At 72.7% G+C, this 226,995-nt stretch carries 209 protein-coding genes, 3 tRNA genes, 2 pseudogenes and 1 riboswitch (2 of these 215 only partly in view); of the genes and pseudogenes, 80 read left to right on the forward strand and 134 right to left on the reverse strand.

Features of this window, described 5'->3' with window-relative positions; all coding sequences use genetic code 11:
- The 3 genes from ACF1BH_RS00700 to ACF1BH_RS00710 all read right to left on the reverse strand — a co-directional run.
- Positions 1-1,757: the 5' portion of an ATP-binding protein gene (locus ACF1BH_RS00700; RefSeq protein ID WP_391640222.1), read on the reverse strand. 688 nt of this gene lie to the left of the window's left edge; only the first 1,757 of its 2,445 coding nucleotides appear in the window; its start codon is at positions 1,755-1,757; the stop codon falls past the left edge of the window.
- A 304-nt stretch (positions 1,758-2,061) separates the two neighbouring features.
- The gene (locus tag ACF1BH_RS00705) at positions 2,062-2,385 is read right to left on the reverse strand and encodes an STAS domain-containing protein (RefSeq protein ID WP_391640223.1); all 324 of its coding nucleotides are present in this window, start codon (positions 2,383-2,385) and stop codon (positions 2,062-2,064) included.
- Between the two features lie 362 nt (positions 2,386-2,747).
- Positions 2,748-3,596: a 3-hydroxyacyl-CoA dehydrogenase family protein gene (locus ACF1BH_RS00710; RefSeq protein ID WP_391640224.1), complete on the reverse strand. Its 849-nt coding sequence runs from the start codon at positions 3,594-3,596 to the stop codon at positions 2,748-2,750.
- A gap of 242 nt (positions 3,597-3,838) precedes the next feature.
- Between ACF1BH_RS00710 and ACF1BH_RS00715 the strand changes: the two genes are divergently transcribed.
- Positions 3,839-4,411 carry a cob(I)yrinic acid a,c-diamide adenosyltransferase gene (locus tag ACF1BH_RS00715; protein ID WP_391640225.1) on the forward strand — a complete coding sequence of 191 codons (573 nt, stop codon included), beginning with the start codon at positions 3,839-3,841 and terminating at the stop codon, positions 4,409-4,411.
- A gap of 43 nt (positions 4,412-4,454) precedes the next feature.
- Here ACF1BH_RS00715 and ACF1BH_RS00720 read toward each other — a convergent pair whose 3' ends face one another.
- Positions 4,455-5,027 carry a hypothetical protein gene (locus ACF1BH_RS00720; RefSeq protein WP_391640226.1) on the reverse strand — a complete coding sequence of 191 codons (573 nt, stop codon included), beginning with the start codon at positions 5,025-5,027 and terminating at the stop codon, positions 4,455-4,457.
- An 88-nt stretch (positions 5,028-5,115) separates the two neighbouring features.
- Between ACF1BH_RS00720 and ACF1BH_RS00725 the strand changes: the two genes are divergently transcribed.
- Positions 5,116-6,420: a sensor histidine kinase gene (locus ACF1BH_RS00725; RefSeq protein ID WP_391640227.1), complete on the forward strand. Its 1,305-nt coding sequence runs from the start codon at positions 5,116-5,118 to the stop codon at positions 6,418-6,420.
- Positions 6,417-7,103 (forward strand): response regulator, encoded by a 687-nt coding sequence (locus ACF1BH_RS00730; RefSeq protein WP_391640228.1) that lies wholly within the window; start codon positions 6,417-6,419, stop codon positions 7,101-7,103. Before ACF1BH_RS00725 ends, ACF1BH_RS00730 begins: the two co-directional genes overlap by 4 nt.
- A gap of 97 nt (positions 7,104-7,200) precedes the next feature.
- Here the strand turns inward: ACF1BH_RS00730 and ACF1BH_RS00735 are convergent, their stop codons facing one another.
- From ACF1BH_RS00735 to ACF1BH_RS00855, 25 genes are all read right to left on the reverse strand, one after another.
- Positions 7,201-7,650, reverse strand: a complete 450-nt coding sequence (locus ACF1BH_RS00735) for a DUF2550 domain-containing protein (protein WP_345086176.1) — start codon at positions 7,648-7,650, stop codon at positions 7,201-7,203.
- A gap of 148 nt (positions 7,651-7,798) precedes the next feature.
- Positions 7,799-8,182, reverse strand: coding sequence for a F0F1 ATP synthase subunit epsilon (locus tag ACF1BH_RS00740; protein WP_018087383.1), 384 nt, complete (start codon positions 8,180-8,182; stop codon positions 7,799-7,801).
- Positions 8,183-8,290: 108 nt separating this feature from the next.
- Positions 8,291-9,745 (reverse strand): F0F1 ATP synthase subunit beta, encoded by a 1,455-nt coding sequence (atpD, locus tag ACF1BH_RS00745; RefSeq protein ID WP_391640229.1) that lies wholly within the window; start codon positions 9,743-9,745, stop codon positions 8,291-8,293.
- Positions 9,746-9,750: 5 nt separating this feature from the next.
- On the reverse strand, positions 9,751-10,674 hold the full coding sequence (locus ACF1BH_RS00750) for a F0F1 ATP synthase subunit gamma (RefSeq protein ID WP_391640230.1): 924 nt from the start codon (positions 10,672-10,674) through the stop codon (positions 9,751-9,753).
- A gap of 20 nt (positions 10,675-10,694) precedes the next feature.
- Complete coding sequence (atpA, locus tag ACF1BH_RS00755) at positions 10,695-12,287, reverse strand: F0F1 ATP synthase subunit alpha (protein ID WP_391640231.1); 1,593 nt, start codon at positions 12,285-12,287, stop codon at positions 10,695-10,697.
- A gap of 215 nt (positions 12,288-12,502) precedes the next feature.
- Positions 12,503-13,318: a F0F1 ATP synthase subunit delta gene (locus ACF1BH_RS00760; RefSeq protein WP_391640232.1), complete on the reverse strand. Its 816-nt coding sequence runs from the start codon at positions 13,316-13,318 to the stop codon at positions 12,503-12,505.
- Complete coding sequence (locus ACF1BH_RS00765) at positions 13,315-13,878, reverse strand: F0F1 ATP synthase subunit B (RefSeq protein WP_391640973.1); 564 nt, start codon at positions 13,876-13,878, stop codon at positions 13,315-13,317. Before ACF1BH_RS00765 ends, ACF1BH_RS00760 begins: the two co-directional genes overlap by 4 nt.
- A 47-nt stretch (positions 13,879-13,925) precedes the next feature.
- On the reverse strand, positions 13,926-14,168 hold the full coding sequence (gene atpE / locus ACF1BH_RS00770; RefSeq protein WP_030280712.1) for an ATP synthase F0 subunit C: 243 nt from the start codon (positions 14,166-14,168) through the stop codon (positions 13,926-13,928).
- A gap of 76 nt (positions 14,169-14,244) precedes the next feature.
- Positions 14,245-15,042: a F0F1 ATP synthase subunit A gene (gene atpB, locus ACF1BH_RS00775; RefSeq protein WP_391640974.1), complete on the reverse strand. Its 798-nt coding sequence runs from the start codon at positions 15,040-15,042 to the stop codon at positions 14,245-14,247.
- Positions 15,043-15,321: 279 nt separating this feature from the next.
- On the reverse strand, positions 15,322-15,759 hold the full coding sequence (locus ACF1BH_RS00780; RefSeq protein WP_391640233.1) for a hypothetical protein: 438 nt from the start codon (positions 15,757-15,759) through the stop codon (positions 15,322-15,324).
- Positions 15,760-16,060: 301 nt separating this feature from the next.
- Positions 16,061-17,389 (reverse strand): MraY family glycosyltransferase, encoded by a 1,329-nt coding sequence (locus tag ACF1BH_RS00785; protein ID WP_391640234.1) that lies wholly within the window; start codon positions 17,387-17,389, stop codon positions 16,061-16,063.
- A gap of 153 nt (positions 17,390-17,542) precedes the next feature.
- Complete coding sequence (gene glyA, locus ACF1BH_RS00790) at positions 17,543-18,874, reverse strand: serine hydroxymethyltransferase (protein ID WP_391640235.1); 1,332 nt, start codon at positions 18,872-18,874, stop codon at positions 17,543-17,545.
- Between the two features lie 259 nt (positions 18,875-19,133).
- Positions 19,134-19,865 carry a protein-tyrosine-phosphatase gene (locus ACF1BH_RS00795; RefSeq protein WP_391640236.1) on the reverse strand — a complete coding sequence of 244 codons (732 nt, stop codon included), beginning with the start codon at positions 19,863-19,865 and terminating at the stop codon, positions 19,134-19,136.
- Positions 19,862-20,509 carry an L-threonylcarbamoyladenylate synthase gene (locus ACF1BH_RS00800; protein ID WP_030280723.1) on the reverse strand — a complete coding sequence of 216 codons (648 nt, stop codon included), beginning with the start codon at positions 20,507-20,509 and terminating at the stop codon, positions 19,862-19,864. The genes ACF1BH_RS00795 and ACF1BH_RS00800 overlap by 4 nt, the downstream gene beginning before the upstream one ends.
- Positions 20,510-20,559: 50 nt before the next feature.
- Positions 20,560-21,405: a peptide chain release factor N(5)-glutamine methyltransferase gene (gene prmC, locus ACF1BH_RS00805; protein ID WP_391640237.1), complete on the reverse strand. Its 846-nt coding sequence runs from the start codon at positions 21,403-21,405 to the stop codon at positions 20,560-20,562.
- Between the two features lie 45 nt (positions 21,406-21,450).
- Positions 21,451-22,530, reverse strand: coding sequence for a peptide chain release factor 1 (gene prfA / locus ACF1BH_RS00810; protein WP_030280727.1), 1,080 nt, complete (start codon positions 22,528-22,530; stop codon positions 21,451-21,453).
- 164 nt (positions 22,531-22,694) lie between these two features.
- Positions 22,695-22,919, reverse strand: a complete 225-nt coding sequence (gene rpmE / locus ACF1BH_RS00815) for a 50S ribosomal protein L31 (RefSeq protein ID WP_391640238.1) — start codon at positions 22,917-22,919, stop codon at positions 22,695-22,697.
- A 222-nt stretch (positions 22,920-23,141) separates the two neighbouring features.
- A complete protein-coding gene (locus tag ACF1BH_RS00820; RefSeq protein ID WP_391640239.1) occupies positions 23,142-24,266 on the reverse strand; it encodes an LCP family protein in 1,125 nt (374 codons plus the stop codon).
- 367 nt (positions 24,267-24,633) lie between these two features.
- The gene (gene rho / locus ACF1BH_RS00825) at positions 24,634-26,637 is read right to left on the reverse strand and encodes a transcription termination factor Rho (RefSeq protein WP_391640240.1); all 2,004 of its coding nucleotides are present in this window, start codon (positions 26,635-26,637) and stop codon (positions 24,634-24,636) included.
- Between the two features lie 376 nt (positions 26,638-27,013).
- Positions 27,014-27,931, reverse strand: coding sequence for a homoserine kinase (gene thrB / locus ACF1BH_RS00830; protein ID WP_391640241.1), 918 nt, complete (start codon positions 27,929-27,931; stop codon positions 27,014-27,016).
- 321 nt (positions 27,932-28,252) lie between these two features.
- Complete coding sequence (gene thrC / locus ACF1BH_RS00835; protein ID WP_391640242.1) at positions 28,253-29,338, reverse strand: threonine synthase; 1,086 nt, start codon at positions 29,336-29,338, stop codon at positions 28,253-28,255.
- An 8-nt stretch (positions 29,339-29,346) separates the two neighbouring features.
- Entirely contained in the window at positions 29,347-30,648 is a 1,302-nt protein-coding gene (locus tag ACF1BH_RS00840) for a homoserine dehydrogenase (RefSeq protein ID WP_391640243.1), read from the reverse strand.
- A gap of 138 nt (positions 30,649-30,786) precedes the next feature.
- Complete coding sequence (gene lysA / locus ACF1BH_RS00845; protein ID WP_391640244.1) at positions 30,787-32,178, reverse strand: diaminopimelate decarboxylase; 1,392 nt, start codon at positions 32,176-32,178, stop codon at positions 30,787-30,789.
- A 26-nt stretch (positions 32,179-32,204) separates the two neighbouring features.
- Complete coding sequence (nrtL, locus tag ACF1BH_RS00850; RefSeq protein WP_391640245.1) at positions 32,205-33,269, reverse strand: ArgS-related anticodon-binding protein NrtL; 1,065 nt, start codon at positions 33,267-33,269, stop codon at positions 32,205-32,207.
- 112 nt (positions 33,270-33,381) lie between these two features.
- Positions 33,382-33,942, reverse strand: coding sequence for a PleD family two-component system response regulator (locus ACF1BH_RS00855; protein WP_391640246.1), 561 nt, complete (start codon positions 33,940-33,942; stop codon positions 33,382-33,384).
- 275 nt (positions 33,943-34,217) lie between these two features.
- Between ACF1BH_RS00855 and ACF1BH_RS00860 the strand changes: the two genes are divergently transcribed.
- A tRNA-Arg gene (locus tag ACF1BH_RS00860) sits at positions 34,218-34,289 on the forward strand.
- A gap of 230 nt (positions 34,290-34,519) precedes the next feature.
- Here the strand turns inward: ACF1BH_RS00860 and ACF1BH_RS00865 are convergent.
- The 12 genes from ACF1BH_RS00865 to ACF1BH_RS00920 form a co-directional block, all read right to left on the reverse strand.
- The gene (locus ACF1BH_RS00865) at positions 34,520-35,917 is read right to left on the reverse strand and encodes a tyrosine-type recombinase/integrase (RefSeq protein ID WP_391640247.1); all 1,398 of its coding nucleotides are present in this window, start codon (positions 35,915-35,917) and stop codon (positions 34,520-34,522) included.
- A complete protein-coding gene (locus ACF1BH_RS00870) occupies positions 35,914-36,087 on the reverse strand; it encodes a helix-turn-helix transcriptional regulator (protein ID WP_391640975.1) in 174 nt (57 codons plus the stop codon). Before ACF1BH_RS00870 ends, ACF1BH_RS00865 begins: the two co-directional genes overlap by 4 nt.
- Complete coding sequence (locus tag ACF1BH_RS00875) at positions 36,084-37,439, reverse strand: replication initiator (RefSeq protein WP_391640248.1); 1,356 nt, start codon at positions 37,437-37,439, stop codon at positions 36,084-36,086. The genes ACF1BH_RS00870 and ACF1BH_RS00875 overlap by 4 nt, the downstream gene beginning before the upstream one ends.
- A 17-nt stretch (positions 37,440-37,456) precedes the next feature.
- Positions 37,457-37,651 (reverse strand): SpdD protein, encoded by a 195-nt coding sequence (locus tag ACF1BH_RS00880; RefSeq protein WP_391640249.1) that lies wholly within the window; start codon positions 37,649-37,651, stop codon positions 37,457-37,459.
- A gap of 148 nt (positions 37,652-37,799) precedes the next feature.
- A complete protein-coding gene (locus tag ACF1BH_RS00885; RefSeq protein WP_391640250.1) occupies positions 37,800-37,994 on the reverse strand; it encodes a hypothetical protein in 195 nt (64 codons plus the stop codon).
- Between the two features lie 11 nt (positions 37,995-38,005).
- A complete protein-coding gene (locus ACF1BH_RS00890; protein WP_391640251.1) occupies positions 38,006-38,197 on the reverse strand; it encodes a mobile element transfer protein in 192 nt (63 codons plus the stop codon).
- Positions 38,197-38,382, reverse strand: coding sequence for a hypothetical protein (locus ACF1BH_RS00895; protein WP_391640252.1), 186 nt, complete (start codon positions 38,380-38,382; stop codon positions 38,197-38,199). The genes ACF1BH_RS00890 and ACF1BH_RS00895 overlap by 1 nt, the downstream gene beginning before the upstream one ends.
- A gap of 13 nt (positions 38,383-38,395) precedes the next feature.
- Positions 38,396-39,031, reverse strand: coding sequence for a DUF2637 domain-containing protein (locus ACF1BH_RS00900; protein ID WP_391640253.1), 636 nt, complete (start codon positions 39,029-39,031; stop codon positions 38,396-38,398).
- A 4-nt stretch (positions 39,032-39,035) separates the two neighbouring features.
- Positions 39,036-39,224, reverse strand: coding sequence for a hypothetical protein (locus ACF1BH_RS00905; protein ID WP_384589769.1), 189 nt, complete (start codon positions 39,222-39,224; stop codon positions 39,036-39,038).
- A gap of 83 nt (positions 39,225-39,307) precedes the next feature.
- A complete protein-coding gene (locus tag ACF1BH_RS00910; RefSeq protein ID WP_391640254.1) occupies positions 39,308-40,684 on the reverse strand; it encodes an FtsK/SpoIIIE domain-containing protein in 1,377 nt (458 codons plus the stop codon).
- 5 nt (positions 40,685-40,689) lie between these two features.
- The gene (locus ACF1BH_RS00915) at positions 40,690-41,046 is read right to left on the reverse strand and encodes a hypothetical protein (RefSeq protein ID WP_391640255.1); all 357 of its coding nucleotides are present in this window, start codon (positions 41,044-41,046) and stop codon (positions 40,690-40,692) included.
- A gap of 185 nt (positions 41,047-41,231) precedes the next feature.
- Positions 41,232-42,020, reverse strand: a complete 789-nt coding sequence (locus ACF1BH_RS00920) for a GntR family transcriptional regulator (RefSeq protein WP_391640256.1) — start codon at positions 42,018-42,020, stop codon at positions 41,232-41,234.
- Positions 42,021-42,129: 109 nt separating this feature from the next.
- Between ACF1BH_RS00920 and ACF1BH_RS00925 the strand changes: the two genes are divergently transcribed.
- Both ACF1BH_RS00925 and ACF1BH_RS00930 read left to right on the forward strand, forming a co-directional pair.
- Positions 42,130-42,537 (forward strand): NUDIX hydrolase, encoded by a 408-nt coding sequence (locus tag ACF1BH_RS00925; RefSeq protein ID WP_391640976.1) that lies wholly within the window; start codon positions 42,130-42,132, stop codon positions 42,535-42,537.
- A gap of 471 nt (positions 42,538-43,008) precedes the next feature.
- Positions 43,009-43,413 (forward strand): hypothetical protein, encoded by a 405-nt coding sequence (locus tag ACF1BH_RS00930; protein WP_391640257.1) that lies wholly within the window; start codon positions 43,009-43,011, stop codon positions 43,411-43,413.
- Positions 43,414-43,919: 506 nt separating this feature from the next.
- Here the strand turns inward: ACF1BH_RS00930 and ACF1BH_RS00935 are convergent.
- Together ACF1BH_RS00935 and ACF1BH_RS00940 are read right to left on the reverse strand one after the other, a co-directional pair.
- On the reverse strand, positions 43,920-44,729 hold the full coding sequence (locus tag ACF1BH_RS00935) for a DUF6551 family protein (protein ID WP_391640258.1): 810 nt from the start codon (positions 44,727-44,729) through the stop codon (positions 43,920-43,922).
- Between the two features lie 122 nt (positions 44,730-44,851).
- Complete coding sequence (locus ACF1BH_RS00940; RefSeq protein ID WP_391640259.1) at positions 44,852-45,439, reverse strand: hypothetical protein; 588 nt, start codon at positions 45,437-45,439, stop codon at positions 44,852-44,854.
- A 230-nt stretch (positions 45,440-45,669) separates the two neighbouring features.
- Here ACF1BH_RS00940 and ACF1BH_RS00945 point away from each other — a divergent pair, with 230 nt between their 5' ends.
- Positions 45,670-46,608 (forward strand): restriction endonuclease, encoded by a 939-nt coding sequence (locus tag ACF1BH_RS00945; RefSeq protein ID WP_391640260.1) that lies wholly within the window; start codon positions 45,670-45,672, stop codon positions 46,606-46,608.
- A 566-nt stretch (positions 46,609-47,174) separates the two neighbouring features.
- Here ACF1BH_RS00945 and ACF1BH_RS00950 read toward each other — a convergent pair.
- The 5 genes from ACF1BH_RS00950 to ACF1BH_RS00970 all read right to left on the reverse strand — a co-directional run bounded on the left by ACF1BH_RS00950 (position 47,175) and on the right by ACF1BH_RS00970 (position 51,326).
- The gene (locus ACF1BH_RS00950) at positions 47,175-48,215 is read right to left on the reverse strand and encodes a cytochrome c oxidase assembly protein (protein WP_391640261.1); all 1,041 of its coding nucleotides are present in this window, start codon (positions 48,213-48,215) and stop codon (positions 47,175-47,177) included.
- A gap of 157 nt (positions 48,216-48,372) precedes the next feature.
- On the reverse strand, positions 48,373-49,002 hold the full coding sequence (locus ACF1BH_RS00955; protein ID WP_391640262.1) for a hypothetical protein: 630 nt from the start codon (positions 49,000-49,002) through the stop codon (positions 48,373-48,375).
- Complete coding sequence (locus tag ACF1BH_RS00960) at positions 48,999-49,718, reverse strand: hypothetical protein (RefSeq protein WP_391640263.1); 720 nt, start codon at positions 49,716-49,718, stop codon at positions 48,999-49,001. Before ACF1BH_RS00960 ends, ACF1BH_RS00955 begins: the two co-directional genes overlap by 4 nt.
- A complete protein-coding gene (locus ACF1BH_RS00965) occupies positions 49,715-51,001 on the reverse strand; it encodes a hypothetical protein (RefSeq protein WP_391640264.1) in 1,287 nt (428 codons plus the stop codon). The genes ACF1BH_RS00960 and ACF1BH_RS00965 overlap by 4 nt, the downstream gene beginning before the upstream one ends.
- 1 nt (position 51,002) lies before the next feature.
- The gene (locus ACF1BH_RS00970; RefSeq protein WP_391640265.1) at positions 51,003-51,326 is read right to left on the reverse strand and encodes a hypothetical protein; all 324 of its coding nucleotides are present in this window, start codon (positions 51,324-51,326) and stop codon (positions 51,003-51,005) included.
- A 210-nt stretch (positions 51,327-51,536) separates the two neighbouring features.
- Between ACF1BH_RS00970 and ACF1BH_RS00975 the strand changes: the two genes are divergently transcribed.
- Complete coding sequence (locus ACF1BH_RS00975; protein WP_391640266.1) at positions 51,537-52,160, forward strand: hypothetical protein; 624 nt, start codon at positions 51,537-51,539, stop codon at positions 52,158-52,160.
- Between the two features lie 9 nt (positions 52,161-52,169).
- On the opposite strand, the gene ACF1BH_RS00980 is transcribed toward ACF1BH_RS00975, so the two are convergent.
- Both ACF1BH_RS00980 and ACF1BH_RS00985 read right to left on the reverse strand, forming a co-directional pair.
- Entirely contained in the window at positions 52,170-53,504 is a 1,335-nt protein-coding gene (locus tag ACF1BH_RS00980) for a M64 family metallopeptidase (protein ID WP_391640267.1), read from the reverse strand.
- Positions 53,505-53,876: 372 nt separating this feature from the next.
- A complete protein-coding gene (locus tag ACF1BH_RS00985) occupies positions 53,877-55,163 on the reverse strand; it encodes a cytochrome P450 (protein ID WP_391640268.1) in 1,287 nt (428 codons plus the stop codon).
- 645 nt (positions 55,164-55,808) lie between these two features.
- On the opposite strand from ACF1BH_RS00985, the gene ACF1BH_RS00990 reads away from it, so the two are divergent.
- The 5 genes and pseudogenes from ACF1BH_RS00990 (at position 55,809) to ACF1BH_RS01010 (ending at position 60,667) form a co-directional block, all read left to right on the forward strand.
- The gene (locus ACF1BH_RS00990; RefSeq protein ID WP_391640269.1) at positions 55,809-57,254 is read left to right on the forward strand and encodes an FtsW/RodA/SpoVE family cell cycle protein; all 1,446 of its coding nucleotides are present in this window, start codon (positions 55,809-55,811) and stop codon (positions 57,252-57,254) included.
- Positions 57,251-58,705 carry a penicillin-binding transpeptidase domain-containing protein gene (locus ACF1BH_RS00995; RefSeq protein WP_391640270.1) on the forward strand — a complete coding sequence of 485 codons (1,455 nt, stop codon included), beginning with the start codon at positions 57,251-57,253 and terminating at the stop codon, positions 58,703-58,705. The genes ACF1BH_RS00990 and ACF1BH_RS00995 overlap by 4 nt, the downstream gene beginning before the upstream one ends.
- Positions 58,706-58,824: 119 nt before the next feature.
- Positions 58,825-59,259: pseudogene (locus tag ACF1BH_RS01000) on the forward strand (HD domain-containing protein); the annotation flags it as partial.
- Positions 59,236-60,090 carry an ABC transporter ATP-binding protein gene (locus tag ACF1BH_RS01005; RefSeq protein WP_391640977.1) on the forward strand — a complete coding sequence of 285 codons (855 nt, stop codon included), beginning with the start codon at positions 59,236-59,238 and terminating at the stop codon, positions 60,088-60,090. The pseudogene ACF1BH_RS01000 and the gene ACF1BH_RS01005, both read left to right, overlap by 24 nt.
- Before the next feature lie 103 nt (positions 60,091-60,193).
- Entirely contained in the window at positions 60,194-60,667 is a 474-nt protein-coding gene (locus ACF1BH_RS01010; RefSeq protein WP_391640271.1) for a VOC family protein, read from the forward strand.
- A gap of 94 nt (positions 60,668-60,761) precedes the next feature.
- On the opposite strand, the gene ACF1BH_RS01015 is transcribed toward ACF1BH_RS01010, so the two are convergent.
- The gene (locus tag ACF1BH_RS01015; protein ID WP_391640272.1) at positions 60,762-61,895 is read right to left on the reverse strand and encodes a ferritin-like domain-containing protein; all 1,134 of its coding nucleotides are present in this window, start codon (positions 61,893-61,895) and stop codon (positions 60,762-60,764) included.
- Positions 61,896-62,116: 221 nt separating this feature from the next.
- On the opposite strand from ACF1BH_RS01015, the gene ACF1BH_RS01020 reads away from it, so the two are divergent.
- From ACF1BH_RS01020 to ACF1BH_RS01040, 5 genes and pseudogenes are all read left to right on the forward strand, one after another.
- Positions 62,117-63,064 (forward strand): diiron oxygenase, encoded by a 948-nt coding sequence (locus ACF1BH_RS01020; RefSeq protein ID WP_391640273.1) that lies wholly within the window; start codon positions 62,117-62,119, stop codon positions 63,062-63,064.
- Between the two features lie 72 nt (positions 63,065-63,136).
- Positions 63,137-63,877 carry a TetR/AcrR family transcriptional regulator gene (locus ACF1BH_RS01025; RefSeq protein WP_391640274.1) on the forward strand — a complete coding sequence of 247 codons (741 nt, stop codon included), beginning with the start codon at positions 63,137-63,139 and terminating at the stop codon, positions 63,875-63,877.
- A gap of 78 nt (positions 63,878-63,955) precedes the next feature.
- A complete protein-coding gene (locus tag ACF1BH_RS01030) occupies positions 63,956-64,222 on the forward strand; it encodes a hypothetical protein (protein WP_391640275.1) in 267 nt (88 codons plus the stop codon).
- 535 nt (positions 64,223-64,757) lie between these two features.
- Positions 64,758-65,765: pseudogene (locus ACF1BH_RS01035) on the forward strand (chitinase); the annotation flags it as partial.
- A gap of 216 nt (positions 65,766-65,981) precedes the next feature.
- Positions 65,982-67,202 (forward strand): NlpC/P60 family protein, encoded by a 1,221-nt coding sequence (locus ACF1BH_RS01040; RefSeq protein ID WP_391640276.1) that lies wholly within the window; start codon positions 65,982-65,984, stop codon positions 67,200-67,202.
- A 38-nt stretch (positions 67,203-67,240) separates the two neighbouring features.
- On the opposite strand, the gene ACF1BH_RS01045 is transcribed toward ACF1BH_RS01040, so the two are convergent.
- The 5 genes from ACF1BH_RS01045 to ACF1BH_RS01065 form a co-directional block, all read right to left on the reverse strand.
- Entirely contained in the window at positions 67,241-68,503 is a 1,263-nt protein-coding gene (locus ACF1BH_RS01045) for a styrene monooxygenase/indole monooxygenase family protein (protein WP_391640277.1), read from the reverse strand.
- 64 nt (positions 68,504-68,567) lie between these two features.
- Positions 68,568-69,149, reverse strand: coding sequence for an ATP/GTP-binding protein (locus ACF1BH_RS01050; RefSeq protein ID WP_051739329.1), 582 nt, complete (start codon positions 69,147-69,149; stop codon positions 68,568-68,570).
- A 73-nt stretch (positions 69,150-69,222) separates the two neighbouring features.
- Positions 69,223-69,624 (reverse strand): DUF742 domain-containing protein, encoded by a 402-nt coding sequence (locus ACF1BH_RS01055; RefSeq protein WP_345086266.1) that lies wholly within the window; start codon positions 69,622-69,624, stop codon positions 69,223-69,225.
- Positions 69,621-70,112 (reverse strand): roadblock/LC7 domain-containing protein, encoded by a 492-nt coding sequence (locus tag ACF1BH_RS01060; RefSeq protein WP_391640278.1) that lies wholly within the window; start codon positions 70,110-70,112, stop codon positions 69,621-69,623. The genes ACF1BH_RS01055 and ACF1BH_RS01060 overlap by 4 nt, the downstream gene beginning before the upstream one ends.
- Positions 70,112-73,120 (reverse strand): nitrate- and nitrite sensing domain-containing protein, encoded by a 3,009-nt coding sequence (locus tag ACF1BH_RS01065; RefSeq protein WP_391640279.1) that lies wholly within the window; start codon positions 73,118-73,120, stop codon positions 70,112-70,114. Before ACF1BH_RS01065 ends, ACF1BH_RS01060 begins: the two co-directional genes overlap by 1 nt.
- Before the next feature lie 614 nt (positions 73,121-73,734).
- Between ACF1BH_RS01065 and ACF1BH_RS01070 the strand changes: the two genes are divergently transcribed.
- On the forward strand, positions 73,735-74,580 hold the full coding sequence (locus tag ACF1BH_RS01070) for a hypothetical protein (RefSeq protein WP_391640978.1): 846 nt from the start codon (positions 73,735-73,737) through the stop codon (positions 74,578-74,580).
- 72 nt (positions 74,581-74,652) lie between these two features.
- On the opposite strand, the gene ACF1BH_RS01075 is transcribed toward ACF1BH_RS01070, so the two are convergent.
- Positions 74,653-75,147, reverse strand: a complete 495-nt coding sequence (locus ACF1BH_RS01075; RefSeq protein WP_391640280.1) for a MarR family winged helix-turn-helix transcriptional regulator — start codon at positions 75,145-75,147, stop codon at positions 74,653-74,655.
- A gap of 438 nt (positions 75,148-75,585) precedes the next feature.
- On the opposite strand from ACF1BH_RS01075, the gene ACF1BH_RS01080 reads away from it, so the two are divergent.
- Positions 75,586-76,443, forward strand: a complete 858-nt coding sequence (locus ACF1BH_RS01080) for a lysozyme (protein ID WP_391640281.1) — start codon at positions 75,586-75,588, stop codon at positions 76,441-76,443.
- A gap of 119 nt (positions 76,444-76,562) precedes the next feature.
- Here the strand turns inward: ACF1BH_RS01080 and lon are convergent, their stop codons facing one another.
- Complete coding sequence (gene lon / locus ACF1BH_RS01085; RefSeq protein ID WP_391640282.1) at positions 76,563-79,046, reverse strand: endopeptidase La; 2,484 nt, start codon at positions 79,044-79,046, stop codon at positions 76,563-76,565.
- Positions 79,047-79,246: 200 nt separating this feature from the next.
- Here lon and ACF1BH_RS01090 point away from each other — a divergent pair, with 200 nt between their 5' ends.
- The gene (locus tag ACF1BH_RS01090; protein WP_391640283.1) at positions 79,247-80,038 is read left to right on the forward strand and encodes a GNAT family N-acetyltransferase; all 792 of its coding nucleotides are present in this window, start codon (positions 79,247-79,249) and stop codon (positions 80,036-80,038) included.
- A gap of 51 nt (positions 80,039-80,089) precedes the next feature.
- On the opposite strand, the gene ACF1BH_RS01095 is transcribed toward ACF1BH_RS01090, so the two are convergent.
- The gene (locus tag ACF1BH_RS01095) at positions 80,090-80,884 is read right to left on the reverse strand and encodes a rhomboid-like protein (protein ID WP_391640284.1); all 795 of its coding nucleotides are present in this window, start codon (positions 80,882-80,884) and stop codon (positions 80,090-80,092) included.
- Between the two features lie 195 nt (positions 80,885-81,079).
- On the opposite strand from ACF1BH_RS01095, the gene ACF1BH_RS01100 reads away from it, so the two are divergent.
- The 9 genes from ACF1BH_RS01100 to ACF1BH_RS01140 all read left to right on the forward strand — a co-directional run bounded on the left by ACF1BH_RS01100 (position 81,080) and on the right by ACF1BH_RS01140 (position 93,261).
- Positions 81,080-81,826, forward strand: coding sequence for a spermidine synthase (locus ACF1BH_RS01100; protein WP_391640285.1), 747 nt, complete (start codon positions 81,080-81,082; stop codon positions 81,824-81,826).
- Between the two features lie 139 nt (positions 81,827-81,965).
- Positions 81,966-82,706, forward strand: coding sequence for a response regulator transcription factor (locus tag ACF1BH_RS01105; RefSeq protein ID WP_030280798.1), 741 nt, complete (start codon positions 81,966-81,968; stop codon positions 82,704-82,706).
- Complete coding sequence (locus ACF1BH_RS01110; RefSeq protein WP_391640286.1) at positions 82,703-83,827, forward strand: ATP-binding protein; 1,125 nt, start codon at positions 82,703-82,705, stop codon at positions 83,825-83,827. Before ACF1BH_RS01105 ends, ACF1BH_RS01110 begins: the two co-directional genes overlap by 4 nt.
- Positions 83,828-84,086: 259 nt before the next feature.
- The gene (locus ACF1BH_RS01115) at positions 84,087-87,869 is read left to right on the forward strand and encodes a multifunctional oxoglutarate decarboxylase/oxoglutarate dehydrogenase thiamine pyrophosphate-binding subunit/dihydrolipoyllysine-residue succinyltransferase subunit (RefSeq protein WP_391640287.1); all 3,783 of its coding nucleotides are present in this window, start codon (positions 84,087-84,089) and stop codon (positions 87,867-87,869) included.
- A 164-nt stretch (positions 87,870-88,033) separates the two neighbouring features.
- The gene (locus ACF1BH_RS01120; RefSeq protein WP_030280801.1) at positions 88,034-88,216 is read left to right on the forward strand and encodes a DUF6104 family protein; all 183 of its coding nucleotides are present in this window, start codon (positions 88,034-88,036) and stop codon (positions 88,214-88,216) included.
- A 286-nt stretch (positions 88,217-88,502) separates the two neighbouring features.
- Complete coding sequence (locus ACF1BH_RS01125) at positions 88,503-89,381, forward strand: DUF4097 domain-containing protein (protein WP_391640288.1); 879 nt, start codon at positions 88,503-88,505, stop codon at positions 89,379-89,381.
- 2 nt (positions 89,382-89,383) lie between these two features.
- Positions 89,384-90,598, forward strand: coding sequence for a helix-turn-helix transcriptional regulator (locus ACF1BH_RS01130; protein WP_391640289.1), 1,215 nt, complete (start codon positions 89,384-89,386; stop codon positions 90,596-90,598).
- Between the two features lie 540 nt (positions 90,599-91,138).
- Complete coding sequence (locus tag ACF1BH_RS01135) at positions 91,139-92,260, forward strand: hypothetical protein (RefSeq protein WP_391640290.1); 1,122 nt, start codon at positions 91,139-91,141, stop codon at positions 92,258-92,260.
- A 302-nt stretch (positions 92,261-92,562) separates the two neighbouring features.
- Positions 92,563-93,261, forward strand: a complete 699-nt coding sequence (locus ACF1BH_RS01140) for an antibiotic biosynthesis monooxygenase family protein (protein WP_391640291.1) — start codon at positions 92,563-92,565, stop codon at positions 93,259-93,261.
- A 58-nt stretch (positions 93,262-93,319) separates the two neighbouring features.
- Here ACF1BH_RS01140 and ACF1BH_RS01145 read toward each other — a convergent pair whose 3' ends face one another.
- The 3 genes from ACF1BH_RS01145 to ACF1BH_RS01155 form a co-directional block, all read right to left on the reverse strand.
- Positions 93,320-93,976, reverse strand: a complete 657-nt coding sequence (locus ACF1BH_RS01145; protein WP_391640292.1) for a HutD family protein — start codon at positions 93,974-93,976, stop codon at positions 93,320-93,322.
- Between the two features lie 102 nt (positions 93,977-94,078).
- Positions 94,079-95,041: a zinc-binding dehydrogenase gene (locus ACF1BH_RS01150; RefSeq protein WP_391640293.1), complete on the reverse strand. Its 963-nt coding sequence runs from the start codon at positions 95,039-95,041 to the stop codon at positions 94,079-94,081.
- 205 nt (positions 95,042-95,246) lie between these two features.
- Positions 95,247-96,461, reverse strand: a complete 1,215-nt coding sequence (locus ACF1BH_RS01155; protein WP_391640294.1) for an NADP-dependent malic enzyme — start codon at positions 96,459-96,461, stop codon at positions 95,247-95,249.
- A gap of 530 nt (positions 96,462-96,991) precedes the next feature.
- On the opposite strand from ACF1BH_RS01155, the gene ACF1BH_RS01160 reads away from it, so the two are divergent.
- From ACF1BH_RS01160 to ACF1BH_RS01170, 3 genes are all read left to right on the forward strand, one after another.
- Positions 96,992-97,963, forward strand: a complete 972-nt coding sequence (locus ACF1BH_RS01160) for an ABC transporter substrate-binding protein (protein WP_391640295.1) — start codon at positions 96,992-96,994, stop codon at positions 97,961-97,963.
- A 63-nt stretch (positions 97,964-98,026) separates the two neighbouring features.
- Complete coding sequence (locus ACF1BH_RS01165) at positions 98,027-98,962, forward strand: amino acid ABC transporter permease (protein ID WP_391640296.1); 936 nt, start codon at positions 98,027-98,029, stop codon at positions 98,960-98,962.
- 41 nt (positions 98,963-99,003) lie between these two features.
- On the forward strand, positions 99,004-99,756 hold the full coding sequence (locus ACF1BH_RS01170; protein WP_391640979.1) for an amino acid ABC transporter ATP-binding protein: 753 nt from the start codon (positions 99,004-99,006) through the stop codon (positions 99,754-99,756).
- A gap of 155 nt (positions 99,757-99,911) precedes the next feature.
- Here the strand turns inward: ACF1BH_RS01170 and ACF1BH_RS01175 are convergent, their stop codons facing one another.
- Both ACF1BH_RS01175 and ACF1BH_RS01180 read right to left on the reverse strand, forming a co-directional pair.
- Positions 99,912-100,709, reverse strand: coding sequence for an SDR family NAD(P)-dependent oxidoreductase (locus tag ACF1BH_RS01175; RefSeq protein ID WP_391640297.1), 798 nt, complete (start codon positions 100,707-100,709; stop codon positions 99,912-99,914).
- A 123-nt stretch (positions 100,710-100,832) separates the two neighbouring features.
- Positions 100,833-101,594, reverse strand: coding sequence for a class I SAM-dependent methyltransferase (locus ACF1BH_RS01180; protein ID WP_391640298.1), 762 nt, complete (start codon positions 101,592-101,594; stop codon positions 100,833-100,835).
- A gap of 93 nt (positions 101,595-101,687) precedes the next feature.
- On the opposite strand from ACF1BH_RS01180, the gene ACF1BH_RS01185 reads away from it, so the two are divergent.
- Positions 101,688-102,317 carry a CGNR zinc finger domain-containing protein gene (locus ACF1BH_RS01185; protein ID WP_391640299.1) on the forward strand — a complete coding sequence of 210 codons (630 nt, stop codon included), beginning with the start codon at positions 101,688-101,690 and terminating at the stop codon, positions 102,315-102,317.
- Here ACF1BH_RS01185 and sodX read toward each other — a convergent pair.
- The gene (gene sodX / locus ACF1BH_RS01190) at positions 102,221-102,682 is read right to left on the reverse strand and encodes a nickel-type superoxide dismutase maturation protease (protein ID WP_391640300.1); all 462 of its coding nucleotides are present in this window, start codon (positions 102,680-102,682) and stop codon (positions 102,221-102,223) included. The two genes, ACF1BH_RS01185 and sodX, sit on opposite strands and share 97 nt — an antisense overlap.
- A gap of 212 nt (positions 102,683-102,894) precedes the next feature.
- Here sodX and sodN point away from each other — a divergent pair, with 212 nt between their 5' ends.
- Positions 102,895-103,290 carry a superoxide dismutase, Ni gene (gene sodN / locus ACF1BH_RS01195; RefSeq protein WP_391640301.1) on the forward strand — a complete coding sequence of 132 codons (396 nt, stop codon included), beginning with the start codon at positions 102,895-102,897 and terminating at the stop codon, positions 103,288-103,290.
- Between the two features lie 160 nt (positions 103,291-103,450).
- On the opposite strand, the gene ACF1BH_RS01200 is transcribed toward sodN, so the two are convergent.
- The 5 genes from ACF1BH_RS01200 to ACF1BH_RS01220 all read right to left on the reverse strand — a co-directional run bounded on the left by ACF1BH_RS01200 (position 103,451) and on the right by ACF1BH_RS01220 (position 107,031).
- Complete coding sequence (locus ACF1BH_RS01200) at positions 103,451-103,789, reverse strand: hypothetical protein (protein ID WP_391640302.1); 339 nt, start codon at positions 103,787-103,789, stop codon at positions 103,451-103,453.
- 116 nt (positions 103,790-103,905) lie between these two features.
- Positions 103,906-104,628: a hypothetical protein gene (locus ACF1BH_RS01205; RefSeq protein WP_391640303.1), complete on the reverse strand. Its 723-nt coding sequence runs from the start codon at positions 104,626-104,628 to the stop codon at positions 103,906-103,908.
- A 28-nt stretch (positions 104,629-104,656) separates the two neighbouring features.
- Positions 104,657-104,959, reverse strand: a complete 303-nt coding sequence (locus ACF1BH_RS01210) for a type VII secretion target (RefSeq protein ID WP_391640304.1) — start codon at positions 104,957-104,959, stop codon at positions 104,657-104,659.
- Between the two features lie 25 nt (positions 104,960-104,984).
- Positions 104,985-105,806: a hypothetical protein gene (locus tag ACF1BH_RS01215; RefSeq protein ID WP_391640305.1), complete on the reverse strand. Its 822-nt coding sequence runs from the start codon at positions 105,804-105,806 to the stop codon at positions 104,985-104,987.
- A gap of 265 nt (positions 105,807-106,071) precedes the next feature.
- Positions 106,072-107,031 carry a LysR family transcriptional regulator gene (locus ACF1BH_RS01220; RefSeq protein WP_391640306.1) on the reverse strand — a complete coding sequence of 320 codons (960 nt, stop codon included), beginning with the start codon at positions 107,029-107,031 and terminating at the stop codon, positions 106,072-106,074.
- 226 nt (positions 107,032-107,257) lie between these two features.
- Between ACF1BH_RS01220 and snpA the strand changes: the two genes are divergently transcribed.
- The 3 genes from snpA (at position 107,258) to ACF1BH_RS01235 (ending at position 110,357) form a co-directional block, all read left to right on the forward strand.
- Positions 107,258-107,917, forward strand: a complete 660-nt coding sequence (gene snpA, locus ACF1BH_RS01225; RefSeq protein ID WP_391640307.1) for a snapalysin — start codon at positions 107,258-107,260, stop codon at positions 107,915-107,917.
- Positions 107,918-108,349: 432 nt separating this feature from the next.
- Positions 108,350-109,096 carry a FadR/GntR family transcriptional regulator gene (locus ACF1BH_RS01230; protein ID WP_391640308.1) on the forward strand — a complete coding sequence of 249 codons (747 nt, stop codon included), beginning with the start codon at positions 108,350-108,352 and terminating at the stop codon, positions 109,094-109,096.
- On the forward strand, positions 109,089-110,357 hold the full coding sequence (locus ACF1BH_RS01235) for a CynX/NimT family MFS transporter (RefSeq protein ID WP_391640309.1): 1,269 nt from the start codon (positions 109,089-109,091) through the stop codon (positions 110,355-110,357). The genes ACF1BH_RS01230 and ACF1BH_RS01235 overlap by 8 nt, the downstream gene beginning before the upstream one ends.
- Positions 110,358-110,435: 78 nt before the next feature.
- On the opposite strand, the gene ACF1BH_RS01240 is transcribed toward ACF1BH_RS01235, so the two are convergent.
- The gene (locus ACF1BH_RS01240; RefSeq protein ID WP_391640980.1) at positions 110,436-111,521 is read right to left on the reverse strand and encodes a magnesium and cobalt transport protein CorA; all 1,086 of its coding nucleotides are present in this window, start codon (positions 111,519-111,521) and stop codon (positions 110,436-110,438) included.
- 218 nt (positions 111,522-111,739) lie between these two features.
- Here ACF1BH_RS01240 and ACF1BH_RS01245 point away from each other — a divergent pair, with 218 nt between their 5' ends.
- From ACF1BH_RS01245 to ACF1BH_RS01255, 3 genes are all read left to right on the forward strand, one after another.
- A complete protein-coding gene (locus ACF1BH_RS01245) occupies positions 111,740-111,919 on the forward strand; it encodes a hypothetical protein (RefSeq protein ID WP_391640310.1) in 180 nt (59 codons plus the stop codon).
- Complete coding sequence (locus tag ACF1BH_RS01250) at positions 111,916-114,183, forward strand: heavy metal translocating P-type ATPase (protein WP_391640311.1); 2,268 nt, start codon at positions 111,916-111,918, stop codon at positions 114,181-114,183. The genes ACF1BH_RS01245 and ACF1BH_RS01250 overlap by 4 nt, the downstream gene beginning before the upstream one ends.
- A gap of 318 nt (positions 114,184-114,501) precedes the next feature.
- Positions 114,502-115,440, forward strand: a complete 939-nt coding sequence (locus tag ACF1BH_RS01255) for a beta-ketoacyl-ACP synthase 3 (RefSeq protein ID WP_391640312.1) — start codon at positions 114,502-114,504, stop codon at positions 115,438-115,440.
- 27 nt (positions 115,441-115,467) lie between these two features.
- Here the strand turns inward: ACF1BH_RS01255 and ACF1BH_RS01260 are convergent, their stop codons facing one another.
- Together ACF1BH_RS01260 and ACF1BH_RS01265 are read right to left on the reverse strand one after the other, a co-directional pair.
- Complete coding sequence (locus ACF1BH_RS01260) at positions 115,468-115,689, reverse strand: hypothetical protein (RefSeq protein ID WP_391640313.1); 222 nt, start codon at positions 115,687-115,689, stop codon at positions 115,468-115,470.
- A gap of 98 nt (positions 115,690-115,787) precedes the next feature.
- Positions 115,788-116,702 carry a glutaminase gene (locus ACF1BH_RS01265; RefSeq protein WP_391640314.1) on the reverse strand — a complete coding sequence of 305 codons (915 nt, stop codon included), beginning with the start codon at positions 116,700-116,702 and terminating at the stop codon, positions 115,788-115,790.
- Between the two features lie 181 nt (positions 116,703-116,883).
- On the opposite strand from ACF1BH_RS01265, the gene ACF1BH_RS01270 reads away from it, so the two are divergent.
- Positions 116,884-117,117, forward strand: a complete 234-nt coding sequence (locus ACF1BH_RS01270) for a hypothetical protein (RefSeq protein WP_391640315.1) — start codon at positions 116,884-116,886, stop codon at positions 117,115-117,117.
- A gap of 27 nt (positions 117,118-117,144) precedes the next feature.
- On the opposite strand, the gene ACF1BH_RS01275 is transcribed toward ACF1BH_RS01270, so the two are convergent.
- Positions 117,145-118,743, reverse strand: coding sequence for a Na+/H+ antiporter (locus ACF1BH_RS01275; RefSeq protein ID WP_391640316.1), 1,599 nt, complete (start codon positions 118,741-118,743; stop codon positions 117,145-117,147).
- Positions 118,744-118,838: 95 nt separating this feature from the next.
- On the opposite strand from ACF1BH_RS01275, the gene ACF1BH_RS01280 reads away from it, so the two are divergent.
- The 4 genes from ACF1BH_RS01280 (at position 118,839) to ACF1BH_RS01295 (ending at position 121,446) form a co-directional block, all read left to right on the forward strand.
- Entirely contained in the window at positions 118,839-119,099 is a 261-nt protein-coding gene (locus tag ACF1BH_RS01280) for a UBP-type zinc finger domain-containing protein (protein ID WP_391640317.1), read from the forward strand.
- A 107-nt stretch (positions 119,100-119,206) separates the two neighbouring features.
- Complete coding sequence (locus ACF1BH_RS01285; RefSeq protein ID WP_391640318.1) at positions 119,207-119,710, forward strand: GNAT family N-acetyltransferase; 504 nt, start codon at positions 119,207-119,209, stop codon at positions 119,708-119,710.
- Positions 119,711-119,996: 286 nt separating this feature from the next.
- Entirely contained in the window at positions 119,997-120,410 is a 414-nt protein-coding gene (locus ACF1BH_RS01290) for an anti-sigma regulatory factor (RefSeq protein WP_143940718.1), read from the forward strand.
- Positions 120,411-120,426: 16 nt separating this feature from the next.
- Entirely contained in the window at positions 120,427-121,446 is a 1,020-nt protein-coding gene (locus tag ACF1BH_RS01295; RefSeq protein WP_391640319.1) for an RNA polymerase sigma factor SigF, read from the forward strand.
- 69 nt (positions 121,447-121,515) lie between these two features.
- Here the strand turns inward: ACF1BH_RS01295 and ACF1BH_RS01300 are convergent, their stop codons facing one another.
- Positions 121,516-121,974, reverse strand: a complete 459-nt coding sequence (locus ACF1BH_RS01300) for a hypothetical protein (protein WP_391640320.1) — start codon at positions 121,972-121,974, stop codon at positions 121,516-121,518.
- 142 nt (positions 121,975-122,116) lie between these two features.
- Between ACF1BH_RS01300 and ACF1BH_RS01305 the strand changes: the two genes are divergently transcribed.
- Positions 122,117-123,100 (forward strand): diacylglycerol/lipid kinase family protein, encoded by a 984-nt coding sequence (locus ACF1BH_RS01305; protein WP_391640321.1) that lies wholly within the window; start codon positions 122,117-122,119, stop codon positions 123,098-123,100.
- A gap of 320 nt (positions 123,101-123,420) precedes the next feature.
- Positions 123,421-123,678 carry a WhiB family transcriptional regulator gene (locus tag ACF1BH_RS01310; protein WP_003983230.1) on the forward strand — a complete coding sequence of 86 codons (258 nt, stop codon included), beginning with the start codon at positions 123,421-123,423 and terminating at the stop codon, positions 123,676-123,678.
- Positions 123,679-123,834: 156 nt separating this feature from the next.
- Here the strand turns inward: ACF1BH_RS01310 and ACF1BH_RS01315 are convergent, their stop codons facing one another.
- The gene (locus ACF1BH_RS01315; RefSeq protein WP_391640981.1) at positions 123,835-125,304 is read right to left on the reverse strand and encodes a sensor histidine kinase; all 1,470 of its coding nucleotides are present in this window, start codon (positions 125,302-125,304) and stop codon (positions 123,835-123,837) included.
- Between the two features lie 883 nt (positions 125,305-126,187).
- On the opposite strand from ACF1BH_RS01315, the gene nagB reads away from it, so the two are divergent.
- Complete coding sequence (gene nagB / locus ACF1BH_RS01320; RefSeq protein ID WP_391640322.1) at positions 126,188-126,970, forward strand: glucosamine-6-phosphate deaminase; 783 nt, start codon at positions 126,188-126,190, stop codon at positions 126,968-126,970.
- A gap of 76 nt (positions 126,971-127,046) precedes the next feature.
- Here the strand turns inward: nagB and ACF1BH_RS01325 are convergent, their stop codons facing one another.
- The 4 genes from ACF1BH_RS01325 to ACF1BH_RS01340 form a co-directional block, all read right to left on the reverse strand.
- Positions 127,047-128,612 (reverse strand): glycoside hydrolase family 3 protein, encoded by a 1,566-nt coding sequence (locus ACF1BH_RS01325; RefSeq protein ID WP_391640323.1) that lies wholly within the window; start codon positions 128,610-128,612, stop codon positions 127,047-127,049.
- Between the two features lie 10 nt (positions 128,613-128,622).
- Complete coding sequence (locus ACF1BH_RS01330) at positions 128,623-129,453, reverse strand: carbohydrate ABC transporter permease (RefSeq protein ID WP_391640324.1); 831 nt, start codon at positions 129,451-129,453, stop codon at positions 128,623-128,625.
- Complete coding sequence (locus ACF1BH_RS01335; protein ID WP_391640325.1) at positions 129,450-130,439, reverse strand: carbohydrate ABC transporter permease; 990 nt, start codon at positions 130,437-130,439, stop codon at positions 129,450-129,452. The genes ACF1BH_RS01330 and ACF1BH_RS01335 overlap by 4 nt, the downstream gene beginning before the upstream one ends.
- A gap of 139 nt (positions 130,440-130,578) precedes the next feature.
- Complete coding sequence (locus ACF1BH_RS01340) at positions 130,579-131,847, reverse strand: extracellular solute-binding protein (protein ID WP_391640326.1); 1,269 nt, start codon at positions 131,845-131,847, stop codon at positions 130,579-130,581.
- Positions 131,848-132,089: 242 nt separating this feature from the next.
- Here ACF1BH_RS01340 and ACF1BH_RS01345 point away from each other — a divergent pair, with 242 nt between their 5' ends.
- From ACF1BH_RS01345 to mctP, 3 genes are all read left to right on the forward strand, one after another.
- Positions 132,090-132,851 (forward strand): GntR family transcriptional regulator, encoded by a 762-nt coding sequence (locus ACF1BH_RS01345; protein ID WP_391640327.1) that lies wholly within the window; start codon positions 132,090-132,092, stop codon positions 132,849-132,851.
- A gap of 165 nt (positions 132,852-133,016) precedes the next feature.
- A complete protein-coding gene (locus ACF1BH_RS01350; RefSeq protein ID WP_391640328.1) occupies positions 133,017-133,277 on the forward strand; it encodes a DUF3311 domain-containing protein in 261 nt (86 codons plus the stop codon).
- Positions 133,274-134,941 (forward strand): monocarboxylate uptake permease MctP, encoded by a 1,668-nt coding sequence (mctP, locus tag ACF1BH_RS01355; protein WP_391640329.1) that lies wholly within the window; start codon positions 133,274-133,276, stop codon positions 134,939-134,941. Before ACF1BH_RS01350 ends, mctP begins: the two co-directional genes overlap by 4 nt.
- An 80-nt stretch (positions 134,942-135,021) precedes the next feature.
- On the opposite strand, the gene ACF1BH_RS01360 is transcribed toward mctP, so the two are convergent.
- On the reverse strand, positions 135,022-135,609 hold the full coding sequence (locus tag ACF1BH_RS01360; protein ID WP_391640330.1) for a Uma2 family endonuclease: 588 nt from the start codon (positions 135,607-135,609) through the stop codon (positions 135,022-135,024).
- 158 nt (positions 135,610-135,767) lie between these two features.
- Positions 135,768-135,875, forward strand: a riboswitch (cobalamin riboswitch).
- A 182-nt stretch (positions 135,876-136,057) separates the two neighbouring features.
- Between ACF1BH_RS01360 and ACF1BH_RS01365 the strand changes: the two genes are divergently transcribed.
- A complete protein-coding gene (locus ACF1BH_RS01365; RefSeq protein ID WP_391640331.1) occupies positions 136,058-138,478 on the forward strand; it encodes a ribonucleoside-diphosphate reductase subunit alpha in 2,421 nt (806 codons plus the stop codon).
- Complete coding sequence (locus ACF1BH_RS01370; RefSeq protein ID WP_391640332.1) at positions 138,478-139,545, forward strand: ribonucleotide-diphosphate reductase subunit beta; 1,068 nt, start codon at positions 138,478-138,480, stop codon at positions 139,543-139,545. Before ACF1BH_RS01365 ends, ACF1BH_RS01370 begins: the two co-directional genes overlap by 1 nt.
- A gap of 81 nt (positions 139,546-139,626) precedes the next feature.
- Here ACF1BH_RS01370 and def read toward each other — a convergent pair whose 3' ends face one another.
- The 6 genes from def to ACF1BH_RS01400 form a co-directional block, all read right to left on the reverse strand.
- Positions 139,627-140,268, reverse strand: a complete 642-nt coding sequence (gene def, locus ACF1BH_RS01375; RefSeq protein WP_391640333.1) for a peptide deformylase — start codon at positions 140,266-140,268, stop codon at positions 139,627-139,629.
- Positions 140,269-140,334: 66 nt separating this feature from the next.
- Positions 140,335-141,321, reverse strand: a complete 987-nt coding sequence (locus ACF1BH_RS01380; protein ID WP_391640334.1) for a tetratricopeptide repeat protein — start codon at positions 141,319-141,321, stop codon at positions 140,335-140,337.
- A gap of 283 nt (positions 141,322-141,604) precedes the next feature.
- Positions 141,605-142,825: an HD domain-containing protein gene (locus ACF1BH_RS01385; RefSeq protein WP_391640982.1), complete on the reverse strand. Its 1,221-nt coding sequence runs from the start codon at positions 142,823-142,825 to the stop codon at positions 141,605-141,607.
- Positions 142,826-142,935: 110 nt separating this feature from the next.
- Entirely contained in the window at positions 142,936-144,387 is a 1,452-nt protein-coding gene (locus ACF1BH_RS01390) for an HD-GYP domain-containing protein (protein WP_391640335.1), read from the reverse strand.
- Between the two features lie 160 nt (positions 144,388-144,547).
- The gene (gene rsrA / locus ACF1BH_RS01395; protein WP_391640336.1) at positions 144,548-144,970 is read right to left on the reverse strand and encodes a mycothiol system anti-sigma-R factor; all 423 of its coding nucleotides are present in this window, start codon (positions 144,968-144,970) and stop codon (positions 144,548-144,550) included.
- Positions 144,967-145,659 (reverse strand): sigma-70 family RNA polymerase sigma factor, encoded by a 693-nt coding sequence (locus tag ACF1BH_RS01400; protein WP_391640337.1) that lies wholly within the window; start codon positions 145,657-145,659, stop codon positions 144,967-144,969. The genes rsrA and ACF1BH_RS01400 overlap by 4 nt, the downstream gene beginning before the upstream one ends.
- A gap of 324 nt (positions 145,660-145,983) precedes the next feature.
- Here ACF1BH_RS01400 and ACF1BH_RS01405 point away from each other — a divergent pair, with 324 nt between their 5' ends.
- A complete protein-coding gene (locus ACF1BH_RS01405) occupies positions 145,984-146,571 on the forward strand; it encodes a helix-turn-helix domain-containing protein (protein ID WP_391640338.1) in 588 nt (195 codons plus the stop codon).
- Positions 146,572-146,650: 79 nt separating this feature from the next.
- Here the strand turns inward: ACF1BH_RS01405 and ACF1BH_RS01410 are convergent, their stop codons facing one another.
- Complete coding sequence (locus ACF1BH_RS01410) at positions 146,651-147,298, reverse strand: alpha/beta family hydrolase (protein WP_391640339.1); 648 nt, start codon at positions 147,296-147,298, stop codon at positions 146,651-146,653.
- Positions 147,299-147,384: 86 nt separating this feature from the next.
- A complete protein-coding gene (locus ACF1BH_RS01415; RefSeq protein WP_391640340.1) occupies positions 147,385-148,218 on the reverse strand; it encodes an SOS response-associated peptidase in 834 nt (277 codons plus the stop codon).
- 202 nt (positions 148,219-148,420) lie between these two features.
- On the opposite strand from ACF1BH_RS01415, the gene ACF1BH_RS01420 reads away from it, so the two are divergent.
- From ACF1BH_RS01420 to ACF1BH_RS01435, 4 genes are all read left to right on the forward strand, one after another.
- On the forward strand, positions 148,421-149,161 hold the full coding sequence (locus tag ACF1BH_RS01420) for a M50 family metallopeptidase (RefSeq protein WP_391640341.1): 741 nt from the start codon (positions 148,421-148,423) through the stop codon (positions 149,159-149,161).
- Between the two features lie 243 nt (positions 149,162-149,404).
- On the forward strand, positions 149,405-150,757 hold the full coding sequence (gene aroA / locus ACF1BH_RS01425; RefSeq protein WP_391640342.1) for a 3-phosphoshikimate 1-carboxyvinyltransferase: 1,353 nt from the start codon (positions 149,405-149,407) through the stop codon (positions 150,755-150,757).
- A gap of 12 nt (positions 150,758-150,769) precedes the next feature.
- Positions 150,770-151,777, forward strand: a complete 1,008-nt coding sequence (gene rsgA, locus ACF1BH_RS01430) for a ribosome small subunit-dependent GTPase A (RefSeq protein WP_391640343.1) — start codon at positions 150,770-150,772, stop codon at positions 151,775-151,777.
- An 89-nt stretch (positions 151,778-151,866) separates the two neighbouring features.
- Entirely contained in the window at positions 151,867-152,190 is a 324-nt protein-coding gene (locus tag ACF1BH_RS01435; protein ID WP_391640344.1) for a DMT family transporter, read from the forward strand.
- 33 nt (positions 152,191-152,223) lie between these two features.
- Here ACF1BH_RS01435 and ACF1BH_RS01440 read toward each other — a convergent pair whose 3' ends face one another.
- Positions 152,224-153,036 (reverse strand): TetR/AcrR family transcriptional regulator, encoded by an 813-nt coding sequence (locus ACF1BH_RS01440; RefSeq protein WP_391640345.1) that lies wholly within the window; start codon positions 153,034-153,036, stop codon positions 152,224-152,226.
- A gap of 163 nt (positions 153,037-153,199) precedes the next feature.
- Between ACF1BH_RS01440 and hisN the strand changes: the two genes are divergently transcribed.
- Complete coding sequence (hisN, locus tag ACF1BH_RS01445; protein WP_391640346.1) at positions 153,200-154,006, forward strand: histidinol-phosphatase; 807 nt, start codon at positions 153,200-153,202, stop codon at positions 154,004-154,006.
- A gap of 135 nt (positions 154,007-154,141) precedes the next feature.
- Here the strand turns inward: hisN and ACF1BH_RS01450 are convergent, their stop codons facing one another.
- Positions 154,142-155,605 (reverse strand): catalase, encoded by a 1,464-nt coding sequence (locus ACF1BH_RS01450; protein ID WP_391640347.1) that lies wholly within the window; start codon positions 155,603-155,605, stop codon positions 154,142-154,144.
- A gap of 157 nt (positions 155,606-155,762) precedes the next feature.
- Between ACF1BH_RS01450 and ACF1BH_RS01455 the strand changes: the two genes are divergently transcribed.
- A complete protein-coding gene (locus ACF1BH_RS01455) occupies positions 155,763-156,182 on the forward strand; it encodes a Fur family transcriptional regulator (protein ID WP_030280923.1) in 420 nt (139 codons plus the stop codon).
- Between the two features lie 158 nt (positions 156,183-156,340).
- Here ACF1BH_RS01455 and ACF1BH_RS01460 read toward each other — a convergent pair.
- The 4 genes from ACF1BH_RS01460 to ACF1BH_RS01475 all read right to left on the reverse strand — a co-directional run bounded on the left by ACF1BH_RS01460 (position 156,341) and on the right by ACF1BH_RS01475 (position 161,619).
- Positions 156,341-156,414: transfer RNA gene (locus ACF1BH_RS01460), tRNA-Met, on the reverse strand.
- Positions 156,415-156,504: 90 nt separating this feature from the next.
- A complete protein-coding gene (locus ACF1BH_RS01465; RefSeq protein ID WP_391640348.1) occupies positions 156,505-158,367 on the reverse strand; it encodes a tetratricopeptide repeat protein in 1,863 nt (620 codons plus the stop codon).
- Positions 158,368-158,603: 236 nt separating this feature from the next.
- Positions 158,604-158,677, reverse strand: a tRNA-Met gene (locus tag ACF1BH_RS01470).
- A 116-nt stretch (positions 158,678-158,793) separates the two neighbouring features.
- The gene (locus ACF1BH_RS01475) at positions 158,794-161,619 is read right to left on the reverse strand and encodes a UPF0182 family protein (protein ID WP_391640349.1); all 2,826 of its coding nucleotides are present in this window, start codon (positions 161,617-161,619) and stop codon (positions 158,794-158,796) included.
- A 214-nt stretch (positions 161,620-161,833) separates the two neighbouring features.
- On the opposite strand from ACF1BH_RS01475, the gene ACF1BH_RS01480 reads away from it, so the two are divergent.
- Entirely contained in the window at positions 161,834-162,388 is a 555-nt protein-coding gene (locus ACF1BH_RS01480) for a PPA1309 family protein (protein ID WP_391640350.1), read from the forward strand.
- A gap of 48 nt (positions 162,389-162,436) precedes the next feature.
- Here the strand turns inward: ACF1BH_RS01480 and ACF1BH_RS01485 are convergent, their stop codons facing one another.
- The 4 genes from ACF1BH_RS01485 to ACF1BH_RS01500 all read right to left on the reverse strand — a co-directional run bounded on the left by ACF1BH_RS01485 (position 162,437) and on the right by ACF1BH_RS01500 (position 165,751).
- Positions 162,437-163,528 (reverse strand): PDZ domain-containing protein, encoded by a 1,092-nt coding sequence (locus ACF1BH_RS01485; protein ID WP_391640351.1) that lies wholly within the window; start codon positions 163,526-163,528, stop codon positions 162,437-162,439.
- 120 nt (positions 163,529-163,648) lie between these two features.
- A complete protein-coding gene (locus ACF1BH_RS01490) occupies positions 163,649-163,822 on the reverse strand; it encodes a hypothetical protein (RefSeq protein WP_185993890.1) in 174 nt (57 codons plus the stop codon).
- A 180-nt stretch (positions 163,823-164,002) separates the two neighbouring features.
- Entirely contained in the window at positions 164,003-164,482 is a 480-nt protein-coding gene (locus ACF1BH_RS01495) for a molybdenum cofactor biosynthesis protein MoaE (RefSeq protein ID WP_391640352.1), read from the reverse strand.
- 117 nt (positions 164,483-164,599) lie between these two features.
- A complete protein-coding gene (locus ACF1BH_RS01500) occupies positions 164,600-165,751 on the reverse strand; it encodes an SDR family oxidoreductase (protein WP_391640353.1) in 1,152 nt (383 codons plus the stop codon).
- A 190-nt stretch (positions 165,752-165,941) separates the two neighbouring features.
- Between ACF1BH_RS01500 and ACF1BH_RS01505 the strand changes: the two genes are divergently transcribed.
- Both ACF1BH_RS01505 and ACF1BH_RS01510 read left to right on the forward strand, forming a co-directional pair.
- Positions 165,942-167,420, forward strand: coding sequence for a zinc-dependent metalloprotease (locus ACF1BH_RS01505; RefSeq protein ID WP_391640354.1), 1,479 nt, complete (start codon positions 165,942-165,944; stop codon positions 167,418-167,420).
- Positions 167,417-167,947 (forward strand): NUDIX hydrolase, encoded by a 531-nt coding sequence (locus tag ACF1BH_RS01510; RefSeq protein ID WP_391640355.1) that lies wholly within the window; start codon positions 167,417-167,419, stop codon positions 167,945-167,947. The genes ACF1BH_RS01505 and ACF1BH_RS01510 overlap by 4 nt, the downstream gene beginning before the upstream one ends.
- Before the next feature lie 57 nt (positions 167,948-168,004).
- Here ACF1BH_RS01510 and ACF1BH_RS01515 read toward each other — a convergent pair whose 3' ends face one another.
- From ACF1BH_RS01515 to ACF1BH_RS01530, 4 genes are all read right to left on the reverse strand, one after another.
- Positions 168,005-168,763, reverse strand: coding sequence for an AIM24 family protein (locus ACF1BH_RS01515; protein WP_391640356.1), 759 nt, complete (start codon positions 168,761-168,763; stop codon positions 168,005-168,007).
- 16 nt (positions 168,764-168,779) lie between these two features.
- Entirely contained in the window at positions 168,780-169,463 is a 684-nt protein-coding gene (locus ACF1BH_RS01520; RefSeq protein ID WP_391640357.1) for an AIM24 family protein, read from the reverse strand.
- A 14-nt stretch (positions 169,464-169,477) separates the two neighbouring features.
- Positions 169,478-171,190 carry a TerD family protein gene (locus tag ACF1BH_RS01525; RefSeq protein ID WP_391640358.1) on the reverse strand — a complete coding sequence of 571 codons (1,713 nt, stop codon included), beginning with the start codon at positions 171,188-171,190 and terminating at the stop codon, positions 169,478-169,480.
- A 106-nt stretch (positions 171,191-171,296) separates the two neighbouring features.
- Positions 171,297-171,881, reverse strand: coding sequence for a M48 family metallopeptidase (locus ACF1BH_RS01530; RefSeq protein ID WP_391640359.1), 585 nt, complete (start codon positions 171,879-171,881; stop codon positions 171,297-171,299).
- Between the two features lie 204 nt (positions 171,882-172,085).
- Between ACF1BH_RS01530 and ACF1BH_RS01535 the strand changes: the two genes are divergently transcribed.
- Both ACF1BH_RS01535 and ACF1BH_RS01540 read left to right on the forward strand, forming a co-directional pair.
- Positions 172,086-173,222 carry a ThiF family adenylyltransferase gene (locus tag ACF1BH_RS01535; protein WP_391640360.1) on the forward strand — a complete coding sequence of 379 codons (1,137 nt, stop codon included), beginning with the start codon at positions 172,086-172,088 and terminating at the stop codon, positions 173,220-173,222.
- A gap of 34 nt (positions 173,223-173,256) precedes the next feature.
- A complete protein-coding gene (locus ACF1BH_RS01540) occupies positions 173,257-174,666 on the forward strand; it encodes an ABC1 kinase family protein (RefSeq protein WP_391640361.1) in 1,410 nt (469 codons plus the stop codon).
- Between the two features lie 38 nt (positions 174,667-174,704).
- Here the strand turns inward: ACF1BH_RS01540 and ACF1BH_RS01545 are convergent, their stop codons facing one another.
- From ACF1BH_RS01545 to ACF1BH_RS01565, 5 genes are all read right to left on the reverse strand, one after another.
- Complete coding sequence (locus tag ACF1BH_RS01545; protein ID WP_391640362.1) at positions 174,705-174,968, reverse strand: hypothetical protein; 264 nt, start codon at positions 174,966-174,968, stop codon at positions 174,705-174,707.
- Positions 174,969-175,137: 169 nt separating this feature from the next.
- Positions 175,138-175,455, reverse strand: coding sequence for a hypothetical protein (locus tag ACF1BH_RS01550; protein ID WP_391640363.1), 318 nt, complete (start codon positions 175,453-175,455; stop codon positions 175,138-175,140).
- Complete coding sequence (locus ACF1BH_RS01555) at positions 175,452-175,805, reverse strand: WhiB family transcriptional regulator (RefSeq protein WP_030280963.1); 354 nt, start codon at positions 175,803-175,805, stop codon at positions 175,452-175,454. Before ACF1BH_RS01555 ends, ACF1BH_RS01550 begins: the two co-directional genes overlap by 4 nt.
- Positions 175,806-175,921: 116 nt before the next feature.
- Positions 175,922-176,245 (reverse strand): hypothetical protein, encoded by a 324-nt coding sequence (locus ACF1BH_RS01560; protein ID WP_391640364.1) that lies wholly within the window; start codon positions 176,243-176,245, stop codon positions 175,922-175,924.
- 142 nt (positions 176,246-176,387) lie between these two features.
- Entirely contained in the window at positions 176,388-178,637 is a 2,250-nt protein-coding gene (locus ACF1BH_RS01565; RefSeq protein WP_391640365.1) for an ATP-dependent DNA helicase UvrD2, read from the reverse strand.
- Positions 178,638-179,112: 475 nt separating this feature from the next.
- Between ACF1BH_RS01565 and ACF1BH_RS01570 the strand changes: the two genes are divergently transcribed.
- Positions 179,113-179,370, forward strand: a complete 258-nt coding sequence (locus ACF1BH_RS01570; protein ID WP_391640366.1) for a glutaredoxin family protein — start codon at positions 179,113-179,115, stop codon at positions 179,368-179,370.
- A gap of 199 nt (positions 179,371-179,569) precedes the next feature.
- On the opposite strand, the gene nudC is transcribed toward ACF1BH_RS01570, so the two are convergent.
- The 5 genes from nudC to ACF1BH_RS01595 form a co-directional block, all read right to left on the reverse strand.
- Positions 179,570-180,505 (reverse strand): NAD(+) diphosphatase, encoded by a 936-nt coding sequence (gene nudC, locus ACF1BH_RS01575; RefSeq protein WP_391640367.1) that lies wholly within the window; start codon positions 180,503-180,505, stop codon positions 179,570-179,572.
- Between the two features lie 67 nt (positions 180,506-180,572).
- A complete protein-coding gene (locus ACF1BH_RS01580) occupies positions 180,573-181,973 on the reverse strand; it encodes a dipeptidase (protein WP_391640368.1) in 1,401 nt (466 codons plus the stop codon).
- Positions 181,974-181,983: 10 nt separating this feature from the next.
- Complete coding sequence (locus ACF1BH_RS01585; protein ID WP_391640369.1) at positions 181,984-185,832, reverse strand: UvrD-helicase domain-containing protein; 3,849 nt, start codon at positions 185,830-185,832, stop codon at positions 181,984-181,986.
- Between the two features lie 186 nt (positions 185,833-186,018).
- Positions 186,019-189,567 carry an ATP-dependent helicase gene (locus tag ACF1BH_RS01590; protein WP_391640370.1) on the reverse strand — a complete coding sequence of 1,183 codons (3,549 nt, stop codon included), beginning with the start codon at positions 189,565-189,567 and terminating at the stop codon, positions 186,019-186,021.
- A 191-nt stretch (positions 189,568-189,758) separates the two neighbouring features.
- Positions 189,759-190,412: an MGMT family protein gene (locus tag ACF1BH_RS01595; protein ID WP_391640371.1), complete on the reverse strand. Its 654-nt coding sequence runs from the start codon at positions 190,410-190,412 to the stop codon at positions 189,759-189,761.
- Between the two features lie 440 nt (positions 190,413-190,852).
- Here ACF1BH_RS01595 and ACF1BH_RS01600 point away from each other — a divergent pair, with 440 nt between their 5' ends.
- A complete protein-coding gene (locus ACF1BH_RS01600; RefSeq protein ID WP_391640983.1) occupies positions 190,853-193,705 on the forward strand; it encodes a lysylphosphatidylglycerol synthase domain-containing protein in 2,853 nt (950 codons plus the stop codon).
- A 103-nt stretch (positions 193,706-193,808) separates the two neighbouring features.
- Here the strand turns inward: ACF1BH_RS01600 and moeZ are convergent, their stop codons facing one another.
- The 12 genes from moeZ to ACF1BH_RS01660 form a co-directional block, all read right to left on the reverse strand.
- Positions 193,809-194,987: an adenylyltransferase/sulfurtransferase MoeZ gene (moeZ, locus tag ACF1BH_RS01605; RefSeq protein WP_391640372.1), complete on the reverse strand. Its 1,179-nt coding sequence runs from the start codon at positions 194,985-194,987 to the stop codon at positions 193,809-193,811.
- A gap of 75 nt (positions 194,988-195,062) precedes the next feature.
- Positions 195,063-195,878: a spherulation-specific family 4 protein gene (locus tag ACF1BH_RS01610; RefSeq protein WP_391640373.1), complete on the reverse strand. Its 816-nt coding sequence runs from the start codon at positions 195,876-195,878 to the stop codon at positions 195,063-195,065.
- Positions 195,866-196,816 carry an NAD(P)-dependent oxidoreductase gene (locus ACF1BH_RS01615; RefSeq protein ID WP_030287263.1) on the reverse strand — a complete coding sequence of 317 codons (951 nt, stop codon included), beginning with the start codon at positions 196,814-196,816 and terminating at the stop codon, positions 195,866-195,868. The genes ACF1BH_RS01610 and ACF1BH_RS01615 overlap by 13 nt, the downstream gene beginning before the upstream one ends.
- Positions 196,817-197,010: 194 nt before the next feature.
- Positions 197,011-198,462 carry a hypothetical protein gene (locus tag ACF1BH_RS01620; RefSeq protein WP_391640374.1) on the reverse strand — a complete coding sequence of 484 codons (1,452 nt, stop codon included), beginning with the start codon at positions 198,460-198,462 and terminating at the stop codon, positions 197,011-197,013.
- Positions 198,459-200,060, reverse strand: coding sequence for a glycosyltransferase (locus ACF1BH_RS01625; protein WP_391640375.1), 1,602 nt, complete (start codon positions 200,058-200,060; stop codon positions 198,459-198,461). Before ACF1BH_RS01625 ends, ACF1BH_RS01620 begins: the two co-directional genes overlap by 4 nt.
- A gap of 292 nt (positions 200,061-200,352) precedes the next feature.
- On the reverse strand, positions 200,353-202,224 hold the full coding sequence (locus tag ACF1BH_RS01630; protein ID WP_391640376.1) for a dipeptide ABC transporter ATP-binding protein: 1,872 nt from the start codon (positions 202,222-202,224) through the stop codon (positions 200,353-200,355).
- The gene (locus ACF1BH_RS01635) at positions 202,221-203,210 is read right to left on the reverse strand and encodes an ABC transporter permease (RefSeq protein ID WP_391640377.1); all 990 of its coding nucleotides are present in this window, start codon (positions 203,208-203,210) and stop codon (positions 202,221-202,223) included. The genes ACF1BH_RS01630 and ACF1BH_RS01635 overlap by 4 nt, the downstream gene beginning before the upstream one ends.
- The gene (locus tag ACF1BH_RS01640; RefSeq protein WP_391640378.1) at positions 203,207-204,163 is read right to left on the reverse strand and encodes an ABC transporter permease; all 957 of its coding nucleotides are present in this window, start codon (positions 204,161-204,163) and stop codon (positions 203,207-203,209) included. The genes ACF1BH_RS01635 and ACF1BH_RS01640 overlap by 4 nt, the downstream gene beginning before the upstream one ends.
- 11 nt (positions 204,164-204,174) lie before the next feature.
- Positions 204,175-205,923 (reverse strand): ABC transporter substrate-binding protein, encoded by a 1,749-nt coding sequence (locus ACF1BH_RS01645; protein ID WP_391640379.1) that lies wholly within the window; start codon positions 205,921-205,923, stop codon positions 204,175-204,177.
- A gap of 192 nt (positions 205,924-206,115) precedes the next feature.
- Positions 206,116-206,208, reverse strand: coding sequence for an Ms4533A family Cys-rich leader peptide (locus ACF1BH_RS01650; protein WP_342667934.1), 93 nt, complete (start codon positions 206,206-206,208; stop codon positions 206,116-206,118).
- A 120-nt stretch (positions 206,209-206,328) separates the two neighbouring features.
- The gene (locus tag ACF1BH_RS01655; protein ID WP_391640380.1) at positions 206,329-207,738 is read right to left on the reverse strand and encodes a DUF3152 domain-containing protein; all 1,410 of its coding nucleotides are present in this window, start codon (positions 207,736-207,738) and stop codon (positions 206,329-206,331) included.
- Between the two features lie 6 nt (positions 207,739-207,744).
- The gene (locus ACF1BH_RS01660) at positions 207,745-208,749 is read right to left on the reverse strand and encodes an alpha/beta fold hydrolase (RefSeq protein WP_391640381.1); all 1,005 of its coding nucleotides are present in this window, start codon (positions 208,747-208,749) and stop codon (positions 207,745-207,747) included.
- Between the two features lie 190 nt (positions 208,750-208,939).
- Between ACF1BH_RS01660 and ACF1BH_RS01665 the strand changes: the two genes are divergently transcribed.
- The 4 genes from ACF1BH_RS01665 (at position 208,940) to ACF1BH_RS01680 (ending at position 210,908) form a co-directional block, all read left to right on the forward strand.
- Positions 208,940-209,155 (forward strand): hypothetical protein, encoded by a 216-nt coding sequence (locus tag ACF1BH_RS01665; protein ID WP_391640382.1) that lies wholly within the window; start codon positions 208,940-208,942, stop codon positions 209,153-209,155.
- Between the two features lie 148 nt (positions 209,156-209,303).
- Positions 209,304-209,945, forward strand: a complete 642-nt coding sequence (locus ACF1BH_RS01670) for a TetR/AcrR family transcriptional regulator (protein ID WP_345086477.1) — start codon at positions 209,304-209,306, stop codon at positions 209,943-209,945.
- A 118-nt stretch (positions 209,946-210,063) separates the two neighbouring features.
- Entirely contained in the window at positions 210,064-210,291 is a 228-nt protein-coding gene (locus ACF1BH_RS01675) for a DUF3107 domain-containing protein (protein ID WP_227050846.1), read from the forward strand.
- Positions 210,292-210,638: 347 nt separating this feature from the next.
- Complete coding sequence (locus tag ACF1BH_RS01680; RefSeq protein ID WP_391640383.1) at positions 210,639-210,908, forward strand: hypothetical protein; 270 nt, start codon at positions 210,639-210,641, stop codon at positions 210,906-210,908.
- Positions 210,909-211,012: 104 nt separating this feature from the next.
- On the opposite strand, the gene ACF1BH_RS01685 is transcribed toward ACF1BH_RS01680, so the two are convergent.
- Positions 211,013-211,750, reverse strand: coding sequence for a ferritin-like fold-containing protein (locus tag ACF1BH_RS01685; RefSeq protein WP_391640384.1), 738 nt, complete (start codon positions 211,748-211,750; stop codon positions 211,013-211,015).
- 326 nt (positions 211,751-212,076) lie between these two features.
- Here ACF1BH_RS01685 and ACF1BH_RS01690 point away from each other — a divergent pair, with 326 nt between their 5' ends.
- From ACF1BH_RS01690 to ACF1BH_RS01700, 3 genes are all read left to right on the forward strand, one after another.
- On the forward strand, positions 212,077-214,239 hold the full coding sequence (locus ACF1BH_RS01690; protein ID WP_391640984.1) for a DEAD/DEAH box helicase: 2,163 nt from the start codon (positions 212,077-212,079) through the stop codon (positions 214,237-214,239).
- Between the two features lie 155 nt (positions 214,240-214,394).
- A complete protein-coding gene (locus ACF1BH_RS01695) occupies positions 214,395-215,246 on the forward strand; it encodes an alpha/beta fold hydrolase (RefSeq protein WP_391640385.1) in 852 nt (283 codons plus the stop codon).
- A gap of 280 nt (positions 215,247-215,526) precedes the next feature.
- Positions 215,527-215,682 carry a hypothetical protein gene (locus ACF1BH_RS01700; protein ID WP_169750032.1) on the forward strand — a complete coding sequence of 52 codons (156 nt, stop codon included), beginning with the start codon at positions 215,527-215,529 and terminating at the stop codon, positions 215,680-215,682.
- Positions 215,683-215,765: 83 nt separating this feature from the next.
- On the opposite strand, the gene ACF1BH_RS01705 is transcribed toward ACF1BH_RS01700, so the two are convergent.
- The 4 genes from ACF1BH_RS01705 to ACF1BH_RS01720 all read right to left on the reverse strand — a co-directional run bounded on the left by ACF1BH_RS01705 (position 215,766) and on the right by ACF1BH_RS01720 (position 218,876).
- A complete protein-coding gene (locus tag ACF1BH_RS01705; RefSeq protein ID WP_030287231.1) occupies positions 215,766-216,371 on the reverse strand; it encodes a MarC family protein in 606 nt (201 codons plus the stop codon).
- A gap of 127 nt (positions 216,372-216,498) precedes the next feature.
- Complete coding sequence (locus ACF1BH_RS01710) at positions 216,499-217,353, reverse strand: PHP domain-containing protein (RefSeq protein ID WP_391640386.1); 855 nt, start codon at positions 217,351-217,353, stop codon at positions 216,499-216,501.
- 143 nt (positions 217,354-217,496) lie between these two features.
- Positions 217,497-218,135: a DUF6758 family protein gene (locus tag ACF1BH_RS01715; RefSeq protein ID WP_391640387.1), complete on the reverse strand. Its 639-nt coding sequence runs from the start codon at positions 218,133-218,135 to the stop codon at positions 217,497-217,499.
- 123 nt (positions 218,136-218,258) lie between these two features.
- Positions 218,259-218,876, reverse strand: coding sequence for a suppressor of fused domain protein (locus ACF1BH_RS01720; protein WP_391640388.1), 618 nt, complete (start codon positions 218,874-218,876; stop codon positions 218,259-218,261).
- Positions 218,877-219,447: 571 nt separating this feature from the next.
- Here ACF1BH_RS01720 and ACF1BH_RS01725 point away from each other — a divergent pair.
- Both ACF1BH_RS01725 and ACF1BH_RS01730 read left to right on the forward strand, forming a co-directional pair.
- A complete protein-coding gene (locus ACF1BH_RS01725) occupies positions 219,448-220,560 on the forward strand; it encodes a magnesium and cobalt transport protein CorA (RefSeq protein ID WP_391640389.1) in 1,113 nt (370 codons plus the stop codon).
- A 46-nt stretch (positions 220,561-220,606) separates the two neighbouring features.
- Positions 220,607-221,146: a hypothetical protein gene (locus tag ACF1BH_RS01730; RefSeq protein ID WP_391640390.1), complete on the forward strand. Its 540-nt coding sequence runs from the start codon at positions 220,607-220,609 to the stop codon at positions 221,144-221,146.
- 58 nt (positions 221,147-221,204) lie between these two features.
- Here the strand turns inward: ACF1BH_RS01730 and ACF1BH_RS01735 are convergent, their stop codons facing one another.
- Positions 221,205-221,987, reverse strand: coding sequence for a hypothetical protein (locus tag ACF1BH_RS01735; RefSeq protein ID WP_391640391.1), 783 nt, complete (start codon positions 221,985-221,987; stop codon positions 221,205-221,207).
- Positions 221,988-222,302: 315 nt separating this feature from the next.
- Here ACF1BH_RS01735 and ACF1BH_RS01740 point away from each other — a divergent pair, with 315 nt between their 5' ends.
- Genes ACF1BH_RS01740 through ACF1BH_RS01750 form a run of 3 tightly spaced genes read left to right on the forward strand, consistent with a single transcriptional unit; the run spans position 222,303 to position 225,406 of the window.
- On the forward strand, positions 222,303-223,637 hold the full coding sequence (locus ACF1BH_RS01740) for a magnesium transporter MgtE N-terminal domain-containing protein (RefSeq protein ID WP_391640392.1): 1,335 nt from the start codon (positions 222,303-222,305) through the stop codon (positions 223,635-223,637).
- Entirely contained in the window at positions 223,627-224,202 is a 576-nt protein-coding gene (locus ACF1BH_RS01745; RefSeq protein WP_391640393.1) for a DUF1003 domain-containing protein, read from the forward strand. The genes ACF1BH_RS01740 and ACF1BH_RS01745 overlap by 11 nt, the downstream gene beginning before the upstream one ends.
- A 43-nt stretch (positions 224,203-224,245) precedes the next feature.
- A complete protein-coding gene (locus ACF1BH_RS01750) occupies positions 224,246-225,406 on the forward strand; it encodes an Mrp/NBP35 family ATP-binding protein (protein ID WP_391640394.1) in 1,161 nt (386 codons plus the stop codon).
- Between the two features lie 90 nt (positions 225,407-225,496).
- Here the strand turns inward: ACF1BH_RS01750 and ACF1BH_RS01755 are convergent, their stop codons facing one another.
- The 3 genes from ACF1BH_RS01755 to ACF1BH_RS01765 form a co-directional block, all read right to left on the reverse strand.
- Positions 225,497-226,138, reverse strand: a complete 642-nt coding sequence (locus tag ACF1BH_RS01755; protein ID WP_391640395.1) for a hypothetical protein — start codon at positions 226,136-226,138, stop codon at positions 225,497-225,499.
- A 179-nt stretch (positions 226,139-226,317) separates the two neighbouring features.
- The gene (locus ACF1BH_RS01760) at positions 226,318-226,794 is read right to left on the reverse strand and encodes a sec-independent translocase (RefSeq protein WP_391640985.1); all 477 of its coding nucleotides are present in this window, start codon (positions 226,792-226,794) and stop codon (positions 226,318-226,320) included.
- Positions 226,795-226,907: 113 nt separating this feature from the next.
- Positions 226,908-226,995, reverse strand: the end of a protein-coding gene (locus ACF1BH_RS01765) for a trypsin-like peptidase domain-containing protein (protein ID WP_391640396.1). Its footprint extends 2,285 nt past the window's final position; only the last 88 of its 2,373 coding nucleotides appear in the window; its start codon lies off the right edge, out of view; it ends in the stop codon at positions 226,908-226,910.

Genomic DNA, 226,995 nt, shown 5'->3' on the forward strand with positions numbered 1-226,995 from the left:
GCCGCCGCGGGCGGAACGGGCGGTACGGCGGCGCCGGGCGCGGGCGGCGGCGGGGTGCCGGTGCCTTCGGCGCTCAGCCGCTCCCGGTCGGCGACGAGGGCGAGGGCGCGGCGGCCGGCCACCGCGCCGCTGCGGTCGGAGAGGACCCCGCGCAGCCCGATGGAGGCCTCCAGCTCGGCGCGGGCCCGGTCGAGGCTGTCGCCGCAGAGCGCCAGCACCCCCAACTCGTGGTGGAAATACGCCTCCTCGGCGACCTCACCGGCCAGCCGGGCGGCCTCCTGGCCGTGGCGCAGCCCGCGCTCCCAGGCGCTCCAGTGCAGCCCGGCGGCGAACGCCGGGGCGGCGGTGCGGGCCAGCAGCACGGCGGCGCTGGCGTGGCCGCCATCCCGGCCCGCGGTGAGCGCGGCCATCGCGGCGAGCACGGCGTCCGCCTCGGCCGCGGCGCGCTCGGGGGTGACCGAGGGGTGCCCGGCCCACCAGGCGTAGTGCTGGGCCGCGGTGTGCGCCCGGGCGGTCGCGCCGTCGGCGTAGCCGGCGGCGGTCAGCTGCTCCCGGACGGTGGCGGCGAGCCGGTAGTGGCCGCCCGCCGGGGTGATCAGCCCGCAGCCGAGGAGGTCGCCGAGGGCGGCGTCGGCGTGGGTGTCCTGGGTGAGGGCCGGCAGATGGGCCTGGTGCGGGAGTTCGCCGCCGAGCGCCACGGCGAACCGCAGCGTCTCCTGGGCGGCCGGCCCCAGCCGTCCGGCGATGACCGGCGCGGGCGCCGCGGTGTCGGCGGCGGAAGGCAGCGGGGCGTGCGGTTGACCGGGGACGCCCGCGGAGACGGGGGCGAAGAGGCCGGGGCCGTCGACGGGGGCGCCGCCGGGCCGGTCGCGCAGCCGCAGCAGCGCCGCCGCCTGCACGAAGCGCAGCGGCAGCCCCTCGGACTCCGCCCACAGCTCGGCGGCCCAGGCCACCTCCTCGTCGGTCAACGGCCGCTGCACGGCGCGCTCCAGGAGCCGCAGGCTCGCGCCGCGGCCGATACCGCCGAGGCGGATCTCCTCGACGGGGCAGCCGGGGCTGGGCGCCGCGACGTCGGGGGTGGCGGAGAAGAGGAAGGCGCACTCGGGGGTGGCGTCGAGCAGTTCGTCCAGGGCCCGGCCGCCGAACTCCAGGTCGTCGAGGACGACGATCGCGCCGATCCCGGCGAGCAGCCGCGACAGCTCGTCGCGGTCGGGCCGGTACTGCGGCGTGCGGTGGACCGCGGCGAGCAGCTCGTACAGCAGGTCGGTGGGGGTGCGGTGGTAGCCGGAGAGGCGGACGACGCCGTCGGGGGCGACCCCGGCGCAGGCGGTGGCGACGGCGTCGAGGAGGCGGGTGCGGCCGGCGCCGGAGGGGCCGGTGAGCCGTACCGAGCGGCCGCGGGTCAGCAGCCGCACCAGCCGCTCGGTCTCCTCGCCGCGCTCCTCCAGCGTGGCGGTGCGGGAGGCGTGGACGGGCGCGCCGGGCGGCACCGGGGGCGCGGCGGCGCGGGCGGCCTCGGTGCGCTCCTCCTCGGTCAGCCGCGCGGGCTCACCGGGCCGTTCCCCGGGCGGGCAGGGTTCCATCTCGCTGCCGTCGAGGGGGTTGACGGTGACGAGGTAGCGTCCGGCGACGAGACGGACGGTGCGGACGGGCTCCTCGGGGCCGGTCCGCATCCCGCCGAAGGCCGGTGCGCCGGGTGCGTCGCCGTCCGCCGGGATGCCGCTCTCGTCGGGTCCCCGCCGGGTGTTCGGGTCCATGGTCACAGCCCCCAGATGCCCTTCTGTTCGCTCCGCCCGGCCGCGCGGCCCGGCCTCGTGGGCCGGGTGCGCGCCGTGGTCGTGTGGTCCGGCCTGTCCCCCGGTCGCGCGGTGCGGGCGGGGCCGGGCTCGGCCGCCGCGGGTTCCGCGGACGCGGAGGTGACCCTAGCCCCGGGATGGTACGGGCCCGCCGCCGGGGCCCTGACATGTCCGGAACGACCCGTTCCGACGGTATGACCGCGGGCCCCGGGGACGCGGACGGCCCGGAACGGCCCGCGGCGCGGCGTTCCGGGCCCGCCGGGACTCAGACCCGGGGCAGCGTCTCCGCCGCGATCCCGCCCTCGATGGCGAGGATGCGGTGCAGGCGGGTGGCGACCAGCAGGCGCTGCATCCGGTGCGGCACCCCGCGCAGCACGAGGCGGCGGTTGACCCGGCCCGCCCGCCGGTGCGCCCCCATGATCACGCCGAGCCCCGTGGCGTCCCAGGAGTCCAGCTCGGTCAGATCCAGCACGAGATCGCCGCATCCGGAGTCGACGGCGTGGTGCAGGGCCGTACGGGCGTCCGCCGCGCTGCGGACGTCGAGGCGGCCCTCGACGACCAGCTCGGCGTAGTCGCCCTTGATGTGCATATGCGCTCCCCGAATGGTGTTGTGCCGTGCTGGAGGCCGTCCCGTCGTCCCCGGCGGGCGGAGGGCGGCCAGGGCGCCGCGCCGCCGTGCCGGACTTCCGGACAACCGGTGCCCGGACGCCCGTCCGCCGCGCGGGGCACCGCGTCTGCCGCCGTATGCCGTCCCACCAGGGACAACGGGACATCCTCCGGAGGTCTACCGGACTGACTGCCACTCCGGCGGCGAAGTTGCCGCCCGTGAGCGAACCGATACCGAATTCACCCGACGGGGTGACGACTTCGCCGCCCGCGATCTGACATCACGTCAGCATCCCTGGACAGACCCCCTCCTGAGCCTTCCAGGATGCCAGGCCGCGCCGCCGATCAGTGCGCGTAGAACCCGTGGCCGCTCTTCCGGCCGATGTCGCCGGCGTCGACCATCCGCCGCATGATCTCCGGCGGCGCGAACTTCTCGTCCTGCGACTCCGCGTAGATGTTGTCGGTGGCGTGCAGCAGGATGTCGACGCCGGTGAGGTCGGCGGTGGCCAGCGGGCCCATCGCGTGACCGAACCCCAGCTTGCACGCCAGGTCGATGTCCTCGGCGCTCGCCACGCCCGACTCGTAGAGCTTGGCCGCCTCGACGACCAGCGCGGAGATCAGCCGGGTGGTGACGAAACCGGCGACGTCGCGGTTGACGACGATGCAGGTCTTGCCGACGGACTCGGCGAACTCGCGGGCGGCGGCGAGGGTTTCGTCACTGGTCTTGTAGCCGCGCACCAGCTCGCACAGCTGCATCATCGGCACCGGCGAGAAGAAGTGCGTACCGACGACCCGCTCCGGGCAGGAGGTGGCCGCGGCGATCTTCGTGATCGGGATCGCGGAGGTGTTGGAGGCGAGGACCGCGTCGTCCTTGGCGAGCTTGTCGAGCGCCTGGAAGATCTCCCGCTTGACCTCGATCTTCTCGAAGACCGCCTCGACGACGACATCCGCGTCGCCGACCGCGTCCAGATCGGTCGTGGTGGTGATCCGGGCCAGCGCCTGCTCCGCGGCGTCCGCGTCCAGCTTCCCCTTGGCGACGAACTTCGCGTACGACGCCTCGATACCGCCCTTGCCGCGGGCCAGCGCCCCGTCCGTCACATCGCGGAGCACCACGTCCCACCCCGCCTGGGCGGAGACCTGCGCAATACCGGATCCCATGAGTCCGGCACCGATGACGGCGAGCTTCTTTGCCACTGCTGTCCCCTCACACCCTGTGTGTTCCAGAATCGGTCAGGGTGACGTTATCCGTACTGAGCGATCGTTTGGTAGGTAAGAGACACGCGTCACGCCCGCCCCCGCCGCAACTGCGCCCGGCGGCCCGCCCGTCCGGGTCCGGCGTCACCCGGAAGGCCGTCAGCGCGCCCCGTGCGCGGCGCAGTTCGGGCACCGCTCCCGGCGCCCCGGTCCGCCGGCGGGCCGCCGCGTACGCTCGTGCCATGGTGAATCTGACGCGTATCTACACCCGCACCGGCGACAAGGGCACCACCGCCCTGGGCGACATGAGCCGCACCGCCAAGACCGACCGCCGGATCGCCGCCTACGCGGACACCAACGAGGCCAACGCGGCGCTCGGCGTGGCGCTGGCCCTCGGCTCGCTGCCCGAGGAGGTCCGGGCGGTGCTGCTGCGCGTGCAGAACGACCTCTTCGACGTCGGCGCCGACCTGTCCACGCCGGTCGTCGAGGACCCGAAGTACCCGCCGTTGCGCGTCGAGCAGAGCTACATCGACAAGCTGGAGGCGGACTGCGACCGCTTCCTGGAGCAGTTGGAGAAGCTGCGCAGCTTCATCCTCCCGGGCGGCACGCCCGGCGCCGCCCTGCTCCACCAGGCGTGCACGATCGTCCGCCGCGCCGAGCGTGCGACGTGGGCGGCGTTCGAGGAGCACGGCGAGACCATGAACCCGCTCACCGCCACCTACCTCAACCGCCTCTCCGACCTGCTGTTCATCCTGGCCCGTACGGCCAACAAGGAGGTCGGGGACGTGCTGTGGGTGCCGGGCGGCGAGCGGTAGCCGCCCGTGGCCCGGGCCGCCCCCGCAGCGGCCCGGACCACGCTCAGCGCAGCACCTTCGGGGGCCGCGCCGCCTCCGGCTCCCCCGCCGGTGCCTTCTTCGGCCAGAGCAGGTACGACAGGGCGATCACGCCGTGGATGGCGACCAGCCGGACCATGGTGAGCTGCCAGCCCCGCAGCGTCGCGGTGTCGCCGTCACCGACGTACCAGACGGCCAGCTGCAGCAGCCCGGCCGCGACCGCACCCATCGCGACCGTCCGCAGCCACAGCTTCCCCTCGTGGCGGGCGCGGGCCATCCCGTGGCGGGGCGGTTTCGGGGGCCGCGGGGCGCCGCCGAAGCGGTGCGCGACATGGCCGTCGGCCCAGCGGATCGTGTAGTGGCCGTAGGCGACGGTGTAGCCGATGTAGACGGCGGCCAGGCCGTGCTTCCAGTCCGCCGTGGCGCCGCCCCGCAGATCGATCGCGGTGACGATCAGCAACGCCAGCTCCAGCAGCGGCTCCAGCAGCAGTACGGCTGCGCCGGTACGCGGCATCCGGCACCCGTACCGCAGCGTCAGACCGGCCGCGAGCAGCACCCAGAAACCGACCTCGCAGGCGACGATCAACGTGACGACCATGGTGTTCCTCCTCCGGGACCCCTCCAGGCTGCCGCGGCCACCCGGCCCGGGGCGTCGTCGCAGCCGACGATTCCGGCTGCATCTTTCGATGTACCGGCCGCTCCGCGACGACCGCCGTCACGTGGAGGCGGACGGCGCCCGGGCCGTGTTGGATGGACGGGTGCCGCCACTTCCCCGCCCCGCCCGACCGCACCGCGACGACTTCCTCATCGCGGCCGCCGGGCTGCTCGGCGGGGCGCTCCTGTGGGTACTGGGTCTGCGCGGGACGGCGCTGGTCACCTGGGTGCCGCCGGGGCTGTCCCTGGTCGCGCTGGCCGTCGCCGCCGGGGCCGAACTGCTGCGCCGTACCGCACCGCTGACCGGCCTGGCGCTCGCCACCGCCGCCCTCGCCCTGGACACCTGCGCCGGCACGCTCATCGCCACCGTCGTGATGTTCACCGACCTCGTCTACGCGGCGGTCCTCCACGGCGGGCCCCGCGCGGCCCGCCGCATCCCGCCGGCCACCGCGCTGGCGACCGTCCTCGGCACACTGATCGCGCTCGCCGTGGCCCGCGACCCGGAGGCGCTCTTCGTCGGCGTCTTCGTCGGGCTGCTCACCCTCACCCCCGCCTCGACGGGCCTGATCGTCCGCCACCACCGGGACGCGGCCCAGGCGGCCCGGCTGCGGGCCGAGCAGACCGCGCTGCTCGCCGGGATGGACCGGGCGCAGGCGGTCACCGCGGAGCGCGCGCGGATGGCCCGGGAGCTGCACGACGTCGTCGCCGGACATCTGTCGGCCATCGCGCTGCACACCACCGCCGCGCAGACCCTCGACGACCCGGCCGCGACCCGGGAGGCGCTCGGCGTCATCCGCGAGAACAGCGTGCAGGGTCTGGCCGAGATGCGCCGCCTCATCGGGCTGCTGCGCGCCTCCGGCGGCGCCGAGGCGGACGGCGAACCCGCCGCCGTCCCCACCCTCGACGGCCTCCCGGCCCTCCTCGCCCGGGCCCGCGCGGCCGGGGCGGGCGACGGACTGGCCTTCCGTCTGGACGACGCCCGCCGGGAGAACAGCGGGGGCGCCCGCCTCCCCGCCCCCGTGGAGCTGGCCGCCTACCGCATCGTCCAGGAATCCGTGACCAACGCCCTCAAGCACGCCGCGCCCGGCGAGGTCACCGTCCGCCTCGACCGGCCGCCGGGCGGCCCGCTCACCACCGTTGTGACCAGCCCGTACGGTGCCCGCCGCGGGCCGGGCGCCGCGCGGGTACCGGGCTCCGGCGCCGGACTGACCGGAATGCGTGAGCGCGCCGCGCTGCTCGGCGGCGACTGCGACGCGGGCCCGGCGGACGGCCCCGACGGCCCCGTATGGCGCGTACGGGCCACCCTTCCCGCCACCGAGGAGGCATCCCCGCCATGACCGGCACTCCCCCGCGCCCGCTGCGCGTCGTCGTCGCCGAGGACCAGTCCGCCGTCCGCGCCGGGCTCGTCCTCATCCTCCGCTCCGACCCCGGCATCGAGGTCGCCGGAGAGGCGGCGGACGGCGAGGAGGCGGTCCGCCTCGCCCGCGAGCTCCGCCCCGACCTCGTCCTCATGGACGTCCAGATGCCGCGGCTCGACGGCGTCTCCGCCACCCGGTGCATCGTCGCGGAAGGGCTGGCGGACGTCCTGGTGCTGACCACCTTCGACCTGGACGCGTACGTCTTCGGCGCGCTGCGCGCCGGGGCCGCGGGTTTCCTGCTCAAGGACATGGACGCGACGGCGCTGCTGGCCGCGGTGCACACGGTGGCCGCCGGGGACGGCATCGTCGCACCGGCGGTCACCCGCCGGCTGATCGCGGAGTTCGCCGGGGCCTCCCCGTCCCGGGGGCGTACGGAGCCCGCGCCCGATCCGGCGGTGCTGGAGACGCTGACCCGGCGGGAGCGGGAGGTGCTGGGCGTCCTGGGCCGCGGCCTGTCGAACGCCGAGGCCGCGGTCCGGCTGAAGATGGCCGAGGCGACCGTGAAGACGCACGTCAGCCGCCTGCTGGCCAAGCTGGGACTGCGCAGCCGGGTACAGGCGGCCGTCCTGGCCCAGGAACTGGGCGTGGAGCCGCCGCAGTAGACCTACAGAGGCGCTCTCTCAGGCCACATTGGCCCTCCCGGACTCCGTCCGGGGGCACCCCCTGCCAGCGGGGCCCCTTCTTCAGTTCTTCAGTTCTTCAGGCCACATTGACCCGCTGGCCCGGAGGTGCCGCCTCCAGCCATGCCAGGAAGCCGGTGAGGGCGTCCTCGCTCATCGCCAGTTCCAGGCGGGTGCCGCTGTGGCGGCAGACGAGCACGACGGAGTCGGAGAGCAGCGCCAGCTCCTCCTCACCCTGCGGGGTGCGGCGCTCGACGACCTCGATGGCGGAGCGCTCCAGGATGCGGCGGGGCCGCGGTGCGTAGGAGAAGACCCGGAACCACTCGACGCGGTCACCGTTGTAGCGGGCGACGCCGTAGATCCAGCCCTTGCCGCTGGGCTCGCGTTCGTCCTCCGGTACGTCCCAGCGCAGGCTGCAGTCGAAGGTGCCGCCGGAGCGCTGGATGAGCCGCCGCCGCAACCCGAAGACGAACAGCCCCAGCAGCACCAGCACCACGACCGCGCCGCTCACGAGCAGAGCGAGGACCATCTCGACCGACCTCCTCGCCTCTGTGGGGGATCCCCGCGCCGGGTCGGGCGCGAGGGAGGGAAACGCACCTGCATTGCCTCAGCCGCGGGCCGCTCCGGAAGTCTCCGGGCAGCCCGCGGCTGAGGATCGATCTCGTCGGTGACGGGGCTCAGTGAACGCCCGTCACCGCGCGCAGCCGGACATCGGCGCGACGCTCGGCGGCCGCGTCAGCGTCCGACTTCGCTCGCTCCAGTGCCCGCTCCGCGCGCTGGACATCGATCTCGTCCGACAGCTCGGCGATCTCCGCGAGCAGAGACAGCTTGTTGTCGGCGAACGAGATGAAGCCGCCGTGCACCGCGGCGACGACAGTACCGTCCCCGCTCTCGCCGGTCGTACGGATCGTCACCGGGCCCGACTGCAGCACGCCGAGCAGCGGCTGGTGTCCGGGCATGACGCCGATGTCGCCCGACGAGGTGCGCGCGACGACCAGGCTGGCCTCACCGGACCAGACCTGCCGGTCCGCTGCGACCAACTCGACGTGCAGCTCAGCCACGATGGCTCCTCGGGTCTCCACCTGCCGGGTCCGGCAGATGTTGGGTCAAATACTAGTGGTCGTACGGTCCGGGGGCGGCCAGGGCCGCCCCCGGTGCCGAGGCCGGGGTCAGGAGACGCCCAGCTCCTTGGCGTTCCGCTCCAGGTCCTCGATGCCACCGCACATGAAGAAGGCCTGCTCGGGGAAGTGGTCGTACTCGCCGTCCGCGATGGCGTTGAAGGCGTGGATCGACTCGTCGAGCGAGACGTCCGAACCGTCGACGCCGGTGAACTGCTTCGCGACGTGGGTGTTCTGCGAGAGGAACCGCTCGATACGACGGGCGCGGTAGACGGTGAGCTTGTCTTCCTCACCGAGCTCGTCGATACCCAGAATCGCGATGATGTCCTGGAGGTCCTTGTACTTCTGCAGGATCGTCTTGACGCGCATCGCGCAGTCGTAGTGGTCCTGCGCGATGTAGCGCGGGTCCAGGATGCGGGACGTCGAGTCCAGCGGGTCGACCGCCGGGTAGATGCCCTTCTCCGAGATCGGACGGGACAGAACGGTCGTCGCGTCCAGGTGGGCGAAGGTGGTCGCCGGCGCCGGGTCGGTCAGGTCGTCCGCGGGGACGTAGATCGCCTGCATCGAGGTGATCGAGTGACCACGGGTCGAGGTGATGCGCTCCTGCAGGAGGCCCATCTCGTCCGCCAGGTTCGGCTGGTAACCCACCGCGGACGGCATACGGCCGAGCAGCGTGGAGACCTCGGAACCCGCCTGGGTGTACCGGAAGATGTTGTCGATGAAGAAGAGGACGTCCTGCTTCTGGACGTCACGGAAGTACTCCGCCATCGTCAGACCGGCCAGGGCGACGCGCAGACGGGTGCCCGGGGGCTCGTCCATCTGGCCGAAGACCAGCGCGGTCTTGTCGATGACGCCGGAGTCCGTCATCTCCTCGATGAGGTCGTTGCCCTCACGGGTGCGCTCACCGACACCGGCGAACACCGACACACCGTCGTGGTTGTTGGCCACGCGGTAGATCATTTCCTGGATCAGAACGGTCTTGCCGACACCGGCACCACCGAACAGACCGATCTTGCCGCCCTTGACGTACGGGGTCAGCAGGTCGATGACCTTGACGCCGGTCTCGAACATCTCGGTCTTGGACTCGAGCTGGTCGAACGAGGGCGCCTTGCGGTGGATCGGCCAGCGCTCGGTGACCTGGGCGGCCGCCTCGGGCTTGTTCAGGATCTCGCCGAGGGTGTTGAAGACCTTGCCCTTGGTGATGTCACCGACGGGCACGGTGATGCCCGTGCCGGTGTCGGTCACCGGAGCCTGGCGGACCAGACCGTCGGTGGGCTGCATCGAGATCGCCCGGACGAGGCCGTCACCCAGGTGCTGGGCGACCTCGAGGGTCAGGGTCTTGGTCGCGCCCTGCTCGGCAGGGTCCTCGACGTCGACGTGCAGCGCGTTGTAGATGTCCGGCATCGCGTCGACGGGGAACTCCACGTCGACGACCGGGCCGATGACCCGCGAGACGCGGCCTGCGGCCACGCCCGACGCGGCGGTCGGCTCAACAGTGGTGGTCATAGTTGTCAGTCACTCCCCGCGGTCGCGTCGGCCAGGGCGCTCGCGCCACCGACGATCTCGCTGATTTCCTGGGTGATTTCGGCCTGGCGGGCCGCGTTGGCAAGCCGCGAGAGCGACTTGATGAGCTCTTCGGCGTTGTCGGTGGCCGACTTCATCGCGCGTCGCGTGGCGGCGTGCTTCGAGGCGGCGGCCTGGAGCAGCGCGTTGTAGATCCGCGACTCGACGTACCGCGGCAGCAGGGCGTCGAGGACGTCCTCCGCCGAGGGCTCGAACTCGAAGAGGGGGAGGATCTCCCCGCCCTTCGCCGGCTCCTCCTGCTCGCCCGCGGCGGTGCCGAGGCTGAGCGGCAGCAGCCGGTCGTCGAGCGCCGTCTGCGTCATCATCGACACGAACTCCGTGAAGACGATGTGGAGTTCGTCCACACCACCGTCGGCGGTGTCCTTCTGCACGGCGGCGATCAGCGGCGCGGCGACCGCCTTCGCGTCGGCGTACGTCGGGCTGTCGGTGAAGCCGGTCCACGACTCCTGCACCGTCCGCTCGCGGAAGGCGTAGTACGACACGCCCTTGCGCCCGACGATGTAGGCGTCGACCTCCTTGCCCTCGGCCCGGAGCCGCTCGGTGAGCTGCTCCGCCGCCTTGATGACGTTGGAGGAGTAGCCGCCGGCCAGACCGCGGTCGCTCGTGATGAGCAGCAGCGCGGCGCGGGCCGGCCGCTCCGCCTCGGTCGTGAGCGGGTGCTGGGTGTTCGAGCCGGTGGCAACCGCCGTCACCGCGCGGGTCAGTTCACTCGCGTACGGCGTCGATGCCGCCACCTGACGCTGCGCCTTGACGACGCGCGAGGCGGCGATCATCTCCATCGCCTTGGTGATCTTCTTGGTCGCGGTGACGGAGCGGATGCGACGCTTGTAGACCCGGAGCGAGGCTCCCATGGATCAGGTCCCTTCCGTCGTCACTTGGCGGTGCTGACCGGAGCGTCCTCACCGAGAAGCTTGCCGTCCGAGGTCTCGAACTGCTGCTTGAAGGCGGCGACGGAATCGGTGAGCGCCTGGATGGTGTCGTCGGACATCTTGCCGCCCTCGACGATGCTGACCAGCAGGTCCTTCTTCTCCCGGCCCAGGTAGTCCAGGAGCTCCCGCTCGAAGCGGCGGATGTCCTCGACGGGGACGTCGTCCATCTTGCCGGTGGTGCCGGCCCAGATGGAGACGACCTGGTCCTCGACGGGGTACGGGGCGTACTGACCCTGCTTGAGCAGCTCGGTCATGCGCTTACCGCGCTCCAGCTGGGCCTTGGAGGCGGCGTCCAGGTCGGAACCGAAGGCGGCGAACGCCTCCAGCTCGCGGTACTGGGCGAGGTCCACACGGAGGCGGCCGGAGACCTGCTTCATGGCCTTGTGCTGGGCGGAGCCACCGACACGGGAGACGGAGATACCGACGTTCAGCGCCGGGCGCTGGCCCGCGTTGAACAGGTCGGACTCCAGGAAGCACTGGCCGTCGGTGATGGAGATGACGTTGGTCGGGATGAACGCCGACACGTCGTTCGCCTTGGTCTCGACGATCGGGAGGCCCGTCATCGAACCGGCACCCAGCTCGTCGGAGAGCTTCGCGCAGCGCTCCAGCAGACGCGAGTGCAGGTAGAAGACGTCGCCCGGGTACGCCTCACGGCCCGGCGGGCGGCGCAGCAGCAGGGAGACGGCGCGGTAGGCGTCGGCCTGCTTCGAGAGGTCGTCGAAGATGATCAGGACGTGCTTGCCCTGGTACATCCAGTGCTGGCCGATGGCCGAGCCGGTGTAGGGCGCCAGGTACTTGAAGCCCGCCGGGTCGGACGCCGGGGCGGCGACGATGGTGGTGTACTCCAGGGCGCCGGCCTCCTCCAGCGCACCGCGCACGGACGCGATGGTGGAGCCCTTCTGGCCGATGGCGACGTAGATGCAGCGGACCTGCTTCTTCGGGTCGCCCGAGCGCCAGTTGTCGCGCTGGTTGATGATCGTGTCGACGGCCAGCGCGGTCTTGCCGGTCTGGCGGTCGCCGATGATCAGCTGACGCTGGCCACGGCCGATCGGGACCATCGAGTCGACGGCCTTGTAGCCGGTCTGCATCGGCTCGTGGACCGACTTACGGACCATGACGCCCGGAGCCTGCAGCTCCAGGGCGCGGCGGCCCTCGGACTCGATCTCGCCGAGGCCGTCGATCGGGTTGCCCAGCGGGTCGACGACGCGGCCGAGGTAGCCCTCGCCCACGGCGACCGAGAGCACCTCACCGGTGCGCTGCACCGGCTGGCCCTCCTCGATCCCGTTGAACTCGCCGAGGACGACGGCACCGATTTCGCGCTCTTCGAGGTTGAGCGCGAGGCCGAGGGTGCCGTCCTCGAACTTCAGCAGTTCGTTCGCCATCGCCGAGGGAAGGCCCTCGACCTTCGCGATGCCGTCACCGGCCTCGCTGACCGTGCCGACCTCCTCGCGCGAGGCCGCGTCCGGCTTGTACGCCTGGACGAAGTTCTCCAGCGCGTCCCGGATCTCCTCCGGCCGGATCGTGAGCTCCGCCATCTGGGTTCCCTGCTCTCCTTGTTGGGCCCGAAGTTACTTGCGGGGGTCTGGGGGTTACGTCCCCAGGGGGTTTCCGCCTACGGCCCAACTCGGGCCGCCGTCGTGCTTGTGCTGTCTCCCGGCGCGGGCTCCCGGCCGCGGCCGGACCTCTCGGTCCGGCCCGTCGGTGCCGGCGCCCTGCCGCCGGTGGTGCAGCTCTTGAGTTGGTGGCTGGGTCAGCCGGCCATCCGCCGTGCCGCCTCGTCGAGGCGGTCCGCGATGCTCCCGTTGATGACCTCGTCGCCGATCCGGACCTGCACACCGCCGAGGACCTCGGGGTCCACGTCGAGGTTCAGGTGGATCTGCCGTCCGTAGACGTTCGCCAGCGCGGCGGCAAGACGCGTGCGCTGTGCTTCGTCCATCGGCACCGCCGTGGTGACCACCGCGACCATGCGGTCGCGCCGGTGCGCGGCCAGCTTGGAGAGGGCGTCGAGCCCTGCTTCCAGGCTACGGCCTCGCGGCTGTGCCACGAGCCGGCCCACGATGCGTGCGGTCACCGGGTTGGCCCGGCCGCCCAGCAGCGTGGTCACCAGCTCGGTCTTGGCGGCGACCGAGGCGTTGCGATCGGTCAGCGCGCGGCGCAGGTCGCCGTTGGACGTGAGGATCCGGCCGAACCGGAACAGTTCGTCCTCGACGTCGTCGAGCCGGCCGGACCGCTGTGCCGCGGCGAGGTCGGCGCTGTAGGACAGCTCCTCCATCGCGTCGGCGAGGTCGCGCGAACGCGACCAGCGGGACCGGACCATGCCGGACACCAGGGCGGCGGCCGGGCCGCCGATCTTGGTGCCGAGCAGCCGGTCGGCCAGCTCGGCCCGCGCCTCGCCGGACTGCGCCGGGTCGGTCAGGACCCGACGCAGCGAGACCTCGCGGTCGAGCAGAGCGGTGACGGCAGCCAGCTCCTCGGCGAGCTTCGCCGCGTCGACGGACGCGTTGTCCGTCTGTGCGTCGAGCTGCTCGCGTGCGGAGGCGAGTGCCTCGCGGCTCGCTCCGTTCATCGGCCGGCCTCAGCCTTCGTCGTGTCCGACGCCGCCTTGGCCTCGAGCTCGTCGAGGAAGCGGTCGATGGTCCGGCTCTGTCGGGCGTGGTCCTCCAGGGACTCGCCGACGAGCTTGCCGGCCAGGTCGGTGGCGAGCTTGCCCACGTCCTGGCGCAGGGACTGCGCAGCCTGCTTGCGGTCGGCCTCGATCTGGGCGTGACCGGCAGCGATGATTTCCTCACGCTGCCGCTGGCCCTCGGCGCGCATCTCGGCGATGAGCGTCGCGCCCTGCTCCTGCGCCTCCTGGCGCAGGCGCGCGGCCTCGTGGCGGGCGTCGGCGAGCTGGGCCCGGTAGTCCTCCAGGACCTGCTGGGCCTCGGCCTGAAGGGCCTCGGCCTTCTCCATGCCGCCTTCGATGCTCTCGCGGCGCTCGTCCAGAACCTTGTTGATGTTCGGGAGGAGCTTCTTGGCGAGGAAACCGAAGACGATGAAGAAGGCGATCAGGCCGATGACAAGCTCTGGGATCGGCGGGATGAGCGGGTTCTCGGGAACCTCGACCTCACTCGCCAGGCTGACCAGGGTCACGTCAATGCCTTCCGTCTAAGGGTCGTCGATGGGGCTTCGATTTACTTGAAGACGAAGCCCATGACGATGCCGATGAGGGCGAGCGCCTCACAGAAGGCGAAACCCATGATCTGGTTGGTGCGGATCAGGCCGGCGGCCTCGGGCTGACGGGCCAGGGCCTGGGTGCCGTTACCGAAGATGATGCCGACGCCGACGCCGGGGCCGATGGCGGCCAGGCCGTAACCGATCGCGCTGGCGCTGCCGGTGAACGCGTCTGCGGAGGCGAGGGTCTGGAGAGCGGACATGCCGGTTCTTCCTTCTCTTTCAAGTACCGGTGGGGGTTGGCCACCGGACGTCTGTGGGTTGAGGGAGGCGGGGTGCTCAGTGGTGCTCGGCGAGCGCGCCCTGCACGTAGTTGCAGGCCAGGAGGACGAAGACGTACGCCTGGACGGCCTGGATGAACAGCTCGAAGGCGGTCATCACGATCGTCATCACGAAGGAGGCGCCCGCGTAGACGAAGCCGACGCCGTTCGCCAGGTAGAAGCTGGCGACGGTGAACATCACGATCAGCATGTGGCCCGCGAACATGTTCGCGAAGAGTCGCACCGCGTGGGTGAAGGGCCGGATGATCAGGTTCGAGAGCAGCTCGATGATCATCAGCAGCGGGAGAACCCAGCCGAGCGACTTGTCGTAGCCGGAGAAGTTCTTGAAGGCGCCGACGAAGCCGTGCTTCTTGAAGGTCAGACCCACCCACAGGAGCCAGACCAGAAGGGCCAGACCCGCGGGGAAGGCGATGATCGACGTCACCGGGAACTGGGCGACCGGAATGATCGACCAGAGGTTCATGATCCACACGAAGAAGAACAGCGCGACCATGAAGGGGACGTACTTCTCGCCCTCCTTCTTGCCGAGCGCGTCGTACACGAGCCCGCGGCGCACGAAGTCGTAGCCCGCCTCAGCGACCATCTGGAGCTTGCCCGGCACGACCTTGGCGCGACCGAAGGCGGCCCAGAAGAACCACACCACGACGACCGTGCTCAGCAGAGCCAGCAGCATCGGCTTGTTGAAGTTGAAGCCGCCGATGGTGAAGAGCGGATCGAAGACGAACGAATGAAGGCCCGGGGCCTCGAAGCCACACCCCGGGATGAAGAGGTGGCACTCCGTGTCGAAGGCGAGCATCGTTTCAGCACTCACCGCGGGCTCCTTCAGCGTGGCGCATGGGTACGGCAACCTCGTTGTGTCGGCGCGGCATTGAGCCACGGAGCGGCACTGGACTGGTCTTGCGGATTAGGGGGCGGCGTCTCGGCGCTGAGCCGGGTCGGATCGCAGGCATCGGCCACAAGGCCCACCGGCTCCAGCTCGTGGAACTCGGGTGCTCAGCCGCCTGCGCCGACTGTGCCGTAGTTGGCACCGGACGATAGCAGGCCCGCGATCGGGCTTTTATTCCGGCCCTACGTGTCACGTCGGCGACCCCGCCGTCTCCGCCTTCTTCGCCTCTGCGGAGTCAGGGTCCACGTAGAGAATCTTCGCCTTCATGTGACCGCGGGTCTGTGCAGCGATCCACACGAGGGTGGCGCCGAGCAGCGTGAAGGCAAATGCCTTCGTATCAAAGAGAGTTGTGTCCTTGAAAGCCAGCAGGAAGACCGCGACCGCCAGGATCTGCACGGAATAGAGCAGAAGGCCCATCATCTGGAAGAGATCCGGGAGCTTCTTCGCGGTCTGCTGCAGGACGACGAGTCCCGCACCCATGACGAGCACCACCAGCAGGGTGCCGATCACGGCACCGACAGCCCCCGCGCCACCCGCGAGCGCAGCGCTGACCGCGACGGCGACAACGCCGGCGACGAGCGTGGGCACAAGGGCATGAACGAGAAGTCGGGCGTCATTCGACTGCATGGCGGCGCTCCGGCAAGGGGTGGGGGTGTGTCGTCAGGGACGAGCGTAGACCCGGTCGGCGGAAGAACCTGCTGAGCCCAAAGGCCCGGCACTGTGCGGACCTTCGACTCTGTCGCCGAGTCTCGTGAACGGTATCACAAACTATTTGATGAGGTCTTTACCTCTATGGTGTGCCGCCTGTCACACGTGAGCGTGACCCTGCGCGTTGGTGCAGCGACAGGCGGCACTTTGTCTGCTATAGCGGCAAGTCACCCGATTTAGCGATGCAGTTGACGGACGTCCGTGACGTCGCACACGGGTTTCAGTGGTGACTGTCCGCCCGACGCCGGTCCACGAAACGTGACCGCTCGCCGATCGCGGTGGCGCCGTGCAGCCCCGCGGCGACCGCCTCCCGCGCCTCGTCCCGCTCCTCCCGTACGCCCGCCGCGGACTCCTCCGCGGTCTCGGCGGGCTCGGTGCGGACGACCCTGCGGTAGCGCGGCGGCACGATGCGCTGCGCCCACATCGGCGCCCGCGGGGTGAAGCGCGGCAGCAGGAGCAGCACCAGCCCGACCGCGCTCAGCAGCACGATGCCCAGGACGATCCACATGCTCGCGTTGTTGACCGAGTAGGCGACCGCGCCGAACGCGATCAGCGCCGACCAGAAGTACATGATCAGGACAGCGCGGCTGTGGGAATGACCGATTTCCAGCAGCCGGTGGTGGAGGTGACCGCGGTCCGCGGCGAACGGCGACTGGCCGTTCCAGGTACGCCGGACGATCGCCAGGATCAGGTCGGCCACCGGCACCGCGATGACGGTCAGCGGCAGCAGCAGCGGGATGTAGACCGGCACCATCGAGTGCGTCGCCTCGCGGATACCGCCGGTCTTCAGGCTGAGCAGGTCCGGGTCGACCTGGCCGGTCACCGACACCGCGCCGGCCGCCATCACCAGGCCGATCAGCATCGACCCGGAGTCGCCCATGAAGATCCGCGCGGGGTGCATGTTGTGCGGCAGGAAGCCCAGGCACATGCCCATCAGCACCACCGAGAACAGCGTCGCGGGCGCCGCCGCCTCGATGCCGTAGCCGAACCACATCCGGTACGCGTACATGAAGAACGCCGCGGCGGCGATGCACACCATGCCGGAGGCGAGGCCGTCGAGACCGTCGACGAAGTTCACCGCGTTGATGGTGATGACGACGAGGGCGACGGTCAGCAGCGTGCCCTGTGTCGGCGACGGCAGGTACGTGCCGACGCCGGGGATCGGGATGTAGAGGATCGTCAGACCCTGGAGGACCATCACGCCCGCGGCGACCATCTGGCCGCCGAGCTTGACCAGCGCGTCCACGCCCCACTTGTCGTCCAGGACGCCCAGCAGCCAGATCAGCGCGGCGCCGGAGAGCAGGGCACGCGGTTCGTTGGAGTCCGCGAAGACGCTCTTGAGATTGGTCAGATGGGAGGCCACCAGAAGGCCCGCGCACAACCCGCCGAACATCGCGATACCGCCGAGCCGGGGCGTCGGCTCGCGGTGGACGTCACGGGCCCGGATCTCCGGCATCGCCCCGGCCGCGATGGCGAACTTGCGCACCGGGCCGGTCAGCAGATAGGTCACCGCGGCCGTGACGCACAGCGTCAGCAGGTATTCACGCACGGGCTGCCCCACAGATATAGCTGGCCATCACAGCCCCACACCCTATGCGGGTCCGCGACCACGCCGTACACACAGGTGGCGACCTGCCGGATTACGGACCTCCGTCACCGTCCCCGCGGTCTGTGACGGGCGGGAGCCGTGCGCGGTTCCCGTTCAGTTCCGGCCGGGATACGGCGGAAAACCGCCGACGAGCGCCGCGGTGCGCGAACGGACCGCACCGTCGCCGCGCAGCGCCGCCCCGATCAGCTCCGCGATCCGCACCATCTCCGCCTCGCCCATCCCCTGCGTCGTCACCGCCGCGCTGCCCAGGCGGATGCCGGTACGCCGGGCGGTGCCGTCCGGGCAGGCCAGCGCGCAGGTGTCGAGGACGATCCCGGCGGCGGCCAGCCGGGCCCGGGCCGTCTGCGCGTCGAGGCCCAGCGGCGCGGTGTCGGCGACGATCAGATGGGTGTCGGTACCGCCGGTGGCGAGCCTCAGCCCCTGGTCGGCGAGGGCGGCGGCGAGCGCGCGGGCGTTGGCGACGGTCCGCCGGGCGTAGCCGCGGAACGCGTCGGTGGCCGCCTCGCGGAAGGCGACGGCCTTGGCGGCGACGGAGTTCATCTGCGCGCCGCCCTGCGAGAAGGGGAAGACCGCGCGGTCGATCCGCTCGGCGAGCCGTGCCCCGCACAGGATCATGCCGCCGCGCGGACCGCGCAGCACCTTGTGCGTGGTGGCGCAGACGACATCGGCGTACGGCACCGGGCTGGGCGCCACTCCCCCGGCGATCAGTCCGGCGGGGTGCGCGACGTCGGCGATGAGGAAGGCACCGGTCTCGTCGGCGATGTCGCGGAAGGCGGCGTAGTCGATATGGCGCGGATAGGCGATCGAGCCGCAGACCAGGGCCTTGGGGCGGCGCTCACGGGCCAGGGCGCGGACCGCGTCGAGGTCGAGGAGGCCGGTGTCCGCGTCGACGCCGTACCCGGCGAAGTCGAACCAGCGGCCGGAGAAGTTGGCGGGCGACCCGTGCGTGAGATGGCCGCCGTGCGGCAGGGACAGCGCCAGAACAGTGTCTCCGGGGCGCAGCAGGGCGGCGTAGGCGGCCAGCACGGCGGAGGAGCCGGAGTGGGGCTGGACATTGGCGTGCTCGGCGCCGAAGAGGGCCCTGGCGCGCTCCACGGCGATCCGCTCGGCGAGATCGACGATCTCGCAGCCACCGTGGTGGCGGGCGCCCGGATAGCCCTCCGCGTACTTGTTGGTGAGCGGGGAGCCGAGGGCGGCGAGGACCGCGGGCGAGGTGAAGTTCTCCGCGGCGATCAGCTGGAGCGTCTCGCTCTGCCGGGCGCTCTCGCCGATCAGCACCCCGGCGATCTCCGGGTCGGCGGCGGCCAGCGCCGCGAAATCCGCCGGGCACGCCTCGGCAGCGGCGGCCGCTGCCGCGTCCGGCGCGGTGCCCGGGCGCGCATCGGCCGGTGCGGTGCTGCGGGGTGACGCGGTGGTGGCGGACATGGCACGCTCCGGGCCTCGTGCGGGGACTCACGTCCAATGTAGGCGCGGTAGGGCGATCGGGCGCGGCGGCCGGGCACCGGACGTACCGGCACGGCCACGGGGCCGGGAGAAGGGCGGCAGACGGCCGGGAAAGGCGGTTACGGGCGGGCCGGGAAGGGGCGGGGCCGGGGGTGCGGGCCGGCCCGGCGGCGCGGGGCCCGTCGTGGAGGTGGCCGGGGCGGCGGCACCGGGTGCCCGGCCGCCCGCCCGTGGCCGGCCGCTAGGCGCGGGCCGGGACCCCGGTGAGGGCGGTGACGACCGGGTCGAGGGCCTGGTTGATCTCGTCGCCGATGGAGCGGAAGAAGGTGATGGGGGCGCCGTAGGGGTCGTGGACCTCGTCGGACTCCGGGTCGGGCGCCAGCAGCCAGCCGCGGAGCGCGGCGGCGGCGCCGACCAGGGCGCGGGCCCGCTCGACCAGACCGTAGTCGGGCAGCTGCGGGTCGGGCTCCGGCAGGGTGGCCGGGTCTATCGCCCGGACCAGGCGGTTGAACTCCTTCAGCGTGAAGGTGCGCAGCCCCGCGGAGTGGCCCATCGAGATGACCTGGGCGCGGTGGTCGCGGGTGGCGGTCAGCACCAGGTCGGCGCGGATGACGTGCTCGTCGAGCAGTTCGCGGCCCAGGAAACCGGCCGGGTCGGCGCCGTAGTCGGCGAGGACCGTCGCGGCGTGCGTCTCCATGGGCGCGCCCTCATGGCCCCAGGTGCCGGCGCTCTCCACCACCAGGCCGCTGCAGCCCGCACCGCCCAGCCGCAGGTCGAGGGCGTGGCGGTGCAGCCGCTCGGTGATCGGCGAGCGGCAGACGTTGCCGGTGCTGACGTGCAGGATCCGGAAGCGGGCGGGCGCGACCGGCGCCGCGGCGCGGGCCTGGACGGCGGCGGCGTAGCCGGACGGCGGCACCGACGGGAAGGCGGTCTCGCCGGACCCCGTTATGCCGCGCCCCAGAGGCGCCATCAATTGGCCACCTCGAGCTCGGGCACGACCTTCCGCAGCTCCTCGGCGCTGAGGGCACCCTCACGCAGCAGCACCGGGATGCGGCCGGTGACGTCGACGATGGAGGACGGCACGGCGGCGGGCGTGGGGCCGCCGTCGAGGTAGACGGAGACGGAGTCGCCGAGCATCGCCTGGGCGGCGTCGCAGTCCTGCGGGGAGGGGTGTCCCGTGAGGTTGGCGCTGGAGACCGCCATCGGGCCGAACTCGGTGAGGAGTTCGATGGCGACGGGGTGCAGCGGCATACGCACCGCGACGGTGCCGCGGGTCTCGCCGAGGTCCCAGGTCAGCGACGGCTGGTGGGTGGCGACGAGGGTCAGCCCGCCGGGCCAGAACGCGTCGACCAGCTCCCACGCCTGCTCGGAGAAGTCGGTGACCAGGCCGTGCAGGGTGTTGGGCGAGCCGATGAGGACCGGTGAGGGCATACCGCGGCCGCGGCCCTTGGCCTCCAGCAGGTCGCCGACGGCGTCGGCGCTGAACGCGTCGGCGCCGATGCCGTAGACGGTGTCGGTCGGCAGGACGACCAGCTCGCCGCGGCGGACGGCCGACGCGGCCTCACGCAGACCGGTTGCGCGGTCGGTCGCGTCGCTGCAGTCGTATCGCCGTGCCATTTAACGGTCCTCCTCGTGCGGAACGGATACATCGTGCGTCGGGGTCGCCGTCATGGCGACACCCGGCGCGCGGTGGCGAAACGGGGCCGGTTGTTGAGGTCCGGGTGATCGGCCGCGTCGGCCCAGCCCCGTTCCTCGGCGAAGATCCACGGCACCTGGCCGCCCTGGGTGTCGGCGTGTTCGATGACGACGAGCCCGCCGGGCCGCAGCAGCCGGTGCGCGGTCCGCTCGATGCCCCGGATGGTGTCCAGCCCGTCCTCACCGGAGAACAGCGCCAGCTCGGGGTCGTGGTCGCGGGCCTCGGGGGCGACGTACTCCCACTCGGTGAGCGGGATGTACGGAGGGTTGGAGACGACCAGGTCGACCTGGCCGTCCAGCTCCGGCAGCGCGGTCAGCGCGTCGCCCTGGTGGAGGGTGACCCGCGAGCCCTCGACGTTGCGCCGGGCGTACGCCAGGGCCTGTTCGGACAGCTCCACGGCGTGCACCGTGGAGCGCGGCACCTCCTGCGCCAGCGCGAGGGCGATGGCGCCGGAGCCGGTGCACAGGTCGACGATGACCGGCTCGACGACGTCCATCGCGCGCACCGCGTCTATGGCCCAGCCGACCACCGACTCGGTCTCCGGGCGGGGCACGAACACGCCCGGCCCGACGTGGAGTTCGAGGTAGCGGAAAAAGGCGCGGCCGGTGATGTGCTGGAGCGGTTCGCGGGCCTCGCGGCGGGCGATCGCCTCCCAGTACCGGGCGTCGAAGTCGGCGTCGGCCACCGTGTGCAGCTGGCTGCGCTTGACGCCGTGGACGTGCGCGGCCAGCTCCTCGGCGTCGAAGCGCGGTGAGGGCACGCCGGCGTCGGCCAGCCGCTGGGTGGCCTGGGCCACCTCGGCGAGCAGCAGGTTCACGGGTTCCTCCAGCCGGGTCGTGCGGGCGTGCGGGTGGTGCGGGTCCTACTGGGCGGCGGCGAGCTTGGCCGCCGAGTCGGCGTCCACGCAGGCCTGGATGACCGGGTCCAGCTCACCGTCGAGCACCTGGTCCAGGTTGTAGGCCTTGAAGCCGACGCGGTGGTCGGAGATGCGGTTCTCCGGGAAGTTGTACGTCCGGATGCGCTCGGAGCGGTCGACGGTGCGGACCTGGCTGCGGCGGGCGTCGGACGCCTCGCGCTCGGCCTCCTCCTGGGCGGCGGCCAGCAGCCGCGAGCGCAGGATGCGCATCGCCTGCTCCTTGTTCTGGAGCTGGCTCTTCTCGTTCTGGCAGGAGACGACGATGCCGGTCGGCAGGTGCGTGATGCGCACCGCGGAGTCGGTGGTGTTGACCGACTGGCCGCCGGGGCCGGAGGAGCGGTAGACGTCGATCCGCAGGTCGTTGGGGCCGATCTCGACCTCGACCTCCTCGGCCTCGGGCGTGACGAGCACACCGGCGGCGGAGGTGTGGATGCGGCCCTGCGACTCGGTGGCGGGGACGCGCTGGACGCGGTGCACACCGCCCTCGTACTTCAGCCGGGCCCAGACGCCCTGGCCGGGCTCGGTGGCCCCGCCGCCGCCCTTGGTCTTCACGGCGACCTGGACGTCCTTGTAGCCGCCGAGGTCGGACTCGTTGGCCTCGAGGATCTCGGTCTTCCAGCCGGCCCGCTCCGCGTAGCGCAGGTACATCCGCAGCAGGTCACCGGCGAACAGCGCGGACTCCTCGCCGCCCTCACCGGCCTTGACCTCCAGGATGACGTCCTTGTCGTCGCTCGGGTCGCGGGGGACGAGCAGCAGCCGCAGCTTCTCGGTCAGCTCGTCGCGCCGGGCGTCGAGCTCCTTGACCTCGTCGGCGAAGTCCGGGTCGTCCGCGGCGAGTTCGCGCGCGGTCTCCATGTCCTCGCCGGTCTGCTTCCAGGAACGGTAGGTGGAGATGATCGGGGTGAGTTCGGCGTAGCGCTTGTTGAGCCGCATCGCCTCGCGCTGGTCGGCGTGGACCGCGGGGTCGGCCAGCTTCTTCTCCAGACCGGCGTGCTCGCCGATCAGTTCCTCGACCGCCTCGAACATCGTGGGGTTCCTTAGCTGACTGGTGTTTCCGGGTGCCGGTCACCTGGTGCGGCTGCGCAGCCGCGGCGTTGCCGGACCCCCGGCCGGGTCCGTGGCCTGGACGACAAAGCGCCGGTCCGGTCGCCCCTCGGAGGGGCGACCGGCAACCGGCGCCTTGCGGGTCGCTACTTCTTGGCCGAACCGGCGGTCTTGCCGAAGCGCTGCTCGAAGCGGGCCACGCGGCCACCGGTGTCCATGATCTTCTGCTTGCCCGTGTAGAACGGGTGGCACTCGGAGCAGACGTCGGCGCGGATGCTGCCGCCCTCGACGGTGCTACGGGTGGTGAAGGACGCACCGCAGGTGCAGCTGACCTGCGTGTCCACGTACTCCGGGTGGATGTCGCGCTTCAAGGGAATCTCCTAGGTTCGGGAGTGCTCCGGGTCGTGCCGCGGGTTTGCGTCACGTGAACCGGGGCCGACGGTCCAGTCTGCCAGGACTTGTCGCATCTCCCAAAACCGGGGTGGACCGACGGGTATTCCCCGCCCCCGCGGCGGGGAAACCCGAGCCGCCCGGCGGCTACCCGCCGTTCCCGGCGCTCCACGCCGTGTGGCGGCCGCGCGGAGCGACGGGCCCTACTTCACGTACGAGCCGGTGCCGCCCTTGTCGCCGGCGGAGTCCTTGAGCGCGGACTTCGGGATGGCGCGGTCCTGCCGCAGCGCCTCCCAGACCTGCGCGGTCTGCCGGGGCAGCGGGGCGACCCGCGCCGGGTCGAGCTTGTCGTACTCCACGGGCAGCGTGACCATGTGGATGCTGTCCGAGCCGATACCGCCGAGGGTCTTGGCGAGGCCGGTGAGCGCGCCGACCGAGTTGAGGTCGGTGTCGGTGGTGACGGTCTTCGTCGCGGTGTCGGCGATGTCGTAGAGCTTGGCCGGGCTGGTGAGCACGCCGACGTTCTTGACCTGCTGCATCAGCGCCTTGACGAAGGTCTGCTGGAGCTGGATGCGCCCCAGGTCGCTGCCGTCGCCGCCGGGGACGCCGTGCCGGGTGCGGACGAGTCCGAGGGACTGCTCACCGGTGAGGACGTGGTGTCCGGCGGGCAGGTGGAGGTGGCTGGAGTTGTCGTCGATCGGCTTGCTGGTGGTGAGTTCGACACCGCCGAGCGCGTCGATGAGCTTCTTGAAGCCGGTGAAGTCGACCTCGACGAAGTGGTCCATCCGGATGCCGCTGAGCGATTCGACGGTCTTGACGGCGCACGCGGGGCCGCCGACCTCGTAGGCGGTGTTGAACATCACCCGCTGCGCGCCGGCCACCTCCTTGCCGTCCTTCACGCAGGCGGGCCGGGTGATGAGGGTGTCGCGCGGGATGCTGACGACGCTCGCCTTCTTGTGGCCCTTGTAGACGTGCAGCACCATCGCGGTGTCGGAGCGCGCACCGCCCTCGTCGGCGCCGTACTCGGCGTTCTTGCCGGCCCGGGAGTCGGAGCCGAGGACGAGGATGTCGAGGGAGCCGTTGTCGACGTTGTCGGGCCGGTCCTTGCCGAGGGCGGCGTTGATGTCGATGCCCTTGAGGTTGCCGTTGAGCTGGTAGTAGACGTAGCCCAGCCCGGCGCCGGTGAGCAGCAGGCAGCTCACCCCGGCGCAGAGCGTGATGGTCAGGGCGCGGCGGCGTCGGCTGGGTGCCTTACGGCGGCGCCCGGTGGCGCGTATGCGGCTGCTGCGGCTCGCCGCCGTCCTCTGCGTCCCGTTGCTGTCGCCCATGTGCTCCTCGGTCCGTGTGCGCTGCCCCCGCCCGCCCCGTGCGGACACGGCGCGTCATGTCGTGGGAGACGGGGAGCCGGACGGAAGGGTTGCACAGCGCCCTGTGCGCACCGGTCGGCCGCGGACCGGCCCACGCGCCCCGGCGTCCGGTCTGCGCGCCCCTCCCGACCTGGAGTGATGGCCGGTTTCCGGAGATCGCCAAGCGGTCGGTTCCGGGCATCTCCTGTGCGAAAGGTCTCAGCCGGACACCTCCGGACGGAGGTATACACACAGGTCGTCGACCGTTCACACCATCCGGTCCCGGACGGCACGGAGCCCCCGCACTCGGCAGTGCGGGGGCTCCGTGGCGGCGTCGCGCGGACGGGCGTCAGTCGTTGCCGTTGCCCGTGGTCGGCGTCGTCTTCTGGATCTGGAGCAGGAACTCCGCGTTGGACTTCGTCTGCTTCATCTTGTCCAGCAGCAGCTCGATCGCCTGCTGCTGGTCCAGGGCGTGCAGCACCCGGCGCAGCTTCCAGACGATGGCCAGCTCGTCGGCGCCCATCAGGATCTCCTCCTTACGGGTGGACGACGCGTCGACGTCCACCGCGGGGAAGATCCGCTTGTCGGAGAGCTTGCGGTCGAGCTTGAGCTCCAGGTTGCCGGTGCCCTTGAACTCCTCGAAGATCACCTCGTCCATCCGCGAACCGGTCTCGACCAGCGCGGTGGCCAGGATGGTCAGCGAACCGCCGTCCTCGATGTTGCGCGCCGCGCCGAAGAACCGCTTCGGCGGGTAGAGCGCGGTCGAGTCGACACCACCGGACAGGATGCGGCCGGAGGCGGGCGCCGCGAGGTTGTACGCACGGCCCAGACGGGTGATGGAGTCCAGCAGGACGACCACGTCGTGACCCAGCTCGACGAGGCGCTTGGCGCGCTCGATGGCCAGCTCGGCGACGGTGGTGTGGTCCTCGGCGGGACGGTCGAAGGTCGAGGAGATGACCTCGCCCTTGACCGACCGCTGCATGTCGGTGACCTCTTCGGGCCGCTCGTCGACGAGGACGACCATCAGGTGGCACTCGGGGTTGTTGCGGGTGATCGAGTTGGCGATCGCCTGCATGATCATGGTCTTACCGGTCTTCGGCGGGGCCACGATCAGACCACGCTGGCCCTTGCCGATCGGCGTCACCAGGTCGATGATCCGGGTCGTCAGACCGCCCGACTCACCTTCGAGGCGCAGTCGCTCCTGCGGGTAAAGGGGCGTCAGCTTCCCGAACTCCGGGCGCTGGCGGCCCTGTTCGGGCGCCACGCTGTTGACGGTGTCGAGGCGGACCAGCGCGTTGAACTTCTCGCGCCGCTCACCGTCACGCGGCTGCCGGACCGCACCGGTGACGTGGTCGCCCTTGCGCAGACCGTTCTTACGGACCTGGGCCAGCGAGACGTACACGTCGTTCGGGCCGGGCAGGTAGCCGGAGGTCCGGATGAACGCGTAGTTGTCGAGGATGTCGAGGATGCCCGCGACGGGGATCAGGACGTCGTCCTCGGAGACCTGCGGCTCGTTGCCGAAGTCCTCGCGCCCGCCGCGACGGCCCCGGCGGTCGCGGTAGCGGCCGCGGCGGCCACGGCGGCCGCCCTCGAAGTCGTCGCCGTCGTCGTGGCGGTTGTCCCGCTGACGGTCACGGCGGTCGCCCTGGTTGCCGGAGTCGTTGCCGTCGTTCTTGTTGCGACGACCCTGCTGGCGGTCGCGGCGGTCGCCCTTCTGGCCGCGGTCCTGACGGTCCCCGCGGTCCTGGCGGTCGCCGCCCTTGTGCTGCTGGTCGGCCTGCTCGCCCTTGGCGGGCCGCTCGTCGACGGCGGTGTCGGCCTTGCCCTTCGGCTCGGCCTTGGTGTCGGCCGCGCCCTCGGGGCTGCCGGCGGCCGCGGTGGCGCGGCGACGACGGCGCTCGCCGGCCGGCTGCTCGTCGCTGGCCGGCTGACCGGGGATGTCGATCTGCTGCTGACCGGCCTGCTTGTCGGCGCTCTTGTCGGCCTTGGCCGGCTTCTCGGCGGCCTTGGCGTCGCCCTCGCCCGTACGGGCCTTGGAAGTGGTACGGCGCTTGGGCTTGGTGTCGGTCTCGGCGGGCGCGTCGGCCTTGGCGGAGCCGGAGGAGCCCGCGGCCTGCCTCTCCTTGATGACCTCGATCAGCTGGCTCTTGCGCATCCGCGCGGTGCCCTTGATGCCGAGGCCGGAGGCGACCTGCTGCAGCTCTGCCAGGACCATGCCGTCGAGGCCGGTACCGGAACGGCGGCGCCGCGTGGTGCCGGCAGCACCGGTGGCAGGCGCGGCGGGAGCGTCCGTGGCGGGCGCGGTGGCACTGCCATCGGTGCGCACGCCCATCAGATCGGTGGTGTCGCTCACGAAGGGTCCTTCCCTGGAGCGGGCGTCGGCCAGTCTGGCTCGGCGACCGTTGTGCTGTCCGGCTGGTGGTCCCGCGGTGTTGCGAACCGGGCCGGGGCGGTGGTCCCGCCGGATACGGCGGAAAGATCAGTTCATTGGTCCGGCGCGAAGGGATGCTGTGTGACCCATGTCCGTCACGCCGATTCCGGAGCGTGCTCATCCCTGCTCGGGCTATTGCTTCGAGCGGTGTGGGAGGCTCCCGGAAGAAAGGTGGTCCCGATAGGGACACGAAGCATCGCGCCACTCAGGCGTCGAGTACTGACTTGAGGTTAACACTACCGGATCCAACAAACATTCCCCCTTCCCAAGACCGGCAATCGTCGATCACCCGCAGTGGTCACCCGGCGAGCGGCAGCACGCATGCGCCTGCCGCGTCGAGGGTCAGCCGGTTGGCCGCCCAGCCCTCTCCCGCCAGCGCGGCGACCTTGTCGGCCGAGGACTCCTCGGCCAGGGCGAGCACCGTCGGGCCCGCACCGGAGATGACCGCGGGGACACCGTCCGCACGCAGTCGGTTCACCAGTGCCACGCTCTCCGGCATCGCGGGGGCGCGGTATTCCTGGTGAAGTCGGTCCTCGGTCGCCGCCAGCAGCAGCTCGGGGCGCCTGGTCAGCGCCTCGACGAGCAGTGCGGCACGACCGGCGTTGGCCGCGGCGTCCACATGCGGGACGGTGCGCGGCAGCAGTCCGCGGGCGGTCTCGGTGAGCACCGGTTTCCCGGGGACGAAGACGACGGGGACGATCGAGTCGGCCGGCTCCATCCGGATGGCGCGGGCCGCCCCGGCGTCCGTCCAGGCCAAGGTGAAGCCGCCGAGCAGACAGGCGGCGACGTTGTCGGGGTGGCCCTCGATCTCGGTGGCCAGCTCCAGCAGCGCGGTGTCGTCGAGCCGCTGCTCACCGCCGATGGTGACGGCGCGGGCGGCGACGATGCCGGCGCAGATGGCCGCCGACGACGAGCCGAGGCCGCGGCCGTGCGGAATGCGGTTGGCACAGACGATCTCCAGCCCGCGCGGCTGCCCACCGAGCAGGTCGAAGGCGGTACGCAGGGAGCGTACGAGCAGATGGCTCTCGTCGCGCGGGAGGGTTTCACTGCCCTCACCTGCGATGTCTACATGCAGACCGGAGTCGGCGACCCGCACCACGACATCGTCGTACAGCCCCAGCGACAGGCCGAGGGCGTCGAAGCCGGGGCCGAGATTGGCGCTGGTGGCGGGGGTGCGCACCCGGACGGCGGCGGCACGGAACGCGGGACCGGCCATCGCTCGATGACTCTCCTTGATTGATACTGCGGTACTGCCCCGCGCCACCGCGGCGCCGAGGCGCCCGGCCGGCCGGCGAGGACTGTGTCTGACCTGCCCTGCACACCACTGCGTCATGCCGTGCGGAGGGGAGTTGGCTGCCAGCCTATCGAAGGAAGGTTCTGTGGCGACATAGGGCGCACGGGAGGCGCACGATGCGTGTCGCACGCCGAGCCGTGCCTCACTTCTGACTTTGCAGCCTTTGCACTCTTTGCTGCACGGCGGGTCACCTGCTCCGGGAGCCGGTGACCCGCCGTACGCCCGACGTGTGCGGTTGCGGAGTTAGGCGAGACCGAGGCGCTGGGCCGCGGCGTCCGCGTCGATCGGGACGGTGACGGGCTGCGGCGCACCGGCCACCGCCCAGTCGGGGTCCTTGAGGCCGTTGCCGGTCACCGTGCAGACGATGCGCTGACCGGGGTCGACCTTGCCCTCGTCGGCGGCCTTGAGCAGACCGGCGACCGAGGCGGCCGACGCGGGCTCCACGAAGACTCCCTCCTGCGCGGCCAACAGCCGGTAGGCGGCCAGGATCTGACGGTCCGTCACCTCATCGATGAAACCGCCCGACTCGTCCCGCGCCTGCTCCGCCAACGACCACGAGGCCGGATTGCCGATGCGAATGGCGGTGGCGATGGTGTGCGGGTCCTTGACGACCTCGCCGCGCACGATCGGGGCACTGCCGGACGCCTGGAAGCCCCACATCCGCGGGGTGTGCGAGGCGATGCCGTCGGTGGCGTATTCGCGGTAGCCCCTCCAGTACGCCGTGATGTTGCCGGCGTTGCCGACGGGCAGCACATGGATGTCGGGCGCGTCGCCGAGCATGTCGACGATCTCGAACGCCGCGGTCTTCTGACCCTCGATACGCACAGGGTTGACGGAGTTCACAAGTGCGACCGGATACTTGTCCGAAAGTCCACGGGCGAGCGTCAGACAGTCGTCGAAATTTCCGTCGATCTGGAGGATCTTCGCGCCGTGCACCAGCGCCTGCCCCATCTTGCCGAGGGCGATCTTGCCCTGCGGGACGAGCACCGCGCAGACCATCCCGGCGCGCACCGCGTAGGCGGCGGCGGAGGCGGAGGTGTTGCCGGTGGAGGCGCAGATCACCGCCTTGGCGCCCTCCTCCTTGGCGCGGGTGATGGCCATCGTCATCCCGCGGTCCTTGAAGGACCCGGTGGGGTTGGCACCCTCGACCTTGAGGTGCACCTCGCAGCCGGTGCGCTCGGACAGCACCTGCGCGGGGACGAGCGGCGTGCCGCCCTCCCGCAGGGTGACCACCTCGGTCGTGTCGCTGACCGGCAGCCGGTCACGGTATTCCTCGATGATTCCGCGCCACTGGCCGTTCGCGGCGGACGCGGTGGAATTGGCAGACATGGGTTCCTTTACTCCCCTTCGACCCGCATGATGCTGGCGACACCACGGACGGTGTCCAGCCCCCGCAGGGCCTCGACGGTCGACGACAGGGCGGCGTCGGCCGCCCGGTGGGTGACGACGACGAGGGATGCCTCGCCGTCGGCGTCGGGCCGCCCTTGCTGACGGACGGTGTCGATCGACACCCCGTGCTCGGCGAAGACCGTGGCGACCTGCGCGAGGACGCCGGACTTGTCGGCCACGTCGAGACTGATGTGGTACCGCGTGACCACTTCACCCATGGGGCTCACGGGCAGGTGTGTGTACGCGGACTCCCCCGGTCCGGTGGTCCCCGCGACCTTGTTGCGGCAGACCGCGACGAGGTCGCCGAGCACCGCGGAGGCGGTCGGCGAACCGCCGGCGCCCGGACCGTAGAACATCAGCTGACCTGCGGCGTCGGATTCCACGAACACCGCGTTGTACGCCTCGCGGACGGAGGCCAGCGGATGGCTGAGCGGGATCATCGCGGGGTGCACGCGGGCGGTGACGGACGCGCCGTCCGCGGCGCGCTCGCAGATGGCGAGCAGCTTGACGGTGCACCCCATCCGCTTGGCGGAGGCGATGTCGGACGCGGTGACCTCGGTCAGGCCCTCGCGGTGCACGTCGTCGATGGTCACGCGGGTGTGGAAGGCGATCCCGGCGAGGATCGCGGCCTTCGCGGCGGCGTCGAAGCCCTCGACGTCGGCGGTCGGGTCGGCCTCGGCGTACCCGAGGGCGGTGGCCTCGTCCAGCGCCTCGCTGTACCCGGCGCCACTGGTGTCCATCTTGTCGAGGATGAAGTTGGTGGTGCCGTTGACGATGCCGAGGACGCGGTTGACCTTGTCACCGGCGAGCGATTCGCGCAGCGGACGGACCAGCGGGATCGCGCCGGCGACCGCGGCCTCGTAGTAGAGGTCCGCGCCGTGCCGCTCCGCCGCGGCGTGCAGGGCGGCGCCGTCGGCGGCGACCAGCGCCTTGTTGGCGGAGACGACGCTGGCGCCGTGCGCGAAGGCGGTGGTGATCAGCTCACGGGCCGGTTCGATGCCGCCGATGACCTCGATGACGACATCGACGTCGTCGCGTTTGACCAGCTCCATCGCGTCGGTGGTGACCAGCTCGGCCGGGATGCCCTCGCGCACGCGGTCGGGGCGGCGGACGGCGATCCCGGCCAGCTCCACGGGTGCACCGATGCGGGCCGCGAGGTCGTCGGCGTGCGTCGTCATGATGCGCGCCACCTCTGAGCCGACCACACCACAGCCCAGGAGCGCCACCTTCAGCGGACGCGTACGCATCATTCGACCTCTGCTTTTCATCGATACTGCCGTTTTTCTTCTTGGTGATTTCTCAGTCTCACGCACCGGATGGCACTTTCCGCACCTCGTCCGGATACCGAGACATTTATGTCGTCCGCGCCGGACACGCGAACGAGTTCGTCATCCGACATCCAACCGCAGGAGATCCTCCTCCGTCTCGCGGCGCACGATGACCCGGCCGGAGCCCCCCGCGACGGCCACCACCGGCGGCCGCAGCGCGTGGTTGTAGTTGCTGGCCATCGACCGGCAGTACGCACCGGTCGCGGGCACCGCCAGCAGGTCACCCGGCGCCACGTCGGACGGCAGGAAGGCGTCCCGGACGATGATGTCGCCGCTCTCGCAGTGCTTGCCGACGACGCGCGAGAGCATCGGCTCGGCGTCCGAGGTCCGCGAGACCAGCGCCACGGTGTACTCCGCGTCGTACAGCGCGGTGCGGATGTTGTCGCTCATCCCGCCGTCGACGGAGACGTACGTCCGCAGCCCCTCCAGCTCCTTGACGGTGCCGACCTCGTACAGCGTGAAGGCGGTGGGGCCGACGATCGCGCGGCCCGGCTCGACGGAGATCCGCGGCACGCTCAGTCCGGCCGCCTCGCACTCCTTGGTGACGATCTCGCCGAGCGCCTTCGCGATCTCGTGCGGCTCGCGCGGGTCGTCGTCCGAGGTGTACGCGATGCCGAGGCCGCCGCCGAGGTCGATCTCCGGCAGCTCCACGCCGTGCTCGTCGCGCACCTCGGTCAGCAGCTGGACGACGCGCCGGGCGGAGACCTCGAACCCGGCCATGTCGAAGATCTGCGAGCCGATGTGGCTGTGGATACCGGTCAGCTCCAGGCCGTCGAGGGTGAGCGCGCGCCGCACCGCCTCGGCCGCCTGCCCGCCGGCCAGCGCGATGCCGAACTTCTGGTCCTCGTGCGCGGTCGCGATGAACTCGTGGGTGTGCGCCTCGACGCCGACGGTGACCCGGATCTGCACCCGCTGCCGCGTGCCGAGCCGCTGCGCGATGTGCGCGACCCGCGCGATCTCCTGGAAGGAGTCGAGCACGATCCGCCCGACGCCCGCCTCGACGGCGCGGGTGATCTCCTCGGTGCTCTTGTTGTTGCCGTGCAGCGCGATCCGCTCGGCGGGCATCCCCGCGTCCAGCGCGGTCGCCAGCTCACCGCCGGAGCAGACGTCGAGGTTGAGGCCCTCCTCGGTCAGCCACCGCACCACCGCGCGGGAGAGGAACGCCTTGCCCGCGTAGTACACGTCGGCGCCCGTGCCGAACGCCTCCCGCCAGGCCCGGCAGCGCGCCCGGAAGTCCTCCTCGTCGAGGAAGTAGGCGGGGGTGCCGAACTCCTCGGCGAGCGTCTTCACATCGAGTCCGCCGACGGTCACCACACCGTCGGCGTCGCGCCGGACGGTACGCGACCAGACGCGCGGGTCGAGGGAGTTGAGGTCGGCGGGCGGCCCGGCGTAGTGCCCCTCGGGCAGCACATCGGCGTGCCGGGGCCCGGCGGGGTGGGCGGAACGGCTCATGGTGGTGGGATCCCCTCAAATGTCGTTCAAAGTCGTACGGGTGCACAGACGCCGAGCAGGCGGAGGCCGTTGGCGAGCACCGTTCCGGTGGCCTCGGCGAGGGCCACCCGGGCGCGGTGCACGGCCGAGGGTTTCTCCTCGCCGACGGGCAGCGGCCGGCACCCGCCCTGCCAGCGCAGATACGCCTCGGCCAGCGCCTCCAGATGCCGCACCACCCGATCCGGCGCCCGATACCGCGCCGCGGCCGCGACGACGTCCGGGAACCCGCCGATGAGGAGGTGGAGGGCGTGCGCGTCCGGGGTGTCATTGGCGGCCGTACGGCTCCCGGCGGTGTCCTCCGGGCCGGTGCCGGGCCCGGTGGGCGTCCCGGTGCCGGTGTCGCCCGGCGCGCCCGTGAATCCCAGCTCGCGGGCGTTGCGCACCAGCGCCTGGGTACGGGCGTACGCGTACTGCACCCGGAAGCGCGGGTTCTCCTCCCGCTGCGTGGGCCGCTCGGGGGGCCGCACCGGGTCGTGCGCGGCCGGTCGCAGCAGCGCCCACCGCGCCTCGTCGTCACCGAGCCGGGCGACGAGCCGGGCCAGCTCGGCCCGCCCGCCGTCGGGCGCGGCCGCGGCCCGCGGTGCGACGCCGTCCGGCAGCGTCCCGGCACCGTCCACCGCCGCGTCGATCCGGGCCAGCGCCTCGGCGACGACGAGCCCGCGCGCGCCTCCGGACGGCGGCGTGGCCGCGACGCCGGGGCGGCCCGGGCGGGCGCCGCCGGTGCCGTACCGCGGGCCCTGGGCGAGAACGGTGCGGACCAGCTCGGCCGGTGCGCCGTCCCCCAGGGTGAAGTTCAGGAATCCGGGCCCGGCGACCTCGACGCGCGCGATGCCCGGGCAGCCGGCCAGCCGCTTGCGCAGCACCTCGGCAACCTCACGGGCGGGCAGTCCGGCGCCCGCGGCGAGCTGCAGTGCGACGTTGGACGCGTAATCCCCGGAGTGCGGCGCGGGCCGCACCACCACCCGCTCCGGCACCGCCACGGACAGCTCCCGCTCCGCCACGGCACCACGCACGGAGCGCAGGACGGTACGGGACAACTCGGCGGGGGTCACAGGACAAGCGTATGGGAGGAAGGGGGTACCCATGCGACCAGGTTTCGCCTGGTGGACACCGGGGCGCGGGCGGGGCGCCCGTCAGGCGGCCGGGGTGCGCGGGGCGGTCCGCTCAGGACGAGGCGCGGCGGTCGCCCCGCCAGCCGTGGTACCGCTCGCCACCGCCGTGCGGAGCGAGGTGGTCCTGCCGGTCCAGATGGTCGCCGCATTCGAGGTGCGCGGCGTGCTCGGCGAGCCCCGGCTGCTGCCGCACCTGCGCCATCCCGGCGGCCCGCTCGGCCGCCGACCGGTCGGCCACGGCGGCGTCTCCGCCGGCCCGCAGCCGCCGCCCGTCCCGCGCCAGCCGCGCCACCGTCTGCACCATCTCCGCCGGCTCGAACGGCTTCCCCAGAAACGCGTCGACGCCCACCGACCGGCCGCTGTCCGCCTCGCCCTGGGTGCAGGCGCTGATGATCGCGATGGGGATGTCCCAGGTCCGCGGATCGGCCCGCAGCCGCGCCGCGGTGTGCAGACCGTTCAGCCGCGGCATCACGACATCGAGGGTCACCACATCGGGTCTGACGCGGTGCACGACATCCAGACACTCGGCACCATCAGCCGCGGTCACGACCTCGAAGCCCTCCAGTTCGAGGTTGACCCTGATCAACTGCCGGATCCCCTTGCTGTCATCCACAACAAGGATCCGACCGCACAAGCCAGGCACACGACGAGACTAGGTGCCCGCCCTCGGCGGCGTACCCCTTTTCCGCACTCCGGCCCCCGTGTGAGGGACGTTTCCCCGACCGCTCCCCAGACGCCTCCGGCATGCGCTAGGACCCCTCAGAAGCCCTGCTCCGGCCCGCTCCGGCCCCCTCGGAACGATCTTCACCACCCTCCCGGGAAACACGTGCCGGAACACCCCATCGGAGCTGGTAGTGTTCTACCCGTCGCCGAGCAACACGGCGAAACGCCCCCGTAGCTCAGGGGATAGAGCAACGGCCTCCGGAGCCGTGTGCGCAGGTTCGAATCCTGCCGGGGGCACTTCAGTTGAAGTGCCAAAAGACCCCGTGACCAGCTTTTAAGCGGTCAACGGGGTCTTTGCGTATGTGCAGCCAGATGCCGCCGTGAGCGGCCGTATGTCGGATGCTGCGGACTATTTGTGGACGGAGCCCTGAGGCCATCTCCGGCCCGTTCTTGCAGGTCAAGCACGCAGAAGGGGCACCTACTACTTGAGTAGATGCCCCCAAGGCAACGCAAGTCGCCGCCGTCGGTCAGTCTTCCTCGTCCACCTGGTCGCCGTCCTCCCCCAGGAGTACAGCGATCCGCCGGTTCGCGATGTCCTGACGACCGTCGAGGCACTTCGCATAGCGACTGAGCAGCACCTCGACGCTGTTGCCCGCGCGTTCGGCGACTTCGGTCGGGTCCACTCCGGCGTTCAACCACGAGGAGAGCGCCGCATGCCGCAGGTCGTACGGGCGCCCGGCCAGCGGCGAGGCGGCCTGCTCAGGCGTGAATGCCAGGCGGCGGGCTTCGTCCCAGACCCTCCAATAGGTCGTCGATGCCACCACTCCCCCACGCTCGTTGAAGAACAGCCGGCCATCCTCCGCCGTGCCGAAGGTGGCGATGTGCGAGCGCAGAATGCGGCCCAGGCGAGGCGGAATCGGAATGACGCGGGTCTCATTGACGGGCCGGTTCTTCAGACCCCGGTGATCGTGAACAGAACCGGTCCCCGTCCACCGCTTACCGACCGTGGGGCGGCTCTTTTCCAAGATCAGAGAGCCCCAACCCTTGTCCGGCAGATTGCAATCCTGACGGCGAAGGGCAACCGCTTCGGCCGGCCGCAGTCCGCCGAAATACATGCAGGCGAACATCGCGACGAGCCTGCGACCGCGGGCCCGCTTGTATCCACCGACGTACGAGACGGCCGCAAGCAGTTCCCTCGCCTGCTGGGGATTGACGACGACGCGACGATCAACCTCCTTGGTGATCTTCGGGAGCTTCCATTTCACCGCCTTGATCGGATTCTCCGAAAGCTCTCCGATCTCGACGGCGTACGCGAGCGCATTGAAGAGGACTGCGCGCTTACGCCGTACGGTCTCAGCAGCGGCTGAGGCCCCCGAAAGTGTCAGCTTCAGCGAATCGAGAATGCGCCGGATATCGACTGGTTCCTTGAGCGTCGCCAGGGGCAGCGACGCCTTGTCAACCCAGCGCAGAGCGTTCGCCAGCTCGACCGGCGGTTCGACCTCGTCCCCCTCCGCCTGGACGACGAAGGCCCAGCCCCGAAGGGCCCGACGCAGCACGTCATCCGCGGGACGACCGGGCCGCTGACCGAGGAGTTCCGTCGTGACCAACGTCATCGTCTCGTTGATGCTGTCGCGCGAGTTCGGCGCAGCGTGCGGCCACTTCATGGCGGTGTATCGACGCGCGAAGTCGTACCAGGACAGGGACGGCTTCGCGGGCGCCATGGAGTCTGGCACCCCCGTTTCCGTATCGAACTCCTCACCTGCCTGAGCTGCCCGCAGAAGCTTCGCCCGGAAGTTGTCGGCAAGGGCTTTGGTGCGGAAAGTGTCGGAAAATTTCCTGTCCCCGACCTTCCATCGCACGTCATACGAAGGCTTCTTCGTGGGACGCTTGCGAATTCCCCATATGCGTACGTCGTGCGACTTCATGCCGCTGCCCTCTCCAATCCATGTAGCCAGTTCGTGAAGTCGCTCCGCCACACGCGCAGTTCGCCATTGGGAAGCTTGAAGGAAGCAGGGCCTTGCCCCAGCTCTCGCCAGCGATAGAAGGTTCGGCGCGAAACTCCGCCGAGTTCGGCAAGGATCTGCGGCACGGTCATGAGTTCGTCGTTTCGCAGGGCCACGTCGGTTCTCCTTCCGTTCCGGGGGCTGGGGCGAGGGAGGCTGCCAAGAACTCTTCGCCGGGCGTGAGGCCGGTCCCTGCGAACGTCCAGTGGGAGAGGACGAGGGTGGTGGCGGGCTCCGGGGTGGGCGGTTGGGTTTGGAGGCGGCGCCATTCGGCTCGGGCGGTGCGGAGGGCGCCGAGGGTGGTCGAGTAGTGGCGGGTCTTGGTGGAGAAGTGGCCGCGGAAGCCGAGCATGTGGGCCCAGGCGCGGAGGCGGAGGTGTTCGAGGTCTCGGCGTGCGCCGAGGGTCCAGGCGGTGCGGATCAGGCGGCGGGCGTGGTCGCTGAGGTCGAGTTGGGCGAGTTCGGCGAGGAACTTGAGGGGGCGGTCGAGGGTGCCGGTGGCCGTTTCGGCGCCTTTGGTGGCGTACTTGGCGATGTAGGCGGCGACGGCGCGTTCGGTGAGGGCGGTGCCGCCGTCGAGGTCGGCGGAGCGGATCGGGCGGATGTCGAGCTGCTTGCCGAGGGTGAAGGTGTGGGGTCTGGCGTCGACGGTCGGGCCGGTGACGGTGGTCTTGGCGGTGGCGGCCTGGATGGCGTCGGTCAGGAGGTCGACGGTGGCCCAGGCCGGGGGCGGGGCGTCGCTGCCGGTCGGGCCGTCGAGACGGATGACGGCGTGGAAGTGGACGGCGCCGCGCTTTTGGTACTCGGCGACCTTGGCGAACGAGATGCGGGCGTGGTGGCGGAAGGCCCGTTGGGTCAGACCGGCCCGCTTGGCTATCTCCCGGCGGAGGTAGATCGAGAAGCGCCGCCACAGGGCGCCGGCATGGGCGTTCCAGAGCACCGCAGCTTCGTAGTCGTACGTCTCGGGGTTGATCGGGGTGCCCAGTTCGGCGGCGCCATCGGGGTGGCGCGTGCCGCAGCGGCAGGGGCGGACGGTTCTGCCGGGTCCGGTGGGGCGGTTGTGGACGGGGCCGAAGGACGGGGCGGTGAAGGTGGCGAACACGCGGGGGTGGGTGGCGACGTGTTCGGGGGTGCCCTTGCCGCCGCGGAGGCCGGTGGTGATCAGTTGGTAGGTGTCGCGGCGGTAGGTCTCGGCGCAGGCCGGGCAGCGGGTGGCGCGGCGGTTGTTGCAGCGGACGAGGAGGTGACCGGCGGGCAGGTCGGTGGCGTGGAGTTCGGAGAGGATCTGCCCGGTGGTGGGGTGGACCTCGGTGCGGTGGCCGTCGAGGCGGATGGGGTGGCCGCATCCGCCCAGGCCCCGGAGCTGTCGGAGCAGGGCGGGCATGGTGCCGAGCGAGGCCAGGGCGGCCAGGTGTGTGAGCGGCGGAGTGGTGCGGGCGGGCATGGGGCGAATGCCTCCGTTCAGCGGCGGTGGTGGGCGTTGGTGAGCAGCGAGCGCAGGACGACGGCGCAGACGGCGACGGAGATGGCCCCGACCGCGACGGCGGTGAGGAGGGCGGTGAGGACGACGCCCACGGCGACGACGGCGAGCACGGCTCCGGCGCCGGTGGCGATGAGCGGGGCGAGCGGACGGTGGGGAGCCGGGGCCTGAGTCACCGCATGTGCCGGGGCGGGGGCGTGGTGGCATGCGCACGCGGGCTGAGGGGCCGGCTGGGGCGGGAGAACCACGGCGGCGGTCGGGACGGGCGGAGCTTCCGGGGACTTCGGGTTCAGGAACACAGCGAATCTCCTGTCAGCTAGTCGTCTAGATGTGCTTGCCGTTGACGAGGTGGACGCCGGTGCGGGTGCCGGACTCCACGGCGGGCGCGAGGAAGGTGTGGGCGAGCCAGAAGCCGAAGAGGGCGATCACGAGGGCGGCCCACATGCGGATGCCGAGGAACTTGATCGCGGCCCAGGCGACGACGCCGAGGACGAGGACCAGGGGGAACGTGACGGTCACGGGCGGGCCTTTCAGCGGACGGGGCAGCGGTGGGTGCGGGCGGCCAGTTCGGCGGCGGCGCGGCTGTCGTAGTCGGCGGAGAAGCCGCAGCGCGGGGCGGTGCATGCGGCGGTGTGCTTCTCCCGGCCATGCATGTCGGAGGCGGAGCCGATCTGGACGGGACCGATGCGGGCGACGTTGCGGAAGCGGCGGTGGGCGGGCATCAGCAGTCCTCCGGTGCGCGGGTGAAGTCGTCGGCGTGGTCGGTCAGCCAGCGGGCGATCTCCTGGCTCTCGTCCGGATCGGCGGAGCGGATAACGGGGTCGGCGATGGCCATGGCTTCGGCGAAGCAGTTGTTGCGGGTGAACACGGCGGCGAGCTGTAAGGCGTGGAGGGTGGACGGACGCACGGGGCGATCTCCTTCAGAGGTGGGCGGCGATGGCTTCGGCGAGCTGCGTGGGGACGCCGAGGCGGGTGCGCAGGGTCGTGGTGTCTATGGGGGCGCCGGTACGGGTGTGGTGGTCGGAGGCGATCCGGCGGGCGTGGGCGACCAGGGCGGCGGGGACGGGCGGTGGCGCGGGGGGTGTGGGGTCGGGTGACTCGGGCTCCGGCCGCTGCGGCTCGGCTTCAGGAGCCGGGGCGGGCGCAGGCACTTCCGCTTCCAGCTCGGGCGCTGTCTCGGCCTCATCGCGTTGTGGACCGGAGTGCGCCAGCAGCGATCCGCCGAGGAAGGCGACCGCAGGCCATCCCGCGACGAGGATGCGCAGCCAGGGCGGGACGTCGTGCAGGTCCAGGAGGCCGGCCGTGGCGATGTTGGCGCCGAGCGAGGCGGCCAATGCGATGACGAACCAGCACCACCCGGCCTGCTTGTCCACGCCGGACCGCAGCCGCCGCCAGGCCGCCATGAGCAACAGGTCCACCGAGACGGGATAGGCCCACGCCTTCCAACCGTCCTGTCCGGCCGCCACCGCGATGTCATGCAGGTGGGCGAAGGACAACGCGGCGGCGATGACGGCCTGGACGAGTACCGCGTCTACGCGGGCGAGGTACGTACTCATCGGCCTATCCATTCGCGGATGCGGTGGGCGGGACGGCCCGAGGACCGAGTACAGCCAGCAGTTCGGCACGTTCGGCTTCGCTGGTGGCACCCAGGTAGAGGCGACGGGCGTCCGCCAGCGCGGCCGCGTAGTCACCGGCCCGTACGGCCGTCTCAATACGACGGAGGGATGCGCGTATCTGCTCGTCCTCCATGAACGGACCTCCTTTCGGTTTCAGGCATGGAGCGGGTAGGGACGTGGCACGAAGCGGTCGCGCCAACCGTTGAGGAGGTGAGATCAGCCGGTCACTGGCAGCGTCTTGACCAGCGGAATTGATGGGCCGGGCTCTCCGGTCGGTACGACAGGCCGGAAGCGATCGAGCGTCGGGACGTCCGGGACCAGGTGGGCCGAGGCGGCGCAGACAGCGGCGGCGTCAGCGAGAGACAAGTACGGCGTGCGGATGCGGGACCAGCCACCGGAGGTATCCCCGGCGACGGCGAGACCAGGCCGTTCGGGCGCGATGCCGCACGCGGCGAGTACGGCTTCCGGGGCGATGTCGCCAAGGGCCATCTTGGCCGAGGCTTCGTCATTGACCCGATGACAGACGCGCCCGGTGAGCTGGGCACGGAGCATGGTGGCCCCCTTGCCCAGTTCGGCGCCGAAGCGCTGGCCGCACACTTCGAGGTAGATGCCGGCGGCGCGGCCGAGTTGGGCGAGGCGGATGAGCTGGGTAACCATCTCGTCCCGCCGTTCCTCGTCCTTGCGGGTGGCGACCAGGAAGAGTTCGGCCACCTCGTCCACGAACACGACCACCGGCACGGGGCGTTCGGACTCCGGCAGGCCCCCGACATCGGACGTGATGTCGGCGTCCGGCGTGTCCGGCGCGATCCCCTGCCGTGCCTTGATCAGGTCGTACCGCTCCTCCATCAACCGCACCAGCACCGGCAGCAGTTCAGCCACCTGTCCCGGATCGGTGGCCAACGCTGACAACCGCGGAGCGAACGGCGCCAGCTCCACACCCCGCTTGCAGTCGATCCCGACCAGGGCAACCGGCTGCGGAGCGAGCCCGGCGACCAGATGGCGCAGGAACATCGACTTCCCCGACAGCGTGGCGCCCAGCGTGAGCTGATGCGGCACCGTCCGGTAGTCGCGGACGTACGAGGTCGCATCCTCTCGCAGCGCCACCGGGACCTTCAGGAACCCGCCCTCGACCTTGCGCGGCATCCGGACCTTCCGCAGCACATCGAAGCCGACGAGCCGCAGCTCGACCACGCCCGGCTTGACCTCGGACACGTACACGGCATGGACGCCCCAGGCGTGCCGGAGACGTTCGGCCGAGGCCGCCACGTCCGCCGGTTCCTGGCCCGCAGCCAGACGGAGTCGAATCCGCATCCCTGTCGAGGTCGGTCGGATCAGACCCCGACGGGGCGGTACGGGCCGCACCTCGCGCCGAGTCGCCGCATGGACGAGCAGTGCGCGAAGCCGGGACGGTGGGACGGTCAGCCCGCACGACTCCATCGTTGAGCCGTACGAACCGAGCAGCCGGGCCGTCGAGAGCGGCAGGCCGGCCGTGCACCAGAAGGCGGCCGGATGCTTTGCCCGGAGGTAGGCGCCACCGCCACCGAGTGCGGCGACCGGGGCGCCCACCTCCAGCAACGTCAGCAGATCGGACATGGCGATCAGGCCGCTGCCGCAGTCGGGACGGTGAACTCGGCAGGCATCACGGCCGTGGCCCGGAAGGCGATGCCGTGCCGCTCCTGACCGTTGAACGTGGACTCCCACGGCCGAGCCACCAGCCCGGCCAGCGAGACCGGCGACCCGACCGCCAGCCCCTCGGTCAGCCCGTTCTCCGGCACGGTGACCTTGAGGAGCGCCGACTCGCCGCCCTCGATGTAGACGACCCCGACCGTCCACAGCACCTCACCGGTGTTGGCGTCGGTGGCGACCTCGCCGGTTCGCCGGTCCTTCAGCTTCTTCTCCGGAGCTTCGGTCAGCAGGATCGTGGCCGCCGAGGTCTCCACGCGGATGGAACGCAACGTTCTCTCCCTCTCCATCGACAGCTAGTCGTCTAGACAAGCTGCAACCTTCGCGCCCGGGATTCCGGGGCGCGGAGATCACTATGACACAGAGACAGCTACTCGTCTATACGAGTTCAGTGTCTCGTGTGTACGAGTCGAGAGAGGAGGGGCGGAAGCGCATCAGCGTTCCCTCCGCCCCGTCATCAGGTGGCGGGTAGCTGGTAGTTGAGGACGTACGCGTCGGCGGCCATCACGGTGTCGCAGACCTCGACCACGCGCCCTTCGGTGTCGTGCGCGGTGCGGGTCAGGTGAATGACCGGGACGCCGGACGCCAGCCGGAGCGTCTTGACCTCCTGCGGCGAGGGCATCCGGGCGCGGATCTCCTCGTCGAAGTGGTCGAGACGGTGCCCCAGCTCTTCCAGTCGGGCGTAGATACCGCCGGGGCCCGGGTTCGGCTGGGCGATCGGGGTGCCGGTCGCCAGGTCCAGTGGGATGTACGAGGTGGCGAACTCGACCGGCCGGCCGTCGAGCAGATAGCGGCGACGGCGAGCCAGCACGCGGCGCGCTCCGCCCAGGCGCGTGGCGATGTCCTGCGAGGGGCGCTCCTCCTTCACCTCCAGGCTGTCCACCTCCGGCCGGCTGCCCGCGGCTTCGGCCTCCACGGTGAACGCGGACTTGCCCTGTTCGCGGTGGCGCCGGGCGAAGCGGTCCGAGGCCAGCCGCCGCACCGGCGGACGCGGCCGGACGAAGACACCCTTGCCGTGCTCGGAGACCACCAGGCCCTCGCCCTGGAGGACGGAAAGGGAGTTGCGGACGGTCATCCGCGATACGCCGTAATGCTCGACCAGCTCCGTCTCGGAGGGCAGCTTGTCGCCCTCCTTGAACCGGCCCTTGTCGATCGCCTCGCGGAGCTGGTCGGCGATCTGCCGGAACACCGCGCGATCGCTGGTGGGGTCCAGCGCGCCGAGCAGGGCAGTACCCTGAGCGGGCATGTTGACTCCTTTAGGTATCTAGACGAGCGGCTGACATCTGTTGCTACGGTGGGAAGCCTAGCCAGCCGAAGGGGATGAAAGTTCCGTGAGCGCCGAGCGTCCGCACTCCGTGAGCGTCGCCGGAGTCATCGTTGACGACCGGGGCCGGGCTCTGCTCATCCAGCGCCGCGACAATGGCCAGTGGGAACCGCCTGGTGGCGTGCTCGAACCGGGCGAGACGATCCCCGAAGCGCTTCAGCGCGAGGTCCTCGAAGAGACCGGCATCAAGATCGCCCTGCCAGCAACGCTGACCGGTATCTACAAGAACATGACCGGCTTGATCGTCTCCATGGTCTTCCGCTGCGAAGCCATCGACGGCACCCCCACGACCGGCGAGGAAACCCGCGCCCTGCGCTGGGCAACCCACGAGGAAGTCACCAAACTCGCCGACGAGGCGTACGCGATCCGCGTCCTGGACGCCCTCGACGCCACATCGCCACCCGCCGTACGAGCACACGACGGCGTCAAACTCGTCTAGCTCTAACCCACTGCCCATAGCGGCCCACCAGCGTAAAGGAACTTGTATGCACGAGTATATGAGCAGTCGCCTAGCTGCTGGGCGGGAACGCGAAAGTTCGCCGGGGAAAGTTGGCCGCGGGCTGCGGGCGCTGCGCGGGATCGGGCGCGATCGAGGTGATGACGCTGCCGACGACCCTCGCTACCGGTGTGAGGCCGTTGCCCACGTGCTCCACGAGGGCCGATTCATCTGCCTCGGCTTAGGCTCCGCGACCACCCCACGTCTTGCCCTGCGCTGGCTCCGCGGCCGAGCCCGGGACATCGCTGATCAGCTCGATGCCCCGGCGGCGAGACCGGTCCGCTACTGGCTCAGCGACAGTGCCGCCCACGAGGACGCGCTACGTGCCCTTGCCGGAGGCGAGTCCTACCTCTTCGCGATCCGCGACGAAGCCATCCACTACACGCTGTCCGTGAGTCCCGCATGGAGGACGCAATGAGTCCCACGGCTGTGCCTGTACCTCGCCCCGGCTACTGGTGCGAGTGCTGGACCCAGAGCCCGGCAACCGGCGAGACGCCTGTACTGCTCGCTTCCTGCGAGGGCGACAGCGCCGTCCAGGCCGTCCGCTGGATTCGGGTCGCGCTCAGCACGATCACCTCGGCTCTCGAAGCCGAAGCCGCGGCGCACGCCCGGAGGTGGATGGCCGGCGGTTACGTGAGCGCCATCGAGACCCTGGCGTACAACACGCCCTACACCTTCACCGTCAGCCACCGCGACACCCGCATCGAGTGGACCGCCCGGCCCGTGCTCTTCCTCGACCTGGCCCACCGCACCGCCACCGAACTCCCCGCCTGTACCGAGACGTTCACGCCCCGCCCGAAGGCCCCTGCGCCGTACTGAGTAACAACCTTCTCTACGAGTTCAAGGCGGCTCGCTCCGCTCCCCGCGCGCGGCCCGGCCCCCGCCCGGCCCTGCGCTCCTGTCTCCGCCCCGCTCCAGCCCGGCCGGCGCCCGGACCGCGCGTTGGCGATCAGCCGCCTCGTCTCAGAAATTGACGCCTCCGGCGGGGGCGCTCAGACTCCGGGATGGACGGGGCGCCGTTCGCGAGTGCCGGCCGGAGCGTGGCGAGCGTCGTGGGGCTCCCATCCCGGCCACCTTCGACCCAGGCAAAACCGAGCAGTCGCGGCCCAGGGCGTCAAGGTCGGTCGTACAGTAGCGCGCTCCACCTTGACGCCCTGAACCACGACCGCTCCACAGTGTGTGGGTCGACGGCGGACGGGATGGGAGCTGGGTGAGTGGTGGGTTAAGGGGGCGAAACGCAGCCCGGTTCATGCGAATGGCCCCAGACCGTTCGTGCAGTCCAGAGCCGTTCACATTCCGCGCCATCCGCGAGCGCGACTACAGGATCAGACGTCGATACGGTTCTCGCTGCGCCTACCCTTGTTCCATTCGGTGACGAGCAGCGTGTAGCACGTACTCACCCTCGAACCTGTTCCACTGTGGCGGGTACCACCGGCGGAGGCCAGGGCCGTGATGTTTGCGCGCCACCGGAAGGCAGGGTCCTTCTTACCGATCTTCCCGGCGAGCGCCTTGTCGTCCACTTCGTCTCCATGACGCCCGAGGAACATACCGATTCCTCCGAGCAGCATGCCATCCCACGTTTCCTTCGTCCGCCCCCAAGCGTCTTCCGCGATCTTGAGGGTGCGCTCAAGGGTTTCGGGGCCGTACAGATCAGTGATGCGAAGCACCCCGGCGACCGCTCCGACCATGTTGGTTCCGGTAGAACCCATCCCCAGATTCCGCTTCTGCAGGGCCGACTCGGTATCCACGAAGAGCGGCAGTCCGGCGGTGAGGCCAATCTTGTACTCGTCCAGCGGGGTCGGCTTGCTTGATTCCCTGTTCTTGATCAGGAACAGGACTGCCTCTTCCTGCTGGTCAAGCCCATGGTGCACTTCCGCCACCAGCTCAGGGATGCTGGCCAGCTTGCACACATGCCACCGGTGCATGCCGTCGACGATGTACTGATCGCCGTTTTCTCGCTGCGAGACGACGATGGTCCCAAGGGCTTCCGGCACGAGGTGGTTGGCCATGCTCCGGGCCCTTGCCTCGTTAAGAGTTCGCTGGGCCTTGTCGTCGATCTTGAGTACTTCGACGGGGATCTTCACGCCGTGCTCAACGCGGTGCTTGCGGAGCTCGTACGCATACTTCTTGGGCATGGTTGCGCCTCTCAACGCCGCGCTCAGGAGGATGGCTTATTGCCGGAAGGGGATGCGACGTGCCGAAAATCCTACACGAATGGCCCAGCTACACGATCATCGGTTTCTCGCAACTACGTTTGCTAGACGGCGTGTAGCGGCTCGTGGTGGTGCCAGATGAGATATCGGTCTTCTCGGCGTAACTCGGCTGCACCCCATTCGAGGCGCATCACTCCACGGTCCATGGAGCAGGCATAGGCGACGAGAACCAGCCCTACCTCTGGCGGCAGTTGCCCAAGGTCCCGATGGGCCTCTTGTTCGCCCGGCACTTCGAGCCCAAGGTCCAACTCTCCCTGCATGGGGTCTGGTCCGTGACGTCGGATCAGGTCGGCGCGCAGCCCTGTCGCTCGTCGGAGTCGTGCCGCAGTGACGGGCACGTCCGTCTTGGCGTAGCGGATCGGGTAGATCACGTTGTCGGCGACGATCACGACCGTTCGAGCTTGAAGACGGACGGCGGTTGCGCTGGGGAGATGTTCGAGGCCGGCGGCGAGCTCCTCGTACTGCACGGCGTGGAGACCGTGTCCGTACGCCTCCAGCGTTTGGGTGTGCACGCCTTGGTGACCGTTCCGTGCCCGCTCATGAGCGCGCGTCAGGCAAGCCGGTATGGCGTCAGCCAGCGCACCCGCTACCTCACCAAACGTCTCCTTCGCCCACGGGGTCACCGTGCCCATCGCCTACCGCCTTTCCCCCTGGCGCCTCGCCCCAAAAGCAGCAACACGCCCACCGTCGCCGCCAGACCCCCGACGCGCTAGTGCGCATAGGGGCGCATCCATGCACAGAGCCGGTGCACAACTCGACGACAAGACAATTGGATGTCGAAATTTGACATCCAATTCGCATGTATGCAAAGTGGTTACGGTTGCGCCTTGCTGTGAGGTGCGACAGCTTCAGAGGGAGGCCCATGAGCGAGACGGCATCGGACAACGTGGAGTGGCAGCTCAAGCCCGGCGATCAGATCGAGCGCAAGGCGCTGCACAACCAGTTCGGAGGACGGACACAGGGAGGTATCGGGCCGTCAGCCAAGACGCCCAACGTCTTCGTCTTCACGGACCCCGTCGCCGGCGAAAAGCACGGCTACTACGACGACTGGATGCCGGACGGCCGCTTCCACTACAGCGGAGAAGGCCAGTACGGCGATCAGCGGATGGTCTCCGGCAACGCCAGCATCTTGAACCACCAGGCTGAAGGGCGTGCGCTGCGCGTCTTCCAGGGCGCCCGCGGAACGGTCACCTATCGCGGCGAGTTCACCGTGGATCAGGAGAACCCCTGGTACTCCGCGGACGCCCCCGAGACCAACGACGGCCCTCTCCGCAAGGTCATCGTCTTTCGGCTCAACCCGGTAGACACCGCACCGCAGGAACCCGCCACCAAGCTCGGCCGGCTGCTCGTCTCTCACCCCAACCAGGTGGACGACCTTCCCTTGGAACGGAACGAGAGCGAGACTACGTTCGTCAACCCGAACCAGGAGCCCTACGAGGCCGACCGCAAGGAAGCCCGCTTGGTTAAGTCGTTCGCCGACTACCTGACCAGCAATGGCCACCAGTCCGGCCGGCAGCGCATCCTTCCCCCCGGCGAGAGCCGCCCGCTCTTCACCGACCTCCACGCCAAGGGGCTCGGCCTCCTGGTCGAGGCCAAGGGCAGTGTCACCCGCGAGAACATTCGCATGGCTATCGGGCAGCTCGCGGACTACAGCAGGTTCGTCGACCACACCATCCGCGCCATCCTGCTCCCCTCCGAGCCGCGGGAAGACCTCCTGGCCTTGGCCATGACGCAGGGCTGCGCCGTGATCTGGCCCGAGGGCAATGGGTTTATCAGTACCAACCCCAAGGCACTCCCGTAGCGGCGGACCCACCGCAGCGCAGTACCGCAACCACAGCAACCGCCCCCATCCGCTGCCGTCCCCGGCGTACACCAGCGTCTCCGTCCGGCTGTCGCGCCAGCCGATGGCAACAGCGGAAGCGGGTTCAGGTCGAACTTGTAAAACGGCGGTCGATCGCCATCCGGCCTGGCCGGCCGTCGTGGGGCGTGCCAACGACCAGGCAGAGTGGCTGAGCCCGGCGGCCGGTACCGCGAGGCATACGCGCGCCTGGTCGTTTAGCTCAACCGCCATCGTGGCTGACTGTCCCCAACTGAGGTCCAGACGGGGAGTGTCCGAAGCACCCGCCATCGTCCATCTATCGCGCCGTGGACTATCCGTGGACGGAGAGCTGCCGGAACATGGCGCCTGATGCCCTGACCTGCGGGAACCCTGAACAGTGAAGGGGCCTCCGGAGCCGTGTGCGCAGGTTCGAATCCTGCCGGGGGCACTTCGCAGGAAGTGCCGGAAGACCCCGACATCAGTGGAGACGCTGAGGTCGGGGTCTTTTGCGTGGGCGCGGACCGGTGCCCACGGGGAGGGCGAACGCCTCACCCCCTCCGCCCACCGCCTCCCCCGCGCCGGTACCGCTCCCCCACCTCGCCCTGGTCGGTCTCCCACCAGGGGCGGGTCAGTTCCGGTTGCGGCGTTTCGGGGGCGGTCGGGGGCGCCGGGGTGCTCGGGGTGGCGGGGGCGGGCACCGTCGCCAGTTCGCGGTCCAGGCGGGCGTCCAGCGCCGCCGTCCTGCCGCGTTCGGAGCGGACCCACTCGGCGAAGACCGCTATGAGGAAGGGCAGTCCGACCAGTTCGGCGAGGGTGAGCATGAGGCCGCCGCCGATCATCTGGTCGCGCTGCGGGCTGGGGTCCCAGGGGCGGTGGTGGGCGGTGTACCAGCCGCCGGCGACCAGGGTGCCGCTGGTCATCACGACGATGCCGGGTACCGAGTCGACCAGCCCGTCGACGAGGACGAGGAGGGCCCGTACCGGATGGCTGCACCAGGTGGGCAGCAACTCTTCCCGGGTGAGCATCGGCAGGACGAAGAGGGTGCCGACGGCGAGGAGTTGCAGATACATCAGCTCGTGCAGCGGGCCGTGCCGCAGGGCGGTCGTGAAGTACGGCGTGAAGTAGATCGCCAGCTCGGAGGCGAGCACCAGGAAGGTGCTGACCAGCGGGAACGTCAGCAGGCGCAGCGGGCGGCCGGAGAGCGCGCCGCGCAGTCGGCGGGCGGTCGGCGAGCGGTCGTCCAGTCCTCGCAGGGCCAGTGCCAGCGGGTCGCCGAGGGCCAGGCCGAGCGGGGCGATCAGGTCGAGGACGATGTTCTGCACCGCCGCCGGCCAGAACAGTTCGTGGTCGTAGACCGCCAGCCCGGACATGGTGGCGACGACGATCGCGCCGAGCCCGAGGCCCGCGAAGGCGGCGCTGCGGGCGAGCGGCCACCGCTCACCGCGGCGCGCCAGCCGTACGACGCCCCAGGCGTAGAGGCCGCCCAGCAGCAGCACCAGGGCGAGGGCGTACGGGTCCAGTTGCCAGCTGTCGGCCAACCGCGTCGCGGTCAGCTCCGGCAAACCGGCCGAAAGCGGTGTCGGTGTCACGGGGCACCACGCTAGACCTGCCGCGGGACGGCGTGCGCGCGGGGCACCGGGGACGGGTGCGTGTGCGGATGCGGGCCACCGCGGGGCCGCCCCGCGTGCCGGGCGGCGCGGGGCCGGGGACGCCAGGGGCGCCGGGGCAGTAGCGCCGGCCGGGGGCTCAGCGGAACCGGCTGGGGCGGGTGATACGGGCGCGCGAGGCCCGGTGCCTGCGGTCGGGGCCCGCGCTCTCGCGTTCCTTGGCGCCGTCCTCCCAGCGCGACGGCTGCATGAACAGCAGCTCACCGGTGCCCGGGACCAGGGCCACCCCGCCGAACGGCTCGTCCCCGGCGAACCAGACGCCCGCGTCCGTCTCCGGCCGGCCGGAGCGGTTCAGCACCTCTTTCGCGCGCAGCGTGAGCGGGTCTCGGCGGCCGCCGCCGAGACGAAGGTAAAGGGTGTGGGACGCGTACTGGCCCTCCTTCTCCACCGGGGTGCGGAATTCCAGGGGATAGGTGCGGAGCACCCGTGCGCACTTTCGGGTCAGCGCCATGCGCTCCCGGAACGCCAGCAGGACCACCAGGCCGCCGAAGAGGCCGATGGGGGCCACCGGGATCAGATAGGTGTTCTGGAACACGTACAGCTGAACCCAGAGGAGGAGAAACGCCGGGAAGAATGTCAAGAATTTCTTCGTGGCGGTGGCGTAGTGGTACTTCAGCGCCCCTTCGAAATCCGTGCCGTCGGTCGGGTAGGTGACCGGCACGGGCTTCCGAAGCTTGGCGAGCACCCGCTCACGCTCTTCCGGGGTCACCCGAAAGGGCTCCTTTCCGCTGCGTCGTAGGCGGCGGACGCTTCGGAATTCCCGTTCGCCGCGGCCTCCGCCGCCGGGTCCGTGAAGGAGACCGTGCGGGCGACGCCGAGCAGTACGCCGCGGTAGTCCTGAGCCGATTCCACCGCGGGGGTGACCAGTTGCAGCATGAGGATCGAGGCGCGGTCCGGGCGGGGAATGGCCACCGTGCCCTGCCAGACGGTGCCTTCGCGGGTTTCTTCTTCCCCGACTTCTTCTCCTTCGGGCGGAGCGGCCGGTGACGGCGTGCGGCGGACGGTTTCCCATACGTATCCGGTGCCGACGGGGATTTCCACCGGGACGATGCCGTCGGCGGCGGTGGTTCCCGTGCTGTCGCCGCCGAGCAGTTGCATGAGGACGGCGTGGGGATTCATGCCCGTGGTGGCGACGGTGGAGACGGTGAGGACGGACAGGGTCGGTTCGCCGTCGTCGTCGGGGTGCATACCGAGGGCACACCCCATCACTTCGCGTTTCCGGAGCATGGTGAGGACGCCCGCGTAGAGCCGGAATATCTGATCGGCGCGGTCGCGGTGCTCGGGAGGCAGCAGGGTGATCTGGCGGGCCGTCTCCTGAATTCCCTCGGGGGTGGGGTCGAGGTCCAACCGGAGGTAGCCGTAAGGCAGTCCGTACCAGAATTCTGGTTTCGGTGCGGCCGTCGTCGTGTCGATAAGGCCGTTCACAGGCGGATGCCCCTCACCATTTCTGCTACGTCGGTAATGATTTCGGTGGCGCCGCCCTTCAGGCCGGTGCCGGCGGCGACCCCCTTGGTGACCTCGGCGCCGTCGTGTCCCGGTCCGTCCTTCGGGAGTATTCCGAGGCTTTCCATGGACGACGCCATGTTGGCTGCCACGTTGACGCCGTTGATGCCGTACTGGAGCGCTCCGGTAGCCGGGGAGGTGGCGACGTCAAGTGCCTTGAAGCTGAAGGCCGGTACGATTTCGCTGCCGAATTTTCCCATTTTTGAGCCGAGCGACATGGCCTCGCCGCCTTCGCGTGCGACGGCCGCCGCGAGGCCCGCCTCACTGCCCGCGCGGGCGAGGGCGCCCACGCCCGGCACCATGCCGAGGGTGTCGCCGACCAGGGAAGCTCCGGCGAAAATGCCTTCCTTCCAGCCGTATTTTCCGGTCAGGGCGTCCCTGAAGTCCTCACTGGCGAGGTTCTTGGCCATGGACACCGCGCTGGCCGCGACCGCGATGCCCGCGAAAACCGGTGCCAGCGGCGTCGGGAGCAGCGCCAGGAGGCCGGCGATGGCGCCGATGGTTCCGGCGTGTTCCACGAGGAATTCGCCGACCGCTTTGAGCGCGTCCCCGATTGCGCTGAGCGTCTTGCTGAACCAGCCCGGCTCCTTGGGCGCCAGTTTGTCGTCGGCTTCGTCGAGGCGTTTGGCGACGGCGTCGGCGCGGTCGCTGTGGACACCTTCGAGTTCGCGTGCCTTCTTGAGGACGTCGTCGTAGGCGGCGTTGGCGTTGTCGACGTGGGTGGTGGCGTCGTCGAGTGCGCGTTCGGCGGCCCGCAGGCGGTCCGTGGCGGCGTCCGCCTCCGCCTGGCTGGGGTATTCCTTTCCACCGAGCTTGAGGTCCGGGTTGGCCTTGGCCTCGTCGTAGCGCTTCCGGGCGCTGTCGGCCTCGGATTTCTTCTCACGCGCGGCGTCGTCGTATTTCTTCGCCAGATCGCGGTGGGAGGAGAGGTCGCCTTCCCAGGTGCTGAGAGCGGCGGCGGCCTTGCCCAGGGAACGGCCGGCGTTTTTCACGGCCAGTTTGAGGTCGCCGTCCACCGTGTCGCGGAAGGCACTGGCGGCGTCGCCCTGCCAGCTGGAGCTGGCGCCGAGGAGGTAATCGATCTGCTGGTAGCAGTTGTTCAGGGTGTCGGCCGCGGCCTTCACCTTGCCGTAGAGGCCGGAGACCGATTCGGGGAGGCCGGGGACGGGATTCCAGCCCAGGTGGGGATAGGGATTTGCCGTCATGTCAGCGCTCCCCCGCGTTGGCGGCTGCGGTGTCGTTCATCTTCTTGAGCGCCTTGGAGAGGTTGTCCTCCAGCTCCTTGTAGCTCAGTGCGGTCTTCTCGACACCCTCGTCGACCGCCTCGATCATTTCCTTCAGCTCGCCGGTGCCGTACTTCCACCGCTCCTGGAAGGTTTCGCACGACTTGTCCAGGCGTGCCGTTCCGATCTGTTCGGTGCTGACCGCCGAAAGCGCTTTGCGTGCGGCTTCCAGATCTTCAACGGATTTCTTCAACACGCGGCCGAATGAGCCGAGTTGCGTGAGATCCACTTTGAACTCGTCGGACACCGGTAACCTCTTTCCCCCGGCAAGCGAAGCGAACATAGGGCGCACTAGGGGCAATTGGGGCATCCATCTGCCGCCCGGCGCGACGCCAGGTTAAGGTATAGCAAGTATCAAGTTTGCGTAATCTCCGGGCCCTGGAGAAGGGCCTTTCCCGAGGTCGGTGACCTGGTGTTCGAAAAGGGAGACTTTCCGGTGAGGTCTGTGGAGCATACGGTGCCGGAAACGGTCGCCTTCGAGGACGCGGGGACGCGGTCCGCCTGGGCCGCGGAGCGGCGGCGGGTGCGGATCCACCTGGCGTGCTGGGCGGTCGGGTGGGTGGTGTTCTTCCTCGTGCTCGCCGTGCTCGACGGCTCCGGGGTCATCGCACTGTCCGACGTGAAGTGGAGCGGGCGCCGGGGGCGGGGCGGCGGGAATCTGCTCGGTGCGGTCGGCGCCGTGACGTTCCTCGTCTGCTGCGGCTTCGCCTGCCGCTACGTGATCCCCTTGCAGGCCCTCAAGCGCATCCGCCGCGTCCTGGAGGCACATCCGTGGCGCCCGGTGCCCGCGGTGCAGCGGCTTCCGCGGAAGAAGGACGTCGGCGTTCCGGTGCGGCTGCTCCTGACGGAGGGGGGCGAGTGGACGAGGGAGATGTCCACCCGCGGGGCCCGGCCGCGGCGGCAGTGGCCGGAGGCGCTGGAGCAGGGCGCCTGGCACGCCGGTGACCCGCAGGGCACGGGCGTCCTCGCACTGCCCGGCGGCGGGCGCCCCATGGAGATCGGCGTGCGCGGCGGAGTGATCACCTACGCCGCGCGGGCGGACCGGGGAGCCACCCCGGACCGCCCCCGCGGATCGGCATAGCCCGGCCGGTCAGCCCTTGACCCGCCAGCTCAGTTCGGTGGTGAGGAGGGAGCGCAGGGACGGGTCGCGGACCGCGTCCGTGGGGTCGGTGGCGCGGACGGTGACGGTGTGCCGGCGGCCGTCGGCGGGGACGCCGAGGGCGGCGGGGCGCACCGTGGTCGCACCGCGCGCCGCACGGGCCTCGCGGCCGTCGACGTACCAGCGCGGGGTGGCGCCCGGCAGCGGGGTGACGCGGAGGGCTCCGCCGCGGGCGAGCGTCTGCCCGGTGGGCACCTCGGCGGTCAGCGAGGTGGCGTGGCGGTGGAACCCGGCGATCATCGCCTCCCGGCCGGGGAGATTGAACTCCCGCCCCAGGGTGCGCATGATCGAGTTGTCGGTGGGGCGGTTGAGCCCCTTCTCGTAGTAGCCGCCGCCCTCGTACGCGCCGACCTTGCCGCCGTCCGGGGATTCCTGGCCCAGCCAGCGGTACCACTTCTTCTGCTGGGACTTCATCGCGTCCGCGCCGAGGGTGGAGATGTTGGCCTCGGTGGGCTCGGGGCCGGTGTAGGTGCCCTCCTGCCCGTAGTCGTACTCGTCGGCGAGCTTGCCCAGGGAGTGGCCGGTCTCGTGGACGGCGATCTGGTCGGACTGGTCGTTGTCGGACGAGGCGGTGGCGATGCCGTCGTAGCCGACCTGCGAGGAGACGTCGTTGTACCCGGCGCCGCCGTACTTGGACGAGTGGCCGAGGACGACGACGAGGTCGGCGGCGGGCGCCTTGGCGGCGTACGCCTCGACCTTGGCGGTGTCGACGCAGAGCAGCCGCTCGGTGTTGCTGCAGAAGAAGCCGGAGCCGAGGGCGGTGTCGCGGACGACGTCCTGGGTCGGGTCGCCGGAGACTCCGGAGTCGTGGGAGACGGCGTCGACGGCCCAGACGTTGAAGAGCTTGGTGTACGAGGCGTACGGCTCGACGGCCGTCATCTTCTCCCATTTGGCGCGGGCGGCCTTGTGGAAGTCCTCCTGTTGGTCGGCGGTGTAGCCGTCGCCGATGAAGACGACGTCGAGCTTGTCGGCGACCGGGCCGTTCTTGACGAGCGAAGTGACGTCCCCGTCGGCGGCGATGGAGGTCCGCGCGGCCGGGGCGAGCGGGGCGGAGGCGGGCACCGTGGTGTGGTGCGGATGGCCGCCGGGGCCGGTGAAGTACTCGACGGGCTGCCCGGACCGGGCGGCCGGAGCCGGGGCGGCGCCGGCGGGTGCGGCGGCGGTCAGCGCGAGGGTGGCGGCGAAGGCCGCCCCGACGGCCGCGGCGGCGCGCAGGGGCGCCGGGCGCCGGTGGCCGGAGGTGCGGACGGAGGCGCGTATGCGCATGGATCCTCCCAAGTCCCGCCGACCGTACGGCGGGTGGAGCCGGATGGGCGCGATCAATGTATGGGGCGGGGCGGGGGCGGGCAACGGTGATCCGTCAAGTGGGCCTGGAACAGCGGGAGTTGTGCTGCCACGGTCGGTCTGCTGAGGCACACGGCGCCGGTCGCCGTGGAGGCGCCACGGCGACCGGCCGGGGATCCGTGGAGGCGCCACGGCGGGCCGGCCGGCAGGCGCCGTGCCTCGGCCGCGCGTCGGCCCGGGCCCCGACCGCTCGTCCGGCCCCGGCCCCGGCCCCGGCCCCGGCTACACCACACCCCGGCGCCCCGTCCGCGTCAGGCGGGACGGGCGCGCCGGGGCGACGCTCCGGGGCGGGGCTCAGCCGCCCAGGTGCACCGGCAGCGAGTCGATGCCGTAGACGATGGAGAGCTTGCGGAAGCTGAGGTTCTCCGGTTCGACGGCGAGGCGCATCGTGGGGAAGCGGCGGACGAGGGCCGGGTAGGCCGCGCGCAGCTCCATCCGGGCCAGCTCGGCGCCGACGCAGCGGTGGATGCCGTAGCCGAAGGCGAGGTGGGACGGGACGTTGCGGTCGGGGTCGAAGCGCTCCATGTCGGGGCCGAGGCCGCCGTCGCGGTCCGCGCCGCTCAGGGAGCAGAGCACGACGTCGCCGGCGGCGATCCGCACGCCGCCGATCTCCAGGTCCTCGCGGGCGAAGCGCGGGAAGGCGACCTGGACGACGGTGAGGTAGCGCAGCAGCTCCTCGACGTACCGCTCGACGGCCTCGTCGCCGTCCTTGAGCGCCGCGAAGTGGTCCGGGTCCTGGAGGAGGACGAGGGCGCCGAGCGCCAGCATGCTCGCGGTGGTCTCGAAGCCGCCGGTGAGGACGCCGTCGGCGAGACCGGCCAGTTCTTCGTCGCTGACGGAGTCGCCGTGCTCCTTGACGATCATGCCGAGGAGACCGTCACCCGGTTCCTTGCGCTGCTTCTTGACGACCTCGCGGAAATACTGCAGGGATTCCGATATGGCGCCGAAGGACGCGTTGGCGCCGCTGAAGAGGTCGAAGCGCGCGGCGCTCAGCCGCTCGAAATCCGCGCGGTCCTCATAGGGCACGCCGAGGAGTTCGCAAATCACCAGGGAGGGAATGGGTAGCGCGAATGCGTGGACGATATCGACCGGTTCGCCGTCCTTGCCCGCCCGCTCCATGGCGTCCAGCCGCTCCTCCACGATCTCGTGGATACGCGGGGTGAGGCGGCTCAGGCGGCGCATGGTGAATTCCGGGGTGAGCAGCCGCCGCAGCCGGGTGTGGACGGGCGGGTCGGCGAAGCCCAGTCCGCCCGGATTCTGCTCCGCCTCCGCGCCCGCCTTGCCGACGAGGTGGGTGAAGTCCGAGCTGAAGGCGTTGGCCTTGCCGAGCACCGCCTTGACCTCGTCATAGCCGGTGACCAGCCAGACGTTCGCGGCTATCGGCACCGGCAGCTTGGTGATGGGCTCCTTCTCCCGGACGGCGCCCAGTTCGGGCACCGGGTCGAGTCCGTCGCGCCGCAGCGGCATCAGCACCGATTCGGGCAGGAAGGACATCCGCGAGAGATCGAAGCCCTTCTTCCGAGTCCGCGCGAGATACAAGCGGCCGGCCCAGGCGATGATCCGGGAACGGAGTGTCGTCATGACGCTAATACTGCCTTTCGTCGAGGGGGACGGTCATCCGCACTCGGCGGCCCGGAGGGACCGAGGAAGCGCGGGGCGTCCGCCCGGCGTGCACAGTGCCGCCGTACGCCGTAGGGGGTGTTTTTCCGGCACCCCCGGCCCCTCGCTTGCGGCGGTCACGGCGCGGGTCCGTGACGTCGGCCGGCATCGCCGGTCGCCCGCGGCCGGCGTGACGCGCTCGGCCCTTGTCTTTCGCGTCGAGTTTACAAAGCGCCCTTGGCGGCGCCGAGGGCCCAACGGCCCTGATATCCGTCGGGGACAACCCTGGAATTCCCCCCACCCCCCGTGCGACCTTCATCCACTGCTCCCGTACTGCCCGGGCAACGCCCTGAACTTCCGTTACCAGGACGCCGATTTCCGGTGCGGAGTTGCCCGGAGTGCGGACTCCGTTCGGCTGCGCGGGGGCGTACGCGTTCCCGCCCCGGCGCGACGATCCGCCGCCGTCCCACGGAATCCCGCGTTCCCGGGCACCGGTCGCCGCGCCCCTCCCCCCGCCCCCTCCGAGGAACGAATCGGAATTACCACGGAAGTCATTACATTCCGACATGAGCGGCAGACGATCCGACATAACACATATAAGCCTCCTTACTTGCTACGTTGCCAGGCATGACGGCAACGGCCCCGCCCCCGGCACCGGCGTCGTCCGCCCCGGCGGCGGACCGCCCGCCGCCACGCCCGCCCGTCTCCCGGCGGCGCGGTGTCGAGCTGGTGCTGCTGGCCGGCGCGGTGCTGATCAGCGTCTGCGGGTACGCCGTCGTCGGGCTCACGGTGCGGGGCGCGGTGCCCGGCGGCGCCGCGGGGTACGGCGCGGGGCTCGGCGCCCTCGCGCTCCTGGCCCATCTGGCGGTGCGGTGCGGCGCCCCGCACGCCGATCCGCTGCTGCTGCCGGTCGCCGTCCTCCTCAACGGGATCGGGCTGGTCCTCATCTTCCGGCTGGACCTGGCGACGCCCGGCCACCACGCGGCACCGGCCCAGCTGGTCTGGTCGGCGGTCGGGATCGCGCTGTTCACCGCGGCGGTGCTGCTGGTGCGCGACCACCGGCGGCTGGCGCGGTACGGGCCGGTGTGCGCGGCGTCGGCGCTGGCGCTGATGCTCGCGCCGCTGGCGTTCCCGGCGGTCAACGGCGCCAAGATCTGGATCCGGCTCGCCGGGTTCTCGATCCAGCCGGGCGAGTTCGCGAAGGTGCTGATCACGGTGTTCTTCGCGGCACGGCTCGCGGCCCACCGCGCGGCGCCCCCGGCGGACGGCCCCGGCGCGGCGCGGGGCGCGGCGCTGCGGATCCTCCGCCCGGTCGCCGTGGTCTGGCTGCTGACCGTCGCCATCCTCGTCCTCGAACGCGACCTCGGCACCTCGCTCCTGTACTTCTGCATCTTCGTGGTGCTGCTCTACGTGGCGACCGGGCGGCTGGGCTGGCTGGCGGTCGGGGTGCTGCTGGCCGGTGCGGGCGCGACCGCCGTCGCGGTGCTGGAGCCGCATGTGCACAGCCGGGTGGCGGACTGGCTGCATCCGTTCGCCGGGGTCGCGACGGGCGCGGGCCCCGGGCAACTGGCACAGTCGCTGTACGCGTTCGGCGCGGGCGGGCTGCTGGGCACGGGGCTGGGCCGCGGCGACTCGTACCTCATCGGCTTCGCCATGAAGTCCGACTTCCTGCTGGCGACGTTCGGGGAGGAGCTGGGGCTCGCCGGGCTGACCGCGCTGTTCCTGCTCTACGCGGTCCTGGTGGCGCGGGGCTTCCGCGCCGGGCTCGGGCTGCCCGACCCGTTCGGGGGGCTGCTGGCGGTCGGGCTCGCCGCGCTCCCCGCGGTGCAGGTCTTCGTCATCTCCGGCGGGGTGATGGGGCTGATCCCGCTGACCGGGATGGCGCTGCCGTTCCTGGCCCAGGGCGGCTCCTCGCTGGTGACGAACTGGCTGATCGTGGCCCTGCTGATCCGCCTCAGCGACCGGGCCCGCAGACCTCCCGGGGACGCGCCGGACGCCCCCGACGGGCTGCGGGACACCGTCGGGGCCGAGGCGGTGGCGGTGGCCGGGCGCGCTCCGGAGGCGGGCCGGTGATCCGCTGCACCCGGCACGCCGCCGTCTTCTGCCTGCTGCTCTTCGTCGCGCTGCTGGGCAACGCGGCATGGGTGCAGGTCTTCCGCGCACCGGAGCTGGCCGCCGATCCGGCCAACCGCCGGGCGCAGATCGCGCGGTACGCGCAGCCGCGCGGCGCGGTGCTCGTCGCCGGGCGGCCGGTGACCGGTTCGCACGACAGCGGCGGGCGGCTGCGGCACGAGCGGACGTACACCGACGGACCGCTGTACGCCCCGGTCACCGGCTTCTCCTCGCAGACGTACGGCACCTCTCTGCTGGAGCGCGCCGAGGACGGGGTGCTGGCCGGGACCGATCCGCGGCTGACGGCGTTCCCCTGGTGGGACGGGCTGACGCGGGCCCGGCGGCGGGGCGGGACGGTCGCGACGACCATCGATCCGGCGGTGCAGCGCGCGGCGTTCGCGGGACTGGGCGACCGCACCGGCGCGGTCGCCGCGCTCGAACCGCGCACCGGCCGCATCCTGGCGCTGGTCTCCACCCCCTCGTACGACCCGGCCGAGCTGTCGGGCAACGGGCCGAAGGTGACGGCGGCGTGGCGGCGGCTGACCGGGGCGGCGCGGCAGCCGATGCTCAACCGGGCGATCCGGCAGACGTATCCGCCCGGTTCGGCGTTCAAGGTGGTCACCGCCGCGGCGGCGCTGGAGAGCGGGCTGGTCACCGACCCGGACGCGCCCACCGACTCGCCCGATCCGTACACCCTGCCCGGTACGGACACCGTGCTGGTCAACGAGTCGGACGACTGCGAGGACGCCTCGCTGCGGGAGGCGTTCCGGGTCTCGTGCAACACCGTCTTCGCGCGGCTGGGCGTCGACGTGGGGCCGGCGACGATGGTCCGCACGGCGCGGGCGTTCGGCTTCGACGGGCGGGGGCCGCGCATCCCGTCGCCCGTCGCGGCGAGCACCTTCGACACCACGATGGACCGCGCGCAGCTGGCGCTGTCGTCGATCGGGCAGTACGACACGACGGCGACGCCGCTCCAGATGGCGTCGGTCGCGGCGGCGGTGGCGAACGACGGGGAGCGGGCGGCGCCCTATCTGGTGGACGAGGTGACCGACGCGTCCGGGACGGCGCTCGCCGCGCCGGAGCGCCCGGCGCCGGTCCGGGCGATGGGTCCGGCGACCGCCCGGCGGCTCCAGGAGCTGATGGTGGACGTCGTCGAGCACGGCAGCGGGCACCGTGCCGCGATCGGCGGCGCGCTCGTCGGCGGCAAGACCGGCACCGCCCAGCACGGCGTCCACAACGAGGGCACCCCGTACGCCTGGTTCATCTCCTGGGCGCGCCGCGAGGACGCCGCCCAGCCCGCGGTGGCGGTCGCGGTGGTCGTCGAGGACGCGGCGGCCGACCGCGCCGAGATCAGCGGCGGCGGCAGCGCCGCCCCGATCGCCGGCGCGGTGATGCGGGCGGCCCTGCACTGAGCCGGTCCTCCCCTACGGCCGGGCCCGTGCGGAAGGACCGGGCCCGGCACAATGACCGCATGACGGAACCTGACGGCGGTACGGCGGTGCCGGACGCGGTGGTAGCCGGTGCGGCGCCCCTGCTGACCACGGCGGAGGTCGAGGCGCTGGCGCGGCGGGTGCACGCCGGGCAGACGGACAAGGCGGGCCGCCCGTACACGGAGCATCTGGCGGCGGTCGCCGACGGGGTGCGGGCGCGGGGCGGCACCCCGGAGCAGATCGCCGCGGCCTGGCTCCACGACGCCGTCGAGGACGGGGCGCTGCCCGCCGGGGAGCTGGCGCGGGCGGCGCTGCCGGACGCGACGAAGGCGATGATCCTCGCCGTCACCAAACGAACCGGCGAACCGCCCGAGGAGTACGCCGCCCGCATCCTGGCCACCCCGGGCGCCCTGCTGGTCAAGACCGCCGACCTGGCCCACAACGCCGACCCGGCCCGCCTCGCGGCGCTCGACGCCCCGACCCGGGAGCGGCTGACCGCGAAGTACGGCCGGATGCGGCGGCTGCTGGGGCTGACGCTCCCCTCCCCCGCCTCCGCCCCGGGCTCCGCGCCCCGGGTCGTCGCCGCCCTGACCGGCGTGGGCGTCCGCCGTCACACCACCGGTCGGCCGGTCCTGGACGGTGTCGACTGGACGGTCCGGGCCGGGGAGCACTGGGCGTTGCTCGGGGCGAACGGGGCGGGGAAGACCACCGTGCTGCGGCTGGCCGGTGCGCTGATGTTCCCGACGGTCGGCACGGTCGAGGTGCTCGGCCACCGGCTCGGCGCCGTCGACGTACGGGAGTTGCGCGCGGCGATCGGGCTGGTGTCGAGCGCGCAGCAGGTGCCGCGGGACGCGACCGGGCACACCGTCGTCCTCACCGGTGCGAGCGGCACCGTGCAGCCGCTGTGGCGGACGTACGACGGCGCCACCCGGGAGCGGGCGCACGCGCTGCTGGCGGAGCTGGACTGCGCGGAGCTGGCGGACCGGCCGTTCCGGGTGTGTTCGGGCGGGCAACGGGCGCGGGTCCTGATCGCCCGCGCGCTGATGGCCGACCCCTCGCTGCTCCTGCTGGACGAGCCGTTCAACGCGCTGGACCTGCCCTCGCGGGAGGATCTGATCGACGCGCTCCACCGGCTCGCCCTGGCCCGTCCGGAGCTGGCGACCGTCACCGTCACCCACCACCTGGAGGAGCTGTCGCCCGCCGTCGGGCACGCGCTGCTGCTCCGCGAGGGCCGGGTGCAGGCGCGCGGCCCCGTCGAGGAGGTGCTGACCGGCCCGCGGATGACGGCGTGCTTCGGGCGTCCCGTGGAGGTGTCCCGGCACGCGGGCCGTTGGGCGGCCCGTTCGGGACGGCGCCCGGTGGGCTGACCGGGCGGCGGCGCGTACCCCAATGGCGGCGCCGCCCCGGGGTGACGCGGTCGTTGTCAGGGCAGCGGGAGCGCGTCCCGTCCGCCGACAGCAGGAGTGCACCATGCCGAGGATCACCCCGAATCTCTGGTTCGACACCCAGGCGAAGGACGCCGCCGAGTTCTACGTCTCGGTGTTCCCCCGCTCCCGCATCACCCAGGTCTCGTACTACGGCGAGGCCGGTCCGCGGCCGGCCGGGACGGTGCTCACCGTCGATTTCGAGCTGGACGGGCAGCCGTACACGGCGATCAACGGCGGGCCGGAGTTCACCTTCGACGAGGCGATCTCCCTGCTGATCAACTGCGCGGACCAGACGGAGGTCGACTACTACTGGGACGCCTTGGGCAAGGGCGGCCGCACCGGTCCGTGCGGCTGGCTCAAGGACCGCTACGGCCTGTCCTGGCAGGTGGTCCCGGATGCGCTCGGGGAGCTGATGGCCGACCCGGATCCGGCCCGCGCCCAGCGGGCGCTACAGGCGATGCTGGAGATGCAGAAGCTCGACGTCGACGCGTTGCGGGCGGCGGCGGACGGGGGCTGAGCCCGGCGGCCCGGGAGCCCCGTGGCGGAGGGGCGGCCGGCCGCCCGGCCCGGACCGCCGCCGGACCGCCGCCGGACCGCCGCCCGCGGCGGCCTCAGCCCTGCCCGGCCTCTCCCCCGGCCTCCGTCGCGGCCCCCGCCGACACCGTCGCGGCGACCTCGGCGGTGCGGGCCGCCTCCTCGGCCGCGAAGCGCCGTGCGTCCACCTGCTCGGCGATCTCCTCGTCCTGGGCCATCAGCGTGTCCAGTTCCGCGTCGGCCAGGTCGAGGACGCCCAGGTCGGCGTAGGCACGGCGCAGCCGCGGGCCCCACAGGCCGATGTCCTTGACGCACGGCACGATGCGGCTGAAGAGCAGCTTGCGGAAGAGGTGCAGGAACTCCGACTGCTCGGTGAGTTCGAGGGCTTCGGCACGCGGTATGCCGAAGTTCTCCAGGACCTCCACGCCGCGCAGCCGGTCCCGCATCAGATAGCAGCCCTCGATGACGAACTCCTCGCGTTCGCGCAGTTCGGCGTCGGAGAGCTGCCGGTAGTAGTCGCGCAGCGCCATCCGGCCGAAGGCGACGTGCCGGGCCTCGTCCTGCATGACGTAGGCGAGGATCTGGTGCGGCAGCGGCTTGGTGGTGGTGTCGCGGAGCATGCCGAACGCGGCCAGCGCCAGGCCCTCGATGAGCACCTGCATACCGAGGTAGGGCATGTCCCAGCGGGCGTCGCGCAGGGTGTCGTCGAGGAGGGCGCGCAGGCTGTCGTTGACGGGGTAGAGCAGCTGGACCTTCTCGTGGAGGAAGCGGCTGTAGATCTCGGCGTGCCGCGCCTCGTCCATGGCCTGGGTGGCCGAGTAGAACTTCGCGTCGAGGTCGGGCACGGCCTCGGTGATCCGCGCGGCGCACACCATCGCGCCCTGCTCACCGTGGAGGAACTGGCTGAACTGCCAGGACGCGAAGTGCTGCCGCAGCTGGCCGCGCTCCCGCTCCGACATCCGGTCCCAGTACGGCGTGCCGTACAGGGCGGTCACCTCGTCGGGGGTGCCGAGCGGGTCGAACGGGTCGACCTCCTGGTCCCAGTCGATGCGGGTGGTGGCGTCCCACTGCTTGTCCTTGCCCTTCTGGTAGAGGGCGAGGAGTCGGGCGCGGCCCTCGTCGTACTCCCAGCTGAAGCGGGCGGCGCCGGCGGCGGGGACCTCCCACAGGAGGTCGTCCGGCTCTCGGGTGTAGGTATCGCGGCTCGACACGGGCGTCTCCTCGGCTCACCGGGCTGTGGGGCCTGTCGTCACGCTCCGCCCGTCCGCCGGGGGCCGTCCGAGCGGCGCGCCCGGCAACGGGGTCACCTGCAGGCTCACACGCCCCTTACCGGCGGGTCAAGAAGTCGCGTGCGAGGGATTGACGGGCTTACTGACAAGCAGTCTCATAAGAGGTGACCGTTGGTAACCCCATGAGCGAGGTGGCCCCAGCCATGACGAGCGCGACGACCGCGATGACCGTGCCGGACACCGAAGTACTGCGGGACGCCCTCGGGCTGCTCAAGGACCGCGAGCAGGTCGCCGAGCGGCTGCTCGGCTCCTCGGCCAAGCACTCCTTCGACCCCGACACCGAACTCGACTGGGACGCCCCGCTCGAAGCGGGCAAGTGGTACTGGCCGCCGGAGCTGGTCTCCCTCTACGACACCCCGCTGTGGCGCCGGATGTCGGTGGAGCAGCAGCAGGACCTCTCCCGCCACGAGGCCGCCTCTCTCGCCTCGTTGGGCATCTGGTTCGAGATCATCCTGATGCAGCTGCTGGTCCGGCACATCTACGACAAGCCGGTGACCAGCGCACACGTCCGCTATGCGCTCACCGAGATCGCGGACGAGTGCCGCCACTCGAAGATGTTCGCCCGGCTGATCACCCGCACCGGCGCCCCCACCTACCCGGTCTCCCGCCTCAACCACAACCTCGCCCGGATCCTCAAGACCGTCTCCACCACGCCCGGTTCGTTCGCCTGCACCCTGCTGGGCGAGGAGATCCTGGACTGGATGCAGCGGCTGACGTTCCCGGACGAGCGGGTGCAGACCCTGGTGCGCGGGGTGACCCGCATCCATGTCGTCGAGGAGGCGCGCCATGTGCGCTACGCCCGCGAGGAGTTGCGGCGACAGATGGTGACCGCGCCGCGCTGGGAGCGGGAGCTGACCCGTATCAGCTCGGGCGAGGCGGCGCGGGTCTTCTCCCTCGCGTTCGTCAACCCGCAGGTCTACAGCGACGTCGGTCTCGACCGGCGGGAGGCCGTCGCGCAGGTCAGGGCGAGCGGGCACCGCCGCGAGGTGATGCAGTCCGGCGCCAAGCGGCTGACCGACTTCCTCGACGAGATCGGAGTACTGCGCGGCGCGGGCCGGAAGTTGTGGCGGAGCTCGGGGCTGCTGGCCTGATCGGCACGGGCCGGCGGGCGGCAGGCCCGGGGATCTGTGCAGCCGCGAAGCCCGGGCCGTTACCCTGCTGGTATGAACGGCAGCGGCACCGCCCCAGCAGTACCCCGACCGGCCTACCGCAGGATGGGCGTGGAGCAGCGCCGCAGCCAACTCCTCGCCGCCGCGCTGGGACTCTTCGCCCACCGCGCCCCCGAGGACGTCACCCTCGACGACGTCGCGACCGCCGCCGGGGTCTCCCGGCCGCTGGTCTACCGCTACTTCCCCGGCGGCAAACAGCAGCTGTACGAGGCGGCGCTGCGCAGCGCCGCCGACGCCCTCCAAGGCTGCTTCGACGAACCGGAGACCGGCCCGCTCACCCAGCGCCTCGCGCACGCCCTCGACCGCTATCTCGCCTTCGTCGACGAGCACGACGCCGGGTTCAGCGCGCTGCTCCAGGGCGGCAGCGTGGTCGAGACGTCCCGGACGTCGGCGATCGTGGACGAGGTCCGGCGCACCGCGGCCGACCACGTCCTGCACCACCTCGGCGCGGCCGAGCCGGGGCGGCGGCTGCGGATGACCGTGCGGATGTGGATCACGGCGGTGGAGGCCGCCTCGCTGATCTGGCTGGACGAGGAGAAGAACCCCGACCTGGGCGAACTGCGGGACTGGCTGGTCGACCACTTCGTCGCGCTGCTGACCTCCACGGCCGCGGGCGATCCGCAGACGGCCCGGGTGCTGCGCCGGGCCCTGGCCATGGAGACCCGCGAGGGCCGCCTCGGCACCCTGGCCCGCGGCGCCCTGCCGGTGTTCGGCGAGGCGGGGCACCTGCTCTGAGGGCGGCGCGCCCGGGGCGGGCCCGGCGTACGCCGCCCGCGCGGCACCGCCCCCCTCCCCCGGTGTGACACTGGCCCCGTGAGAAGCGAGAACACCCCGTTCGCCGGGGGCCCGCTGGACGGCCGGGTGCTGCCGGTCCTCCTCGACGCCACCGGCCGGCCGCCGAAGGTCTACACCGTGCCGGTGCCGCACGACGACGGCACCCCGCCGACGGTGCACGTCTACCGCCGCGTCCCGGGCCCGCCCGGCCGCCTCAGTCTGCCCCGCGGCTGGCGCTACGCGTACGCCCCCGAGGGGGACACCGGGCGGCGACGACTCAAGTGGCCTTGGAGCAAGGCGAGTTGACCGACCAACCGGGCGGGCGGACGGGCGGACCCCAGGGCGCCCCGTCCCGGACACGCCCCGCCCCGGCCCTCCGCCGCCCGCGCGGCGGCGCCCGGCACGAGCCGCCGCCGGGGCCGCCCGCGGGCCCGCCCGGTGACGCCCCGCCGACCCCCTCCCCCGCGCCTCCACCCCACTCTGGTCCGGACCATTGACACCCAATGGTCTAGTCCTGTTTGCTTCCTGACCGGGGGAGCCGCCCCGCCTCCCTGACCGGATCGACCCCTTCAGGGGCGGCTTCCCCTGCCTCGACACCGCGCCACCGCCCGTGCACCGCCCCGTGCCACCGTTCCGCGCCGTCGACCGAAGGAGCAGCACCATGCGCACCGGCTCGCCCCGCACCGCCCGCCCCGGCCGCGCCCGCCGCCGTCGCGCGCTGCCCGCCGCGCTCGCCGCCGTCGCCACCACCGCGGCGCTCACCGCACTGGCCGGAACCGGACCGGCGCACGCCGCCCCGGCACCCGCCCCGGCCGCCGCCCGCCCCGCCGCGGCGGCCGGGCACACCCTCGTCGGCTATCTCCACACCAGCTTCGCCAACGGCTCCGGTTACACCCGCCTCGCCGACGTCCCCGACAGCTGGGACATCATCGACCTGGCCTTCGGCGAACCGACCTCCCCCACCTCCGGCGACATCCGCTTCTCGCTCTGCCCGCAGAGCGAGTGCCCGGGCGTGGAGAGCGAGGACGACTTCAAGGCCGCGATCAAGGCGAAGCAGGCGGCCGGCAAGAAGGTGCTGATCTCGATCGGCGGGCAGAACGGCCAGGTCCAGCTGACCACCGCCGCCGCCCGGGACACGTTCGTGAAGTCCGTCGGCGACATCATCGACCGCTACGGCCTCGACGGCCTCGACATCGACTTCGAGGGACACTCCCTCTCCCTGGACGACGGCGACACCGACTTCACCGCGCCCACCACGCCCTCCGTCGTCAACCTCATCGCGGCGGTGAAGTCGCTCAAGGCGAAGTACGGCGAGAAGTTCACGCTGACGATGGCGCCGGAGACCTTCTTCGTCCAACTGGGCCACCAGTTCTACGGCTCCGGCCCCTGGGGCGGCCAGGATCCGCGCGCCGGGGCGTACCTGCCGGTGATCCATGCGCTCCGCGACGATCTGACGCTGCTGCACGTCCAGGACTACAACTCCGGCCCGATCATGGGCCTGGACGAGCAGTACCACACCATGGGCAGCGCCGACTTCCACATCGCGATGACGGACATGCTGCTCAGCGGCTTCCCCGTGGCGGGCGACAAGGACAAGGTCTTCCCGCCGCTCAAGCCCTCCCAGGTGGCGATCGGCCTGCCCGCGTCGCCCAACGCCGGCAACGGCCACACCTCGACCGGCGACGTCACCAAGGCGCTCAACTGCCTCACCAAGAACACCGACTGCGGCGGTTACACCCCGCACGGCGCCTGGCCGGACCTCGGCGGCCTGATGACCTGGTCGATCAACTGGGACCGCTTCAACAACTGGGAGTTCCAGAAGAACTTCGACGCCTACTTCGGCCGCTGACCCCCGCGGGCCCCCGCCCGGACCACACCCGCACCACCCCAGCGCACCGGCCCGCCCGGCGCCGATCGAGTGAGTCAGTCGCCCACTCCCTCCCTCTTCGTACGGAAATCACCACCCACCGTGGCAGCATCCCCTGCGTTCGCACGTCACGGATACGGCCGACGGCCGGAGCACCGGGCACCCCGGCGTCCGGCCGTCGGCGTCGGAGGTGGTCTGATGTCCGGTCCCGCACCGCGGTCGTCGCGCACCCTGCGAGCGGCCGGTGCCGCGCTGCTCCTCGGCGCGACCGCGCTGGCCGGACCCGCGGCCTCCGCCTCGGCCGCCCCCGCCCCGGACCCGTCCGCGGCGGCCGGGGCGTCCGCCGCCCCGGACGGCCCGGCCCCGGACGCCCACAGCCCCGCCGCCCTCCTCCGCCGCCTCCAGGCCCTCTACCGCTCCGCCGAGGAGTCCACCGAGGCGTACAACGCCACCCAGGAGGATCTCCGGGCCGCCCAGGCACGCGCGAAGACCCTCGACGTCCGGCTGCAGCAGGCCCGCGCGAAGCTCGCCGGGGCCCGCGCCGACGCCGGGCGGCTCGCCCGCCAGCAGTACCAGGGCGGCGGCCCCGCCGCCCTCGCCCAGTACGTCCGGGTGCTGCTCGCCGACGACCCGGAACAGGCGATGGACCGCAGCCACCTGCTGCACACCGCCGCCTCCGAGGCCGCCGCCACCGTCGACCGGATGGCCCGCGGCGCGCGGCAGGCCGACGCCCTCGCCCGGCAGGCGGACGCCGCCCTCGACCGGCAGCGCGCCCTCACCGCACAGCGCGCCCGGCAGCAAACAGCCGTACAGAACCGCCTCAAGGACGTCGAGAAACTGCTCGCCGGACTCTCCCCGGACCAACTCGCCGCCCTCGACCGCCTGGAGAGCGACGGCGCCGCCACCGCCCAGCGGGCGCTGGTCGCGCGGGGCGCGCTCGGCGCGGCGGGCGCCCCCTCATCCGCGGGCGACCGGGCCATCACCTACGGGCTGCGCCAGGTCGGCAAACCGTACGTCTGGGGCGCCACCGGGCCCGACTCCTTCGACTGCTCCGGCCTCACCTCGCAGGCGTGGTCACACGCCGGACGGCCCATCCCGCGCACCAGCCAGGAGCAGTGGAGACGGCTGCCGCACGTCCCGCTGAACCGGCTGCGCCCCGGTGACCTCGTCGTCTACTTCCCCGGCGCCACCCATGTGGCGCTCTACATCGGCGCCGGAAAGGTCGTCCAGGCACCGCGCCCGGGCACCGCCGTCCGGGTCTCCCCGCTCGCCGCCAACCCGCCGATCGGCGCCGTCCGCCCGGACCCCGGCGCCCGCCCGGTCAACGGCTACACCGCGCCCCGCCAGGTGACCGCCGACGGCCCGGCGTCCGGCAGGGCGGACGCCGGATACGCGACGTCCGCCGCCCCCGGACACTGAGCCGGGGCCGGCGGACGGAAGCGGCGGACGGTCCGGGGTCAGGCCGCCGGGCCGCCGAACGACGCCAGGTACGCCTCGGTCTTCTCCTGCTCGAAGAAGAAGTTCTCGAAGTCGGCGGGGTTGTTGAAGCCGTTGGCGAAGCGGTCCGCGACCGGCTGGATCTGACCGGCGGCGCCGATCAGGTTCAGCACGTGCTCGGGCGGCGGCGCCAGCATCGCGTTGGTCCACTTGGTGACGTGCTGCGCGGTCTGCCAGTAGCGGTCGAAGGTGGCCTGCATCCACGCCGCGTCGAACGGCTGGTCACCGCGCTCGACGATGGACTCCAGGTAGGCGTGGGCGCACTTGGAGGCGGAGTTGGAGCCCTGGCCGGTGATCGGGTCGTTGGCCACGACGACGTCCGCGACACCGAGGACCAGACCGCCGGAGGGCAGCCGGCCGATGGGGTTGCGCACGGTCGGCGCGTACCGCCCGGCCAGCGTGCCCTGCGCGTCGGTCAGTTCGACCTTCGTGGAGCGCGCGTACTCCCACGGCAGGAACTTCTCCAGCAGTTCGAGGGTGAGCGCCAGGTGCTCGTTGGGGTCCTTGACGCCCTGGAACGCGTCGAGCGGACCGCCCGGGATGCCCTCCCAGAAGAGGATGTCGGCCCGGCCGGAGTTGGTGAACGTCGGCATCACGAACAGCTCGCCGACGCCGGGCACCAGGTTGCAGCGCACCGCGTCGAACTCGGGGTGCTCCGGGCGCGGGCCCATGCCGTGGACGTACGCGACGGCCAGCGCGCGCTGCGGGGTGTCGTACGGCGAACGGGACGCGTCGCGGCCGAACATCGACACCAGCTCGCCCTTGCCCGCCGAGACCAGCGTCAGGTCGTAGCGGCTGGCGAAGAAGTCCAGGTCGGAGACTGCCGCGCCGTGGATGACGAGCTGACCGCCGCGCTGCGCGAAGGTCTCCATCCAGCCGGCCATCTTGACCCGCTGGTCGACGGACTGGGCGTAGCCGTCGAGCTTGCCGACCCAGTCGATGGCGCGCTGCGAGCCCTCCGGCGACTGGAAGCTGCCGGGCGCGGCGACCGAGACGCCCAGGCCCTCGATGCGCGGCGCCTGGCTCTCCCAGAAGTTGAGCTGGAGGTCGCGCTCGTGCTGGAGGGCGGTGTGGAACATGCACTGCGTCGACATGACCCGGCCGGAGCGGATCTCGTCGGAGGTGCGGTTGGACATCAGGGTGACCTCGTACCCCTTGGACTGGAGGCCAAGGGCGAGCTGGAGGCCGGACTGGCCGGCTCCCACGACGAGTATCTTCCGCATGGCGGTGCTCTTCTCTGCGTTTGCTGCTGCTTCGGGGAGGGGGTGGATCGGTGCCGGCGGCAGCCTATTCGGGCGTTTCGGCCAGCGCGTGGCCGACCAGTGCCAGCAGCGATTCGACGACCGTGGGCCGATTCCTCGCATCCATGATCACGATGGGTACGTGCGGCGGCACGGTCAGCGCGTCCCGCACGTCCTCCACCGCGTACATCGGTGTCCCCTCGAAGTGGTTGACGGCGACGACGTAGGGCAGCTGGCAGCTCTCGAAGTAGTCGAGCGCCGGGAAGCAGTCCTCAAGGCGCCGGGTGTCCGCCATCACGATCGCGCCGATCGCGCCGCGCACCAGGTCGTCCCACATGAACCAGAAGCGCTGCTGTCCGGGCGTGCCGAACAGGTAGAGCACCAGCTCCTCGTCGAGCGTGATGCGGCCGAAGTCCATCGCCACCGTGGTGGTCTTCTTCTCCGGCGTGGCGGTCAGATCGTCCGTCTCCGCGCTGGCCTGCGTCATCACCGCCTCGGTCTGCAGCGGGGTGATCTCCGAGACCGAGCCGACGAAGGTGGTCTTGCCGACGCCGAAGCCGCCGGCGACCACGATCTTCGTGGAGATCGGCGCCCGCGAGCGGTCGGTCTGCCAGCTCTGCAGGCCCATGTCGGCGGCGGACTGCGCACCACCGGCGAACAGGTCCACGCCGTCGGCGCCCGCCGCACCGGCCGTTATCGTGTCAGAGCCTGTGAAGTCCACTCAGCACCCTTTCCAGCAGCGCGCGGTCGGGCCGGCCGGTGCCGTGACCGGTGCCGTAGACGCGGATCTTTCCCTGGTCGGCGAGGTCGCTCAGCAGCACCCGGACCACGCCGAGCGGCATCTTGAGCAGTGCGGAGATCTCCGCCACCGAACGCATCCGGCGGCACAGCTCCACGATGGCGCGCATCTCCGGCATGACCCGGTCGCCCCAGCCACCGGATGTCAGCTCGGGCCGCTCGGGGGAGGCGTCGAGCGCCGCCACGATCGTCTCGACGAGCAGGACGTGACCGAAGCGGGTCCGGCCGCCGGTCAGTGAATACGGTCGTACACGCGCGGGTTTACGGTCCCCGCCGCGCACGGGGAGTTGGGGTGTGGTGCTCACTGGGCGCTCTCCATCGACTTACGCAATTCGCTGCGGAGTTCGGGGGTGAGGACATGTCCGGCACGGCCGACGAAGAGCGCCATGTGGTAGGCGATGATGCTCATGTCGCAGTCCGGTGTCGCGTGCACGCCGAGCAGCGAACCGTCGCTGATCGACATCACGAAGAGACTGCCCTCGTCCATGGTGACCATGGTCTGCTTGACCAGCCCGCCGGACATCAGCTTGGCGGCGCCGGCGGTGAGGCTGCCGAGCCCGGAGACGATGGTGGCCAGGTCGGCGCTGGAGCCGCGGGGCCCCTCACCGTCCTCCGCGAGCCCTGCCTCCTCGTTCCGACCGGGGTCGGAGGAGAGCAGCAGCAGACCGTCGGAGGAGACGACGGCGACGGAGAGGATCCCCGGGACCTCGTCGACAAGATTGGTCAGCAGCCAGTGCAGGTTCCGGGCCTGGGTGCTCCGGCCTGCTCCGTGGGCAATGGGCGCTTGGGCCATCAATCGCGTGCCTCCTCGACAACGTGGCTCATCCCCGGGGCCCCCGCTCCGTCGGTGTCCATCTGTGAGCTGGTCTGCTGCGCGGCTCCGTCCTGCGGTGCCGCGGGCCGCGGACCGGCGGCCGGTCCCCCGGGACCGCCCGCGAACTCCGCCTCGACCTCGCGGCGTCCGGAGCGCGCCCCCTGCTGGAAGCCGCCGAGCCGCCGGCGCAGCGCCTCCGCGTTGGCCTTGCCGGTCTTGCGCGGGGCGGCGGTGTTCGCCTTCGGCGTCACGACCTTGGGCGTGCGCTTGGGCAGGCCCATGTCCGTACGGCGCTGCTCGGGCACCGCGGCGTCGGTGTCCGGCGCGGCCTCCCCGGCGTGCGGCACGGCCGCCGGGCCGGGCTCCGCGGCCGGAGCGGGCCGGGTGTGCTGGTCGGGCCCGATGGCGTACGGGTCGGCCGGGGCCGCGGGCTCCGGCGGCCTGCGGTGGCTGCCGGTGCCGGGCGCGGCGTAGGGGCCGGACGACATCGGACCGTACGCGCTGCCGCCGTCCGCGGCGGGCGCCTGCGGGGTGGCGGGCGCCTCGACGTACGGCGCGACGGGGCCGGCCGGGGCGGGGCGGCCGCCGGGCGCGTCCGGGCCGACCCGGGTGACCGGCGCCTGCGGACCGGGCGCCTGCGGAGCCCGGGTCTGCGGGGCCTGCGCGTGCGCCGCGCCCGGGGCCGGTGTCTGCGGCGCTATCGGCCCCTGGGGAGCCTGCGCCTGCGGGGCCGGGACCTGCGGGCCCGTCGGCGCCTGCGGGCCGGTGGGGGCCTGCGGCACGGGGGCGCCGCGCTCCGGGAGGCCGGCCGCGTCGATGGCGCGCTCGGCGGCGGCGACCAGCGGGTCGGCCTGCGGGGCGGGGGCCGCGGCGGGCTGCGCGGGGGCCCCGCCGCGCTTCGGCAGGGCCGAGGGGTCGGTGCGCGGCACCCGCGTCTGCAGGGCGTTGGAGTTCGCCTCGGCGACCGAACCGGGCAGGGTCGGTCCGGTGGGCGCCGGGGTGCCCGCGCGGGTGTTCACCGGGCCCGGGCGGGTCGGCAGGATCGAGCCGGGCAGCACCACCACGGCGGTCACGCCGCCCTGGTGCTGGGCGCGCAGCTGCACCCGGACGCCGTGCCGGGCGGCGAGCCGCACCACGACGTACAGGCCCAGGCCCAGGGACTCGTCGATGGTCTCGGAGGTCGAGGCGGCCTCCGCGTCGGCGAGCCGCTCGTTCAGCTCGGCGAGGCGCTCGGCGGTCATGCCGATGCCCTCGTCCTGCACCGAGAGCATCAGCTCACCGGTCTCCAGCAGCCAGCCGGACAGCTCGACATGGGCCTCCGGCGGGGAGAACGCGGTGGCGTTCTCCAGGAGTTCGGCGACCAGGTGGCTGATGTCGTCGGCGGCGAACCCGGCGAGCTGGGCGTGCGGCGGCAGCGACTGGATGATCACCCGGTCGTAGCGCTCGATCTCGCTGACCGAGGCGCGCAGCACGTCCAGCAGCGGCACCGGGCCCGCGTTGCTGGTGCCGTGTTCGGTGTCGGCCAGGACCAGCAGGTTCTCGCTGTTGCGGCGCATCTGCGCGGCGAAGTGGTCGAGCTTGTAGAGGGTTTCCAGGGCCTCGGGGTCCTGCTCCTGCTCCTCCATCGCCTCGATGACGTGGAGCTGCCGCTCGACCAGGCTGATGGTGCGCAGCGCGAGGTTGACGTACCGGCCGTGCACACCGGTGCGCAGCGTCGCCAGCCGCTCGGTCAGCTCCGCGACCTCGGCCCGCAGCGCCTCGCGCTCGCGGTCGATCACCTCGCGCTCGTCGGCCAGCCGCTGCCGGGCGGTGATCAGCCGGCCGCGCTCGCCCTCCATCTCGGCGGTGCGCCGGGCCACGTCGGCGACCTGCGCGTGCAGGGCGTTGACGGAGCGGACGGCGGCGGCGAACTCGTCGTTGCGGCCCTTGAAGGCGATGGGCTCCTCGTGCGCCGGGTCCGCGGCGACCCGCTTGGCGCCGAGCCGCAGCGCGGCCAGCGGATGGGTCATGGAGCGGGCGGCGGAGATCGAGACACCGAGCGCCAGCAGCAGGCAGACGCCGACCAGGGCGATCTGGATCTCCAGCGCGGTGACGTCGTCGTCGCGCAGGGTGGACAGGCGCTGGATCTCCTGGGTGGCCAGGGCCGACTCGACGCCGCGCATCAGGTCGATCCGGGCGGTGAGGGTGGCCTGCACCCGCGAACGGCTGAGCGCCGTGTCGGCGGCGTCCATGCGCGGCTGGTCGGTGAGGCGGGTGAGGTACCGCTCGGCGGTGGTGACGTCCGCGCCGTTGACGGTGGAGTCGTAGCGGTCCTGGGTGCGCTCCGCGGCGGTCTGCGAGAAGTCCGCGAGCGAACCCTGTTCGCGCAGGTGGGCCAGTTGGGCCGCGGCCGTCAGCTGGGGCTGCTCACCGCCCGCGCGCAGCGCGGCGAGCAGCAGCGCGCGGGTCCCGGCGGCCTGCTCGACGGCGCGGCCGAGGGCGGGCAGCGCGCGGGTGTCGGCGTCGTCGCCGTCCGCACGGCCGGGCAGCGAGCGGGCGATGTCGTCGGCGATGGCGCCGAGCGCCTGGAGGGTGCGGGTGTACGCCTCGTAGGTGGACTGCGCGGTCGCCGGTCCGGCCAGGGCCTCCTGACGGATCTGCGGCAGCGTGGCGAGCTGCTTCTCCGCGGCGGCGTAGACGGTGGTCTCGCCGGACGCGTTCTGGGAGGCGGCGCGCAGATCGCGCAGCTGCCGGTCGACGCGGGCGCGCAGCGGTTCGTAGCCGGCGGCGGTGCTGCCGGCCCGCCCGGTGGCGATGTACGACGTCATGGTGTCGCGCTCGTCCGCCAGGGAGTGGGACAGCGCTATCGCCCGTGAGTCGAGTTGGGCGAGGTCGACGAGGCGCTGGCTGGTGTGGGTGTCGTCCACCGCGGCGCTGATGCCGGGGGCACCGGCGCCTGCGACGGCGACCGCGACCACCGCCACCGCGCCCATCAGGCGGTTGCGCACCCGCGCGGGGCGCCTGCCCGCGGGGTCACCGCCAGTCCTCGCGTCCGTGCCGGGGCCTTGACCCGTGTCCGGTACCGGGACCGGTCGGGCCGGCGTTCCCGGCTTCCCTGCGCTGCCCCGAAGCCGCTTCTTCCGCACCGCTGCTCGCATTCCTGTCTCGCCTGCCCACGCCGTGTGGCGCGCGGGTCCGGCTCGGTTTCCGCTCGCGGGGCGAACCTGCGCGAAACCGCAGCAGTGCACACTTCCGCGAAGGGAAACAGCCCGGCTTTGCGCGGCGCGACGTATGTCCCGGCCCGCCCCCCATGATCCGGGAAGCGACCTTTCCACCGGCTCCGCGCAGTGGCTCGGCAACACTTGCCCGGCCACGCGAATGAGTGAACATCAATCGGAAGTTGACCATCAACTTCCGTGCATGGCCGATTCTCGGTGCAACCCGGCGCAACCTTGTGGTGCGTTTGGAGAACCGGTCGGCTCCTGCAAAGATGCCCGCCCGCACCGCGCGCGCCCCCGCACGGGGCACCCCGCCGCGGGCACCGCGCAGCAGGTCGGCGGTGACCCGCCCGCGCGGCGCCGCCACCGCCGCCGCCCCGCACCGCTCCGGCAGACTGCCCGGCATGCGCATCGAACTCGCCGTCGCACCGGGCGATCCCCAACACCCAAACGAGGACTACGCTTCCGTCGCCCTGCCCGCTTCCGGCCAGGGCGGAAGCCTGGTGCTGCTGGACGGCGTGACGCCGCCCGAGGGCGACTACGGCTGCCTCCACACGGTCCCGTGGTTCACCGCGCGCCTGGGGGGCGCGATGCTCGAACTGTCGGTTTCGCACCGGGACATGACGCTCCCTGAGGTGCTCGCGGAAGCCATCTCCCGTACGGCCACCCTTCACCGGTCGACATGTGACCTTTCTCACCACCGCACTCCGCAGGCCACAGTAGTCGCCGCGCGCTGGTCCGACGAGAGCGTCGAGCACCTCGTACTCTCCGATTCGGCCCTGTTGTTGACGCGCCCGGACGGCTCCGTGGCGCCGGTGCTCGACACCCGGCTCGACGAGCTGACCCCGGCGGTGCGGGCCGAACGTGAGGCGCTGCGGGCACTGCCGCGCGGTTCGGCAGAGCGGGCCGCGGCCGGCCGCGCGTACGTCCGCTCCGTGGAGGCGCTGCGCAACGCCGAGGGCGGGTTCTTCACCGCGGCGGCCGATCCGTCCGTCGCCGCCCGGGCGGTCACCGGGCGCACCCCGCGGTCCGGGGTACGGGCGCTGACGGCACTCAGCGACGGCGCCGGGCGCTGGGTCGAGGTGTTCCGCGAGGGGTCCTGGCAGGAGTGCGCGGCGCTGGTGGCGCGCGAGGGGCCGCAGGCGCTGATCGACGCGGTCCGCGCGGCGGAGGCGGCGGATCCGGCGGGCGCCGCGCACCCGCGCGGCAAGGCGCGGGACGACGCGGCGGTGGTGTACGTGGAGCCGTGAGACCGGGGGCGGCCGGGCCGTACGCCCGGCGCGCGGGTCGCGGCGGGCGCCCCCGGCACGGCGGGCCGCGCCCTACGACGCGTCCTCACCCTCCTGTTCGGCGTTGAGGCGGTGCAGCAGGCGGCTGAGTTCGGCGACCTCGGTGCGGTCCCAGGAGGCGAGGCGGCGGGCGTAGCGGGCGCGGCGGGCGAGGCGGGCCCGGCCGTAGCGGTCACGGCCCTCGTCGGTGAGGCGGACCAGGACGGCTCGGCCGTCGGCGGGGTCGGGCTCGCGGGTGACCAGACCGAGCCCTTCGAGGGCGTGCAGCTGGCGGCTCATCGTCGCCTTGCCGACGCCGAAGTACCCGGCCAGGTCGGTGGCGCGCTGCGCCCCGGCGTCGGAGAGGCGCACCAGCAGGCCGTACGCGGCGGGCTCCATGCCGGGGTGGACCTCGCGGGCCAGCTCGCCGGAGGAGGCGCGGGCCCGGCGCAGGAACACCGCCAATTCGCGCTCCAGGGCGAGGAATACGTGGTCCACACCCGCCGCGTCGCCGTGGTCCGCCGCTCCGTCGGCTCCGGTGTTGTGCACGTCAGCACCCTTTCCGGCGTTTCCGTTCGTGAAAAGTTTCCGCTCGCCGCCGCCGAAGCCGCAGCTGGGCCAGTATTTCGCAGGATTAGACCAACGGCAGCCCCGCGTCCCCCTTTTATCGTCGAGGTCTACGCGCGTATCGTCATTTCTGGCATGGCCACACCAAGTCAGTCACACCGCGTCAGGTGTCGCCCTGCCCGGTCCGCGCACGGCGTCCGCACCGACGGCGCCCGCCCGCACCGTGCACACCGCACCACCGCACTTCTGTACTTCTGCACCTCTGCACCTCTGCACCCGCACTTCCGCACCACGTACCGCACTCCGCCGCGTCCCGCGGCGGTCGTCGCCGTACCCCGGCGGCGCGCAACACCGGGGCCGTGGTCCGCCGCGGCTCCGTATCCCCCCTCAGGTCAGCTCACAGAAAATCCGGAGGCACGCATGCTCGTGCACAGGTCGGGCTCCCCGCACCGCACCCGCACCCTGGCCACCGCGGCCGGCTCCCTGCTCGCGACCCTCGCGCTGCTGGTGGGCCTGCCCGGCAGCGCCACGGCCGCCGCGACGCCCGCCAAGGACGCCCCCGAACCGGCCCACCCCGCCCAGGACTGGGCCGGATCGCAGATCGCCGCACACGAGGGCACCGGCTCCGTCCGGCCGGCGACCGGGCTGCTCGCCGGCGTCGAGGGTGTCGACGTCAGCGGCCACCAGGGCAGCGTCGACTGGACGACGCTCTGGAACAGCGGCGTGAAGTTCGCGTACGTCAAGGCGACGGAGTCGACGAGCTACACCAACCCCTCCTTCGCCCAGCAGTACAACGGCTCGTACAACGTCGGCATGATCCGCGGCGCGTACCACTTCGCCACGCCGAACACCTCCAGCGGCGCCGCCCAGGCCAACTACTTCGTCGACCACGGCGGCGGCTGGTCCAAGGACGGCAAGACCCTGCCGGGCGCGCTGGACATGGAGTACAACCCGTACGGCGACACCTGCTACGGCATGAGCGCCGCCGGGCTCGTCAACTGGATGAAGGACTGGTTCGCGACCTACAAGTCGCGCACCGGACGCGACGCCGTCATCTACACCTCCACCAGCTGGTGGAAGCAGTGCACCGGCAACAACACGAGCTTCGGCGCCGTCAACCCGCTGTGGGTGCCGCGCTACGGCTCCTCGGTCGGTGAACTCCCGGGCGGCTGGGGCTTCCACACCATCTGGCAGTACACCTCGACCGGCCCGTACGTCGGGGACCACAACTCCTTCAACGGCGCGTACGACCGGCTCCAGGCGCTCGCCAACGGCTGATCACCGCGCGACCCGCGGGAAAGAGCAGGACCCCGCGGCAAACCACAGAAGGAAGAGGGGGCCCTCCCGCGTGCTGCGGGAGGGGCCCCTCTTCCGGGGCGTGGTGCCCGTCGCGTCCGTCACGCCGCGGCGGGCACCGCGCCGTCCGGGGCGGCCGGGGCGCGGACCGGCGTGGCCGCGTCGGTCAGCGCCAGCTCCAGCACGGTGCGCACATCGGCGACCGGCCGCACGTCGAGGGTCTCCAGGATCTCCTCGGGGACCTCGTCCAGATCCGGTTCGTTGCGCTGCGGGATGATCACCGTGGTGATGCCCGCGCGGTGCGCGGCCAGCAGCTTCTGCTTGATCCCGCCGACCGGCAGCACCCGCCCGGTCAGCGACACCTCACCGGTCATCGCCACGTCCGGCCGCACCTGACGGCCCGACAGCAGCGAGGCCAGCGCGGTGGTCATCGTGACGCCCGCGCTCGGCCCGTCCTTCGGGACGGCGCCGGCCGGTACGTGCAGATGGACGCCGCGCTCCTTGAGGTCGCCGACCGGCAGCTCCAGCTCCGCCCCGCGGGAGCGCAGGAACGACAGCGCGATGTGCGCCGACTCCTTCATCACGTCGCCGAGCTGACCGGTGAGCGTCAGCCCCGAGGCGCCCGTCTCCGGGTCGGCGAGCGACGCCTCGACGTAGAGCACATCGCCGCCGGCGCCGGTGACCGCGAGCCCGGTCACCACCCCGGGTACGGCGGTCCGCCGCACGGCCGGGTCCTGCGCCGCCTCCGGGGTGTGGTGCGGCCGTCCGATCAGCGGGCGCAGCTCCTCGGTGCCCACGGTGAACGGCAGCTCCCGCTCGCCCAGTTCGTGGCGGGCGGCCACCTTGCGCAGCAGCCGGGCCACCGCGCGCTCCAGGTTCCGCACGCCCGCCTCGCGGGTGTACTCCCCGGCCAGGCTGCGCAGCGCCTCGTCGGTGAGGGTGACCTCGCCGGGCGCGAGTCCGGCCAGCTCCAGCTGGCGCGGGAGCAGATGGTCACGGGCGATGACGATCTTCTCGTCCTCGGTGTAGCCGTCCAGCCGGACCAGCTCCATCCGGTCGAGCAGGGGCCCGGGGATGGCGTCGAGGACGTTGGCGGTGGCGAGGAACACCACGTCGCTGAGGTCGAGTTCGACCTCCAGGTAGTGGTCGCGGAAGGTGTGGTTCTGCGCCGGGTCCAGGACCTCCAGGAGGGCCGCAGCGGGGTCGCCGCGGTAGTCGGAGCCGACCTTGTCGATCTCGTCGAGCAGCACCACCGGGTTCATCGAACCGGCTTCCTTGATCGCCCGGACGATGCGCCCGGGCAGCGCGCCGACGTACGTCCGCCGGTGGCCGCGGATCTCCGCCTCGTCGCGTACGCCGCCGAGCGCCACCCGGACGAAGGAGCGGCCCATGGCCCGGGCGACGGACTCGCCGAGCGAGGTCTTGCCGACGCCGGGCGGTCCGACCAGCGCCAGCACGGCACCCCCGGCGCGGCGCCCGCCACCGGCGGTGGCCCCGGCGTCGGCGGTGTCGGCGGTGTCGGCGGCGGCCCGTTCGGCGCGCCGCTTGCGGACCGCCAGGTACTCGGTGATCCGTTCCTTGACGTCCTCCAGACCGGCGTGGTCCGCGTCGAGCACGGCGCGGGCGCCGGTGATGTCGTAGGCGTCCTCGGTCCGTTCGTTCCAGGGCAGTTCGAGGACGGTGTCGAGCCAGTTGCGGATCCAGGGGCCCTCGGGGCTCTGGTCGCCGGCCCGCTCCAGCTTGTCGACCTCCTTGAGGGCGGCCTTACGGACGTCCTCGGGGAGGTCCGCGGCCTCGACGCGGGCGCGGTGGTCGCCGTTCTCGTCGCCGTCGCCGGTCAGCTCGGACAGCTCCTTGCGGACCGCCTCCAGCTGCCGCCGCAGCAGGAATTCGCGCTGCTGCTTGTCGACGCCCTGCTGGACGTCCTTGGCGATGGCCTCGGCGACGTCCTGTTCGGCCAGATGGTCGCGGAGCGTCTCGGTGGCGAACTTCAGCCGGGCGACCGGGTCGGCGGTCTCCAGCAGCCGGACCTTCTGCTCGGTGGTGAGGAACGGCGAGTACCCGGCGTTGTCGGCGAGGGCGGAGACGTCCTCGATCTGCTGGACGCGGTCGACGACCTGCCAGGCGCCGCGCTTGCGCAGCCAGCTGGTGGCCAGCGCCTTGTACTCGGTGACCAGCTCGGTCACGGCGCCGGGGAGGGTCCGGCCGCCCTCGCCGTCGGCGGTGCCCGGCACCGTCTCCTCGACCGCGGTGCCCGCCACCCAGAGGGCGGCGCCCGGGCCGGTGGTGCCGGATCCGATGCGCACCCGGCGCAGCCCGCGGATCAGCGCGCCGGGATCGCCGTCGGACAACCGCCCGACCTGCTCGATCCGCCCGAGCGTGCCGATCGCGGCGTAGGTGCCGTCGACCCGGGGCACAAGCAGCACCTCCGGCTTGTTGCCCTGGACGGCGGCGGACTGCGCGGCCTCCACGGCGGCCCGCACGTCCGCGTCCGACAGGTCCAGCGGCACCACCATCCCGGGCAGCACCACCTCGTCATCGAGGGGCAGCACCGGCAGAGTGAGCGTGTGGGACGACGAAGCCATGATCTCCCCTTCGGCAGGCAAGTTGAGTTGTACCCACTCAATGTCCGGGGCCGGGGAGATGTTCCCCGCTCCGTGTTCGCCGTGAGCGATCAGGGGGTCGCGGTCCGGCACGACGGACGGGCCCCCGGCCTTGCGGAGCGCCACGCCCGCCCGCCGCGGCCTGCCGGAAAACCGTTTGCCACCCCTCGTACCGTCGAACCGTGACGGACATCGACGGCTTGCTCGCGGCCTACGACGAGCGGATGCGGGGCGTCCCCGCGGACCTCCCCCGGGGCGTCACCCGGGAACAGGACGGGCCGCTGACGCGGCTGACCGGACAGTTCCGCGGCTTCGTCAGCGGCCCGCCCGACCTGGGCGTCCACGGCGCCGAGCTGGACGCGCTGATCGCCCGGCAGTGCGCGGTGTTCGCCGCCCGGGGCGAGGCCGTGGAGTGGAAGACCCGCGGCCACGACCTGCCGGCGGACCTCCCGGAGCGGCTGCGGGCCGCCGGGTTCGTGCCCGAGGAGCGGGAGACGGTGCTCATCGGCCGCGCCCGGGAGCTGGCCGGGGACCCGGTGCTCCCCGAGGGCGTCACGCTGCGCCAGGTCACCGACGACGCCGACCTGCGGCGGATCGCGGCCATGGAGACGGCGGTGTGGGGCGAGGACCACGACTGGCTGGCCGACGATCTGATCGCCCGGGTCGCGGCCACCCCGGACGGCATCGCGGTGCTGGTCGCGGAGGCCGGTGACGAGGTGGTCTCGGCGGGCTGGCTGGTGCTGCGGCCCGGCACCGGGTGCGCGAGCCTGTGGGGCGGCTCGACGCTGCCCGCCTGGCGCGGCCGGGGCATCTACCGCGCCCTGGTCGCCGCCCGCGCCATGCTCGCGGTGGCCCACGGCGCGGACCTCCTCCAGGTCGACGCCTCCGACGCCAGCGCCCCGATCCTGCGCCGCCTCGGCTTCCGCGCGGTGACCACGACCACGCCGTACGTGTGGACACCCGGGAGCGGCTGAGCGGCCACCGGGGCGGCGGGCCGCGGCACGGGCGCCCGGCCCGCACCCGGCTCAGCGCCGCCGCGCCCCCGCCACCGGCACGGGACGCCCCGGCACCGGACGCGCCACCGCCGGGCGCGCCACCGGCCGCCGCAGCGCCGGATGCCCCAGGTCGCCGTGGAGCCGCGCCGGGCGCGGACCGGACCGGGCCCGGCGCAGCAGCGGCCAGGCGGTGACGCCGAGGGCGAGGGAGAGCAGATGGCCGGCGGAGCTGAGCGGGTCGGCGAAGGTCAGCAGGTCCGCCGTGGCGTAGCAGGCGGCGCCACCGAGCAGCAGCCACCGCAGCCGCCCCGGCAGCACTCCGGTGAGCGCTCCGGCGCAGGTCATCACGCCGTAGCTGATGCCGTAGTCGAGGCGGTGCGCCGCACCGGGCGGCAGCGCCCCGGTGGCGACGGCGGCGCCCACCGGCAGCTCCGTGGCGAGGGTGGCCAGCACATGGCCGCCGAGGAAGACGGCGAGGGTGCGCGCGGCGCCGACCCGCCGCTCCAGCGCCGCCGGCACCACGACGAAGGCGAGTGCGAAGCCGGAGAGCAGCCCGCCGTCGATCCACAGCGCGCTCGCCACCAGCACCCGCACCGGCGTCGCCGCCAGATGCGCCGCATCCGTGCTGGAGCCCCGCAGCAGCTCCGCCACCCGCGCCGGGTCCGCGTACGCCGCGAAGAGCGACGTCGCCACCAGCAGCAGCGCGTACCAGAAGGTGAACGGCGTGGTCCGGGGCCCGGGCAGCACCCGCCCCGGCCACCGGCGCCACCGCGCCGCGCCGCCGCGCGGGGGCAGCCCGGCCCGCACCTCCGTCACACCGTTCACCGCGCCCCTCCCGCCCCTGTCATCCCGGCCCCCGGTCCGTCCGCCGTACTCAACGCGCGGCGGCGCCCGCCCGTTCACCGCGCGACGCCCCGGCCCGCGTGAGGTACGTCACGGCGCACAACCCCGGGGCGGCCCACGGCGTTGCCCGCCGAATCGGTTGGACCCTCGCCCGCGGGGTTGGCCAGGATGGGCGGCATGACTCCCGCTCCCCCCGACCCGACCTTCCCCACCCCGGCCGGCCCCGTGGACGGCCCGGTCACGCTGGACCGCCGCGAGGGCCCGTACGGCGAGGTGGTGCTGCGCCGACGCGACGGCGCGGACGGCTCCGGCGGCGCGCCGGTCTTCGAGATCATCGCCAACGGCTGCTTCCTGATGGACACCTCCGACGGCCGTTCCGAGCGGCTGCTGATCGATGCCGCGCTGGCCGGCCTGCCGCCGGAGCGAGCGCGCCCGGCCGTGCTGATCGGCGGCCTCGGCGTGGGGTTTTCGCTGGTCAGAGCGGTGGAGGAGGAGCGCTGGGGGCGGATTGCGGTGGTCGAGCGGGAGGCCGCGGTGATCGACTGGCACCGCACGGGACCGCTCTCCGCGCTGACCGGCCGGGCGCTCGCCGACCCGCGTGCCGCGATCGTGCACACCGATCTGGTGGCCCATCTGCGCGACGAGGCGGCCCCCGGCTCGTACGACGCGCTGTGCCTGGACATCGACAACGGGCCGGGCTGGACGGTCACCGACGGCAACGACGGGCTCTACTCCCCCGCCGGGCTCGCGGCCTGCCGCGCGGCGCTGACGGCGGGCGGGGTGCTGGCCGTCTGGTCGGCCCAGCCGTCGCCCGCCTTCGACCAGGCCCTCCGGAATGCCGGTTTCGAGCGCGTTCGCACGGAAGAGGTGCCTGTCGCCCGAGGTGTCCCCGATGTTGTTCACCTCGCGCACAAGGGCGCGTAGCCGACAGTCACACCGTGCGCTTACGCTGCTCCCCTGGATGTGACGCGGCGCGGCGATCCGCGCCCCGCGACGGGCCACCGCGCTGCCGCACGTCCACTCACTACGCGACCAGGCACACGGGGACATGCAGGGGCGGGCGATGGACCAGACTCAAACCAGCCAGGGCGGCACCGCCGCGGCCACGCCGGGCGCCCAGCGCCGGGTACTGGTCGTCGAGGACGACCCGACGATCGTGGACGCCATCGCGACCCGGCTGCGCGCCGAGGGCTTCCAGGTGCAGACGGCGACGGACGGCCCGGCGGCCGTCGACACCGCCGAGGCGTGGCAGCCCGATCTGCTGGTCCTCGACGTGATGCTGCCGGGCTTCGACGGCCTGGAGGTCTGCCGCCGGGTGCAGGCGCAGCGCCCGGTGCCCGTGATGATGCTCACCGCACGCGACGACGAGACCGACATGCTGGTCGGCCTGGGCGTCGGCGCGGACGACTACATGACCAAGCCGTTCTCCATGCGGGAGCTGGCCGCGCGGGTGCACGTCCTGCTGCGCCGGGTGGAGCGGGCGGCGCTCGCCGCGCACACTCCGCGCAGCGGCATCCTGCGCCTGGGCGAGCTGGAGATCGACCACGCCCAGCGCCGGGTGCGGGTGCGCGGCGCCGACGTCCATCTGACGCCGACCGAGTTCGACCTGCTGGTCTGCCTGGCCAACACGCCGCGCGCGGTGCTCTCCCGTGAGCAACTGCTGGCCGAGGTGTGGGACTGGGCCGACGCGTCCGGGACACGCACGGTCGACAGCCACATCAAGGCGCTCCGCCGCAAGATCGGCGCCGAGCGCATCCGTACGGTCCACGGCGTCGGCTACGCCCTGGAGACCCCGCCCGCATGACGCGTGGATGGCGGGCGCGCGGCCGTGCCCTGGCCGGGCGCCTGTGGGAGGGGCTGCGGCCGCTCGACCCCTACCGCTCGGTGAAGGCGGCGCTCGGCGCGCTGGTCGTCTTCTCGGTGATCATCACCACCCTGCTGGTCTTCGTCGCCATCCACTCGGCGACCGAGCTGCGGGTGATCACCATCTTCTCGATCATCGCGTCGCTGCTGATCACCCAGTTCGTGGCGAACAGCCTGACCGCGCCGCTGGACGAGATGACGGACGTGACGCGGTCGATGGCGCAGGGCGACTACACCCGCCGGGTGCGCGCGGAGCGGCGTGACGAGTTCGGCGACCTGGCCAGCGCCTTCAACCGCATGGCGGCCGACCTGGAGGCGGTGGACACCCACCGCAAGGAGCTGGTGGCCAACGTCTCGCACGAGCTGCGGACGCCCATCGCGGCGCTGCGCGCGGTGCTGGAGAACGTCGTCGACGGCGTCTCCGAGCCCGATCCGGAGACGATGCGGACCGCGCTGAAGCAGACCGAGCGGCTGGGCCGGCTCGTCGAGCACCTGCTGGACCTCTCCCGCCTGGACAACGGCGTCGTGCCGCTGCACTCCCGCCGCTTCGAGGTGTGGCCGTACCTGTCCGGGGTGCTGAAGGAGGCCAACATGAGCCGCGGCGCCTCCACCCTCGCCGGAACGGCCGGATCCGGCACCCACACCCGTACGGACGTCCATCTCCACCTGGACGTCTCACCGCCGGAGCTGACCGCGTACGCGGACGCCGAGCGGCTGCACCAGGTCGTCGCCAACCTCATCGACAACGCGATCAAGCACAGTCCGCGTCATGGCCGGGTCACCGTGCACGCCCGGCGGGGCGAGGGCCCGCAGAGCCTGGAGCTGGACGTACAGGACGAGGGCCCGGGCATCCCGGAGGCGGAGCGCTACCGCGTCTTCGAACGGTTCAACCGCGGCGGGCCCGCGCCCTCCGGCCCGGGGACCGACGGCGGTACGGGGCTGGGCCTGGCCATCGCGCGCTGGGCGGTGGATCTGCACGGGGGACGCATCGGCGTGGCCGAATCCGATCGCGGCTGCCGCATCCGGGTCACTCTTCCGGGGACGGAGTCCGGCCGGAGCTGACGGCCCGTGGCGTAGGGTCGATGCCGGAAGCACACGAACGGCGGTGCACCGCCCCGATCAGGGGGGTGTACCCGGGGCGAGTCGTACCCGCGAGCGGGCGAACCCCGTGTGTTTCCCGCCAAGTCATGCCGCGAAACCCGTCGGCGAATGTGACGTGCGCTACCTGTACCCCTCCCGGACTGCACCAAAGGTCACAACAGGCGTAGCCTTTATTTCCGCTGTCCACCACCTTAGGAAGCGGAAGAGGGCGGTTGCCGCCGTGTCGCCACAGTCCCCCAACAGCTCGAACATCTCGACCGACCAGGACGGGCAGGGCAAGTCCCCTGCTGCCGCGTTCGGTGCGAATGAGTGGCTCGTTGACGAGATCTACCAGCAGTACCTCCAGGACCCGAACTCGGTAGACCGAGCCTGGTGGGACTTCTTCGCCGACTACAAGCCCGGCGCCACTGCCGCCCCGGGCCAGTCGGCCGAGGCCCCCGCCCCCGTACCGCCCACCCAGGAGACGCCCGTGGCCACCCCGGCGCCCGCCCAGCCCGCGGCCCCGGCCGCCCCGGCGCAGCCCGCCGCGACCGCCCCGGCCCCCGCCAAGGCGGCCCCGGCGCCCGCGAAGGCCGCGCCCGCGAAGCCGGCCGCCGCCGCGAAGCCCGCCGCCGCCACGGACGGCGAGGCTCCGGCCGGCCCCGAGCTGGTGACGCTGCGCGGCCCGTCGGCCGCCGTCGCGAAGAACATGAACGCCTCCCTGGAGCTGCCGACGGCCACGTCCGTCCGCGCGGTCCCGGTGAAGCTGCTGTTCGACAACCGCATCGTCATCAACAACCACCTCAAGCGCGCCCGGGGCGGGAAGGTCTCCTTCACCCACCTCATCGGGTACGCGATGGTGCAGGCCCTCAAGGCCATGCCGTCGATGAACTACTCCTTCCAGGAGAAGGACGGCAAGCCGACGCTGGTCAAGCCCGAGCACGTCAACCTCGGCCTCGCCATCGACCTGGTGAAGCCGAACGGCGACCGCCAGCTCGTCGTCGCCGCCATCAAGAAGGCCGAGACGCTCACCTTCTTCGAGTTCTGGCAGGCGTACGAGGACATCGTCCGCCGCGCCCGCAACAACAAGCTGACGATGGAGGACTTCACCGGAGTCACCGCGTCGCTGACGAACCCGGGCGGCATCGGCACCGTCCACTCCGTGCCGCGTCTGATGCCCGGCCAGGGCCTGATCATCGGCGTCGGCGCCATGGACTACCCCGCCGAGTTCCAGGGCACCTCGCAGGATGCCCTGAACAAGATGGGCATCTCCAAGGTCATGACGCTGACCAGCACCTATGACCACCGCGTGATCCAGGGCGCCGCCTCCGGCGAGTTCCTGCGGATCATGAGCCAGCTGCTGCTCGGCGAGAACGACTTCTTCGACGACATCTTCAAGTCGCTGCGGATCCCCTACGAGCCGGTCCGCTGGCTGCGTGACATCGACGTCTCCCACGACGACGACGTCACCAAGGCCGCCCGGGTCTTCGACCTGATCCACTCCTACCGGGTCCGCGGCCACGTCATGGCCGACACCGACCCGCTGGAGTACCACCAGCGCAAGCACCCCGACCTCGACATCATCGAGCACGGCCTCACCCTGTGGGACCTGGAGCGCGAGTTCGCGGTCGGCGGCTTCTCCGGCAAGTCGATGATGAAGCTGCGCGACATCCTCGGCGTGCTGCGCGACTCGTACTGCCGCACCACCGGCATCGAGTACATGCACATCCAGGACCCCAAGCAGCGCAAGTGGATCCAGGACCGGGTCGAGCGTCCGCACAACTCGCCCGAGCGTGAGGAGCAGCTGCGCATCCTGCGCCGGCTGAACTCCGCCGAGGCGTTCGAGACGTTCCTGCAGACCAAGTACGTCGGCCAGAAGCGCTTCTCGCTGGAGGGCGGCGAGTCCGTCATCCCGCTGCTGGACGCGGTCATCGACTCGGCCGCCGAGTCGCGTCTGGACGAGGTCGTCATCGGCATGGCCCACCGCGGCCGCCTCAACGTCCTCGCCAACATCGTCGGCAAGTCCTACGCGCAGCTCTTCCGGGAGTTCGAGGGCAACCTCGACCCGAAGTCGATGCACGGCTCCGGCGACGTGAAGTACCACCTGGGCCAGGAAGGTGTCTTCACCGGCCTGGACGGCGAGCAGATCAAGGTCACCCTCGCGGCGAACCCGTCCCACCTGGAGACGGTCGACCCGGTCATCGAGGGCATCTCCCGCGCCAAGCAGGACATCATCAACAAGGGCGGCACGGACTTCACGGTCCTGCCGGTCACCCTCCACGGTGACGCCGCCTTCGCCGGTCAGGGCGTCGTCGCCGAGACGCTCAACATGTCGCAGCTGCGCGGCTACCGCACGGGCGGCACGGTCCACATCGTCATCAACAACCAGGTCGGCTTCACCGCCGCCCCGGAGTCGTCGCGTTCGTCGATGTACGCGACCGACGTGGCCCGCATGATCGAGGCGCCGATCTTCCACGTGAACGGCGACGACCCCGAGGCCGTCGTCCGCGCGGGCCGGCTGGCCTTCGAGTTCCGGCAGGCGTTCAACAAGGACGTCGTCATCGACCTCATCTGCTACCGCCGCCGCGGTCACAACGAGACCGACAACCCGGCGTTCACGCAGCCGCTGATGTACGACCTGATCGACAAGAAGCGTTCGGTGCGCAAGCTCTACACCGAGTCGCTCATCGGTCGCGGCGACATCACGCTGGAGGAGGCGGAGCAGGCGCTCCAGGACTTCCAGGGTCAGCTGGAGAAGGTCTTCGCCGAGGTCCGCGAGGCCGTTTCGGCCCCGGCCGCGGCCGAGGTGCCGGACCCGCAGGCGGAGTTCCCGGTGGCGGTCAAGACCGCGATCTCCCAGGAGGTCGTCAAGCGCATCGCCGAGTCGCAGGTCAACATCCCCGACCGGGTCACCGTCCACCCGCGTCTGCTGCCGCAGCTGCAGCGCCGCGCGTCGATGATCGAGGACGGCACGATCGACTGGGGCATGGGCGAGACCCTCGCCATCGGCTCCCTGCTGCTGGAGGGCACCCCGGTCCGCCTGTCGGGCCAGGACAGCCGCCGTGGCACCTTCGGTCAGCGCCACGCGGTGCTGATCGACCGGGAGACCGGCGAGGACTACACCCCGCTGCTCTACCTCTCGGACGACCAGGCGCGCTACAACGTCTACGACTCGCTGCTCTCGGAGTACGCGGTCATGGGCTTCGAGTACGGCTACTCCCTGGCCCGCCCCGAGGCGCTGGTCATGTGGGAGGCGCAGTTCGGTGACTTCGTCAACGGCGCGCAGACCGTCGTCGACGAGTACATCACCGCCGCCGAGCAGAAGTGGGGCCAGACCTCCGGCGTCACGCTGCTGCTGCCGCACGGCTACGAGGGCCAGGGCCCGGACCACTCCTCGGCCCGGATCGAGCGCTTCCTCCAGCTGTGCGCGCAGAACAACATGACGGTCGCCATGCCGACGCTGCCGTCGAACTACTTCCACCTGCTGCGCTGGCAGGTCCACAACCCGCACCACAAGCCGCTGGTCGTCTTCACCCCGAAGTCGATGCTGCGTCTGAAGGCCGCGGCGTCGAAGGCGGAGGAGTTCACCACCGGCGGTTTCCGTCCGGTGATCGGCGACGAGAAGGCCGACCCGCAGAAGGTCCGCAAGGTGCTGCTCTGCTCCGGCAAGGTCTACTACGACCTGGCCGCCGAGCGGGACAAGCGCGGTGCCGACGATGTCGCGATCATCCGTCTGGAGCGGCTGTACCCGCTGCCCGGCAAGGAGATCCAGGCCGAGATCGCCAAGTACCCGAACGCCGGCAAGTACCTGTGGGTGCAGGAGGAGCCGGCCAACCAGGGTGCGTGGCCGTTCATCGCGCTCAACCTCATCGACCACCTGGACCTGGCGGTCGGTGCCGACATCCCGCACGGTGAGCGTCTGCGCCGCATCTCGCGGCCGCACTCCTCGTCGCCCGCGGTCGGTTCCGCCAAGCGTCACCAGGCGGAGCAGGCCCAGCTGATCGCCGAGGCGTTCGACGCGTGAGTCGCCCGCCCCGGTGACCCGGGACACCGGAGGGCCCGTCCCCGTATGGGGGCGGGCCCTCCGCCGTGTCCGGCCGCGCCCGCGGAGGCGGGCGGCGGCGCGGCCCCCTGTCCGGCCTGCCTATCCTGGCCGGGAACGTCCTACTGACCCCTGGTGGAGAGCCCGTGTATTTCACTGACCGCGGCATCGAAGAGCTGGAGAGCCGACGCGGCGAGGAGGAGGTCACCCTCGGCTGGGTGGCCGATCAGCTGCGTACGTTCGTCGATCTGAACCCGGACTTCGAGGTGCCGGTGGAGCGGCTGGCGACCTGGCTGGCGCGGCTGGACGACGAGGACGACGACGAGTAGTCGCAGCTGGCGCGCGCCCGGCGGGGCGACGGAACCGGGGCCGGCGGCCGGGGGGCATCCCTCGGCCGCCGGCCCCGTCGCATGCGCGTGCGACATCTCCCTTGACTTCGCCGGAGCGCGATATATCGTGTGTGCCGAAGACGCGATATGTTGCGTTGCGTTTCCATCAGCCAACCGGGGGGTCGGCATGTCCAGCAGCGAGTCGAGTTTCGGTACGTCGAGTTCTTCCGCATCCGGGTCCGGGACACCGGAGCCGGACGCGGCACGGTCGCCCTTTCCGCTCCGCGTGGCGGAGCCGCGCACCCTGGAGATCGACGAGCCCGTCCGGGGCCTGGAGATCCGGGTCTGCGGCGGCGCGGTCAACGTGGTGGGGTCGGCCGAGGAGGGGCCGGCCCGGGTGGAGATCGGGGAGGTCAGCGGCCATCCGCTGACCCTCTCCCTCCAGGACGGCACCCTCTCCGTCGGTTACGACAACCCGCCGTGGAAGGGCCCCTGGAAGAGCCTGTTCGCCTTCCTCCGGGGCAAGGGGTGGCGCGACCACCGCGCGGAGGTGTCGGTGACCGTCCCGTCCGCCACCCGCGTCGACGTCGGCTCGGTCGGCGCCTCGGCGGTCGTGACGGGCGTCGCCGGCCCCACCCGGGTCCACACCGTCTCGGGTGACAGCACGCTCGTCGGGCTGACCGGCGAGGTGCACGCGGAGACCGTCTCGGGCCGGGTCGAGGCGCAGGGCGTCACCGGCGGTCTGCGGTTCCACTCCGTCTCGGGTGATCTGACGGTGCTGGACGGCGGCGCGGCCACGGTGCGGGCGGACTCCGTCAGCGGTGACATGGTCCTCGACCTCGATCCGTCGGACCGCGGCGCGGACATCCAGCTGACCAGCGTCTCCGGCGAGGTGGCGATCCGGCTGCCGGAGCCGGCCGACACCCGGGTGGAGGCGGGCACCACCAGCGGCACGCTCGCCAACGCCTTCGACACCCTGCGGGTCGGCGGCGGCTGGGGCGCGAAGAACCTCAGCGGCACGCTCGGCTCGGGGGCGGGCCGGCTGAAGGCCACCACCGTCTCCGGCGGTCTCGCGCTGCTGCGCCGGCCGGTCTTCGAGACCGCGGGCGGCAGCCACCCGGGCGACGGCCCTGACGCCCCGTCCCCAGAGAAGAAGGTGCTCTGACCATGCCTCCCGTCTTCGCCCACGGCCGTCTGCGCCTCTACCTCCTCAAGCTCCTCGACGAGAGTCCGCGCCACGGCTACGAGGTCATCCGCCTGCTGGAGGAGCGCTTCCAGGGGCTGTACGCACCGTCGGCCGGTACCGTCTACCCGCGGCTGGCCAAGCTGGAGGCCGAGGGCCTGGTCACCCACACCACCGAGGGCGGCCGCAAGGTCTACTCCCTCACCGACGAGGGCCGTGCCGAGCTGGCCGGGCGCGGCGGCGAACTGGCCGAGCTGGAGCTGGAGATACGTGACTCGGTGGCCGCGCTGGCCTCCGACATCCGGGCGGATGTGAGCGGTTCGGCCAGCGACCTGCGCCGCGAGATACGCGAGGCCGCCCAGCAGGCGCGGGCACAGGGCCGCCCGGACGCCGACGGCGGGGGTCCGGAGCCTGCCGCCGAGGGCGCGTTCGGCGACCACGACGCGTGGCGGCAGGCGAAGGAGGAGTTCCGCCGCGCCAAGGAGGAGTGGAAGGAGCAGGCGCGCCGGGCGAAGGACGAGCGCCGCCGTGCCGAGCAGGAGGCCCGCCGCGCCCGCGAACAGGCCCGCGCGGCCCAGGCGTTCGCACGCGAAGAGGTGCAGCAGGCGCTCCGGCGGGTCCAGGAGCAGGCACAGGAGCGGGTCCGCTCCGGCGACTGGGCGGGCGCGGTCCGCGAGGCCCTCTCCGAGGTCTCCCGCGAGGTCGGCCGCTTCACGGGCGGGCCGCACACCGACGACCACACGGGGCGGGAAGGCGCCTCGCGCCCGCCGGAGGACGACGTCCGCCCGCGCGGGGAGCGCCCGCACGGGGAGCATGTGTCCGGCGCCGGCGCGCCCGGTGCCCGTACCTCCGACGAGCGTGGGCACGACGGGCACGCGGCAGGTTCCGGGCCGGGCCGCGCGGCGGCCGACGAGGTCGCCGCGGGCCGGGCGGGGCCGGGTGCGGACCGCGCGGCGTCCGGGCGGGTGCGGGCCGGGGAGCCGCCGCTGCCGGAATGGGCGGAGGAACCGCCGGGTCCCGATCCGGCCCGCGACTTCGACCGCCTGCTGGACCGCTTCCGCGACGACCTCCGGGACGCCGCCCGGGACCACGGCATCGGCCCGGAGCAGGTACGCCGGGCCCGGCACCGCCTCGCGGAGACCGCCACCGAAATCGGCGGCCTGCTGCGGGAGCCGACGGAGCGGGGGCCGGAGAAGTAGGAGCGGAGGGACAGCGGGGGGGGGGCGGGGCGGGCGCGACGGGAGGCGGAGAAGCGGGAAGCATGGGTGCGCCGGGCGCCGGGAGGAAGGGGCGGCCGGGCGGCGGGAGTGCGGTGCCGCGTGAGAGCGCCGTCCCTCCCCCAGCGTCACCGTCACGCCCTCTCCCGGTGCTTCGCCGCCCGCTCCGCCCCTCGCTTCCCCTCCGCCCCCCTCATCACGGAGAGTTAGTCATCGCGGCCAGGATTTACGGCACGTAATCGGGGAACGTCATCTGTCGCACGGTTTTTCGTCCGGTGGCGGTGCGGGCTCCCGGATCGGCGTCCGGGCGGCGGCCGTGTGCGGAGCGGGGCGCACCGTGCATCCCGCCGTCCGTGCGGAGCGCGAGTTCCGTACGGCATCCGCCGCCCCGTACCGGCACACACGGTCCGCGGACGCGCCTGAGGCGTGGACCCCTGGCTCTCGCGGCGCGCCAACGGCCGTTCCCACTCTGCCCGCTCGCATCTCCGCACCCACGCATCGTGAAGGCCATGAGGTACAGCGATGTCGGACTACCTTTCGGTCGCCCGCCGAATGTGGCAGCAGCTCGAACCGCTGCACGCCACCGCCTACTCCGCCCCCGAGGCCCAGCGGGTCGCGGCGGGTCTCGGTTACGACACCACGTCGTGGCGCCCCGGCTACTTCGCCTGGCGCACGGCTCCCTTGGGGGCCGTGGGTCCGGAGCTGGTGACGGCGACGTACTACACCTTCGCGCCGCGGCTGGTCGCCCAGTTCGTACCGCGGGTCTGGGCGACGGCCCGGCCGGCCGCGGTGCTGGAGGCGCGGCTGCGCGCCGTCGACCGCGCGCTCCGCCGACTGCTGGGCGACCGGTTGGCCGGCCCGGAGGTGGCCGAGGCCGCCCGGCTGGCGCGCCGCGCCGCGGAGAACGCCCACGCCGTGGCGCGTCCGCTCGCCGCCGCCAACCGTGATCTGCCGTGGCCCAAGCCGCCGCATCTGGTGCTGTGGCAGGCCGCGGCGGTGCTCCGCGAGCATCGCGGTGACGGCCATCTCGCGACCCTGCTGACCTGGGGGTTGGACCCGTGCGAGGCGCTGGTGTCGCATGCCGCGGCGGGCGGCGGGCCGGGCCGTCACGGTTGGGCCGCCCCGGCGTCCGCCGCCGCCCGCGGGTGGAGCGCCCAGGAGTGGGGCGACGCCCACGAGCGGCTCGCGGCGCGCGGCTGGATCGCGCCGGACGGCGGCGCCACCGCGTCGGGGCTCCAGGAGCGGGAGGCGGTCGAGCGGATGACGGACCAGTTGGCGGCCGGTCCCTGGCGGGCGCTCGGCCGGGCGGGCGCGGAACGTCTGCATCTGCTGCTGCGCCCGTTGAACCACGCCCTGCGCGCGGCCGGCGCCCGGCCGCCGGAGGCGGGGACGGGGTCCGTACTACCGTGCTCCCGGCGGGAGGTGACGCCGGATCGCAATGGTGTGCGGGCCCCGGGCGCCGCGGATCCCGTGCGCGCCACGATGGCCGCGCCGCGCACGGGGGCGCCGCGGTTCTCCGGGTTGCCGCCGTCGCCTCCGTCGCCTCCGTCCCCGCCGTCCTCGGCACCGCCTCCGTCGGACCGGTCGGCCGATCCGTCCGCCCCGGCGGTGGCCGCGCTCGCGGCCCACGGCCGCACGCCGTAGCGGCACGGAGCCCGGCCCTGGGGCACGAGCCCGACGCCCGGCGCCGGGGCGGAGCCCGACCCTGGGGCGGAGCCCGGCGCGCACGCCCCGCACCGTACGCCGCCCCGGGCCCGGCGCCTCGCCCGTCCCGGGCCGGGCCCGGGGCCCGCGCCCGTACGCCACCACCCACGCCCGCGGAAGATCCGCCCCCGCCACCCAACCCCCTTGACCTCAACCACGCTTGAGGAAGCAGACTCCGAGCGGGCCGACGGGCTGCGCCACGCGCCCGTCCCCTCGTACCGCCATGACGAACGGAGCATGCGATGACCAGGACTTTCGCCTTTCCCGAGGTGCGGCGTGCCGATGCCGCAACGGTGCTGATCAGCAGGTGGATCGTGCCGGACCCGGCGGATCAGGTCGCGGCGGCCGATGCCGTCCTCGACGCCTGGGAGGCACAGGAACGGCCCGACGCGATGCTGTCGCTCACGGTGTTCCTCAGCCTCGACGGCACGGAGGTGCTGCACCATGCGCAGTGGACGAGCGACGAGGCGCACCGGGAGTGGGCGCGGACGCACCGGCCCGCGGCGCTCGCGCCCGTCGACGAGGCGATCCCCGGCATCCGGCGGCCCGGGCTCGTGCGCTACCGGCTCGACCGCAGCCACGTACCGGACCGGGCGCCGGGCCGCCCGCCGGGGCTGCTGGTCACACCGGTCTTCGCCACGACGGGGCCGGCGGCCCGGCGGGCACTGACCGACACCGTGCTCGACGCGCTGGCCGAGGCACGGGTGCCGGGGCTGCTCGGCGCGCATCTGCTCCGGAGTCAGGACGGTTCCCGGGTGCTCAACCACGCGGAGTGGGCGGATCTCGCGGCGTGGCAGGCGTTCGCCGACAGCCCGGTGCCGGCGCGGATCGCGGCGCGGATCGCGGCACTGGACGGCGTCACCCCGGACTCCGGCGGTCCGGACGGCGTCCGCCACTACCGCCTGCACGGCAGCCTGGTCAACGTGGCGCCGCCGGCCTGACCAGGCGCCGGGACGCGCCCCGGAAGGCCGCCCCGGTGCGGCGCCCGCCCCGGCCCCGTCAGCGCTCTCCGTCCCCCGCGCCCTCCCCCACCAGCGTGATCACCGCGGCGACCCCGTCCGTACGGAGCCGCGCGGCCGCCCCGCCGGGCAGCAGCACCGCGTCGTAGCACCCGAGTCCGGCCGTCGCGCCGCCCGAGGTCACGACCGCGCCGCCCGGAACCGCCGCCGAACCGCCCGGCGCGCCGGGCCCGTCCCCCATACCGTCCGGCAGGGCCACCACCATCGTGCGGCCGGGCGCGGCCGCCAGGTCGCATCCGCCCCGGACGACCCTGACGTCGGCGCCCGCCCGGCCCTCCCGTGTCATGACGTTGAGGTTGACGACCGGGCCGGACACCAGGCGGGAGTCGGTGGCGGCGGCGCCGGGGAAGGCGAAGGGGGTGTGGCGGGGCAGCGGCGGGTGGGCGGTGCCGTCGACGGTCAGGTGGAGTCCGGCGCCGTCGGCGACGGTGAGGATGCGGCGGATGCCGGGCAGCGGGGAGTACGGGCCGTCGCGGGTGACGTCGGCCAGGCTGATCCGCCAGTCGAAGGCGTCCCACCCCGCGCCGTCGGGGTGGGCGGCGATCTCGCGCGTCACCCCGCCGCCGTTGCTCCACGGCGCCGCGACCCGCTCCGCCGCCCGCAACACCCGCATCTCCTCGCCCATGTGCCCCCTCATCTCACCTCGCCAGGACGCCGGACCGGCCACCCGCCGGAACGTCAGGACGACCGTCAGGCCGCCGGAACGTCGGGACCGCCGGCCCGCCGGCCCGCCGGCCCGTCAGACCGTCAGGACGACCTTGCCGAACAGGTCGCCCTCCGCCATCTTCGCGAAGCCCTCGCGCGCCCGGTCCAGCGGCAGGGTGGAGTCGATGACGGGGCGGACGCCCTTGGCGGCGCAGAAGCTCAGCAGCGACGCCAGCTCCTCCTTGCTGCCCATCGTCGAGCCGACGACCTTCAGCTCCAGGAAGAAGATCCGGTTGAGTTCGGTGCGCTCGGGATGGAAACCACTGGTGGCACCCGAGATGACGAGGGTGCCGCCGGGACGCAGCGACTTGACCGAATGCGCCCAGGTGGCGGCGCCGACCGTCTCGATGACCGCGTCCACCCGGCGCGGCAGCCGCTCCCCGCTGCCGAACGCCGCCTCCGCGCCCAGCTCCACGGCGCGGCGCCGCTTGGCCTCGTCCCGGCTGGTGGCGAAGACCCGCAGCCCGGCGGCGGCGCCCAGCACGATCGCGGCGGTCGCCACGCCGCCGCCCGCACCCTGGACGAGCACGCTGTCGCCGGGCCGCACCCCGGCGTTGGTGAAGAGCATCCGGTACGCGGTGAGCCAGGCGGTGGGCAGGCAGGCGGCCTCCTCGTAGGTCAGCTCCTTCGGCTTGGGCAGGACGTTCCAGCTGGGGACGGTGACCTGCTCGGCGAAGGTGCCCTGGTAGCGCTCGGTGAGGATGGAGCGGGGCTCACCGGGGCCGACGCCGTGGCCGGTCTGGCCGATGACGGAGTGCAGGACGACGTCGTTGCCGTCGGCGTCCGTCCCGGCGGCGTCGCAGCCGAGGATCATCGGCAGCGCGTCCTCGGTGATGCCGACCCCGCGCAGCGTCCACAGATCGTGGTGGTTGAGGGAGGCGGCCTTGACGTTCACGGTGGTCCAGCCGGGGCGGCTCTCCGGTGCGGGGCGTTCGCCCAGTTCGAGGCCGTTGAGCGGCTGGTCGCGGTCGATGCGCGCGGCGTAGGCAGCAAACATGAGGCCAACCTAGGCCGCGGAGGCCCGTCACGGTACGGGGCGGAGCTGTGACGCGCGCCGCGTGCGCGGACGGAGCGGCGGCGGACACGGGACGGCGGCCGGGGCCGGCCGTCACCGCCCGGACGCCCGACGGGCCGGGCCCGCACCCCCGGAGGAGGCGCGGGCCCGGCCCGTCGGCACATGCGGCGCGGCGCCGCGGCAGGCGTCAGGCGCGTGCCACGCCCTCGGCCCGCGCGGCGGCGGCGACCGCGGCGGTGACCGCCGGGGCGACCCGCTCGTCGAACGGCGAGGGGATCACGCACTCGGCGCTCAGCTCGTCGGCGACGACGGAGGCCAGCGCCTCGGCGGCGGCGAGCTTCATGCCCTCGGTGATGCGCGAGGCCCGCACCTGCATCGCGCCGGCGAAGATGCCCGGGAAGGCCAGCACGTTGTTGATCTGGTTCGGGTAGTCGCTGCGGCCGGTGGCGACGACGGCCGCGTACTTGTGGGCGACGTCCGGGTGGATCTCCGGGTTCGGGTTGGCCATCGCGAAGACCAGGGAGTTCTTCGCCATGGTGGCCACCGCGGACTCGGGGACCGTACCGCCGGAGACACCGATGAAGACGTCCGCGCCGTCGAGGGCGTCCTCCAGCGAGCCGGTCAGCCCGCCCTTGTTGGTGAAGCCGGCCAGCTCGCGCTTGACCTCGGTGAGGTCGCCGCGGTCGGCGGAGACGATGCCCTTGCGGTCGCAGACCGCGACATCGCCGATGCCCGCCTCGATGAGGATCTTGGCGATGGCCACACCGGCGGCGCCCGCGCCCGAGATGACGGCGCGCAGCTGGCCCAGCGTCCGGTCGGTCAGCTTGGCGGCGTTGCGCAGCGCCGCGAGCGTGACGACGGCGGTGCCGTGCTGGTCGTCGTGGAAGACCGGGATGTCCAGCCGCTCCTGGAGCTTCCGCTCGATCTCGAAGCACCGGGGCGCGGAGATGTCCTCCAGGTTGACGCCGCCGAAGGAGGGCGCCAGCCGGACGACGGTCTCGATGATCTCGTCGGCGTCGGTGGTCGCCAGTGCGAGCGGCACCGCGTCCACGCCGCCGAACTGCTTGAAGAGGATGGCCTTGCCCTCCATCACCGGGAGGGACGCCTCCGGGCCGATGTCACCCAGGCCCAGCACCGCGGTGCCGTCCGTGACGACCGCGACGACCTGGGACTTCCAGGTGTAGTCGTGCACCAGCTCGGGCCGCTCGGCGATGGCGCTGCAGACCTTGGCGACGCCCGGCGTGTACGCGAGGGACAGGTCGTCCCGGTCACGGACGGGGACGGTCGCCTGAATGGCCATCTTGCCGCCACGGTGCAGGGCGAAGGCCGGGTCGAAGGAGGCGCCGACGCCGTCGGCACCCTCGGTGCTGTCGCTGCGAGGATTGACGATCTCCGCTGCCACTTTGTTGAACCCCTTTGTTCGTAAAATGTTGAGGGTGGCCACCCCCGGTTGGGAGGTGGGCGGGCACCGCGTCCGTTCCCTGCGCGCCGGATGCCCGGTGCGCGGGGGGAGGTACGGACGCCGGGCGCGCCGCACACGCGCCCTGAGCCCCGGATGAGGGGTGTAACGCCCCTTTCTACCGGACGGGCATGGCGGGCGACGAGCCAGATCCGTCACCCCGCCCCCGGCATATCCAGCAAGCGGGAGCAACGGGACAAATCCCCGGAAGGGTTAGGGGTGGTCGTCCACATGCCGAGACATCCGCCCGGGCGGGCCGGCGCGCGCCGCAGCCGTCGACCCCGGTCACCGCACGGCGGTGGAGCGGACCGAGCTGAACGCCCCTCGTCCGTTATCCGATTTTGACCTGAACGGCAGTCCGATTACCGGATCGCTGATGGCAGGATTCCGTCCATCGATCGAGGTCGGGGGGCACAACCCTCCCCTGCCCGGCCGTGGCCCGCCGGCTTTTCCCCACCCGCAGGAGGATCAGCATGACCGCACGTCCCACCCGTCGCACGGCCTCCGGCAGGTCTCGGACAGCCGTTGCCGGGGCGACCGCGGTAGCTGCCGCGCTGCTGCTGACGTCCTGCGGGGACCAGACCGACGCGGCCATCGCCCGCCGGGAGGCGGTGAAGAATCGTGACACCAGCGCCCCGCTCTTCAAGCTGCTCCCCAAGGACATCCAGGAGAAGGCGCTCGTCCAGGTCGGCTCGGACATCACGTACAAGCCGGTGGAGTTCCGCCGCGACGGCGCGATCGAGGGCATCGACCCCGATCTGGCGGCCGTGCTCAGCAAGGAGCTGGGCGTCAAGCTGAACTTCAACAACGCCACCTTCGACACGCTCATGGGTGGCATGAAGTCCAAGCGGTACGACATCGCGATGTCCGCGATGACGGACACCAAGGAGCGCCAGCAGGGCATCGACTCCGGCACCGGCAAGAAGATCGGTGAGGGCGTCGACTTCATCGACTACCTCAACGTCGGCGTCTCGATCTACACCCAGAAGGGCAAGACCCAGGGCATCGACGGCTGGGACGCCCTGTGCGGCAAGAAGATCGCGGTGCAGCGCGGCACCGTCTCGCACGATCTGGCCAAGGACCAGTCGAAGAAGTGCGAGAAGAACGGCGAGCAGCCGATCGCCATGGAGGCGTTCGACAACGACTCCGAGGCCCAGACCCGGCTGCGCACCGGCGGTGTGGACGCGGTCTCCAGCGACTACCCGGTCGCCGCGTACGCCGTGAAGACCTCCGGCCACGGCAACGACTTCCAGATGGTCGGCGGCGCGCCCGTGAAGGCCGCGCCGTACGGCATCGCCGTGCCCAAGGGCAGCGAGAAGCTGCGCGACGCGCTCAAGGCGGCGCTGGAGCGCGCCATCAAGTCCGGCGCCTACGCCAAGGTCCTCGACAAGTGGGACGTCAAGGAAGCGGCGGTCGGGGAGGCGAAGCTCAACGGCGGTTCCTGACCGCCGCGGCGCCCGCCTCCGCGCCCTCCCGCCGATCCGCTGAACCTCCGAAAGGCAGCATCCGTGTCAGTCGACGTCGAGAAGTCGGACCGGTCCCCGGCCGGCACCCCGTCCCCGCCCGAGTCCATCAAGGCCATCCCCGTCCGCCACTACGGCCGCTGGGTGGCGGCGCTGGTCGTCCTCGGGGTGATCGTGGCGCTCGTGAGGGCCTTCGCCTCCGGGAACGTCAACTGGGGCGCCATCCCCGAATACCTCTTCAACGCGGACATCCTCAAGGGTCTGCGCAACACCCTGCTGATCACCGTGCTGTCGATGGTCATCGGCGTCGTGCTCGGCGTGATCCTCGCGGTGATGCGCCAGTCGAAGAACTGGGTGACCTCGTCCGTCTCGTGGTTCTACATCTGGTTCTTCCGCGGTACGCCGGTCTACGTCCAGCTCTTCCTCTGGTTCAACCTCGGCCTCGTCTTCCAGTACATCGACATCATGCCGATCTACAAGGACGAGTGGTCGGACTTCATGACGCCGTTCCTGTGCGCGCTGCTGGGCCTCGGGCTCAACGAGGCCGCGTACATGGCGGAGATCTGCCGGGCGGGCCTCACCGCCGTCGACGAGGGCCAGACCGAGGCCGCGCACGCGCTGGGCATGAGCCACGCCAAGACGCTGCGCCGGATCGTCGTACCGCAGGCGATGCGGGTGATCGTCCCGCCGACCGGCAACGAGGTCATCAACATGCTGAAGACCTCCTCGCTGGTCATCGCCGTCCAGTACTACGACCTGCTCCAGGCCGCGCAGAACGTCGGCCGGGACTCCGGCGTCGTGGTGGAGATGCTGATCCTCGCCGCCGCCTGGTACCTGATCGCCACGACGGTGCTCAGCATCGGCCAGTACTACCTGGAGCGGTACTACGCCCGCGGCGCCAGCCGCCAGCTGCCGCCCACCCCGCTCCAGCGCGCCAAGGCGAAGCTGGCGGGCTTCAACCGCGCCGGAGGTACGGCATGACCAGCAGCAAGTCCGCCCCCGCCAAGGGCTCCGGGGTCCCCATGGTGAAGGCCGAGGGCGTCCACAAGTCCTTCGGCGCGGCCCACATCCTCAAGGGCATCGACCTGGAGGTGGCGCCCAAGGAGGTCTTCTGCCTGATCGGCCCGTCCGGCTCCGGCAAGTCGACGTTCCTGCGCTGCATCAACCACCTGGAGAAGATCAACGCCGGGCGGCTGTCGGTCGACGGTGAACTGGTCGGCTACCGCGAGCAGAACGGCAAGCTCTACGAGCTGCGCGACCGCGAGGTGGCCGCCCGCCGCCGCGACATCGGCATGGTCTTCCAGCGCTTCAACCTCTTCCCGCACATGACCGCGGTGGAGAACATCATGGAGGCGCCGGTCCAGGTCAAGGGCGAGTCGAAGGCATCCGCCCGGGAGCGCGCCACCAAGCTGCTGGACCGCGTCGGGCTGAAGGACAAGGCCGGCAACTACCCCTCGCAGCTCTCCGGCGGCCAGCAGCAGCGCGTCGCCATCGCCCGCGCGCTGGCGATGGAGCCGAAGCTGATGCTCTTCGACGAGCCGACCTCGGCGCTCGACCCGGAGCTGGTCGGCGACGTCCTCGACGTGATGAAGGACCTGGCCGCGGACGGCATGACGATGGTCGTGGTCACCCATGAGATGGGCTTCGCCCGCGAGGTCGGCGACTCGCTGGTCTTCATGGACGACGGCGTGGTCGTCGAGTCCGGCCACCCGCGCGACGTCCTCGGCAGCCCGCAGCACGAGCGCACCAAGTCGTTCCTGTCCAAGGTGCTCTGACGCCGGGCCGGGACGGACCGGCCGGATCGAAGGATCGAAGGATCGACGGAGGCGGTACGGGCCCTGGGGCGCGTACCGCCTCCGGTGCGTGGGGAGGGCGGGTGGCGGCCGGACGCCCGGCGCCACCCCCGGAGCCCGGTGCGGCCGTCCGTCCCTCAGTGCACCGAGAACCCGCCGTCGACGCAGACGGACTGCCCGGTGACGTAACCGGAGGCCCGGCTCGCCAGGAAAACGGCGGCGCCCGCGAAGTCCTCGGCCAGGCCGTTGCGGCCGGTCAGGGTGCGGGCGGCCAGCGCCGCCACCCGCTCCGGGTCGGACGACAGCCGGGCGTTGAGCGGCGTCATCACGAAGCCCGGCACCAGCGTGTTGCAGGTGACGCCGTGCGGCGACCACGCCTCGGCCTGCGAGCGGGCCAGCGACTCCAGTGCGCCCTTGGAGACCCCGTAGACGCCGCTCTGCACGAACGCCCGGTGCGCCTGCTGCGAGCTGACGTGGATGATCCGGCCGAAGCCCCGCTCGGCCATCCGGGGGCCGAACCGCCGCCCGAGCAGATGGGGCGCCTCCAGGTTGACCGCCATCGTGGTGTCCCAGACCTCGTCGGTCACCTCCCCCATGGGCGGCCGCAGGTTGATCCCGGCGCTGTTGACCAGGATGTCGGGCTCGCCGAAGACCGCGGCCGCCTCCTCCGCCCCGGCGCGCACCCCGTCCCGGCTGCCCAGATCGCAGCTCACCGCGGCGACCCGGCAGCCGTCGGCGGTCAGTTCGTCGACCGTGGCGGCCAGCTCCGCCTCCCGGCGCGCGACGACCACCACGCGCGCCCCGGCCCGCGCGAGCGCCCCCGCGATCCCCCGCCCGATTCCGGAACTGCCGCCGGTCACCACGGCGTTCAGCCCCTCCAGCGAGAACAGCTCGGCGAGGTAGCTCCGGGACTTCTGAGACGTCTGAGATGTCATGCCCGCACCATAAGCGGCGCCCGGCGCCCGGCGGCGGGACGTCCCGGCCCGCGGACACCGGGACGGCCCGTACGACGACGGGTCCGGGGCGCGCCCGGACGGCGCACCCCGGACCTGCCCGCCTCACTTCAGGCCGAGCACCAGCGCGTCACTGGGCGACCGCCACACCGTCCGCGCCTCGGCGAAGCCGGAGTCCCGCAGAACCTGGGCGTGCCACCGGTCGGAGGGGGTGTCGCCGTCGGCGTGCTCCCCGTAGATCTCGAACCGCTCGGCGGTCGGCGCGGCCAGCAGCGGGTCGGCGGCGGCCAGCTTCCACCAGTCGGCCCAGTCGACCGCACCGGCGGCCTTGGCGCGGTCCATCCGGGCGTGGCGCTGCGCGCGGTCGGCGGCGTTGATCCGCGGGGTGGACTCCTCCGGCATGTGGTCGGCGTTCATGAAGACGCCGCCGTCGCGTACCACGGTGCCCAGCTGTCCGTAGAGCCCGCGCAGGTCCTCGGTGTGCAGCCAGTGCAGCGCGGTGGCGGTGAGCACCGCGTCGTACGACGCGTGCGGCAACCGCGCGGTCCAGGACGGGTCCTTCAGATCGGCGCGAACGAACCGCACCCGCCCGTCACCGGCGAAGTACCCTTCGGCGATGGCCAGCAGCGCGGGATCCAGATCGACGCCCACACTCTCGGCCTCCGGGAAGCGCTTGAGCAGCCGGTCGGAGATCGAGCCGGTACCGCACGCCAGGTCGAGCACCCGGGGCGCGGTCCCCACCAGCGCCTCGACCATGTCGAGCATCACCCGGAACCGCTCCTCGCGGTCCGGCATGTACCACTCCTGCTGCCGGTCCCAACTGTCCTGCCACGCCTGCCAGTCGGCCCCGGCCACGGTCTCCGTCATCACGAACCCCTTCCGCGTGTAATACCCTCGTAGCCACCACACCCATTACGGCTACCTGCCCGGAACGATAGCCCGCCCCCGTAAGGACTACAAGTGGAACTGGCCTATTACTCGGACTATGCCGTGCGGCTCGTCAACACCGAGGAGCCCGAGCGCGGCAGTGACAGCCTGACCTCCGTCGAGGCGGTCCGGGCGCTCCTCGGGCCGGCACAGCAGATCGCCCGGCGCGCCACGGAGAGCGATGTGACCCGGCTGCGCGCGGTCCGCGGGCGGCTGCGGGCGGTCTTCGAGGCGGCGGCCGACGGGGACGAGGTCCGCGCCGTCGACCTGCTGAACGCGCTGATGATGGAATTCCCGGTCAGCCCGCAGATCTCCGGCCACGAGCACCGCGACACGGACGGCCGCCCCGACTGGCACCTGCACATCGCCGACCACGCCGCCAACGCGACGGCCGGCTACACCGCCACCGCCTGCATGGGCCTCGCCTTCCACCTCACCGAACTGGGCGTGGACCGGTTGGGTGTCTGCGAGGCCCGTCCGTGCCGGAACGTCTACCTCGACACCTCCACCAACCGCTCGCGGCGCTACTGCTCCGACCGGTGCGCGACCCGCGCCAACGTCGCCGCCTACCGCGCCCGCAAGAGGCTGGAGAACGAACGCGCCGCCCGCAGCGGACGCACCGCCGACAGCGCCCAGGACGCCAGCGCCAGCGGCGAGCGCTGACCCCCCAGCGGCCGCAGCCGCACCCGGGCACGCGCCACCACCAGTTCGTCCGGCACCGCCCCGAACTCCCGGCTGTCGTTGACCACCCGCGGGTTGTCGCCCCGCACCCACCAGCCGCCGTCGCGCCGCTCCACGGCCCGTTTGACGATCAGCAGGTCCTGCCGGAACGGGTGCCGGACCACCACCACGTCACCCGGCCGGACGGCCGCGCCGTAGTGGAGCAGCAGCCGGTCGCCGGGCCGGAGCGTCGGCAGCATCGACGGGTTGTACACCTCGGCCAGCCCGAACGCCGGCCCCGCACGCCGCGCCCCGGGCCCGGGCCCGCCGCCGTCCCCGGGCCCGCGCCCGTCCACCTGCTCGGGCATCCCAGCCCACCTCCCGGTCCGGCCCGGTCCGGCGCCCACCGGACCATTCCTCCAGCTCACCGGTCCATCCTCCATCAGCCCCGGCCGGTGACCGGACTCCGGCCGCACGGGGAGCCGGACTTTTGCCCTAAGACCCCCGGGCCGCCCGAGAAAAGGGTTCCGGCACCGAGTAATCTCGCCCGTGAGAAGACGATCACGAGGAAGGACTGAACATGCTCTCGCGCCTGTTCGCCCCCAAGGTGAAGGTCAGCGCCCACTGCGACCTGCCCTGCGGTGTGTACGACCCGGCCCAGGCCCGTATCGAGGCCGAGTCGGTCAAGGCCGTCCAGGAGAAGTACCAGGCCAACGAGGACGCGGACTTCCGCACCCGCGCCGTCCTGATCAAGGAGCAGCGCGCCGAGCTGGCCAAGCACCACATCTCGGTGCTGTGGAGCGACTACTTCAAGGCCCCGCACTTCGAGAAGTACCCGGAGCTGCACCAGCTGGTCAACGACACCCTCAAGGCCCTCTCGGCCGCCAAGGGCTCGAACGACCCGGCCACCGGCCAGAAGGCCCTGGACCTGATCGCCGAGGTCGACCGCATCTTCTGGGAGACCAAGAAGGCCTGATCCCCGGATCGGTCCACGGCGCCCTGCGGGTGGTGCACCTCCGCAGACCGGTGTCGCATCGAAGGGGCCCGGCGGATTTTCCGCCGGGCCCCTTCGGCGTGGGCAGGGAGAGCCGCGCCGGGCCCGCGGGCCTCGCCCCGCAGGCGCGAGGCGCCCCCGCTCAGAGCTGTTCGACGGTCTCGGCGGCGACCTTCAGCGGAAGCTCCGGGTGACGGCGGCGCAGGTCGCGGACGGCTTCGAGCGTGCCCTTCTCCTCGCGGAGGCGGCGCAGCGCGTCCGTGTCGAGGGACCGGACGAACTCCTCCCGCGTCCCGTACGCCCTGCGGAACCAGTCGTCACGCCGCCGCCGTTGCGCGTACACCTCGCCCAGTCCGGGACACACGAGGACGAGGACGAATCCCGCGACCGCCAGGGCCCGCTGATCGACGGAGACGAAGACGAGCGCCAGGAACAGGCCGCCGAGGCCCAGGCACCACAGCAGTACACGGGGACCGTACAAAGGGATCACTCTCCGCTCTTCCCGGGACGGAAGGGAAGGTACAGGGGAGACGGCCGGCGCGGGTGCCGGCCGGGCCGGACGCACGGCGTGGCCCGGCCGTCGCACCGGGCCGCCGCTCAGGACATGCCGGAGGGCCATTTACCGCCGGGGAAGGCGGAGTTGTCCCGCGCCTCCCCTTCGACGGTCACCATCTGCTGAGCCTGCGCGCCCAGGACCGCGACGAGCGTGGTGACGGCGGCGATGACGAGTCCCGAGTTGACCCCGGCCTCCTCCACGATGATCCCGGCCCCGGCCCACGAGAAGACGACGGAGCCGAGCGCCGCGATCGCGGCCACCGCGGCCATGATGAATTTGACGAGAATCACGCCGATGGCCACATAGAACGCGAGCCCTGCCACGGCTGAGACGGTCAGTGCGCCGGCGATCTTGTCGGCGCTCGTCTCGACCTGTGTGGCGGCCGTGGACTGGTCCTTGACGGCAGCGGTGTACGCGGTGGCGGCATCGCCCTCCCACTGTCCCGGGGCCTTCAGCGCGTCCGGGCTCGTCTCTCCGGCCACGGTCGATGCCTTGCCGCGCACATCGGACTGCCAGTCGTGCGCGTAGAAGAAGAAGGTGACGGGGGCGGCCGCGCCCTCCAGCACCTCGCCGATCTTCTCCAGCAGCCAGCTCCCGGCCTCGACGAGCTTGTTCGCGGCCCAGATCAGTGCGTCGGCGACAGGCTGCGGGACGTACCACTGGTTGGCGGTCGCCTCGGCCTTCGGGCCAGCCTCCCGCAACTTCGCCGCCAGGTCTTGGGTCCCCTTGGTGATCTTGTTCATGGTGGCTTCGTACTGAGCCATGCTGAACGACATCACATCCCCGTTCCGCCTAGTAGGCGCCCTCGATGGAGGCGGTGGTGTCCGCCTCCCTGTTGTCGTACGCCGTCGCATTCCTGACGAGCGCGTCGGCGATCTCTCCCATCCGCGCGCCGCCTTCCTCACAGCGGGACGAGAGCTGGTTGACCGCGTTCTCGTAGGCCGAGAAGAAGATCTGGAAGATGCCCGCCTGGAGGCGGGACATGCGGAGACCCTCGATGGTGCCGTGCAGCGATGTCATCGTCTCGGCCTGCCGGTCCCACATGTGCGCCTCGCTGCGCAGTGCGTCCGTGACCGTCTTCAGAGTGGGCGCCATGGTCACTGCTCCTGTCGTGGTGCCGTCAGAGTCCGCCGGTGAAACGCTTGGGGTCGCGGAGGATGGCCAGCGCCTCGTCCAGGAGCCCGTCGAGCAGTTGCCCCTGGGCGTCCGCCCCCGAGGACTCCTCCAGCCGTGCCAGGGACGCCCGGCCATCGGCGAGAGCTGCCGCGACCGCTTGGCCGAGGGACACGGCCGACTTCCCCTCCGCCCACGCCGCGTCCACCCGGCACGAGTGGAAGGCCCCTTTGCTCAGCTCCACGGTCACCCGGTTGCCGGGGTCCCTCCCCTCCACGCGGGCGCCGGCCACGGACTCCAGGTCCATCCCCGCCACCGCGTCGAAGGCCGCGATCATCTCCTCGGCCACCTCGTCGATCGGGCGCGGGACGACATGGCGCAGATCGCGGCCGGGGACCTCGACCGGAGGCGCCCCCTCGCCCGGTGCGCCACCGGAGGGCCCGGCGCCGGAGCCCGGCGTACCCGGCGCCGTGCGAGGGTGCTCCCTGCTCCGCCGTTCCCTCTCCTGCCGCAGCTCTTCCGCACGTCCCTGGACGTCCGCACCGTCCATGGCCTCCTGCATGGCGGCCATGGACCGGTGCATCGCGGCCCCGTACGCCTCGGTGACGGCGCCGCCGATCGTCTCGGGGGTGCGCTTGCGCTGCCAGTCGCGGGCGAGGGTCACCGTCTCCGGCAAGCCGTCGCTCCCGACCCGGACCGTCACCGCGCGCGCCTCGTCCTGTCCCTCCGCGCCCGCGGGCACACCGCTCCGCGCTTCCGCCAGCAGCCCCTGGAGCCCGGCGGCGTACTGCTGAAAGTTCTGAAGTGCCGCCAGAATCGCGTCTGTCATGCCTTCCCCCCGGCAGTTGTCCCCTGCCCTCCCCGGGTAGGGGCGGCCCACCCTCGTCCTGTCCGACGCCGCCTGTCAATACGCCCGGTGCACCCACATTTGTTCAACTGCACATTCATGGGACCCACTTGCCTGCGGCCGCGCTCCGGGCGAGGTGCGCCGCAGCGGGGCGCGGCGGCCGAAGGCGCCGAGCGCGCGTCCCGCAGCCGGGCCGCGGAGGCTTCCGCTCCGCTCCGGCGGCGGTCGAGACGCTCCCCTCCGGCCCCTACGCCGAAGCCAGCCGCCGCGGCAGCACCCCGTCCCCCTTCCGTACCAGCCACGCCCGGTACGCACTGCTCGCCCAGGCGATTTCCGCGTACGAGGCGGTGAGGTCGGCGAAGAGGGCCTCGGGCGGGGCGGCGAGGGTGGTGTCGGAGCGGCAGGCCATGAAGAGGCGGACGGCGAGGGGGTCGCCGCGCAGGGGGCGGATGTCCATGCCGTGGCGGGGGCGGGAGGTGGGCTGGCAGGGGGTGACCACTTCGCCGGCGGCGACGAGGTCGGCGGCGGTGAGGTAATCGCCGTGCACCACGCGGGGGTTGACCCCGGCCGCGGCCCAGATGCGGCGCAGGCCGGCCCATTCGCCGTCCACGGTCGGGTCGACCATCCACGGGTCGCCCGCCAGATCGGCGAGGTCGACGACCTCCTTGGCGGCGGCCGGATGGGTGGCCGGGAGGGCGATGAACTGCGGTTCGCGGGCGATGAGTTCGTACTGGACGAGGCTGGAGGGGACCCGGAGCGGCGCGCCCTCGACCTCGTGGACGAAGACGGCGTCGAGCTGGCCGGAGGAGACCATCTGGAGCAGCGCGTTGGCGGAGACGTCGATGCGCAGGGCGGGATCGGTGCCGGGCAGGCGGGCGCGCAGGCGGCGCAGCCAGCCGGCGACGGCGCGGCTGCTGGTGCTGCCGATGCGCAGCCGGGCGCCCTGTTCGCGGACGGAGACGGCGGTGATCTCGTCGACCAGGGCGCGCATGTCGGCGACGATGGGGCGGGCGCGGGAGAGGACGACATGGCCGAGCGGGGTGGGGCGGCTGCCGGTGGCGGCGCGGAAGAAGAGCTGGCCGCCGAGGGCTTTTTCGATGCGGTGGAGCTGCGTGGTCAGCGACGGCTGGGTCATGCCCAGCTGACGGGCCGCCTTCCGTACGCTGCCGGAGTCGGCGATGGCGCACAGGGCTCGAAGATGCCTCACCTCTAGCTCCACGCGGGGAGCATAGCCATGCGCGATGGCGTCACACCAGACTGCTGAACCGCCATGAACTGCCCCTTTTCCCTGGGGTATTGAGCCGTCCTATCGCCTCCTGGCATCTCCGCCTCCCGGGTGAACTGCGTCCAGACTCGGCGGCACCAAGAAATCCGGGGCCCCGGCCACCGCCCCACACGGCGGCCGTAGCCCTCGGAAATTAAGGAGCCCCCACATGAGATCTCCCAAGACGGCGCTGTCGGCGGCGCTCGGCCTGGGCCTCGCCGCCGCACTCACCGCGGCGGTCCCGGCGTCCGCGACGCCTGCCTCCTCCGCCTCCCACCGCTCCACCCCCGCCTCGGTGGCCGCGTACACCGGTTCGGCCGAGCAGAAGGCCGACACCAAGGCCTTCTTCGACGCCGTGCTGAAGTCCGCGGCGAAGAAGCTGAAGGCCAACCCGAACCTCCAGTCGGTCACGGTGACCTACGACGCGAGCGCCGCCCCGACGTTCGCGAGCCAGATATCCCAGGCCGCGCAGATCTGGAACAGCGCGGTCTCCAACGTGAAGCTCGCCGAAGGCAGCGGCGGCGACTTCCAGTACCGCGAGGGCAACGACCCGCGCGGTTCGTACGCCAGCACCGACGGCCACGGCAGCGGCTACGTCTTCCTGGACTACGCGCAGAACCAGCAGTACAACTCCACCCGCGTCGTGGCCCACGAGACCGGCCACGTGCTGGGGCTGCCGGACCACTACGAGGGCCCGTGCAGCGAGCTGATGTCCGGCGGCGGCCCCGGCCCGTCCTGCCAGAACACCCAGCCGGACGCCAACGAGCGTGCGCAGGTCAACCAGTTGTGGGCGAACGGTCTGGCGGGGCTCCTCCCCAAGGCGTCCTGACCCGTCCGCCCGTCGCACCGGCGGGAGCGCCCTCCTGACGCCCCGTCGGGACGCGCCCCCCGGTGTGAGGCCCCGGCACGGCTCCCCACCGGCGCCGTGCGTCTTCCGGCAGGGGTTCCCCACCCGCCTGCCGGCTCCGGACCCCCTCGCCCCGGCCGCCCGCACCCCAACCGGCGCGGGCCACCGGCGGACGGTGTCCGGACCGGCGGCGGTCCTCTGCCCGGACCGCCGGGCGGCCCCGCGTACGGCCGCCTCGTGCCCGACTTCCCCGTACGCGGCCCTGCGGCGGAGTCCTTCGCGGACTCCGCCGCAGACGCGTGTGCGGCTCGGCCTCTTTTGACAGCCGGAAACATGGGATGTTCACATGACCCGAAGAATACGGCGGCCGACGGACGGTCCGCCGCCCCGGTCCGAGGAGAGGACGCCGCGCCGATGCCGCTGCGCAGTACCGCCCGAACCAGCCTGGTCGACCTCGTCATCGAGCAGCTGGAGGCGCTGATCGCGGACGGTGAGTGGCCGGTCGGGACGAAGATCCCGCCGGAGCCCGCCCTCGTCGAGCAACTGGACGTCGGACGCAACACCGTCCGCGAGGCGGTCCGCGCGCTCGTCCACACCGGACTGCTGGAGGCCCGGCAGGGCGACGGCACCTACGTCCGCGCCCGCAGCGACTTCGGCGCCGCCGTCCAGCGCCGGCTGCGCCGCGCGGAGAGCCTGGAGGCGTACGAGGTCCGGGCCGCGCTGGAGCGGGACGCGGCGCGCCACGCGGCGGTGCGGCGGACGCCCGAGGACCTGGCGGCGCTGCGGGAGGTGCTGGCCGAGCGGGTGCGGGCCTGGGAGTCCGGCGACACCGAGGCGTTCGTGGCGGCCGACGTCCGCTTCCACCAGCTGATCGCACAGGCCGCGCACAACGGTGTGCTGGCGGATCTGTACGCCCATCTCAGCGACGCACTGCGCGCCACGCTGCACGCGGTGCTCGCCGCGCACGTGCCGGACGCGGTGCACCACCAGCTCGACGGTCACACCGCGGTCGTCGACGCCATCGAGGCGGGCGACGCGGACGCCGCCGAACGCGCCGTGCTGGCGCATCTGACCGAAGCGAGGGACGCCCTGCGCGACGCCACGGGCGACGGTGCCCGGGCCGGCGGGCGCCCGCACACCACCGGAGAACACCGTGCCTGACCCCGGACCTGCCGTCGCCGACAGCCCGATATCCACCACACCGCCACGCCCCGGAGCCGCCGAGCCCGCGGCCGTGCCCACCGGGCGCCGGGCGCTCCATCTGGGGCTGGGCGTCGTCCTGCTGGCCCTGAACCTGCGGCCCGCGCTGGTCGCGGTGTCGCCGCTGGCCGGAACCATCCGGGACGACAGCGGGATGTCGGCCGCGGCGACGAGTCTGCTGACGGCGCTGCCGCTGCTCTGCTTCGGGCTGCTGGCGCCGGTCGCGCCGCGGCTGGGCCGCCGGCTGGGGATGGAGCGGTCGCTGCTCGGCACGATGGCGCTGATCGGCGCCGGGACCGCGCTGCGGCTGGTGGACTCGGTGGTGGCGCTGTTCGCCGGGACGGTCGTGATCGGCGCCGGGATCGCGGTCGCCAATGTGCTGCTGCCCGGCCTGATCAAGCGGGACTTCCCGGCCCGCGCCGGGCTGATGACCGGCCTGTACTCGATGTCGCTGTTCGGCGGCGCGGCGCTGGCCGCCGGGGTGACCGTCCCGGTGCAGCGGGCCGCCGGGCTGAGCTGGCAGGCCACGCTGGCGTGCTGGGGTGGCCTCGCGGTGGTGGCGCTGGTGTGCTGGCTGCCGCAGACGGGCGCCCGTAGCCGGGTTTCCGCCGGGGCGGCGGGCGCGGCGGCCCACCCGGTGCGCGGCCTGTGGCGCTCCCCGCTGGCCTGGCAGGTCACCGGGTACATGGGGCTCCAGTCGCTGAGCTACTACGCGGCGGCCGCCTGGCTGCCGACGGTGCTGCGGGACGCCGGGATGTCGGCGGGCGACGCCGGGTGGATGCTGTCGTACTCGTCGCTGCTGGGCATCGCGGGATCGTTCCTCGCCCCGGTGATCGTGGGGCGGCGGCTGCGCGCCGGGACGCTCGCCGCGGTGAGCGCGCTGCTGTGCGCGGTGGCGTTCGCGGGGCTGCTGGCCGCGCCGGTGGGCGGCGCGTACGCCTGGATGACGCTGCTCGGCCTGGGGCAGGGCGGGGCGATCAGCCTGGCGCTGCTCTTCATCGTGGAACGGGCCCCGGACGCCCGGCACACCGCCCAGCTCTCCAGCATGGCGCAGTGCTTCGGCTACATCCTGGCGGCGACCGGCCCGGCGGTGCTGGGCGCGGTGCACGACACGACCGGCGGCTGGACGGTGCCGATCGTGGTGCTGCTGGTGCTGCTGGTGCCCCAGATCGCGGCGGGCTTCGGGGCGGGACGGCCGCTGCACGTCGGGGGGCGGGGGTAGCGGCGGGCGCCGGGGCTTTCGTTCAGGGACGGAGGCCCCGGGCCGTACCTCTCAGGAACGCCCCCGGGAGGTGCCCCCTCACAGCCAGCCGTTCCGCTTGAACCCCCGGTGGATCAGCCAGCACAGCCCCAGCGTGATGGCCACGATCAGCGGATAGCCGTACGTCCAGTCCCGCTCCGGCATGTACGTGAAGTTCATGCCGTACACGCCGCAGACCATGGTCGGGACGGCGAGGATCGCGACCCAGGCGCTGATCCGGCGCATGCCCTCGTTCTGCGCGACGGTGACCTGCGCGAGGTGGGCCTGGAGTATCGAGTTGAGGAGTTCGTCGAAGGACGTGATCTGTTCGACGACCCGTTCCAGGTGGTCGGTGACGTCCCGGAAGTACGTCCGCAGCCGGGCGTCGACGTACGGCATCGGTCCGGTCACCAGTTTCTGCAGCGGCCGGTCGAGCGGGGCGACGGCGCGCTTCAGCTCAAGCAGTTCGCGTTTGAGCTGGTAGATGCGGCCGGCGCCGCCGCTGCCGCGGACCGAGAAGACCTCGCTCTCCACGTCGTCGATGTCGTTCTGGATCTCGGCGGCGACATCGAGGTAGTCGTCCACCACGAGGTCGGCGATGGCGTGCAGAACGGCCGACGGGCCGATGGCCAGCTGCTCCGGGTCGCGCTCCAGCTGTTCGCGGAGCGGCCCGAGGGAGCCGTGGCCGCCGTGCCGGACGGTGATCACGAAGTCGGCGCCGGTGAAGACCATCAGCTCGCCGGTCTCGATGACCTCGCTGGTGTCGGTGAGCTGCTCGTGCTCGACGTAGCGGACGGTCCGGAAGACGGTGAACAGGGAGCCGTCGTACAGCTCGATCTTCGGGCGCTGATGGGCGAGGACGGCGTCCTCGACGGCGAGCGGGTGCAGCCCGAACAGCTCGACGATGCCCGCGAACTCCGTCTCCGCCGGCTCGTGCAGCCCGATCCACACGAATCCGGCGCCGGAGCGGCGCACCCGGCGGAGCGCCTCGTCGGCGGGGTGGTCGCCGGGCTGCCGGACGCCGTTCTCGTACACCGCGCAGTTGACGACCGCGGTGCCGAGCGGCGAGCGGGCGGGGTGGCTCAGGTCGACCCCGCGGGTGCGCGGCTGCGGCAGCCGGACGGCGCGGCGGAGGCTACGGATCATCGACACCGGCTCAGTATGGCGTCCCGGCCCGCCGCACGGCAGGGTCCGGGCCCGCGGGGCGGCGGCCCGCGGACGCGCCCCGGAGGCGTCGCCACACCGTGACGGAATACCCCTAGGGGGTATACAGTTGGAGACGGAGGGACGCCGGTGACACCGCCGTCCCCACTCCCCGGGAGCGTTCGCGGCCCCGGTTCCGGTATCCCTGTGAGGAGTACGGCATGAAGGCACCCACCACCCCGGTCCTGCTCGGCGGCTACGCACTGATCCTGCTGGTCGTGCTCGCCGCCGGGTTCGGAATCGGCCGTGCCACGGGCGCCCCGGCGCCGCCCGCACCCCCCGCGCCGCACAGCGCCCCGCATACCCCCCACCCGTACGCACACCACGAGGAGCAGTCGTGATCACCGTGCCCGGAGAGCAGTACATCGAGCTGGAGATCGGCGGGATGACCTGCGCCTCGTGTGCGGCGCGCGTCGAGAAGAAGCTCAACCGCATGGACGGCGTCACCGCCACGGTCAACTACGCCACCGAGAAGGCGCGCGTCTCCCTGGAGGAGGGCAGCGCGCTGGAGACCGCCGACCTCATCGCCACCGTCGAGAAGACCGGCTACACCGCCGCGGTGCCCGCGCCGCCGGTGCCGGAGCCCGCGGACGAGGAAGGCGGGACGGCGGAGCCCGCGGACGACGGCCTCACCGCGCTGCGGCAGCGGCTGCTGACCGCGCTGGTGCTGTCGGTCCCGGTGATCCTCATGGCGATGGTCCCGGCGCTGCAGTTCACCAACTGGCAGTGGCTCTCGCTGACGCTCGCCGCCCCGGTGGTCGTCTACGCCGCGTGGCCGTTCCACCGCGCCGCCTGGACCAACCTGCGGCACGGCGCGGCCACCATGGACACCCTGATCTCCATGGGGACGCTCGCCGCGTTCGGCTGGTCCCTGTGGGCGCTGTTCTTCGGTACGGCCGGGATGCCCGGTATGCGCCACCCCTTCGAGCTGACCCTCACCCGTGGGGAGGGCGGCGGCTCGATCTATCTGGAGGCCGCGGCCGGGGTCACCACCTTCATCCTGGCGGGCCGCTACTTCGAGGCCCGGGCGAAGCGGAAGGCCGGGGCCGCGCTGCGCGCCCTGATGGAGCTGGGCGCCAAGGACGTCGCGGTGCTGCGCGACGGCCGCGAGGTCCGCATCCCCACCGCCGAGCTGGCCGTCGGCGACCGCTTCGTCGTCCGCCCCGGCGAGAAGATCGCCACCGACGGCCGGGTCACCGAGGGGTCGTCCGCGGTGGACGCCGCCCTGCTGACCGGCGAGTCCGTACCGGTCGAGGTCGGGCCGGGCGACACCGTCACCGGCGCCACCGTCAACGCCGGGGGCCGGCTGGTCGTCGAGGCGACCCGGGTCGGCGCCGACACCCAGCTCGCCCGGATGGCGCGGATGGTGGAGGAGGCGCAGAACGGCAAGGCCGCGGCGCAGCGGCTGGCCGACCGGATCTCCGCGGTCTTCGTCCCGGTGGTCATCGCGCTGGCGGTCGGCACCCTCGGCTACTGGCTGGGGACGGGCGCCGGGGCCACCGCCGCCTTCACCGCCGCCGTCGCGGTGCTGATCATCGCCTGCCCGTGCGCCCTGGGCCTGGCCACCCCGACCGCGCTGATGGTCGGCACGGGCCGCGGCGCCCAGCTGGGCATCCTGCTCAAGGGCCCGGAGGTGCTGGAGTCCACCCGCGCCGTCGACACCGTCGTCCTGGACAAGACCGGCACGGTCACCACCGGTGTGATGACGCTGACCGGCGTCCACCTCGCCGACGGTGAGGACCGCGCGACCGCGCTGCGGCTGGCCGGTGCGCTGGAGCACGCATCGGAGCACCCGATCGCCCGCGCCGTCGCCACGGCGGCCGAGGAGACGGTGTCCGGTGCGCTGCCGGCGCCCCGGAACTTCGAGAACGTCCCCGGGCTCGGCGTCCGCGGGGAGGTCGACGGCCACACCGTGCTGGTCGGCCGCGAGCGGCTGCTGGCCGACGCCGGGCTGGCGCTGCCGGAGCCGCTGACGGCGGCGAAGCTGCGGGCCGAGCAGGCGGGCGCCACCGCCGTCGCGGTCGCCTGGGACGGCGCGGCCCGTGCGGTGCTGGTGATCGCCGACGCGGTGAAGGAGACCAGCGCCGAGGCGGTCCGCCGGCTGCGGGCGCTGGGCCTGACGCCGGTGCTGCTGACCGGTGACAACCGCGCGGTCGCCGAGGCGGTCGCCGCCGAGGTCGGTATCGACGAGGTCATCGCCGAGGTGCTGCCGCAGGACAAGGTCGCCGTGGTCGAGCGGCTGCGCGCCGAGGGCCGGACGGTCGCCATGGTCGGCGACGGCGTCAACGACGCGGCGGCGCTGGCCACCGCCGATCTGGGCCTGGCGATGGGCACCGGCACCGACGCCGCCATCGAGGCCGGGGACCTCACGCTGGTCCGCGGCGATCTGCGGGCCGCGGCGGACGCCATCCGGCTGGCCCGCGCCACCCTCGGCACCATCCGCACCAACCTCTTCTGGGCCTTCGGCTACAACGTCGCCGCCCTGCCGCTGGCCGCGGCGGGCCTGCTCAACCCGATGATCGCGGGCGCCGCGATGGCCTTCTCCTCGGTCTTCGTCGTCGGCAACAGCCTCCGTCTGCGCCGCTTCCGCGCGACGGCGGAGTGACGGAATCGCCGTAGGCGGGAGCCGGTACGGAGGCGGGGCCCGGGCCGGGAAGGCCGGGGCCCCGCCTCCGTCGTGCGGGCGGCGTGCGGGCGGCGTGCGGGCGGCGTGCGGAATGCGGCCCGGGGCGCGTACCGGACACGTCCGGGGCCGGGGCGCACGGATGGGCCCGCGCGTACCGGAAACGCTTGCCGGGCGCGGTCCGGGTGGCGTCGGGTCCCTCCAGAGAAGACGGCGGAAGATTGGCGGTTCTCGAAAAGGGGCGCCCGCCCGCCGCAGGTCACACTGGTCGCACGACACCGCAGGTCCGGAGGGGATCAGATGCCAGGTTCACGCGTTCTCGCGGTCGGCCACCATCAGCCGCCGGGCGTGCTCACCAACGACGACCTCGCGTCGATGGTGGAGACCGACGACGCCTGGATCCGCAGCCGGGTCGGCATCCGCACCCGGCACATCGCCGGACCCGGCGAGACCGTCGACTCGATGGCGGCCCAGGCGGCGGCGAAGGCCCTCGCCTCCAGCGGCGTCCCGGCCGAGGAGATCGACCTCGTCCTCGTCGCGACCTGCACCGCGACCGACCGCAGCCCCAACACCGCGGCCCGCGTCGCGGCCGCCCTCGGCCTCGCGGCCCCGGCGACGATGGACATCAACGTCGTCTGCTCCGGCTTCACCCACGCCCTGGCCACCGCCGACCACGCCATCCGGGCCGGTTCCGCCCGCTCGGCGCTGGTGATCGGCGCCGAGAAGTTCAGCGCCGTGGCCGACTGGACGGACCGTACGACCTGCGTGCTGGTCGGCGACGGCGCGGGCGCCGCCGTGGTCACCGCGGCCGAGGAGCCGATGATCGGCCCGGTGCTGTGGGGTTCGGTCCCCGACATGGGCCATGCGGTCCGTATCGAGGGCGAACCGGCCCGCTTCGCCCAGGAGGGGCAGACCGTCTACCGCTGGGCCACCACCCAGCTGCCGGCCATCGCCCGCCAGGTCTGCGAGCGTTCCGGCATCACCCCCGCCGACCTCGCCGGGGTCGTCCTGCACCAGGCCAATCTGCGGATCATCGAACCGGTCGCCCGGAAGATCGGCGCGGTCAACGCCGTCGTCGCCCGGGACGTCGTGGACTCCGGGAACACCTCGGCGGCATCGGTGCCGCTGGCCCTGTCGAAGCTGGTCGAACGGGGCGAGATCGCCGCCGGCGCCCCCGTCCTCCTCTTCGCCTTCGGCGGCAACCTCTCCTACGCGGGCCAGGTCATCCACTGCCCCTGAGCGGCCGCACCCCGCCGGCGCCGCCGCTCAGGGCACCTCGCGCAGGTACATCGCACCGCAGGAATGGCAGAACGGCTCGCCCTCGGGCGTTCCCCAGAGATCGGCCGGCTGGGTGGCGGCGGACTCGCTCAGTATCCGGCCGCACATCGCCTTGATCCCTTCGAGGCGGACCATGTGCCAGATCTTGACCGGGGCGTCCGGTCCCGGCGTCACACCGTCCGCGTACTCCGCGCGCATCTCGTGCTCCATGGCGGTGCACCTCCTACGCCCACGATGCGCCAGGAAGATCGCCGCCACAACGCGACCGGAGCCGGGCGGGCGCCCGGCGGCGGCCCGCCCCGGGCGGCTCAGAACACCGACCAGCCGGTCAGCGTCGTGAAGTGGTCGAGCGCCGCGGCACCGGCGACGGAGTTGCCCCGCCGGTCGAGTCCCGGGCTCCAGACGCACAGCGTGCAGCGGCCCGGTACGACGGCGAGGATCCCGCCGCCGACCCCGCTCTTGGCGGGCAGCCCCACCCGGTAGGCGAACTCCCCCGCCGCGTCATAGGTGCCGCAGGTCAGCATCACCGCGTTGATCCGCTTGGCCTCCCGCGCCTCCAGCAGCCGGGTGCCGTCCGCGCGCAGTCCGTGCCGGGCGAGGAAGCCGCCGGCGGTGGCCAGATCCCGGCAGCTCATCTCTATGGAGCACTGCCAGAAGTAGTGCTCGATGACGCTGGGGACCGGGTTCTCCAGATTGCCGAACGACGCCATGAAGTGCGCGAGCGCGGCGTTGCGGTCCCCGTGGTCGGCCTCCGAGTCGGCGACCGCCTGGTCGAACGCCAGCTCCTCGTTGCCGCTCTCCTCCCGCAGGAAGTGCAGCATCGTCGTACTGGCGTCACCGGTGAGGGTCTGCAGGCGGTCGGTGACGACGAGCGCCCCCGCGTTGATGAACGGATTCCGCGGGATGCCGTTCTCCCACTCCAGCTGCACCAGGGAGTTGAACGGCGTACCCGACGGCTCCCGGCCCACCCGGGACCAGATCTCCTCGTCGTGCGCGTGCGCCATCACCAGCGCCAGCGAGAAGGTCTTCGAGATCGACTGCACGGAGAACGGCGTCTCCCAGTCGCCCGCCCCGTACACCGAGCCGTCGATGTCGACCAGCGCGATACCGAAGCGGTCCGGGCTGACGCGTTCGAGCGCCGGTATGTAGTCGGCGACCTCGCCCTGCCTCACAAACGGCCGTGCATAGGCCGCTACCTCATCAAGAACGGCCTGGTAGTCCATATCGGACACGCTAACCCGGCCGTTCCGGCGACCCGCGCCGGGGCCCGGTTTTCCGCCCCGGGCCCGCCCAACGGCCCGCCCGCCTCGCGTCCTCCGGCCGGGTGGCCGAGCCTGACACGGGGAACCCGGCGGCCGGACGGGCCGTTGACCCCATGAGACCGATCGTGCACAGGAGGCAGTGATGGCAGGTTTTCTCGACCGCGCCAAGGAGCAGGCCCAAAACGCCCTTGAGCAGGGCAAACAGAAGGTGGACGAGGTCCAGCAGCAGCGCGCGGGCAACGACCTCCTCAAGAAGCTCGGCGCCGCCTACTACGCCGAGCAGCGCGGCAGCGGCTCACCGGACGCGACCCGGAACGCGCTGAGCGCGCTGGAGGCACACATCAGCGCGCACGGAGACGGATTCCTGCGGGCATAGCCGGCAGCCACCGGGCGCCCGCGCCCCTCACCCCCGCTCCTCCCGATAGGCCGCCGCCTCCTCCAGGTCGAGGCGGCGGAGCAGCGTGCGCAGCATCTCGTCGTCGATGCGGCGGGTGTCGCGGAGGCGGACGAAGACGCGGCGTTCGGTGTCGATCATCTCGCCGGCCAGCCGGCGGTACGTCTCGTCGGCTGATTCGCCGGTCACCTCGTTGACGGTGCCCAGCCGCTCCCAGACGGCGTTGCGGCGGCGCTCCATCACGGTGCGCAGCCGGTCCTCCAGGGGGCCCGGCAGGGTGTTGCGGTCGTCGGTGAGGAGGGCGTCGAGGCGTTCCTCGGCGGCGCGCGAGGCCTCGTTCTGGGCCTGGGCCTCGGCGAGCGTCTGCGCGCGTGCGTCGCGGCCGGGCAGCTTCAGCGCGCGGATCAGCGGCGGCAGCGTCAGGCCCTGGACGACGAGGGTGGCGATGACGGTGGTGAACGTCAGGAAGAGCACCAGATTGCGGGCGGGGAAGGGACCGCCGCCGGGCACCGTCGCCGGGATGGAGAAGGCGATGGCCAGCGACACCACGCCCCGCATCCCGGCCCAGCCGACGACCAGCGGCGCCGCGACCGTGACGTCCGGCTCCCGCTCCCGGACACGGGCCGAGAGGCGCGGCAGATACGTCGCCGGGAAGACCCACACGAACCGCGCCACCACCACCGCCGCGAAGACGAGCCCGGCGTACCGCGCGGCCTGCGCGCCGCTGAACTCGCCCAGACCGCGCAGCACCACCGGCAGCTGGAGCCCGATCAGCGCGAAGACCGCGGACTCCAGCAGGAACGACACCATCCGCCACACGGCCGCCTCCTGGAGCCGGGTCTCGAAGTCGACCTGCCAGGAGCGGTGCCCCAGATAGAGGGCGACAACCACCACGGCGAGCACCCCGGACGCCCCGATCTGCTCGGCGGCGGCATACGCGACGAACGGGATGAGCAGCGAGAGGGTGTTCTCCAGCAGCGGCGACGCCCGCAGCCTGCGGCGCAGCCAGTGCAGCGGCACCATCAGGACGAGGCCGACGCCGATGCCGCCCAGGGAGGCGACGGCGAACTCCCCGGCCCCGCCGGCCCAGGTGGCGCCCGCGCCGACCGCCGCGGCCAGCGCCACCTTGTAGGCGGTGATGGCGGTCGCGTCGTTCACCAGGGACTCGCCCTGGAGGATCGTGGTGATCCGGCCGGGCAGCCCCAGACGGCGGGCGATGGCGGTGGCCGCGACGGCGTCCGGCGGCGCGACGACGGCGCCCAGGACGAGCGCGGCGGTCAGCGGCAGGTCCGGGATGGCCAGGTGGGCGAGGAGCCCGACGGCGAGCGTGGCGAAGAGGACGTACCCGACGGAGAGCATCGCCACCGGCCGCACGTTGGCCCGCAGGTCCAGGTAGGAGCTCTCCAGCGCCGCGGTGTGCAGCAGCGGCGGCAGCACCAGCGGCAGCACGATGTGCGGGTCGAGGGTGTAGTCCGGCACCCCGGGGACGTACGAGGCGACCAGCCCGGCGGCGACCAGCAGCAGCGGTGCCGGTACGGGCGTCCGCCGGGCGAGCGCGGCCACCGCGGCGCTCCCGGCGACCAGCAACAGCAGCGGCATGACGTCCATCGGCCCGTCCCGTCCGTCCCTCCGGCGCGGCCCGGGTGCGGCACCGCCCGACCACGACCTGGGGCCGGCGGCCCGCGGGTCGTAACCTGGCCATCATGAGCGAGTGTGTGCACGTCCGTGATCTGCCACGCGCCGAACCCGCCCCGCTGAGCGACACCTGCCCGGAGTGCCTGGAGGTGGGCAGCCACCCCGTCCAGCTGCGGCTCTGCCTGGTCTGCGGCCATGTCGGCTGCTGCGACTCCTCGCCGTTCCGGCACGCCACGGCGCACTTCGAGGAGACCGGCCACCCGGTGATGCGCTCCTTCGAGCCGGGCGAGTCCTGGCGGTGGTGCTTCGCCGATCAGCTCCTGGTGTGAGGGCGGGGGCCGGCCCCGGGGCGGCCTGCGGTGCCCCGCCCGCGCGCCCGGCCGCCGTCCCCCGGCCTCCCTGCGGGCCTGTCACCGGCGCGGTTTAGCCTGGCGGCATGATCCGCGAAGCAGCCGTTGCCGACGTCCCCGCCATCCTGGCCATGATCCGCGAACTCGCCGAGTACGAACGCGCCCTGGAGTCGGCGCAGGCGACGGAGGCACAGCTCACCGAGGCGCTCTTCGGACCGCAGCCCGCCGCCTTCGCGCTGATGGCCGAGGAGGACGGCGAGCCGGTGGGCTTTGCCCTGTGGTTCCGCAACTTCTCGACGTGGACGGGCACGCACGGTGTCTATCTGGAGGACCTCTATGTCCGCCCCGCGGCGCGCGGCGGAGGCCACGGCAAGGCGCTGCTGGCGGCGCTCGCGGAGATCTGTGTGGCCCGCGGCTACGAGCGTTTCGAGTGGTCCGTCCTGGATTGGAATGAACCGTCCATCGGCTTTTACCGGTCGATCGGCGCGCAGCCCATGGACGGATGGACGGTCTTCCGGCTCACTGGAAAGGAACTGCACGCCCTCGCGGACACCACGCGGGTCAACGGAGCGTCACCGTCGAGGATTTGACGCCCCCACCCCCTAGCCACTGTGCGTACCCGTGTGTTTACAATCAGTGACGACAGCGGTTCCGGGAGCCCCCGGATCCGTTCGCATTCCGGACGACGGCCGTGCTCCGTCCGGGCGACACCGGCCCGCGGATCGCGGTAGCGTCACAGCCGAACCCTGTGCTGCGCCGCGCCACCGCCGCTCCCCTCGGGAGCGACCGGCGGGACGCCCGGAGCGGCGCAGTGGCCACGCACATCAGCTCAACACGTATCAGCTCAATCCAGCTTGTGCCACCTTGGAGGTGAGGGTGTCCCAGATCGCAGGCGAGCCCGGGACCCAGGACTTCGTGGAAGTCCGGCTGCCCGCTGCGGGTGCCTACCTTTCCGTGCTGCGTACGGCCACTGCCGGACTCGCAGCCCGCTTGGACTTCACCCTCGACGAGATCGAGGACCTGCGCATCGCGGTGGACGAGGCGTGCGCGATCCTGCTCCAGCAGGCCGTCCCCGGCTCCGTGCTGAGCTGCGTCTTCCGTCTCATCGACGACGCGCTGCAGGTGACCGTCTCCGCGCCGACCACCGACGGCCGCGCACCCGAGCGCGACACCTTCGCCTGGACGGTGCTCTCCGCGCTGGCCGGCAAGGTCGACTCCGCCGTCGCCGAGGACCGTACGGTCACCATCAGCCTCTACAAGGAGCGCGGCGCCGGTCCCGGACCGTCATGACCGAACAGGGGGCCCCGTGAAAGATCTCGAACGCGGCGCGGGGATCGCGCCGGGTGCGACCATCCCGGACCAGCAGGCCCGGCCGCACCCGACGGGCGCGGACGACCCCGGCGGCCGGCCGGACGCAGCGGAGCAGGCAGAGCGGGCGGACCACATGGACGACAGCGAGCAGCAGGGCGAGCGGGCGCAGCACACGCCGCGCCCGTCCCAGGAGACCCCGGAGGAGCCCCAGGGCGCTCCGGAGCCCCCGCACGCCCACGAACCGGCGCACGCCCACGACCCGCACGACCGCAGCGGTGCGCGGGCGATGTTCCACGAGCTGCGGAAGCTCCCCGACGGCTCCCCGGAGCGCGCGGAGCTGCGCAACACCCTGGTGCAGATGCATCTCCCGCTCGTCGAGCACCTGGCCCGCAGGTTCCGCAACCGCGGCGAGCCCCTGGACGACCTCACCCAGGTCGCGACCATCGGCCTGATCAAGTCGGTCGACCGCTTCGACCCGGACCGCGGCGTGGAGTTCTCCACGTACGCGACGCCCACCGTCGTCGGCGAGATCAAGCGGCACTTCCGGGACAAGGGCTGGGCGGTCCGGGTGCCGCGCCGCCTCCAGGAGCTGCGGCTGTCACTGACGACGGCGACCGCCGAGCTGTCCCAGCGGCACGGCCGGGCACCGACCGTCCACGAGCTGGCGGAGCATCTGTCGCTCTCCGAGGAGGAGGTCCTGGAGGGCCTGGAGTCTGCGAACGCGTACTCCACCCTCTCCCTCGACGTCCCGGACACCGACGACGAGTCCCCCGCGGTGGCCGACACGCTCGGCGCGGAGGACGAGGCGCTGGAGGGCGTGGAGTACCGCGAGTCGCTCAAGCCGCTGCTGGAGGATCTGCCGCCGCGCGAGAAGAAGATCCTGCTGCTGCGGTTCTTCGGCAACATGACCCAGTCGCAGATCGCCCAGGAGGTCGGCATCTCCCAGATGCACGTCTCCCGGCTGCTGGCCCGCACCCTGGCCCAGCTGCGCGACCGGCTCCTCGTCGAGGAGTGAGCCGCCGGCCGTGACACGGCCGAAGGGGCGGGATCCGCGTGGATCCCGCCCCTTCGCCGTTCCCGTCCGCTACTCCCGCGGCCCGATGCCGAGCGCCACGGTGGCCGTCGGATTGACCAGCAGCCCGAGGGCGACGAACGCGGCGACCGCCAGCGCGACGCCCGCCGCGATCAGCGCGCCGCCGGCGCTGATCAGCGTCCAGGCGACGGGCAGCGCCACGATCTGGGTGATCATCGAGGGGCCGCGGCTCCAGCGGCGCAGCAGCCACAGCCCGCGCGCGGCGGCCAGCGGCAGCACCGCCAGCGCGAGCACGGTCACGGCGCCCGTCACGGCCTGCTGCGGACTGTCCGGCGAGCCGGTGACGCCCTCGATCAGCAGGGAGATGCCGAGGGCCGCCAGCGCGACGCCCTCGACGGCGGTGAGCACCGCGGCGGCGCTCAGCCGGGCCGGGCGCGGTCCGGGCTGCTCGGGGGCCGCGGGCGCGGCGGCGGCCTGGCGTGCGGACTTCTTCTGCTGCTTACTGCTCACCCCAGCAGGGTAGCGCCGCCCCGCCGCCCACCGGCCGCCCCCGGCCCGGCACCCGGCGCCGGCACCGCGGCCCGGCGCCCGGGACGCCGTCCGGGGAGGTGCGTCGCGGGGCCGGTACCAGCAGGTAGGTACGCTGGCGGTCATGCGCGCGCTTCTCGTGGTCAATCCCGCTGCCACCACCACCAGTGCCCGCACCCGTGACGTTCTGGCCCATGCGCTCGCCAGCGATCTCGATCTGACGGTCGCCGAGACGCAGTACCGCGGCCACGCCCGCGACCTCGCCCGGCAGGCCGCCGAGGACGGCCGGACCGAGCTGGTGGTGGCGCTCGGCGGCGACGGCACGGTCAACGAGGTCGTCAACGGTCTGCTGACGCACGGCCCCGACCCGGAGTCCCACCCCCGCCTCGCCGTGGTGCCCGGCGGCTCCACCAACGTCTTCGCCCGCGCGCTCGGCCTGCCGAACGACGTCGTGGAGGCGACCGGCGCCCTGCTGGACGCGCTCCGGGACGGCAGCGAGCGCACGGTCGGCCTGGGGCACGCGGCGGGCACCCGCGGCAGCGAGGACGAGGGCGTCCCGGGGCGCTGGTTCACCTTCTGCGCCGGCTTCGGCTTCGACGCCGGCGTGGTCGGCCGTGTCGAACAGCAGCGCGAGCGCGGCAAGCGTTCGACGCACAGCCTCTACGTCCGTCAGGTCGTCCGGCAGTTCCTGGGCGACCAGAACCGCCGGGAGGGCACCATCACCCTGGAGCGCCCGGCCCCGGAGGGCGGCGCACCGGAGGTCACCGAGGGCCTGGTGATGTCGATAATCTGCAACACCTCCCCCTGGAGCTACCTGGGCAATCGCCCGCTCTACCCGCTCCCGGACGCCTCGTTCGACACCGCGCTGGACGTCTTCGCGCTGAGCCGCCTCTCCCCCGCCGCCGTGACGCGTTACGCGACCCAGTTGCTGACCTCGACCCCCGAGCGCGGACCCCACGGCAAGCACGCACTGTCACTTCACGACCTGACGGCCTTCACCTTGCATTCACAGGCGCCACTGCCCTTTCAGATGGACGGAGACCACCTCGGACTGCGTACGAGTGTGACGTTCACAGGCGTACGCCGTGCACTGCGTGTGATTGTGTGAGCAGTAGAGCCTAAAGTCCTTTCACTCGAACGTTTAGGCTGACTTCCACCCCCTAGAAGTACGGCTGTGACCTAGGCGACACCAAGGAATCAAAAAAAAGTTTCCGGTAGGGGTTGTATCCGTCGCCGAGGTTTGCGAGTCTCTTCATGGCGATCGGGACGGCCGCTTCACCGGCCCCCTTGAGAGCCCGAATCCCCTCCTCATTCCACAGGACCGCACCAGTTTGTCGACTGGCATTCGGCCCTTCCCCTGCGGAGGGATTCGTGAAAGCGTTCACATTCACAAGCAACGTTCCCGTTATACGAGGAGATGGAGCAGCCATGGACTGGCGTCACCGCGCCGTTTGCCGCGAAGAAGACCCCGAGCTCTTCTTCCCCATCGGCAACACCGGTCCTGCGCTCCTGCAGATCGAGGAAGCCAAGGCCGTCTGCCGCCGCTGCCCCGTCATGGAGCAGTGCCTGCAGTGGGCGCTCGAGTCCGGCCAGGACTCCGGCGTCTGGGGTGGTCTGAGTGAGGACGAGCGCCGCGCGATGAAGCGCCGTGCAGCTCGCAACCGGGCGCGCAACGCCAGCGCCTGACACAGACTCCCCGTGGCCCCCGAGCCGCAGCGCGCAGTACCCCCGATGCGCAGAAGAACGTGAGCTTTGAGCCCCGGACCACCCGATGGTCCGGGGCTCACTGCTGTGCGGGCCACCGCCGCGCCACTCCCCCGGTGACCGCGGCGCCCGCCCGGCTCAGTTCTTCTCGGGCCGGACCGGTACGTCGAGGAGCACCCGTGTGCCGCCCTCGGCGCCGCGCACCATGTCGAACGCGCCGCCCAACTCCCCTTCCACCAGGGTCCGTACGATCTGGAGCCCGAGGTTGCCGGCGCTGTGCGGGTCGAAGCCCTCGGGCAGACCGCGGCCGTTGTCCTGGACGGTGACCAGCAGCCGTGGTTCCGTACGGCTGCCGCCGCGCACCGCGCCCACCTCGACCGCACCCTGCTCCCCCTCGTCGAAGGCGTGCTCCAGGGCGTTCTGCAGGATCTCGGTCAGCACCATCGACAGCGGGGTGGCGACCTCGGCGTCGAGGATGCCGAAGCGGCCGGTGCGGCGGGTGGTGACCTTGCCGGGGGAGATCTCGGCGACCATCGCGAGGACCCGGTCGGCGATCTCGTCGAACTGGACGCGTTCGTCGAGGTTCTGCGACAGCGTCTCGTGGACGATGGCGATCGAGCCGACCCGGCGCACCGCTTCGTCCAGCGCCTCGCGGCCCTTGGCGGAGTCCATCCGGCGGGACTGGAGGCGCAGCAGCGCGGCGACGGTCTGGAGGTTGTTCTTCACCCGGTGGTGGATCTCCCGGATGGTGGCGTCCTTGGTGATCAATTCCCGTTCGCGGCGGCGGAGTTCGGTGACGTCGCGCAGCAGCACCAGGGAGCCACTGTGGGTGCCCTTGGGCTTGAGCGGGATCGCCCGGAGCTGGATCACCCCTTCCTCGCCCTCCACCTCGAACTCCCTCGGCGCCCAGCCGCTGGCCAGCTTGACCAGCGCCTCGTCGACCGGGCCGCGGGCGGGTGCCAGTTCGGCGGTGGTGCGGCCGAGGTGGTGGCCGACCAGGTCGGCGGCGAGGCCGAGGCGGTGGTAGGCGGAGAGCGCGTTGGGGCTGGCGTACTGGACGACGCCGTCCGCGTCGAGCCTGATCAGGCCGTCGCCGGCGCGCGGTGAGGCGTCCATGTCGACCTGCTGGGCCGGGAACGGAAACGTTCCGGCGGCGATCATCTGGGCGAGGTCGGAGGCGCTCTGGAGGTAGGTCAGCTCCAGGCGGCTGGGGGTGCGGACGGTGAGGAGATTGGTGTTGCGGGCGATCACGCCCAGCACCCGGCCCTCGCGGCGCACCGGGATGGACTCGACGCGGACCGGCACCTCCTCGCGCCACTCCGGGTCGCCCTCGCGGACGATCCGGCCCTCGTCCAGCGCGGAGTCCAGCATCGGGCGGCGGCCCCGGGGAACGAGGTGGCCGACCATGTCGTCCTGGTAGGAGGTGGGCCCGGTGTTCGGCCGCATCTGGGCCACCGACACATAGCGGGTGCCGTCGAGGGTGGGCACCCAGAGCACCAGGTCGGCGAAGGACAGATCGGACAGCAGCTGCCATTCCGAGACGAGCAGGTGCAGCCACTCGAGGTCGGAGTCGCTCAGAGCGGTGTGCTGGCGTACGAGATCGTTCATGGAGGGCACGCCAGCGAGCCTACCGGCGTACGGTGTCCCTGTTCTTCCCGTGTTCTCCGTACGGAGGGCTTCCCGTGGGGCGGCCGTCCCGTACCCGGCACGGTGCGGATCTTTTGCCCTGCATGGGCATGGACAGATCAGAATGGTCTAGTCCACAATGTTTTCTGCTACAGACTTCCGCTCTCCCCGCACAGGAGGGCGGATCGAGACCGGCGCGTTCTCTGCCCTGACTACGCGGCGGTCTCCGATCGACCGGTTCCCCGGCGGGCGCCACCCCTACCGCACTCGGGGTGCCCGACCGCCCGACGGAACCGGCCGATGTAGCTCCGGGCTGCGGTGCCGGACAGGTTGAGGGTCCTGTCCCGGCGCCGCGGCCCGCGGGTGTTTCCGGGCCCGTACACACCGGGGAGCCGGGTCGGGGCGGATCTTGTGTTGACGGCCCGTTGAGGGCCCGTTGATTCCGCGCGCCCATGCTGGAAGCACGTCACCAACCGACCTCCCCACCCGGTCGCCCGCCTGCTTCCCCCCGGGCGGCCGCGGGTGCGTCGCCGGGCCGACCCGTTCCCCGTCGGGCAGGATCCGGCGGCGCACCCCTTTTCCGGGTCCGCGCATTCTCCGCGCCCTTTTTCCGGCACCGCCGCCGCCCTCCCCCATTTCCCCTTCGCCGTAAGGGAATTACGGAATTCCGCACACCCGGGACCGAACGGCGGACGAACGGAGTGTGGAAGATTCGGCACGGAGAGTGGAAATGCACGGGCGGGCGGGGAATTCGGTGCCGATTCCGGGCGGGAAGACGGCTTCCGGGAGCCGGGTCCGGAGGTGCCCGCTCTGATAGATTGGTCTATACCACCAGACTCCCATTCTTCAGAACGGCAGGCCACGCGTGGAAGTTGTCATCGTTCCGGACGCCCCCGCAGGCGGCAGGCTCATCGCCGACGCCGTCGCCGCCCTGGTGCGCCGCAAGCCCGACGCGCTGCTCGGCGTCGCCACCGGCTCGACCCCGCTGCCCATCTACGAAGCGCTCGCCGCGCAGGTCGCGTCCGGCGCGGTGGACGCCTCGCGGGTCCGCGTCTGCCAGCTCGACGAGTACGTCGGGCTGCCCGCCGGGCACCCCGAGTCGTACCGTTCGGTGGTGCTGCGCCAGGTCGTCGAGCCGCTCGGGATCGACAAGGGGTCCTTCCTGGGGCCCGACGGTGCCGCCGAGGACATCCCGGCGGCCTGTGCGGCGTACGACGAGGCGCTGCGGGCGGCCGGCGGGGTGGACCTCCAGATCCTCGGGATCGGCACGGACGGTCACATCGGTTTCAACGAACCGTGCTCCTCGCTCGCGTCGCGCACCCGTATCAAGACGCTGACGCAGCAGACCCGTGAGGACAACGCGCGGTTCTTCGACAGCCTCGACGAGGTGCCGCACCACGTCATCACGCAGGGCATCGGCACGATCCTGGAGGCCCGGCACCTCGTGCTGCTGGCGACCGGTACGGGCAAGGCGCGGGCCGTGGCGCAGGCGGTCGAGGGCCCGGTCGCCGCGGTGGTGCCGGCCTCGGCGCTCCAGCTGCACCCGCACGCCACGGTCGTCGTCGACGAGGCCGCCGCGTCGGAGCTGAAGCTCGCGGACTACTTCCGGGCGACGTACGCGGCCAAGCCGGAGTGGCAGGGCCTGTAAAGAGCGGGAAACCGGCGACGGCCGGGGCGCTCCCCCCACGCGGGAGCGCCCCGGCCGCCGGTCTGCGGGGGCGGGGTCAGCCGTCGGCCGCCGCGCCCGTCAGCGCCTCGGCGGCGGCGCGGGCACAGACCCGGGCGGCACCGTGGGTGGCGAGGTGGAGCGCGCCGCACGGCTCCGCCTGCGGGACGCCCATCTCGACGACGACGGTGTCGGGGCGGGCCGCCACCAGCGCGGTGAGCGCCGCCGCCATCCAGGGGTGGCGGTGCGCATCGCGGACCACGGCGACGACACGGCGCCGCCCGGCCTCGGTGAGCACCGCGGCGACCAGCCGGTCGGTGCCCTCGGCGGTGGCCCGCTCGGCGCCGTACGTGGTCGTGGTGGTGCCGGGCAGCAGCCGGGTCAGTTCGGCGGCGACGCCCCAGGGGGTCTCGTCGCCGACGGCGATGTTGGCGACGGGCGTGAACCCGGCGACATGGACCGGTGCGGTGAGCGGGGTGAACGGCTCCCGGGCGGTGCGGCGCAGCGCGCGGCGGGCGGCGCGCAGCCCGGGTGCGGGTGCGGCCCCCTCCACCGCGCCCGCACCCGGAGCCGGTGCGGCCGACGCCGCCGCGCCGCGGGCCCACTCCGCCAGCGCGCGGACCCGGGCCGCGGCGTCCGCCAGCCGTTCCTCCGGCAGGTCACCGTCGTGGACCGCCCGGATCAGGGCGTCGCGCAGCCGGTCCACGGTGGCCTCGTCGGAGAGTCCGCCGCCCACGCAGAGCGCGTCGGCGCCGGCGGCGAGGGCCAGGACGCTGCCGCGTTCGATGCCGTAGGTGGCGGAGATGGCGCGCATCTCGATGCCGTCGGTGACGATCAGGCCGTCGAAGCCGAGGCCGCCCTCGGACACGGGGGCGCGCAGCAGTCCGTGGAGGGCGGCCGGGCTGAGGGTGGCGGGGCGTTCCGGGTCCAGGGCCGGCAGCAGGATGTGGGCGCTCATGACGGCGCGGGTGCCCGCGGCGACGGCAGCGCGGAACGGCACCAGCTCCCGCTCCCGCAGCGTCGCGAGGTCCACGCCGACGCGCGGCATGTCGTGGTGGGAGTCGACGGCGGTGTCGCCGTGGCCGGGGAAGTGCTTGGTGCAGGCGGCGACCCCGGCGGACTGGAGGCCCTCGACGTAGGCGGCGGTGTGCCGGGCGACCGGCGCCGGGGTGTCGCCGAAGGAGCGGACGCCGATGACCGGGTTGCCCGGGTCGGAGTTGACGTCCGCGCAGGGCGCCCAGTTGAGGTTGATACCGCAGGCGGCGAGGCGGGTGCCCAGGTCGCGGGCGACGGCGCGGGTGAGTTCCGGGTCGTCGACGGCGCCGAGCGCGAGGTTGCCCGGGTAGGAGGAGCCGGTGCGGACCTCCAGGCGGGTGACGTCGCCGCCCTCCTCGTCCACGGCGACCAGCACATCACCGCGTACGGCGCGCAGCTGTGCGGTGAGGGCGGCGAGTTGGTCCGGGTTCTCGACGTTGCGGCCGAAGACGGCGACGGCGGCGAGGCCCTCGTCGAGGCGGCGCAGCACCCAGTCGGGGGCGGTGGTCCCGCGGAAGCCGGGTTGGAGGACGGCGAGCGCGTCGCGGGTGAGGGCGTCGGTGGCCGGGCGGGTTCGGGTGGTGCTCATGGGGTCCGGGTCATCCCTTCACGGCGCCGGAGGTGAGACCGCCGACGGCCTTGCGCTGGAGGAAGAGGAAGAGGACCAGGATCGGTACGGCGAAGATCGACGCGGCGGCCATGGTGGCGCCCCAGTCGTCGCCGAACTGGCTCTGGAACTGCGACAGCCACAGCGGCAGGGTCCCCTTGGCCGGTTCCTTGTTGAGCACGAGGACGAGCGGGAACTCGTTCCAGGCGGTGATGAAGCCGAAGAGCGAGGTGGCCATCAGACCGGGGGCCAGCAGCGGGAAGACGACCTTGGTGAACGCCTGGCGGCGCGAGCAGCCGTCGACCATCGCGGACTCCTCCAGCTCCTTGGGCACGGCGGCGACGTAGCCGCGGAGCGTCAGGAGGGTGAAGGGCAGCACCATCAGCATGTAGAAGGCGGTCAGCGGGACGAGGCTGTTCAGCATGTCGGCATCGCGGACGATCATGTAGATCGAGATGACCATGACCTCCCAGGGCGCCATCTGCGCGACCATGAAGACCAGCAGCGTCGCCTTGCGGCCCTTGAACCGCATCCGGGTCAGCGCGAAGGCGCCGCAGAGCGCGATGAGCAGCGACAGGCCGACGGCGACGGCGGTGACGAGGACGGAGTTGCCCGCGAGCGTCCAGAAGTCGGGGGCGCCCACCGCGGTCGCGAAGTGCTGGAAGGTGCCGTGCAGCGGGAACCACACGGGGACGTCGCTGATGATGTCGCCGGTCGGCTTGAACGCCGTGTTGAACATCCAGTAGACGGGGAAGACGAAGCCGATGGCGAGGACGATCGCCGTCGCGTTGGGCCAGATCCGGCCGGCGAGCGAGCGCTTCACAGCTCGTCCTCCTCTTGCTTGAGCGTCAGACGCAGGTAGTAGGCGGTCACGGCGAGCAGCACGGCGATGGTGAGCAGGGAGATCGCGGCGCCCATGCCGAAGTGCTGGTTGCCGACGCCCTCGGTGAACGCGTAGATCGGCAGGGTCTCGGTGAGCCGGTCCGGGCCGCCCTTGTTGATGGCGAAGATCTGCGGGAACGCCTTGAAGACCCAGATGACCTCCAGGAACGTCGTGGCGAAGAAGAACGGCTTGAGGAAGGGGAAGGTCACGGTGGTGAAGACCTTCCAGGTCCCGGCGCCGTCCATCCGGGCCGCCTCGTACAGCTCCTTGGGGATGGTCGTGGTCGCGGCGTAGAGGTTGAGCGCCACGAACGGCAGGGACTGCCAGACGATCAGCAGGGTGATGACGAAGAAGGTGGAGAGCTGGGTGCCGACCCAGTCGTAGTGGGCCATGGAGTGCCAGCCGAGCTGGTCCAGGACCCAGTTGACGACGCCGTAGCGGGAGTCGAAGAGCCACTGGAAGACGGTGGTGGCGGCGATGACCGGCATCGCCCAGGCCAGCACCAGCGCGACGGAGAGCGTCAGGCGCATCTTCTTGCCGAGGCGGGCGAGGAGCAGTCCGAGGAGGACGCCCAGCACCATGATCAGGACGACGTTGACGGCGGTGAAGACGAGGGTGCGGAGGGTGACCCGCCAGAAGTCCTCGCTGCCCAGGATCTCCTGGAAGTTGCCGGTGCCGTTCCAGACCGTGAGGTGCTGGATCAGCTCCTTCATGTTCAGGGTCTGGAAGGAGAGCAGGATGTTGCGGACCATCGGCCAGCCGAGGAAGACGGCGGTGGCCAGCAGCGCGGGGAGCAGCAGCAGATAGGGCGTGGCTCTGCCGGTACGGGTCCGCCGGGTGCCGGTGGCACGGCCGGACGGCGGCGCACCGCCTTTGCCGATGCGCGGCGCCCTCTTGTCCACCGCGTCGTCGAGCTGCACTGCCATGGCCGTTCGCTCCCCTTCGTACCGATGTCGCGCGCGTTGCGGTGCCTCCGTACGGGCCGGGCGGCCGGGCCGTACGCAGGCCGGGTCCGCGAAGGGGCGCCCCCGGGAATCGGGCGGCGCCCCTTCGGCGGCCGGTGCCCTACTGCTGGGCGAGCCGCTTGTTGATCTCCGGCTCGACGGCCTTGGCGGCGTCGTCGGCGGTCTTACCGCTCAGCACGGCGGTCATGTAGTTCTTGATCGGGTTCGGGACGTTCTCGACGGCCGCCCACTCCGGGATGAGCGGGGTGGTGCCGCCGGACTTCGCGGCCGCGGGGGCCGCCGCCTCGGCCGCCGGGTTGCCCTTCGTGGCGCTCGCCAGGTCGGGGGACTTGGGGCTCCAGCCGACCTCCTTGACCATCTGCGCGTCGTTCTTCTTCGACAGCGCGATCTTGAGGAACTCCTTGGCGAGCTCCTGCTTGGTGCTGCCGCCGGCGACCGCGAAGTTGGAGCCGCCCAGGAAGACGCCCTCGGGCTTGTCGGCGGTCTCACCGGGGATGGTGAAGAAGCCGATGTCGTTCTTGATGTCCGGGTTGGCCTTGACGGCGGTGGCCGCCTCGTAGCCCATGGCGATGATGGCGCCGGTCTTGCCCTTGGCGAAGACCTCGGCCTGCTGCGGCGTCGCCTCGTCCTTGTTCTTGGGGGCGTCGCTGAAGGACTGGTAGGTCTTGTAGATGTCCATCGCCTTGGCGACCTTGGGGTCGGCGAGGTTGGAGACCCACTTGCCGCCGCTCTTCTTGACGAGGTCCGCGCCGGTGCCGATGGTCAGGCCGTCGAAGAAGTACCAGTTCTGGCCGGGCAGGTAGAGCGGTTCGGCGTCGGTCTTCTTCTTGATGGTGTCGAACGCCTTGAACAGCTCGGTGCGCGTCTTCGGCAGGTCCTTGATCCCGGCCTGGGCCCAGATCTTCTTGTTGTACATCACGACGCGGTTGCCGGCGTACCACGGGAGCGCATACTGCTTCCCGTCGGCCATCGCCGCCTTGTTGAAGGAGTCGCTCCAGTCGGCGCCGATCTCCTTCTTGAGGTCACCGAGGTCGAGCAGGGCGCCGGCCTTGGCGTAGGCGGCGGTCTGGGTGTTGCCGATCTCGACGACGTCGGGCGGGCTGTCCTCGGACAGGGCGGTGGTCAGCTTCTGCTGGATGCCGTCCCACTGCTGGACCTTGAAGTCGACGGTGGCGCCGGTCTTCTTCTCGAATTCCTTGGAGACCTGGGCCGTCCACTGTGACGGGTTGGACCCCGACATCACCCACACGGTCAGCTTCTGGCCCTTGAAGCCGTCCGCGCCGTTACCACTGCCGTCGCTGGACCCACAGGCAGCGACACTCATCAGCATTCCCGCGACCGCGGTCGCTGCTATGAGTCCACGCTTCATTGCGCTCTCCCCTAGAGGCCGGGTGTGGTCTTTAATGGTTTAGACCAGTGCCCCGCAGCTTGGCCTAGACCTTTTGGGGTGTCAAGGGTGTATAAGAGTCGCTGTCGGCTCCGTTACCGGACCGACATCTGCCGGGTGCGGGCCCGCGGAAGGGCCCGGCGACCACGCCCGTGCCACGATGTGAGGTGCAAGGTACGGAGGTGCCGGTGACGGCAGCACGACAGAGGGCGGAAAGGCGGGTCATGCAGACCGACGGGGGCAGCGCGGAGAACGGCACGACGGCCACACGCAGCGCCCGCGTACCCAAGTATTACCGTCTCAAAAGGCACTTGCTGGAGATCACCGAAACCCTCCCGCCGGGCACCCCGGTGCCGCCGGAGCGGGCGCTGGCCGCGGAGTTCGACACCTCCCGCACCACGGTCCGCCAGGCCCTCCAGGAACTGGTGGTCGAGGGGCGGCTGGAGCGCATCCAGGGCAAGGGCACCTTCGTCGCCAAGCCGAAGGTCTCCCAGGCGCTGCAACTGACGTCGTACACCGAGGACATGCGCGCCCAGGGACTGGAGCCCGCCTCGCAGCTGCTGGACATCGGGTACGTCACCGCCGACGACCGGCTGGCCGGGCTGCTGGACATCGCCGCCGGCGGCCGGGTGCTGCGCATCGAGCGGCTGCGGCTGGCCAGCGGCGAGCCGATGGCCATCGAGATCACCCATCTGTCCGCCAAGCGCTTCCCGGCGCTGCGCCGCAACCTCGTCAAGTACACCTCGCTCTACACCGCATTGGCCGAGGTGTACGACGTGCGGCCGGCCGAGGCGGAGGAGACCATCGAGACCTCTCTGGCCACCCCGCGCGAGGCCGGGCTGCTGGGCGCGGACGTCGGCCTGCCGATGCTGATGCTCTCCCGCCATTCGCGCGATGCGCAGGGCCGTCCGGTGGAGTGGGTCCGCTCGGTCTACCGCGGTGACCGGTACAAGTTCGTTGCCCGGCTGAGCCGTCCGGTGGAGTGACACCCCGGCGTGGCACACCGGCGCACGGCGGCCTCCCGCACGCCCCCAAGGGGTGTGCGGGTGGCCGCCGTTGCCGTACCGATATGCGGACACCTAGTGACGGCTGACGCGGCCCTGCCATAGATTTCCAGCCCATCGCAGGAGATCGCCAGGGACGGAGCGGCCATGCCGGAGCACGACGGAACACCCCCATCCAGACAGGTCGTCACACCGACGCGTGTGGTGGCCGGACTCTGCCTGATCGCCCCGTTCGTGGCGATGCTCTGGGTGGGCTCGTACGCGAAGATCGAGCCGACCCTCATCGGCATCCCGTTCTTCTACTGGTACCAGATGCTGTGGGTGCTGATCTCCACGGTGCTGACGATGATCGCGTACAAGCTGGTCCAGCGGGAGAACCGCGTCCGTAAGGGCGGTGCGGCCAAGTGACGCTCCGCTCCTCGGCGCTCGCCGCCTCCGGCACCGACGGCGTCAACGGCGTCGCCCTGGCCGTCTTCGTCTTCTTCTTCGTCGCCGTCACCGTCATGGGCTTCCTCGCGGCGCGCTGGCGCAAGGCCGAGCAGTCGGCCAACCTCGACGAATGGGGGCTGGGCGGCCGCAGCTTCGGCACCTGGGTGACGTGGTTCCTGCTCGGCGGCGACCTCTACACCGCGTACACCTTCGTGGCCGTCCCCGCGGCGATCTACGCGGCGGGCGCGTCCGGCTTCTTCGCGGTGCCGTACACGATCCTCGTGTACCCGCTGATCTTCACCTTCCTGCCCCGCCTGTGGTCCGTCTCGCACAAGCACGGCTACGTCACCACCTCCGACTTCGTGCGCGGACGGTTCGGCTCGAAGGGCCTGTCCCTGGCCGTCGCGCTGACCGGCATCCTGGCGACGATGCCGTACATCGCCCTGCAACTCGTCGGCATCCAGGCGGTCCTGGACGTGATGGGGGTCGGCGGCGGCGAGAACACCAACTGGTTCGTCAAGGACCTGCCGCTGCTGATCGCGTTCGCGGTGCTCGCCGCGTACACCTACTCCTCGGGGCTGCGCGCCCCGGCGTTGATCGCGTTCGTCAAGGACGGGCTGATCTACCTGGTCATCGCCGTCGCGATCGTCTACATCCCGATCAAGCTCGGCGGGTTCGACGCGATCTTTGACGAGGCGGGCAAGGCGTTCGCCGCACCGGGCCCGACCGGCAAACCCCGCGGCGAGCTGGCCAGCGGCCCCAACAGCCAGTGGGCGTACGCCACATTGGCGCTGGGCTCGGCGCTCGCGCTGTTCATGTACCCGCACTCGATCACCGCGACGCTCTCCTCCCGCAGCCGCAACGTGATCCGCCGCAACACCACGATCCTGCCGCTGTACTCGCTGATGCTGGGCTTCCTCGCGCTGCTCGGCTTCATGGCGATCAAGGCGGGCACGGAGACCCACGGCAACGCCCAACTCGCCATCCCGCAGCTCTTCGAGGACATGTTCCCGAGCTGGTTCTCCGGTGTGGCGTTCGCGGCCATCGGCATCGGCGCGCTGGTGCCCGCCGCGATCATGTCCATCGCCGCGGCGAACCTCTTCACCCGCAACGTCTACAAGGACTTCCTCAGGCCCGGCGCCACGCCCGAGCAGGAGCACAAGGTCGCCAAGCTGGTGTCGCTGCTGGTGAAGGTCGGCGCGCTGGTCTTCGTCCTCACCATGGACAAGACCGTGGCGATCAACTTCCAGCTGCTGGGCGGCATCTGGATCCTGCAGACCATGCCGGCGCTGGTCGGCGGCCTGTTCACCCGCTGGTTCCACCGCTGGGCGCTGCTGGCCGGCTGGGCGGTCGGCATGGTCTACGGCACGCTCGCCGCCTACGGCGTGGCGAGCCCGACGCAGGCGCACTTCGGCGGCTCCAGCGCGGAGATCCCCGGCATCGGCCAGATCGGCTACATCGGCCTGACCGCGTTCGTGCTGAACGTCGTGGTGACGGTCGTCCTCACCGTCGTCCTGCGCGCCCTGAAGGCCCCCGAGGGCACCGACGAGACCCGCCCCGGCGACTACACCGCGGATGTCGGCGACGAGGGCGTCACACCGGATCTGCCGCCCGCCACGGCGGACGTCCCGGCGGGGCGCTGACCTCCGGACACGCACCTTCCGCCACAGGCCGCCGCATCCCTTGAGAGGTGCGGCGGCCTGGTGCCGGGGGCGAGGCCGGGTCAGCTCACCCAGTTCTTGAGGGGCTCGGTCTCCAGCGTGATGTTCACCGGGTCCGGCAGCTGGAGCGACTTGCCGAACGGGACGGTGTGGACGTCCTCGTACCGGGTACCGTCCGGCTCGCTGAAGAGGGTCACCTCGCAGGTTTCCCGGTCGATCAGCAGGTAGAGCGGAATGCCTGTCTCGGCGTAGGCCCGGGGCTTCTCCACCCGGTCACGGCGGTCGGTGTCGGAGTCGTGGGAGGTGACTTCGACGACCATCAACAGCGGCTCGGGGTCCACCCATTCACCCTGTCCTCCGATGACTCCACTCGGAGCGAGGGTTCCGTCCGGCCGAGCCCGGCCACGCCGGTAAGACTGCACCTTGATGCCCTGGTCCGGGTAGAGCCACAGCTCAGGGCGCGACTGCATGCAGATGCGGGTCAGCCACTCAATGATGAGACCGTGGTCCCCGTCCGGCATCGGCTTGCTCCAGATCTTCCCGTCGATGAGCTCCAAACGCGCACCTTGCTCCAGGCGGGCGAGTATCCGGGCAACCTCTTCGAAGTGCTCGGTGAGCATGATGTGCGGCCGGTCGGCGAGCGCGGTCATGAGAGCCTCCTCCTTCTGATTTCGCAGAGCGGGGACTGTGCTGCCGACGATATCCGAGACCACCGACTACCTCCGCCCGTCCGCCACACCGCACTAGATATGGGGGTGCACACGAGACCCCACCACCACATGTATGCTCATCCTCGCTGTCGCCGCAGGGGAATCCGGTGTGAGTCCGGAACTGTCCCGCAACGGTGTACGAGAGCGCAGATATCCCATGATGTCGACCGGCCCGGCCGGTGCGCGCCCCCGTGAGTCCGAAGACCTGCCGATGGTACGTCCGCGCCGCCTGGCCCGGACGTCGAGATGTCCGGGCCCCGAGGGATGGGCCGGTGGACGCCGCGCGGGCCGCCGCGCGCCCGCGCGCCCCGTGCCGCCGGGCGCCGCCGCCCGCCACCGCGTCCGTCGCGCCTCCCTCCGGTCCCCGCCGAGTGAGGGAGAGCACCACGTGACCACCGCGCCACCGCAGTCCGCGACCGACGCCGAGGCCGCAGCGCTGGAGACGGCCACGTCCCCCGACCCCGGCCAGGACCCGCCCGGCACCGCCCTGCTGCGCACCCTGACCGAGCTGACCGCGGACCTGACCGCCACCGACCCGGGCAAGATCGCCGCCGCCGCGCTCCGCGGCCGCCACCCCGGCTCCGACGAGGCCGGGCTGCGGGGGCTGGCGATCGACGCCGCCGCCGGTCTGATCGGCGACGAGCCGCAGTACTCCAAGCTCGCCGCCCGGCTGCTCACCCTCGCCATCGCCGAGGAAGCCGCGGGCGAGGGCGCCGTCTCGTTCTCCGCCTCCGTCGCCACCGGGCACCGCGAGGGCCTGATCGCCGACGCCACCGCCGCGTTCGTCGCCACCCACGCCGAGGCGCTGGACGCCCTCGTCACCCGGGCGCTGGCCGACGGCGCCGACGACCGGTTCGGCTACTTCGGGCTGCGCACCGTGCACTCCCGCTACCTGCTGCGCCACCCCACCACCCGGCAGGTCATCGAGACCCCGCAGCACTTCCTGCTCCGGGTCGCCTGCGGGCTGGCCGAGGACGACTCGGCGCGGGCGCTGGCCGACGTCGCCGAGCTGTACCGGCTGACCAGCTCGCTGTCGTACCTGCCCTCCTCCCCCACCCTCTTCAACTCCGGCACCCGCCACCCGCAGATGTCGTCCTGCTACCTGCTGGACTCGCCGCTGGACGAGCTGGACTCGATCTACGACCGCTACCACCAGGTCGCCCGGCTCTCCAAGCACGCCGGCGGCATCGGCCTGTCGTACTCCCGTATCCGGGCCCGCGGTTCGCTGATCCGCGGCACCAACGGGCACTCCAACGGCATCGTGCCGTTCCTTCGGACGCTGGACGCCTCCGTCGCCGCGGTCAACCAGGGTGGCCGGCGCAAGGGCGCCGCCTGCGTCTACCTGGAGACCTGGCACGCGGACATCGAGGAGTTCCTGGAGCTGCGCGACAACACCGGCGAGGAGGCGCGGCGTACCCACAACCTGAACATCGCGCACTGGATCCCCGACGAGTTCATGCGCCGCGTCGAGGCGGACGCCGACTGGTCGCTGTTCTCCCCCTCGGACGCGCCGGAGCTGGTCGACCTGTGGGGCGACGCGTTCGACGCCGCGTACCGGAAGGCGGAGGCCGAGGGCCGCGCGGCGAAGCAGGTCCCGGCGCGGGTGCTGTACTCCCGGATGATGCGGACGCTGGCGCAGACCGGCAACGGCTGGATGACCTTCAAGGACCACGCCAACCGCACCGCCAACCAGACCGCCGAGCCCGGCAAGGTCGTCCACTCCTCCAACCTCTGCACGGAGATCCTGGAGGTCACCGACGACGGCGAGACCGCGGTCTGCAACCTCGGCTCCGTCAACCTCGCGGCCCACCTCGGCGACACCGCCGCCGGCTGGGAGGACGCGATGGACTGGGAGCGGCTGGACGCCACCGTCCGCACCGCCGTCACCTTCCTCGACCGCGTGGTGGACATCAACTTCTACCCGACCGAGCAGGCGGCGGCCTCCAACTCCCGCTGGCGCCCGGTGGGTCTGGGCCTGATGGGCCTCCAGGACGTCTTCTTCCGGCTGCGGCTGCCGTTCGACTCGCCCGAGGCGCGCGCGCTGTCCACCCGGATCTCCGAGCGGATCATGCTCGCCGCGTACGAGGCGTCCGCGGACCTCGCCGAGCGGCACGGCCCGCACCAGGCGTGGTCGGCCACCCGTACCGCCCGCGGCGTGCTCCACCCCGACCACTACCCGGACGCCGAGCCGCGGTGGGCGGACCGCTGGGCCGCGCTCCGCGCCCGCGTCGCCGCGACCGGTATGCGCAACTCGCTGCTGCTGGCGATCGCCCCGACCGCGACGATCGCCTCCATCGCGGGCGTCTACGAGTGCATCGAGCCGCAGGTCTCCAACCTCTTCAAGCGCGAGACCCTCTCGGGCGAGTTCCTCCAGGTCAACGCGTACCTGATCGAGGAGCTGAAGGCGCTGGGGCTGTGGGACGCCCGCACCCGGGACGCGCTGCGCGACGCCAACGGCTCGGTCCAGGACGTCCCGTGGATCCCCGAGGAGATCCGGGCGCTGTACCGCACCGCCTGGGAGATCCCGCAGCGTTCGCTGATCGACATGGCCGCGGCCCGTACGCCGTACCTCGACCAGAGCCAGTCGCTGAACCTCTTCATGGCGTCGCCGACCATCGGCAAGCTCAGCTCGATGTACGCCTACGCCTGGAAGCGCGGCATCAAGACCACGTACTACCTGCGCTCGCGTCCCGCGACCCGGATCGCGCAGTCCGCCCGCGCGGCCGTCCCCGCGCAGCTGCCGCAGGCCGACCCCGAAGCGGTCGCCTGCTCCCTGGAAAACCCCGAGTCCTGCGAGGCCTGCCAGTAATGCCCGACACCGCCCCCTCCGCCCCCGAAACGAACGCCGCAGCCGCCCACACCGCCACCACCGGCACGAAGAACCTCCTCGACCCGGGCTTCGAGCTGACCCTGCGGCCCATGCGGTACCCGGACTTCTACGACCGCTACCGCGACGCGATCAAGAACACCTGGACCGTCGAGGAGGTCGACCTCCACTCGGACGTCGCCGACCTCGCCAAGCTCTCCCCGGGTGAGCAGCACCTCATCGGCCGTCTGGTGGCGTTCTTCGCCACCGGCGACTCGATCGTCGCCAACAACCTGGTGCTGACGCTCTACAAGCACATCAACTCCCCCGAGGCGCGGCTCTACCTGAGCCGGCAGCTCTTCGAGGAGGCCGTGCACGTCCAGTTCTATCTGACGCTGCTCGACACCTACCTGCCCGACCCGGACGACCGCGCCGCCGCGTTCGCCGCCGTCGAGAACATCCCGTCCATCCGGGAGAAGGCGGAGTTCTGTTTCCGGTGGATGGACTCCGTCGAGTCCATCGACCGCCTGGAGACCAAGGCCGACCGCCGCCGCTTCCTCCTCAACCTCATCTGCTTCGCCGCCTGCATCGAGGGCCTGTTCTTCTACGGCGCGTTCGCGTACGTGTACTGGTTCCGCTCCCGTGGCCTGCTGCACGGCCTGGCGACCGGCACCAACTGGGTGTTCCGCGACGAGACGATGCACATGGACTTCGCGTTCTCGGTCGTCGACACCGTCCGCGCCGAGGAGCCGGACCTCTTCGACGCGGAGCTGGAACAGCAGGTCACCGCGATGCTGAAGGAGGCCGTCGAGGCGGAGCTGCAGTTCGCGCACGACCTGTGCGGTGAGGGCCTGCCGGGCATGAACACCGCGTCGATGCGCGAGTACCTGCAGTGCGTCGCCGACCAGCGCCTCCAGCGGCTGGGCTTCGCGCCGGTCTTCGGCTCGGAGAACCCGTTCTCCTTCATGGAGCTGCAGAACGTCCAGGAGCTGACGAACTTCTTCGAGCGCCGGGCGTCGGCCTACCAGGTCGCCGTCGAGGGTTCGGTCTCGTTCGACGACGACTTCTAGGCCCTACGGCTTCCGGGACCCGTACGACGAGCGGCCCGTGGACGGAATCCCCGTCCACGGGCCGCTCGTCGTACGCGCCGGTCAGTCGTTGGCGACGACGGGGTAGCGCGGCTCCTGCTCGGCCATCTGCTTCAGCGCGCCCTTCCGCTCCCGCTTGGAGAGGCGGTCGATGTAGAGGTAGCCGTAGAGGTGGTCGGTCTCGTGCTGGAGGCAGCGCGCGAAGTAGCCGGTGCCCTCGACGGAGATCGCCTTGCCCTGCGCGTCCTGGCCGCGGACGACGGCGTAGTCGGGGCGGGCCAGCTCGGCGTAGGCGCCGGGCACCGACAGGCAGCCCTCGTTGGAGTCGTCCAGCACCCGGCGGGCGGCCGGGAGTTCGTCGAGGACGGGGTTGCAGACCGCGCCGACGTGGCGGACGCCGTTGTCGTCCGGGCAGTCGTAGACGAAGACCTTGAGGTCCACACCGATCTGGTTGGCCGCCAGGCCCACGCCCTCGGCGGTGCGCTGGCTGGCGAACATGTCGTCGATCAGCTGCGCCAGCTCGTCGCCGAACTCCGTGACGTCCTGGCACTCCTTGTGGAGCACGGGGTTGCCGACAACCGTGATCGGCCGGGACGTGCCCCGCTCACGGTGGGCGCGCTCCCGCTCCGCCGCGTCCGTCGTGTCGTCGACGAACTCGTCCACGCGCTGCTCACCGTCTTGATCAAACACAGGCTGCTGGGCCATCTCCGCCGTACGCCTTCCTTGGAACCCTGATTAGTCGGCCTCCAGACTACGGGGGCGCCGCAGCGGTCAGCAGACCTCTTCCAGATCACGCCACTCACGGGTGTCCGGGCTGTCCGCTACCCAGCCGTCCAGCAGACCGCGCACCAGGGCGGCGGGCGCCGCTATGCCGCACTCCCGCTCGGGTACCCAGAGCGAACCGGAGCCCGCGGTGCGGTGGCCGAGCGGCCCGGGGTGGCCCGGCTCGCTGTGGTCGTGCGGATCGAGGTGCTCACCGTCGCCCTCGTCGCTGGGCATGCTCGACTCCGAGCACGTACGGCACAGCAGCCGCACCGACGACGACCAGTCCTCGGCGGCGAACCCGGCGTCCGCCGCCAGCCGCTCCAGCGCGTCCCGGTCCGCCTCGGTGGCGGCCTCCAGCAGCACGACCCAGGTGGGCACCGGTGAGGGGGCCCACAGCTCGATCTCGTCGAAGACCGGGTACGAGGGCCCGGCGGCGGTGGTGCGCTCGCCGTGCGGGACGCCGTCGTGGAGCACCACCTCGCCCCAGCGGCGCCCGGAGGACGGCAGCGGGATGGACAGGACCTCGATCCGGGCCGGGTCGAGCCGGCGGCCCCAGACGACCTCGGCCTCGCCCTCGGGCGAGAGCCGCACGGCGGCGCTGCCCAGCGCCATCCCGGACGGCTCGCTCTGGGTGGCGCCGCTGCCGGGGACCTTCAGGCCGTACGCCTGCCAGGCCCGGCGGGCCAGCGGCCAGTCCTGGAGGGCGGTGGCGGCGATGCCGACGTTCCACCAGTCGGGCGCGCCCGGGGAGCGGTCGAGCAGGGCCACCGCGCGCAGCCCCGCGGCCCTGGCCTGCTCCCAGTCGTGCCGGAATTTGTGCAGCAGGGCGAGGTTGAACCAGGACTCCGAGAGCCAGGGCTCCATGTCGGCGGCGCGCGTCAGGAGTGCGCCCGCGTCGTCGTAACGGCCGTCGCCGATCAGCGTGAAAGCCCGGTCGGTCGCCTGCCGCCACGAGGCGGAGGGCCGGTGCCGTACCTTGCCGAAGATCTTCACGATTCCCGCCTGCTGGTTGCTCGATGACGCTGGAGGTGGTGTCCCGAGCGGCGCCCGGTGCCACCCGGGGGCCCACTGGCAACCTGCCACGGACCGCCGCCCGCCTCAGCGGATGTGCCGGGGCCCCTGCGGCTCCCTTGCCCTGCGTGCTCCCCCTGAATCCCCTCGACGGGGCTTCCTTCGCATCCAACCATGCCCATCTCGGCAGGCGCTCATTACCCATGGGTTCCTCCCTGCGTTCACCAGGGGCGGAACTCTGGGGAAGGCTGTGGCGCCGCGGGCCTCACCCGGTGCGGCCACCGCGGGCCAGCACCCGCGCGAGCGCCTCCACGACGTCCGGCTCGAAGTCCCGCCCGCCCGCCAGCCGCAGCCGCTCCAGCGCCCACGGCGCCCCGCCGGCCCCGGCCGCCTGCCCCGCCCACTCGTCGTAGGCGTTGACGGTCCGCACGATGCGCGCGGTGACCGGCTGGTCACGGTACGGGTCGGCCTGCCGCTCGACGATCACGGCGACCTCGGCGGGGACGCCGGTCTGCCGGACGACGGCGCCGCCGAGCAGGGCGATCCGGCGCTGCTCGGCGGGCGGCAGCGGCGCGGTCGCGCCCGACGGCACCGGGTCGACGAGCGAGAGCTGCCCGATGTCGTGCATCAGCGCCGCGTCCTCCAGGAGCTCCAGCTCCGGCTCGCCCAGCCCCAGCTCCCCGCCGACCGCCCGGCTGAGCGCGGCGACCCGGCGGACGTGGCCGGGCGGGGTGTACCCGGCGATCTCGGTGGCGCGGGCCAGGGAGGCGACGGTCTGACGCCGGGTGGCCCGCGCCGCGGCGAACCGGCGCAGCGCGCACTGGGTCAGCAGCAGCGGCAGCGAGAACACCGGCAGCGCCCACAGCCCGGCGACCGCCGTGGCCGGCGCGAGGACCACGCCGGTGGCGCCGATCGCCGCACCGATCCCGCCGGACGCCCGCACCTCCCGGCGCAGCAGCGCCCCGTACGGGCGGCCGGTGCGGGCCCGGGCGGACGCGGCGGTGAGGGCCGCGTCGCCCAGCGCGGTGAGCGCCAGCAGCCCGAGCAGCACCAGGAGCGGTACGTGGCCCCGGCCCGCCCAGGAGGCGAGCGGCCCGGCGGCGTACAGGGGCTGCACACAGATCGCGGCGGAACCGCAGGTCAGCAGGTGCCGCGCCAGCCGGTCGGCGGCCGGCCCGCGGTCCGGCCGCGGCGCCAGCCCCACCAGGCCCGCGACGCCGACCACCACGACGGTCTGCGCCGGGCCGTGCGTGGCGGGCGCCCCGGCGACCTCGCCGAGCAGTGCGTACGCCAGCGCGCCCGCCGCCGCCAGGGGCGCGCGGTCACGCTCCCCGGGCGCCCGCCGCGCCCCGGCGGGCCGCTGCCGGGCCAGCTCTCCCACGGCGATCAGCGCCCCGAAGGCCAGCGCGACCCCGGGCTGCGCGACCCCGGACCGCAGGGTGTGGACCAGCGCCCACAGGGCCAGAGCCGCCGCGGCGGTACGGATCGCCACGGCGAGGGCGGCGCCCGGGGCGGGCCGGGCCGTCCGTGCCGGGGTGCGCCCGGGGTGCGCCTCCCCCGGGGGCGGCAGGGTGTCCGGACCGGCGGCCGGGCCGCTCACACGTCACCGGGCCGGGCGGAGTGGTGCCGGGCGCGGCCGCCGCGCGGTGCGGCGTGGCGGCCGCGCGGGCCGCCCGTACCGCCGCGCCGCGCACCGGGCGCGGGCAGCCGCGGCCCCGGCGGCGGGCCGCCCGTGGGGCACGGCGGATCGGGGGCGGCGTCGGGCGGCAGGGTCGGTTCCGGGTGCCAGCCGTGCCGTTCCAGGGCGGCGGCCAGCGCCCGCACCATCTGCGGGTCGAACTGCTTCCCGGCGCATTTGCGCAGTTCGGCGACTGCGGCCGGGACGGGGCGGGCACGGCGGTAGGAGCGGGTGGAGGTCATCGCGTCGAAGGCGTCGGCGACGGCCACCACCCGGGCGCACTCGGGGATCTGCGCGCCCTTGAGGCCGTGGGGGTAGCCGCGGCCGTCGAGCCGTTCGTGGTGGTGGAGGATCGCCTCCCGCGCCTCCCCGAGGAAGCCGATGCCGCGGACGATCTCGTGGCCGTACTCGGGGTGGAGTTCCATCAGGGAGCGTTCCTGATCGGTGAGCGGGCCCTCCTTGCGGAGCAGCCGGGTGGGGACGCCGAGCTTGCCGACGTCGTGCAGGATCCCGGCGATCCGCAACACCTCCGTACGATCCTCGGGCAGTCCCAGTTCCCGGGCGATCATCATCGAGGCGCGGCCGACGCGTTCGCCGTGGCCCCGGGTGTAGCGGTCCTTGAGGTCGACGGCCCGGACCAGCGCGCGGACGGTGGCCCGGTGGGCCGCGCGCTCCTGGTGGTACTGGGCGACGCCCCAGCACGACAGGTACATGGGCGGCAGCACCAGCAGCGCCGCCGAGGGGCCGTACGCGCTGCGCCAGAGCACCGCCGTCATCAGTCCGGCCAGGCCGTGCACCAGATGCGGGCCGAGGCAGCCGCGCAGCAGACCGCGCCAGGCGGTACGCGGCGGCGCCCCCTCCGCGGTGACCCGCACGGCGCCGTCGAGGGCGGCGCACACGGCGCGGAGGGCGGTCGCGGCGGCGAGGGCGGGCAGCAGCACCCAGGGGAAGTGCGGGGCGGTGAGCGGCCGGGGCCCGGCGACCGCGTCGAAGAGGAGGGCGGCGGACCAGCAGGCGAGGGCGAGTTCGGCGGCGTGCCAGAGGCGGCGGGCGGTGCGCGCGGGCTCCTCGGCCGGGGCCAGCAGTGCGCCCGGAACGGCGGTCAGCGCGGCCAGCGGCGGCGGCAGCAGGAACACCCCGGCCAGCAGGACGGGCAGGGCGGTGAGGAACGGCGCGGTGCCGGACGGGATCCGGATGCCCGGCAGCGGGCGGTGGCGCACGGTCTCGCACCCCGCGTGGAGGGCGGCGAGGGCGGCGGCGTCCGTCCAGGGGGCGCCGGGGCCCAGCCGGACGGCCGGGGCGGCGCAGACCGCCGCGGCCAGGACGGCCCCTGTGATGCAGCCGCGCGCGGCCGGCGGCAGTGCCCGCATCGCGCCCTCCTCCCCGAATCCACGGCCCGGTTCCGCGCAGCGTCGTACGCGGTGTGGGGGGTGCGGCGAGGATAGAGGTGGGCGGGCGGACGCGTCGGCGCATCGGGGGCCGAGGGCGGAGAAAAACCCCGCCGCTCATTCCTTCGGGTGATGCGCAGCGTTATTCGGCGCGCGCGGCCTCGGTGCGTGCATCGGCGGATTCCGCCGCTTCGGCGGGGGACGCGGCGGCGGCATCGGTGCCGTCCGCGTCCCGGGCGCCGGTGGAGTCGTCGTTGCGGGCCGCGTCCTGACGGGCCTGATCGAGCACGCTGACCTCGGGGACGGTCTCCCCGGCCCGGATCAGGTCGATCCGGCCCATGACCTTGGAGCGCAGGTCGCTGGGGACGTCGTCATGGCCGCAGCAGCGCTTGACGAGCTTCTTGACGGCCTGCTCCAGGCCGTACTTCTCCAGGCACGGCGAGCACTCGTCGATGTGCACCTGGAACTTCTCGCACTCCCCCTCCGGCATCTCACGGTCGAGATACTCGTAGAGGTGATCGAGGACCTCGGAGCATTCCTTGTCGTGCGGCTCTCCGCAGCTCATGATCCCGAGCCTTTCCGGTCGTGCGGCTGCGGTGCCTGCGTGGCAGCCCCTGCCCCGGCCGGGACCAGCCCGCGCTCCCGGGCGTAGTCCTCCAGCATGCCGCGCAGTTGGCGCCGGCCGCGGTGCAGACGGGACATCACCGTGCCGATGGGTGTCCCCATGATGTCCGCGATCTCCTTGTACGCAAAGCCCTCCACGTCCGCGAGATAGACCGCGATGCGGAATTCCTCCGGAATGGCCTGGAGTGCGGCCTTCACATCGGAGTCGGGGAGGTGGTCGAGCGCCTGCGACTCGGCGGAGCGCAGTCCGGTGGACATGTGCGACTCGGCGCGCGCCAGCTGCCAGTCCTCGATCTCCTCCGCCGCGCTCCGCTGCGGCTCACGCTGCTTCTTGCGGTAGGAGTTGATGAAGGTGTTGGTCAGGATGCGGTAGAGCCACGCCTTGAGGTTGGTGCCTTCCCGGAACTGATGGAAGGACGCGTACGCCTTGGCATACGTCTCCTGCACCAGGTCCTCCGCGTCGGCCGGATTGCGCGTCATGCGCAGCGCGGCGGAGTACATCTGGTCCAGGAAGGTGAGGGCGTCGCGCTCGAAGCGTGCGTTGCGCTCGGCGTCGCTCTCCTTCCGGTCCGCGGAGTGCTCCTGTGCCGCGCCGTCGGTCCCTGCGTCGGTACCGGTGACCGGACCCACCTCCTCCAACACCGTGACGGACCCGGATGCGGATCCACTCGATTCGGAGAATAGACGACGATCCCGGACCGCCGCCGCTCCAGCCGGAGCGGCCTGCGGTACCTGCGTCTGGGGCCATCGCAGGTCGGCGGCGGGGCGAGCGGGGCAGGCGATTCCCATGCGGCGGGCTCCCATTCCTCGTGCTGCGCGAGCGGTGTACGGACGTCCTACGGCATGGTCAACAGCCGTGCCCCGCGGCGCATTCCCGGCCCCCGGCACCATTTCGCGGCGGCCCGCACGGCGCCGGGGTTGACAAAACGCGTTGCCGCTTCGGCAATGGAGGGCATGACGGATGACGCGTACGAACGGGTGCTCGGCGAGGTCGGGCCGCGGCTGCGGCGGCTGCGACAGGAGCGCTCGGTGACCCTGGCCGCCCTGTCGGAGGTGACCGGCATCTCGGTCAGCACCCTCTCCCGCCTGGAGTCCGGGCGCCGCCGCGCCACCCTGGAGCTGCTGCTCCCGCTGGCCCGCGCCCATCAGGTGCCGCTGGACGAACTGGTCGGCGCCCCGGAGGTGGGCGACCCCCGGGTGCGGGCGGTGCCGCAGCGCCGGGCGCACATGACGTTCGTCCCGCTGACCCGGCAGCCGGGCGCCCTCCAGGCGTTCAAGCTCGTCGTCGACCCGGTGCCGGGCCCGCCCGAGCAGCGCACGCACGAGGGGTACGAGTGGCTGTACGTCCTGTCGGGGCGGCTGCGGCTGCTGCTGGCCGACCGGGACGTGGAGCTGAAGGCGGGCGAGGCGGCGGAGTTCGACACCCGGTTGCCGCACTGGTTCGGGCCCGCGGACGACAAGCCGGTGGAGCTGCTCAGCCTCTTCGGCCGCCAGGGCGAGCGGATGCACGTCCGCGCCCGGCCCCGGGGGCGCGCGGAGTGAGGTGGCGCGCCGGGGGCGCGGGGCGGCGGGCCGAGGTCTCTCGGCGCCCCGGGGGGGCCGCGGGTCGGCGCGTCCCGGGTCAGCCGAAGAGCCGGTCGAGCCACTCCGCGACCGCGTCCGTCAGCACCGTCATCGTCCCGTCCTCGGTGACCCCGGCCCGCTTGGGCACCGCGAAACCGTGGTCGCCGTGGGGCACCTCGCGCAGCTCCGTGCCGGGCGGGAACTCCTCGGGGCGCCCGAAGGGGTCCCGGTCGCCCTGGACGACGAGGGTCGGCACGCCGGCGCCGGTCAGCTCCTCGGCGCGGGACTTCTCCGGGCGGCCCGGCGGGTGCAGCGGGAAGCTGAGGGCGAGGACGGCGTGCGCGCCCAGTTCGCGCGCGGTGCGGCAGGCGACCCGCGCCCCCGCGCTGCGCCCGCCCGCGACGACCGGCAGGCCGGGCTTCTCCAGCGCCGGCCACAGCGCCGTCCACCCGGCGTCGAGGGTCTTGGGGGCGGGCGCCACCTTCTTCCCGGCGACCCGCCACGGCTGCTCCACGAGCGCGACGGTGTAGCCGCGGCCGGGCAGCGCGGCGGCCAGCGCCCGCAGGTCACGCGCCTCGATCCCGCCCCCGGCGCCGTGGCCGGCCGCCAGCACCGCCCGGGCGGGCACGGGCGCCCGGAACCAGGTGATCCGCGCCTCGCCCGCGGGCGTGGCGACCGTCTCGCTCTCCTGCACACCGGAAGTCATACGCCCATCCTGCCGCCCCGCGGACGCCCCGGCCGCACGGGCCCGCCACCGGGAGCGGCGCACCGGCCGCCCCGGGGACGCGCGCCTCAGAACAGGGTGCCGACCTCGGGCCCGTCGAGTTCGGTGAGCAGCTCGGGGCCGTTGTTGCGGACGTTGCTGACGGCCGTCGGGGTCGGGTACGCGCGCATCAGCCCGGCCGGGGGCGGCGCCAGCAGGGTCCGCAGCCCGTCGGGGTCGGTGTGGGACGGGTCGAGCCAGGCGTCCCAGCGGTCGGGCGTCATCACCAGCGGCATCCGGGGGTGGATGTCGGCCAGCGACTGCGGCCCCGCGCCGTCGTCCGCCCCGGCCAGCGGCGTCGTCTCGGCCTCCGTGGTGATGACCGCGCACGTCACCCACCAGGCCCGCGGATGGTCGGCGGGGAGCGTGGCGTCGCGCCAGAACTCGTACAGGCCCGCCATCGCCATCACGGACCCGTCGGCGGGCGTCACGAAGTACGGCTGCTTCCGGGGGCGCTTCTTCACCCCGCGCTCCTCCAGCTCCCGCTCCTCGGGGGCGGTCACCCACTCGTAATAGCCGTCCCCGGGGAGCAGACAGCGGCGGGCGGCGAACGCCTGGCGGAACGAGGGCTTCTCGTGGACCGTCTCGGCCCGTGCGTTGATCATCCGCGCGGCGCCGTCCGGCGAGTTCGACCACGACGGCACCAGGCCCCAGGTCAGCGTCCGCAGCTGCCGCACCGGCGCCCCCGGCGGGAACGCCTGCGCCGCGGCGCCCTTGAGGGGGCGCTCCAGAACCGCCTGTACGGGGACGGTCGGGGCGATGTTGTAGTCCGGGGCGAGCGTCTCCTCGGGCACCAAGTGCCCGATCCCGAAGGTCGCCGTCAGCTCCTCGGGTCCACGACTCGCTGCATACCTGCCACACACGGCAATCCACCCCTTTGACCTGCTGACCCACCAGGGTAGGCCGCCGCGCCGCACACCAGGTGTCCCGGTCGGCGGGACCGGCGCACGCCCCACCGGACGCGCCCCCGCTCCCCCTCCGCGCCCCGGGCGCACGGCCCCGCCGCGTACCGTCGGGCAGCCGTGCCACACTGCCAGGCCATAACGAAGGGACGACAGGGACGCCATGGACACCGATCGCCTCACCGACATAGGCAGCCGCGTCTTCGGGACCCAGCCCGACCCGCCGGTCTGGCTGGTGGTCGCGACGGGGGTGCTGGCGCTGGCGGCCGTCCTGCCGCGCCCGGCCTGGCGGCTGACCCGGAACGCGGTGACCATCGCCCACGAGGGCGGCCACGGCCTGCTGGCGCTGGTCACCGGCCGCCGCCTGGAGGGCATCCGGCTGCACTCCGACACCTCGGGTCTGACCGTCTCGCGCGGCAAACCGACCGGTCTCGGCATGATCCTGACCGCGGCCGCCGGCTACATCACCCCGTCCCTGCTGGGGCTGGCGGGCGCCGCGCTGCTGGCGGCCGGCCACATCACGGCGCTCCTGTGGGGCGCGACGCTGCTGCTCCTCGTCATGCTGGTGATGATCCGCAACGCCTACGGGGTGCTCACCGTGGTCCTGACGGGCGCCGCCTTCCTCCTCGTCTCCTGGCTGACGGCCGCCGACGTCCAGGCGGGCTTCGCATACGCGGCGGTGTGGTTCCTGCTGCTCGGCGGCGTCCGGCCGGTCTTCGAGCTCCAGCGCAAGCGGCGCCGCGGCCCCGCGCCGCGACCGGGGTCGCCGAGCGGCGCGCCGGACTCCGACCCCGACCAGCTGGCCCGGCTCACCCATGCCCCGGCGTTCGTCTGGATCGGGCTCTTCCACGTGGTGACGCTCTGCTCACTGTTCGGCGGCGGCCGCTGGCTGCTCGGCCTCTGACCCGCGCCCCGCGGCGGTCCGGCGGCCCGCCCCCCGGCCGCGTACGCCGCCGGGGCGGCCCGGACCGCCGCGGAAACCGGCCCTCCCCGGGTGCGTATCCCCCGATCGTGCGCATCGCGGACGCCGCGGACGGCGGCGTGCCGGGACGGTTGCCTGATCAGCGCGGTGTGCGACGCAGGTACGTCGCAGTCGCACCGTTTTTGATCAGGATGGGCACCCTTGCCCAGCGATTAAAGTGAGGGCATGACCGAGAGCACCGCACTCCCCGCACTCTGGCCCGCCCCCGTCGCCTCGGGGGCGGTCGATGCGACCGTCACCGTGCCCGGCTCGAAATCGGTCACCAACCGCGGTCTGGTGCTCGCCGCCCTCGCCGCGGAGCCGGGCTGGCTGCGCCGCCCGCTCCGCTCCCGCGACACCCTCCTGATGGCCGAGGCGCTGCGCACCCTGGGCGTCGGCATCGAGGAGACCGCCTCCTCCAGCTCCGCCGAGCCCGGCGGCGGCGAGGCGTGGCGGATCATCCCGGCCGGTCTGCGCGGCCCGGCCACCGTCGACGTCGGCAACGCCGGCACGGTCATGCGCTTCCTGCCGCCGGTCGCCGCGCTCGCCGACGGCCCGGTCCGCTTCGACGGCGACCCGCGCTCGTACGAGCGTCCGCTGGGCGGGGTCATCGAGGCGCTGCGCGCCCTCGGCGCCCGGATCGACGACGACGGCCGCGGCGCGCTCCCCATGACGGTGCACGGCACCGGCACCCTCGACGGCGGCCCGGTCGCCGTCGACGCCTCCTCCTCGTCCCAGTTCGTCAGCGCGCTGCTGCTCTCCGCGCCCCGCTTCAACCAGGGTGTGGAGGTGCGGCACACCGGCGCCGCGCTGCCGTCCATGCCGCACATCCGGATGACGGTCGACATGCTGCGCGCCGCCGGCGCCCAGGTCGACACCCCGGAGGCGGGCGGCGAGCCGAACGTCTGGCGGGTCACCCCGGGCGCCCTGCTGGGCCGGGATCTCGTCGTCGAGCCGGATCTCTCCAACGCCCAGCCGTTCCTGGCCGCGGCGCTGGTCACCGGCGGCCGCGTCACCGTCCCGGACTGGCCGGCCCACACCACGCAGCCCGGTGACGCGCTGCGCGAGATCTTCACCGCGATGGGCGGCTCCTGCGAGCTGACCGAGGCCGGGCTGACGTTCACCGGCGGCGGCGCGATCCACGGCATCGACGTCGATCTCGGCGAGGTCGGCGAGCTGACCCCCGGCATCGCCGCCGTCGCGGCCCTCGCCGACTCCCCGTCCACGCTCCGCGGCGTCGCCCATCTGCGGCTGCACGAGACGGACCGCCTGGCCGCGCTCACCAAGGAGCTGAACAACCTCGGTGGCGATGTCACCGAGACCGCCGACGGCCTGCACATCCGCCCGCGCCCGCTGCACGGCGGCGTCTTCCACACCTACGAGGACCACCGCCTGGCGACCGCCGCGGCGCTCATCGGCCTCGTCGTCGAGGGGGTGGAGGTGGAGAACGTCGCGACGACCGCGAAGACCCTCCCGGACTTCCCCGCCCTGTGGACCGCCATGCTCGACCCGGCCGCACCGGCCGCCCGGAGAGGCTGAGGGTTCCGCACCATGCGCCGCTACGGCAAGAACCCCGATGAGGACGACGTCCGGGTCCGCCCGAACCGCAAGGGCAACCGCCCGCGTACCAACATCCGCCCCAAGCACGAGGACGCCAGCGAGGGCCTGGTCCTGACCGTCGACCGGGGGCGGCTGACCGTCCTCATCGACGACCGCACGGTCACCGCGATGAAGGCCCGTGAGCTGGGCCGCAAGAGCGCCGTCGTCGGCGACCGGGTGGCGGTGGTCGGCGACCTCAGCGGCGCCAAGGACACCCTGGCCCGTATCGTCCGCGTCGAGCCGCGCACCTCCACGCTGCGCCGGACGGCCGACGACGACGATCCGTACGAGCGCGTCGTCGTCGCCAACGCCGATCAGCTCGCCATCGTCACCGCCCTCGCCGACCCGGAGCCGCGCCCCCGGCTGATCGACCGCTGTCTGGTGGCGGCGTACGACGCGGGGCTCGATCCGCTGCTGGTGCTCACCAAGTCCGACCTCGCCCCGGCCGACACCCTCCTCGCCTCGTACGGCGCGCTCGGCGTCCCCTATCTGGTCACCAACCGCGACGAGCTGGCCGACGGTTCCGCCGCCGAGCAGGTCCGCGAGCGGCTGGCCGGCCGGATGACCGCCTTCGTCGGCCACTCCGGCGTCGGCAAGACCACGCTGGTCAACGCCCTGGTGCCGGAGCGCCGCCGGGCCACCGGCCATGTCAACGCACACACCGGCCGCGGCCGCCACACCACCACCTCGGCGCTGGCGCTGCCGCTGCCCGGCGGCACCGGCTGGGTGATCGACACCCCGGGCGTGCGCTCGTTCGGGCTGCACCACGTCGATCCCGCGCGGGTGGTGCTGGCCTTCCCCGACCTGGTGCCGGGCACCGAGGGCTGCCCGCGCGCGTGCAGCCACGACGAACCGGACTGCGCGCTGGACGGCTGGGTCGCCGAGGGCCACGCCGCTCCCGCGCGGCTGTACTCGCTGCGTCGGCTGCTGGCCACCCGCGAGCGACGCGAGGGCGACTGAGCCACCCAATCCCCTGCCCACCGTCCGGGGTAACTGCATAATCACACCGAGGCGGACGTAGCGGTCAGCGGCAGACGGAGGCATGGGACATGGCATGGCTGCTCGTCGTGGTGGCGGGGCTTCTGGAGACCGGCTTCGCGGTCTGCCTCAAGCTGTCGCACGGCTTCACCCGCCTCTGGCCGACGATCGCGTTCGCCGCGTTCGCGCTCGGCAGCTTCGGTCTGCTGACGCTGTCGCTGCGGAAGCTGGACGTCGGCCCGGCGTACGCGGTGTGGACGGGCATCGGCGCCGCCGGGACCGCCGTCTACGGCATGGTCTTCCTCGGCGACCTGACCTCCACGCTCAAGATCATCTCCATCGGCCTGGTCATCGCCGGCGTCATCGGCCTCCAGCTGTCCGGCTCGGCGCACTGACCCACACCACCCCTCCCCGGCCGTCCGCGCAGGTCAGCCGCCCGCCTTCCCGCGCCCCGGGCGCCCTGTCCGCCCCGGCACCCGGGCGAACGCCCCGCGCACCAGCCGCGCCACCGCCTCGCTCTCCGCGTCCCGGCCCGCCGCGGCCGTACGGGCACCGGCCCCGGGCGGCTCCGGGCGGGCGGGGGCGACCACGCAGGAGAGAGTGAGCCGGGCGGCCGCCTCGCACGCGGTGTCCAGCGCGGGCAGCTCCTCGTCCGGCCAGTGCGGCGCCAGCGCCGCCACCGCACGCTCCCGGAACCGGCCGACGAGATCGGTGGGCCCGGGCGGCGGCCCCTCCCCCGCGCCCTGCCGCTGCGCCGGGACGGCCCGCCGGGCACCACGCGGCCGCGCCGGCACCGGTCCGGCCGCCCACCGGGGCGGCAGCCGCTCGCCCCAGCAGCCCGTCAACGCGGCCCTGACCAGCGGATTGGTGCGCGCCGTACGCAGCGTCCAGGCGGCCGCCGCGGCGACCCGCGCCGCCGCGTCACCGGCCGGGGCGGGCGAGGAGCCGGGCCGGTCGGCCGCGCCCCCGGACCGGCCGGACGGCGCCCCGGCCCGTACGGACGGCCCGCCCGGGTCCCCCTGACATCCGGTCAGCGCCCGTTCGACGCCCGCCAGGTAGGCGTCCAGTTCGCGGCGCACCAGCGCGCGGGCCAGTCCGGACTTGCTGCCGAACTCGTTGTAGAGGGTCTGCCGGGAGACCCGGGCGGCGGCCGCCACATCGACCATCCGGACCGCCGCCCAGGGCTGGTCCGCGAGCGCCGCGTAGGCGGCGTCGAGCAGGGCTTCCCGCGCTGTCGGCATCGTCGCCTCCCGCCTGACCGGTCCCATATGACCGGTGTGCGCACAGAATTGAGGCGCCGCCGGGGACTGTCAAGGGGCGCCGCGTGCGGCCGTCCGGGGCCTATCCGCCCGGCGGGGCCCGATCATGTGGCTGTCCGTGCATACCAGTAGATACTGTTCGTACATGCCCGACTATCACGATGATCTCCGTCTCGGACACGTCCTCGCGGACGCCGCGGACGCCGCCACCATGGAACGGTTCAAGGCGCTCGACCTCAAGGTGGAGACCAAACCGGACATGACGCCGGTCAGCGAGGCGGACAAGGCCGCCGAGGAGCTGATCCGCGGTCATCTCCAGCGGGCCCGGCCGCGTGACTCCGTCCTCGGCGAGGAGTTCGGCTCCTCCGAGGGCACCGGCCCGCGCCGCTGGATCATCGATCCGATCGACGGCACCAAGAACTACGTGCGCGGCGTCCCGGTCTGGGCCACCCTGATCGCGCTGATGGAGCGGGGCAAGGACGGCGACCGCCCGGTCGTCGGCATCGTCTCCGCCCCGGCGCTGGGCCGTCGCTGGTGGGCGGCCGAGGGGCTGGGCGCCTTCACCGGCCGCAGCCTGACCTCCGCCAGCCGGCTGCGGGTCTCCGAGGTCGGCAGCATCCGGGACGCCTCGTTCGCGTACTCCTCGTTGACCGGCTGGGAGGAGCGGGACAAGCTCCCCGGCTTCCTCGACCTGAGCCGCGACTGCTGGCGGACGCGCGCGTACGGCGACTTCTGGCCGTACATGATGGTCGCCGAGGGCTCGGTGGACATCTGCGCGGAGCCGGAGCTGTCGCTGTGGGACATGGCGGCGTGCGCCGTCGTGGTGCAGGAGGCCGGCGGCCGCTTCACCGGCCTCGACGGCGTCCCGGGCCCGCACAGCGGCAACGCCGCGGCCTCCAACGGCCTGCTCCACGACGATCTGCTGGCGTACGTGGGCGACGCCCCCAACTGACCCCGCACCTGGCGCGCGACGCGCGAAGAGGCCGGAGCCCCATGGCATCCGGCCTCTTCGGCTGGTACGGCAAGCGGGTGGCCGCCCGCGACCGGACCGCCCCGAGGGAGACGGCCCGGCGCGCGGGGTGGCCGGTCAGCCGCGCAGGGCCTGGACCGCGGCGTCGAGCCGCTTGCCGTAGTCCGCGTCCGCCTTGCGGAAGTTGTCGATCGCGCGCTGGGCGATGTCGTCGCGGGACACCTTGGCGATGAAGCCCGCGAGGTTGTTCACCAGCCGCTCCTTCTCGTCCTCCGACATCAGGCGGTAGAGGTTGCCCGCCTGCACGAAGTCGTCGTCCTCGGCATGCGAGGGGGCCGCGCTCTCGCCGGTGGCGCCGGAGAGCTGGAAGGGCTCCCACAGCGGGCGGCCGGTCTGGGCGGGACCGCCGAAGCTGTTCGGCTCGTAGTTCTTCGCGCCCGCGTGACGGCCGTCGTACATCACGCCGTCCCGGCCGTGGGTGCGCGCCTCGGTGGCGTGCGGGCGGTTGACCGGCAGGTGGTCGGCGTTGATGCCGACGCGGTAGCGGTGCGCGTCGCCGTACGCGAAGAGACGGCCCTGGAGCATCTTGTCGGGCGAGGGGCCGATCCCCGGCACGAAGTGGTGCGGGGAGAAGACCGACTGCTCGACCTCGGCGAAGATGTTCTGCGGGTTGCGGTTCAGCTCCAGCTTGCCGATCTCGATGACCGGGTAGTCCGCGTGCGGCCACACCTTGGTGAGGTCGAACGGGTTGAAGCGGTAGTTCGCGGCCTCGGCGGCGGGCATGATCTGCACGCCGACCGTCCAGCTCGGGAAGTCGCCGCGCTCGATGGACTCCCGCAGGTCACGCTGGTGGCTGTCCGGGTCCCTACCGGCGACCTCGGCGGCCTCCTCGCTGGTGAGGTTCTTGATCCCCTGGTCGGTCTTGAAGTGGTACTTGACCCAGAAGACCTCGCCCGCCTCGTTGCTCCACTGGAAGGTGTGCGAGCCGAAGCCGTCCATGTGGCGGTAGGACGCGGGGATGCCGCGGTCACCGAAGAGCCAGGTCACCTGGTGCGTCGCCTCGGGCGACAGGCCCCAGAAGTCCCAGACGTTGTCCGCCTCCTGCGAGCCGGTGTACGGGTCGCGCTTCTGGGTGTGGATGAAGTCGGGGAACTTGATGGCGTCCTTGATGAAGAACACCGGGGTGTTGTTGCCGACGAGGTCGTAGTTGCCGTCCTCGGTGTAGAACTTCAGCGCGAAGCCGCGCGGGTCACGCACCGCGTCGGCCGCACCGAGGTTGCCCGCGACGGTCGAGAAGCGCAGGAACGTCTCGGTCTGCTTGCCGACCTCGGAGAGGAACCTCGCGCGGGTGTACTTGGTGACATCCGCGGTGACGGTGAAGGTGCCGTACGCACCGGCGCCCCGGGCGTGGACGATGCGCTCCGGGATCCGCTCGCGGTTGAAGTGGGCGAGCTTCTCGATCAGGAGCTGGTCCTGGATCAGTCCGGGTCCACCCAGGCCGGCCGTCTCGCTGTTCTGGTTGTCCGCAACCGGAGCTCCGGACTCCGTGGTCAGCGGTCCCGTGGTGCTCTCTACCGACACGTGCGCCTCCTGAAGTCTGCTACCTGCCCTTGGCTTGCGCCGTCGCCGATCCTACATTGGACATTGTCTAAGTCAAGAAGACCCCGAAAGTCGTACCCGATCCGGTGATGGACGGCGCACTGTTACCCTGGGCGTATCTGACTGATAGGTGAATGGCATGAGTGACCTGCTGGAACGGCTTCGGGAACGCGGCTGGCGACTGACCGCACAGCGGCGCGTGGTCGCCGAGGTGCTGGACGGTGACCACGTCCACTACACCGCCGACGAGGTGCACGCCCGCGCGACCGAACGGCTCCCCGAGATCTCCCGCGCCACCGTCTACAACACCCTCGGCGAGCTGGTCTCGCTCGGCGAGGTGCTGGAGGTCAGCACGGACGGCCGCGCCAAGCGCTACGACCCCAACGCCCACCACGACCACCAGCACCTGGTGTGCTCGCGCTGCGGCACCATCCGGGACGTCCACCTCCACGGCGACCCGCTCTCCGCACTCCCCGAGCCCGAGCGGTTCGGCTTCCAGGTCTCCGAGGTGACGGTGACCTACCGGGGCCTGTGCCCCACCTGCGCCGCCACCTCCTGAAGCCGCGGACCCGCCCCGTCCGGGCCGCCCCGCCCCCTTGACCGGCTCGCACCCCACCGGGTGCGGGCCCGTTGCCGTGCCCGCGTCCGGCCTCCAGCGGCGTCCGTGCATACGACGAAGGCCCGGATTCTCGAAAGAATCCGGGCCTTCGTCTTCAGTAGCGGGGACAGGATTTGAACCTGCGACCTCTGGGTTATGAGCCCAGCGAGCTACCGAGCTGCTCCACCCCGCGTCGTTGTGCTGTTCACTCTAGACCCACGCCGACGACCAGCGCAAATCCGGTCCCCGGGAGCGGCACCGGACCGCCCCCGGGGAAAAGCCGTCAGGCGCTCAGCTCCTCCTGGAGCGCCTCCTGCAACCGGGCCGCCCGCTCGGCGACCTCCGGCGGCCCCAGCTCCACCGCGCGCGCACACCACGACCCGGCCTCGGCCAGGGCGCCGCGCCGCGCGGCCAGCAGCGCCAGCCGGAGCGCGGCCCGGCCGTGGCCGTCACGGGCCGCCCGCTGCCACCACAGGGCGGCCTCGGGCAGGCTGCCCTCGCGGGCCAGGAGCAGCCCGAGGTTGAAGGCGCCGTTACGGCTCCCGGCCTCGGCGGCCGCGCGGTACCAGCGGGCCGCCTCGACCGTCTCCCCCCGGGCCGCCGCGAACATCCCGACCCGGACCTGGGCCCGGCGGTGCCCCTGGGCTGCCGCCTTCTCGTACCAACGGGTCGACTCGGCGTCCGGCTTCCGCGCCTGCCCCGTGGGCCAGGGGTCGTCGGCCTTCGTGACCTCCGCGGACCGGCGGTCCAGCAGATCGGCGAGGCGGAACGCCGCCTCCGCGCTGCCGCCCTCCGCCGCGCAGCGCAGATGCGGCTCCGCGTCCTCGTCCGCACCCTCGCGCTGCTGGGCGATGGCGACCTGGAGCGCCGCCTCGGTGTGGCCGGCCGCGGCCGCCCGCTCGTACCAGATCCGGGCGGCGCGCTCGCTGCCCCGTCCGGCGAACAGGATGCCGAGGTTGAACGCCGCGTCCACGCTGCCGGCCTCTGCCGCCTTGGAGAACCACGGCTCGGCACCGGCCGCGTCGCCCCGCTGGAGCAGCAGGATGGCCAGCGCGTTGGCGGCCTCCCGGTGTCCGGCGTACGCGGCGCGGCGGTACCACTGCTCCCCGCGCCCGGCCCGGCCCTGCTCGGCGCAGAGCAGCCCGAGGTTGTAGGCGCCGTTGACGTCACCCGCGTCGAGCGCCGCGCGGTACCAGCGCTCCGCGGTCTGCAGCTCACCGCGGTCGGCGTGGAGCGCGCCCAGGGCGTTGGCGGCGTTGCCGTCGCCGTCCTGGGCGGCGCGGCGCCACCACTCGGCGGCGCTCTCGGTGTCTCCGGCGTCGCGCAGCAGGAAGGCCAGCGCGCAGGCGGCCTTCGGCTCGCCGTCCTTGGCGGCGGAGAGGTACCAGCGCCCCGCCTCCTGGACGTCGCCGCGCTCCTCCAGCAACGTGCCGAGCTGGAGCGCCGCGCGCCGGTGTCCGCGCGCGGCGGCCTGGCGGTACCACTGTTCGGCCTCGGCCTCCCGGCTGAGCTCGCCGTAGGCGGGCGTCGCGCGGCGGTCGGCGCCGCGCCCCTCCTCGATGAGCCGGGCGAGGCGGTAGGCCGCCTCCCGGTGCCCGCGCTCGGCCGCGGTGCGGAACCACCGCTCGGCGCCGATGTCCCCGCGGTGTTCGAGCAGGTCGGCAAGGGCGTACGCGCCCAGGCAGTGGCCCGATTCGGCGGACTGGCGCAGCCAGTACTCGGCTGCGGGCTCGTCCCCGCGCTCGCGGTGGTGGCGCCCGAGGGCGTGTGCGGCGGCGGCGGACCCGGCGACCGCGGCGATCCGCCACCAGCCCGCCGCCTCGTCCGTGTAGCCCCGCTGATGCAGCAGTACGCCGAGATTGTTCGCGGCCGCGCGGTCACCCGCGACGGTCGCGGAGCGCAGGTACGGCTCGGCGCCGTCGAGATCCCCGCGGCGCAGCAGCAGCGCGCCCAGTGCGCTCATGGCCGCGGTGTCGCCGGCCTCCGCGGCGCGGCGGTGACCGGATTCGGTCACGGCCTCCGACGCGTCGGTCGCCTCCGCGGCGTCCATTTCGTCCATCGGCAACTCGGATGTGCGCCCTTCATCAGGCGCATGCACAAACCGGTCCGTCTCCAACAACCTTGCCTTGTCCCCCATAAGAGCCATCGTCGCACCACCCGTAACCCTCGTACACCTGGTATACAGCACCCGGCGAGGTCACTTCAGCGGTTTGTCGACTTCCCGACACAACGACTTGCCAAACTCCAGCACACAGGTTCCCCACATCGGCTGTTCGACGGGGCTGTGCACAGGAAGAACGCGGCCGACCGGTCGGGTACCCGGTACGGCCGCGCTCATGACGAAGGCCCGGATTCTCGAAGAATCCGGGCCCTCGTCGTCAGTAGCGGGGACAGGATTTGAACCTGCGACCTCTGGGTTATGAGCCCAGCGAGCTACCGAGCTGCTCCACCCCGCGTCGTTGTGGTCTCAACCTACCACGGCACGGGGCGGGGTCCGCGCAGGCCCCGCCCCGGCTCACGGTGCCCGGTGGCCGCCGGGGAGTCCGGCGGCCGCCGCGGGCGGCCCGGGCGGTCAGCCGCCGGAGCCGCCGCCCTTCTTGTCCGCCTTCTTCTCGGCGGCCGCGGCGCGGTCCAGCGCCTCCTTGAGCTTCTTCTGGGCGTCGCCGTACGCACTCCAGTCGCCGTCGACCCGGGCCTTCTCGCCCGCCTCGTACGCCTTCTGCGCGTCGGTCAGCGCCTCCTGCACCGACTGGTCCGACGGCGGCCGGGTCGTCTCCCCGCCGGCCGGCGGTTCCTCGCCCGGTGCGGTGCTGCTCGGTGCCTTCTTGCCGAAGACGACGTCCAGCGCGTCCTTGAGGGAGTTCTCCAGGACGGGCTTGTTGTCGCCGTAGCTCACCAGCACCTTCTTCAGGAGCGGGTAGTTGGTGTTGGCGCCGCGCAGATAGACCGGCTCGACGTAGAGCAGACCGCCGTCCAGCGGCACGGTCAGCAGGTTGCCGTACTCGATCTCCGAGTCACCGAACTTCTTGAGGATGTTCAGTTCGTTGGCGATCTGCGGATCGGAGTTGAACTTCGACTGCACCAGCTGCGGGCCCGGCACCGGCGTCTCCGACGGCAGCTTCAGAATTCTGATCTTGCCGTAGTCGCCGCTGGTGGCGTTCGCATCGACGGCCATGAACGCCCCGAGGTTGTCCCTCTTGTTGGGCGTGAACGTCGTCGTCAGTGAGAACGTCTGATCCTTCTGGTCCGGCATCTTCATGCTCAGGTAGTACGGCGGCACGGAGTTGCCCGACTTGTTGGTCGGATCGTTGGGGATCTGCCAGCGCTCGGAGCCGGTGTAGAAGGTGCCCGGGTCCGTGACGTGGTACGTCGTCAGCAGCTGCCGCTGGACCTTGAAGAGGTCCTGCGGGTAGCGCAGATGCTCCATCAGCTGCGGGCTGATCTTGCTACGCGGCTCGACCGTGCCCGGGAAGGACTTCATCCAGGTCTTGAGGACCGGGTCCGCCTTGTCCCACTGGTAGAGCTTGACGCTGCCGTCGTAGGCGTCGACGGTCGCCTTCACGGAGTTGCGGATGTAGTTGACCTGGTTCTGCTGGGCCATCACCGCCCGCTGTCCGTTGGTCAGCGAATCGGCGGTGGTGTCGCCGAGCGTGGTCCGCGAGGCGTACGGATAGCCGTTGCTCGTGGTGTACGCGTCGACGATCCACTGGACCCGGCCGTTGATGACCGCCGGGTAGGCGTCGCCGTCGATGGTCAGCCACGGCGCGACCGCTTCGACGCGCTCCTTGGGCGTGCGGTTGTAGAGGATCTTCGAACCGTCGCCGATCGCCCCGGAGTAGAGGATCTGCGGCTCACCGAACGCCACCGCGTAGGCGGCGCGGTTGACCGGGTTGGAGAGGCTGACGCCGCTCTTGCCCTGGTAGGTGTAGCTCTTCTCGCCGCTGTCGTCGGAGTAGTCCAGCTCCTTCTGCGGACCGCCGACGATGGAGTACTGCGTGGTCTTCTCGCCGTAGTAGATCCGCTGCTCGTACTCCGGCAGCTTGCCCTTGGACGGCAGGTCGGACTCGGTGTACTTCGGGCCGCCGCCCTCGGAGGTCTCGGTGCCCTTCGCCGCCACCGCGCCGTAGCCGTGGGTGTACTTGAAGTGGTCGTTGATCCAGTTGCGCTCGGGGATACCGGCGATGTTCAGCTCGCGCAGACCGATGACGGTGTCCTGCTCGACGCCGTCCTTGTCCTTGTAGCGGTCGACGTCGAGGGTCGAGGGGAACTGGTAGTAGCCGCGCACCTGCTGCTGTTGCTGGAACGCCGGGGAGACGACGTTCGGGTCGAGCAGGCGCATGCTGGCGGTGGTGTCGGCGTTGTCCCGGAGCTTCTGACTCTCGGCCTTGCTGCCGGGCTGGTAGTCGCCCTTGTAGCCGGTGACCTTCGAGTCCTGGATGTCGTACGCGTCCCGCGTCGCCTTGATGTTCTGCTTGATGTACGGCGCTTCCTTGGCCTGCTCGTTCGGCTGGACCTGGAACTTCTGCACGATCGCCGGGTAGAGCCCGCCGATCAGCACCGCCGAGAGGACCATCAGGCCGAAGCCGATGACCGGCAGCTGCCAGGTGCGGCGCCACAGGGTCGCGAAGAACAGCACCGCGCAGATCGCCGCGATGAAGAACAGGATCGTCTTCGCCGGGAGGTAGGCGTTGGCGTCGACGTACCGCAGGCCCGTCCAGCCGTCGGCGGAGCGCAGCCCGCTCGACTTCACGGCGAGGCCGTAGCGGTCGAGCCAGTACGCGACGGCCTTGAGCGAGACGAAGAGGCCCAGCAGCACCGACAGATGGCCGGTGGCCGCGGCGGTCGCGCGCGAGCCGGGGCTGGTGAGCCGCAGGCCGCCGTAGAGGTAGTGGGTGAGCGCGGCGGCGACCAGGCAGAGCACCGCGGCGGCGAAGCCGAAGCTCAGCAGGAAGCGGTACCAGGGCAGGTCGAAGGCGTAGAACGCGACGTCCTTGCCGAACTGCGGGTCCTTCTGGCCGAACGGCACGCCGTTGATCCACTGGAGCCAGGTGCGCCACTCACCGGACGCGGAGGCGCCGGCGACCAGCCCGACGACCGTGGAGATCGCCAGCAGCACCCACTTCTTGAAGGGCGCCAGGCTCATGCGGTAGCGGTCCAGGCTCTGCTGCTCCATGGACATCGCGCTGAGCGGCGGCCGCAGGCGGTGGGCCAGCCAGATGTTGACGCCGACGACCACGGCCATCAGCACGCCGAAGACGGCGAAGAGGCCGATCTTCGTCCACAGGGTCGTGGTGAAGACGGAGGCGTACTTCACCGAGCGGTACCAGAGCCAGTCGGTCCAGAACCCGGAGAACATCACAAAGAGCATGGCCAGGACGGCCAGTACGCCCACCGTCATGAAAAGGGTCCGGGCCCGCCGCGACGGCCGGCCGACTCTCATCCGTGGCCCGGAGGGGCCTCCGCCGCGGTCCGGCATCTGGAAAGCCAAGGTGCGCACCTCGAAGATCGCTGTCGTGTGGAACAGGCCCGGAGATAGTAGGACCCACTCCACCAACTTACGAAGGCTTTACCCGGTTCCCGATTTCCGGGCTTCACAGGGCACGATGTGAAACATGACGAACAACCCCGTGGACGGCACCCCCCTCGCCGCCTCTCCGCTGACCCGCGCGGTACTCGAGATCGACGAGTACAGCGCCGGGCTGGGCTGGGACCAGCCCGCCCGACTCTTCGCCCTCGTGGACTCCGCCAAGCTGCGGGAACAGGAGCCCGCGCTCGCCTCCCAGCTGGGCATCGACGACGACGCGGCCGCGTCGCTGACCCCCGTCGAGCAGGACGAGATCCCGGCCGGTGCCCCGCTCGACGAATTCCTCGCCACCATCGCCTGGCCCGACGCGGTCGCCGGCTGCGCGCTGACCGTGGAGCGGCTGATGCTGCCGCCGTCGGCCGAGGACTCGGTGCCCGCGGGGCTGGACGAGAAGCAGCTCGCCGCGTGGGTGGCCGAGCACTCGGACCGTCAGGAGGTCCGGATGACCGTGGCGGTGCTGCGGGACGGCTCCCGCGAGTCGGCGCTGCGGCTGCGCGAGAAGGACGCGACGTCCGAGGTGCTCACGGGCGCCTCGCTGGTGCCGGGCCTCGCGGACGCGCTGGCGGCGACGTTCGAGGCATGACCGGCGGCGTCCGGCGTACGGGGCGGCTCCCCGTACGCCGGACGCGCCTCAGTGGGATATGGAGCAGCTGGGCAGGCCCTGGGGGTGCCCGCTGCTGATCTTCTTCAGCGCCTGGACGGCGTCGCCTATGGTGTCGACCTTCACGAGGGTGAGGCCCTCGGGGGTGTCCTTCGCCGCGGAGGCGCAGTTGTCCTTCGGCGTGAGGAAGTACTCGGCGCCCTTGGCCCGCGCGCCGACCGTCTTCATCGAGATGCCGCCGATCGGGCCGACCTTGCCCTGGTCGTCGATGGTGCCGGTGCCGGCGATGAACTTGCCGCCGGTGAGGCTCTGCTTGCTGAGCTTGTCGACGATGCCGAGGGCGAACATCAGCCCGGCGCTGGGGCCGCCGACGTCGGCGAGCTTGACGTCGATGGTGAACGGGAAGATGTGGTCGACGCCCGCCTGGATACCGACCAGGGCACGGCCGCCCTCGGCCTTCACCGTGGGCACCGTGATGTCCTTGCGGCCGCCCTCGGGCCGCTGTCCCTTCTTCTCGGCGGCCGCCGCGTTCTTGGCGGGGATGACGGTGAAGACGACCTTCTCCCCCGGCTTGTGACGGGTGACGAGCTTGGTGACGTCGTCCTTCGCCTTCACCGGCGTACCGTCCACCGCCTTGATCACATCGCCGGCGTGCAGCAGTCCGTCGGCCGGCTTGCCCTTGAGCACGGAGGCGACGACGGTCTGCGTGGCGACGGGGATGTGGAGCTGCTCGAGCGCCGCGACCTTGGCGCTCTCCTGCGACTGGGAGAACTCCTCGGCGTTCTCCTGGTCGGCCTGCTCCGCGGTCTGCCCCTCGGGGTAGAGCGTCTTGTGCGGGACGACGGCGCTGTCGGGGTCGAGCCAGCCGTAGACCGCCTCCAGGAGATTCATGGAGTAGTCCGGGCCGGTGACGCGGACGGTGGTCATGTTGAGGTGACCGTCGGTCGGATACGTCTTGCGGCCGGAGATCTGCAGCACCGGCTTGCCCTCGTGTTCGCCGAGGGTGTTCACGGTGGGGCCCGGCGACATCTCGGAGTACGGCACGGGGATGAGCACCCCGGCGCAGAGCAGCGCGATCAGCATCAGTATCGAGGCGAGCAGCGTCGCGGTGCGGCGTGGCATGGAACGACAGTACGGGACGGGTATGACAACCGGCTCGCGGGGCCGTCCGTACGAGGCGGACGGCCGGTCCGGCGTCCGCCCGCCGCCCGGTGTGTTCCGGTTCGGCGGGCGGACGCCGGGTCAGACCAGATCGGATCCGGAGTGCTCGCGCTCCATCGCGGCCCGGAAGCGTTCGTATCCGGCCAGCTCCGCGATGTCGCCGCCGCTTCTGCGGTTGCGTTGTGCCCAGGTGCTCCACAGCATGGCGGCGAGCGCGGCGAGGACCGGAATCAACAGCCAGAGGAGCGCACCCATAGTGGCCTCCCGAAAGTGTCCCACCGCTATCGACGAATAAGCAGATTAACCTTCTGCCAGGTCAACGCTCACGCCCGGGGGCAGGTTACGCAACCGGAACCCACCCACCCGGTTGGCTCCGTGGCCGGGGGCCGACCGGGCGGCGCGGCGGGGCCGGGCGTGTGAGCGGGCGGCGTGTCGTCAGGCGCCGACCCACTCCTCGGTGCCGTCGGAGAAGGTCTGGTGCTTCCAGATCGGGACCGTCGCCTTGAGGTCGTCGATCAGCCGGCGGCAGGCGGCGAACGCCTCGGCGCGGTGCGGGCAGGAGACCGCGACGACCACGGCGAGGTCGCCGACGGCCAGATCGCCGACGCGGTGGACGGCGGCCAACGCGCGGACCGGGAAGTCGGCGGCGACCTTCTCGGCGACCTGCCGCAGCTCCGCCTCGGCCGTCGGATGCGCGGAGTAGCCCAGCGCGTCGACGTCGGTGCCGCCGTCGTGCGAGCGGACCGTGCCGACGAACAGCGCGGTACCGCCCGCCGCGGCGTCGCCGACGGCCGCGAACACCTCGTCGACGGAGAGCGGCGTCTCGCGGACCGCCAGCAGCCGGACGGGGTCGGCCGCGCCCCGCTCTCCGGGGTGGTCACGGCCTGGGGTCGGGGTGACGTGCGTGCCAGACATGCCGCCATCGTGCCCCACCGCACCCCGGAAGGGGAATGGCCGTTCCCCCTGGCCCGGGGCGCGCCGCCTGGAGGGTCCTCCAGGCGCGGCCCCGCCCGCCGCGCCCGGGGGTCCGCGTCAGATCCGGCGGCGGGCCTTGCGGGCGCGGCGCACCAGGGCGGCGGTGCCCAGGAGGGCGACGGTCGCGCCGGCGGCCCCCGCGGCGGTGGCGTCCTTGCGGCCCAGGCGGCGGCCGGCCACGGTGTGCCGCCCGGCGACCTCCTCCAGCAGCTCGGCGAGGACCTCCTCGTTGGTCCACCGGGGCCGCCAGCCCGCCTCGTGCAGCCGGCTGCCGCTGACCACCCAGGGGTGCATGGTGTACGCGAGGTCCCCGGCGGGTGAGGGGGTCAGCCCGATGCGGTGCAGCCGGGCCGCGGCGCCCAGGGCGACGGACGACGGCAGCTCCATGCGCCGGATACCGGACAGCTCCTCGACCTCTTCCTGGTCCAGCCAGCCGTCGCAGCCGACCGCCAGCTCGCCCTCGACCTTCTCCAGGGCGGCGTACTCCAGGGCGCTGACCAGGTCCTCGACGTGGCAGAACTGCCAGGCGGGGCGGGAGCCGGCGACGACCAGGAGGCGCGGCGACTCGAAGTACCGGGTCAGCGCGGTGTCGGTGCCGCCCACGAGGACGGCGGGCCGCACGACGGTGCAGTTCAGGCCGGGGTGGGCGCGGGGTGCCCGCTGGGCGAGGCGTTCGATCTCCAGGAGGTCGCCGACCCCGGTGGCGTCGGCGGTCGCCCGCAGCTCGGCGTCCTCGGCGAGCGGGATGTCGTTGTCGGGCAGTGCGCCGTAGACCATCGCGGAGGTGCACAGCACGACGCGGTGCACCCCCGCGGCGGCCGCGGCGGTGAGGACGGTCTGGGTGCCGCGGACGTTGTAGGCGGTGCGGGCGGCGGCGTCGGACTCCAGGTCGAGGTCGAGCGCGAGGTGGACGACGACGTCGGCGCCGTGCAGTTTCTCGGCGATGGCCGGGTCCCGGATGTCCAGGACGTGCCAGTGGGCCTCGGGGACGTCGCCGCGCCGCTCGTCGATGGCGATGACCTGCTTGACCTCGTCGGATGCGGCCAGGGCGCGGGTCAGCAGCGCGCCGACGCCGGTGGCGGCTCCGGTGACGGCGACGATGGGACGGCGGCCGGGCCGCGGGGCCGGTTCTTCGGTACCGCGTCCGGTCTGCGGGGTCGGGGCGTCAGCGTTTCGCGCTGCGCGAACGGTCGGATCTGGGGAACTCACCGGGCGTCTCCAGCGGTTGTCTTCAGTACGTATGCGTACCGCCGCGTACGTACAGGTGGCGTCCATCCTGCCGCAGGCGTCCCGAGAGCGGGCACCGAGCCCCGATGCTCGGAGGGTGTCTACGCTGGAGGGTGATGTCGGGCAGCCGCCGTCGGCCGAGGGCCGGCGGCCCTACGAGCCGAGGAAACCCGTGAGTGACACCCCATTCGGATTCGGCCTTCCGCCGGAGGAGCCGGAGGACGGCGACAACGGCAAGAAGAAGGGCGGCCAGGGAGGTAGCCAGGGCCCCGCGGACCCGTTCGGGTTCGGCAGCGGGAGCGGTGGCGCGGACAACCCGTTCGCGGCGCTCTTCGGCGGCATGGGCGGCCCGGAGGGCCAGATGAGCCCCGGCGACCTCGGCGCCGCCTTCCAGAAGCTGGGCCAGATGCTCTCGTACGAGGGCGGGCCGGTGAACTGGGAGATGGCCAAGGACATCGCGCGGCAGACGGTCGCGCAGGGCACCGAGGCCGGGGGCAAGGACGAGTCCGTCTCGCCCGGTGAGCGCACCGCGGTCGAGGAGGCGGTCCGCCTGGCCGATCTGTGGCTGGACGGTGTGACGTCGCTGCCGTCGGGCGCCGGGACGGTCGTGGCGTGGAGCCGGGCGGAGTGGGTCGAGGAGACCCTGCCGGTCTGGAAGGACCTGGTGAATCCGCTCGCGGAGCGCGTCGGGTCGGCGATGGGCGATGTGCTGCCCGGTGAGATGCAGGCGATGGCCGGTCCGCTGCTGGGCATGATGCGCTCCATGGGCGGCGCGATGTTCGGCACCCAGATCGGGCAGGCGCTGGGCGTCCTGGCGGGCGAGGTCGTCGGTTCGACGGACGTGGGCCTGCCGCTGGGCCCGGCCGGCAAGGCGGCGCTGCTGCCCAAGAACATCGCGACGTTCGGCTCCGGTCTCGGCGTGCCCGAGGAGGAGGTGCGGCTCTACCTGGCGCTGCGGGAGGCCGCCCATCAGCGGCTGTTCGCGCATGTGCCGTGGCTGCGCTCGCATCTGTTCGGGGCCGTGGAGGGGTACGCCCGCGGCATCAAGGTCGACACCTCGAAGCTGGAGGACGTCGTCGGCCAGATCGACCCGCAGCACCCCGAGGAGCTGCAGAACGCGCTGCAGTCCGGCATGTTCCAGCCGGAGGACACCCCGGAGCAGAAGGCTGCGCTGGCGCGGCTGGAGACGGCGTTGGCGCTGGTCGAGGGCTGGGTGGACGCGGTCGTCCACGCCGCCGCGGCGCCGCATCTGCCGTCGGCGGACGCGCTGCGGGAGACGCTGCGGCGGCGCCGGGCGACCGGTGGTCCGGCGGAGCAGACGTTCTCCACGCTGATCGGGCTGCAGCTGCGGCCGCGGCGGCTGCGGGACGCCTCCCGGCTGTGGGCGTCGCTGACGGACGCCCGGGGTCTGGAGGGGCGCGACGGTCTGTGGGCGCACCCGGACATGCTGCCGACCGGCGCCGATCTCGACGACCCGGACGGCTTCGTGCACCACGAGCAGATGGACTTCTCCGAGCTGGACAAGATGCTGGGTGACGCGGCGAGCGGCGGCAAGGAGCCGCGGAAGCCGCAGGCGGACGGCGGTTCCGGTGCGGACGGCGGGAGCGGCGGGAGCGGCGGGAGCGGTTCCCAGGGCGACGGTGACCGGTGAGTCTGCACGACGAGGCGGCGCGGGCGCTCAAGGAGTGGTCCGCGCCGTCGCCTGCCCAGGAAGAGCTGCGGCTTTCGTACCTGGAGCATCTGGCCGCGTACCCCGACGGCATGGGGAAGCCCTGCGCCGCGGGCCATCTGACGGCGAGCGCGCTGGTGGTCGACCCGGCGGGCGGGCGGGTGCTGCTGACGTTGCACCGCAAGCTGAAGATGTGGCTGCAGATGGGCGGCCACTGCGAGCCCGGGGACGCCACGTTGGCGGACGCGGCGCTGCGCGAGGCGCGTGAGGAGTCCGGTATCGCGCGGGGGCTGGAGCTGCTGCCCGGCGGTCCGGTGCGGCTGGATCGCCATCACACGCCGTGTGCCTGGCATCTGGATGTGCAGTTCGCGGCGGTGGCGCCCGAGGGCGCGGTGGAGCGGATCAGTGACGAGTCGCTGGATCTGCGGTGGTTCCGGTACGACGAGGTCGCCGCCGTGGCGGACGATTCGGTGGTGCGGCTGGTCGAGGGCGCGCGGGCGCTGTTGTAGCGGTCGGCCGGAGGGCCGGGCCCGGGTGGTGTTCCGTCCGGGCCCGGCCCTGCGGTGTCAGTTGGTGAAGATGTTGCCCTGGTTGTAGCCGCGGGCGCCCTGCTGGCCCATGCCGAACTGTGCGGCGAGGCCGGAGCCGATGACGGCGTTCTGCGGCGGAAGCAGTTCGCTGGGCTGGACCAGGGCGTATCCCTGGCCGAGGAAGCTCAGCTCCCAGCCCTCGCCGGTGCTGCCGCGGCGCCGCCAGACGCCGGAGGAGTGCGTCTGGGCCTGCATCTGGACCCGCAGCGACGCGGACCAGGCGACGACCGCATCGGCGTCGGCGTTGACGTAGGTCTCGGGGGTGACCGGCAGCATCAGCGGCTGGCCGGAGGTCATCAGGACGACCTTGCCCTGACCTGCGATGTTGAGCTGGTACTTGCCGGTGCCGGAGATGCCGTACCGGCTGTCGACGGAGACGGCGTCCCAGTGGAGCCCGGAGTCGAGCGCCAGGACGTAACTGCTGTCGACGGTCAGGCCCTGGTGGTCCACGTCGAGGATGTGGACGTACTGGGCGAGGTTGGCGAGGTAGACGGTGCCCTGGCCGGAGATGCGCATCAGGTCCAGGCCCTCGCCGGTGACGGCGCGGGCGTAGTGCTGGCCCTGGGTCTGGTAGTCACCCTCGAATTCGAGGAGTCCCTGGTAGGCGACCATGGAGCCCTTGCGGGCGAGGAGGTCCTCGTGTCCTTCGAGGGCGACGCGCAGCAGCTGGGAGTTCTGCAGGGCGTAGCGGTCCTGGGTCTGTGCCTCGGTGTGGGCGAAAAGCGGGCTCTGCATGTTTCTCGGTCCCCCTTCAGCCCCGGGCCCGGAGCCGGTCGGTGCTGTCCTCGCTGGGCTGGACGACGACGAAGCCCTGGCCGGAGAAGCCGAGCTGGTACGCCTCGCCGCTGCCGCGTCCGATCATCGAGGACGCCTTGAAGCTGCGCTTGCCCTTCATCTTCAGGTTGGTCGACCAGGCCACGAGGGCGTCGGGGTCGACGTACGTCTCGTCCTCACCGCGCCCGCAGTCGACGACGATGGGGGTGCCGCGGGAGGTGAGGGCGACCCAGCCGGTGCCGGATATGCCGACGTTGAACAGCCCCTGACCGGCGAACTTGGCCATGCCTTTGACGCGTTGGACGCCCCACTGGAGCTGGGCGTCGAGGGCGAGGAGGTTGGTGCCGCTGACGGACAGCGACTCGCCGTCGAGGTGGATGCAGACGACGTCGGCGCCGTAGTCGGCGAGGTAGAGGAGGCCGTCGCCGCTGCACTTCATCAGCGGGGCGCCTTCGCCGGTGATCCACTGAGAGGCCATCTGGCGGACGGCGGGTGGGTTGGGCTCGTACTGGATGAAGCCTTCGTAGGCGACCATCGATCCGGTGCGGGCGTAGACGTCGCGGCCGCTCTGCATGGCGATCTTGACCATGGCGCTGCCGTGGTTCTCCATGCGGGCGGCGGGCGGGGTCGGGGCGTAGCCCGACAGCTGCTGCTGGGTCATGGTGGCGGGCTCCCTCAGACCTCGTAGGGCTGGACGACGATGAAGTTGCCGGGCGCGCCGCGGAATTGGAGGTTCACGGACTCGCCGGAGTGGCCGGGGTAGGCGTGGCGGCGCATGCTCACCTGGCTGGAGACGATCACCTGCGCGGCGGCGGACCAGGCCACTACGGCGTTGGCGTCGGCGAAGGTGGTGGGGGTGACGGGCAGGACGACGGGGGTGCCGTGGGTCTTGATGACGACGGTGCCGGTGCCCTGGAACTGCAGGGTGAACAGGGCGCCTCCGGGTATGCCGTGGCCTTCGACGCGGCGTACCTCGTACTGGAGCGACTCGTCGAAGGCGAGGACACTGTCGGCGGAGACGCACAGGGCGTCGCCCTGGAGCTCGACGGGGTGGATGTGGGTGCTGTCCTCGGCGAAGAAGACCTGGCCCTGGCCGGTGCAGCGCATCAGCTGCATCTCCTGGCCGGTGGCGTTGCCGACGATGCGGCCGCGGAGACCCGCGCCCTTGTAGTTGAAGTCGACCTTGCCCTGGTAGAGCACCATGCTGCCCTGACGGGCGAGGACCGGCTGGCCGTCGACGCCGAGGTCGACGCGGACCAGTTTGCTGTTCTGGAGCGTCCAACGCTGCCCGGTGGGGGCTTCCTTGTACTTCTCCAGCACGACGCCGAGCCCGGGCCCGCCGCCCTGGGGCACGACCGGTGCCTGGCCGGGGTGCGGCACTCCGGGGGCCTGCCCGTACGGGGCGGGTGCCTGCGGCGGGAACTGTCCGGGCGGCGGTCCCTGGGGCGCGCCGTGGCCGGGTGCGGGCGCCCCGCCGTAGGGGGCGTGGCCGGGCGACGGTTGTCCGTACGGGGCCGGGTGCCCGCCGCCGGGGATGCCGGGGGCCGAGGGGGGCGGCACGGGGGCTGCGGGCGGCGTCATCGGGGCGCCGGGCGGGACGAGGGGTGCGGCCATGGTGGGCGCGCTGTGCATCTGGGCCGCGGCGGGCTGCGCCTGCTGGGGTGCGGCGGGCGGGGCGCCGTGGGGTGCGCCGGAGCCGGGGCCGGCGTGCTGCGGGGGCGCGGGCTGCTGCGGTGCGGGTGCCGGGGTCTGCGGTGCGGCGGGCGTGGCGGGTGCCGCGAAGGCCGGGGGCGGGCCCGCGGGCGGGGCGAAGGCGGGTGCGGCCGGTGCGGGCGCGGTGGGCTCGGGCGTCGCCTCCTCCTCGACGACCTCGCCGCCGAAGTTCTTGAGCAGCGCCTCCAGACCGCCGTCGAAGCCCTGGCCGACGGCGGCGAACCGCCAGACGTCCTTGAGGTAGAAGTCGCCGAGCATGACGGCGCGTTCGGTGCTGAACTCGGAGCCGTCGAAGGAGTAGCGGGCGACCTCTTCGCCGCCTGCGACGATGCGGAGGTAGCCGGGGCCGATCCCTGAGACCTGGCCGGCGCCGTCGAGGGCAGCGGTGAAGGACAGCTTCCGGATGTGTGACGGGATGCGGTCGAGCGTGACCCGGAACGACTGGGTGTCACCGGCCTGTTCGCCGAGCTGCTGGATGGCCTGCTCGGGCGAGGCGGGTTGGTTGAAGAAGATGAAGTACCGGTCGTCGGAGAGCCGTTCGTCGGCGTCCAGACCGAAACAGCTGATGTCGAAGGTGAGCCCCGGACCGCCGATCCGCACACCGACGTACAGGTCGGTCCCTGCCGTCAGATCACCGATCCTGGCCTTGTGGCCCCGCTGGAATTCCCTGGCCATGGGTAACGCCTGCCCCCCGCTCCGGCTGTGTGTTGGTACCGCGAGCCAGGCTAACCGCTGCCACCGACAGCGCGTGCTGCCGGGGCGTGACCGGAGCCCGCCGGGGTCAGTCGGCCGGTTCGGGAGGGTGCGGCAGCCGCTCGGCGGCGGCGACGCCTTCGAGGTAGCCGCGGGCCCGTTCGGTGCGCGGGTAGGCGTCGAGCAGCTGCCAGAACCGCGGGCCGTGGCCGGGCACCAGGAGGTGGGCGAGTTCGTGCAGCAGCACGTAGTCGACGACGTATTCCGGCATGCCCTGGAGCCTGTGGGAGAGGCGGATGGTGCCCTCGGCGGGGGTGCACGAGCCCCAGCGGCTGTTCTGGTTGGTGACCCAGCGCACCGACGCGGGCCGGGCCTTGCCGGCCAGGAACCGGGCGGACAGTTCGGTGGCCCGCTCGGTCAGCTCGGCGTCGCCGGGGCGTCGCCTGCCGTCCTTCGCGGCGAGCCGCTCCAGCATCACGGCGACCCAGCGTTCCTCCTCCGCCCGGGACATCCGGTCCGGTATCAGGACGACGGTACGGTCGCCCTCCCGGCGGGCGGAGACGGTGGTGCGCCGACGCGCGCTGCGCCGCACCTCGACGGGGCCGGGCGGGGCGGCGGGGGTGGAACCACGAGGGTCGGGGGTGGCGGGGCGCAGGGGAGACTCCTTCTCCACGGTGGACGGGTGGGCCGTGCCCGAGGCTACTCGCGGCCACCGACATCCGGCCCCGGCCCGTCCACAGCCCGGCGTATTCGTACGACCGCGCGGTACGGGCCTGTGGACAACTCGGGGGGTGTGGCGGCCGTCGGCGCATGCTGGTCCCCACTCCGCGGAGGACCGCGGACGGACCGGGGAACGGGGGCGGATGCGATGCGTCCGATGATCAAGCCGGCGCTGCGGCGCGGTTGGCGGGACAGGGCGACGGTGCAGTACGGCGTGGCGCCGGCGCATGCGGTGGTGGTGGGGCCCGTCGACATCGCGACGGGTTACTTCCTCGACATGATCGACGGCACGCGCACCCTGGACGAGTTGCTCGCCCAGGCCCCTGCGCTGGATCTGCCGCCCGCCCGCGCGCGGGGCGTGGTGGAGCGGCTGGGTGCCGCGGGGTTGCTGGAGGTGGCGTCCGGCGGTGGGCCGGGGGCCGACGCGGCCCGGGCGGACGGCGCGGCCTGTGCCCGGCTCCGGCCGGATCTGGCGTCGCTGTCGGTGCGGTATCCGGAGGCCACCGGCGCGTGGGGCCGGATGGGGGCGCGGCGGGCGGTCCGCGCGCGGGTGCGGGGCACGGGGCGGGTGGGGGCGGCCGTCGCCGCGTTGCTGTCCGCTTCGGGCATCGGCCGGGTGGAGGTGCTGGACGGCGGGAAGGTCGAGCCGTGGGACGTGCTGCCCGGCGGGTACCGCGCGGACCAGGTCGGAGAGCGGCGGGACGCGGCCGCGCGGCGGCTGGTGCGGGAGGCGTCGCCGTGGGGGCGCGTGCCGCGGCCGGTGGTCCCGGTGAGCGAGTCGGGTGAGCCGGGTTTGTCCTTGGTGGTTCTCACCCCGCGGGACGGCCTGGGCGCGTACGCCCCCGATCCGCTGCTGTCCGAGCCGCTGTTGACGGCCGGTATCCCTCATCTGTACGCGGGGGTGGTCGAGGGCACGGGTGTGGTGGGGCCGCTGGTGGTGCCGGGGCTGTCCGCGTGCACGGGCTGCGATGAGCTGCGGCGTACGGAGGCGGAGCCGTCGTGGCCGAGGCTGCTGGCCCAGTGGCGGTCGGCCCGGGGCTCCGCCGCGGTCCCGGCGTGTGACGCGTCACTGGCGACGGTGGTCGCGGGGCAGGCGGCGGCGCAGGCGTTGACCTTCCTCGACGGGACGTTGCCGCCGTGTACGGGCGCCCGGTGGGAGTTCACACCGGCGGGTGCGGGCATGCGCACCTCATCGATCGTGCCGCATCCGGAGTGCGGGTGCGGGGCCGCGCGGTCGGCGGCGCCCGACGAGGCATCGGATCCGCAGCGGCAGCACGCCACAATGACGGAGTAACCCCGCTTGGGGACAGTGTGAGTTGGAGGGGCGCATGTCTGATCTTCCCCGTAAGGCGGTCACCCGCACCGCCAAGCTGGCCGCGCTGCCCCTGGGGTTCGCCGGTCGCGCCACCTGGGGGCTGGGCAAGCGGATCGGTGGCCGGTCGGCCGAGATCGTCGGCCGCGAACTGCAGCAACGCACCGCCGAGCAGCTCTTCAAGGTGTTGGGCGAGTTGAAGGGCGGGGCCATGAAGTTCGGGCAGGCGCTGTCCGTCTTCGAGTCGGCGCTTCCGGAGGAGATCGCCGGCCCCTATCGCGCGGCGCTGACCAAACTCCAGGAGGCGGCGCCGCCGATGCCGACGAGCACCGTACACACCGTTCTCGCCGAACGGCTGGGCGAGGAGTGGCGGGAGCTGTTCCAGGAGTTCGAGGACAAGCCGTCGGCCGCCGCGTCGATCGGCCAGGTGCACCGGGCCGTGTGGCACGACGGCCGCCCCGTGGCGGTGAAGGTGCAGTACCCGGGCGCCGGTGCGGCGCTCTTGTCCGACCTCGCCCAACTGAGCCGCTTCGCCCGCATGCTGGGTCCGCTGATCCCCGGCATGGACGTCAAACCGCTGATCACCGAGTTGCGGAACCGGGTGACGGAGGAGCTGGACTACGCGCTGGAGGCGGAGGCACAGCAGGCGCACTCCGCGGAGTTCGACGGCGACGAGGACGTCCGGGTCCCCGCGGTGGTGCACCAGAGCGAGCAGATCCTGGTCACCGAGTGGCTGGACGGCATACCGCTGGCGGAGGTCATCGCCGACGGCACCCCGGAGCAGCGGGACCGTGCGGGACAGTTGCTGGCACGGTTCCTGTTCTCCGGCCCGGCGCGTACGGGCCTGCTCCACGCCGACCCGCATCCGGGCAATTTCCGGCTGCTGGCCGACGAGGGGCCGGTGAGCGGATGGCGGCTCGGCGTCCTGGACTTCGGGACGGTGGACCGGCTGCCCGAGGGTCTTCCCCCGACGATCGGCACCGCGCTGCGGATGGCGTTGGAGGGCCAGGCCGAAGTGGTCTACCAGCAGCTGTGCGACGAAGGGTTCGTGAAGGACTCCATCGAGCTGGACCCGGAGACGGTCCTGGAGTATCTGTTGCCGATCATCGAACCGGCGCAGGTCGAGGAGTTCACCTTCACCCGGGAATGGATGCGGCGTCAGGCCACCCGTATCGGCGACCCCCGCTCCCCCGCCCACCAACTGGGCAAACAGCTCAACCTCCCCCCGTCCTACCTGCTGATACACCGGGTGACACTGAGCACCATCGGAGTGCTGTGCCAGCTGGGGGCGGAGGTCAGGCTGCGCGACGAACTCACCGACTGGCTACCGGGCTTCGTCCCCCCGGCCGCGCTCACCGACGAGCCGGACGAGGAGGAGACGCGGGAGCCGGACGACCGGGTGGCGGCGGAGGAACCCATCGGCTGACACCGCCGCGCCACGGCCACCGCCACGTGCTGTGGGGCTCACCAGTGGCCGGAGTCCAGGCGCCCTTCGATGGAGCGGAGGTGCTCCCGCGCGCATCCGTCGCAGAAATAGCGACGGACACCGTGCTCCACCGAGCAGGTCCACAGCGGCGGGCTCTCCTCGGCGACGGCGCCGCAACGGGCGCAGGAGATACCGGGGGCGGCGTCGTCCCCACTGCCCGTGCTCGTACCGGGGCGGCCCCCGGCTTCGGTGTCGGTCTCGGCCGTCGGCTGCTGCGCCGTGCCGTGCGTCGTGCGGTCCACGGTACGACGATATCCCCGCAGCCCCCGCCGCGACGGAAACACGCGGCCGGGGCCCGCCCAACCGGACGGGCCCCGGGCCCACGGCGCACGGAGCGCGCCGCCGCCTCACCCCTGCCGGGCCGGTCGACCCGGCGGCTGCGCGGCGCGCCCTCGTGATCCTGTTACCGCGTCACTGCATCACGGCCATGGCCAGGGCGCGGCGGGCACGGAGCGACGCGCGTTCCGCGCGCCGCTGCATCCGCCGCGCGGCAGCGAGCCGATGGCCCCTTCGTTCGGACTCGGCTTGGTGCAGGCGTTCGTGCATATGGGCACGCGCCAGGGCTTCTGGGATGAGTTGCATCTCGAGGTTCCTGTTCTGACGAGACTCGATCGCACCGGAGTTCACGGGTGCGGGCATTTCGGTGACGGTGGGGTTCATCGCTGGGTCCTGCTTCCGGGGGTCCCGTGTACCGGGACGGTCGATCGTTCCTGTGCCGGGGGTGTTCATGCCGCGACCGGGTTCTTGCGCGGACGGCCTCGCGGGCGCTTCCGCGCCACGACGACGCCCTGGACGAACAGCTCACCGCCCCAGACGCCCCACGGCTCACGGCGGTCCTTGGCACCCGCCAGGCACGCCTCACGGACGGGGCAGGTGCGGCACAGCGACTTGGCGTACTCGACGTCCGCCGGGGACTCGGCGAAGAAGACCTCGGGGTCGTAGGTGCGGCACGGCACGGCGGCGCCCAGACGGTCGATTTCGTTGTCCAGCTCGGTGAGGGGAAGCAAGGAGTTCTCCTGGGGATCAGGCGGGGGGATCAGGTCGGTCGCAACGGACGGGGTGTGCGTCTGCAGTTGCACGGTGTGTGTTCCTCGTCTGTGTGGCCCGGCGGTGGCCGGGCGCTGGGCAAACAAAAGGGCCGCGGATCCCGGTGGGGGTTCCGCGGCCCTGGAAGGCGCCGACCTGATCATGCCGATCAGGCTGGATCTCTCCAGGGTTCAAGGCCGCGGTAGGCCCACGTTTCATGCTGGCGGTACTGCTGCTGGGATCCGGCACCATTGGCTGCCGTAGGAGCAAAGGCGTTCGCCACTGCTGCCACTGCCGCTACCGCAGGTGCCTGCGCCGGTCGCGCACTGCGCTCCTCCGCCACGAGGGACAGGAGGAACTCGGGACGCTTGACCTCGGCGCCGGACAGGCGGCCGAAGCCGGACATACCGGTGCCCAGGAGCGAAGAGCCGAGAGAGCAGGTGGCGACGACCGAACGATCGGTCATTTTGTTCATCTCGATGAAGCTGATCACTGGGGTCGCCTCCTCTCGGCGTCTCGGTGGACCGGGAATCCCGTTCCAAACATGTTCAAGTACAACACGGATACTTCCGGACCCGGAAGCCCGTCATCACCGTGCTCCCGCAGGCTATGGGGATGCCGTCCGCGCGCGCAAACTATTTTTCCGACGAGTTTCCCGCGGCCCCCTCACCGCTCTCGCCGCCGTCCTCCCCAAGGCCCTCCGCCGCGCCGTCGCCAAGCTCCTGACCTGCGCACAACGCCAGCACCTCGACCCCGAAACGGTCCAGCTTCCGCCGCCCCACACCGGAAATCTGCGCCAGCTCCCCCGCCGACCCCGGCACCGCCTCCGCAATCGCCATCAACGTCTTGTCGGTGAACACGCAATACGCCGGCTGCGACAACCGCGCCGCCTGCTCCGCCCGCCAGTCACGCAGCCGCTCGTACAGCCCCTCGTCCAACTCCGACGGACAGTCCTCACACCGCATCAACTTCATCTCGCCCGCGTCCGTCAGCGTCCGCCCGCACACCCGGCACCGGGCCGGCTTGCGGTCCCGGCGCCGGAGGCCACCGGACACCCCGCCCGCTCCCCGCTCCACGCCGCCCACCGCCGCACCCGCCGCGCGGCGCGCCACACCACCGCCGCCGGGCCGCAGACCGTTCAGGAACCGGCTGGCCCGCCGCGACGCCCGACCGCCCGGCGAACGCGCCAACGACCACGACAACGCCAGATGCTCCCGCGCCCGCGTCACGCCCACATACAGCAGCCGCCGCTCCTCCTCGACCTCCGCATCGGACGTCGCATGCGAGATCGGCACCATGCCCTCGGTCAGCCCCACCAGGAACACCGCGTCCCACTCCAGGCCCTTCGCGGCATGCAGCGACGCCAGCGTCACCCCCTCGACCGTCGGCGCATGCTGCGCCCGCGCCCGCTCGTCCAGCTCCGCCACCAGATCCGCCAACGATGCCTCCGGACGCGCCCGCGCGAAATCCTCCGCCAGCCGCATCAACGCCGCCAACGACTCCCACCGGTCCCGCACCGCACCCGAACCCGCCGGCGGCTGCCCCGTCCAGCCCTTCGTACTCAGCACCGCCCGCACCTGCGACGGCACATCCACCGCATCGTCCAGCAGCGCGTCGTTCCCCCCGAAGCGCGCCGCGCTGCGCAACGCCACGCCCGCCTCCCGCACCTCCGGCCGCTCGAAGAACCGCTCGGCCCCCCGCAACAGATACGGCACACCCGCATCCGCCAGCGCCTGCTCGTACACCTCGGACTGCGCGTTGATACGGAACAGCACCGCTATCTCACCCGCCGACACCCCCGACGCGATCAGCTCCCGGACCCGCCGGGCCACGCCCTCCGCCTCCGCGGGCTCATCGGCGTACTCCACGAACACCGGCTCCGGACCCGGCGCGCGCTGCGACACCAGCTCCAGACGGTGCTCCGCCGCCCGACCGCTCGCCTGCGCCAGCACACCGTTCGCCAGATGCACCACCTGCGGCGTCGAACGGTAGTCCCGCACCAGCTTCACGACCGTCGCCCCCGGATGACGCATCCGGAAATTCAGCAGATGATCAGGGGTCGCGCCGGTGAAGCTGTAAATCGTCTGCCCCGGGTCACCCACCACGCACAGGGACTCCCGCTCCCCCAGCCACAGCTCCAGAAGGCGCTGCTGCAACGGGCTGACGTCCTGGTACTCGTCGACGACGAAATGCTGATACTGCGCCCTGACCTGCTCGGCGATGTCATGGCGGTCCTGCAGCACCCCCACCGTCAGCAACAGCACGTCCTCGAAATCGATGACGCCGCGCTCCCGCTTCAGCTGCTCGTACATCGTGTAGATCTGCCCGACCTCGGCCGCATCCCGAGGCGCCGCCCGGCCCGCCTTCACCAGCGCCGCCGGATAATCCGCCGGAACCGTCTGCGTCACCTTCGACCACTCGATCTCGCCCGTGACCTCCCGCAGCTCCGCACGGTCCAACCGCACCCGGCACCGCGCCGCCGCCTCCGCGACCACCTGCACCTTCCGCTCCAGCAGCCGCGGCACCTCACCGCCCACCGCCTTCGGCCAGAAGAACTGCAACTGCCGCAACGCCGCCGAGTGGAACGTCCGCGCCTGCACCCCACCCGCACCGAGCTGCCGCAGCCGACCCCGCATCTCCCCCGCCGCCCGCGCCGTGAACGTCACCGCCAGCACACTCGCCGGCTGCATCACCCCCGACCGCACGCCGTACGCGATCCGGTGCGTGATCGCCCGGGTCTTGCCCGTGCCCGCACCCGCCAGCACACACACCGGACCCCGCAGCGCCGTCGCCACCTCACGCTGCTCCGGGTCGAGCCCGTCGAGCACCGCGTCGGCCGAGTCCGGGACCTGCGGGAAAAGAGAGGAATCCGATGCTGCAGTCACCCCGCCAATGCTGCCAGGTCCGCCGCCACACCCCCCAAACCGTCCACAGGCCACCCGGCACCGGTACTACCGCAACCGCCCTCTGTGGACAGCCGCCGACACCCCACGCCGAAATCTGCTGGAGTGGGAGAAGCGAGAACAGCCGACGGCATCACCTCGGCCGCGGCTTGGCGGCGGAAGGGGCTGGGCTGGGCCGCGGGGCCTAGAGCGCGGTGGGGGTGGAGGAGGGGTGGGGTGGGGGCGGGGCCCCCGGGGGGCAGGGAGGCGGGAACGGGGGTGGGGGGAAGGGGGGCGGGGAGCCCCCACCATCCAGCCCCCGCTCACCCCCGGGAATGCTCCAGCCCCCCAGCACGTTCACCTACCGTCGCCACCCCGCTCGCGCCCGTGAGGCGCAGGTCGGGTCCGGCTCGGACCCAGGGTCCGGTTCGGTGTGGCGGCTTCTGTTCGAGGGTCTTACCGAAGGAGCGCGGGACGCATGGCGGGCACTGTGACGATGTACAGCACGACCTGGTGCGGTTACTGCCGTCGGCTGAAGAGCCAGATGGACCGCGAGGGCATCGCGTACACGGAGATCAACATCGAGCATGACGCCGAGTCCGCGGCGTTCGTGGAGAAGGCGAACGGCGGCAACCAGACGGTGCCGACCGTGCTGGTGGTTCCCCCGTCCGGCGGCGAGAACATCGTCATGACGAACCCGAGCCTCAACCAGGTCAAGCAGGCGCTGGCCGTCTGAGGCACCACGCGCCGGCTGTGCCCTCCCCGGAGCCTTCCGGGGAGGGCACAGCCGTTTCCGGGCGGCGCGCCCCGGGCACGACCGCACACAGGGCCGCCAGCCCGCCCCCTCCCGGGCCGCCGGGCCCGCCCCGCCCGGAACAGCCGCGCTCCCCCCGAGGGAAGCCCCGCAGCTCCCGTGGCCCCGCCGTACCCGCGGGTCAGGGCTTGGGCAGCGGCTTGCCGTACCAGGTTTCGATGAGGCGGGCGGCGATGGAGATGCCGTACGGGGGCAGGACCTCGCCGGAGGCGAAGGCGGCGGTGAGGTCGTCGCGGGAGAACCAGCGGGCCTCCTCGATCTCCTCGCCGTCGACCTGTATGTCGGAGGAGGTGGCGCGGGCCATGAAGCCGAGCATGAGGCTGGAGGGGAAGGGCCAGGGCTGGCTGGCGACGTATTCGACGTCGCCGACGACGACGCCGGCCTCCTCGAAGACCTCGCGGGCCACGGACTGCTCGATGGACTCGCCCGGTTCGACGAAGCCGGCGAGGGTGGAGAAGCGGCCTTCGGGCCAGTGGACCTGGCGGCCGAGGAGGGCGCGGTCCTGGTCGTCGGTGACGAGCATGATGACGGCCGGGTCGGTGCGGGGGTAGTGCTCGGCGCCGCAGGCGGGGCAGCGGCGGATGTGCCCGGCGGCGGCGATGACGGTGCGTTCGCCGCAGCGGGAGCAGAAGCGGTGGAGGCGCTGCCAGTTCTCCAGGGCGACGGCGTGGACGAGGAGTCCGGCGTCGCGCGGGGAGAGGAGCAGTCCGGCTTCGCGGAGTCCGGCGGCGCGGGCGGACTGGTCGAGGCGGCCGGGGAGGACGTCCTTCTGGAGGGCGAAGTAGCTGATGCCGTCGTCGTCGGTGCCGAGGTAGTAGCGGTGGGCCTCGGTCAGGGGCGCTTCGAAGGACGGCGTCATGATGAGTTCGGTGCGGCCGTCGGGGGTGTCGTCGATGAGGGCCTGACCGCCGGAGACCACGAAGACGCGCGTGGAGGGGTGGCTCCAGGCCGCGGCGAGCCATGCCTCGTCGAGGCGGTGGTGGGCGGAGCGGTCGATGCCGCTCGGTGCGCTGAAGGTGATCGGCCGGTCTGCGTCGTGGTCGGTCCAGGTGGTCACTGCTGTCTCCAACTCCCCCTGTGGCGTGGGTGGTTGCTGCGTGCGGGGCGGCGGGCGGTGGGGCGGGTCAGGTGGTGTGCCAGTGCTCCGCGAGGTCGCCCCAGAGGTGTGCGGTGGTTTCGGCGCCCTTGAGGAGGAGGTCGAGTTCGACCTTTTCGTTGGGGGCGTGCCAGCCGTCGGAGGGGATGGAGATGCCGAGGAAGAGGACGGGTACGCCGAGGACGTCCTGGAGGTCGGCGGCGGGTCCGGAGCCGCCTTCGCGGGTGAAGCGGATCTTCTGGCCGAACGCGCGGCCCATGGCGCGGACGACGGACTGGAGTGCGGGGTGGTCGAGGGGGGTGAGGCAGGGGCGGGTGGCGCCCCAGAAGGTGAGGGTGTGGCGGATGCCGTCGGGGAGGCGGGCGGCGACCCAGTCGCGGACGGCCTGCTGGACGGCGTCGGCGTCCTGGCCCGCGACGAGTCGGAAGGAGAGCTTCAGCTGGGCGGTGGCGGGGACGATGGTTTTGCCGCCGGGGCCCTGGTAGCCGCCGGAGATGCCGTTGACCTCGGCGGTGGGGCGGGCCCAGATGCGTTCGAGGGTGGTGTGGTCCGCCTCGCCGAGGGTGGCGTGGGAGTGGGCGGTGTTCAGCCAGGCGGTTTCGTCGAAGGGGAGTTCGGCGAAGAGGGCGCGTTCCTGGTCGGTGAGGGGGATGACGCCGTCGTAGAAGCCGGGGATGGTGACGCGGCGGTCGGTGTCGTGGAGGGCGGCGGCCAGGCGGGCGGCTTCGGTGGCGGGGTTGGGGACGGCGCCGCCGAAGGAGCCGGAGTGGATGTCCTGGTCGGGGCCGTGGAGGTCGATCTGGCAGTCGGTGAGGCCGCGCATGCCGGTGCAGACGGTGGGGGTGTCCTTGGACCACATGCCGGTGTCGGAGACGATCACGGCGTCGCAGGCCAGGCGGTCGGCGTGGCGGGCGATGAGGTCGGGGAAGTGCGGGGAGCCGGATTCCTCTTCTCCTTCGATGAGGAGTTTGAGGTGGACGGCGGGGGTGGTGCGGCCGGTGGCGGCGAGGTGGGCGCGGACGCCGAGGGTGTGGAAGAAGACCTGGCCCTTGTCGTCGGCGGCGCCGCGGGCGTAGAGCTTGCCGTCGGCGGTGTGCGGCTCGAAGGGGTCGGTGTGCCAGCCGTCGTCGCGGGTGGCGGGCTGGACGTCGTGGTGGCCGTAGACGAGGACGGTGGGGGCGTCGGGGTCGTCGCTGGGCCAGTGAGCATAGACGGCGGGGTGGCCGTCGGTCTCCCAGATCTCGGCGGTGGGGAAGCCGGTTTCGGTGAGCTTGGCGGCGAGCCATTCGGCGCTGCGGCGCACGTCGGGGGTGTGGCCGGGATCGGCCGACACGGAGGGGATGCGCAGCCAGTCGGCGAGGTCGGCGAGGAAGGTGTCGCGGTGGGCCGTGAGGTACGCGTGGACGGCGCTGTCCGGGGTGGTGCTCATGGGTCCGAGCCTATCGGCCTTCCGGGTGAGGGCGGTCGGCGGTCTCGCCGCGGAGGATGCGTTCGAGTTCGGGGCGTCCGGGGAGGTGGGTGGGGCGGATGAGGGTGCCGGTGCGGACGTGGAGGAAGGCGGCGTCGACGGCGGTGGGGGGCAGGTGGTGGCGTTCGGCCCAGGCGAGGCGGTAGATCGCGAGTTGGAGGGGGTCGGCGTCCCGGGTGTGGCCGGTTTTCCAGTCGATGATCTCGAAGTGGTCGTCGCCGTCGGGGCCGGTGGTGGTGTAGACGGCGTCGATGCGGCCGCTGATGACGCGTCCGGCGAGGGTCATCCGGAACGGTGCTTCGACGCGGTGCGGGGTGCGGTGGGCGTAGGGGGTGCGGGCGAAGGCTTCCTTGAGGGCTTCGAGGTCGCTCTCGTCGGCGATGTCGGGGTGGGCTTCGGGGTCGGCGCCGGGGAGGTCGTCGGGGTCGTGGAGGGGGAGGGGGAGTTCTTCGTGGCGGGAGGCGACCCAGGCGTGGAAGCGGGTGCCGCGGCGGGCGGCGGGCTGGGGTGGGCGGGGCGTGGGGCGGGCGAGTTCGCGGGCGAAGGCGTCGGGGTCGGCGGCGAGGTGCATCAGCTGGGTGGCGCTGAGGGCGTGCGGGAGGGGGACGTCGCGGGCGCCGGCGCGGGCGCGGCGGAGTTCGGCGGTGAGGGCGTCGAGGTCGCGGTCCCAGGAGGCGAGGGTGCGGCGGTCCTCGGGGAGGAGGGCGGCGTCGGCGTCGGTGCCCTCGTGGCCTGGGGTGTGGTGGCCGGTGGTGTACGGGGTGGCTGTTCCGGTGTGGCGGGGGCCGGGGACGGCGGGGTGGTGCGGGGGGTGGGCCGGGAGAAGGTCCGCCTCGCCGGCGAAGAGGTCGGGTGCGTCGGCGTCGGGGCGGGCTGCGCCGGTGCCGCTCCCCCGGCGGTGGGCGGGTTCGCTCCCCCGGTGGTGGGCGGGACCGTCCTCGGTGGCGGGGCGTGCGGGCGCGGCTCCGTACGGGTCGGCGTCGCTGTACGGATCGGGGCCCGCGTACGGGCCGGGGTCCCCGTACGGGTCGGCGTCCGCGTACGGGTCGGCGTCCGCGTACGGGTCGGCGTCCGCGTACGGGTCGGGGGCGTCGAACGGCTCGGGGCCCCCGTAGGGGTCGGGCGCGTCGTGGGGGGTGGGCTCTCCGTAGGGGGCCGGGGCGTCGAACGGGTCGGGCTCCTCGGGGAGGCCGGGATCGTCGTACGGCGTGGCGGCGGGCGCGCCGTGGCCGTCGCGGCGCGGGTCCGGGATCCGGGCTGCGCCGGCCGCGGTGGTGGGCTCGTCCGGCAGGCGGGAGAGGTAGGAGCGGACCGTGGCCGCGGCGGTGCGGCGGTGGGTGGTGGCGGTGGGGTCGAGGGGCAGGGGCCAGTCGTGGGTGGTGGCCTCGTCGGTGAGGGTGGGGTTCTCCGCGTCGTCCTCGGGCGGGTCGGTCCAGGCGTCGATCTCGCCGTGGCCGGCCTCGCAGTGGACGCGGAGGGCTTCGAGGAAGGCGGACGGGCCGCGGGGGCGCTTCTGCTGGGGGCCCCACCAGTGGCCGGAGCCGAGGAGGAGGGAGCGGGGGCGGGTGAAGGTGACGTAGCCGAGGCGGAGTTCCTCGGTGGACTGGTGGTCCTTCATCGCCTCCTTGAACGCCTTGAGGCCGCGGGCGTCGAAGGTGTCGACGTCGGGGAGGGTGGCGGCGTCGCCGCGGAGGGTGTGCGGGAGGACCTTGGGGCGGGTGGTCCAGGAGTCGCGGGGCTGTTCGCTGGGGAACTGCTTGGCGACGAGTCCGGGGACGGCGACGACGTCCCATTCGAGGCCCTTGGACTTGTGGGCGGTGAGGATCTTGATGGTGTTGTCGCCGCCGGGCAGGGAGCTGTCGAGGCCCTTTTCGTGGCGGGCGGCGGTGCGGAGGAAGCCGAGGAAGGCGGTGAGGGTGGCGTCGCCGTCGAGGGCGGCGCCACCCTGTTTGGCGGCGAATCCGGCGGCGGTGTCGAGGAAGGTGGTGAGGGTTTCGCGGCGGCGGGCGGCGAGGGCGTGCGGGGAGGCGGCCAGTTCGACGTCGAGGCCGGTGGTGGCGAGGACGCGGTGGAGAACGTCCATGAGGGGGTCGCCGGTGCAGCGGCGCAGGTCGCGGAGTTCGGTGGCGAGGTAGGCGAAGCGGACGCGGGCCTCGGGTGAGAAGGGGAGGCCGTCGTCGGGGCCGTCGGCTTCGAGGAAGGTGTCGAGGGCGTCGGCGAGGGAGAGCGTTTCGGCCGGGTCGGTGCCTTCGACGGCTTGGGCGAGGCGGCGGTCGGGGTCGTCGGCGGGGCCGGTGTGGTGGACGAGGGTGCGGGCGCGGCGGCCGAGGAGGGCGAGGTCGCGGGGGCCGATGCGCCAGCGGGGGCCGATGAGGAGGCGGACGAGGGCGGCGTTGGCGGTGGGGTCCTGGAGGACTTCGCAGACGGCGACGAGGTCGGCGATCTCGGGGAGGTGGAGGAGGCCGGAGAGGCCGACGACCTCGACGGGGAGGTCGCGGTCGACGAGCTCGCTCTGGATGCGGGCGAAGTCGGTGGCGGTGCGGCACAGGACGGCGATCTCGCCGGGCGGGGTGCCGGTGGCCACGAGGTGGGCGAGGTGGTCGGCGAGCCAGGTCAGCTCGTCGGCGTGGGTGGGCAGCAGGGCGCAGCGGACGGTGCCGTCGTGTTCGGCGCCGGGGGCGGGGCGGAGGGCTTCGACGCCGGTGTGGCGGGCGCGGAGGGGGGCGGCGAGGGTGTTGGCGAGGTCGAGGAGGCGGCCGCCGCTGCGGCGGTTCTCGCTGAGGGCGAAGCGGCGGGCGGGGGTGCCGTCGGGGAACGGGAAGTGTGCGGGGAAGTCGTCGAGGTTGGCGACGGAGGCGCCGCGCCAGCCGTAGATGGCCTGGCAGGGGTCGCCGACGGCGGTGACGGCGTGGCCGGTGCCGTGTCCCGCGTGCGGGCCGGATCCGGCGCCGAAGAGGCCGGAGAGGAGGAGGCGCTGGGCGACGGAGGTGTCCTGGTATTCGTCGAGGAGGACGACGCGGAATTCGTCGCGGAGGAGGGCGCCCACGTCGGGGCGGGTGGTGGCGAGGGTGGCGGAGAGGGCGATCTGGTCGCCGAAGTCGAGGAGGTCGCGGCGGCGTTTGGCGTCGCGGTAGGCGGCGACGAGGGTGGTCAGTTCGCGGCGGGCGCGGGCGGTCTCGGGGACTTTCCGCAGGTCGGCGTTTGTGAGCGGGCGGTTTTCGAGGGTGGCGAGCAGCTCGGTGTCGTACGCCTGGAGGCGGTCGGGGGTGACGAGGTGTTCGGCGAGCTCGGCGTCGAGGGCGAGGAGGTCGTCGACGAGGGTGGGGAGGGAGGTGGTGAGGGCGGGGAAGGGGCCTTGGGCGGCGCGCAGGACGCGGGCGGCGAGCTGGAAGCGGGTGGCGTCGGCGAGGAGGTGGGCGCCGGGTTCGATGCCGATGCGCAGGCCGTGGTCCTTGAGGAGGGTGCCGGCGAAGGCGTGGTAGGTGGAGATGCGGGGTTCGCCGGGGTGGCCGTCGGGGGCGGTGGGGTCGTCGGCGGGGGTGGTGACGCCGGCGGCGTGGAGGGCGGTGCGGACGCGGTCGCGCAGTTCGCCTGCGGCTTTGTTGGTGAAGGTGAGGCCGAGGACCTGTTCGGGGGCGACCTGGCCGGTGCCGACGAGCCAGACGACGCGGGCGGCCATGACGGTGGTCTTGCCGGATCCGGCGCCGGCCACGATGACCTGCGGGGCGGGCGGCGCGGTGATGCAGGCCGTCTGCTCCGGGGTGAACGGGATGCCGAGGAGTTCTTTGAGCTGCTCGGGGTCGTTGAGTGGCGCGGACACATCGAAAACGGTAACGGGCGGGACTGACAGTCGGGGCCGGAGTGCCGTGCGTACCGGGGGTGACCTGCGGAGATGTCGTTACGGAGGGAGCGGGGGCCGGGTCTGGGTCCGGCTCCCGCGCCGTGCCGCGGCCCGTCGCCCGCCGGCCGGTGACCGGCCCCTGACCGTCACTCGGTGGTCCGGCCGTCACTCGATGATCTGGCGCCCCTCCGGCTGTGCGCTGCACGAGGCGCGGAAGGCGCAGTGGGTGCAGTGGGTCCCGGTGGTGGGGGTGAACCGTTCGTCGAGGACGCGTCCGGCCGCTTCGGCGAGGAGGCCGCCGATCCAGGTGCCGTCCGGGGGCGGCTGGGTCTGGACGGCGGGCAGGGCGTCGCCGCCCTCCTTGCGGGGGGCGCCGAGGCGGAGGTGGACGAGTTGGGCGCCGGCGGTGTCGGGGGTCTGCCCGCCGAAGGCGTCGTCGAGGGCGCCTTGGCCGACGGCGAGCTGGTAGACGGCGAGCTGGGGGTGGTGGGCGACCTCGGGGCCGGTCGGTTTCTGCTTGCCGGTCTTGAAGTCGACGACGTAGGCGCGGCCCTGGTCGTCACGTTGGACGCGGTCCATGGTGCCGCGGATGCGGATCTGGTGGGGGCCCGCGTCGAGGGTGACGTCGAAGTCGTGCTCGGAGGCGGCGGTGGTGGAGCCGCGCAGGTCGCGTTCGTCGGTGTGCCAGCGCAGGAAGCGTTCCAGGGCGGCGCGGGCGTTCTCCTTCTCCTGGCGGGATTTCCAGGGGGCGTCGAAGGCGAGGGTGTCCCAGACGGAGTCCAGGCGCTCCATGAGGACGGCGAGGTCGGCGGGGGTGCGGCCGGAGGCGACCTCGTCGGCGAGGACGTGGACGACGTTGCCGAAGCCCTGGGCGGCGGTGGCGGGGGCGTCGGCCTTGACCTCGCGGCCGAGGAACCACTGGAGGGCGCAGGTGCGGGCGAGCTGGTCGAGGGCGCTGCCGGAGAGGACGACGGGGTGGTCGCGGTCGCGGAGCGGGGTGGTGTTGTGGGTGGGGTCGTGCAGGCCCCACCAGTTGTCGGGGTGGGCGGCGGGGACGAGGGGGCGGCCGTCGTCGTCGCGGAGGGCGGCGAGGCGGGCGAGGCGCCGGGCGGCGGCGTCGCGCAGCGCGGGGGTGGCGGCAGGGTCGACGGTGGTGGCGCGGAGCTCGGCGACGAGGGCGGCGACGGCCAGCGGGCGGCGGGGGCGGGCGGTGACGTCCTGGGGGGTGGTGCCGAGTTCGGTGAGGAAGCGGGAGGGCTGGTCACCGTCGTCGGCGGCGGCCTTCACGGCGGTGACGACGAGGCGGTCGCGGGCGCGGGTGGCGGCGACGTAGAAGAGGCGGCGTTCCTCTGCGAGGAGGGCGCCGGGGGTGAGGGGTTCGGCGAGGCCGTCGCGGCCGATGCGGTCGGCTTCGAGGAGGGAGCCGCGGCGGCGCAGGTCGGGCCAGAGCCCTTCCTGGACGCCGGCGACGACGACGAGGCGCCATTCGAGGCCCTTGGCGCGGTGGGCGGTCATCAGGCGGACGGCGTCCTGGGTGGGGACGCGGCGGGTGAGGGTGTCGGCGGCGATGTCCTGGGCGTCGAGCTCTTCGAGGAAGTTGAGGGCGCCGCGGCCGCCGGTGCGTTCCTCGGCGCGGGCGGCGGTCTCGAAGAGGGCGACGACGGCGTCGAGGTCGCGGTCGGCGTTGCGTCCGGCGGCGCCGCCGCGGTGGGCGGCGCGCTCCAGGCGCTGCGGCCAGGGGGTGCCGTTCCACAGTTCCCAGAGGGCGGCTTCGGCGGTGCCGCCGGCGGCGAGGAGGTCTTCGGCGGTGCGCAGGAGGAGGCCGAGGCGCTGGGCGCCGCGGGCGTGGGCCGGGTCGTGGGCGACGAGGCGTCCGGGTTCGGCGAGGGCGCGGGCGAGCAGTTCGTCGGAGGGCCGCGGCAGCGCGGCGCCGGCGGCCCGTTCCTCCTCCCGCAGCGCCCGGCCCAGCCGCCGCAGGTCGGCGGCGTCCATCCCGCCGAGCGGCGAGGTGAGCAGGTCGAGGGCGGTCTCGGGGGTGAGGTGGGCGGGGGCGACGGTGCTGTCCTGGGCGCCCGGGGCGGGGGCGTCCGTCGCGGGCGCGGCGGATGCGGGGTCGGCGTCCTCGGCGGACGCGAGGTCGGTGTCCTCGGCGGACGTGGCGGACGCGGCGGGGTCGGGAGCGCCCGGGACGTCATCGGTGTCCGGCGTCTGCGGTGCGGACCCGGTGTCCGGCGTCTGCGGTGCGGGCGCGCCCCCGGCCGTCGCGGCGGCGCGGCCCACCGCTCCCTGAGCGGCCACCCGCAACGCTGTGAGCAGCGGCGCCACCGCGGGCTCGTCCCGGAGCGGGAGGTCGTCGCCGTCGATGTCGAGGGGGACGCCCGCCGAGGTGAGGGCGCGGCGGATGCCGGGCAGTGACCGGGCGCCGGCGCGGACGAGGACGGCCATGTCGTGCCAGGGCACGCCGTCCTCCAGGTGGGCGCGGCGCAGCAGGTCGGCGATGTTGTCGAGTTCGGCGCCGGGGGTCGGGTAGGTGAGGACGTCGATGCGGCCGCCGGGGCGGACGGCGGTGGGTTCGCGGTGGGCGCGGACGGTGGCGGCGGGCAGCCGGGTGAGCGGCATCCGGCGGGCCAGTTCGCGGGTGGCGGCCAGCAGGGCGGCGCGGGGGCGGCGGGCGGTGGTGAGCACCGCGACGGGTGCGGGGGTGCCGTCGCCGCGGGGGAAGGCGGTGGGGAAGTCGAGGATGCCGTTCACGTCGGAGCCGCGGAAGGCGTAGATCGACTGGTCGGGGTCGCCGAAGGCGAGGAGGGTGCGGCCGGGGGTGCCGGGTGCGCCGCGGGTGGTGCCGGGTCCGGCGAGGGCCGTCAGCAGGCGGAGCTGGGCCGGGTCGGTGTCCTGGTACTCGTCGACGTAGACGGCGTCGTAGGCGGTGGTGAGGCGGGCGGCGACGCCGGTGTCGGCGTCCTCGGCGAGGAGGACGGCGCGGTGGACGAGTTCGGCGTAGTCGAGGACGCCCTGGGCGTCGAGGACGTCGAGGTATTCGGCGAGGAAGGCGGCGGCGGCGCCCCAGTCGGGGCGGCCGGTGCGGCGGGCGAAGGCGGCGAGGGCGTCGGGGCCCAGGCCCAGTTCGCGGCTGCGGGCGAGGACGGCGCGGACCTCGTCGGCGAAGCCGCGGGTGGTCAGGCAGGCGCGGAGTTCGTCGGGCCAGGTGACGCGGGCGCGTCCGGCGGCGGCGAGGCCGGCCTGGCCGGCGAGGAGTTCGCGGACGACGAGGTCCTGTTCGGGGCCGGACAGCAGCCGTAGCGGGTCGGCGAAGAGTTCGGCGTCCTGGTGGGCGCGGACCAGGGCGTAGCAGAAGGAGTGGAAGGTGGTGGCCTGCGGGAGGGCGGTGGTGCCGAGGCGGGCGGCGAGGCGGTCGCGGAGGGCGACGGCGGCCTTGCGGCTGAAGGTGAGGACGAGGATCCGCTCGGGGTCGGTGCCGCGGCGCACGCGGGCGGCGACGGACTCGACGAGGGTGGTGGTCTTGCCGGTGCCCGGCCCGGCGAGGACGAGGAGCGGCCCCTCACCGTGCTGAACCACCTCGCGCTGCGCCGCGTCCAAGGCAGGAGGCTCCACGCTCCCCACGTCGGTCCGCACCAGGCGGTACGGGCCGGGGGCGTCCCGCCGCGGCGCGCGGGGGTGCGGGCGTCGCGGTGTGTCGGAGAAGGAGGAGCTCACGTGGATCGCCGGTTCTGGTGGAGGTACGGGGTGGACGGGCGGACGGGGTGCGGGGCGTGACGGCGCGGGGCCGCGGCGTCGCTCTGCCGGGTCCGTGCGGCCGCGCGGCGCCGGACCTCGACGCTACGCCAGACGGCGGACGGGACGGCGGTTGTCCACAGGGCGTCCCGGGGCGGCGAGGGCGTGCCGGTTCAGGGGTGCGCCGGCCGGCCGTGGCGCCGGGCCCGCGGGGCGGGGCCGGCGGGGGCGGGGCGGCCGGTGTCGCGGCCGCGACCTGCGGCGGGGGCGTCGGCCGGGGGGCCGTCGCCGTCGGCGGGGCCGGCCGGTCCGGTGGGGAGAGCGCCCTCGGGGATCCCGGGGAGGTGGGTGAGGTCGACGACGTGCCGGGCGGCGGGGGCGGTGTCGGAAACCTCACAGTCGGCGGTGGGTCCCAGGGGGCCGTCCCAACGGGCGCGGCGCATGTCGAGGCGGGGCACGGTGCCGTCGGCGGCGGTGCGCAGCGGGGTGCCTTCGGCGCGGTAGTGGGCGAGGGCGCGGTGTTCGCTGCCGGGGAGCAGGGCGCCGTCCGCGCGGACCACGCGCCACCAGGGGACGGCGCCGCCGTAGAGGGCCATGGCGCGGCCGACCTGGCGGGGGCCGCCGGAGCCGTGGCCGTCGCGGTCCTCGGCGGCGAGGCGGGCGGCGACGTCACCGTAGGTCAGGACGTGGCCGGGCGGGATGCGTTCGGCCGTGCCGAGGACGCGTTCGGCGTAGTCGGGCAGCTCGGGTGCGGGGCGGGCGCCCTCCGGGGGCGGGCCGTCGTCCTCGGAGGGGTCAGGTGCGGTGCCGTCGCTGTGGCCACTCATTCGGTCCATCCTGCCGTACCCCGCCGACAACGGCACGGGGCGCGCGGCGGGGGCCGTGCGGCTGTGGTGTGCGGCCTGCGCGCGGGCCCGGGATGCGGGAGGCTCGGGGCGGGTGGTGCGGCGGTCGCCGGGCCGGTAGCGGGGGCTTGGCTTCCGCTTCTCGCGGCCCCGAAAAGCACCCTGATCCCCCCGGCCCCCGCACGGGCGTGCCACCATCTTCCGGGCGGTGACTGGTGAGACGTGAGCGAAATGCGACGTCCGGACGGCAGGGCGCGGCGCCTTCGCGGGTGACGGATGACCCTGGCGCCCGGCAGCCGGGAGCCGCCGCCACCGTCCCGGGAGGCACGGCGCCCAGGCGCCGGGCCGACCGTCCGGCGGCGGGCCAGGGGAAGCAGCAACGGAGGCCGTCCGCGGCCTCCGCGACCGAAAAGGCGAGCACGATCGAGAAGGCCGAACGACCCGGGGCGTCCGAGAGACCCGACGGGCCCGCACCTCACGCGGGCGACGACGGGCGGCGGACGCCGCAGGGGCACGAGACGGGAGCCGGACCGCAGCCGGACGTGGAGCACGCCGGGCCCGAGCGGCCCGCGGGCGCCGCGGCCGCGGCCTCCGGCGGGGACGCTGGCGTGCCCCGGACCGGTTCGCACCTGGCGACGTGTGACAGCGCGGAGTGCGAGGGCGGTGCGGAGCACGCGGACCGGGTGTCCGGCGACGAGCCGCTGCTGCCGGCGCGGGTGCACCGCCCGGCCGATCTGCTGCGGCTGCTGCTCGGCATCGCGGGGATCGCGCTGGTCCTGGCGCTGGCGGCGTTCGCGCACGCCACGACGCAGGGGCTGGCCGACGACATCGGCAAGGGCGCGGGCCAGGCCCCGCGGCTGCTGATCAACTTCGCGGGTCTGGCGTCGAGCGTGGCGGTGCTGATCGTCCCGGTGGCGTTCGCCGTCGAGCGGCTGATCAAACGCGACGGGCTACGTATCGCCGACGGTGTGCTGGCCGCGGTGCTGGCGCACGGGGTGTCCCTGGCGACGGACCTGTGGGTCGCGGAGGCGGCGCCCGAGTCGATCCGGGCGGCGCTGACCCAGCGGATGCACGACGGGTCGCTGACCACGCCCGTCCACAGCTATCTCGCACCGGTCATCGCGTACATGACGGCGGTGGGGATGTCCCGGCGCCCGCGGTGGCGGGTGGCGATGTGGTGCGTGCTGCTGCTGGACGCGTTCGCGGTGCTGGTCGGCCGGTACACCACCCCGTTCGCCATCGTCACGACGGTGCTGATCGGCTGGACGGTGGCGTACGGCACGCTGTACGCCGTCGGTACGCCCAACGTGCGGCCCACCGGGCAGAACCTGCTGGCCGGGCTGCGGCGGGTCGGGTTCCGTCCGGTGAGCGCGCTGCGCGCCGAGGACGTCGCCAACCCGGACCACCCCGAGCACTCCGACCGCGGGCGCCGCTATCTGGTGACGCGGGAGGACGGGCCGCCCATCGATGTGACGGTCGTCGACCGCGAGCAGCAGGCGCAGGGCTTCTTCTACCGGGTGTGGCGGCGGCTGTCGCTGCGCGGCATCAACCAGCGCCGCAGCCTGCAGTCGCTGCGGCAGGCGCTGGAGCAGGAGGCGCTGCTGGCGTACGCCGCGATCGCCGCGGGCGCCCGCGCGCCGAAGCTGATCGCCACCTCGGAGCTGGGCCCGGACGCGGTGATGCTGGTCTACGAGCACATCGGCGGGCGGCGGCTGGACGCGCTGGCGGACGAGGAGATCACCGATGCGGTGATGCGCAGCGCCTGGGAGCAGGTCGCGGCGTTGCAGTCGCGGCGGATCGCGCACCGGCGGCTGGTCGGCGACGCGCTGCTGGTGGATCGTTCCGGCAGGGTGACGCTGACGGAGCTGCGCGGCGGCGAGATCGCCGCGGGCGATCTGGTGCTGCGGATGGATGTCGCGCAGCTGCTGACGACGCTGGGCCTGCGGGTCGGCGCGGAGCGGTCGGTGGCGGTCGCGGTGGAGGTGCTGGGGCCGGACGCGGTAGCGGACAGTCTGCCGCTGCTCCAGCCGATCGCGCTGAGCCGGACGACGCGGGCGACGCTGCGGCAGCGGGCCCGGGAGCGGTCGGCGCGGGAGCGGGAGGCGGTGCTGGAGCTGTCGCGGTCCGCGAAGGAGGCGCGCGAGGAGCTGGCGGCGTCCGGGCCCGCGGACCGCAAGCGGCTGCGGGCGATGCGGGCGCGGGCGAAGGCGGAGGAGAAACGGGCGCTGGACGAGGCGTCGGAGGAGGCGCGCGAGGAGGACCTGCTGGCGCAGATCCGGCGGCAGGTGCTGCTGATCCGTCCGACGGCGGTGATCGAACCGGCGAAGCTGGAGCGGCTGAGCCCGCGGATCCTGATCAGCTGGATCGCCGGTGCGTTCGCCGCGTATCTGCTGCTGTCGCAGCTGATGTCGCAGGTCGCCCACTTCAACCTGCTCGATGTGATCAAGGAAGCCCAGTGGGTCTGGGTGCTGGTCGCGATGGTGTTCTCCGGGACGACGTACATCGCGGCGGCGATGAGCCTGCTGGGCTTCGTCACCGAGAAGGTGTCGTTCGTCCGGACGGTGTTCGCGCAGATCGCGGGGAACTTCGTGAAGCTGGTGGCGCCCGCCGCGATCGGCGGTGTCGCGCTGAACACGCGGTTCCTGCAACGGGCGGGGGTGCGGCCGGGGCTGGCGGTGGCGAGCGTCGGCGCCTCGCAGCTGTTCGGTCTGGGCGCGCACGTCCTGCTGCTGCTGACGTTCGGCTATCTGACGGGGACGGAGAGCGGCGACGATCAGCTGTCGCCGTCCCGGACGGTCATCGCCGGGCTGCTGACGGTCGCGGTGCTGGTGCTGGTGGTGACGGCGGTGCCGGCGCTGCGGAAGTTCGTGGTGACGCGGGTGCGGTCGCTGTTCGCCGGGGTGGTGCCGCGGATGCTGGACATCCTCCAGCGGCCCGGGAAGCTGGTGACCGGTATCGGCGGCATGCTGCTGCTGACGGCGGCCAACGTGATGTGCCTGGACGCCTCCATCCGCGCCTTCGGCGGCGGCGACACGCTCAGTTACGCCAGCATCGCGGTGGCGTTCCTCGCCGGCAACGCTCTCGGCTCGGCGGCGCCGACGCCGGGCGGTGTGGGCGCGGTCGAGGGTGCGCTGATCACGGCGCTGACGCTGGCGGGGCTCGGCGGTGACGTCGCGTTCCCGGCGGTGCTGCTGTTCCGGCTGATGACGTTCTGGCTGCCGGTGCTGCCGGGCTGGCTGGCCTTCACGCATCTGACCCGCAAGGGCGAGATCTGAGGCACGGCCGGATCAGGACAGGGCGAAGGCGCCGTCCCGCACGGTGCGGGACGGCGCCTTCGGCGTGTGCGGGCGGGGGCGCGGACCGCGCTCCCGGGCACGGTCAGTACACGGGCTTCTCCGGCTCGATCTGGTTGACCCAGCCGATGACGCCGCCGCCGACGTGGACCGCGTCGGCGAACCCGGCGGACTTGAGGACGGCCAGGACCTCGGCGGAGCGGACGCCGGTCTTGCAGTGCAGGACGATCTTCTTGTCCTGCGGCAGGTCCTGGAGGGCGTTGCCCATCAGGAACTCGTTCTTCGGGATCAGCCTGGCGCCGGGGATCGAGACGATCTCGTACTCGTTCGGCTCGCGGACGTCGATGATCTCGATCTTCTCGTCGGCGTCGATCCACTCCTTGAGCTGCTGGGGCGTGATCGTCGCGCCCATCGCCGCTTCATGGGCCTCCTCGGAGACGACGCCGCAGAAGGCCTCGTAGTCGATCAGCTCGGTGACGGTGGGGTTCTCGCCGCAGACCGCGCAGTTCGGGTCCTTGCGGACCTTGACCTGACGGTACGTCATCTCCAGTGCGTCGTAGATCATCAGGCGGCCGACGAGCGGGTCGCCGATGCCGGCGAGGACCTTGATGGCCTCGTTGACCTGGATCGAGCCGATGGAGGCGCAGAGCACACCGAGGACGCCGCCCTCGGCGCAGGACGGCACCATGCCGGGGGGCGGGGGCTCCGGGTAGAGGCAGCGGTAGCAGGGGCCGTGCTCGCTCCAGAAGACGGACGCCTGGCCGTCGAAGCGGTAGATGGAGCCCCAGACGTACGGCTTGTTCAGCAGCACGCAGGCGTCGTTGACGAGATAGCGGGTGGCGAAGTTGTCCGTGCCGTCCACGATCAGGTCGTACTGGCTGAAGATGTCCATCACGTTCTCGGCCTCGAGCCGCTCTTCGTGAAGGATCACGTTCACGTACGGGTTGATGCCGAGCACCGAGTCCTTGGCGGAAGCGGCCTTGGAGCGGCCGATGTCCGACTGGCTGTGGATGATCTGGCGCTGCAGGTTCGACTCGTCGACCTCGTCGAACTCCACGATGCCCAGGGTGCCCACGCCGGCCGCGGCCAGGTACATCAGGGCGGGCGAACCCAGGCCGCCGGCGCCTACACACAGCACCTTCGCGTTCTTCAGCCGCTTCTGCCCGTCCATCCCCACGTCGGGGATGATCAGGTGGCGGGAGTACCTGCGGACCTCGTCGACGGTGAGCTCCGAAGCGGGCTCGACCAGGGGTGGCAGCGACACGGAAGACCTCAACAAGGGGGTTGGTCGGTGTGGGTCAGTACGGTTGTTCTGTCCGTAACACTGCCACGCCCGTCTTCATTCCAAGACACCCGTTCCGATGCGCGAGACGAAATCGTCCCAGTAGCCGGGCAGCGTCTCCCAGGCGTCGCCGCCGCGGTCCTGCCGGTCGGTGAAGAAGACCGTTCCGGCGCCCTGCCGGCGGGCGATCCGCAGCGCCTCGTCGAGATGGGTGCGCGGCAGGCCGTGGACGAGGTGGCAGAACCGCTCGGGAGGGTGGTCGGCGGTCCACTCCGCCACCTGTGACCAGCGGTATTCGGTCCACGGCCCGGCAAAGGTGAGGAGTTGGTCGGCGGATTCGGCGTACCCCGGGTGCGGGTGGGTGCCGTGCCCGAGGACGAGGTGGGCGCCGTCCGCGAGGCCGCGCAGGGCGGCGGCGGTACGGCGGGTGGCGGGCAGCTCCTCCCGGCCGGCGGGGGCGCGGCCCAGCAGGAAACCGTCGGCCTTGTACCACTCCAGAAAGCGGTGGGCGTCGGTGATCACCTCCCCGAAGGGCCGGGTGCCGTACCGCAGATCGAGATGTCCCAGCAGTCGGACACCCGTCTCACGCAGCCGGGCCGCGACGGGCAGACAGTGCGGGTCGGGGCGCTCCCCGGGGCCCCGGGCGACATCGAGGACCGCCCAGTGGACCGGGGCCACCGGGGTGTAGCCGGGCACCGTGCCCGCCACACCCCGGGGGGCCTCCCGGGGGGCGACGAACCCCCGGGAGACCCGCAGCAGTTCCGCCCACTCGGTGGGCGCGAGCAGCGGGTGGGCGATGCCCGGGACGCCGACCCCGAACGGGCCGGCGCCGGTGGGGGCGCGGGTCGTGCCCGCGGTGGTCAGATGCGGCATGCGGCCTCCATCCAGATGTCGGCGAGCGATTCCTCCAGTCCGATCCGCGGCCGCCAGCCGAGCCGGTCGCGCGCGGTGCGCACATCGGCCTGCTGCCAGGTGCCGCAGCCGTCCGGGTAGGGGTACGTGGGCGGCGCGACGCCGTGTTCCGGGGACGGGCCAGGGATGATCAACCGGGCGGGCGGCGAGTCCAGTTCGTGCAGCGCACCGCCGAAACCGGCGACCCGGGCGAGGACCGACGCGGCCTCCCGCAGCCGCACCGCGCGGCCGGTGCCGATGTTGACCACGCCCTGCGCGGCGGAGAGCGAGGCGGCGTGCACCGCCCGCGCCACATCGCGGACGTCGACGAAGTCCCGCTGCACACCGAGCCCGCCGAGCTTCAGCTCACCGTCGCCGGACTGCATGGCGCGGCGCATCGCCTCGGCGAGCCGCCCGAGCGGCGACCCCGCGGGGGTGCCGGGCCCGACGGGTGAGAAGACCCGCAGCACGACCGCGTCCAGACCGGAGCCGAGGACGAGTTCGGTGGCGGCGAGCTTGCTGACGCCATAGGGGCCGCCGGGGCGGGGCACCGCGTCCTCGGCGGTGGACGAGCCGGGCTGCGAGGGGCCGTACTCGGAGGCGCAGCCGAGGTGGACGAGGCGGGCGCCGCAGCCGCTGCGGCGCAGCGCCTCGCAGATGGTGGCGACGGCGACGGTGTTGTGCCGAGTGAGGTCGCGGGCGCCGCCGCGGGTGGCGCCGGAGCAGTTGACGACGACGCCGGGGTGGACGGCGTCGAGGAAGCGGGTGAGCGCGCCCGGGCTGCCGGTGGCGAGGTCGAAGCGGACGTCGGCGTCGTCGCCGCGGCCCAGCACGGTCAGCTGGACGGCGGGGTCGGCGAGCAGGCGGTCGGCGACGTAACGGCCGAGGTAGCCGTTGGCGCCGATGAGCAGAACCCTCATCGGGCGACCCCCTGGTGCTCATGGCGTGCGGTCGGGTGGACGTTCATGTGTCGTGCTCCTCGTCGGACGGGGCGGTGGTGGTGGTTCGGCCGCGGGCGGGCGGCCGCCGCGGGACGGCGGCCCGGAGGGGGTCGTGGTCCGCGCCGATGCCACGGGTGGGGCCCGGGAGGCCGGCGGGCGGGCTATTCGCCGGATCATGGCCGGGCCACCCCCGTATCCGCGGGGACGGGGTGAGCGCGGGCGCCGGTGAGGGTGCGCAGGGCGTGGCCCAGCAGGGCGAGGGCCGCGGCGGTGCAGGCGACCGCCGGTACGGCGGCGGGGCCCTCGGCGGCGGTGAGCGCCTCCACCGGCCGGGCGAGCGCCGTGGCGCCCGGCAGCCGGGCGAGGAGCACCAGGGCCAGGGCGAGGGCTTCGAGGGCGGCAGCCGCCACGGGCCCGGCGACCGCCGCGGTGGGACGGCCGTGGACGGCGAGCAGCCGCGCGAGGAGCAGCAGCGTGCCCAGGGCGGTGGTGGCGGCGAGGGCGGCGGGCGGGTCGGCGGGGCCGCCGGTGAGGTGGCGGGCGCCGAGCAGCAGGGCCGACTGGACGGCGGCGTGGAGCAGGACGGCGCCGAGCAGCAACGGGCGGACCCGGGAGGCGAGTTCGGCCAGTTCGCGGCTGACGGCGAGGCCGCGCCGGGCGCGCCGGGCGAACCAGCGGGCGAGCACCGCGGCGGGCGCGACGGCGCAGCTGAGGGCGAGGGCCACAGCGGCGTCGGGGTGCGGCCACGGCGGCGGCAGACCGGGGCCGCCGGGGAGGAGCGCGGTCAGTGTCGCGTCGCCGAGGAGGGCGTAGCCGACGGTCCAGGCGACGGCGAGGACGGCGGTGGCGGTGGTGACGGCGGGTCGTCCGGCGCGGCGGACGCGCAGTGGACCGGCGCGCAGCGCGAGCCGGAGCGCGAGGAGTACGAGGACGCCGCCCGCCGCGGCGGTGGCGGGCCGGGCGAGGGCGGGCGCCGGGTGGAGGGCGGCGAGCGCGGCGAGGGTGGCCGCGCAGACCGCGCCCGGCAGCGTCTGGACGGCGGCGCGGACGGCCGTCTCGCGCGGGGCGGGCTCCGGCGGGGGCACGGTGGCGGTACGGGCGCGGGGCACCCGGGCGTACAGCTCCTCGGCGAGCGAGAAGACGTCACGGTGGCGGAAGCGGGCGGCGGTGCGGTCGGTGAGCCCGTGCGCCTCCAGACCGGCGGCGATCTCCAGCGGGTCGACGGCGTGGGCGCACAGCCGCCGGTGATGGTGGATCAGGGTGCGGACGGGGTCGGCGGGTCGGGGGATCACGGGGTGGGGGGCGGCGGGTTCGGGGGGCGGGGGCGCCTCCCGGGGCGGGGGCATCTCCCCGGGAGGCACCGGCTCGGCGGGCAGTTCCCGGGCCGGGCGCCCGGCGGGGTTCGTGCCCCAGGGCGCGTGCCCCGTGGCGGACAGCGGCCTGGCGGGGGGCGTCTCGCGGGGCGGGCGCCCGGCGAGGGACAGCGGTCCGGCCGGGGTCGCCTCCCGGGGGCGTCCCGCGGCGAGGGGGCGGCGGACGGCGCGCCAGGGGGCGGCGGGGCGGCGAGCGGCGTGGGCCGGGGTGCGGGCGGGCTCGCGGTCCGGGGAGTCGGTGCTCGGGGTCATCGCGCCTCTCCTCTCGTGGCCGCCGCGCGGCGGCGCGGCCCGGCGGCCCAGCTCGGGGTGCGGTCGGTCGGGGGTGTGCGGGGGACGGCGGCGCCACGACGGCCGGGGAGGTGGGTCTCGGCGGGGCGGGCGAAGGGGCGCGGGGTGCCGGGGCCGGGCTCCGGGTGGGCGTGGGCGAGGAGTTCGAGGTAGATGCCGCGGAAGGCGGTGAGGTGCCGGTCGACGGTGAAGAGCTCCAGGGCCCGGGCGCGGGCGGCGGCGCCGAGGCGGGCGCGCCGGGCCGGGTCGGTGAGCAGGGCGAGGACGGCGGCGGCGAGGGCGTGCGGGTCACCGGCGGGGACGACCAGACCGGTGGAGCCGACGACCTCGCAGACCGCCCCGGCGTCGGTGGAGACGGTGGCCCGGCCGCTGAACATCGCCTCCACCAGGCCGTACGGGAAGCCTTCTCCGGCGCCGGAGAGCACCACGACGGCGGCGGTGGCGTAGGCGTCGGCGACGGCGGGCGCCCCGGGGGCGGCCGGTTCCTCGAAGCGGACCGGGCCCGGGTCCCCGGGGAAGAGCCGGTCGGCCAGGGCCCGGCAGTGGGCGAGGTAGGCGGCCGCGTCGGGGGCGTCGCCGGGCCCGCCGACGATCCGCAGGAGGGCGCCGGGGACGGCGGTGCGGACGTGGGCGAAGGCGCGCAGCAGTCCGGCGAGGTCCTCGGCCGGTTCGACGGGGCCGGCCCACACCAGGGTGGCGTCGTCGTCGGCCATGGCGTCGGGCGCCCGGAGGAACGGCCCGGCGGGGACGCCCGGGGGGACGGTGCGCAGCCGCTGCGGCACCGCACCGCACCGCTCCTGCCAGCGGCGGGCGTGGGCGGTGCCGGGGGTGACGAGCGTGGCGCGGGCGTACGTCTCGGCGGCGAGGGCGCGTTGGAAGGCGGCGAGGAGGGCGCGGGCGGGGGCGCTGAGCGGGGTGGTGGCGCGGTCGAGGTAGTGGGCGCGCAGCCCCGGGCCGTCCTCGCTGACCAGGAGCGGGGTGCCGAAGAAGCGTTTGGCCAGCAGACCGGCGAGGGCGGTGGGACCGGCGGCCGTGGCGTGGCAGAGGTCGACGGCGTCGAGGCCCGGGGCGCCGTCGCCGTACCAGTCGAGGGAGAGCGGGTGCAGCGCCTCACCGAGGTGGCCGGCGACCGCGAGGAGGTCGGGGACCCGGACGGCGCGCGCGGCGGGGAGTGCGCCGGGGGCGCGGCAGGCGCGCTCCAGCAGGCGCAGGGCGGCCTCGGAGCGGAGCAGGGCGGGCAGGTCGGCGCGGTCGCGGGCGAGGTCGGCGAGGCCGTGGAGACCGGCGGCGAAACGGTCCGCCTGGGCCTCGGTACCGACGGGTTCGGCGGCGAGCGCGGCGGCGAGGTCGGTGAAGTGGCGGGCGAAGCGGCGGCGGGCGGCGCGGTCCCGGGTCCGGCCGCCGGCGCGGCGGGCCGCGGCGCCGTACGAGGGTCCCGCGGGGAGGGCGAACTCGGTGAACTCGTGGCCGGGCAGCCCCTGGACGAGCCGGTCGTACCAGCGCGGGGCGCGACGTACCGCACCGGTGCGGGCACCCTCGGTGAGCAGTCCGATGCGCACGTGTCCACCCCTGTTCTCCGGCCTCGGCGGGTAAGTCGTCCTCCGGCGGTACGGTGCGGGCCGCCGGTTGCGGAACGACGCTACGCAAAAGGCCCGGTGGCGCGGCGGACGGTTGTCCGTCGCACCACCGGAAGGGGTGAACGGTCGTAACTTTCTGCCCCATAGGGCGTTCTGATGCGCTATGCAGTGGGTTCGCCCGGGGCGGGGCCGCGGAGCCCGCCGTCCGCCCCCCGGGGCGGACGCACCACCCGGCGCGCGGCACCGGCGCGCCGGCCGGCGGACGGCGGACGGCTCAGGAGCGGGCGCGCAACGCCCTCCGTTCGGCGGCCACATGGGGATCGAGGACCGGCACGGCCGCCAGCAGCCCCTGGGTGTAGGGGTGCCGCGGGTGGTCGTAGACGGAGTCGACGGGGCCTTCCTCGACGATGCGGCCGGCCCGCATCACGGCGACGCGGTCGGCGGCCGCGCGGACGACGGCGAGGTCGTGGGCGATCAGGACGATCGACAGGCCGAGGTCGCGGCGGAGTTCGGCGAGGAGCTCCATCACCTGGGCCTGGGTGGTGACGTCCAGGGCGGAGACCGGTTCGTCGCAGACCAGCAGGCGGGGGCCGGGGGCGAGGGCGCGGGCGATGCCGACGCGCTGGCGCTGGCCGCCGCTGAACTCGTGCGGGTAGCGGTGGTACCAGGCCGGGTCGAGGCCGACGCGGTCGAGGAGTTCGCGGGCCCGCCGGACGACGGCGGCCTCGTCGAGGCCGCCCGCGGCGCGCAGCGGGTCGGCGACCGACTCCCCGATGGTGCGGCGGGGGTTGAGGGAGGAGACCGGGTCCTGGAAGACCATCTGGAGTTCGCCGCGCAGCGGCCGCAGGGCCCGCTCCCCCAGGGCGCCGAGGTCGCGGCCCCGGTAGCGGAGGGTGCCGGCGGTGGGGTCGAGGAGGCGGACCAGCATCCGTCCGACGGTGGTCTTGCCGCTGCCGGACTCGCCGACGAGGCCGAGCGTCTCCCCCTCGGCGACGGTGAGGGAGACACCGTCGACGGCGACGGTGCGGTCCGCGCCGAGCAGTGATCCCAGGGGGCCGCCCCGCCCGAACTCCTGGCGCAGGCCGTGCGCTTCGAGCAGCGGGGCACGGTCGCCCTCGTCGCCCGTGGCGGGCCGCGGCGCGCGGTCGGTGGCGGTGGCGGTGGCGGTGGCGGCCGGGCGTACGCCCTCGTCCGCGCCCGCGGGGCCGGCCGGGCGCCCGTCCGCGGGCCCACGGCGCGCGGCACCGGCCCCGCGCCCCTCCCCCTCGTCGTCCGCCCCGGCGTGCGCCGCGTCCTCGCGCGCCGGCCCGATCCGGGGGACGGCGGCGAGCAGAGCGCGGGTGTACGGCTCGCGGGGTGCGCCCAGCACCGCGGCGACGGGGCCGTGTTCGACGGCGCGGCCGCCGCGCATCACGAGGACGTCGTCGACGCTGCCCGCGACGACGCCGAGGTCGTGGGTGACCAGCAGCAGTCCGGTGCCGGTCTCGGTGCGCAGGGTGTGCAGCAGGTCGAGGATCTGGGCCTGGACGGTGACGTCGAGGGCGGTGGTCGGCTCGTCGGCGACGATCAGCCGGGGTTCGCAGGCGAGGGCCATGGCGATCAGGGCGCGCTGACGCATCCCGCCGCTGAACTCGTGCGGGCGGGAGCGGGCCCGGCGGGCGGCGTCCGGGATGCCGACCCGGTCCAGGACCTCCACGGCGCGGGCGCGGGCGGCGCGCCGGGAGACGCCGGGCCGGTGGACGCGGTGCACCTCGGCGATCTGGTCGCCGAGGGAGTGGTACGGGTCCAGGGAGGAGAGCGGGTCCTGGAAGATCATCGCGGCGGTGGCGCCGCGCAGGGCGCGCAGCTCCGCCTCGGGCGCCGCGAGGACGTCGGTCCCGGCGACGCGGACGCTGCCCTCGGTCCGGGCGCCGGTGCCGCGGTGCAGGTCGAGGAGGGTGGCGGCGACGGTCGATTTACCGGATCCGGACTCCCCCACGATGCCGAGGGCGCCGCCGGGCTCAAGGGTGAGCGAGAGCCCGTCGACGGCGCGGACGGCGTCGGCTCCCCCGGTGGCGGGGAAGGTGACCGTGAGGTCGCGGATCTCGATCAGCGGGTCGGCGGTGGCTTCCTCCACGGCCGGTTCGCGGGTCAGGGGGGCGGTCATGTCAGCGTCACCCTTCGGTCGGCGAGTGCGTGGAGGACGTCGGCGACGGCGCCCGCGAGGACGACGGCGGCGCCGACGCCCAGGACGGCGCCGACGACGACGGGGAGGTCGACGGTGCGGACCGACTCGACGGTGAGCCGCCCGATGCCGGGCAGCCCGAAGAGGGATTCGGTGAGCATCGCGCCGCCGAACATGGTGCCGAGGTCGACGGCGTTGAGGGCGACGACGGGCGGCAGGGCGCCGCGCAGCGCGTGCCGTCCCACGATCCGGCGTTCGCGCAGCCCGTAGGCGCGGAAGGTGCGGATGTGGTCCTCGGCGAGCGTCTCCAGGGTGGCGGAGCGGGTCAGCCGGGCGTACTTGGCGGACTCCAGGAGGGCGAGGGTGGTCCAGGGCAGCAGCAGGTTCCACGCCCACTGCTCGGGGTCCTCGGTGAGCGGTACGTAGGTGGGGAACGGCAGCCACTGGAGGGTGGCGCAGAAGACCATCAGCAGCAGCAGGCCGGTGATGAAGACCGGGGTGGCGGTGCCGGTGAGGGTGAGCACCGTCAGGACGCGTTCGGTGGTGCCGCCGCGGCGCAGCGCGGAGAGCAGTCCGGTGCCGACGCCGAGCAGCAGCCACAGCACCATGGCGCCGACCGCGAGCGAGGCGGTGACCGGCAGCCGGGAGGCGAGGAGCTGCGCGACCGGCTGGTCGTTCTGGTACGAGAGGCCGAAGCAGGGCGCGGGGCAGTGCAGGACGCCGGTGCCGGTGGAGTAGTCGCGGCCGGCCAGCAGGCCCTGGAGGAAGTGCAGGTACTGGAGCGGCAGCGGTTCGCCGAGCCGGAGCTGGTCGCGGACCTGGGCGATCTGTTCGGCGTTGCAGCGCGGCCCGCAGGCGAGCTTGGCGGGGTCGCCGGGCGCGACGTAGAAGAGCGCGTAGACGGCGACCGAGAGCAGCAGCAGGACGAGGAGGGCGCCGCCGGTCCGGCGCAGGACGTAGGCGGTCATCGGGTGGCGCCCTTCGGCGGTCGGGCGGCGGCGCGGCGGGTGCCGACCGCGAGGCGGGAGCGTTCGCGCGGGTCGAGGGCGGTACGGACGGCGTCACCGAGGACGGTGCAGGCCAGCACGGTGACGAGCAGGCAGCCGGAGGGCAGCAGGACGTACATCGGGTCGGCGCGGAACCAGGTGGTGGCGGTGGAGAGCAGCTGTCCCCAGGAGGAGGTGGGCGGGGTGACGCCGATGCCGAGGAAGGACAGGGACGCCTCGACGACGATGTTGGTGGGGACCAGCAGCGCCGCGTAGGTGAGGACGGGGGCGGCGAGGGCGGGCAGCAGTTCGCGGCGGGCGATCTGCACCGGGGTGCGTCCGGCGAGGCGGGCCGCGGCGACATGGTCGCGGCGGCGCAGCGACAGGGTCTGGGCGCGCACGATGCGGGAGGTGCCGCCCCAGCTCAGCAAACCGATGACGAGGATCAGCAGCAGCGGACGGGGGAATCCGGCCGGGACGATCGCGGTCAGCGCGACGGCGAAGACCAGCATCGGCAGGGCGAGCAGCACATCGGTGAAGCGGCTGAGGACGGAGTCGAGGAGGCGGCCGCCGAGCCCCGCGGCGAGGCCGGTCGTGACGCCGAGCAGCACCTGGACGACGGTGGCGCCGAGCGCGACGAAGAGGGAGACGCGGGCGCCGTACAGCAGCCGGGCGAAGAGGTCGCGGCCGGTGCCCGGTTCGACGCCGAGCCAGTGGTCGGCGCTGATGCCGCCGAAGGAGCCGTACGGGACGCCGCCGCGGGCGGAGTCGACGAGCTGGTCGTGGTAGGTGGTGGGGTCCTGGCCCTCCAGCGCCGTCAGCAGCGGGGCGCCGAGGGCGAGGAGGGCGAGGGCCGCGAGCACGGCGGCGGCCACGACGGCCGAGGGGCGGGCGCGCAGCCGCTGCCATGCTCCGGTGTCCGGGGTGTCGCTCATGGTTCCGGGGCCTACTTGACCGCTACCTGGGAGATGTCGAGGACGCCGTCCCAGTCGCTGATCACGACGTTGCGGATCGCCTTGCCGTGCAGCCGCTTGTAGACGGGGTGGAACAGCGGGACGGAGAGGGCCCGCTCGCCGATCCTGTCGTCGAGGGCGCCCCAGCGTGCGGCCGCCTTGTGCAGGTCGGTGAGGTGGTTGATGGCGTCGATCTCGTGGTTGACGGCGGGGTCGTCGAGCTGCGCGTGGTTGAAGTTGTAGGCGTCCTTGACGATCTGGCGGCCGTCGAAGATCGGCGCGAGGAACGGTCCGCCGGAGGGCCAGTCGGCGCCCCAGCCGGCGAGGAAGAGGCCCGGTTCGTCCTTGAGGCTGTGGACGGTGTCCTTGTAGTCGTTGTCCTCCAGGCCCTTCAGCTCGACGGTGATGCCGGCCTTCTTCAGCGCGTCCTGGACGGCGGTGGCGACCTCCGGGCTGGTCGCGAAGTTCTTGGCGGTGGAGTGGGTGAGGGTGATCTTCAGGCCGTGCGGATATCCGGCCTTCTTCAGCAGCTCCCGGGCCTTTGCCGGATTTCCGGTCTTTCCGGCCGGGAAGGGGTCGGCGCCGGTGTAGCCGAAGGATTTCTGGTTGGGCAGGAAGGTGGTGGCCGGCTCCGCGAGGGAGGAGCCGCCGGCGGCGTTGACGACGCTGGTGCGGTTGACGGCGTAGGCGAGGGCCTGCCGCACCTCGGGCTTGTCGAAGGGCTTCACCCTCGGGTTGAAGGCGAGGTAATTGGTGTAGCCGAAATGGCCGGTGCCGACGCGCTTTTCGAGTTCCTTGTCGCCGGCGATGCGGGCGAGTTCGGCGGGCCCGAGGTTGGTGTCGGTGGTGACGGCGGCGGCGTCCGCTCCGGAGCCGGTGGCCAGGCGCTGGTTGATGACGGCGGAGTCGAGACCGGAGCGGACGTCGACGGTGTCCGGGTAGGCGTGCCGTTCCTTGTCGGTCTTCTCCGACCAGTACGGATTCCGCTTCAGCAGCAGGTGTTCGCCGTCCCCGGTGTTCTTGACGACCTTGTACGGGCCGGAGGAGACGGGGTGTTCCTCGTATTTCGTACCGGTGTCCGCGGCGCGCGGTACGGGGGCGAACTGCGTCTGCGTGGCGAGCAGCGGGAATTCACCCTCGGGCTTCTTCAGATGGAAGACGAGGGTCTTGTCGTCGGGCGTCTCGATGGACTTCAGTCCGCCCTTCGAGGTGTCCTTGTAGGGGCCCTGGTATTTCTCGCCGCCGATCAGCCAGTCGCGCAGATAGGGTGCGCCGCCGGAGAGTTCGGCGGCGAAGGACCGCTCGATGCCGTATTTGATGTCGGCGCTGGTGATGGGCGTCCCGTCCTCGAACTTCAGGCCGTTCTTGAGGGTGTACGTCCACACGGTGGCGTTCTTGCTCGGCCGGCCGGTGTCGGTGGCGAGGTCCGGGACGGCCTCGGTACCGGCGGCGCCGTTCGCGCGCTTGCGGGTGGTGAGGGTGCGGAAGACGAGCGTGGGGACCTTGCCGCCGCCGGAGGTGTAGAGCCGGGCGGGGTCGAAGTCGGTCTGCGGCTCGGAGTTGAGGACGGTGAGGGTGCCGCCCTTGTGGGGCGTGGCGTCGGCGCCGGCGTCCGCGGCGTCCTTCGGGCCGCAGGCGGTGGCGCCGGCGGCGAGGGTGACACCGATCGCGGCGGCGACGACGCGGCGCGATCTGAACAGCAGCCGGCGGGAGCGGGTGGAGGCAGGGGCCGGTTCGGCCATGACGGGTTCGCCTTTCGCAGCAAGACCGCGCCCGGCTGCGAGGCGGCGGGCGGGCGCGGTGCGCACGAGGCCACCCCGGCGCGGGCGTGCGGGAGGAAGTCACACGGTTCGCGGGGGGAAGGAACCCGGCCCGGGACCGTGGCCGCGCGGCGGAGATGCCGGGGCAGAAGGGTCCGTGGCGCGGGCGGGGCCTCAGCGACAGTCGATGTCGGCCACGGACTGCACGGACACGCCGATCAGCGCCAGCTCTATGGCGGCGGAGGCGGTGGCGTGACGGTGCGGCATGCGCAGAACTATTGAACGAATGGCCGGATTCTGGCAAAGGTGTCTCGCGATGAGAGACCGCGCATCTCACATACAGGGACGACGCGTACTCGGGGCGCCCGGCCCGCCACCCCGCCCCGCTCAGCTACTGCCGGGATACGGCCAGGAGTTGGGGCGGCAGGTGGCGCCGTCCGTCGTCAGGAACTTCGTCTGCTGCATCATCACCGGCGCGAGCGCCCCGGAACGCGAGCAGACCTCGTGGTTGCGGCCGAGCCGGTGGCCGACCTCGTGGTTGATGAGCATCTGGCGGTAGGCGTACATCTTGTCCGGCCCGTACGTCTTCGCGCCCTGCGCCCAGCGGTACGCGTTGATCATCACGCGCGGGGTCGCCGCCGAGTCGCACGAGACGTTGTCCTCGGAGGTGTCCAGCCCCGACTTGGCGCACCACTCGTCGGTGGTGCCGGGACTGGCCAGCGTGATGACGAAGTCGGCGTCACCGGAGGCCACCCGCTCGAAGGTCCGGGTGCCGCCGTGCGCCCAACTCCGGTCGTCGTTGAGGGTCTTGTGCACCGCATCCGCGAACAGCTCGCCGTCCAGCGGCAGCCCGGTCTCCATGTCGACGCGGTAGCGGACGACATGCCCGCGGCCGGGCGCCTTCGCGGCGCCGCCGACCGGCGTGAACTTCCCGGAGGCGGTCAGCTTCGCATCGAGCGGGAACGGCTCGGCCATCCGCTGCGCGTACGAGGCGGGCTTGGCGTCCTGCGGCCGGTCCGCGGAGCGCGAGGCGCCCTCGTCCAGCGGGTCGGTACGGTCGGGCCCGCCGCCCGAGTTGGTGGTGGCGTCCGACCGCTGCTCGGCGACCTGACCGGCCACCACCACGGCGAGCACGGTGGTCACCGCGGCGGCCGCGACACCGGTGAAGGTCCGGCCCAGTCCGCCCTTCTTCGCGGCGGCGGACGGCGGCGCGTCCGGCCCGCCGGCCACGCCCGGCGCTCCGGTACCGGCGGGGGCTCCGCCGTCCGCCGGCTCCGTCTCCCGCGCGAAGACCACGGAACGGCCGGTCTCCGCCGGTCCGTGCGGGAACGCCCCGGCGCCCGGCCCGTCGAGGACGTCCAGCGCGTCGAACGCCTCCAGATACTCCCGCCGCGGCCCCGCGCCGGGGCGGACCTCGGCGGTGGCCGGGTCGGGCAGCCGCATGTCCGGCTCGGCGGCCGCGCGCGGCCGCGGCACCCGGGGCCCGGCGGCGGACGGCCGGGACGCGGCGCGGCGGACGGCGGGCGGGCCGGGCGCCGAGGCTCCCGGCACCGACGGCGGCAGCCCCCAGCCGCCGCCCGGCTCCCGCTGCTCGGGATGGCCGCCGCGCACGCCCTCGCGCGCGGGGCCCGGGTGGGCGGCGCCGCGCGGACGGGCGGCGGACTCCGCCGGGTGCGGGTGCTCACCGTCGCCCGGTCCGCGCCGGCGGCGTCCGGTGCCCGGCCCTTCCGCGTGCGGCAGCGCCGTCTCCGTCGTGTCGTGCCCGTCGTGTGCCGCGCCTCGACTGTGCCGTCCCACGCTCCGTCAGCTCCTGCCCGTACCGGCCGCCGCCGTGTCGTCGATCAGTTCCCGGATGGCCCGCGCCACCGTCCGCGGGTACTCCATCATCGCCACGTGCCCGGCCTCGGGCAGCGTCATCAGCCGCGCCCCGCGGAACGCGGCGGCGGCCCGCCGCGCCATCCGGTACGAGACGAGTTGGTCGCGCCCACCGTAGACGAGGAGCGTCGGCGCCAGCACCCGTTCCGCCTGACGCCACAGATTGTGCTGCCCGCCGAGGGTGTACGCATTGACCAGTCCGCGGGCCGAGCGCTCCATCACCTCCTGGAAATACGGGAGTTCGAGCCGCCTGGTGTACTCGTCGACGGCGTCGCGGAAACCCTCGGGGGTGACGTTGCGCGGGTCGCCGTAGCAGAGCGCCAGCATGCCGCGGGTGCGCTGCTCGGGCGTCCAGTCGCGGGTGAGGCGGGCGAAGAGGCGGGCCGTGCCGGGCACCGCGAGCAGCGCCGTGGGGATCGCCGTCCGCTGCGGCCGCAGCTCCGGCAGGGCCGGGGAGATCAGCGTCAGGGTGCGGACGAGATCGGGCCGGGCGGCGGCGACCCGCGTCGCGGCGGCGCCGCCCATGGAGTTGCCGACGAGGTGGACCGGGCCGCGCCCGGCCGCGTCCAGATACCGGATGACGGCCCGGGCCTGGGCGGCGACCGAGTAGCTGCCGTCGTCGGGCGGCGGGGCCTCGCCGAAACCGGGCAGATCGAGCGCCTCGCCGTCGACCCGGTCGGCGAGCAGCGGCATCAGCGCCGACCAGTTCCGCGAGGAGCCGCCGAGCCCGTGGACGTAGAGCGCGGACTCCCGCTCCGCCTCCGCGCCGGGGCCGGACCCCGGTGGCGCCGCCGGGGTGCGCACGCCGAGCGTCAGCCCGCTGAGCGGCACCAGCCGCAGCGTCTCGGCCTCCTGCGACCCGGGCCGCCCCGGACCACCGGGCGGCACCGGAAGAGCTGCGGTCCGGGTGTCGGGCGACTCGGTCGAAGACATGCCGTCGATGTTACGAGATGATCACGCGCGTACCGATGTGTTCGCCGTCACACACCGCATCGCGCTGCCGCGCCCGCTCTCCTAGGCTCGATACGAAGGGGGCACCGGCCCGCCCGCGGCCGGGATCCGAACCGCCCGGCCCGGGGCGAGGAAGGCGCAGCGGCCCCAAGACTCCTAGAGAGGGAGCACCATGCCGGTCGATCCGAGCGACCCGGACACCTTCGACGACGAGAACGGCACCACCTTCTCCGACGAGGCCCCGGAGGCCGACGCGCAGGAACAGCGCGCGGACGTCGCGCCCCACCGCGACGAGACGCTGTCCGGTACCGACCTCGACGCCGCGAACGAGGCGGACCGCGCCGAACAGTCCCGCGTCGTGGAACTCAACGAAGACGAATACCGATGACCTGGGGTGTTATGTCACCTTCCCACAAGGGCGCGGACCGGATTTTCTCAGCTCCGACCGCCCACAGCCCGGTTACCCAAAAGTACGATGGCGGGCGCGGTGTGCCACCTTGCGTACGCCGCGTACGGAACGACTTCTGGGAGGCAGCGTGAGCGCCATCGAGCAGACCGAGGCGGCTCGCCCGCGGGGCACACGCCTGCCGCGCCGAGCACGGCGCAACCAGCTTCTGGGTGCGGCACAGGAAGTGTTCGTCGCGCAGGGCTACCACTCCGCGGCGATGGACGACATCGCCGAGCGGGCAGGCGTCAGCAAGCCGGTGCTCTACCAGCACTTCCCGGGCAAGCTGGACCTCTACCTCGCCCTCCTCGACCAGCACTGCGAGGCGCTGCTGCACTCCGTGCGCACCGCGCTGGCGTCGACGACCGACAACAAGCAGCGCGTCGCGGCGACGATGGACGCCTACTTCGCCTACGTCGAGGACCCGGGCGGCGCGTTCCGGCTGGTCTTCGAGTCGGACCTGACCAACGAGCCGGCGGTCCGCGAGCGGGTCGACAAGGTCTCGCTGGAGTGCGCCGAGGCGATCTGCGAGGTGATCGCCGAGGACACCGGTCTCTCGCGCGACGAGTCGATGCTGCTGGCCGTGGGCCTGGGCGGCGTCTCGCAGGTGGTGGCGCGGTACTGGCTGGCGGCCGACAGCAAGGTCCCGCGGGACACCGCGGTGGGCCTGCTGACCTCTCTCGCGTGGAAGGGCATCGCGGGTTTCCCGCTGCACGGCATCGATCCGCACTGACCGTGTTCGCTCCCGGCGTGCCCCGGGGGCGCCCTGCACCTTCCCGTACCGGGCTAATGTGTGCTGCGTACGGCGCGGCTGGCCGCGCACCCAACTGACCGTCGGAGGGACATCAGCCGTGGAGGTCAAGATCGGCGTGCAGCACGCGCCCCGCGAGATCGTGCTCGAGAGCGCGCAGTCTGCCGAAGAGGTGGAGGGCGCCGTCGCGGACGCCCTGGGCGGCAAGTCGCCGCTGCTGAGCCTGGTGGACGAGCACGGCCGCAAGGTCCTGGTCCCGTCGGACCGGCTCGCCTATGTGGAGATCGGCGAGCAGTCGGTCCGCAAGGTCGGCTTCGGCGCGCTCTGACCCCTGGGCGCCGCAGCGGCGCCCGAGGCAACCGTCCACGGCGGCCGGGATCCCGATCCCGGCCGCCGTCGGCGTTCTCCGGGACGTGCCCCGGCGGTCCCGGCCCGCTCCTCCCCCGCTTTCCGGGCCCTCCGGTTCCCCTTCCGTTTGCCGTCCCCTCCCCGGCCCGGCCCGCTCCCCCGGCCGGAACGGCTCCCCCCTCCACCGCCACGTCCTCCCCCTTCCCTCGCGTTCGGCGGAACGGAGGCATGAGGGTTGCTGAGCGTGGCTGATGGGTAACACCGCCTACGACCGATTTGTTCGTCCGGTCGGTCCGGTCGTCAGCCGTAACGCGGGAGGGAACACGCATGATCTGGGAAGCTCTGGGCGCCGTCGCGATCGGTCTCGCTCTCTCCTTCACTGCCACCCGCCGACTGCCGGAACGGTTCCCCGTCCGCTCCCTGGCGCTCGCCACCGGCCCGGTCGCCGCGCTCCTCGGCGCGCTGCTGACGCGCTCGATCCTCGGCCCCGGCCACCCCGTCCAGACGCTCGCCGCGGCCGTCGCCGTCGGCGCCGCGCTCCTCTCGGTACTGATCCGCCCGGACCGCGGCGCCCTGCACGGCTCGGCGCCCGCCTGAGGGGTGCCCCAAGGCGCACGGGACAGCCCGGAGACACCCGAACGGCGCGGCCCCGGACCACTTGGGTCCGGGGCCGCGCCGTCGTCCTGTCCGCGGTGCGCCGCCTACGCCGCCAGGCCCAGGGCCGCCATCCGCTTGGTGTGCGCCTCGGTGATCCGGGAGAACATCCGGCCGACCTCGGCCAGGTCGAAGCCGTCGGCGACGCCGCCGACCAGCATCGTCGAGAGCGCGTCGCGGTCCGCGACCACCCGCTGCGCCTGCGACAGCGCCTCACCCATCAGCCGCCGCGCCCACAGCGCCAGCCGCCCGCCGACCCGCGGGTCCGCCTCGATCGCGGCGCGCACCTTCTCGACCGCGAAGGTGGCGTGGCCGGTGTCGTCCAGGACGGTCAGCACCAGGTCGCGGGTGTCGGTGTCCAGCCGGGCGGCGACCTCGCGGTAGAAGTCGCTGGCGATCGAGTCGCCGACGTACGCCTTGACCAGGCCCTCCAGCCAGTCCGACGGCGCGGTCTGGCGGTGGAACTCGTCCAGCGCGGCGGCGAACGGCTCCATCGCCTCGTTGGGCTCCGCCTCGATGTCGGCCAGGCGCTGCCGCAACCGCTCGAAGTGGTGGAACTCCGCCGACGCCATCTTGGCCAGTTCGGCCTTGTCGTCCATGGTCGGCGCGAGCTTCGAGTCCTCCGCGAGCCGCTCGAAGGCGGACAGCTCGCCGTAGGCGAGGGCGCCCAGCAGGTCGATCACGGCGGCGCGGTAGTGCGGCTCGGCGGAAGCCTCCGGCCAGTTCTGGGCGGCGATCCCGGTCGGTTCCGGCGCGTCGGCGGTGGCGGTGTCTGGCGTCTCCATGACCGGCACAATAGCCGCCGGACGGCCCTCGCAGCGCGGGGCCGCCGCCTCCCGTGGCGCACTCCGGGACCGGCCGGGAGCACGCCCGGTCCGCGGCGCGGGCGGCTTGTTCCCTTTCTCACCCGGACAAGCCTTCGGATGTCCCGGTGCATCCGGGGTACAGTGGTAATGCGCCCGCCGAGTATCGGTGGGTCGTTCCACGCATGCGGATGCCCGGTCGGTGGCCCGATCGGCTCCAACCCGACCGCCCTCCCCCGCGGCGCGTACGCGACGTACGCATCAGCAGGAGGGACACCGCTCGCGGCAGGAGTGCCTGAGCGTTGGCAGTGGTCCCGCGCCGCCGGCCTTGCAACCCGGCCCGTACACCCCTTGTACGAAGCGCGGTACGACCCCCTTCGCCGCCTCGTGCCGCGTCTCACAGAAGAGGCAAGATTCTGTCTACGTTCCGAGAGCTCGGGATTTTCCCCGAGACCGCCGAGGCCCTCGAAGCCGTCGGCATCATTTCCCCCTTTCCCATCCAGGAGCTGACGCTCCCCGTCGCCCTCTCCGGCAGCGACGTCATCGGCCAGGCGAAGACCGGCACCGGCAAGACGCTGGGCTTCGGCCTGCCGCTGCTGGAGCGCGTCACCGTCCCCGCCGACGTCGAGGCGGGCCGGGCCACCCCCGAACAGCTGACCGAGGCGCCGCAGGCGCTCGTCGTCGTCCCCACCCGCGAGCTGTGCCAGCAGGTCACCAACGACCTGCTCACCGCCGGCAAGGTGCGGAACGTCCGGGTGCTCGCGATCTACGGCGGCCGCGCGTACGAGCCGCAGGTCGAGGCGTTGCAGAAGGGCGTCGACGTCGTCGTCGGCACCCCGGGCCGACTGCTCGACCTGGCCGGTCAGCGCAAGCTCGACCTCTCGAAGGTCCGCAGCCTGGTGCTGGACGAGGCCGACGAGATGCTGGACCTCGGCTTCCTGCCGGACGTCGAGCGGATCATCCAGCTGCTGCCGGCCAAGCGGCAGACCATGCTGTTCTCGGCCACCATGCCCGGCCAGGTCATCTCGCTGGCGCGCCGCTACATGTCGCAGCCCACGCACATCCGCGCCACCGCGCCGGACGACGAGGGCCAGACCGTCGCCAACACCACCCAGCACGTCTTCCGGGCGCACTCCCTGGACAAGCCGGAGATGGTCGCGCGGATCCTCCAGGCCGAGGGCCGTGGTCTGGCGATGGTGTTCTGCCGGACGAAGCGGACCGCCGCCGACATCGCCGACCAGCTCGCGCGGCGCGGTTTCGCGTCCGGCGCGGTCCACGGCGACCTCGGCCAGGGCGCCCGTGAGCAGGCGCTGCGCGCCTTCCGCAACGGCAAGGTCGACGTCCTGGTCTGCACCGACGTCGCCGCCCGCGGTATCGACGTCGAGGGCGTGACGCACGTCATCAACTACCAGTCCCCCGAGGACGAGAAGACCTACCTGCACCGCATCGGCCGCACCGGCCGCGCGGGCGCCAAGGGCACCGCGGTCACCCTCGTCGACTGGGACGACATCCCGCGCTGGAAGCTGATCAACAAGGCGCTGGACCTGCCGTTCGACGAGCCGGAGGAGACGTACTCCACCTCCCCGCACCTCTACGAGCAGCTGCACATCCCGGCGGGCACCAAGGGCGTGCTGCCCCGCTCGGAGCGGACCCGCGCCGGGCTCGCCGCCGAGGAGGTCGAGGACCTCGGTGAGACCGGCGGCCGCGGTCGCGGCCGGGGCCAGGCCCCGGCGGCCACCGAGCATCCGCAGCGGACCCGTACGCCCCGCCAGCGGCGGCGCACCCGGGGCGGCGCGGCCGTCGACGGCGCCGCGGCCCCGCAGGCGGAGGCCGCGGCGGACACGGCGGAGGGCACCGCGGCCGAGGCCACCGAGCCCCGGCAGCCGCGCCGCCGTCGCCGGACCCGTTCGGGCAGCCGCCCGGCCGAGGCCGTGACGCCGGCCGTGGACGCACAGCCCGCCGCGCCCGTCGCCGAGGAGGCGGAGGCCGCCCCGGCGAAGCCGCGCCGCCGCCGGACGCGGGCCGCAAAGCCCGCCGAGGCGCAGGCCGTGGTGGAGACCGTCGAGGCGCCGGCGGCACCGGTCGCCGAGGAGGCCCCGGCCAAGCCGAAGCGCACCCGCAAGACCGCCGCGGCCAAGGCGGCCGAGGCCGTGGAGACCGCCGAGGGCACCGAGGCCCCCGCCAAGCCGAAGCGCACCCGCAAGACCGCGGCGGCCAAGGCGGCGGAGGCCGTGGAGTCCGCCGAGGGCGCCGAGGCGCCGGCGAAGCCGAAGCGGACGCGGAAGACCGCCGCCAAGGCCGTCGCACCGGAGGCCGCCGCCGAGGAGGCTCCGGCCAAGCCGAAGCGCACCCGTAAGACCGCGGCGGCGAAGGCCGCCGAGTCCGCGGAGGCGGCCGAGGCGCCCGCGAAGCCGGTCCGCCGCCGCACCCGTGCGAAGGCCCCGGCCACCGAGGCAACGCCGGAGAGCTGATCCGCAGCCCCCGTCCGACGGCCCGTTCCCGCCCACCCGGCGGGGGCGGGCCGTCGGCGTCTCCGGGGCCGCCGGGCCCCGCCCACCGGTCGAACACCGGGCCGTGGCGGCCGGTGCGCGGCGGTGGCCCCGGTGCGGGCGGATAGCCTCGGATCATGAGCAGGCCGCCGACACTTTCGCTGCCCCCGTGCGCCAGCGCGTACCGTCTCGTCACCGCGCGCGGGGAGTTCGCCGTGCACGACGCCCGGCCGGAGCGGACGCCGCTCGGCACGGCGCTGCTGGTCCCGGGGTTCACCGGCAGCAAGGAGGACTTCATCGCGCTGCTCGCGCCGCTCGCCGCGGCCGGTTTCCGGGCGGTGGCGGTGGACGGCCGCGGGCAGTACGAGTCCCCCGGCCCGCGCGACCCCGCCGCCTACGGGCAGGGCGCGCTGGCGCAGGACGTGCTGGCGCAGGCCCGGGCGCTGGGCGGCCGGGTGCATCTGCTGGGGCACTCCTGCGGCGGGCTGGTGAGCCGGGCGGCGGTGCTGACCGATCCGGCGCCGTTCCGTTCGCTGACGGTGCTCAGCTCCGGCCCGGCGGCCATCGACCCGGCGCAGCAGACCCGCGTCCGGATGCTGATCGACGCGCTCGGTTCGCTGGACATGGCGGCGGTCTGGCAGGCGATGCGGGCGATGGACCCGCCGGAGGCGGCGGATGCCGGAACGCCGTCGGAGATCGGGGAGTTCCTGCGGCGCCGCTGGCTGGCGACCGTTCCGGAGCAGCTGATCGCCACCGGGCGGCAGATGCTGGAGGAGCCGGACCGGGTAGACGAGCTGGCCGCGGTGCCGCTGCCCAAGCATCTGGTCTCCGGCACGGTGGACTACGCCTGGCCGGTGCCGCTGATCGACAAGATGGCGGTGCGGCTGGCCGCCCGCCGCACGGTCGTCGAGGGCGCGGAGCACTCCCCCAACGCGGAGCGCCCCCTGGAGACCGCCGCCGCGCTGGCCGCCTTCTGGGGCGAGCACTGAGCCGACCGCGCCGGTCCGCCCGCCGGGGCGCGCCCGGTGGCGGCGTGCCCCGGTGGCGGCGTGCCCCGGTCCGCGGCCGGACGTACCGGCGCCCGGGACCTTCCCGCCGGGTCCGGAATCCCTTCCTCACCTGCAAATACTTAGACCATCGAAAAATTTCCTTAGCGTAGGGAATGTTTGCACGGGGCCAGGACGTTGGACACGTAGAAGCTCGGGCAGCGACGCCCGTGCTCGCCATCCATCAGTTCTCCTGCAGGAGGATCAGACGAAGGGAAGCCGTATGCGCTTCGAGATCATGCGCCTGGACGATGTCGACGGCACCGCCGTGGACAGCACCGTCGTGGACGCCGCCTCCGTCAACCGGATCGTGCAGCAGGCCGCCGCAATCGGCCAGCGCATCTACATCCGCCCGGCCGACACCGTCGCCGCCCGGTAACACCGACGCCGCCCCGCGCGGTACGCACGGATGCGCCCCCGTACGGACATGCCGTACGGGGGCGCGACTGCGTCCGGCGCCGGTCAGGCGCCCTGGACGACCTGGGTGACGCCGTTGATGATCTGCTGCACGGCGAGCGCGGAGAGCATCATGCCGGCGAGCCGGGTCACCAGCACCACACCGCCGTCCTTGATGACGCGGATGATCAGCAGCGAGAACCGCATCGCCAGGTAGAGCACGACATGGATCGCGACGATGGCGGTCCACACCGACAGCTGCGCGGTGAAACCGTGGGCGTGCTGGACGGCGAGGATCACCGACACGATCGCCCCGGGCCCGGCCAGCAGCGGCATGCCCAGCGGGACCAGCGCCACGTTGACGTCCTTGGTCTGGGTGGGCTCCTCGGACTTGCCGGTGAGCAGATTCAGCGCGACCAGCAGCAGGAGCAGACCGCCCGCGATCATCAGGGCGGGGGTGCTGATGTGCAGCCGGCCCAGGATCTGGCGGCCGAAGAGCCCGAAGACGGCGATGACGCAGAACGCGACGGTCGCCGCCTGCCAGGCCATCCGGCGCTGGACCTTGGCGGGCCGTCCGGCGGTCAGCCCGAGGAAGATCGGGGTGATCCCGGGGGGATCCATGATGACAAAAAGGGTGACGAAGAGAGTACTGAAGGCAGCGACGTCGAACACGGTGATGGTTGGCCTTGCGGTGGAGGTGGAGCGGAGAGGGATGCGCACCGGCACGGCGGCGCACGGGCGCACCGCACGGACGCGGGCGCCGGGGAGGGAAGGGCCGCCGGACTCCGGCGGCAGGGGCTCAGCCGCCCGCGCCGGGGACGGGGAAGGCGCCGGTGGCCCGGCGCACGATCTCGCCGTAGATCTCCGGGTCGGTGGTGTATTCGCCCAGCTCACAGGTCTTGTGGCTGCCGTGGTAGTCGCTGGAGCCGGTGGTCAGCAGCCCCAGCTCGGCGGCGAGGCCCCGCAGCCGGGCGCGGGTCGGCGCATCGTGGTCCATGTGATCGACCTCGATGCCGTCGAGACCGGCCGCGGCCAGCTCGACGAGGGCGCCCTCGGGCACACAGGCGCCGCGCTTGACGGCGGCGGGGTGCGCGACGACGGCGACGCCGCCCGCCCCCTTGATCAGCCGGAGCGCCTCGAACGGGTCCAGCTCGTGCTTGTCGACGTACGCGCGGCCGTCGTTGGCCAGCCACTGCGAGGTGAACGCGTCGGAGACGGTGGGGACGACGCCCAGGTCGACCATGGCGGTGGCCACGTGCGGCCGCCCCACGGCGCCGTCACCGGCGATGGCGGCGACCTGCTCCCAGGTGATCGGCACGCCCAGCTCGCGGAGCTTGGCGACCATGCCCTGGGCGCGCGGCACCCGGTCGTCGCGGAGCAGTTCCCGCTCGCGGGCGAACGCGGGCTCCCGCGGGTCGAAGAGGTAGGCGAGCATGTGCAGCCCGGTGCCCTCGATCCGGCAGGACAGCTCGGCGCCGGTGACCAGCGTCAGCCCCGCCGGCAGCGCGGCGCGCGCCGCGGCGTGCCCGGCGACGGTGTCGTGGTCGGTCAGCGCGACGACGTCCAGCCCGCGGGCGGCGGCGTGGACGACCAGCTCGGCGGGGGTGTCCGTACCGTCGGACGCGGTGGAGTGGGTGTGCAGATCGATGCGCACGACGCTGAACTCCCCCCTGCGCTACGGGACGGTGACCGGACGGCGCCCCGCGCGGGCGCCGTCGGCGCGCCACAGGGCGTCGCGCCAAGGATACCGGGCCTCGGAAGACCCCCGTCCGCTCCGGGACGTGCCGGGGCCGGGCCTCAGGAGAGCAGCCGCGGGGAGAGCGCCCCGCACGGCAGCAGATCGATCTCGGCGCCCGCCTCCCGCAGATCGGTGAGGACCATCTCGTCGTACATCAGCAGACCGGACTGTTCGGGCCAGACGATCGCCCACAGCCAGAGCCCGCGGGCCTCCCCGGCGAAGACCACGCGGTCGGCCGGGGAGCCCTCGACGTGCCACATCGGGGTGGGGCGGCCGGAGGCGAGGATCTTGGTGTGCGGGGCGGTGTCGACGCGCATGCCGGGGCCCGGGTCCGGACCGTCGATCCCGGCGAAGCGGGCGCCGAGCCCGACGCCCAGCTCCTCGGCGATCAGCAGGAGTTCGCCGGGGCCGCCGAGCGGGCCGGGGCCGGAGCAGGCGACGGCGGTGGCGCGGCCGCCGCTGCGGTCGTCACCGGCGCAGGCCACGCCCGTGTAGAGCCAGCCGACCGGGAGCGGCCAGGGCATCCACACCGGGACCTGTGAGCGGTTCACGACGACGCCGAGCGCCTCGACGCTCGGCGGGACGACCGGCTGGAGCGGCTGCACGGTGCCGTGGACGGCGCACTGCCAGGAGTCGGAGAAGAGACCGGGCGCCCGGACGCGGCCACCGCACTTCGGGCAACTGGGTTCACCCCTCATAGGGATCCACGGTCCTCCAGCCGCGCGGCCGCGTCAAGGACGATCACCCGACCGGTCGGAATGTTCCGCACCCCGGACCGGTGCCCGCCGGGCACCGGCCACCGGCCCCGGTGACGGCCCGCGTCAGGTCAGGTCCGCACCGCCGCGCAGCGGGTCGCGCAGGTCCGTGCCCTGCGCCAGCCACCGCTCCTGGAGCGCCTCCGCACCGTGCACCCGCTTCCACGCCGCCTCGTTGGGCGTCATCGGCAGCAGCGGCAGGAAGCGCACCGGGTCCAGCGGCGCGTCCAGCTCCAGATCCTCGACGAGGCCGCCCGACGCGGCGACCAGGACGGAGGTGAAACCGGCGCCCGGCCAGAGCGGTTCACCGGTGTCCAGCGAGGCGCCCGGCGCCACGACCACGCCCTCGACCTGAGGCGACGCGGCGAGCACGGCGAGCGGCCGCAGCACCTTGTCGATGTCGGCGCGGCCCGGCCGCAGCGTGATCAGCAGCTCGGCGCGGGGACCCGCCACCGGGTCGGCGAAGACCACCGACGGGGGCGCCCCCAGGCCCGGTGCGGCGCCGGACGGGTCGGTCATCGGGTGGGCGGACATCCCGAGCGTCGCGTAGCGGACGACGCCGTCGCCGGCGAAGCGCAGCACCTCGATGCGGTCGGTGCCGAGGAAGGTGACGGCGGCGCGGGCGTCCGGCTCGCCCAGGGCGGTGCGCAGCCGGGCTTCGACCAGAGCGAGAACGTCAGACATGGGGCGAGCATAGAGCGGCCCCGCGCGGCGCCCGGAGGGGCCGTCCGGCAGCCCGGCGGCACGGGCCCGCGCCCGGCGGCGGGCCCGGATGCGGGCACGCCGGAAAACAGCGTGAATCGGCTTCGTATCGAACGGGCAAAGCGGCGCGGTGGTGCCACGGACGGCTGATAGCCTGCCATCTGGTCAGGGAATGACGTCGTCCCCCAACGGGGACCGGCCGGAGGAGGTGGGGCTGCGGTGGATCCGAGTCGACCGTGCAGTACCGATAGTTCTCCTGTCATCCCTCTCGCGCAGCGAATCTTCTGACGCCGAAGGCTTCCGTACCCCGCGGCCCCGCCGCGAAACCTGTGAAGTTCCTGCGCGGCGGACGGAGATGACGGAAGAGCGCCTTCGCCCCTCTGTTCCGTATCTCTCAGCGAATTCCTCGAATTCTCCGCGCGCCGTCAGTGCCCCGGCACGGAACGCTGCCCGCTTTGCGGACGTACGGCCGATGTCGCCTCGTACGTCCACGTTCCGGGTTGCGTTACGCCCCGCGCACGCCGCTGACGGCCGGCCCGTGAAGGAGCTTGCCATGTCGATGATCCGTGACCTGCGCGCCGCCGTCCGTCCCTCCCGCCGCCGTGACGGCGCCGCCCCCTTCGGCTACGAGAAGTCCGCCCCGGCGTGTGTGAACAGCGCCATCGTCGACTGCGCCGTCTACCGCGAGGGCCGCCGGGTGCAGGAGGCATGCACCCCGGCCGAGGCGATGGCGGGCGTCCGGGCCGAGGGCGGTTTCGCCTGGATCGGGCTGCACGAGCCGTCGGAGGCCGAATTCGCCGGTATCGCCGCGGAGTTCGGGCTGCACCCGCTCGCCGTCGAGGACGCCGTCCACGCCCACCAGCGGCCGAAGCTGGAGCGCTACGACGACACCCTCTTCACGGTCTTCAAGACCGTCCACTACGTCGAGCACGCCGAGCTGACCTCGACCAGCGAGGTCGTGGAGACCGGCGAGGTGATGTGCTTCACCGGCCGGGACTTCATCGTCACCGTCCGGCACGGTGGCCAGGGCTCGCTGCGGGCGCTGCGCCACCGCCTCCAGGACGACCCGGAGCTGCTGGCCAAGGGCCCGTCGGCGGTGCTGCACGCCATCGCCGACCAGGTCGTCGACGGGTACATCGCGGTCGCCGGCGCGGTGCAGGACGACATCGACGAGGTGGAGATCGACGTCTTCAGCTCGGGCACCGGCCGGGGCACGACCCGGGGCGGCGACGCCGGGCGGATCTACCAACTCAAGCGTGAGGTCCTGGAGTTCAAGCGGGCCGTGTCGCCGCTGCTGCGGCCGTTGCAGCTGCTGAGCGAGCGGCCGATGCGGCCGGTCGACTCCGACATCCAGAAGTACTTCCGGGACGTCGCCGACCACCTGGCGCGCGTCAACGAGCAGGTCCTCTCCTTCGACGACCTGCTCAACTCCATCCTCCAGGCCAACCTCGCGCAGGCGGCCGTCGCGCAGAACGAGGACATGCGCAAGATCACCTCGTGGGCCGCGATCTTCGCCGTCCCCACGATGATCGCCGGGATCTACGGCATGAACTTCAGCAACATGCCGGAGCTGCACTGGAAGTACGGCTACCCGGCGGTGCTGGTGGCGACCGTCGCGCTCTGCTTCGGCATCCACCGCGGCTTCAAGCGCAACGGCTGGCTCTGACGACGCGGCCGGGGTCGCGCACGGCGGCCCCATTAGGCTGACGGGTATGACATCGACCCCGTCGCAGGCGCTCCAGGACCGCGCGCTCATCGAAGAGGCCACGAAGAAGTCCGGTCTGATCTGGGTACGGGGGACGACCGGCCTGTCCCGGGCGCTGTGGCATCTGTGGGTGGACGGCGCGGCGTGCCTGGTCGGCGACGGCGCGGGCGAACAGCCGCTGGCCGATCTGGGGCTGACCGACGGCACCGTCACGACGGTCATCGTCCGCAGCAAGGACAAGGGCGGCCGTCTCGTGGCCTGGCCGGCGCGTGTGGTGGAGACCGAGCCGGGAAGTGAGGCGTGGCGCACCGCGGTCGACGAACTGAAGGGCAAGCGGCTCAACGCGCCGGACGCGGAGTCGATCCCGGAGCGCTGGGCGGCCGAGTGCCGGGTGCTGCGGCTGGAGCCCGTCGGCGACGCCACGCAGCGCCCCGGCCTGATGCCGGACGACTCCCTCGCCGCCCCGGCGCTGCCCTCCCCCGCGATCACCCTCCGTCCGATGCCGGCGGCGCTGCCCAAGCTGCTGCGCCGGGGGCGCAAGGGCTGAGAGCGGCGGAAGGGGCGCCCCGGCCGGACGGCCGCGCCCCGCCGGGTGGTCGTACCCGTCAGCCCTGCGACGCCGTCGAGACCTGCTTGCCGTAGTCGACGATCTGGTCCCGGGACGGCGGCTTGAGGGAGACGCCCTTGTCCCAGTCGTCGAAGCGCACCGTGCCCGCGTCGCCGCCGCGCTCCAGGCGCAGCGGGTAGGGCGTGCCCTCCAGGGAGACGTCGAGGGTGCCGCCGGAGCCCCCGCCGCCCGCGACGCGAATGGTCTTCACCCCGCCGACGGTGGCGTGGTCACCGGTGGCGAGCGTGCCGCGCAGCGCGAGCAGGCTCGCCAGCAGGGTGTCCTTGTCGGTGAAGCCGCTGAAGCGCTTGTAGACGGGGTCGGTGGCGGGCACCTTGACGTACTTGCCGCCGAGCTTGTCCGCGGCCGAGGCGTCGTTCCCGCCGCCGCCCGCCTTCTCCCCGGCCCAGAACGCGGCGTCCGCCTTGAGGTAGAGCGCGTCGCCGACCCGCAGCAGCGCGAACGTCGACTTACGGGTGGTGAGCCGGCCCTTGGCGCCGGATCCGGTGAGGTGCATGTCCAGCTTGTAGGTGTCGCCCTGGCTGACGAAGCTGCCGGAGAGGCGGACCGTCCCGGCGCTCTGCGCCGCCGCCCGTGCCTTCGCCTCGATCTTCGTGGCGGGCAGCTTGCCGACGCCGTTCGTCCCGGCGTCCGGATCCTCGGCGCAGCCGGCCAGCGCGACGGCCAGCCCCGCGCACACCACCCCCAGGAGCGCCCTCCGCCCCGTGCGACGGGTGACGGCGACGGTTCGGGGGGCCGGTCCCGAGGGGGTTGCACTCACGTCGGCTCTGCCTCCTGCTAGGGGGTGTCTGCTCGGTCTTCGTGGATCAGGTCGCGGTGTCCGGTGCCGGGCGCCACGGCCCCACGCAGACCGGGAAGACACGCCCTGGGGGTGACCTCGACAGCAGTACGGCAGCGTACCGGTCGCGCGGGGCCACTTCGGCGCCCCCGCGGTCCGCCGCCGTACGGCCGCTCGCCGGGGCGCGGACGAGCCGGGCGCGTTAGCCTGAACCCGGATTGACGCCTTTGTGCTGATATCCGTTGTCCCTACTCCCGTCCCCACATCCGACCGGCCGGAGGAACGGAGGCGCGCTGCATGGCGGTGGTGACTCCGCGGGTCTTCGTCTCGCACCTGTCCGGCGTCGCCGTCTTCGATCCCAACGGTGACCAGGTCGGACGCGTCCGCGACCTGGTCGCGATGTTGCGGACGAAGGGCAGCGGAAGCCGTGAGGGCCGCCCGCCCCGGCTGCTGGGGCTGGTCGTCGAGGTGGCCCAGCGGCGCCGCGTCTTCCTGCCGATGACCCGGGTGACGGGCGTGGAGTCCGGACAGGTCGTCACCACCGGCGTGATCAACATGCGCCGCTTCGAACAGCGCGCCTCCGAGACGCTGGTCCTCGGCGAACTCCTCGACCGCCGGGTGCGGCTGGTGGAGACCGGCGAGGAGGTCACCGTCCTCGACATCGGCATCATCCAGCTCCCGGCGCGCCGCGACTGGGAGATCGACAAGGTCTTCGTCCGGCGCGGAAAGGGCGGGGCACTACGCCGTAAGGGGGAGGCGCTGACCGTCGAGTGGTCGGCGGTGACCGGGTTCTCGCTGGAGGAGCACGGGCAGGGCGCGGAGAACCTGCTGGCCACCTTCGAGCAGCTGCGCCCCGCCGACCTCGCCGGGGTGCTGCACCACCTGTCGGCCAAGCGCCGCGCGGAGGTCGCCGCCGCCCTCGACGACGACCGGCTCGCCGACGTCCTGGAGGAACTGCCGGAGGACGACCAGGTCGAGATCCTGGGCAAGCTGAAGGAGCAGCGCCGGGCCGACGTCCTGGAGGCGATGGACCCGGACGACGCCGCCGACCTCCTCTCCGAACTCCCCGAGGAGGAGAAGGAGCGGCTGCTGACGCTGATGCGCCCGGAGGACGCCGCGGACGTCCGGCGTCTGATGGCGTACGAGGAGCGCACCGCGGGCGGTCTGATGACGACGGAGCCGATCGTGCTGCGGCCGGACGCGACGGTCGCCTACGCGCTGGCCCGGGTCCGCGACCCGGACCTCTCGCCCGCGCTCGCCGCCCAGATCTACGTCTGCCGGCCGCCCGACGAGACGCCGACGGGCAAGTTCCTCGGGGTGGTGCACTTCCAGCGGCTGCTGCGCGATCCGCCGTTCACGCTGGTCAGTTCGATCGCCGACACCGATCTGCCGCCGCTGCCGCCGGACGCCTCGCTGCCCGAGGTGACCCGCCATCTGGCGACGTACAACCTCGTCTCCGCACCGGTCGTCGACGACAGCGGTTCGCTGCTGGGCGCCGTCACCGTCGACGACGTCCTCGACCATCTGCTGCCGGACGACTGGCGGGAGACGGAGCTGCACGGCGAGGAGCAGCCCGCCGGGGAGGGGCCCGGGGAGAACGGGCGGGCGCCGGAGGTGGACCGTGGGGCCTGAGGAGCGCGAGGGCGCCCGGGCGCGGGCGAACGGTGCGTCGGCGCTGCGGCGCGGGGCGAACGAACGGCCGCGGGTCCGCCTCGACCAGCCGCGGGTGCCGCGCCGCACGCTGTTCCCGGAGTACGACCCGGACGCGTTCGGACGGCTGTCGGAGAAGATCGCCCGTTTCCTGGGGACCGGGCGGTTCATCGTCTGGATGACGGTGATCATCATCCTGTGGATCGGCTGGAACGTCACCGTCCCGCTCCCGCTCCGGTTCGACCAGTACCCCTTCATCTTCCTGACCCTGGCGCTCTCCCTCCAGGCGTCCTACGCGGCACCGCTGATCCTGCTGGCGCAGAACCGGCAGGACGACCGGGACCGCGTCACCCACGAGCAGGACCGCGGACGCAACGAGCGGTCGATCGCCGACACCGAGTACCTGACGCGGGAGATCGCGGCGCTGCGGCTGGGCCTGGGCGAGGTCGCCACCCGCGACTGGATCCGCTCCGAGCTGGCGGAGCTGATCAGGGAGCTGGAGATGCGGCAGCCGGACGGCGCGGAGCGTGACGAACACGACCGCTGAACGGGCTTTCCGCCACCGGCCTACCCCGCCGTAATATCGGGGCATGGCTACCGACACGCCCCCAGGCGCCGCGCCGAGCGAGGACGCGGTCCGCGACGCGCTCGCGACGGTGAACGACCCCGAGATCCACCGCCCCATCACCGAACTGGGGATGGTCAAATCGGTGGACATCGCGGCGGACGGCACGGTGGCGGTCGTCGTCTACCTCACCGTCTCCGGCTGCCCGATGCGCGAGACGATCACCACCAACGTCCGCGACGCGGTCGCCCGCGTCGACGGTGTCACCGGCGTCACCGTCGAGCTGGACGTCATGAGCGACGAACAGCGCAAGGAGCTGGCGGCGGCGCTGCGCGGCACCACCGCCGAGCGCGAGGTGCCGTTCGCCAAGCCCGGTTCGCTGACCCGCGTCTACGCGGTCGCCTCCGGCAAGGGCGGCGTCGGCAAGTCGTCCGTGACGGTCAACCTCGCCGCGGCGATGGCGGCGGACGGCCTGAAGGTCGGGGTCGTGGACGCCGACATCTACGGCCACTCCGTCCCGCGGATGCTGGGCGCCGACGGCCGTCCCACCCAGGTCGAGAACATGATCATGCCGCCGTCGGCGCACGGCGTGAAGGTCATCTCGATCGGCATGTTCACGCCCGGCAACGCCCCGGTCGTCTGGCGCGGCCCGATGCTGCACCGCGCCCTCCAGCAGTTCCTCGCCGACGTCTACTGGGGCGACCTCGACGTCCTCCTCCTCGACCTGCCGCCCGGCACCGGCGACATCGCCATCTCCGTGGCGCAGCTCGTCCCCAACGCCGAGATCCTCGTCGTCACCACACCCCAGCAGGCCGCGGCCGAGGTCGCCGAGCGGGCCGGATCGATCGCGGTGCAGACCCACCAGAAGATCGTCGGCGTCGTCGAGAACATGTCCGGGCTGCCGTGCCCGCACTGCGACGAGATGGTCGACGTGTTCGGCACCGGCGGCGGCGAGCGGGTCGCCGAGGGCCTGACGAAGACGACCGGCGCGCAGGTGCCGGTGCTCGGCTCCATCCCGATCGACGTCCGGCTGCGCGAGGGCGGCGACGAGGGCAAGCCGGTGGTGCTGAGCGACCCCGACTCCCCCGCGGGCGCCGCGATCCGCGCCATCGCCGGAAAGCTCGGCGGCCGTCAGCGCGGCCTCCAGGGCATGTCGCTGGGGATCACCCCGCGCAACAAGTTCTGACCCGCTGACCTGCGGCGGGACGCCCGCCTGCACGCCGAGGGGGCGGACCGGGGATCTCCGGTCCGCCCCCTCGGCGCAGCTGCGCCGCGCTCAGCCCTCGTACGCGGCGAGGTCCTCGATCGCCCCGAAGCCGAGGCCGTACGCGCTCATCCCCCGGCCGTACGCGCCGAGGTGCACCCCGTCCTCGCCGCCCGCCGAACCGGCCAGCACCCAGCCGTACGCGGACTCGCGGTAGCGGAACGGCGTCGGCTCGCCGTCGACCGGCAGCAGCAGCTCGCTCCAGCCCTCGCCGTCCAGGTCGTCCGCCAGCTCCCAGGCGAGCGCGGTCTGCTGGTCCAGCCAGTCCTGGCGCAGCGCGCGGTCCATCGTCGTCGGCCAGGTGTGGGCGAGCAGCCCGGAGCCCGCCAGCCAGGCGGCGGTCGAGACGGAGGTGGCGTCCAGCACGCCGGTGCCGTCGCCGCTGCGCCGTACCGGGCGCCCGGCGACCGTCACCACGACGGCGAACCGCTCGTCCTTGGGCGTCTCGGTCTTTATGGTCGGCTCCTCGCCGTGGCCGGTCGCACCGTGTTCGACGGTGCCGTCGGCGGCGGCGCCGACCCGCATCAGCCAGCGCGGTCCGGTGAACGCCTCATCCAGGCCGTACCAGGGGAAGGCCGCCAGCAGATAGCCGTCGACCTTCCGCCCCGCGTCGGCCGTATCCGACTGGGCCGCAGCCCGACTCACCGTCTCCATCTGCGCGGAGCCTCCTCGTTGCCCTGTGTCGTGGGCGGCCCGCCCCCCTCAGGCGTCCTCACCCCGGACACCGGGAGCATAGCCAGTGACCCGGCGGGACAGAGCGCAAGGGCGTGCCCACGGCATGCGACATCCGCCCGGTGGGCGAGCGTGCCGCGGACCGGGCGGAGGATGCCGGCTCAGGTGGCGTCGGTGTCGAAGGGCGGACGCTCGCCCGGGGCCAGGGCGCCGGAGGACTTCTTCGTGAGGTCGATCCGGCCGTCGGACGCCGCCGCGCCGTCCTTGGAGAGGTTCGGCCGCCCGCCGTCGGAGGGGGCGTCGCCGTAGCTGCGGACCGCGTCGGTGACGTCGGCCATCTCCTTCTTGAGGTCGAACCCCTCGCGGATCTCCTGGAGGTCCTTCAGCCCGTACTCGTCCTTCTCCAGGACGTGCTTGCGGACGAAGTTCTTGGGGCGCAGGTCGTCGAACTCGAAGTCCTTGAACTCCGGGCCCAGCTCGCTGCGGATGTCCTCCTTGGCGCTGTCCGAGAACGCCCGGACCTTGCGGATGAAGCCCATCACGTCCTGGATGACCCTGGGCAGCTTGTCCGGGCCGAAGATGAGCACACCGAGGATCACGATGGCCACCAGCTCCAGGGGTCCTATGTCGAAGAACACCTTCAGCTCCTTGGTTGTCCGCAGCCACTCGTCGGCCCGGGGCCAGGCCACCCCTCACGGTACCTGGCCCCACGCGTCGCACGGGAGTCACCCGCGCCAACGCCGTGCAAACGTCAGCCGGTGCCGGACGAACCGAGCGTGAGGTGAACGGTCCGGTCCGTGCCGCCGCGGCGCAGGGTCAGCGTCAGCGCGTCGCCCGGC

Origin of the sequence: Streptomyces sp. NPDC014733, from assembly GCF_043083385.1 — a bacterium.
Lineage (GTDB): Bacteria > Actinomycetota > Actinomycetes > Streptomycetales > Streptomycetaceae > Streptomyces.

Coding starts and splice junctions, on each gene's coding strand:
- ACF1BH_RS01240 (WP_391640980.1), bottom strand. CDS start 111,521: ATGATCCGTAGCCTCCGCCGCGCCGTCCGGCTGCCGCAGCCGCGCACC.
- ACF1BH_RS00905 (WP_384589769.1), bottom strand. CDS start 39,224: ATGGAGGACGAGCAGATACGCGCATCCCTCCGTCGTATTGAGACGGCC.
- prfA (WP_030280727.1), bottom strand. CDS start 22,530: ATGTTCGAGGCGGTCGAGGAACTGATCGGCGAGCACGCCGGTCTGGAG.
- ACF1BH_RS01620 (WP_391640374.1), bottom strand. CDS start 198,462: ATGACCCCGAGCACCGACTCCCCGGACCGCGAGCCCGCCCGCACCCCG.
- ACF1BH_RS01150 (WP_391640293.1), bottom strand. CDS start 95,041: ATGTTTGCTGCCTACGCCGCGCGCATCGACCGCGACCAGCCGCTCAAC.
- ACF1BH_RS01455 (WP_030280923.1), top strand. CDS start 155,763: ATGAGTGACCTGCTGGAACGGCTTCGGGAACGCGGCTGGCGACTGACC.
- ACF1BH_RS01410 (WP_391640339.1), bottom strand. CDS start 147,298: ATGACTTCCGGTGTGCAGGAGAGCGAGACGGTCGCCACGCCCGCGGGC.
- rsrA (WP_391640336.1), bottom strand. CDS start 144,970: ATGAGCTGCGGAGAGCCGCACGACAAGGAATGCTCCGAGGTCCTCGAT.
- sodN (WP_391640301.1), top strand. CDS start 102,895: ATGCTCTCGCGCCTGTTCGCCCCCAAGGTGAAGGTCAGCGCCCACTGC.
- ACF1BH_RS01435 (WP_391640344.1), top strand. CDS start 151,867: ATGGCATGGCTGCTCGTCGTGGTGGCGGGGCTTCTGGAGACCGGCTTC.
- ACF1BH_RS01050 (WP_051739329.1), bottom strand. CDS start 69,149: ATGGGCCTGCAGAGCTGGCAGACCGACCGCTCGCGGGCGCCGATCTCC.
- ACF1BH_RS01715 (WP_391640387.1), bottom strand. CDS start 218,135: ATGAGGGGTGAACCCAGTTGCCCGAAGTGCGGTGGCCGCGTCCGGGCG.
- ACF1BH_RS00910 (WP_391640254.1), bottom strand. CDS start 40,684: ATGTCCGATCTGCTGACGTTGCTGGAGGTGGGCGCCCCGGTCGCCGCA.
- ACF1BH_RS01255 (WP_391640312.1), top strand. CDS start 114,502: ATGCCAGGTTCACGCGTTCTCGCGGTCGGCCACCATCAGCCGCCGGGC.
- ACF1BH_RS01010 (WP_391640271.1), top strand. CDS start 60,194: ATGCCGAGGATCACCCCGAATCTCTGGTTCGACACCCAGGCGAAGGAC.
- ACF1BH_RS01285 (WP_391640318.1), top strand. CDS start 119,207: ATGATCCGCGAAGCAGCCGTTGCCGACGTCCCCGCCATCCTGGCCATG.
- ACF1BH_RS01160 (WP_391640295.1), top strand. CDS start 96,992: ATGACCGCACGTCCCACCCGTCGCACGGCCTCCGGCAGGTCTCGGACA.
- ACF1BH_RS01440 (WP_391640345.1), bottom strand. CDS start 153,036: ATGCCGACAGCGCGGGAAGCCCTGCTCGACGCCGCCTACGCGGCGCTC.
- def (WP_391640333.1), bottom strand. CDS start 140,268: ATGGCCCAGCAGCCTGTGTTTGATCAAGACGGTGAGCAGCGCGTGGAC.
- ACF1BH_RS01730 (WP_391640390.1), top strand. CDS start 220,607: ATGACATCGACCCCGTCGCAGGCGCTCCAGGACCGCGCGCTCATCGAA.
- ACF1BH_RS00935 (WP_391640258.1), bottom strand. CDS start 44,729: ATGCCCAAGAAGTATGCGTACGAGCTCCGCAAGCACCGCGTTGAGCAC.
- ACF1BH_RS01020 (WP_391640273.1), top strand. CDS start 62,117: ATGACGAGCGCGACGACCGCGATGACCGTGCCGGACACCGAAGTACTG.
- ACF1BH_RS01100 (WP_391640285.1), top strand. CDS start 81,080: ATGACTCCCGCTCCCCCCGACCCGACCTTCCCCACCCCGGCCGGCCCC.
- ACF1BH_RS00890 (WP_391640251.1), bottom strand. CDS start 38,197: ATGCCCGCCCACCGCCGCTTCCGCAACGTCGCCCGCATCGGTCCCGTC.
- ACF1BH_RS00965 (WP_391640264.1), bottom strand. CDS start 51,001: ATGACGGCAAATCCCTATCCCCACCTGGGCTGGAATCCCGTCCCCGGC.
- ACF1BH_RS01700 (WP_169750032.1), top strand. CDS start 215,527: ATGCGCTTCGAGATCATGCGCCTGGACGATGTCGACGGCACCGCCGTG.
- ACF1BH_RS00840 (WP_391640243.1), bottom strand. CDS start 30,648: ATGATGCGTACGCGTCCGCTGAAGGTGGCGCTCCTGGGCTGTGGTGTG.
- ACF1BH_RS01515 (WP_391640356.1), bottom strand. CDS start 168,763: ATGCAGAGCCCGCTTTTCGCCCACACCGAGGCACAGACCCAGGACCGC.
- ACF1BH_RS00870 (WP_391640975.1), bottom strand. CDS start 36,087: ATGACCGTGCCGCAGATCCTTGCCGAACTCGGCGGAGTTTCGCGCCGA.
- ACF1BH_RS01695 (WP_391640385.1), top strand. CDS start 214,395: ATGAGCAGGCCGCCGACACTTTCGCTGCCCCCGTGCGCCAGCGCGTAC.
- ACF1BH_RS01325 (WP_391640323.1), bottom strand. CDS start 128,612: ATGAGCACCACCCGAACCCGCCCGGCCACCGACGCCCTCACCCGCGAC.
- ACF1BH_RS01345 (WP_391640327.1), top strand. CDS start 132,090: ATGCAGACCGACGGGGGCAGCGCGGAGAACGGCACGACGGCCACACGC.
- ACF1BH_RS00990 (WP_391640269.1), top strand. CDS start 55,809: ATGACGGCAACGGCCCCGCCCCCGGCACCGGCGTCGTCCGCCCCGGCG.
- ACF1BH_RS00875 (WP_391640248.1), bottom strand. CDS start 37,439: ATGCCCGCCCGCACCACTCCGCCGCTCACACACCTGGCCGCCCTGGCC.
- glyA (WP_391640235.1), bottom strand. CDS start 18,874: ATGTCCGCCACCACCGCGTCACCCCGCAGCACCGCACCGGCCGATGCG.
- ACF1BH_RS01685 (WP_391640384.1), bottom strand. CDS start 211,750: ATGGAGACGCCAGACACCGCCACCGCCGACGCGCCGGAACCGACCGGG.
- ACF1BH_RS01550 (WP_391640363.1), bottom strand. CDS start 175,455: ATGAACACCCCCGGCACAGGAACGATCGACCGTCCCGGTACACGGGAC.
- ACF1BH_RS00705 (WP_391640223.1), bottom strand. CDS start 2,385: ATGCACATCAAGGGCGACTACGCCGAGCTGGTCGTCGAGGGCCGCCTC.
- lysA (WP_391640244.1), bottom strand. CDS start 32,178: ATGAGCCGTTCCGCCCACCCCGCCGGGCCCCGGCACGCCGATGTGCTG.
- ACF1BH_RS00985 (WP_391640268.1), bottom strand. CDS start 55,163: ATGACGACACTCCGTTCCCGGATCATCGCCTGGGCCGGCCGCTTGTAT.
- ACF1BH_RS00760 (WP_391640232.1), bottom strand. CDS start 13,318: ATGAACGGAGCGAGCCGCGAGGCACTCGCCTCCGCACGCGAGCAGCTC.
- ACF1BH_RS01080 (WP_391640281.1), top strand. CDS start 75,586: ATGCTCGTGCACAGGTCGGGCTCCCCGCACCGCACCCGCACCCTGGCC.
- ACF1BH_RS01315 (WP_391640981.1), bottom strand. CDS start 125,304: ATGAACGATCTCGTACGCCAGCACACCGCTCTGAGCGACTCCGACCTC.
- ACF1BH_RS01335 (WP_391640325.1), bottom strand. CDS start 130,439: ATGGCAGTGCAGCTCGACGACGCGGTGGACAAGAGGGCGCCGCGCATC.
- ACF1BH_RS01245 (WP_391640310.1), top strand. CDS start 111,740: ATGAAGGCACCCACCACCCCGGTCCTGCTCGGCGGCTACGCACTGATC.
- ACF1BH_RS01265 (WP_391640314.1), bottom strand. CDS start 116,702: ATGGACTACCAGGCCGTTCTTGATGAGGTAGCGGCCTATGCACGGCCG.
- ACF1BH_RS01465 (WP_391640348.1), bottom strand. CDS start 158,367: ATGGCTCTTATGGGGGACAAGGCAAGGTTGTTGGAGACGGACCGGTTT.
- ACF1BH_RS01720 (WP_391640388.1), bottom strand. CDS start 218,876: ATGTCTGACGTTCTCGCTCTGGTCGAAGCCCGGCTGCGCACCGCCCTG.
- ACF1BH_RS01275 (WP_391640316.1), bottom strand. CDS start 118,743: ATGGACGTCATGCCGCTGCTGTTGCTGGTCGCCGGGAGCGCCGCGGTG.
- ACF1BH_RS00730 (WP_391640228.1), top strand. CDS start 6,417: ATGACCGGCACTCCCCCGCGCCCGCTGCGCGTCGTCGTCGCCGAGGAC.
- ACF1BH_RS01680 (WP_391640383.1), top strand. CDS start 210,639: ATGATCTGGGAAGCTCTGGGCGCCGTCGCGATCGGTCTCGCTCTCTCC.
- ACF1BH_RS01490 (WP_185993890.1), bottom strand. CDS start 163,822: ATGGGTGCGCTCCTCTGGCTGTTGATTCCGGTCCTCGCCGCGCTCGCC.
- ACF1BH_RS00720 (WP_391640226.1), bottom strand. CDS start 5,027: ATGGTCGTCACGTTGATCGTCGCCTGCGAGGTCGGTTTCTGGGTGCTG.
- ACF1BH_RS01360 (WP_391640330.1), bottom strand. CDS start 135,609: ATGACCGCGCTCGCCGACCGGCCGCACATCATGCTCACCGAGCACTTC.
- ACF1BH_RS01270 (WP_391640315.1), top strand. CDS start 116,884: ATGGCAGGTTTTCTCGACCGCGCCAAGGAGCAGGCCCAAAACGCCCTT.
- thrC (WP_391640242.1), bottom strand. CDS start 29,338: ATGTCTGCCAATTCCACCGCGTCCGCCGCGAACGGCCAGTGGCGCGGA.
- ACF1BH_RS01405 (WP_391640338.1), top strand. CDS start 145,984: ATGACGGATGACGCGTACGAACGGGTGCTCGGCGAGGTCGGGCCGCGG.
- ACF1BH_RS01595 (WP_391640371.1), bottom strand. CDS start 190,412: ATGAGTGGCCACAGCGACGGCACCGCACCTGACCCCTCCGAGGACGAC.
- ACF1BH_RS01340 (WP_391640326.1), bottom strand. CDS start 131,847: ATGAAGCGTGGACTCATAGCAGCGACCGCGGTCGCGGGAATGCTGATG.
- ACF1BH_RS01535 (WP_391640360.1), top strand. CDS start 172,086: ATGATCAAGCCGGCGCTGCGGCGCGGTTGGCGGGACAGGGCGACGGTG.
- ACF1BH_RS01180 (WP_391640298.1), bottom strand. CDS start 101,594: ATGACGGAGACCGTGGCCGGGGCCGACTGGCAGGCGTGGCAGGACAGT.
- ACF1BH_RS00725 (WP_391640227.1), top strand. CDS start 5,116: ATGTACCGGCCGCTCCGCGACGACCGCCGTCACGTGGAGGCGGACGGC.
- lon (WP_391640282.1), bottom strand. CDS start 79,046: ATGGCTTCGTCGTCCCACACGCTCACTCTGCCGGTGCTGCCCCTCGAT.
- aroA (WP_391640342.1), top strand. CDS start 149,405: ATGACCGAGAGCACCGCACTCCCCGCACTCTGGCCCGCCCCCGTCGCC.
- ACF1BH_RS01215 (WP_391640305.1), bottom strand. CDS start 105,806: ATGACAGACGCGATTCTGGCGGCACTTCAGAACTTTCAGCAGTACGCC.
- ACF1BH_RS00920 (WP_391640256.1), bottom strand. CDS start 42,020: ATGCCCGCTCAGGGTACTGCCCTGCTCGGCGCGCTGGACCCCACCAGC.
- ACF1BH_RS01140 (WP_391640291.1), top strand. CDS start 92,563: ATGACCAGGACTTTCGCCTTTCCCGAGGTGCGGCGTGCCGATGCCGCA.
- ACF1BH_RS00800 (WP_030280723.1), bottom strand. CDS start 20,509: ATGGCACGGCGATACGACTGCAGCGACGCGACCGACCGCGCAACCGGT.
- ACF1BH_RS01060 (WP_391640278.1), bottom strand. CDS start 70,112: ATGGCCCAAGCGCCCATTGCCCACGGAGCAGGCCGGAGCACCCAGGCC.
- ACF1BH_RS01485 (WP_391640351.1), bottom strand. CDS start 163,528: ATGCCACGCCGCACCGCGACGCTGCTCGCCTCGATACTGATGCTGATC.
- ACF1BH_RS01210 (WP_391640304.1), bottom strand. CDS start 104,959: ATGGCGCCCACTCTGAAGACGGTCACGGACGCACTGCGCAGCGAGGCG.
- ACF1BH_RS00980 (WP_391640267.1), bottom strand. CDS start 53,504: ATGCGCATACGCGCCTCCGTCCGCACCTCCGGCCACCGGCGCCCGGCG.
- hisN (WP_391640346.1), top strand. CDS start 153,200: ATGCCCGACTATCACGATGATCTCCGTCTCGGACACGTCCTCGCGGAC.
- ACF1BH_RS01660 (WP_391640381.1), bottom strand. CDS start 208,749: ATGTCTTCGACCGAGTCGCCCGACACCCGGACCGCAGCTCTTCCGGTG.
- ACF1BH_RS00735 (WP_345086176.1), bottom strand. CDS start 7,650: ATGGTCCTCGCTCTGCTCGTGAGCGGCGCGGTCGTGGTGCTGGTGCTG.
- ACF1BH_RS01570 (WP_391640366.1), top strand. CDS start 179,113: ATGGCGGGCACTGTGACGATGTACAGCACGACCTGGTGCGGTTACTGC.
- ACF1BH_RS00940 (WP_391640259.1), bottom strand. CDS start 45,439: ATGGGCACGGTGACCCCGTGGGCGAAGGAGACGTTTGGTGAGGTAGCG.
- thrB (WP_391640241.1), bottom strand. CDS start 27,931: ATGGCCGGTCCCGCGTTCCGTGCCGCCGCCGTCCGGGTGCGCACCCCC.
- ACF1BH_RS00865 (WP_391640247.1), bottom strand. CDS start 35,917: ATGAAGTCGCACGACGTACGCATATGGGGAATTCGCAAGCGTCCCACG.
- ACF1BH_RS01635 (WP_391640377.1), bottom strand. CDS start 203,210: ATGACCGCCTACGTCCTGCGCCGGACCGGCGGCGCCCTCCTCGTCCTG.
- atpD (WP_391640229.1), bottom strand. CDS start 9,745: ATGACCACCACTGTTGAGCCGACCGCCGCGTCGGGCGTGGCCGCAGGC.
- ACF1BH_RS01610 (WP_391640373.1), bottom strand. CDS start 195,878: ATGCCGCATCTGACCACCGCGGGCACGACCCGCGCCCCCACCGGCGCC.
- ACF1BH_RS01305 (WP_391640321.1), top strand. CDS start 122,117: ATGCGCGCGCTTCTCGTGGTCAATCCCGCTGCCACCACCACCAGTGCC.
- ACF1BH_RS01130 (WP_391640289.1), top strand. CDS start 89,384: ATGCCTCCCGTCTTCGCCCACGGCCGTCTGCGCCTCTACCTCCTCAAG.
- ACF1BH_RS01280 (WP_391640317.1), top strand. CDS start 118,839: ATGAGCGAGTGTGTGCACGTCCGTGATCTGCCACGCGCCGAACCCGCC.
- ACF1BH_RS01310 (WP_003983230.1), top strand. CDS start 123,421: ATGGACTGGCGTCACCGCGCCGTTTGCCGCGAAGAAGACCCCGAGCTC.
- ACF1BH_RS01640 (WP_391640378.1), bottom strand. CDS start 204,163: ATGAGCGACACCCCGGACACCGGAGCATGGCAGCGGCTGCGCGCCCGC.
- ACF1BH_RS01135 (WP_391640290.1), top strand. CDS start 91,139: ATGTCGGACTACCTTTCGGTCGCCCGCCGAATGTGGCAGCAGCTCGAA.
- ACF1BH_RS01005 (WP_391640977.1), top strand. CDS start 59,236: ATGCGGCGGCTGCTGGGGCTGACGCTCCCCTCCCCCGCCTCCGCCCCG.
- ACF1BH_RS01175 (WP_391640297.1), bottom strand. CDS start 100,709: ATGACATCTCAGACGTCTCAGAAGTCCCGGAGCTACCTCGCCGAGCTG.
- ACF1BH_RS01420 (WP_391640341.1), top strand. CDS start 148,421: ATGGACACCGATCGCCTCACCGACATAGGCAGCCGCGTCTTCGGGACC.
- ACF1BH_RS01645 (WP_391640379.1), bottom strand. CDS start 205,923: ATGGCCGAACCGGCCCCTGCCTCCACCCGCTCCCGCCGGCTGCTGTTC.
- ACF1BH_RS00900 (WP_391640253.1), bottom strand. CDS start 39,031: ATGAGTACGTACCTCGCCCGCGTAGACGCGGTACTCGTCCAGGCCGTC.
- ACF1BH_RS01260 (WP_391640313.1), bottom strand. CDS start 115,689: ATGGAGCACGAGATGCGCGCGGAGTACGCGGACGGTGTGACGCCGGGA.
- ACF1BH_RS01725 (WP_391640389.1), top strand. CDS start 219,448: ATGTCGATGATCCGTGACCTGCGCGCCGCCGTCCGTCCCTCCCGCCGC.
- ACF1BH_RS01040 (WP_391640276.1), top strand. CDS start 65,982: ATGTCCGGTCCCGCACCGCGGTCGTCGCGCACCCTGCGAGCGGCCGGT.
- ACF1BH_RS00930 (WP_391640257.1), top strand. CDS start 43,009: ATGAGTCCCACGGCTGTGCCTGTACCTCGCCCCGGCTACTGGTGCGAG.
- ACF1BH_RS01540 (WP_391640361.1), top strand. CDS start 173,257: ATGTCTGATCTTCCCCGTAAGGCGGTCACCCGCACCGCCAAGCTGGCC.
- ACF1BH_RS01105 (WP_030280798.1), top strand. CDS start 81,966: ATGGACCAGACTCAAACCAGCCAGGGCGGCACCGCCGCGGCCACGCCG.
- ACF1BH_RS01755 (WP_391640395.1), bottom strand. CDS start 226,138: ATGGAGACGGTGAGTCGGGCTGCGGCCCAGTCGGATACGGCCGACGCG.
- ACF1BH_RS00945 (WP_391640260.1), top strand. CDS start 45,670: ATGAGCGAGACGGCATCGGACAACGTGGAGTGGCAGCTCAAGCCCGGC.
- ACF1BH_RS01495 (WP_391640352.1), bottom strand. CDS start 164,482: ATGTCTGGCACGCACGTCACCCCGACCCCAGGCCGTGACCACCCCGGA.
- ACF1BH_RS01045 (WP_391640277.1), bottom strand. CDS start 68,503: ATGCGGAAGATACTCGTCGTGGGAGCCGGCCAGTCCGGCCTCCAGCTC.
- ACF1BH_RS01350 (WP_391640328.1), top strand. CDS start 133,017: ATGCCGGAGCACGACGGAACACCCCCATCCAGACAGGTCGTCACACCG.
- ACF1BH_RS01630 (WP_391640376.1), bottom strand. CDS start 202,224: ATGACCGCCCCCCTGACCCGCGAACCGGCCGTGGAGGAAGCCACCGCC.
- ACF1BH_RS01390 (WP_391640335.1), bottom strand. CDS start 144,387: ATGCGGGCACTGCCGCCGGCCGCGCGCGGCTGCATCACAGGGGCCGTC.
- ACF1BH_RS01480 (WP_391640350.1), top strand. CDS start 161,834: ATGACGAACAACCCCGTGGACGGCACCCCCCTCGCCGCCTCTCCGCTG.
- ACF1BH_RS01025 (WP_391640274.1), top strand. CDS start 63,137: ATGAACGGCAGCGGCACCGCCCCAGCAGTACCCCGACCGGCCTACCGC.
- ACF1BH_RS01615 (WP_030287263.1), bottom strand. CDS start 196,816: ATGAGGGTTCTGCTCATCGGCGCCAACGGCTACCTCGGCCGTTACGTC.
- ACF1BH_RS01070 (WP_391640978.1), top strand. CDS start 73,735: ATGCGCATCGAACTCGCCGTCGCACCGGGCGATCCCCAACACCCAAAC.
- ACF1BH_RS00820 (WP_391640239.1), bottom strand. CDS start 24,266: ATGGGCGACAGCAACGGGACGCAGAGGACGGCGGCGAGCCGCAGCAGC.
- snpA (WP_391640307.1), top strand. CDS start 107,258: ATGAGATCTCCCAAGACGGCGCTGTCGGCGGCGCTCGGCCTGGGCCTC.
- rsgA (WP_391640343.1), top strand. CDS start 150,770: ATGCGCCGCTACGGCAAGAACCCCGATGAGGACGACGTCCGGGTCCGC.
- ACF1BH_RS01525 (WP_391640358.1), bottom strand. CDS start 171,190: ATGGCCAGGGAATTCCAGCGGGGCCACAAGGCCAGGATCGGTGATCTG.
- atpE (WP_030280712.1), bottom strand. CDS start 14,168: ATGTCCGCTCTCCAGACCCTCGCCTCCGCAGACGCGTTCACCGGCAGC.
- ACF1BH_RS01650 (WP_342667934.1), bottom strand. CDS start 206,208: ATGCCGCACCGTCACGCCACCGCCTCCGCCGCCATAGAGCTGGCGCTG.
- ACF1BH_RS01750 (WP_391640394.1), top strand. CDS start 224,246: ATGGCTACCGACACGCCCCCAGGCGCCGCGCCGAGCGAGGACGCGGTC.
- ACF1BH_RS01665 (WP_391640382.1), top strand. CDS start 208,940: ATGCCGGTCGATCCGAGCGACCCGGACACCTTCGACGACGAGAACGGC.
- ACF1BH_RS01520 (WP_391640357.1), bottom strand. CDS start 169,463: ATGACCCAGCAGCAGCTGTCGGGCTACGCCCCGACCCCGCCCGCCGCC.
- atpB (WP_391640974.1), bottom strand. CDS start 15,042: ATGCTCGCCTTCGACACGGAGTGCCACCTCTTCATCCCGGGGTGTGGC.
- ACF1BH_RS01475 (WP_391640349.1), bottom strand. CDS start 161,619: ATGACGGTGGGCGTACTGGCCGTCCTGGCCATGCTCTTTGTGATGTTC.
- ACF1BH_RS01110 (WP_391640286.1), top strand. CDS start 82,703: ATGACGCGTGGATGGCGGGCGCGCGGCCGTGCCCTGGCCGGGCGCCTG.
- ACF1BH_RS01205 (WP_391640303.1), bottom strand. CDS start 104,628: ATGGCTCAGTACGAAGCCACCATGAACAAGATCACCAAGGGGACCCAA.
- ACF1BH_RS01740 (WP_391640392.1), top strand. CDS start 222,303: ATGGCGGTGGTGACTCCGCGGGTCTTCGTCTCGCACCTGTCCGGCGTC.
- ACF1BH_RS00750 (WP_391640230.1), bottom strand. CDS start 10,674: ATGGGAGCCTCGCTCCGGGTCTACAAGCGTCGCATCCGCTCCGTCACC.
- ACF1BH_RS00780 (WP_391640233.1), bottom strand. CDS start 15,759: ATGCAGTCGAATGACGCCCGACTTCTCGTTCATGCCCTTGTGCCCACG.
- sodX (WP_391640300.1), bottom strand. CDS start 102,682: ATGCCCGAGCAGGTGGACGGGCGCGGGCCCGGGGACGGCGGCGGGCCC.
- ACF1BH_RS01145 (WP_391640292.1), bottom strand. CDS start 93,976: ATGAGGGGGCACATGGGCGAGGAGATGCGGGTGTTGCGGGCGGCGGAG.
- ACF1BH_RS01230 (WP_391640308.1), top strand. CDS start 108,350: ATGCCGCTGCGCAGTACCGCCCGAACCAGCCTGGTCGACCTCGTCATC.
- ACF1BH_RS00715 (WP_391640225.1), top strand. CDS start 3,839: ATGGTGAATCTGACGCGTATCTACACCCGCACCGGCGACAAGGGCACC.
- ACF1BH_RS01580 (WP_391640368.1), bottom strand. CDS start 181,973: ATGAGCACCACCCCGGACAGCGCCGTCCACGCGTACCTCACGGCCCAC.
- atpA (WP_391640231.1), bottom strand. CDS start 12,287: ATGGCGGAGCTCACGATCCGGCCGGAGGAGATCCGGGACGCGCTGGAG.
- ACF1BH_RS01170 (WP_391640979.1), top strand. CDS start 99,004: ATGGTGAAGGCCGAGGGCGTCCACAAGTCCTTCGGCGCGGCCCACATC.
- ACF1BH_RS01370 (WP_391640332.1), top strand. CDS start 138,478: ATGCCCGACACCGCCCCCTCCGCCCCCGAAACGAACGCCGCAGCCGCC.